Annotated in this window: 181 protein-coding genes and 2 pseudogenes; 71 read left to right on the top strand and 112 right to left on the bottom strand. The window is 64.5% G+C overall.

The genetic code is table 11. The features are described from left to right. Positions 1 to 120: 120 nt before the first annotated feature. A complete protein-coding gene (locus tag I6F17_RS24115) occupies positions 121 to 363 on the top strand; it encodes a hypothetical protein (RefSeq protein ID WP_050991688.1) in 243 nt (80 codons plus the stop codon). A gap of 304 nt (positions 364 to 667) precedes the next feature. Here the strand turns inward: I6F17_RS24115 and I6F17_RS24120 are convergent, their stop codons facing one another. Together I6F17_RS24120 and I6F17_RS24125 are read right to left on the bottom strand one after the other, a co-directional pair. Then, the gene (locus I6F17_RS24120) at positions 668 to 1,054 is read right to left on the bottom strand and encodes a nuclear transport factor 2 family protein (RefSeq protein ID WP_249782631.1); all 387 of its coding nucleotides are present in this window, start codon (positions 1,052 to 1,054) and stop codon (positions 668 to 670) included. Positions 1,055 to 1,349: 295 nt separating this feature from the next. Beyond that, entirely contained in the window at positions 1,350 to 1,781 is a 432-nt protein-coding gene (locus tag I6F17_RS24125) for a hypothetical protein (RefSeq protein ID WP_225124720.1), read from the bottom strand. Positions 1,782 to 2,045: 264 nt separating this feature from the next. Between I6F17_RS24125 and I6F17_RS24130 the strand changes: the two genes are divergently transcribed. After that, complete coding sequence (locus tag I6F17_RS24130; RefSeq protein ID WP_225124722.1) at positions 2,046 to 2,216, top strand: RNA polymerase sigma factor region1.1 domain-containing protein; 171 nt, start codon at positions 2,046 to 2,048, stop codon at positions 2,214 to 2,216. A 114-nt stretch (positions 2,217 to 2,330) separates the two neighbouring features. On the opposite strand, the gene I6F17_RS24135 is transcribed toward I6F17_RS24130, so the two are convergent. The 7 genes from I6F17_RS24135 to I6F17_RS24165 form a co-directional block, all read right to left on the bottom strand. Continuing rightward, positions 2,331 to 3,986, bottom strand: coding sequence for an amidase family protein (locus tag I6F17_RS24135; protein ID WP_225124724.1), 1,656 nt, complete (start codon positions 3,984 to 3,986; stop codon positions 2,331 to 2,333). Positions 3,987 to 4,215: 229 nt separating this feature from the next. Then, a complete protein-coding gene (locus I6F17_RS24140; RefSeq protein WP_225124726.1) occupies positions 4,216 to 5,709 on the bottom strand; it encodes an ABC transporter substrate-binding protein in 1,494 nt (497 codons plus the stop codon). Positions 5,710 to 5,765: 56 nt separating this feature from the next. Further along, positions 5,766 to 6,770: an oligopeptide/dipeptide ABC transporter ATP-binding protein gene (locus I6F17_RS24145; protein ID WP_225124728.1), complete on the bottom strand. Its 1,005-nt coding sequence runs from the start codon at positions 6,768 to 6,770 to the stop codon at positions 5,766 to 5,768. Beyond that, positions 6,767 to 7,780 (bottom strand): ABC transporter ATP-binding protein, encoded by a 1,014-nt coding sequence (locus tag I6F17_RS24150; protein ID WP_225124730.1) that lies wholly within the window; start codon positions 7,778 to 7,780, stop codon positions 6,767 to 6,769. The genes I6F17_RS24145 and I6F17_RS24150 overlap by 4 nt, the downstream gene beginning before the upstream one ends. Positions 7,781 to 7,782: 2 nt before the next feature. Further along, entirely contained in the window at positions 7,783 to 8,670 is an 888-nt protein-coding gene (locus I6F17_RS24155; RefSeq protein WP_036035003.1) for an ABC transporter permease, read from the bottom strand. Beyond that, positions 8,667 to 9,617 carry an ABC transporter permease gene (locus tag I6F17_RS24160; RefSeq protein ID WP_036005490.1) on the bottom strand — a complete coding sequence of 317 codons (951 nt, stop codon included), beginning with the start codon at positions 9,615 to 9,617 and terminating at the stop codon, positions 8,667 to 8,669. The genes I6F17_RS24155 and I6F17_RS24160 overlap by 4 nt, the downstream gene beginning before the upstream one ends. 84 nt (positions 9,618 to 9,701) lie before the next feature. Beyond that, complete coding sequence (locus I6F17_RS24165; protein WP_225125045.1) at positions 9,702 to 11,123, bottom strand: amidase family protein; 1,422 nt, start codon at positions 11,121 to 11,123, stop codon at positions 9,702 to 9,704. A 124-nt stretch (positions 11,124 to 11,247) separates the two neighbouring features. Here I6F17_RS24165 and I6F17_RS24170 point away from each other — a divergent pair, with 124 nt between their 5' ends. Further along, complete coding sequence (locus I6F17_RS24170) at positions 11,248 to 12,135, top strand: LysR substrate-binding domain-containing protein (protein WP_225124732.1); 888 nt, start codon at positions 11,248 to 11,250, stop codon at positions 12,133 to 12,135. Positions 12,136 to 12,141: 6 nt separating this feature from the next. Here the strand turns inward: I6F17_RS24170 and I6F17_RS24175 are convergent, their stop codons facing one another. The 15 genes from I6F17_RS24175 to I6F17_RS24245 all read right to left on the bottom strand — a co-directional run bounded on the left by I6F17_RS24175 (position 12,142) and on the right by I6F17_RS24245 (position 27,171). Continuing rightward, on the bottom strand, positions 12,142 to 13,077 hold the full coding sequence (locus I6F17_RS24175) for a carbohydrate kinase (RefSeq protein ID WP_225124734.1): 936 nt from the start codon (positions 13,075 to 13,077) through the stop codon (positions 12,142 to 12,144). A 5-nt stretch (positions 13,078 to 13,082) separates the two neighbouring features. After that, positions 13,083 to 14,729 carry an FGGY-family carbohydrate kinase gene (locus tag I6F17_RS24180; RefSeq protein WP_225124736.1) on the bottom strand — a complete coding sequence of 549 codons (1,647 nt, stop codon included), beginning with the start codon at positions 14,727 to 14,729 and terminating at the stop codon, positions 13,083 to 13,085. A gap of 34 nt (positions 14,730 to 14,763) precedes the next feature. Further along, positions 14,764 to 15,537, bottom strand: coding sequence for an SDR family oxidoreductase (locus I6F17_RS24185; RefSeq protein ID WP_036023419.1), 774 nt, complete (start codon positions 15,535 to 15,537; stop codon positions 14,764 to 14,766). A 31-nt stretch (positions 15,538 to 15,568) separates the two neighbouring features. Then, on the bottom strand, positions 15,569 to 16,576 hold the full coding sequence (locus I6F17_RS24190) for an ABC transporter ATP-binding protein (protein WP_036005503.1): 1,008 nt from the start codon (positions 16,574 to 16,576) through the stop codon (positions 15,569 to 15,571). Between the two features lie 14 nt (positions 16,577 to 16,590). Beyond that, positions 16,591 to 17,421, bottom strand: coding sequence for a carbohydrate ABC transporter permease (locus tag I6F17_RS24195; protein WP_225124738.1), 831 nt, complete (start codon positions 17,419 to 17,421; stop codon positions 16,591 to 16,593). 1 nt (position 17,422) lies between these two features. Next, positions 17,423 to 18,295, bottom strand: coding sequence for a sugar ABC transporter permease (locus I6F17_RS24200; protein WP_057030030.1), 873 nt, complete (start codon positions 18,293 to 18,295; stop codon positions 17,423 to 17,425). An 84-nt stretch (positions 18,296 to 18,379) separates the two neighbouring features. Further along, positions 18,380 to 19,693 (bottom strand): sugar ABC transporter substrate-binding protein, encoded by a 1,314-nt coding sequence (locus I6F17_RS24205; protein ID WP_225124741.1) that lies wholly within the window; start codon positions 19,691 to 19,693, stop codon positions 18,380 to 18,382. Between the two features lie 216 nt (positions 19,694 to 19,909). Further along, the gene (locus I6F17_RS24210; RefSeq protein ID WP_036035016.1) at positions 19,910 to 20,860 is read right to left on the bottom strand and encodes a sugar-binding domain-containing protein; all 951 of its coding nucleotides are present in this window, start codon (positions 20,858 to 20,860) and stop codon (positions 19,910 to 19,912) included. Positions 20,861 to 20,866: 6 nt separating this feature from the next. Next, positions 20,867 to 21,529, bottom strand: a complete 663-nt coding sequence (locus I6F17_RS24215; protein ID WP_225124742.1) for an HAD family hydrolase — start codon at positions 21,527 to 21,529, stop codon at positions 20,867 to 20,869. A 64-nt stretch (positions 21,530 to 21,593) separates the two neighbouring features. Further along, entirely contained in the window at positions 21,594 to 23,510 is a 1,917-nt protein-coding gene (locus I6F17_RS24220; protein ID WP_225124744.1) for a VWA domain-containing protein, read from the bottom strand. A gap of 10 nt (positions 23,511 to 23,520) precedes the next feature. Continuing rightward, complete coding sequence (locus I6F17_RS24225) at positions 23,521 to 24,333, bottom strand: CbbQ/NirQ/NorQ/GpvN family protein (protein WP_225124766.1); 813 nt, start codon at positions 24,331 to 24,333, stop codon at positions 23,521 to 23,523. Between the two features lie 63 nt (positions 24,334 to 24,396). After that, positions 24,397 to 25,743, bottom strand: a complete 1,347-nt coding sequence (locus I6F17_RS24230) for a cbb3-type cytochrome c oxidase subunit I (RefSeq protein WP_036023400.1) — start codon at positions 25,741 to 25,743, stop codon at positions 24,397 to 24,399. 41 nt (positions 25,744 to 25,784) lie between these two features. Further along, positions 25,785 to 26,237 (bottom strand): cytochrome c, encoded by a 453-nt coding sequence (locus I6F17_RS24235; RefSeq protein ID WP_036005521.1) that lies wholly within the window; start codon positions 26,235 to 26,237, stop codon positions 25,785 to 25,787. 95 nt (positions 26,238 to 26,332) lie between these two features. Beyond that, complete coding sequence (locus tag I6F17_RS24240; RefSeq protein WP_109145859.1) at positions 26,333 to 26,593, bottom strand: cytochrome C oxidase subunit IV family protein; 261 nt, start codon at positions 26,591 to 26,593, stop codon at positions 26,333 to 26,335. Between the two features lie 2 nt (positions 26,594 to 26,595). After that, positions 26,596 to 27,171, bottom strand: coding sequence for a cytochrome c oxidase subunit 3 family protein (locus I6F17_RS24245; protein WP_036035026.1), 576 nt, complete (start codon positions 27,169 to 27,171; stop codon positions 26,596 to 26,598). A gap of 170 nt (positions 27,172 to 27,341) precedes the next feature. On the opposite strand from I6F17_RS24245, the gene I6F17_RS24250 reads away from it, so the two are divergent. Further along, positions 27,342 to 27,509: a hypothetical protein gene (locus I6F17_RS24250; RefSeq protein WP_085974376.1), complete on the top strand. Its 168-nt coding sequence runs from the start codon at positions 27,342 to 27,344 to the stop codon at positions 27,507 to 27,509. 100 nt (positions 27,510 to 27,609) lie between these two features. Here I6F17_RS24250 and mmsB read toward each other — a convergent pair whose 3' ends face one another. The 14 genes and pseudogenes from mmsB to I6F17_RS24320 all read right to left on the bottom strand — a co-directional run bounded on the left by mmsB (position 27,610) and on the right by I6F17_RS24320 (position 41,143). Continuing rightward, complete coding sequence (gene mmsB, locus I6F17_RS24255) at positions 27,610 to 28,800, bottom strand: multiple monosaccharide ABC transporter permease (protein ID WP_036005525.1); 1,191 nt, start codon at positions 28,798 to 28,800, stop codon at positions 27,610 to 27,612. Beyond that, complete coding sequence (gene mmsA, locus I6F17_RS24260) at positions 28,797 to 30,374, bottom strand: multiple monosaccharide ABC transporter ATP-binding protein (RefSeq protein WP_225124769.1); 1,578 nt, start codon at positions 30,372 to 30,374, stop codon at positions 28,797 to 28,799. The genes mmsB and mmsA overlap by 4 nt, the downstream gene beginning before the upstream one ends. Before the next feature lie 245 nt (positions 30,375 to 30,619). Beyond that, a complete protein-coding gene (gene chvE / locus I6F17_RS24265) occupies positions 30,620 to 31,690 on the bottom strand; it encodes a multiple monosaccharide ABC transporter substrate-binding protein (RefSeq protein WP_036005529.1) in 1,071 nt (356 codons plus the stop codon). Between the two features lie 71 nt (positions 31,691 to 31,761). Beyond that, on the bottom strand, positions 31,762 to 32,640 hold the full coding sequence (locus I6F17_RS24270) for an SMP-30/gluconolactonase/LRE family protein (protein WP_225125046.1): 879 nt from the start codon (positions 32,638 to 32,640) through the stop codon (positions 31,762 to 31,764). Beyond that, entirely contained in the window at positions 32,640 to 33,716 is a 1,077-nt protein-coding gene (locus I6F17_RS24275) for an aldose epimerase family protein (RefSeq protein ID WP_225124771.1), read from the bottom strand. The genes I6F17_RS24270 and I6F17_RS24275 overlap by 1 nt, the downstream gene beginning before the upstream one ends. Before the next feature lie 2 nt (positions 33,717 to 33,718). After that, complete coding sequence (locus tag I6F17_RS24280; protein WP_225124774.1) at positions 33,719 to 34,645, bottom strand: Gfo/Idh/MocA family oxidoreductase; 927 nt, start codon at positions 34,643 to 34,645, stop codon at positions 33,719 to 33,721. After that, positions 34,642 to 35,418: a FadR/GntR family transcriptional regulator gene (locus I6F17_RS24285; protein WP_225124776.1), complete on the bottom strand. Its 777-nt coding sequence runs from the start codon at positions 35,416 to 35,418 to the stop codon at positions 34,642 to 34,644. Before I6F17_RS24285 ends, I6F17_RS24280 begins: the two co-directional genes overlap by 4 nt. Continuing rightward, positions 35,415 to 35,561, bottom strand: a complete 147-nt coding sequence (locus I6F17_RS24290) for a hypothetical protein (RefSeq protein ID WP_225124787.1) — start codon at positions 35,559 to 35,561, stop codon at positions 35,415 to 35,417. The genes I6F17_RS24285 and I6F17_RS24290 overlap by 4 nt, the downstream gene beginning before the upstream one ends. A 2-nt stretch (positions 35,562 to 35,563) precedes the next feature. Then, a pseudogene (locus I6F17_RS24295) lies at positions 35,564 to 35,701 on the bottom strand (sugar ABC transporter substrate-binding protein); the annotation flags it as partial. 293 nt (positions 35,702 to 35,994) lie between these two features. Next, complete coding sequence (locus I6F17_RS24300; RefSeq protein ID WP_225124789.1) at positions 35,995 to 37,167, bottom strand: fumarylacetoacetate hydrolase family protein; 1,173 nt, start codon at positions 37,165 to 37,167, stop codon at positions 35,995 to 35,997. Between the two features lie 112 nt (positions 37,168 to 37,279). After that, complete coding sequence (locus tag I6F17_RS24305) at positions 37,280 to 38,257, bottom strand: HEAT repeat domain-containing protein (protein WP_193760189.1); 978 nt, start codon at positions 38,255 to 38,257, stop codon at positions 37,280 to 37,282. A gap of 2 nt (positions 38,258 to 38,259) precedes the next feature. After that, entirely contained in the window at positions 38,260 to 38,493 is a 234-nt protein-coding gene (locus I6F17_RS24310; protein WP_007593252.1) for a ferredoxin family protein, read from the bottom strand. A gap of 32 nt (positions 38,494 to 38,525) precedes the next feature. Next, complete coding sequence (locus tag I6F17_RS24315; protein ID WP_225124791.1) at positions 38,526 to 40,268, bottom strand: fumarate reductase/succinate dehydrogenase flavoprotein subunit; 1,743 nt, start codon at positions 40,266 to 40,268, stop codon at positions 38,526 to 38,528. A 101-nt stretch (positions 40,269 to 40,369) separates the two neighbouring features. Further along, complete coding sequence (locus tag I6F17_RS24320; protein ID WP_225124793.1) at positions 40,370 to 41,143, bottom strand: ferredoxin--NADP reductase; 774 nt, start codon at positions 41,141 to 41,143, stop codon at positions 40,370 to 40,372. Positions 41,144 to 41,348: 205 nt separating this feature from the next. On the opposite strand from I6F17_RS24320, the gene I6F17_RS24325 reads away from it, so the two are divergent. From I6F17_RS24325 to I6F17_RS24345, 5 genes are all read left to right on the top strand, one after another. Continuing rightward, positions 41,349 to 41,645 carry a gamma-butyrobetaine hydroxylase-like domain-containing protein gene (locus I6F17_RS24325; RefSeq protein ID WP_225125049.1) on the top strand — a complete coding sequence of 99 codons (297 nt, stop codon included), beginning with the start codon at positions 41,349 to 41,351 and terminating at the stop codon, positions 41,643 to 41,645. A gap of 215 nt (positions 41,646 to 41,860) precedes the next feature. Then, positions 41,861 to 42,634 (top strand): Crp/Fnr family transcriptional regulator, encoded by a 774-nt coding sequence (locus tag I6F17_RS24330; RefSeq protein ID WP_225124796.1) that lies wholly within the window; start codon positions 41,861 to 41,863, stop codon positions 42,632 to 42,634. A gap of 182 nt (positions 42,635 to 42,816) precedes the next feature. Then, complete coding sequence (locus I6F17_RS24335; RefSeq protein ID WP_225124798.1) at positions 42,817 to 44,238, top strand: ABC transporter substrate-binding protein; 1,422 nt, start codon at positions 42,817 to 42,819, stop codon at positions 44,236 to 44,238. Between the two features lie 35 nt (positions 44,239 to 44,273). After that, positions 44,274 to 45,146 carry an ABC transporter permease gene (locus tag I6F17_RS24340; RefSeq protein ID WP_225125050.1) on the top strand — a complete coding sequence of 291 codons (873 nt, stop codon included), beginning with the start codon at positions 44,274 to 44,276 and terminating at the stop codon, positions 45,144 to 45,146. Continuing rightward, positions 45,143 to 46,015: an ABC transporter ATP-binding protein gene (locus tag I6F17_RS24345; protein WP_225124800.1), complete on the top strand. Its 873-nt coding sequence runs from the start codon at positions 45,143 to 45,145 to the stop codon at positions 46,013 to 46,015. The genes I6F17_RS24340 and I6F17_RS24345 overlap by 4 nt, the downstream gene beginning before the upstream one ends. Before the next feature lie 170 nt (positions 46,016 to 46,185). On the opposite strand, the gene I6F17_RS24350 is transcribed toward I6F17_RS24345, so the two are convergent. The 3 genes from I6F17_RS24350 to ald form a co-directional block, all read right to left on the bottom strand. Then, positions 46,186 to 47,244, bottom strand: a complete 1,059-nt coding sequence (locus I6F17_RS24350) for a putative sulfate exporter family transporter (RefSeq protein WP_225124803.1) — start codon at positions 47,242 to 47,244, stop codon at positions 46,186 to 46,188. Between the two features lie 111 nt (positions 47,245 to 47,355). Further along, positions 47,356 to 47,574, bottom strand: a complete 219-nt coding sequence (locus I6F17_RS24355; protein ID WP_225124805.1) for a hypothetical protein — start codon at positions 47,572 to 47,574, stop codon at positions 47,356 to 47,358. Positions 47,575 to 47,842: 268 nt separating this feature from the next. Beyond that, positions 47,843 to 48,958: an alanine dehydrogenase gene (ald, locus tag I6F17_RS24360; RefSeq protein WP_225124807.1), complete on the bottom strand. Its 1,116-nt coding sequence runs from the start codon at positions 48,956 to 48,958 to the stop codon at positions 47,843 to 47,845. A 143-nt stretch (positions 48,959 to 49,101) separates the two neighbouring features. Between ald and I6F17_RS24365 the strand changes: the two genes are divergently transcribed. The 6 genes from I6F17_RS24365 (at position 49,102) to I6F17_RS24390 (ending at position 56,471) form a co-directional block, all read left to right on the top strand. After that, complete coding sequence (locus I6F17_RS24365) at positions 49,102 to 49,581, top strand: Lrp/AsnC family transcriptional regulator (RefSeq protein WP_036035057.1); 480 nt, start codon at positions 49,102 to 49,104, stop codon at positions 49,579 to 49,581. A 140-nt stretch (positions 49,582 to 49,721) separates the two neighbouring features. Further along, entirely contained in the window at positions 49,722 to 50,207 is a 486-nt protein-coding gene (locus tag I6F17_RS24370; RefSeq protein WP_036035059.1) for a (2Fe-2S)-binding protein, read from the top strand. After that, on the top strand, positions 50,204 to 51,220 hold the full coding sequence (locus I6F17_RS24375) for a xanthine dehydrogenase family protein subunit M (protein ID WP_036035061.1): 1,017 nt from the start codon (positions 50,204 to 50,206) through the stop codon (positions 51,218 to 51,220). The genes I6F17_RS24370 and I6F17_RS24375 overlap by 4 nt, the downstream gene beginning before the upstream one ends. Positions 51,221 to 51,227: 7 nt before the next feature. Then, the gene (locus tag I6F17_RS24380; protein WP_225124809.1) at positions 51,228 to 53,432 is read left to right on the top strand and encodes a xanthine dehydrogenase family protein molybdopterin-binding subunit; all 2,205 of its coding nucleotides are present in this window, start codon (positions 51,228 to 51,230) and stop codon (positions 53,430 to 53,432) included. Between the two features lie 99 nt (positions 53,433 to 53,531). Next, on the top strand, positions 53,532 to 55,889 hold the full coding sequence (locus I6F17_RS24385; RefSeq protein ID WP_036023350.1) for an Orn/Lys/Arg decarboxylase N-terminal domain-containing protein: 2,358 nt from the start codon (positions 53,532 to 53,534) through the stop codon (positions 55,887 to 55,889). Positions 55,890 to 55,895: 6 nt separating this feature from the next. Beyond that, a complete protein-coding gene (locus tag I6F17_RS24390) occupies positions 55,896 to 56,471 on the top strand; it encodes a GNAT family N-acetyltransferase (protein ID WP_225124812.1) in 576 nt (191 codons plus the stop codon). A gap of 3 nt (positions 56,472 to 56,474) precedes the next feature. Here I6F17_RS24390 and I6F17_RS24395 read toward each other — a convergent pair whose 3' ends face one another. Continuing rightward, positions 56,475 to 56,687: a hypothetical protein gene (locus I6F17_RS24395; RefSeq protein WP_036005605.1), complete on the bottom strand. Its 213-nt coding sequence runs from the start codon at positions 56,685 to 56,687 to the stop codon at positions 56,475 to 56,477. Positions 56,688 to 56,851: 164 nt separating this feature from the next. Here I6F17_RS24395 and I6F17_RS24400 point away from each other — a divergent pair, with 164 nt between their 5' ends. Next, complete coding sequence (locus I6F17_RS24400; RefSeq protein WP_225124814.1) at positions 56,852 to 57,793, top strand: dehydrogenase; 942 nt, start codon at positions 56,852 to 56,854, stop codon at positions 57,791 to 57,793. Between the two features lie 36 nt (positions 57,794 to 57,829). Here the strand turns inward: I6F17_RS24400 and I6F17_RS24405 are convergent, their stop codons facing one another. Continuing rightward, positions 57,830 to 58,270 (bottom strand): flagellar basal body protein, encoded by a 441-nt coding sequence (locus I6F17_RS24405; protein ID WP_036005608.1) that lies wholly within the window; start codon positions 58,268 to 58,270, stop codon positions 57,830 to 57,832. 116 nt (positions 58,271 to 58,386) lie between these two features. Further along, positions 58,387 to 59,436, bottom strand: coding sequence for a hydroxyacid dehydrogenase (locus tag I6F17_RS24410; RefSeq protein WP_225124816.1), 1,050 nt, complete (start codon positions 59,434 to 59,436; stop codon positions 58,387 to 58,389). A 243-nt stretch (positions 59,437 to 59,679) separates the two neighbouring features. Here I6F17_RS24410 and I6F17_RS24415 point away from each other — a divergent pair, with 243 nt between their 5' ends. From I6F17_RS24415 to I6F17_RS24425, 3 genes are all read left to right on the top strand, one after another. After that, positions 59,680 to 60,231, top strand: a complete 552-nt coding sequence (locus I6F17_RS24415; protein WP_036005614.1) for a thiamine pyrophosphate-binding protein — start codon at positions 59,680 to 59,682, stop codon at positions 60,229 to 60,231. An 8-nt stretch (positions 60,232 to 60,239) separates the two neighbouring features. Beyond that, the gene (locus I6F17_RS24420) at positions 60,240 to 60,836 is read left to right on the top strand and encodes a thiamine pyrophosphate-dependent enzyme (RefSeq protein WP_225111779.1); all 597 of its coding nucleotides are present in this window, start codon (positions 60,240 to 60,242) and stop codon (positions 60,834 to 60,836) included. A gap of 77 nt (positions 60,837 to 60,913) precedes the next feature. Then, a complete protein-coding gene (locus I6F17_RS24425) occupies positions 60,914 to 61,285 on the top strand; it encodes an antibiotic resistance protein VanZ (RefSeq protein ID WP_036005619.1) in 372 nt (123 codons plus the stop codon). Between the two features lie 40 nt (positions 61,286 to 61,325). Here the strand turns inward: I6F17_RS24425 and I6F17_RS24430 are convergent, their stop codons facing one another. From I6F17_RS24430 to I6F17_RS24475, 10 genes are all read right to left on the bottom strand, one after another. Further along, positions 61,326 to 61,709 carry a DUF1236 domain-containing protein gene (locus I6F17_RS24430; protein ID WP_036005622.1) on the bottom strand — a complete coding sequence of 128 codons (384 nt, stop codon included), beginning with the start codon at positions 61,707 to 61,709 and terminating at the stop codon, positions 61,326 to 61,328. Between the two features lie 112 nt (positions 61,710 to 61,821). After that, positions 61,822 to 62,709, bottom strand: coding sequence for a 2-hydroxy-3-oxopropionate reductase (locus tag I6F17_RS24435; RefSeq protein WP_225124817.1), 888 nt, complete (start codon positions 62,707 to 62,709; stop codon positions 61,822 to 61,824). A 100-nt stretch (positions 62,710 to 62,809) separates the two neighbouring features. Further along, positions 62,810 to 63,595: a hydroxypyruvate isomerase gene (hyi, locus tag I6F17_RS24440; protein ID WP_057030057.1), complete on the bottom strand. Its 786-nt coding sequence runs from the start codon at positions 63,593 to 63,595 to the stop codon at positions 62,810 to 62,812. Positions 63,596 to 63,608: 13 nt separating this feature from the next. Next, complete coding sequence (gcl, locus tag I6F17_RS24445; RefSeq protein ID WP_225124819.1) at positions 63,609 to 65,393, bottom strand: glyoxylate carboligase; 1,785 nt, start codon at positions 65,391 to 65,393, stop codon at positions 63,609 to 63,611. 152 nt (positions 65,394 to 65,545) lie between these two features. Then, positions 65,546 to 67,348: an adenine deaminase C-terminal domain-containing protein gene (locus I6F17_RS24450; RefSeq protein ID WP_225124821.1), complete on the bottom strand. Its 1,803-nt coding sequence runs from the start codon at positions 67,346 to 67,348 to the stop codon at positions 65,546 to 65,548. Between the two features lie 118 nt (positions 67,349 to 67,466). After that, positions 67,467 to 68,966 carry a tripartite tricarboxylate transporter permease gene (locus I6F17_RS24455; protein ID WP_225124833.1) on the bottom strand — a complete coding sequence of 500 codons (1,500 nt, stop codon included), beginning with the start codon at positions 68,964 to 68,966 and terminating at the stop codon, positions 67,467 to 67,469. Beyond that, positions 68,966 to 69,451 carry a tripartite tricarboxylate transporter TctB family protein gene (locus I6F17_RS24460; protein WP_225124843.1) on the bottom strand — a complete coding sequence of 162 codons (486 nt, stop codon included), beginning with the start codon at positions 69,449 to 69,451 and terminating at the stop codon, positions 68,966 to 68,968. The genes I6F17_RS24455 and I6F17_RS24460 overlap by 1 nt, the downstream gene beginning before the upstream one ends. Beyond that, on the bottom strand, positions 69,448 to 70,416 hold the full coding sequence (locus I6F17_RS24465; RefSeq protein WP_225124855.1) for a tripartite tricarboxylate transporter substrate binding protein: 969 nt from the start codon (positions 70,414 to 70,416) through the stop codon (positions 69,448 to 69,450). The genes I6F17_RS24460 and I6F17_RS24465 overlap by 4 nt, the downstream gene beginning before the upstream one ends. A 122-nt stretch (positions 70,417 to 70,538) precedes the next feature. Next, positions 70,539 to 71,363, bottom strand: a complete 825-nt coding sequence (locus I6F17_RS24470; RefSeq protein ID WP_225124857.1) for an IclR family transcriptional regulator — start codon at positions 71,361 to 71,363, stop codon at positions 70,539 to 70,541. A gap of 193 nt (positions 71,364 to 71,556) precedes the next feature. Further along, positions 71,557 to 73,686, bottom strand: coding sequence for an acetate--CoA ligase family protein (locus I6F17_RS24475; RefSeq protein WP_036005664.1), 2,130 nt, complete (start codon positions 73,684 to 73,686; stop codon positions 71,557 to 71,559). 351 nt (positions 73,687 to 74,037) lie between these two features. On the opposite strand from I6F17_RS24475, the gene I6F17_RS24480 reads away from it, so the two are divergent. From I6F17_RS24480 to frc, 3 genes are all read left to right on the top strand, one after another. Continuing rightward, the gene (locus tag I6F17_RS24480; RefSeq protein WP_157282741.1) at positions 74,038 to 74,733 is read left to right on the top strand and encodes a GntR family transcriptional regulator; all 696 of its coding nucleotides are present in this window, start codon (positions 74,038 to 74,040) and stop codon (positions 74,731 to 74,733) included. A 76-nt stretch (positions 74,734 to 74,809) separates the two neighbouring features. Then, positions 74,810 to 76,543 (top strand): oxalyl-CoA decarboxylase, encoded by a 1,734-nt coding sequence (gene oxc / locus I6F17_RS24485; protein ID WP_225124876.1) that lies wholly within the window; start codon positions 74,810 to 74,812, stop codon positions 76,541 to 76,543. Positions 76,544 to 76,605: 62 nt separating this feature from the next. Then, a complete protein-coding gene (gene frc / locus I6F17_RS24490; RefSeq protein ID WP_036035132.1) occupies positions 76,606 to 77,883 on the top strand; it encodes a formyl-CoA transferase in 1,278 nt (425 codons plus the stop codon). Between the two features lie 435 nt (positions 77,884 to 78,318). Here the strand turns inward: frc and I6F17_RS24495 are convergent, their stop codons facing one another. The 3 genes from I6F17_RS24495 to I6F17_RS24505 form a co-directional block, all read right to left on the bottom strand. Further along, complete coding sequence (locus tag I6F17_RS24495; RefSeq protein ID WP_225124878.1) at positions 78,319 to 78,882, bottom strand: group 1 truncated hemoglobin; 564 nt, start codon at positions 78,880 to 78,882, stop codon at positions 78,319 to 78,321. Between the two features lie 204 nt (positions 78,883 to 79,086). Beyond that, positions 79,087 to 79,419, bottom strand: a complete 333-nt coding sequence (locus I6F17_RS24500) for a hypothetical protein (RefSeq protein WP_225124881.1) — start codon at positions 79,417 to 79,419, stop codon at positions 79,087 to 79,089. A gap of 527 nt (positions 79,420 to 79,946) precedes the next feature. Next, entirely contained in the window at positions 79,947 to 80,891 is a 945-nt protein-coding gene (locus I6F17_RS24505) for an alpha/beta fold hydrolase (RefSeq protein ID WP_225124883.1), read from the bottom strand. Positions 80,892 to 80,993: 102 nt separating this feature from the next. Here I6F17_RS24505 and I6F17_RS24510 point away from each other — a divergent pair, with 102 nt between their 5' ends. Next, positions 80,994 to 81,293: a hypothetical protein gene (locus I6F17_RS24510; RefSeq protein WP_225124885.1), complete on the top strand. Its 300-nt coding sequence runs from the start codon at positions 80,994 to 80,996 to the stop codon at positions 81,291 to 81,293. An 11-nt stretch (positions 81,294 to 81,304) separates the two neighbouring features. Here the strand turns inward: I6F17_RS24510 and I6F17_RS24515 are convergent, their stop codons facing one another. The 4 genes from I6F17_RS24515 to I6F17_RS24530 form a co-directional block, all read right to left on the bottom strand. Beyond that, positions 81,305 to 81,532: a hypothetical protein gene (locus tag I6F17_RS24515; RefSeq protein ID WP_225124888.1), complete on the bottom strand. Its 228-nt coding sequence runs from the start codon at positions 81,530 to 81,532 to the stop codon at positions 81,305 to 81,307. 116 nt (positions 81,533 to 81,648) lie between these two features. Then, positions 81,649 to 82,371, bottom strand: a complete 723-nt coding sequence (locus I6F17_RS24520; RefSeq protein ID WP_036035138.1) for a hypothetical protein — start codon at positions 82,369 to 82,371, stop codon at positions 81,649 to 81,651. Positions 82,372 to 82,595: 224 nt separating this feature from the next. Next, positions 82,596 to 83,426, bottom strand: a complete 831-nt coding sequence (locus I6F17_RS24525) for an outer membrane beta-barrel protein (RefSeq protein ID WP_225124890.1) — start codon at positions 83,424 to 83,426, stop codon at positions 82,596 to 82,598. Between the two features lie 124 nt (positions 83,427 to 83,550). After that, the gene (locus I6F17_RS24530; RefSeq protein WP_225124892.1) at positions 83,551 to 86,853 is read right to left on the bottom strand and encodes an outer membrane beta-barrel protein; all 3,303 of its coding nucleotides are present in this window, start codon (positions 86,851 to 86,853) and stop codon (positions 83,551 to 83,553) included. Between the two features lie 384 nt (positions 86,854 to 87,237). Between I6F17_RS24530 and I6F17_RS24535 the strand changes: the two genes are divergently transcribed. After that, positions 87,238 to 88,215, top strand: coding sequence for an AraC family transcriptional regulator (locus tag I6F17_RS24535; RefSeq protein ID WP_225124894.1), 978 nt, complete (start codon positions 87,238 to 87,240; stop codon positions 88,213 to 88,215). Between the two features lie 284 nt (positions 88,216 to 88,499). Beyond that, positions 88,500 to 89,186, top strand: coding sequence for a hypothetical protein (locus I6F17_RS24540; protein WP_225124896.1), 687 nt, complete (start codon positions 88,500 to 88,502; stop codon positions 89,184 to 89,186). A gap of 110 nt (positions 89,187 to 89,296) precedes the next feature. On the opposite strand, the gene I6F17_RS24545 is transcribed toward I6F17_RS24540, so the two are convergent. Continuing rightward, positions 89,297 to 89,542, bottom strand: a complete 246-nt coding sequence (locus I6F17_RS24545) for a hypothetical protein (RefSeq protein WP_225124898.1) — start codon at positions 89,540 to 89,542, stop codon at positions 89,297 to 89,299. Positions 89,543 to 89,786: 244 nt separating this feature from the next. Here I6F17_RS24545 and I6F17_RS24550 point away from each other — a divergent pair, with 244 nt between their 5' ends. After that, complete coding sequence (locus I6F17_RS24550) at positions 89,787 to 90,230, top strand: SRPBCC family protein (RefSeq protein WP_036005710.1); 444 nt, start codon at positions 89,787 to 89,789, stop codon at positions 90,228 to 90,230. Positions 90,231 to 90,383: 153 nt separating this feature from the next. Continuing rightward, entirely contained in the window at positions 90,384 to 90,962 is a 579-nt protein-coding gene (locus I6F17_RS24555) for a cytochrome c (protein WP_225124900.1), read from the top strand. Between the two features lie 41 nt (positions 90,963 to 91,003). Here the strand turns inward: I6F17_RS24555 and I6F17_RS24560 are convergent, their stop codons facing one another. Both I6F17_RS24560 and zigA read right to left on the bottom strand, forming a co-directional pair. After that, a complete protein-coding gene (locus I6F17_RS24560; RefSeq protein ID WP_225124902.1) occupies positions 91,004 to 92,329 on the bottom strand; it encodes an Hsp70 family protein in 1,326 nt (441 codons plus the stop codon). A gap of 121 nt (positions 92,330 to 92,450) precedes the next feature. Further along, the gene (gene zigA / locus I6F17_RS24565; protein ID WP_057030072.1) at positions 92,451 to 93,656 is read right to left on the bottom strand and encodes a zinc metallochaperone GTPase ZigA; all 1,206 of its coding nucleotides are present in this window, start codon (positions 93,654 to 93,656) and stop codon (positions 92,451 to 92,453) included. A gap of 263 nt (positions 93,657 to 93,919) precedes the next feature. Here zigA and I6F17_RS24570 point away from each other — a divergent pair, with 263 nt between their 5' ends. The 15 genes from I6F17_RS24570 to I6F17_RS24640 all read left to right on the top strand — a co-directional run bounded on the left by I6F17_RS24570 (position 93,920) and on the right by I6F17_RS24640 (position 111,447). Beyond that, entirely contained in the window at positions 93,920 to 94,057 is a 138-nt protein-coding gene (locus I6F17_RS24570; RefSeq protein WP_167361641.1) for a hypothetical protein, read from the top strand. 470 nt (positions 94,058 to 94,527) lie between these two features. After that, positions 94,528 to 95,535, top strand: coding sequence for a tripartite tricarboxylate transporter substrate-binding protein (locus I6F17_RS24575; protein ID WP_225124904.1), 1,008 nt, complete (start codon positions 94,528 to 94,530; stop codon positions 95,533 to 95,535). An 83-nt stretch (positions 95,536 to 95,618) separates the two neighbouring features. Next, complete coding sequence (locus I6F17_RS24580) at positions 95,619 to 96,116, top strand: tripartite tricarboxylate transporter TctB family protein (protein WP_036035156.1); 498 nt, start codon at positions 95,619 to 95,621, stop codon at positions 96,114 to 96,116. A gap of 42 nt (positions 96,117 to 96,158) precedes the next feature. Next, entirely contained in the window at positions 96,159 to 97,658 is a 1,500-nt protein-coding gene (locus I6F17_RS24585) for a tripartite tricarboxylate transporter permease (protein ID WP_036035157.1), read from the top strand. A 411-nt stretch (positions 97,659 to 98,069) separates the two neighbouring features. Beyond that, the gene (oxlT, locus tag I6F17_RS24590; protein WP_128262568.1) at positions 98,070 to 99,362 is read left to right on the top strand and encodes an oxalate/formate MFS antiporter; all 1,293 of its coding nucleotides are present in this window, start codon (positions 98,070 to 98,072) and stop codon (positions 99,360 to 99,362) included. Between the two features lie 246 nt (positions 99,363 to 99,608). Next, the gene (gene oxlT / locus I6F17_RS24595) at positions 99,609 to 100,931 is read left to right on the top strand and encodes an oxalate/formate MFS antiporter (protein WP_225124907.1); all 1,323 of its coding nucleotides are present in this window, start codon (positions 99,609 to 99,611) and stop codon (positions 100,929 to 100,931) included. A 175-nt stretch (positions 100,932 to 101,106) separates the two neighbouring features. Beyond that, complete coding sequence (locus tag I6F17_RS24600) at positions 101,107 to 101,535, top strand: CBS domain-containing protein (protein ID WP_225124916.1); 429 nt, start codon at positions 101,107 to 101,109, stop codon at positions 101,533 to 101,535. Between the two features lie 180 nt (positions 101,536 to 101,715). After that, a complete protein-coding gene (locus I6F17_RS24605; RefSeq protein ID WP_036035168.1) occupies positions 101,716 to 102,735 on the top strand; it encodes a 2-dehydropantoate 2-reductase in 1,020 nt (339 codons plus the stop codon). Next, on the top strand, positions 102,735 to 103,517 hold the full coding sequence (locus tag I6F17_RS24610; RefSeq protein ID WP_225124918.1) for a fumarylacetoacetate hydrolase family protein: 783 nt from the start codon (positions 102,735 to 102,737) through the stop codon (positions 103,515 to 103,517). Before I6F17_RS24605 ends, I6F17_RS24610 begins: the two co-directional genes overlap by 1 nt. Before the next feature lie 560 nt (positions 103,518 to 104,077). Next, on the top strand, positions 104,078 to 104,281 hold the full coding sequence (locus I6F17_RS24615) for a hypothetical protein (RefSeq protein ID WP_225125052.1): 204 nt from the start codon (positions 104,078 to 104,080) through the stop codon (positions 104,279 to 104,281). A gap of 52 nt (positions 104,282 to 104,333) precedes the next feature. Next, entirely contained in the window at positions 104,334 to 104,996 is a 663-nt protein-coding gene (locus I6F17_RS24620) for a hypothetical protein (RefSeq protein WP_036035170.1), read from the top strand. A gap of 311 nt (positions 104,997 to 105,307) precedes the next feature. Beyond that, positions 105,308 to 106,303, top strand: a complete 996-nt coding sequence (locus tag I6F17_RS24625; RefSeq protein ID WP_225124920.1) for a nitronate monooxygenase family protein — start codon at positions 105,308 to 105,310, stop codon at positions 106,301 to 106,303. Positions 106,304 to 106,328: 25 nt separating this feature from the next. Then, positions 106,329 to 107,297 carry a zinc-binding dehydrogenase gene (locus I6F17_RS24630; protein ID WP_225124922.1) on the top strand — a complete coding sequence of 323 codons (969 nt, stop codon included), beginning with the start codon at positions 106,329 to 106,331 and terminating at the stop codon, positions 107,295 to 107,297. A 219-nt stretch (positions 107,298 to 107,516) separates the two neighbouring features. Then, positions 107,517 to 108,890 carry a cation-efflux pump gene (locus I6F17_RS24635; protein WP_225125054.1) on the top strand — a complete coding sequence of 458 codons (1,374 nt, stop codon included), beginning with the start codon at positions 107,517 to 107,519 and terminating at the stop codon, positions 108,888 to 108,890. Positions 108,891 to 109,116: 226 nt separating this feature from the next. Then, the gene (locus I6F17_RS24640; protein ID WP_225124923.1) at positions 109,117 to 111,447 is read left to right on the top strand and encodes a PAS domain-containing sensor histidine kinase; all 2,331 of its coding nucleotides are present in this window, start codon (positions 109,117 to 109,119) and stop codon (positions 111,445 to 111,447) included. Positions 111,448 to 111,623: 176 nt separating this feature from the next. Here I6F17_RS24640 and I6F17_RS24645 read toward each other — a convergent pair whose 3' ends face one another. The 15 genes from I6F17_RS24645 to I6F17_RS24715 form a co-directional block, all read right to left on the bottom strand. Then, a complete protein-coding gene (locus tag I6F17_RS24645) occupies positions 111,624 to 112,517 on the bottom strand; it encodes a LysR family transcriptional regulator (protein WP_036035190.1) in 894 nt (297 codons plus the stop codon). A 186-nt stretch (positions 112,518 to 112,703) separates the two neighbouring features. Next, complete coding sequence (locus tag I6F17_RS24650) at positions 112,704 to 115,673, bottom strand: bifunctional [glutamine synthetase] adenylyltransferase/[glutamine synthetase]-adenylyl-L-tyrosine phosphorylase (protein WP_225124925.1); 2,970 nt, start codon at positions 115,671 to 115,673, stop codon at positions 112,704 to 112,706. Next, positions 115,670 to 117,130, bottom strand: a complete 1,461-nt coding sequence (locus tag I6F17_RS24655) for an ATP-binding protein (RefSeq protein WP_225124928.1) — start codon at positions 117,128 to 117,130, stop codon at positions 115,670 to 115,672. Before I6F17_RS24655 ends, I6F17_RS24650 begins: the two co-directional genes overlap by 4 nt. Then, entirely contained in the window at positions 117,114 to 117,794 is a 681-nt protein-coding gene (locus I6F17_RS24660; protein WP_036035209.1) for a response regulator transcription factor, read from the bottom strand. Before I6F17_RS24660 ends, I6F17_RS24655 begins: the two co-directional genes overlap by 17 nt. Positions 117,795 to 118,069: 275 nt before the next feature. After that, on the bottom strand, positions 118,070 to 119,650 hold the full coding sequence (locus I6F17_RS24665) for a Do family serine endopeptidase (protein WP_225124930.1): 1,581 nt from the start codon (positions 119,648 to 119,650) through the stop codon (positions 118,070 to 118,072). Between the two features lie 221 nt (positions 119,651 to 119,871). Then, on the bottom strand, positions 119,872 to 121,215 hold the full coding sequence (locus I6F17_RS24670) for a HAMP domain-containing methyl-accepting chemotaxis protein (protein WP_225124932.1): 1,344 nt from the start codon (positions 121,213 to 121,215) through the stop codon (positions 119,872 to 119,874). Positions 121,216 to 121,327: 112 nt separating this feature from the next. Next, the gene (locus I6F17_RS24675) at positions 121,328 to 121,810 is read right to left on the bottom strand and encodes a cytochrome c-type biogenesis protein (protein WP_225124934.1); all 483 of its coding nucleotides are present in this window, start codon (positions 121,808 to 121,810) and stop codon (positions 121,328 to 121,330) included. Positions 121,811 to 121,814: 4 nt separating this feature from the next. After that, positions 121,815 to 123,797 carry a heme lyase CcmF/NrfE family subunit gene (locus I6F17_RS24680; protein ID WP_225124944.1) on the bottom strand — a complete coding sequence of 661 codons (1,983 nt, stop codon included), beginning with the start codon at positions 123,795 to 123,797 and terminating at the stop codon, positions 121,815 to 121,817. Then, positions 123,794 to 124,303 (bottom strand): cytochrome c maturation protein CcmE, encoded by a 510-nt coding sequence (ccmE, locus tag I6F17_RS24685; RefSeq protein ID WP_036005786.1) that lies wholly within the window; start codon positions 124,301 to 124,303, stop codon positions 123,794 to 123,796. The genes I6F17_RS24680 and ccmE overlap by 4 nt, the downstream gene beginning before the upstream one ends. A 37-nt stretch (positions 124,304 to 124,340) precedes the next feature. Beyond that, on the bottom strand, positions 124,341 to 125,447 hold the full coding sequence (gene ccmI, locus I6F17_RS24690; RefSeq protein ID WP_036005789.1) for a c-type cytochrome biogenesis protein CcmI: 1,107 nt from the start codon (positions 125,445 to 125,447) through the stop codon (positions 124,341 to 124,343). Positions 125,448 to 125,579: 132 nt separating this feature from the next. Next, positions 125,580 to 125,849, bottom strand: a complete 270-nt coding sequence (locus tag I6F17_RS24695; RefSeq protein WP_036005792.1) for a hypothetical protein — start codon at positions 125,847 to 125,849, stop codon at positions 125,580 to 125,582. A gap of 98 nt (positions 125,850 to 125,947) precedes the next feature. Next, on the bottom strand, positions 125,948 to 127,348 hold the full coding sequence (locus I6F17_RS24700; protein ID WP_225124947.1) for a hypothetical protein: 1,401 nt from the start codon (positions 127,346 to 127,348) through the stop codon (positions 125,948 to 125,950). A gap of 161 nt (positions 127,349 to 127,509) precedes the next feature. After that, complete coding sequence (locus tag I6F17_RS24705; RefSeq protein ID WP_225124949.1) at positions 127,510 to 128,886, bottom strand: sensor histidine kinase; 1,377 nt, start codon at positions 128,884 to 128,886, stop codon at positions 127,510 to 127,512. 109 nt (positions 128,887 to 128,995) lie between these two features. Beyond that, positions 128,996 to 129,670 carry a response regulator transcription factor gene (locus I6F17_RS24710; RefSeq protein WP_036035233.1) on the bottom strand — a complete coding sequence of 225 codons (675 nt, stop codon included), beginning with the start codon at positions 129,668 to 129,670 and terminating at the stop codon, positions 128,996 to 128,998. A 241-nt stretch (positions 129,671 to 129,911) separates the two neighbouring features. Then, on the bottom strand, positions 129,912 to 130,067 hold the full coding sequence (locus I6F17_RS24715; RefSeq protein ID WP_167361642.1) for a hypothetical protein: 156 nt from the start codon (positions 130,065 to 130,067) through the stop codon (positions 129,912 to 129,914). Between the two features lie 229 nt (positions 130,068 to 130,296). On the opposite strand from I6F17_RS24715, the gene I6F17_RS24720 reads away from it, so the two are divergent. The 6 genes from I6F17_RS24720 to I6F17_RS24745 all read left to right on the top strand — a co-directional run bounded on the left by I6F17_RS24720 (position 130,297) and on the right by I6F17_RS24745 (position 135,828). Beyond that, positions 130,297 to 131,301, top strand: coding sequence for a Ku protein (locus tag I6F17_RS24720; RefSeq protein WP_036035222.1), 1,005 nt, complete (start codon positions 130,297 to 130,299; stop codon positions 131,299 to 131,301). Between the two features lie 59 nt (positions 131,302 to 131,360). Beyond that, positions 131,361 to 131,597 carry a hypothetical protein gene (locus I6F17_RS24725; protein ID WP_036005807.1) on the top strand — a complete coding sequence of 79 codons (237 nt, stop codon included), beginning with the start codon at positions 131,361 to 131,363 and terminating at the stop codon, positions 131,595 to 131,597. A gap of 260 nt (positions 131,598 to 131,857) precedes the next feature. Then, positions 131,858 to 132,022 (top strand): Flp family type IVb pilin, encoded by a 165-nt coding sequence (locus I6F17_RS24730; RefSeq protein ID WP_225124951.1) that lies wholly within the window; start codon positions 131,858 to 131,860, stop codon positions 132,020 to 132,022. Between the two features lie 121 nt (positions 132,023 to 132,143). Further along, positions 132,144 to 133,670, top strand: a complete 1,527-nt coding sequence (locus I6F17_RS24735) for a thymidine phosphorylase family protein (RefSeq protein WP_225124954.1) — start codon at positions 132,144 to 132,146, stop codon at positions 133,668 to 133,670. A 3-nt stretch (positions 133,671 to 133,673) separates the two neighbouring features. Beyond that, entirely contained in the window at positions 133,674 to 135,269 is a 1,596-nt protein-coding gene (locus tag I6F17_RS24740; protein WP_225124956.1) for an MBL fold metallo-hydrolase, read from the top strand. Positions 135,270 to 135,417: 148 nt separating this feature from the next. Then, positions 135,418 to 135,828, top strand: a complete 411-nt coding sequence (locus I6F17_RS24745) for a hypothetical protein (protein WP_225124958.1) — start codon at positions 135,418 to 135,420, stop codon at positions 135,826 to 135,828. Between the two features lie 34 nt (positions 135,829 to 135,862). Here I6F17_RS24745 and I6F17_RS24750 read toward each other — a convergent pair whose 3' ends face one another. From I6F17_RS24750 to I6F17_RS24775, 6 genes are all read right to left on the bottom strand, one after another. After that, the gene (locus I6F17_RS24750; protein WP_225124961.1) at positions 135,863 to 136,168 is read right to left on the bottom strand and encodes a putative quinol monooxygenase; all 306 of its coding nucleotides are present in this window, start codon (positions 136,166 to 136,168) and stop codon (positions 135,863 to 135,865) included. A 71-nt stretch (positions 136,169 to 136,239) separates the two neighbouring features. Beyond that, entirely contained in the window at positions 136,240 to 136,929 is a 690-nt protein-coding gene (locus I6F17_RS24755) for a type 1 glutamine amidotransferase domain-containing protein (protein WP_225124962.1), read from the bottom strand. A gap of 130 nt (positions 136,930 to 137,059) precedes the next feature. After that, complete coding sequence (locus I6F17_RS24760) at positions 137,060 to 137,692, bottom strand: hypothetical protein (protein ID WP_225124964.1); 633 nt, start codon at positions 137,690 to 137,692, stop codon at positions 137,060 to 137,062. 8 nt (positions 137,693 to 137,700) lie between these two features. Next, positions 137,701 to 139,956 (bottom strand): molybdopterin cofactor-binding domain-containing protein, encoded by a 2,256-nt coding sequence (locus I6F17_RS24765; protein ID WP_346656997.1) that lies wholly within the window; start codon positions 139,954 to 139,956, stop codon positions 137,701 to 137,703. Between the two features lies 1 nt (position 139,957). Next, positions 139,958 to 140,425, bottom strand: coding sequence for a (2Fe-2S)-binding protein (locus tag I6F17_RS24770; RefSeq protein ID WP_036042992.1), 468 nt, complete (start codon positions 140,423 to 140,425; stop codon positions 139,958 to 139,960). Between the two features lie 82 nt (positions 140,426 to 140,507). After that, on the bottom strand, positions 140,508 to 141,443 hold the full coding sequence (locus I6F17_RS24775; protein WP_036042991.1) for an AraC family transcriptional regulator: 936 nt from the start codon (positions 141,441 to 141,443) through the stop codon (positions 140,508 to 140,510). 336 nt (positions 141,444 to 141,779) lie between these two features. Between I6F17_RS24775 and I6F17_RS24780 the strand changes: the two genes are divergently transcribed. The 8 genes from I6F17_RS24780 (at position 141,780) to I6F17_RS24815 (ending at position 154,091) form a co-directional block, all read left to right on the top strand. Next, positions 141,780 to 142,535 (top strand): alpha/beta hydrolase, encoded by a 756-nt coding sequence (locus I6F17_RS24780; protein WP_225124967.1) that lies wholly within the window; start codon positions 141,780 to 141,782, stop codon positions 142,533 to 142,535. A gap of 55 nt (positions 142,536 to 142,590) precedes the next feature. Further along, positions 142,591 to 143,604 carry an aldo/keto reductase gene (locus I6F17_RS24785; protein ID WP_225124970.1) on the top strand — a complete coding sequence of 338 codons (1,014 nt, stop codon included), beginning with the start codon at positions 142,591 to 142,593 and terminating at the stop codon, positions 143,602 to 143,604. A 30-nt stretch (positions 143,605 to 143,634) separates the two neighbouring features. Then, entirely contained in the window at positions 143,635 to 144,468 is an 834-nt protein-coding gene (locus I6F17_RS24790; protein ID WP_225124972.1) for a VOC family protein, read from the top strand. Between the two features lie 56 nt (positions 144,469 to 144,524). Continuing rightward, complete coding sequence (locus I6F17_RS24795) at positions 144,525 to 144,962, top strand: putative quinol monooxygenase (protein ID WP_225124974.1); 438 nt, start codon at positions 144,525 to 144,527, stop codon at positions 144,960 to 144,962. A 223-nt stretch (positions 144,963 to 145,185) separates the two neighbouring features. Next, positions 145,186 to 148,020, top strand: coding sequence for a winged helix-turn-helix domain-containing protein (locus tag I6F17_RS24800; protein ID WP_225124976.1), 2,835 nt, complete (start codon positions 145,186 to 145,188; stop codon positions 148,018 to 148,020). A 52-nt stretch (positions 148,021 to 148,072) separates the two neighbouring features. Further along, positions 148,073 to 149,761, top strand: a complete 1,689-nt coding sequence (locus tag I6F17_RS24805) for a thiamine pyrophosphate-requiring protein (protein WP_225125056.1) — start codon at positions 148,073 to 148,075, stop codon at positions 149,759 to 149,761. 104 nt (positions 149,762 to 149,865) lie between these two features. After that, positions 149,866 to 152,358, top strand: a complete 2,493-nt coding sequence (locus tag I6F17_RS24810) for a GAF domain-containing protein (protein WP_225124978.1) — start codon at positions 149,866 to 149,868, stop codon at positions 152,356 to 152,358. Between the two features lie 83 nt (positions 152,359 to 152,441). After that, positions 152,442 to 154,091, top strand: coding sequence for an alpha/beta-hydrolase family protein (locus I6F17_RS24815; protein ID WP_225125058.1), 1,650 nt, complete (start codon positions 152,442 to 152,444; stop codon positions 154,089 to 154,091). Between the two features lies 1 nt (position 154,092). Here the strand turns inward: I6F17_RS24815 and I6F17_RS24820 are convergent, their stop codons facing one another. The 5 genes from I6F17_RS24820 to I6F17_RS24840 form a co-directional block, all read right to left on the bottom strand. After that, on the bottom strand, positions 154,093 to 155,676 hold the full coding sequence (locus I6F17_RS24820) for an MDR family MFS transporter (protein WP_225124980.1): 1,584 nt from the start codon (positions 155,674 to 155,676) through the stop codon (positions 154,093 to 154,095). A gap of 198 nt (positions 155,677 to 155,874) precedes the next feature. Continuing rightward, entirely contained in the window at positions 155,875 to 157,212 is a 1,338-nt protein-coding gene (locus tag I6F17_RS24825; RefSeq protein ID WP_225124982.1) for a hypothetical protein, read from the bottom strand. An 11-nt stretch (positions 157,213 to 157,223) separates the two neighbouring features. Then, complete coding sequence (locus I6F17_RS24830; protein ID WP_225124984.1) at positions 157,224 to 159,245, bottom strand: S8 family peptidase; 2,022 nt, start codon at positions 159,243 to 159,245, stop codon at positions 157,224 to 157,226. Between the two features lie 11 nt (positions 159,246 to 159,256). Further along, the gene (locus tag I6F17_RS24835) at positions 159,257 to 160,390 is read right to left on the bottom strand and encodes a patatin-like phospholipase family protein (protein WP_225124986.1); all 1,134 of its coding nucleotides are present in this window, start codon (positions 160,388 to 160,390) and stop codon (positions 159,257 to 159,259) included. Positions 160,391 to 160,527: 137 nt separating this feature from the next. Continuing rightward, a complete protein-coding gene (locus I6F17_RS24840) occupies positions 160,528 to 161,037 on the bottom strand; it encodes a YcgN family cysteine cluster protein (RefSeq protein ID WP_225124996.1) in 510 nt (169 codons plus the stop codon). 293 nt (positions 161,038 to 161,330) lie between these two features. Between I6F17_RS24840 and I6F17_RS24845 the strand changes: the two genes are divergently transcribed. The 6 genes and pseudogenes from I6F17_RS24845 (at position 161,331) to I6F17_RS24870 (ending at position 167,570) form a co-directional block, all read left to right on the top strand. Beyond that, positions 161,331 to 163,619, top strand: a complete 2,289-nt coding sequence (locus tag I6F17_RS24845; RefSeq protein WP_225124998.1) for a PBP1A family penicillin-binding protein — start codon at positions 161,331 to 161,333, stop codon at positions 163,617 to 163,619. A 10-nt stretch (positions 163,620 to 163,629) separates the two neighbouring features. Then, the gene (locus I6F17_RS24850; protein WP_036042971.1) at positions 163,630 to 164,208 is read left to right on the top strand and encodes a DUF1214 domain-containing protein; all 579 of its coding nucleotides are present in this window, start codon (positions 163,630 to 163,632) and stop codon (positions 164,206 to 164,208) included. Continuing rightward, positions 164,205 to 164,789 carry a DUF1254 domain-containing protein gene (locus tag I6F17_RS24855; RefSeq protein WP_225125000.1) on the top strand — a complete coding sequence of 195 codons (585 nt, stop codon included), beginning with the start codon at positions 164,205 to 164,207 and terminating at the stop codon, positions 164,787 to 164,789. The genes I6F17_RS24850 and I6F17_RS24855 overlap by 4 nt, the downstream gene beginning before the upstream one ends. A 224-nt stretch (positions 164,790 to 165,013) precedes the next feature. Further along, positions 165,014 to 165,796 (top strand): sulfite exporter TauE/SafE family protein, encoded by a 783-nt coding sequence (locus tag I6F17_RS24860; RefSeq protein WP_225125060.1) that lies wholly within the window; start codon positions 165,014 to 165,016, stop codon positions 165,794 to 165,796. 153 nt (positions 165,797 to 165,949) lie between these two features. Continuing rightward, positions 165,950 to 167,028, top strand: a pseudogene (locus I6F17_RS24865) (Cj0069 family protein). Between the two features lie 134 nt (positions 167,029 to 167,162). Next, positions 167,163 to 167,570 carry a GFA family protein gene (locus I6F17_RS24870; RefSeq protein ID WP_225125002.1) on the top strand — a complete coding sequence of 136 codons (408 nt, stop codon included), beginning with the start codon at positions 167,163 to 167,165 and terminating at the stop codon, positions 167,568 to 167,570. A 311-nt stretch (positions 167,571 to 167,881) separates the two neighbouring features. Here the strand turns inward: I6F17_RS24870 and I6F17_RS24875 are convergent, their stop codons facing one another. The 9 genes from I6F17_RS24875 to I6F17_RS24915 all read right to left on the bottom strand — a co-directional run bounded on the left by I6F17_RS24875 (position 167,882) and on the right by I6F17_RS24915 (position 178,269). Further along, positions 167,882 to 168,361 (bottom strand): DUF411 domain-containing protein, encoded by a 480-nt coding sequence (locus tag I6F17_RS24875; RefSeq protein ID WP_109144386.1) that lies wholly within the window; start codon positions 168,359 to 168,361, stop codon positions 167,882 to 167,884. 73 nt (positions 168,362 to 168,434) lie between these two features. Continuing rightward, positions 168,435 to 171,626 carry an efflux RND transporter permease subunit gene (locus I6F17_RS24880; protein ID WP_225125005.1) on the bottom strand — a complete coding sequence of 1,064 codons (3,192 nt, stop codon included), beginning with the start codon at positions 171,624 to 171,626 and terminating at the stop codon, positions 168,435 to 168,437. Then, positions 171,623 to 173,038, bottom strand: a complete 1,416-nt coding sequence (locus tag I6F17_RS24885; protein ID WP_225125007.1) for an efflux RND transporter periplasmic adaptor subunit — start codon at positions 173,036 to 173,038, stop codon at positions 171,623 to 171,625. Before I6F17_RS24885 ends, I6F17_RS24880 begins: the two co-directional genes overlap by 4 nt. A 79-nt stretch (positions 173,039 to 173,117) precedes the next feature. After that, the gene (locus tag I6F17_RS24890; RefSeq protein WP_225125009.1) at positions 173,118 to 173,510 is read right to left on the bottom strand and encodes a FixH family protein; all 393 of its coding nucleotides are present in this window, start codon (positions 173,508 to 173,510) and stop codon (positions 173,118 to 173,120) included. Positions 173,511 to 173,605: 95 nt separating this feature from the next. Beyond that, entirely contained in the window at positions 173,606 to 173,968 is a 363-nt protein-coding gene (locus I6F17_RS24895) for a hypothetical protein (RefSeq protein ID WP_225125071.1), read from the bottom strand. A gap of 152 nt (positions 173,969 to 174,120) precedes the next feature. Then, positions 174,121 to 175,308 (bottom strand): MFS transporter, encoded by a 1,188-nt coding sequence (locus I6F17_RS24900; RefSeq protein ID WP_225125081.1) that lies wholly within the window; start codon positions 175,306 to 175,308, stop codon positions 174,121 to 174,123. A 60-nt stretch (positions 175,309 to 175,368) separates the two neighbouring features. After that, positions 175,369 to 176,544 (bottom strand): MFS transporter, encoded by a 1,176-nt coding sequence (locus tag I6F17_RS24905; RefSeq protein ID WP_225125010.1) that lies wholly within the window; start codon positions 176,542 to 176,544, stop codon positions 175,369 to 175,371. Next, the gene (locus I6F17_RS24910) at positions 176,541 to 177,902 is read right to left on the bottom strand and encodes an NAD(P)-binding domain-containing protein (protein WP_225125012.1); all 1,362 of its coding nucleotides are present in this window, start codon (positions 177,900 to 177,902) and stop codon (positions 176,541 to 176,543) included. The genes I6F17_RS24905 and I6F17_RS24910 overlap by 4 nt, the downstream gene beginning before the upstream one ends. 49 nt (positions 177,903 to 177,951) lie before the next feature. Further along, on the bottom strand, positions 177,952 to 178,269 hold the full coding sequence (locus I6F17_RS24915) for a metalloregulator ArsR/SmtB family transcription factor (RefSeq protein WP_225125014.1): 318 nt from the start codon (positions 178,267 to 178,269) through the stop codon (positions 177,952 to 177,954). Positions 178,270 to 178,393: 124 nt separating this feature from the next. Between I6F17_RS24915 and I6F17_RS24920 the strand changes: the two genes are divergently transcribed. The 4 genes from I6F17_RS24920 to arsC are packed head-to-tail and all read left to right on the top strand — an operon-like array spanning position 178,394 to position 180,735. After that, on the top strand, positions 178,394 to 178,756 hold the full coding sequence (locus I6F17_RS24920) for a metalloregulator ArsR/SmtB family transcription factor (RefSeq protein ID WP_225125016.1): 363 nt from the start codon (positions 178,394 to 178,396) through the stop codon (positions 178,754 to 178,756). Continuing rightward, a complete protein-coding gene (locus I6F17_RS24925) occupies positions 178,749 to 179,276 on the top strand; it encodes an arsenate reductase ArsC (protein WP_036042952.1) in 528 nt (175 codons plus the stop codon). Before I6F17_RS24920 ends, I6F17_RS24925 begins: the two co-directional genes overlap by 8 nt. Positions 179,277 to 179,278: 2 nt before the next feature. After that, positions 179,279 to 180,337: an ACR3 family arsenite efflux transporter gene (gene arsB, locus I6F17_RS24930; RefSeq protein ID WP_036042951.1), complete on the top strand. Its 1,059-nt coding sequence runs from the start codon at positions 179,279 to 179,281 to the stop codon at positions 180,335 to 180,337. Further along, on the top strand, positions 180,334 to 180,735 hold the full coding sequence (gene arsC / locus I6F17_RS24935) for an arsenate reductase (glutaredoxin) (protein WP_036042950.1): 402 nt from the start codon (positions 180,334 to 180,336) through the stop codon (positions 180,733 to 180,735). The genes arsB and arsC overlap by 4 nt, the downstream gene beginning before the upstream one ends. A gap of 35 nt (positions 180,736 to 180,770) precedes the next feature. On the opposite strand, the gene I6F17_RS24940 is transcribed toward arsC, so the two are convergent. The 6 genes from I6F17_RS24940 to I6F17_RS24965 all read right to left on the bottom strand — a co-directional run bounded on the left by I6F17_RS24940 (position 180,771) and on the right by I6F17_RS24965 (position 186,804). Next, entirely contained in the window at positions 180,771 to 181,535 is a 765-nt protein-coding gene (locus I6F17_RS24940) for a hypothetical protein (protein WP_225125018.1), read from the bottom strand. A gap of 2 nt (positions 181,536 to 181,537) precedes the next feature. Next, entirely contained in the window at positions 181,538 to 181,747 is a 210-nt protein-coding gene (locus I6F17_RS24945) for a hypothetical protein (protein WP_036042958.1), read from the bottom strand. A gap of 8 nt (positions 181,748 to 181,755) precedes the next feature. Further along, a complete protein-coding gene (locus tag I6F17_RS24950; RefSeq protein ID WP_036042948.1) occupies positions 181,756 to 182,199 on the bottom strand; it encodes a hypothetical protein in 444 nt (147 codons plus the stop codon). A 24-nt stretch (positions 182,200 to 182,223) separates the two neighbouring features. Next, complete coding sequence (locus I6F17_RS24955; protein WP_225125035.1) at positions 182,224 to 185,625, bottom strand: CHAT domain-containing protein; 3,402 nt, start codon at positions 185,623 to 185,625, stop codon at positions 182,224 to 182,226. A gap of 212 nt (positions 185,626 to 185,837) precedes the next feature. Then, on the bottom strand, positions 185,838 to 186,599 hold the full coding sequence (locus I6F17_RS24960) for a hypothetical protein (protein ID WP_225125037.1): 762 nt from the start codon (positions 186,597 to 186,599) through the stop codon (positions 185,838 to 185,840). Positions 186,600 to 186,615: 16 nt separating this feature from the next. Further along, the gene (locus I6F17_RS24965; RefSeq protein ID WP_036005903.1) at positions 186,616 to 186,804 is read right to left on the bottom strand and encodes a hypothetical protein; all 189 of its coding nucleotides are present in this window, start codon (positions 186,802 to 186,804) and stop codon (positions 186,616 to 186,618) included. 255 nt (positions 186,805 to 187,059) lie between these two features. On the opposite strand from I6F17_RS24965, the gene I6F17_RS24970 reads away from it, so the two are divergent. Next, positions 187,060 to 188,034 carry a DUF2336 domain-containing protein gene (locus tag I6F17_RS24970; RefSeq protein ID WP_225125039.1) on the top strand — a complete coding sequence of 325 codons (975 nt, stop codon included), beginning with the start codon at positions 187,060 to 187,062 and terminating at the stop codon, positions 188,032 to 188,034. 82 nt (positions 188,035 to 188,116) lie between these two features. Here I6F17_RS24970 and I6F17_RS24975 read toward each other — a convergent pair whose 3' ends face one another. From I6F17_RS24975 to I6F17_RS24990, 4 genes are all read right to left on the bottom strand, one after another. Further along, a complete protein-coding gene (locus I6F17_RS24975) occupies positions 188,117 to 188,461 on the bottom strand; it encodes a DUF1491 family protein (protein ID WP_036005907.1) in 345 nt (114 codons plus the stop codon). 46 nt (positions 188,462 to 188,507) lie between these two features. Continuing rightward, positions 188,508 to 188,720 carry a hypothetical protein gene (locus tag I6F17_RS24980; protein ID WP_024339804.1) on the bottom strand — a complete coding sequence of 71 codons (213 nt, stop codon included), beginning with the start codon at positions 188,718 to 188,720 and terminating at the stop codon, positions 188,508 to 188,510. Between the two features lie 147 nt (positions 188,721 to 188,867). Beyond that, positions 188,868 to 189,584 carry a peptidoglycan-binding domain-containing protein gene (locus tag I6F17_RS24985; protein ID WP_128262624.1) on the bottom strand — a complete coding sequence of 239 codons (717 nt, stop codon included), beginning with the start codon at positions 189,582 to 189,584 and terminating at the stop codon, positions 188,868 to 188,870. After that, on the bottom strand, positions 189,577 to 191,442 hold the full coding sequence (locus I6F17_RS24990; RefSeq protein WP_036042943.1) for an ATP-binding protein: 1,866 nt from the start codon (positions 191,440 to 191,442) through the stop codon (positions 189,577 to 189,579). The genes I6F17_RS24985 and I6F17_RS24990 overlap by 8 nt, the downstream gene beginning before the upstream one ends. Before the next feature lie 413 nt (positions 191,443 to 191,855). On the opposite strand from I6F17_RS24990, the gene I6F17_RS24995 reads away from it, so the two are divergent. Next, positions 191,856 to 192,314, top strand: a complete 459-nt coding sequence (locus I6F17_RS24995; RefSeq protein WP_036042942.1) for a DUF5330 domain-containing protein — start codon at positions 191,856 to 191,858, stop codon at positions 192,312 to 192,314. A gap of 69 nt (positions 192,315 to 192,383) precedes the next feature. Then, positions 192,384 to 192,812 (top strand): SufE family protein, encoded by a 429-nt coding sequence (locus tag I6F17_RS25000; RefSeq protein WP_036005915.1) that lies wholly within the window; start codon positions 192,384 to 192,386, stop codon positions 192,810 to 192,812. Positions 192,813 to 192,942: 130 nt separating this feature from the next. Here the strand turns inward: I6F17_RS25000 and I6F17_RS25005 are convergent, their stop codons facing one another. After that, positions 192,943 to 193,359 (bottom strand): MucR family transcriptional regulator, encoded by a 417-nt coding sequence (locus I6F17_RS25005; protein WP_036005917.1) that lies wholly within the window; start codon positions 193,357 to 193,359, stop codon positions 192,943 to 192,945. A 148-nt stretch (positions 193,360 to 193,507) separates the two neighbouring features. Beyond that, positions 193,508 to 194,371: a hypothetical protein gene (locus I6F17_RS25010; RefSeq protein ID WP_036042941.1), complete on the bottom strand. Its 864-nt coding sequence runs from the start codon at positions 194,369 to 194,371 to the stop codon at positions 193,508 to 193,510. A gap of 329 nt (positions 194,372 to 194,700) precedes the next feature. Between I6F17_RS25010 and I6F17_RS25015 the strand changes: the two genes are divergently transcribed. Further along, positions 194,701 to 196,350 (top strand): glycosyltransferase family 39 protein, encoded by a 1,650-nt coding sequence (locus I6F17_RS25015; RefSeq protein WP_225125041.1) that lies wholly within the window; start codon positions 194,701 to 194,703, stop codon positions 196,348 to 196,350. 186 nt (positions 196,351 to 196,536) lie between these two features. Then, positions 196,537 to 197,316 (top strand): class II aldolase/adducin family protein, encoded by a 780-nt coding sequence (locus tag I6F17_RS25020; RefSeq protein ID WP_225125043.1) that lies wholly within the window; start codon positions 196,537 to 196,539, stop codon positions 197,314 to 197,316. Between the two features lie 401 nt (positions 197,317 to 197,717). Here I6F17_RS25020 and I6F17_RS25025 read toward each other — a convergent pair. Then, positions 197,718 to 197,997: transposase (locus I6F17_RS25025; protein WP_225190447.1), on the bottom strand; the 280-nt coding region annotated here is incomplete at its 5' end.

The following is a 197,997-nucleotide window of genomic DNA, read 5'->3' on the forward strand; positions in this document are numbered from 1 at the left end:
GTCGCATGGTGGTCGGCACGAGACGGAAAGTTCCACTCCGGCGGCCTGCCTGTGACTGCGTCCGTATAGGCAAATCGCGGAACGACGCTCCGACGTCGGCTTTCGGGGAGCACACGCGTCATGGATGAAATCCTGCGTTGGGTGGCGACAGTCGGCACGATCGGCGCCGGGCTGATCCTAGCTGCCCGGGCGCGGCCACTCATTACCGGCTGGGCCTTCGTCGTACTGAGCGGTGCATCGGTGATCTGGATCGTCGTCGGCTATCTAACAGCGGAATATGCGCTGATGGTGCAAAACGTGGTGGTGACACTTATCAACGTGTTCGGCGTCTACCGGTGGCTGATCTGGAAAGGAAATGCATGAAAGCGTTCTGCCTGCGCGCTCTGCCGTCCGCGCGCGCACAGGTCAAGCTTAGCTCGGCGGGCTCTGGTCCGGTCTTACTTCACGTCCATTGGGAGATTTGCGAGTTCGCGAACAGGTAAGATCGGTTCCCCTACCGGGTAAGCCTAGTCCATCGGATATACAAACTGAGAACGGCAGTAAGTCCGATATGGGTCATGAGCGCCAATTGTCGGCACGCGGGCTACTTCCGATTTCCCCCGATGAGCCGACAACAGAGACGCTGCCTGGACCTGCACCTCCGGGCCACATTCGGACATGTGCGTCGTTAGGCTGACGAAGGTCCTTCAACAATCTTCCAATACGAGTCCTTGCGGATCACCTCGTCCGCCCGAAAAGTGTAAAAGTCACATCCTCGGACCTCGATCTTTTTTCCTTCGCCGGTCGTGCCCGTTAGCGTCCATTTTGAAATGCCCGTGTTTGCCATCGTATCCACAAAATGCTCGGCGTGGCCGTAGTGAACATCCGGTAAGCCTTCAAAGCGCGTCGCGAGCCCGTCTCGTACGTTGCGTTTGCCCTCGAAGCGAGATCCCCAAGGCTTACTTCCCCTCGGCATCTCCAAGACACAATCGTCAGCAAAGAACTCCATGATGGAATCCAAGTCGTGCGCGTTGAACGCTTCACACAGCGCCGTCAATTTCGATCGAATGTCCATCCTTCCCTCCATCGAGTTCCCGGAAGGGATACAATAACACAAGGGCACACAAGGTGAGTTGAAGGGCCGATTAGGCGTCTGGTCGATGTCACCTTGCGGATCAAAAGCGCCGGTTTGAACGGCGCCGCTTCACTTCCGGTGTGCCCCGATTAGCAGCCCATTTCTGATCCAAACCGAGCTTCGCCATCGGGCCACAAGCGGACAAAGACAGTGTTTGTTTGGAGGCGGATGCATAGCGCTCGGCGAGGGCCTTGGCGGCCAGTGAGTACCGGTCATATCGTCGGTGCTCGCCTCGTCAGACCTTCGGCATGCGCTCTTCGACAATTTCGGCGATCCTTGGCCGTGTAAACCTATCCACCGGATGAATGCTGTGGTTCTCATCGTGGTAGTACTCGCCACTATCGAAGGCGAGGAAGACACTCATCAGAAGATCTGTTCCGCCAGGGCATAGCGAATTCATGGTCGCAAATAGGTCGTTTGCCACTCGATCACAGAAATCAAAATCAAGTTCATTTCTGTAGAACCCTACGGCTATTGCAAACCCAAGTTCGTTCAGCAATTCGCTGGCTGACAGGCTACCTTCTACGGTCCAGCCTACAAATTCGGCTTGGCTATACAGACTCTTAATAGGTTCAAATTCGCGCTCGGCGGATGGAAGCCGCGAACTCATTTCGTTGGCATGCTTCGACCTAAGCCTGGCAACTATCTCGCGAATAACATCACTCACTGACTTGAAATCCCAGAGAATGCGGATGGCCGCGAAAGCGCTACAATGCATCCGTCGAGCTTTTTCCCGGCTTCCCAGCGATCAGGAATAATATCAGCGAAGCAGGATGTCCGCTATGAGTCAAAAGCGGCGGTCGGGCAAGCTCAAGCCCCGCGTCCGCTCTGGCTCCCTCAGCCGAAATCGCAAATGCCTCAGCCCGGTTCGGCTAAGAGCCACAACCCGACTCTCTCCCATTAGAGTAGAGGCTGCTGAAATGGAGAGAGCATGAGCGTGCCCGAAATCAGTCGACGAGCCATCGAAATCGGCCAACGTGACGGTAAGATTACCTTCGATGAGTTGAATGAGCTGTGTGACAGCCGAGTATTGGACCCGAAAGACATCGACCGCATTCTAAGCGCCCTTAGCAAAGCAGGAATTTGGATTGAAGGAGAGTAGGTCTGCAATACGCCCGCCCCAGGGCAGGTCGGTGCGTCCGCTGTATCGGTGGGAACTGACAGCGGATTTGTCAGCGCATGCCACCGCCACCAACCGGCACATGCACAGTGCACTCTAAAGCGCCGGCAAGCCAGGCGGCGGCTTGCGCTTGGCGGAGGCCTGCTCATACGCGTAGGCCAGACGCAGCAGCTTGTGTTCGCTCCAGGCGCGGCCTGCGAAGGTAACGCCGAACGGATAATCGGGCGTGTCCTTGCCGTCGACGCCGGCGACGAAGCCGCACGGCACGAGGACACTGGGATACCCCGCCCTGGCGGCGATTGCGGCGCCTTCGCTGCCCGGGAACAGCACGGCGTCGAGCTTGTGCTGGTTCATGTAGGCATCCATGCCGCGGGACCTGGCGCTGAGCAGGTCCATCGCGAGTGCCGCCTTGTACTCGCGTTCGCTTAGGTCGCCCCGGGTGAGGTCGGCTGCGAGGAAGTTGTCCTGGCCGAAGCGGAGCGCCTTGCCCGCATTCGCCTCGTTGAAGGCCACGATGTCGGTCATGGTCTTGATGGTGGTGTTGGTCGCCCAATCCCTCAGGTAGAGGTTGAGATCTCGTTTCAGCTCGTAGATGAAGACGATCCGCTGCGGGACCGCATTGCCCCTGTTGGCGCTCAGCGGATTGCGGTTGAGCACGGCCATGATCGTACCCGGTCCGCTCATCCAGCCGGCTGTCGGAATGCTGGCGTGCACGATCACGGCGCCGAGATCCTCCAGCACCTTGATCGCTTCCCCTACCACCTTCGCTCCTTTGGGGGGCAGCTTGCGGAAGAAGGGATCATTCAGCGGATCGGCGGGATCGCTCGGCACGCCGATGCGCGCACCTTTCATCGCATCGCGCGTCAGACCGGCGGTGTAATCGGCCGGCCGCCGCTGCTTTTGCGTCGCCGGATCGAGCGGGTCCTTGGCCGCGAGCACATTGAGCAGCAGCGCCGCATCGCGCACGCTGCGCGTCATCGGCCCTGCAGTGTCCAGACTATGCGAGATCGGCACGATGCCGGCACGGCTGATGAGCCCGACCGTCGGCTTCACGGTGACGAGGCCATTCTGGCTGGCGGGAAAGAGCAGCGAGCCCGAGGTCTCCGTGCCGATCGAGGCCGCACACAAGCCAGCCGCCACCGCGACCGCCGAACCCGCGCTCGAGCCGCCCGGGGACACGACGGGGATGCCGTGATCGTCGGCCAGCGCCGGCGCATAGGGATTCTTGACCTGACCGCCCAGCGACGAATAGCCGGAAGGCATGTCGACCGCGAGCATGTTGGAAAACTCGGTCAGGTTCGCCTTGCCGAGGATCACCGCGCCGGCTTCGCGCAGCAGCTTGAGGAGCGTCGCATCGTCCCGGGCGCGCGCGCCTTCCAGCGCCAGCGAGCCCGCCGTGGTCGGCTGAGCGTCGCCGGTCGCGATGTTGTCCTTCACAAGGATCGGGATGCCGGCCAGCGGCCGCTTGGCCGACGGCTTGACGCCGTCGAGCCTGCCCGCGATCGTGAGCGCGTTGGGATTGAGCGCGCGGACCGCGTTGAGCTTGGGCCCGTCGCGGTCGTAGGCTTCAATGCGCGCGAGATAGGCTTTGACCAGCGCCGTGGCAGTGACACGCCCATCGGCCAAAGCATAAGCGATATCGCTCATCGACGCATGATCGAGCCTTGCATGATCAAGCTTTGGGGAGGTCGGCGCCTCGGCGCTGACGGCCGCCGCGGCAATGCCGGCATTGCGGCGGGATGATTTCTGCACGGCTGCCTCGACCGACGGCGCGCGTCTCCACCACGAGACTTGAGCATGCCATCATGCCAGTGTTTTGCCCGACGGGTCAACTTTCGGGCGCATCGCGTCGATCACACAGGCGCAACGTGCAAGCCATTGAAATGACTGACCCCGGCTACTGTGCATGGGGTTGTTTTTCAGGTTTTGTTTGGAGCTGCCCTCTCCAACGCGTTGGAGAGGGCACAGCAATGGACGCCGCCTATTCCCAATACCAGGCGGAGAAGTCGTTCTCGAATTGCGGGACTTCCTTCCAGACGCCCTTCAGCTTCTTGTTGATGACGGTGGGCCATTGTGGCTGGAACAGGTAAGCCGAGACTGCATCGGTCGCCAGCATGCGCTGGGCGTCACCGAGCAGCTTGGCACGGCCGGCTTCGTCCGGCGTCGAGACGATCTGCTTGTAGAGCGCGTTGAACTTCTCGTTGTTGTAACCGAGGTAGTAGTCCGGCTCCGTGATCTTGACGAGGTCGAACGGCTCGACATGGCTGACGATGGTGAGATCAAAATTGTGCGGACCATTGCCGGCGAAAACCTGCGACAGCCACTGCGCCCATTCGACGTTTTCGATCTTGGCGGTGACGCCGACCTTGGCGAGCTGGGCCGCGACGATCTCGCCGCCTTGCCGCGCATAGGGCGGCGGCGGCAGCTTCAATGACAGTTCGAGCGGCGTGGTGACGCCGGCTTCAGTCAGCAGCTTCTTGGCCTTCTCGGGATCGTACGGGTTGATGCCGGTGGTGTCGACATAGCCAAGCGATCCCGGCGTGTAGAAGCTGCCGATCGGCGTGCCGTAACCCTCGACCGCGCCGTCGATCAAGGCCTTGCGGTCGATCGCGGCGAGGATGGCGCGGCGAACGCGGACGTCGTCGAGCGGCTTCTTGCGATGGTTGATGGCCACGATGGTCTTGGCCCTGGAGCCGCCGATCAGCACCGTGAAGCGCGGATCAGACTTGAACTGAGCGACGACGCGGGTCGCGATGCGCGGGAATGCGTCGACGTCGTTCGAGAGCAACGCCGCGGCCTGCGCCGCCGGATCGGAGATGAAGCGGATCGTCACCTTCGACAGCTTGATCGCAGAGGCGTTGCGGTAGTCGGCCCATTTGCTCAGCGTGATCGAGGAGCCCTTGGCCCAGGCCCCTAACTGATAAGGTCCGGTACCGACCGGCTGCGTGACATTGGTGGCAGCGCTCTTCGGCTCGACGATCGAGCCGCCCGCCTGCCCGAGCAGGAACGGCAGGTTCGGCTCGGAATATTTCACCGTGATCACGACGGTTTCGGCGTCGGGCGTCTCGACCTTCTCGAAGGCCTGGTACAGGCTCTTGTCCTTGTTGGTGCTGGTGGGCGCCGCGTTGCGCTCGAACGAGAACTTCACCGCGGCGGCATCGAACGGCTCGCCGTTGTGGAATTTGACGCCCTTGCGCAGCTTGAACGTATAGGTCTTCAGATCGGGCGAAGCGGTCCAGCTCTCGGCGAGCAACGGCGAGGTGGAGCCGTCCTCGTTGATCTTGGTCAGCGTCTCATAGATGTTGTAGAGCGTGACCTCTGCGATCGCGGCCGCGGCGGCGTTGGTGGGGTCGAGCCCCGGCGGCTCAAGCGTCATCCCCATGACGACGCTGTCCTTCTTGCTCTGCGCCAGCACCGGCAAAGGCGCCGCGACGAGCGCAGCGGCAAAGGCGACGATCGACAATTTCCTGAACATGCGCAAACTCCCCTGCCAATCCTGTTTCCAGCTTAACGCCAATCCTGCCCCGGACACTAACCTTCCATGGCCGCCTGCGGCAACGCCATCACAGCCTCGGCCTTGTGGCAGGCGGCAAGGTGCCCCTCGCCCACCTTGCGTAACTCAGGCGGAACCTCGCGGCAATGCTGGTCGGCAAGCGGGCAGCGCGATGCATAGGGGCATCCGGCCGTCGCCGCCGATTGCGAGGCGATCGCCTGGGCCCCGCGCCGGCGCCGGCCACCCCCGGCGCGAGCCCGCGGCACCGCCTCCAGCAGCGCCCGCGTATAGGGATGGGCGCAGCGCTCGAACAAATCCTCTGGCCGCCCCTGCTCGACGATGCGGCCGAGATACATCACCGCGACCTCGTCGCAGAGATAGTCGACCACGGCGAGGTCATGGCTGATCAGGATGTAGCTCAGGCCGAACTGCTCCTGGAGGTCCTGCATCAGGTTCAGCACCTGGGCCTGCACGGAGACGTCGAGCGCCGAGACCGGCTCGTCGGCAACGATCAGCTTCGGCTGGGTGATCAGCGCGCGCGCAATGGCGATGCGCTGGCGCTGGCCGCCGGAGAATTCGTGCGGATATTTTTCCATGTCCGCATCGCGCAAGCCGACCTGGCGCAGCACGGCGGCGACGCGGTCGCGGAACGTGGTGCGGTCGGCGCCTTCCAGCACGGTCAGCGGCTCGGCGACGATCCGCGCGATGGTCTGGCGCGGATCGAGCGAGCCATAAGGGTCCTGGAACACCATCTGGAAATCGCGCCGGGCCCGGCGCAGCTCGTCGGCCGGCAAGCGGTTGAGATCGCGCCCGAGCAGCGCGACCTGTCCTGCGCTCGGCCGCTCCAGCGCCATCACGACGCGCGCGAAGGTGGACTTGCCGGAGCCGGACTCGCCGACGACGCCGAGGCTCTTGCCGGCCTGGACCTGCACGCTGACGCCGTTGAGCGCGCGCACCTGCCCCGGCGGACGGAACAGGCTCTCGCGCGGCAGCGTGTAGCGCTGTTCGAGATCCCTGACGTCGAGAAGCGGCGCGGTGCTCATGCGGTCAGCGCTCCGACGCGTTCGGCCATCGACACGTCCGTTCGGATGCAGCGCGCAAAATGGCCGGGGCCGACGTCCACCATCGGCGGCAGCGCGGCACGACACTGGTCGATCACGAGCGGACAGCGATCGGAGAAGGTGCAGCCGGACGGCAGATCGGCAAGCTCCGGCACCGTGCCGGAGATCGTCTTCAGCCGCGTCCTCTTGCGCGCGCCGAGCTTGGGCCGGGCACGGAACAGGCCCTGCGTGTAGGGATGGCCCATGCGACGGAAGACCTCGTCGGTCGGGCCGCTCTCGACAACGGTGCCGCCATACATCACCATCATGCGCTGCACGTTCTCGGCGATGACGCCGAGATCGTGGGAGATCAGGATCATGGACATGCCGCGCTCCTCGACGAGGTCGGCGATGAGGTCGAGGATCTGGCCCTGGATGGTGACGTCGAGCGCGGTGGTCGGCTCGTCCGCGATCAACAGGTCCGGCTCGCAGGCGAGCGCCATCGCGATGGTGATGCGCTGACGCTGCCCGCCGGAGAACTGGTGCGGATAGGCATCGACACGACGCGCGGGGTCGGGCAGCCCGACGCGGTCGAGCAAGGCGATCGCCTCTTTGCGCGCCTGCGCCGCCGAATAATTCTTGTGACGCCGCAGCGGCTCGGCGACCTGGTTGCCGATCGTGTGCATCGGATTGAGCGCAGTCATCGGCTCCTGGAAGATCATGCTGATGCGGTTGCCGCGCAGGCGGCAATAGCCGGCATCCGCAAGTCCGACGAGCTCGTCGGCATCCAGCTTGATGCTGCCGGTAACGACGGCACTGTCCGGCAGCAGCCCCATCAACGACAACGCCGTGACCGACTTGCCGCAGCCGGACTCGCCGACGAGCCCGAGCGTCTCGCCGCGCTTCAACGCAAAGCTGACCCCGCGCACGGCCTGCGCCGGCCCACGGCTGGTGTTGAGGCGAACGCCGAGATTTTCGACTTCAATCAGCGGCGTGTCGGAGCGCTCGGCCATCGTCATCGCTCCCGCGCCAGCCGGGGATCGAGCAGGTCGCGCAATCCGTCACCGAGCAGGTTGAGGCCGAGCACCGAGATTGCGATCGCAACGCCCGGATAGACCGCGAGCATCGGCGACTGGAACAGCAGCGTCTGCGCATCGTTCAGCATCCGTCCCCAGGACGGCTGCGGCGGCTGCGTGCCGAGGCCGAGATAGGACAGCGCGGCCTCGGCGAGAATGGCGAGCGCGAACTGGATGGTAACCTGCACGATCAGGATCGACAGGATGTTCGGCAGCACATGCTCGATGGTGATGCGGAAGCGCCCCTTGCCCGCCGCCCGTGCCGCGAGCACGAATTCGCGGGCCCAGATCGCGTTGGCCGAGCCGCGCGTCAGCCGGGTCAAGGTCGGGATCTGGAAGATGCCGATGGCGACGATGGAGGTCACCATGCCAGGGCCGACGACCGCCGCGAGCATGATCGCGGACAGCACGGCCGGAAAGGCGAAGGTGAAATCGGCAAAGCGCATGATGATCTCCTCCGTCCAGCCGCGCCGGGCCGAGGCGATCAGGCCCAGCGTGACGCCGAAGGTAAGACCGATGCTGACAGCGATCACACCGACCATGATGGTGGACCGGGCGCCCGCAAGCAGCAGCGAGACGATGTCGCGGCCGAAGGAATCGGTGCCGAGCCAATGCGCCGCCGAGGGCGGGCGGAGCTTTGCGGCGATGTCGATTTCGTAAGGCGACCACGGCGTCCATACCAGCGACAACAGTGCCGAAGCCAGCACCAGAAGGCTCAGCGTGCCACCGAGGACGAAGCTGCGGTGGCGCAGCGCGCGGGGCCAGAACGTGCGCGCCGGCAGCGGACGCGTTGCGACGGGTGCGTCGATGGCGATGGGCGCGCTCACAGGTCGTGCACCTTGATGCGAGGATCGATGAAGGCATAGAGCACATCGACCACGAAATTGACGATCACCACCATCGCGGCGAGCAGCATCACGCAATTGCGCACCACGATCAGGTCGCGGTTGGCGATCGACTGGAAGATCAGGCGGCCGAGGCCCGGCAGGTAGAACACGTTCTCGATCACGATGGTGCCGGCGAGCAGATTGGCGAATTGCAGGCCCATCACGGTCATCACGGGGATCATGGCATTCCGCAGCACGTGGCTCCACAGCACCTCGCGCTTGCCGAGGCCCTTTGCGCGGGCGGTGCGGACGAAATCCTCGCGCAGCACTTCGAGCACGGCCGAACGCGTGACGCGCGCGAGGATCGCGGCCTGCACCACCGCGAGCGAGATCGCGGGCAACAGCAGCGACCTGATCCCCGGCCAGATGCCGTCCTCCCAGCCGGCAAAGCCACCGGCCGAGAGCCATTGCAGCCGCACCGAGAACAGCAGCACCAGGAGGATCGCGAACCAGAAATTCGGCAGCGCGATGCCCACTTGCGTCAACGACATCACGCCGACATCGCCGAGCTTGTTGTGGTTGGCGGCGGTGTAGATGCCGGCCGAGAGCGCCAGCGTCACCGTGATCGTCATGGCCATGATCGCAAGCGGAATGGTCAGCACCAGCCGCTCGGCGATCAGGCTGCCGACCGGGGTGCCGTAGACGTAGGAATTGCCGAGATCGCCGACGAGGAGGCCCTTGATCCACTGCAAATAGCGAACCGCCAGCGGCTGGTCGAGCCCGAGCTTGACGGTGAGCGCGCGCACCGCGTCGGGCGAAGCATCGGCGCCCATTAGCATCTGCGCTGCGTTGCCGGGCAGCGCGTCCAGCACCAGGAAGATGATCAGCGATGCGCCGACCAGCGTCGCCAGCAGAGTTAACAGACGTCGGAGGACAAAGACGCTCATGCGCGCTCGGCTTCAGGGCTCACCCAGGCCACGATCAACATGTCCGGACGCCTTAAGCAAGCTCTTTGCTGCATCTCCATCTCCTCAAGACGGCCAGCGGGACAGAAGGTCGCTTGACGCCTCGAACAGAGCGCTCACGCGCAGCAATTCCGCGTCGGCCCGGAAACGGCCGACCAGCTGAAGTCCGATCGGCAAGCCGTCGCGGGCAAAGCCCGAGGGAAGGCTGATCGCGGGGTGACCGGTCATGTTGAACGGCATGGTCCAGGGGAACCAGTGCGGCCGGACGCTGTCGTGATGCCTGCCGTCGATCTCGATGCTGCCGAACAGGTCCTGCTTGATCGGCAGCGCGGTGCGCGTCAGCGTCGGCATCGCCAGGAGGTGACCGCGCGCAAGCAACGATTGCACGCGGCGGAACAACGCGGTGCGCGCGAACATCGCCTCCTGATAGTCGACGCCGCTGACTTCACTGGCGAGCGCGAGCTGCTTGAGGAAGGCCTCGCTCAGTTCATCCCGATGCTCAGCCGCGAGCTTGGCAAAGCGCGTGCGCCAGACGGTGTGGTTGATGGCGCGCCAGATCGGCTCGATGTCGAACCCCTCGCCGGAGAATTCCTCGAGCTCGGCCCCTAACCCGGCCAGCCGGTCGAGGCTCACCTTGAAATTGGCGGCGACTTCGGCCGATACCGGACGGCCCGGCGGCGTCAGGCAGTACAGGATTCTCAGCCCGCGCAAATCACCATGCGGGGCGGCGGTGCCGATGAAGTCCGGCACGGGCACGCCGATCGACCAGGGATCGATAGGATCTTCGCCCGCCATCGCCTGCATCATCAGCGCAGTATCGGCGACGGTGCGGGTGGTCGGCGTGACATAGGTCTGGTTGCCGAACACGTCGAGCGCCTGGCTGTGCGGGATCACGCCGTTGCTCTGCTTCAGGCCCACCACGCCGTTGCAGGCGGCCGGAATTCGTGTCGAGCCGCCGCCGTCGGTCGCAATAGCGAGCGGCGCGATGCCGCTCGCCACAGCGACCGCCGCGCCGCCGCTGGAGCCGCCGGAGGATCGGCAGGCGTCCCACGCATTGCGGGTCCGACCGAACAAAGGTGAATCGGTGAGGCACTTGCTGCCGAACTCCGGCGTCGTGGTCTTGCCGATCAGGATCGCGCCTTCGCTGCGCAACCGCGCGACGGCGACGGCATCGTCGGCCGGCACATTATCCTTGTAGGGAACGGCGCCGAAGGTGGTCTTGACCCCCTTGGTATTGACGATGTCCTTGACGGTTACGGGGATGCCGTGCAGCAGGCCGAGCGGTTCGCCCGCCATCACCTTGCGCTCGGCTTCGCGCGCCGCTGCGATCGCCTCGTCGCCGCACAACGTGATGAAGCAGTTCAATTCGGGCTGGAGGGCCTCGGCGCGGGCAAGCACAGCGCGGGTGAGCTCGACTGGCGAAATCCGCTTTGCCGCGACGAGACCGCGCAGCTCGGTCGCGGACAACAGACAGGGATCGCCGTTCATCGTCACATCACGCTCCGAAGCGGGCCGCCATTGGCCCGAAGACATTGACAGCGAGAATGACAGTTTTGTTAACTCGCCGTCCAATACGATTTTTATCGCCAACCCATACGCTCTCGGTATGCCAATGGATCTTCGCCGGCTCCGCTATTTCGTCGCCGTCGCCGAGGCGCGCAGCATCGGCAAGGCGGCCGAGCAGCTCCGGATGGCGCAGCCGCCGCTCTCGGTCCAGATCCGCAAGCTCGAGGCCGAGATCGGCGCGCCGCTGTTCCGCCGCGGCACCCGTGGCATGGATCTGACCGAGGCAGGCCAGGCGTTGCTGGCGCGCGCCGGCGAAGCGCTGGCGCTGGCAGCCGACGGCGCCGAAGCCGCGCGCGCGGTTGCTTCGGGACGGCGCGGCCTTCTGTCGGTGGGTTACATGTTCGTGCTGGCGAATGCCATGCTGCCGCGGCTCATCCCCGAACTGCGCCGCGCGGTTCCAGGCGTCGACCTCAGCTTCGTTGAGCTCAGCGCCTCGACGCGCGAGGCCCGCGTGCTCGACCGCAGCGTCACGGTCGCGCTGTGTATGCCCGCAATCAATCATCCCGAGATACAGGTGGCAAAGATCGGTGCACAGCCTTTCATGCTGGCCATGCCGATCCGCTCGCCACTCGCCCGCTTGAGCTCGGTGCCGATGGCCCGGCTGCAGGGCCGCCCGCTGATCGCACTCCCGCATCCGGACCATGGGCCCGCCTCCTCCGCGGTCGTCCCTTTATTGCGGCGGCACCAGGTGGTGATGCCGATCGCCAGCCGGGTCGAGACGGTGCATTCGGCGATGAGCCTGGTCCTGGCCGGCGAAGGCCTCGCCATCCTGCCGGCCTGCGCACAACTCGGCGCGCCACGCGGAGTCGTATTCAGATCCCTGCGTGACGTTGCTGACTCCCTCGACATCGCAGTCTGCTGGCGGCGGGACTCCCACAGTCCGTTGATCGGAACCTTCCTCAAATGTGCCGAGAAGGCCGTCGCGCGGATGTGACGTGGACTACCAGTCCCTATTGATCTCGTGGCTCCAAGGCGGATCGGCGCCCGGACGGGTGCAGGTCAGGCCGGCACAATTGGCGGCGAAGGAAAGCGCACGGCGGAGCTCGTCCGCGCCGATGTCCTTCAATCTCGGCCGGGCGATGCGATCCTGCTTGTAAAGTGCCAACAGCAGCGCCGCCTGAAAGCTGTCGCCGGCGCCAATAGTGTCCGCCACCTCGACCTTCGGTGCTTGCACTTCGATCTGCCCTGCTTGCGCATGCCAGGCTATGGCACCGTTGTTGCCGCGGGTGATGACGACGAGGCTCGTCCCCTGCCCCAGCAATGTGCTCGCGCGCTGCTGATAGGGCTCCTCGCCGAAGAGATAGGCGAAATCGACGTCCGACATCTTGATGAGATCGGCGTTTCCGGCGAACTCGGCCATGCGGGCGAGATAGGTTGGCTTGTCCTTGACGAGGTTCGATCGGCAATTCGGATCGAAGGAGATCGTGGACGACGCCCGCGCGTCTGCGATCAGCGCCTTGGTCTCGGCCGCACCCTGGTCGTTGACCAGCGTGGTCGAGCCGACATGGACGGCCTCGACAGTATCGAACGGAATGGACCCATGCCGGTAAGTCCAGCTCCGCGTCGCGGTCTCGGCATCGTAGAAGGCGTAGTGCGACTCGCCCTCGACAATGCGGACAAACGCGAGCGTGGTCTGGTGGTCGCTGCGGGTGGCGAGATCGAGTGCAACCTTCGATGCGGAGGCATGATCGGCGATCATGCGCCCGAACAGGTCGGTCGAGATGCCGCCGACGAAACCAGTTGGCGCGCCCAGCCGCGCCATGCCGATCGCGACGTTGAGGCAGGAGCCGCCCACCGCGGGCATCACCGCTTCGCGCCCTTCGACGTTTCGCGTCGGCACGAAATCGATCAGCGCATCGCCGCAGGCAATCAGCATGTCCTTCAACCTCTCGCGACGCTGCGCATCGCGGCACGGCTGCCGCGATCGAGCTCGCGCAGCAGCTTGTAGACCTCGCGCTTGCGGGCGTGAAACGCGGCCATATCAGGCGCGGTCGGCTCGCTCTTGCGTCCCAGCGCCGACATCTTGGCCATGGTCTCACCGATCGAGGCATAGGCGCCACCGGCGACCGCCCCTAACATCGCGGCGCCCAGCAGCACCGGCTCCTTCGTCTGCGGCAACGCGACGGTGAGACCGGTGGTATCCGCCATGATCTGCCGCACCAAAGGACTGCGGCTGGCACCGCCACCCATGATCATGATGCTGGAGCGGACCCCATGCGCGGCAAAAGTTTCGATGACCTCCGCAAGCCCGTAGGCAAGACCGCAGAGGCCGGCGACGAACAGCCGTTCCATCGCGGCGATGTCGGTGTCGAGATCAAGGCCCGCGATCACCGCGCGCGTGTCGGGATCGGCATAGGGCGAGCGGTTGCCAATGAATTCCGGGAGCACGTGGACGTCGCGCGCCAGCAGCGCGGCGCGGCTGGCACCGCCGGCGCGCGCGATGATGCGGCGCTCGAGGAAATCGATGAGATCGAGGCCTTCGCTGCGTGCCGCCGCGCTCGCCTCGCCATGGCCGGGATGCGACTTGAGGAGATGATCGATCGCAGCGCCCGCGGCGGACTGCCCGCCTTCGTTGAGCCAGAACTCCGGCACCATGCCGGAATAATAGGGACCCCACACGCCCGGCACGAAGCACGGCTCCTTCGTCGTCGCCATGATGCAGGCCGACGTTCCCATGATGTAGGCGAGACGATCGCCGACATCGCTCGGGCCGCCTGCCCCGTCACGGCCGCCAATCGCACCGATGCCGCCGGCATGGGCGTCGATCAGGGAGGCGCCGACCGGGGTGCCGGGAGGAAGGCCGAGCTCGACTGCTGCTGCCGGCGTGAGCCCGACGCCGAGGCGCGTACCGGGCGCAACGATTTCGGTGCCGATGCGCGCGTATTTTTCGGCGACGAAGTCGGACAGGCCGATGCGCTTGAAGAACGGCGCGCTCCAGCCGCCGCCGTCATGGGCGAGATAGTTCCACTTGCAGGTGACGGTGCAGGTCGAGCGCTGCAGCGCGCCGGTCGCCCGCCAGGTCAGATAATCGGCCAGGTCGAAGAAGTGACCGGCGGCATCGAAACTCGCGCGCAGATGCCGCTTCAGCCATAGCAGCTTCGGCATCTCCATCTCCGGCGAGATCGAGCCGCCGACATAGCGCAGCACGGCATCCTCGGTCTCGTTGATCAGCCGCGCTTCGGCCGTGGCGCGATGGTCCATCCAGACGATGACGTTGCGCTGCGCCTCGCCGGAGGTGCTGGCTGTGAGCGGCTCGCCTTGCGGATCGAGCACCACGAGGGAACAGGTGGCGTCGAAACCGATGCCGCCGATGCTGCCCGGCGCAATCGCTGCTTCCGCCATCGCCGCGCGCACCGATTTGGCGCAGGCCTGCCAGATGTCCTCCGACGACTGCTCGACGATGTCGCCGGCCTCGTGCCAGATCCTGATCGGATGCCGGGCCGTCGCGAGCAGCGTGCCGGCCTCGTCAAACACCCCTGCCCGCGTGCTCGTGGTCCCCACGTCGACGCCGATATACGCTCGCGGCATGGTCTCTCCCGGTCCGTCCGTTTTGACGGTGAGCCTACCAGCAAGTGTAGCCGCCATCCACCAGCACGATGCTGCCAGTCATCAGGCTCGCGGCCTCGGACGAGAGGAACAGCACGACGGAGGCGATCTCCTCGACCTGCCCCATGCGCGCCATCGGAGTTCCACCGATCCAGGCGTCATACATTTTCGGATTGCTCTTCACGAAGGCGTTGAGCGGCGTCTCGATATAGGTCGGCGCCACCGCGTTGACGCGGATGCCGCGCGCGCCCCATTCGGCGGCCAGCGACTTGGTCAGATGGTGCACGGCGGCCTTGGAGGCGTTGTAGAAGCACTGCTCCTGCGGCTTGTTGACGATGAAGCCGCTCATCGAGCCGACATTGACGATGGCGCCGCTTCCAGCCTTCAACATGTGCTTGCCGAACTCGCGGCAGCACCAGAAGGTGCCGTTGAGATTGACGTCGATGACGTTGAGCCAGTGCTCGTCGGTAACGGTCTCGGCCGGCGTCTCGCTCCGCGCGATGCCGGCATTGTTGACGAGGATGTCGACCTTGCCATGGCGGGCGACGAGATCATTTGCCACCTCCGCCACGCGTGTGGTGTTGGTGACGTCCATGATTGCGGTCTCGATGTCGTAGCCCTTCGCCCTCAGGCTGGCTTTGGCGCCGTCGGCGACCTTGCCGTCGCGGTCGCCGATGATGACCTTCGCGCCGGCCTCGGCCAGCGCCTCCGCGCAGGCGAGGCCGATGCCCTGGCCGCCGCCGGTGATGAACGCGGTCTTGCCGCTCAGCCTGAATTTTTCCAGATACATGGTCGTCTTTCCGTCTTCTTGCCGTTTCTTGTCAGCCCCGAAGAGCGTTGCCGCTCTCGTCGAAGCGGTGAATGCGTGCAGGGTCGGGCATCAGCGACACCCGGTCGCCGGCATGCAGGCTCAATTCGCCGATGTAGCGCGCCGTCAGCATGCCGAGCGCACCGGCGTCGACGTAGAGGAAGGTGTCACTGCCGAGATGCTCGGCCACCGCAATGGTGCCCTGCCAGCCGCCACCGCCGTCGCGCTCGATCTTCAGATGCTCCGGCCGGACGCCGATCGTCGCTGCCCCCTTCTGCAAAGCGGGCTCGCCGGTGACGAAATTCATCTTGGGCGAGCCGATGAAGCCGGCGACGAAGAGATTGGCGGGTCGCTCGTAAAGTTCCAGCGGCGAGCCATATTGCTCGATCTTGCCGCCGTTGAGCACGACGATCTTGTCGGCCATGGTCATGGCCTCGACCTGGTCGTGGGTGACGTAGATCGCGGTGGTGCCGAGCTGCTTCTGAAGTCGCGTCACCTCGATGCGCATCTGCACGCGCAGCGCGGCGTCGAGGTTGGAGAGCGGCTCGTCGAACAGGAATGCCTTGGGCTCGCGGACGATGGCGCGGCCGATCGCGACGCGCTGGCGCTGGCCGCCGGAGAGCTCGCGCGGCTTGCGGTCGAGGTAGGGCGTGAGATTCAGCGTCGCGGCGGCCGCCTCGACCTTGCGGTTGATCTCGTCCTTCGGCAAGCCCGCCATCTTGAGGCCGAAGCCGATATTGCCGCGCACGCTCATATGCGGATAGAGCGCGTAGGACTGGAACACCATCGACAGCCCGCGCTTGGCGGGCGGCGTATCGACGACGTTCTTGCCGTCGATCAGGATCTTGCCGCCGCTGACGTCCTCGAGCCCCGCGATCAGCCGCAGCAGCGTGGTCTTGCCGCAGCCGGAGGGACCGACGAACACCACGAAGGAGCCATCGGCGATCTCGAGGTCGGCGCCCTTGATGATGTGCACGGGGCCGAAGGATTTCTGCACGCCCTGAAGTGTGATCTGACCCATGATCCGGCAGTCCCCTATTTCACCGCGCCAAAGGTGAGCCCGCGCACGAGCTGCTTCTGGCTGAACCAACCCAGGACGAGAATGGGCGCGATCGCCAGCGTGGACGCCGCCGACAGTTTTGCCCAGAACAGCCCTTCGGGGCTCGAATAGGAGGCGATGAACGTGGTGAGCGGCGCAGCGCTCGAGGTGGACAGGTTCAGCGTCCAGAACGCCTCGTTCCAGGCCAGGATCAGGTTGAGCAGCAGCGTGGAGGCCAGCCCCGGGATCGCCATCGGCGTCAGCACGTAGACGAGCTCGCGGCCGATCGTGGCGCCATCCATGCGCGCCGCCTCTAAGATGTCGCGCGGGATCTCCTTGAAATAGGTGAAGAGCATCCAGATGACGATCGGCAAGTTTCCGAGGCAGAGGATGAAGACGAGGCCGATGCGGGAATCGAGCAGCCCGAGGCTCTTGTAGATCAGGTAGATCGGCACCAACACGCCGACCGGCGGCATCATCTTGGTCGAGAGCATCCAGAGCAGGATGTCCTTGGTGCGCTTGGTCGGCGAGAACGCCATCGACCAGGCCGCCGGAATTGCGATCAACAGCGCAATGAGCGTCGAGCCGCCGGCGATGATGATCGAGTTCATCGCGTGGTGCAGGTAGTCGCTGCGCTCCTGCACGGTCGCGTAATTTTCCGTGGTCCAGTGGAAGAACAGGAAGGATGGCGGGATCGCGAAGGCCTCGAGCTCGGTCTTGAAGCTCGCCAGCACCATCCACAGGATCGGAAAGAAGATCAGGAAGCCGAATAGCCAGGCCGCCGCCGTCGATATCATCACCCGCCGCGTCGTCGCCGTCCGTGCCATGTCAGGCCTCCAGGTTGCGGCCGACGATGCGGACCAGGAAGAAGGCGACGATGTTGGCAATGACCACCGCGACGAGCCCGCCCGCGGAGGCGCTGCCGACATCGAACTGGATCAGCGCTTGCGAATAGATCAGGAAGGCGATGTTGGTGGTCTGCAGGCCCGGACCGCCGCCCGTGGTGACGAAGATCTCGGCGAACACCGTCAGCAGGAAGATGGTCTCGATCAGGATCACCACCGTGATGGGACGCGCGAGGTGCGGCAGCGTGATGTAGATGAAGGTCGAGACGGCGCTCGCACCGTCCATCTCGGCGGCTTCCTTCTGCTCTTCGTCGAGCGATTGCAGCGCGGTGAGCAGGATCAGGGTCGCGAACGGCAGCCATTGCCAGGTCACGATCAAAATCACCGCAAACAGCGGCACGTCGTTGAACCAATCGATCGGCGTCAGGCCGAACAGCGAAGCGAGCCAGGCGAACAATCCCGACACCGGATGCATCAACAGGTTCTTCCAGACCAGCGCGCTCACCGTCGGCATCACGAAGAACGGGGCGATCACCATCAACCGCACGATATTGCGGCCGATCACGGGTTGGTCCATCAGCAGCGCCAGGGGGATGCCGAGCAGGATGGTCAGCGCCAGCACCGAGCCGACCAGCACCAGCGTGTTCTGAAGCGAGGCGAGGAAGGCAGGATCGGTGAGGAAGTAGCGGAAGTTTTCAAGGCCGACGAACGATTCCGAGCCGGGATCGAGCAGGCTGTAATGCAGCGTCGAGAAGTAGATCGTCAGCGCCAGCGGGACGATCATCCAGATGAACAGCAGTCCGACGGCCGGGGTCAGGAGCGACCGCGCAAGAAGCTGCGTCTGCCGGGTTGCCATTCTTGGCGCTCCGCTCGGAGGAAGAAGGGCGGCCATCCAGCAAGGATGGATGGCCGCAAGTTTGAGCTCAGGGAGAGCCCGGGTTCACTTGATGTAGCCGGCGCGCTTCATCTCGCGCTCGGTAGCGGACTGCGCAGCCGTGAGCGCCGCATCGACCGTCATCGATCCCGCAAGCGCCGCCGAGAACTGCTGGCCCACCTGCGTGCCGATGCCCTGGAATTCAGGGATGGCGGCGTATTGCACGCCGACGTAGGGAACGGGCTTCACCGTCGGCTTGTTGGGATCGGCGGCGTCGATCGAGGCCAGCGTCAGTTTCGCAAACGGCGCGACCTTCAGGTACTCATCGTTCTGGTAGAGCGAGGTACGCGTGCCCGGCGGCACGTTGGCCCAGCCCTCCTTCGAGGCCACCAGCTTGGTGTAGTCCTTGCTGGTGGCCCAGGCGATGAACTTCTCGGCGGCTTCCGTCTTCTTGGAGCCGGCAGGGATTGCGAGATTCCAGGCCCACAGCCAGTTGGCGTTCTTGCCGAGCCCGGTGTTGGGCGCGAGCGCGAAGCCGACCTTGTCGGCGACCTTAGACTCCTTAGGGTTGGTGACGAAGGACGCCGCGACCGTGGCGTCGATCCACATCGCGCATTTGCCGGCGTTGAACAGCGCCAGATTCTCGTTGAAGCCGTTGGAGCTGGCGCCGGGAGGCCCGGCTTCCTTCATCAGGTTGACGTAGGTCGTGAGTGTCGTCTTCCATTCCGGCGTGTTGAACTGCGGCTGCCACTTTTCGTCGAACCAGCGCGCGCCATAGGAATTGGCCATCGCCGAGAGGAACGCCATGTTCTCGCCCCAGCCTGCCTTGCCGCGCAGGCAGATGCCGTAGGTGCCGGCGCTCTTGTCGGTCAGCTTCTTGGCCGCATCGATCACGAAATCCCAGCTCGGCTTTTCCGGCATCTTCAGGCCGGCCTTCTCGAACAGATCGGTGCGGTACATCACCATCGAACTCTCGCCGTAGAACGGCGCGGCGTAGAGCTTGCCGTCGGCGGAGACCGCGTCCTTGATCTTGGGCAGGAGGTCGGCGACGTCGTAATCGGCGCCGAGGTTGGCGAGCGGTACCAGCCAGCCCTTCTTGGCCCAGATCGGCACCTCGTACGTGCCGATGGTGAGGACGTCGAACTGGCCACCCTTGGTGGCGATATCGGTGGTGACGCGCTGGCGCAGCACGTTCTCCTCCAGCGTCACCCATTTGACCGAGATATCAGGGTTCTTCTTGGTGAACTCACCCGTCAGCCCCTGCATGCGGATCATGTCGCCATTGTTGACGGTGGCGATCGTCAGGGTCGTTTCGGCCGTCGCCGGGACGGCCAGCAGCAGGCAAGACGCGCCGCAGACGGCGCCCAGGACATGTTTCACGGTGACCTCCCCTTAATTCGCGTTTTGGGCATATGCCCACGCGTTGGGCGTATGTTCAGCGCAAGGGCGGCACGTTGTCAAGCAGCCGCGTGGGCATTCCAGCAACTTGTGAGTGCTGCGGTGCGGGAAGGATGGGGAGGTTTTGCTTCACCCACGGCTGTCGTGCTCCGCGAACGCGGAGCATCCAGTGTGGTAGGCACGCGAAGCGTGAGCGCTTTACCGCTCCAGAATCGCCCTTGCCGTCGCTTCGTCGGTGATCAGGCCGTTGATCAGGCCCCCGCTCAAGGCCGCAGAGATCGCCGCCACCTTGGCCGCGCCCACCGCCGCACCGATCGTGGTGGTCTTCGCCGGCACTTCCGGCGGAATGCTGGTGAGGCGCTTGTTGGTGCCGGCCTTGAGCAGGCGGCCCTTGGCGTCATAGGCCCAGCCGGTGATCTCGCCGATGGCGCCCAGCCGCATCATCTCGAACAATTCGTCGCGGGTGACGAAGCCGTCGACGTGCACCTGCGCCTTCTGATCCATCTGGCCGATGCCGACGAGGCGCAAGTCAGCCCTTGCCGCGACCGCCTTCACCTTCGCGATCGGCTCGATGCGCACCATCCTGTTGCGCTCGTCCTCCGACGACATCAGGAACGGCAGCGGCATCGGATAGTGCCGCGCGCCGGTGCGGTCGGCGAGCCGGCCGACGGTGTCGTAGAAGCTCGCCGAGCCGTCGGCGGAGATGTTGCCGACCAGCGAGACGATCTGGTGATTGGGCCGCTCGATCGGCGTGACGCGCTCGACGGCGGCACGCACCGCCCGGCCCGTGCCGAGCGCGACGATCACGGGCGTCTCCGAACGCAGCGTGGAATCGAGCAAATTGGCGCAGCGCTCGGCGATTCCAGCCACCGCCTGCGGCGCGGCCGGATCGGCCGGCACCACCTCGCAATGAACGAGGTCGAACCGTTGCTTCAAGCGCGCCGCCAGCTCCATGCAGGCTGCGATGGGGTGCTCGAGCCGGAAGGTGATGAGCCGCTCGGCGAGGCACAACGAGACCAGCCGCTGCGCCGAAGCCCGCGACACCTGAAGCATCTTTGCGATCTCGTCCTGTGTGTGACCGGCAATGAAATAGAGCCAGCCGGCGCGCGCGGCGTCGTCGAGTCTCGACTTGTCGTTCTCGGCGGCCATGCGCGCTCACACCTCCCAGAGATCGCTCATATGTGTAAAGACCCGATCGGCCCCGGCCGCCGATAATATAGCCCGGCCATCGCGGCTGCGATAATGGCCGCCGCCGACAAATCCCCAGACGGTCATGCCGGCCGCCTTACCCGCCTGCACGCCGCTGACGCTATCCTCGATCACCAGCGTGCGCGATGGCGGCGTGCGCATGCTCCCGGCCGCATGAAGAAAGAGATCAGGCGCCGGCTTGCCGTGCCTGACCATCTGCGCGGTGTAGATCCGATCGCCGAAATATGCCCGAAGACTGGTGACGTCGAGCGAGAGCGAGACGCGGTCGAGGTCGCTCGACGAGGCCACGCAGAATGGCACGGTCAGTCCGGAGATCGCCGCCTCCACTCCGGGAATCGGCGCGAGCGAGGCGGCAAAATTCTCCAGCACACGCGACTTCAGTCGGGGCGGGAAGGCGTCCGTCAGCGAGTGCCCGAGATCGCGATAATGCTGCTCGACGGCCTTGGTGCTGCGTCCGAGAAACAGCTCGAGCGCCTGCTCCTCGCTGAGCACGAGGCCGAATTCCGCCAGGACCTCAGACAGGCAGCGGCAGCTCAAGAGCTCGCTGTCGACGAGCACGCCGTCGCAGTCGAAGATGATCAGATCGGGATTTGGCCGGCTCTGGTCCATCCGGACATTCGATCATATACCCAAGCCGTGAGCAATAGCCCAACGTCGAGTCGCATGAACCGCCTCAGTGGGCCACCTGCCGGTAGATCGCCGGCAGTGCCGCGGGCAGTCGCTTGATGTTGCCGACGATCGCATAGCCGCTGCGCCCGAACAGGGCCGGAAAATAGGATTGCGCCGCCGCGTCGATGGTTACGCCGAACACCGTGATCCCGAGCCGGCGCGCTTCCTGCATGGACTTCCTGGTGTCTTCGACCGCAAAGCGGCCTTCATAGTGGTCGACGTCGTTCGGTTTTCCGTCGGTGAGGACGAGCAGCAGCTTCTTGCGCTGCGGCTGGCGTGCAAGCTCGGCGCCGGCATGCCGTACCGCCGCACCGATCCGCGTGTAATAGCCGGGCTTGAGCGCGCTGATGCGGCGCTCGACCACGCCACTCATCGGCTCGCCAAACGCCTTAACCGTCTCGAGCCGCACCCAGGAGCGCCGGCGCGAGGTGAAGGTCAGGATGCTGTGGTGATCGCCGCAGGCGGATAGGCCGTGGGCAAGCACGAGCAGCGCCTCCTTCTCGACATCGAGCACGCGGTAGCCATTGGCCCAGGCGTCCGTGGAGAGCGAGACGTCGACCAGCAGCGTGACGGCGAGATCGTGCCCTTGTGGGCGCATCGCCAAATGGACGCGATCAAGACCGCTGCCGCTGCCGGCGCGGAGATCGCACCGCGCACGCACCAGCGCGTCAAGATCCAGATCATGCCCGTCGGCCTGAGCCCGCATCAACTCGTGGCGCGGCCGCAGGACCTCGAAGCGGCGGCGCACCTGGCGGATGTGCCGGCGCATGGTCTCGTCGGGCGTCCAGCTTTCCCCATTCTCGGGGGCGGCAGATGCGAGTACTCGGCAATGATCCGGCAAATAGGAGCCGCTGCGATAATCCCATTCCGGATAGGTCAGGTCCGCAGTCAAGCGCGAGGCATCGAGGGCCTCCGGCGGGAGGTCGAGATCAAACTTGAACCGGCCCGCCGGCTTGCCGCTGCGGCGGCTGAGCGTTATCTCCTCGAGATCGTCCGCCGCCTTCTGCGCATCCTCCTCCTCACTGTCATCGGTGGGGCGGTCGACATTGACCATCTCGGCCATCGAGAGAATTTTCTCGAAGCGGTTGAGTACGAAGGGATCGCGGCGATTGGCGCCGTCCTCGCGCTCGCGCACGGCAAAGTGCTTGCGATTGTCCTCGCTCGCCGCCTCCGCACCATCGGCGCATTCATCCACGCCCGCATGCGCAGGCGACAGCTCGCGGGTCCAGCAATCGCCCCACAGCGGGCACGGAAGCATCGAGCGATAGCCAGGCGGCGCCTTGACCGGCAGCGGCTCCGTTCCCATCATCGCGGGCCACAGCTTGCCCGCAGGCGCCTTTCCGGTTCCGAGTAGCGCCAGCACGATCTGCTCGACCTCCTGCTCGATGCGCGGCAAGGGGCGACGCGGCCTAGCTTCGGCAGTTGCTGCGGCGAGTTGCGCATAGTCGTCGACGAGGCCGGGAAATTGCGTGAGCACGAAGACCGCTGTCTCGCTGGCCCGGCGCAACACCAGAAGATCTCGCCGCAGCGGATCGGATTCGGTGATGGTTTCGATCGGCGCGGCTGCGAACCATGCCGCGAGCGAGCGATAGAGCGCTGCATTCAGCGCGTTGTCGGGAAAGATCGCGATGCTTTCAGGAAGGAAGATGGAGGTGGCATCGCGGCCCGACTGCTCCAGACGCTCGTCACCGAGACCGATGCGTTGCCGCCAGCCGAGCCGATGCCCGGACTTGCGCGCGCCGGCGCCGGCGATCTGCACACCCGCCTCACCGCCCAGCGCGCGGAACATCACCGCGAGCCTGTTTCTCATTTCCGCAAGCGAGACCGCATGCTCGGCATGAACCGGATAGCTGGCGGTGCCACCGACCATGCGGTGCCAGGCGCGGCCGACGGTCTCTTCCAGTTCGAGGAAATCGAGCATCGGAGCCGCCTCAGCCGATCACGGCACGCGCGACGTCCAGCAGCGCCGCCTTGACATCGGCTTCGTCGGTCAGCGGCTCGATCATGCCAGCGAGCACGGCATCGGCCGTCGGCATGCCGGCCGCAATCAGGGTCGCGCAATAGACGACGAGCCGGGTCGAGACACCCTCCTCCAGGTCGTGGCCCTTCAGCGCGCGCAGCCGGCCAGCCAGCCCGACCAGGGGCCGCACGCGCTCCAGCGATAGTCCGCTCTCGGCGGCGACCACCGCAATCTCCTGCTCCGGCGGCAGGAAGCCGAACTCGATCGCGACAAAGCGCTGCCGCGTCGACGGCTTGAGCGCCTTGAGCAGCGTCTGATAGCCTGGATTGTAGGAGACGACGAGCATGAAGCTGTTCGGCGCGGCAAGCTGCTCGCCGGTACGCTCCAGAGGCAGGATGCGGCGGTCGTCGGTCAGGGGATGCAGCACCACCGTTACGTCCTTGCGCGCCTCCACGACCTCGTCGAGATAGCAGATGCCGCCCTCGCGCACCGCCCGCGTCAACGGGCCGTCGCTCCACACGGTATCGCCGCCCCTGAGCAGATAGCGGCCGGTGAGATCGGCCGCGGTGAGATCGTCGTGGCAGGCGACGGTGTGCAGCGGCAATCCCAGCCGCGCCGCCATATGCGCGACGAAGCGCGTCTTGCCGCAGCCGGTCGGCCCCTTCAGCAGCACCGGCAGCTGATTGCGCCAAGCGTGCTCGAACAGCGCGCATTCGTTGCCACTGGCAATATAGGCGGGCGGCTGAGGTTCGGGCTTCGCCACGGCGAGAATTGCTGCATTCATGGTTGTTCTCCGGAATTCACATGTGACGGCGGCCGCAGCGAGCCACGGCCGCCCTTTGCGCGCTCACTCGGCCGGCTGCAACGCGCCGGGGATGACCGGCTGACGGGCGCGACCGGGCACAAGCACGGCCCACACGAACATCAGCGCGGAGATCGCGACGAACACGCCGGACCCTAGCCGGACCCAGTAAAACATCGCGAGCTGGTCCTGCACGTCCATGTAGCCCTGGCCGAGCACGCGCTGGAGATGGACCTGGACCACGCCGGCGAAGGTCAGCGCGAAGGTCATCACCATCATGGCGGTGCACATGATCCAGAAGCTCGCCATGGAGAGCCATTGATTGTAGGGCGCACGCCCTCTGATCTGTGGGATCGCATAGGCCATCACGGACAGGTTCAGCATCACATAGGCGCCGAAGAAGGCGAGATGGCCGTGCGCGGCGGTGACCTGGGTGCCGTGGGTGTAGTAGTTGACCGAGGACAGGGTGTGCAGGAAACCCCAGACACCGGCGCCGAGGAACGCCATGACCGAGCAGCCGACCGACCACAACAATGCAGCGCGGTTCGGGTGCTTGCGGCCGGCCTTCCAGGTCATCTGCACCGTGAAGATCACCATGGTGAAGAACGGCGCGACCTCGAGCGTGGAGAACAGCGAGCCGATCCACTGCCAGTAACCGGGCGCGCCGATCCAGTAGAAATGATGGCCGGTGCCGAGGATGCCGGAGAAGAGCGCCAGCCCGATGATGACGTAGAGCCACTTCTCGACCACTTCGCGGTCGATGCCGTTGAGCTTGATCATGAGATAAGCGAGCACGGAGGCCATGATCAGCTCCCAGACGCCCTCGACCCAGAGATGAACAACATACCACCAGTACATCTTGTCGACCGCGAGATTTACCGGATTGTAAAAGGCGAACAGGAAGAAGATCGCAACACCCCACAGCCCGAACAGCAGGATGTTGGTGATCGTGGTCTTACGGCCCTTCAGCGCCGTCATGGTGACGTTGAACAGGAACATCAGGCAGACGACGACGATGCCGACCTTGATGATGAAGGGCTGTTCGAGGAATTCGCGCCCCTCGTGGTATTGGAAGAGATAACCGACCACAGCCACACCCGCAGCACCGAAAAACATCCAGAACTGGATCTTGGCCAGCAGCGGGCTGTAGAGCTCTGTCTCGGTTTCCTCGGGCAGCAGGAAGTAGGTCGCGCCCATGAAGCCGATCAACGACCACACGATCAGCGCGTTGGTGTGGATCATCCTGACGACGTTGAACGGCAGCAGGGTCGACAGCGTGTTGGGCAGGACGTAGATCGTTCCAGCGACGAGGCCGAATAGGACCTGCGCCACGAACAGGGTCAGCGCGCCGTAGAAATACAGCATCGCGACTTTCTGGGTCTGATATTTCATCTCAGGCTCTCTGTCTTGAGGGATTTCAGGAAGCGATGCGCTCAGCCCGCCTTGTTCGGCGGCCACTCCTGGCGCTTGATCTTGCTGGTCCATTGCAGGAAGTCGGCGAGATCATCGAGCTCCTGGTCGGTGAGGTTGAATTGCGGCATCTGCCGCCGGCCCGGTGCGCCCGAAGGCTGCGACTGCATCCAGGCCTTCAATGTCTCGCGCGCGGCGGCCGGATCCTCGTTGCCACCCCAGCGATCCCAGACATTGCCGACTTCAGGCGCAAAGTAGGCGCCCTCGCCCAGCAGGGTATGACAGTTGATGCAAGAATTCTTCTCCCAGACGTGCTTGCCGCGGGCAACCGAAGACGTCAGCGTGGCTGCGTCGGTCGATGTCGTGGCCATGTAGTAATGGCTGTGCGCCGTTAGCCCTATGAAGATGGCGAAGAAAAAGGCCGAGCCGCCGTAGAAGACGTTTCGAGCGGCCGACTTGGTCAGGCGTTCAGCCATTGCCAATCCTTTCCGGTTGATTCCTGCGAAATTGCGATGGTGTGATTTATTGCCGCTTTGCCCGGCCCGTTCTTTGTCAGGGCGCAATGAGCGCGTCAGATCAGGGCGACGAGCGCCGAGGCGAGCCAGGCAAGCAGCAGCACGATGAGGATCCAGCTCGCGACGAGACCGCGCCAGAGTGCGGGGACGGCGCGAAGATCCATGAAGTCGAGCGCGATGCGATGCCCCTTGAGCGCGGCGAAGGCAAGCAGCAGAGCGTTGCCGAGCAGCGCCCGTGGTATTAGCGGCGGCAGCAGGACGGTCGCAAGCGCAAGGCCGATCAAGGCGATCCAGGTGACGTCGACACGATCTGGCATCGTCATTTCACCAGATACAGGATCGGGAACATCACGATCCAGACCAGATCGACCATGTGCCAGAAGGCCGTTCCCGTCTCGACGCCTGATATCCCGGCACGGCGGCAGACCACGGCGAGAATGATGATGCCGAGGCCAACGTGCAGGAGATGAAAGCCGGTCAGCAGGAAGTAGAGCGTGAAGAAGGGATTGGTCTCAAGCCCGACCCCGCGCCCGGCTTCTTCGGCGTACTCTGCGAGCTTGATCGCGATGAAAAGGCAGCCGAGCACCATGGCGCCGAGAAGCCAGTATCGTGTCGTTGCCCGTTGTCCATTCCGCACGGCCTTGGTCGCCCGGGCCGCCGCCCAGCCGCTGGTCACCAGCACGACGGTGTTGAGGCCGGCGAGATGCGAATCGAGCGTGGCCTGCCCGGCCGCGAACACCGCGGGGTGAATCGCGCGGGCGACAGAGAAGGCGCCGAGGAGCAGGCCGAAGGCGACGAGTTCGCTGAAGATCAGCACCCAGATCATGGGATCGCCGGGGAGATCCTGCAGGATTCCCCAGCCTGTTTCCTGCTGTTCGCACTCGGCCGTCGACATCGTCTTTCCGGATCAGGACACCGGTCAGACTTAGCTCGGCCACCCGGTTCCGAATTTGTTGCCGGACAAACTGGAGGACTGCAGGGCTCCTGTTTGCGCCGACACAACGTTCAGCCAGCCGTTTCGCGGTACGAATCGGCTCAGAGCTTCACGGAGCGCCGGACGATCCCATGAGCGATGCACAGATCGGGCTGATGACCGCAACACCCATCATCATTGCCTTCGCCATCGCGCTCAGGCGCATGGGCGTGCTGTCGACGGTGGGAACCGTATCGGCGGTGGGGCTCTCGATCGGGATCGCGACCGTGCTGTTCACGACGCAATCACCGCTGCCGTAGTGCTTAGGACCGTAGCCCGGATGCAGCGCAGCGCAATCCGGGAAATCTCACCAAGCGCAGAGACCCGGATTACGCTGCGCTGCATCCGGGCTACGAAGCGCTACCGCCGCTGATTGTACACGTCGATGCACACCGCGCCCAGCAGCACCAGGCCCTTGATGACCTGCTGATAGTCGATGCCGATGCCCAGGATGGACATGCCGTTGTTCATCACGCCCATGATCATGGCGCCGACCACGGCACCGCCGACTCGCCCGACACCGCCATAGGCCGAGGCGCCGCCGATGAAGCAGGCGGCAATGACGTCGAGCTCGAAGCCGAGGCCGGCCTTCGGAGTCGCCGTGTTGAGCCGCGCGGCGAAGACGAGGCCGGCAAGCGCGGCAAGCACGCCCATGTTGACGAAGGTGAGGAAGGTCAGGCGCTCCGTCTTGATGCCCGACAGGCTCGCCGCCTTGGCGTTGCCGCCGACGGCGTAGATCTGCCGGCCGATCACGGTGCGGCGAGTGACGAAGCCGTAGAGCGCGATCAGCGCGGTCATGATCACCAGCACGTTCGGCAGGCCGCGATGCGAGGCGATCAGATAGGTGAAATACAGCACGGCGCAGGCGAGCAAGATGCTCTTGCCGAGGAAGAACGCATAGGGTTCGACCTCGATGCCGTGCGACTGCTCGCGCGACCTTCCCTTGGCGCTGGCATAGACGAGCCCGAGCGCGAGAACGGCGCCGATCAGCATCGAGGTCGGATGCAGCGTGCCGGCCTCGGGCAGCAGTTCCGGAATGAAACCCGAGGACAGCTTCTGGAAGGTCGCCGGGAACGGCCCGAGCGACTGGCCCTGCAACACCGCGAGCGCCAGGCCCTTGAACACCAGCATGCCCGCCAACGTCACGATGAAGGAGGGGATCTTGAAATAGGCCACCCAATAGCCCTGCGCCGCACCGATCGCGCCACCGAGCGCGAGGCAAGCGATGAAGGCGAGCGTATAGTCGACCTTGTAGGTCACCATCAGCAAGGCCGCCACGGCGCCGATGAAGCCCGCGACCGAGCCGACCGAAAGGTCGATATGGCCGGTGACGATGACCAGCAGCATGCCCAGCGCCATGATGACGATGTAGCTGTTCTGCAGCACCAGGTTGGTGAGGTTGAGCGGCTGCAGCAGCGTGCCGCCGGTCACGACCTGGAAGAACAACATGATCGCAACCAGCGACATCAACATGCCGTAATTGCGCAAATTGTTCTTGATGAAGCTGCCGTGCCGGCGCTCCTCGGGCAGCGAAACCGTCTTGTCGGTCATGGCTGCAATCCTCCCATCTCCGCGGCCGCGGGCGCGGCGTTCCCAATGCTTCGTTCGTTGCGCATGATGGCGCGCATGATCTTTTCCTGTGTCGCCTCTGAGCCCTTGAACTCGCCGACGAAGGCGCCGTCGTTCATGACGCAGATGCGGTCGCAGATGCCGAGCAGCTCGGGCATCTCGGAGGAGATCACCACGACGCCGCGGCCGGCTTCCGCAAGCTCGTTGATGATACAGTAAATCTCATATTTGGCACCGACGTCGATACCCCTGGTCGGCTCGTCCAGGATCAGGACCTTCGGGTCGGTCATCAGCCATTTCGACAGCACGACCTTCTGCTGGTTGCCGCCGGAGAGCTGGCCGGTCTCCTGGTAGACGTCGGAGCAGCGGATGCGCATGCGGTTGCGGTAGTCGCTGGCGACCTTGAGCTCGGCGATGTCGTCGATCACCCTGCCAGGTGCGACCTGGTCGAGGCTCGCCAGCGTAATGTTCTTGCGGACGTCGTCGGCGAGGATCAGGCCGAGCTGCTTGCGGTCCTCGGTGACGTAGGCAAGGCCGGCGTCGATCGCGGCGGCGACGCTCGGCAGCGCGATCTCACGGCCTTCGAGCCGGATAGTGCCGCTGATATTGGTGCCCCAGGAGCGGCCGAACAGGCTCATGGCGAACTCGGTGCGCCCTGCCCCCATCAGCCCGGCAATGCCCACGACCTCGCCGCGCTTGACGCCGAAACTGACGCTCTTGATCACCTGCCGCTCGGGATGGATGGGGTGATAGACCGACCAGTTCGCGACGTCGAGCACGGGCTCGCCGATCTTCACGTTGCGCTCCGGGAAGCGGTGCGCCATATCGCGGTTGACCATGCTACGGATGATGCGGTCTTCCTGGATTTGCTCGGCATGGCAATCGATGCTGTCCACCGTACGGCCATCGCGCAGCACGGTGATGTGGTCGGCAACCTTGGCGACCTCGTTCAGCTTGTGCGAGATCAGGATCGAGCCGATGCCCTGCTCGCGGAACGCCATCAGGCGTTCGAGCAGCGCGGCGCTGTCGGCCTCGTTGAGGCTCGCGGTCGGCTCGTCCAGGATCAGCATCCGCACCCGCTTGGACAGCGCCTTCGCAATCTCGACGAGCTGCTGCTTGCCGACGCCGAGATCGGTGATCAGCGTATCCGGCGATTCCTTCAGGCCGACCTGCGCCAGCAGCTCGCGCGTGCGTCGGTAGACCTCGTCGCGGTCGATCACTCCCAACTTCGACGGCGGATGCGACAGGAAGATGTTCTCCGCAATCGACATCAGCGGGATCAGCGCCAGCTCCTGGTGGATGATGATGATGCCGAGCGCCTCGGAATCATTGATGTCGCGGAAGCGGCGCTCCTCGCCCTCGAAGATGATGGTGCCCTCGTAGCTGCCGTGCGGATAGACCCCGCTCAGAACCTTCATCAGCGTCGACTTGCCGGCGCCGTTCTCGCCGACGAGCGCATGGATCTGCCCGGCGCGAACCGAGAAGTTGACGTCGCGCAATGCCTGCACGCCGGCAAAGCTCTTGCTGACGTTGCGCATCTCCAGCATGGCGGTCATGGCTTTGGTGTCCCTTGCGTTACTTCGTCTCTCCCCGCGTGCGGGGAGAGGTTGACTGATATCGCTGCATCCACATCGTCATTGCGAGCGCAGCGAAGCAATCCAGACAATTTCCGCGGTGGCAGACTGGATTGCTTCGCTGCGCTCGCAATGACGGAGTGCATACCAACCACTGCCCGTATGGAAAGAGGCCCCTCACCCTAACCCTCTCCCCGCAAGCGGGGAGAGGGGAAAAAGAGAGAGTCTTACTGGAACTGCGACTTCTTGTAGTAGCCGCTGTCGACCAGGGTCTTCTCCCAATTGTCCTTGTAGACCACAACCGGCTTCAGCAGATAGGACGGCACGGTCTTGACACCGTTCTCGTAGGTCTTGGTGTCGTTGACGGTGACCTGCTTGCCGGCGAGCGCGGCGTCGACCATGTCAGCGGTCACCTTGGCGAGGTCGCGGGTGTCCTTGAAGATGGTCGAGTACTGGTCGCCGCGCAGCATGGCCTTGATCGAGGGCACTTCGGCATCCTGGCCCGAGATGATGGGCATCGGCTGGCCGGCACTCCCGTAGCCGACGCCCTTCAGCGAGGAGATGATGCCGATCGAGAGGCCGTCATAGGGCGACAGCACGGCGTTGACCTTCTTGTTGCCGTAGTAGGCGCTGAGCAGGTTGTCCATGCGGGCCTGCGCCGTGGCGCCGTCCCAGCGCAGGGTCGCGACCTTATCCATGCCCATCTGGCCGGACACGACGACGAGCTTGCCGCTGTCGATATACGGCTTCAGCACGCTCATGGCGCCGTTGTAGAAGAAGTAGGCATTGTTGTCGTCGGGCGAGCCGCCGAACAGCTCGATGTTGAAGGGGCCCTTGCCGTCCTTCAGGCCGAGACCTTGCACGATCGACTCCGCCTGGAGCACGCCGACCTGGAAGTTGTCGAAGGTCGCGTAATAGTCGACGTTCGGCGTGCCGCGGATCAGGCGGTCATAGGCGATCACGGTGATGCCTTTTGCTTTCGCCTGCTTGAGCACGTCGGACAAGGTGGTACCGTCGATCGCGGCGATCACCAGCGCCTTGGCGCCCTTGGTCACCATGTTCTCGACCTGGGAGAGCTGGTTCGGGATGTCGTCCTCGGCATATTGCAGGTCGGTGTTGTAGCCGCGCTCCTTCAGCACCTTGACCATGTTGTTGCCGTCGTCGATCCAGCGCGCCGAGGACTTCGTCGGCATGGCGATGCCGACCGTCGCCTTCTGGGCGAAGGCAGCGACGCCTGTGGCCATCGTGGCGGCACTGGCCAACGCCAGCGCGAGAAATGTTGTCTTCAGTTTCAGCATGTTTCACTCCCTTTGGGTGTCAGACTTTCTTCGTGGTGTCGAGAACGACGGTCGTGTACGGCTTGGGCCTCCTATGCGAGCTTGACGTCGGGTTCCGCGCGTCCGCGCGCGGCTGCTTCGAGCAGAAAGGTGCAGCCGGCTTGCGGATCGGCAGCGCGTGCCGCCGTGTCCATATCCTGCCAGGCCGACGTGACGAGCAGGCGCGACAGGTCGGGGCCGACGAAGGCGGGGCAGCTCGCCTGCTTCGCCGGCACGCTAAGCGAACGCAGGCGCTCGCCTTGCGGCGAGTAGACGTCGACCCGGCTCGCGCCCCAGCACGCATTCCAGATCTGCCCGTCGGCGTCGCATACCGAACCGTCGAGACCGCCGATGCCGCTGTGGCGCAACAGCACCTCCGGCTCGCCGCGCGGCAGGCCGGTCGCGGGGTTGAGCGGCACGGCATAGAGCACCGCACGCGGCGTGTCGGTGAAGTAGCCGGTGGCGCCGTCGGGCGAGAAGCAGATCGAATTGGGAATGCTGATGCCGGGAAACAGCGTCGAGATCTTGCCGCGATGAAGCGCGTAGATCGCGCCCGCCTTCGGCTCGGCTTTCTTGCCCATAGTGCCGATCCAGAACGTACCCGATTGATGCACGCGGCAATCGTTCGAGCGCGTCATCGGATTGTCCGCTTCGAGCGGACAGAACAGCGTCATCGCACCATCAGCGAGCTTGCGGATATAGAGGCCGTCCTCGGCGACGATCAGCTGCCGCTCGGCGTCGATGCGCCCCAGCGCGCTCGCCATCCGACCGAGCGCGTGGGTGCGGACAGCGCCGCTGCCGAGTTGCGCCTCGAACAGCTTGCCTTCGCGGATGTCGAACCACCAGGCCGTATTCGTGGTCACGTCATAGGTCGGACCTTCGCCGAGATGGCAAGGATGGTTCGAGAGGACAGCCGTCGGCACCTGCTCCATCATGGCGACCTCACTGAAAAGCGATAGGCCGTGTGATGGCGATAGACCCCTCCGGGATCGAGGCGCGGGCTCGGGAAATCCGGCCGGTTCGGCGCGTCGGGCCAGATGTGCGGCTCCAGGCACATGGCGTCCGATTGCCGGATCAGCTTGCCGCCCTTGCCCGACATCGTACCGTCGAGATAATTGCCGGAATAGACCTGAAGTCCGGGCTGATCGGTGAGCAGCTCCATGATGCGCCCGGAGCGCGGCGCCTCCAGCCGCGCCGCGAGCGCAAGCTTGCCGTCGCGCCCGAGGCAATAGGTGTGGTCGTAGCCCCTGCCGTTTTGCAATTGCGGGTCGCCTTCGCGGATGCGCTCGCCCACCGGCCACGGTTTTCGGAAATCGAACGGCGTGCCGGCCACGCTGCGCGGCGGCTCCGGCAGCGGAATGGCGGTGGCATCGATCGGGAGGAACTGCTCGGCGGCGACCATTAGATGATGATCGAGAATGGACGTCCCCGACGTCGCACCCTCGAGGTTGAAGAAGCTGTGGTTGGTCAAATTGACGATGGTCGGCCGGTCGGTCCTCGCTTCCATCAGCAGCGACAGCTCGGTCGGGCCTGTGATGCGATAGGTCAGGCGGACGTCGAGCCTGCCCGGATAATTCTCCTCGCCGTGTGGGCTGACATAAGTGAGCGTCACGGCGGGCTCGGCGCCCTCGTCGATGTCCGCGATCTCCCAGAGCTTGCGATCAAAACCCTCGAGCCCGCCGTGCAGCGCATTCGGACCGTTGTTGACGGCAAGCTGCACCGTCTCGCCTTGAAGCGAAAACTGTCCCTTGGCAATGCGGTTGGCATAGCGGCCGACGGTGGCGCCCAGAAACTTTCGTTCGGCGAGATAGCCGGCGAAGGCATCATGGCCAAGCACGACGTCGTCATATCCGCCGTTGGCATCCGGCGCGATCAACGCCTGCAGCACCGCGCCGTAGCTGATGATGCGCGCCTCGAAGCCGCCCTCCCCGCGCAGCACGACGCGCTCGACCTCGCGGCCGTCGGGCAGCGTCCCGAACACGTCTCTTGTGATTGTTGATGCGGCCATGCTCAATCCACAAACGGTTCGACGATCGTGCGCTTGCCGAGCAGGAAGGCGTCGGCGACGAGACGGAGCGGCGTCAGATCGACGTCACTTGCGCCGGTCGCTGCGAGCGCGACGAAGCGTCGGTAGAGCCCGCGATATTCCTCATCGGGCCCTTCGGCAAGCACCTTGCCGTCGACGGCCAGGCGCGCGCCACCGCTGGACAGCGTCAGCCGGCCCTGATCGGTGTCGACGAGGATATCCCAGCTCTGCGGCCCGGTCTGGCGGAAGTCGAACTCGGCGGTCACGGGCAGGCCGCTGATATCCGTCAGGTTCACGTTCGCCGCGATCGGCGCCTGGCAATTGGCTGGAAAGGCCAGCTCGGCCGCGGTGACGAACACGGGCTTCGGCAGAATCCTGGTCAGGATCGACAGCGCATTGATGCCCGGATCGAACACGCCGAGGCCGCCGGGCTCCCAGATCCAGCCCTGCCCGGGATGCCAGACACGCACGTCCTCCTTCCAGCTGATGTGAACGGATTTGATGTGCCGGTCAGTGAGCCATTGCCGGGCCGGCTCCACCGCCGGCGCATAGCGAGAATGCCAGGTCGCAAACAATGTCCGCTTCGCACCCGCCGCCATCGCGATCAACGGATCAAGCTCGGCAACGCCGGTGCCCGGCGGCTTCTCCAGCATGACGTGCTTGCCGGCGGCGAGCGCCGCCGCGGCCTGGGCCCGCCGCACCTGCGGCGGCGTGCAGAGCGAGACCGCGTTGATCGGCGGCGCCTTCTGAAGCAATTCCTCGATGGTCGCAAAATGCGGCACCCCCTGCAGCGAGGCGTTGCGGCTCGCCACGGCGGCAAGCGTTGCGCCCGGTGTGGCGGCGATCGCCGCCACATGCTGGTCCCGCGCGATCTTGCCGAAGCCGACGATGGCGATGCGAAGGTCTGTCACGCTTGTTCTCCAGTGTCGGCCGACGGTGGCGGCTCGGCCGGGGCGGTCTCGATCGCCGTACTGTCATGGCGGCGCATGCCGTTGTGAATGACATAGACCATGGCCTCGGATGCGGCATGGGCATCGCCCGCGACGATGGCATCGACGATCTTCTGATGCCAGAGCAGCACGGTATCGCGATCCTCCGGCTCGACCGGAGCGCTGAGCAGGAAAGAGGCGCGCAGCGCTGCTTCAATGACATGCCCAATCGAGCGCATGAACAGATTGCCCGAGGCACGCGCCACGGCAACATGAAGCGCGAGATCTGCATCTGCAAATCCGACCGAGTCGGACGCTTCATGCCGCATCCGCTCCATGCTGCGGCGCAGCTCGCTGATGTCTTGCTCGGATCGCTGCGTTGCCGCCAGCATCGCTGCGCGCGGCTCCACGGCGAGACGGATCTCGGCGAGGTCGTCAAGGAAGCGCTTGTCGATGCCGGCGTCGAGGTGCCAGGCCAGCACGTCCGCGTCGAACATGTTCCAGGCACCTCGCTCGCGCACGACGGTGCCGACCCGCGCCTTGGTGGTGAGCAGGCCCTTGGCGACCAGCGTCTTGACGCTCTCGCGCAGCACCGGCCGCGACACGCCGAACATTGCGATCATCTCGGCATCCCCCGGCAGGCGCGTGCCTTCCGCATAGCGGCCGGCGATGATGTCGACGCCGATCGAACGCGCCACCTCCGCATGGTTGGAATGGGCCCGCCGCGTCGGGATGACGACGATCCGCGAGGTCATGACGCTGCTCCCGAATGCTTCGCCGCCGGCCGGCGCGCAAGCGCGACCAGCCCGTGCAGCAGGGCGATGAAGGCGAATAGAAGCACGCCCGAGGTGTGGGGGATCAGCAAGAGCTTTGGCGCGGTGCAGGAGGTCGACTTCATGCTGAGACGGACGTCTCGGCCGGGCGCCAGCCGAATTCCGATCCAATCTGCGAGAAGCCGATCGTGAGCTGGGCGCTGGCCGGCGTCGCGAGCAACAAGGCGGCGATGGCGCTGGCCGCACAGAGAGCTTTAGGGGGCATCAGGCGCGTCTCCCAAGATCTTTTATCCGGGGCGCCGATTGGTAGCATGGCACCCACAGGCCGGCCTTCGCGCCAGCGGCGGGCACTATTTCACGGAAGTTGAGTTCCGACTAGTCATATTATTTGACTATTTGGAGCAAATGCAGGTGAGGTGGGGCGAGCTGAGTTATGTCACGTTCAGCGCGATTTTGTTCCCCTCATGCAACGGAGGGATGAAAAAATTTGCCGGCGCGATGGAGCTGTCAGCGGGGCGAAGGTGCGCCGCCGCTTGCGGGAGGCGAAGGGTAGCAGCGCTAGATCAGCTTCCGCTGCGCCAGGTTCTTCATCAGCGCGCCGATGCCGAAGGTCCAGGGTTCGCACTCGTCGCTGGTGCGCATGCGGTTGACGAGCTTGCCGAGTTGAGGCGCTGCGATAGTGACAATGTCGTCGCGCTTGTGGGTGAATCCCTGCCCCGGCGCATCGCGATCCTTCACGGGTGCGAACATGGTGCCGAGGAACAGCACGAAGCCGTCAGGATATTGATGCACCTTGCCGATGGTCTGGGCGACGAGATCGGTCGGATCGCGGCTGATCTTGCTGATCGAGGAATGGCCGTCGAGAACGAAGCCGTCCGTCCCCGTGACGTTCAGGCTGATGTCCAGCCTGCGCGCGTCGTCGAGCGTGAAGGTGTCGTCGAACAGGCGCAGCAGCGGGCCGATCGAGCAGGACGCGTTGTTGTCCTTGGCCTTCGACAACAGCAGCGCCGAGCGGCCCTCGAAGTCGCGCAGGTTCACGTCGTTGCCGAGCGCGCCCCCGACGATCTTGCCGCGGCTCGACACGAACAGCACGAGCTCGGGCTCGGGATTGTTCCAGGTCGATTTCGGGTGCAGGCCGGCATCCATGCCGGTGCCGACCGACGACAGGGTGGGCGCCTTGGTGAAGACCTCGGCATCCGGTCCGATGCCGACCTCAAGATATTGGCTCCAGGCATTCTGATCGATCAGCACCTGCTTCAGGTGCATCGCCTGATCCGAGCCCGGCTTGAGCTTCGACAGATCGTCGCCGATCAGGCGCGTCACTTCTTTCCGGATCGCTTCGGCCGAGGCCGGATTGCCCTTGGCGCGCTCTTCGATGACACGTTCGAGCATCGAGATCGCAAAGGTGACCCCGGCGGCTTTCAGCGTCTGGAGATCGACGGGCGCGAGCAGCCAGGGCTTTTGGGGATCGCGCCCGTCCGGCGGGGTGTTGGCCACGATCGCCTCGAGATCACCGATGCGCTCGCCCTTGGTGGCGGCAAGCGCCTGGGCGGGATCGTCCGTCTCGCAGAGCGCGCTGATGGTCGGAAATTTTGCTGTGACGTCATACACGCCGTCACCGCGCACGGCGACGACGGCCGGACCGTTGACCTGCGGCAGCCAGACGCGGCCGACCAGCGTCCCCTTCGTGCCGTCCTCGGGGAGAAGGTCCTTTACAGTCAATGTCGTCATGGCCGCGTCCTCGCTGTTCTAAGGAACGGCCGCATTCGCAGCGGCCGTTCCCGTTAGCGAAGACCAATAAACGTCTGGCGCTGGAAGTCCAGAGCGGCGGTGCGCCGTGCAACTATGCCCCTGCCCGCGCCTTTCGCGCTGCAATCTGGTGCAGTGCCCAGCGCGCATTCTTGCGGACATCAGGATCAGGATCGTCGGCGATCACGGCCAGGAATGCCTCGCCGTCAGGATGGCCGATCTCGCCGAGCGCGGCGGCGGCCTCTTTGCGCAAATTCGCCTGGTCGTGATTGACGCAATTGCCGATCGGCCGCACCGCGCGTTCGATCTTCATCTTGCCAAGGCTGCGGATCGCCTTCAGCCGCACCTGCCAGAACTCATCCGCGAGGCAAGCGACGAGCTGATCAGCCGCGATTGCACCATTCACGTTGAGACCCAGCGTCTCCGCGGCCATCTCGCGGACCATCCAGTCGGCGTCCTTCAGCGCGCGGGTGATGGTCTCCGCCGCCGGCTTCATCTGCGAAAAGGCCAATGCGCTCACGGCGGCGCGGCGCACATGGGCATCGGGATCGTTGATCAGCGCGGTTAGCGCCGGAATGGATTCTTCCAGCTTGAGGAAGCCGATCACGCCGATCGCCTGCACACGCACGGCGGCGTCAGGGTCCTGGAACGCTTCCAGCGCGGGCTTGAGTGTATCCCTGCGGCGCAGTTCCTTGAGCGCGCGCAGAGCGCCCATGCGGACGAAAGCGTGGGTATGCCTGACCAGCGGCAGGATCGCGTCGGCGCAGGCGGGATCCTTGAATTCAGCCATGCTGTCGGCCGCAGCCGCCGCGACGATCCTCTCGGGATCGACCAACAGCTTCACCAACGCGCTTGCTGCCTCCGGTCCGTCGAACTCGCCGAGCGCCATCGCGACCTGCTGGCGCACACCGGCATCGGGATCGGCGACCATTTTGGCGAGATGTGCGACCGCGGCGGGATCGCCGGAATGGCCGAGTGCAATGATGGCGACGCGGCGTTCGGCAGGATCGGCCGCCTGCAGCCGCTCGTCGGCGTCCTCGAGATCGTCGTAGGATTCGAATGGGCTCGACATGATCACCTCAACAGATAGGGAATGTTGACGGTGACGGCGCCGGTCGGACAATCCGCTTCGCAGGGCATGCAATACCAGCACTCGTCATAGGCCATGTAGGCCTTGTTGGTCATGTCGCTGATGCGCAGCACGTCGAGCGGGCAAACATCGACGCACACCGTGCAGCCCTTGTCCGCGATGCATTTGGCGTCGTCGACCACCACCGGAACCGATGTCTGATAGGACGCGAGAGGCATGTGATGTCTCCTGTTGGCTATGTTCTGGTGGATCAGGCCGAGGCGCGAATGCGCTGCTTGTCGTAGAGGTCCTTCTCGTCGTCCGCGATCGGCACGACATAGGGCTCGACTGCGCGTTTCACGCTGGTCATCCTGCCGTCCTGCTTGGACAGCAGCGTGTGGCAGAACCAGTTCTCGTTGTCCTTCTCCGGGAAGTCCGTCCGCCAGTGATAGAGACCCCAACGGCTCTCTTCGCGGTAGAGCGAAGCGTGTGCGGCCATATCGGCACAGTCCATGATCGACTGCACTTCGAGCGCGCGCAGCAATTCGTGCGCGTTGCGCGCGATCATGCGCTCCTGCATATCCTCACGCGTTTCGGCGAGCCGCCGCATGCCGAGCTCATATTTGCGCGTGACCTTCGGCGGCTGGAGGTAGTCGTTGACCAGGCGGCGGGTCTTGTACTCGATCTGGTTCGGCGGAATGCCGTCCTCGCGCTTGGTCGGCGCCATCACGCGCTCGCGTTCCATGGCGACGTCGGCCGCGTCGAATTCCGCGAAATCATGGTTGTCGGCGAACTCCATCGCGTCGATGCCGGCGACCGAGCCGTTGGTGAAGGCGCCGAGCATGTAATTGTGCGGGACGCTCGCCATGTCGCCGGCGGCATAGAGGCCGGGTATGGTGGTGCGGGCATTGTCGTCGACGAACACGCCTGACGCGCTGTGGCCGGAGCAGAAGCCGATCTCGGAGATATGCATCTCGATGGACTCGCTGCGGTAGTCGACCCCGCGCCCCTGCTGGAACAGGCCGCGCGTCGGACGCTCGACCTTGTGCAGCGTGGATTCGATCTCGGAAATGGTGTCGGGGTGGAGATGCTTGAGCTGGAGGAACACCGGACCCTTGCCGGAGAGGAGCTCGTTGTAGAACTCCAGCATCATCTGGCCGGACCAGTAGTCGCATTCGATGAAGCGCGAGCCTTCGTTGTTTGCCGTATATGCGCCGAACGGGCCGGCGACATAGGCGCAGGCCGGGCCGTTATAGTCCTTGATCAGCGGGTTGATCTGGAAGCATTCGAGGTTCGCGAGCGCAGCGCCGGCGTGATAGGCCATGGCGTAGCCGTCGCCGGAATTGGCGGCGTTCTCGTAGGTGCCGAACATGTAGCCGGACGTCGGCAGACCGAGGCGACCGGCGGCGCCCATGCAGAGGATCACGGCCTTGGCCTTGATCACCAGCATCTCGGCCGTGCGGGTGTTGACGGAGATTGCACCGGCGATGCGGCCGTCAGTCGACTTGAGCAGCCGCGTCGCCATGTAGCGGTTGGAGATCAGGATGCGGGCGCGGCGGAGCTGGCGGTAGAGCGCCTTCTTCACGGTCTCGCCGTTCGGCATGGGCAGAACGTAGGTGCCGATGTGGTGCACCTTCTTCACGGCATAGTCGCCGTTCTCGTTCTTCAGGAATCGGATGCCGAAACTGTCGAGCTCCTCGATGATGCTGTAGCAGTTCTGCGCGTATTTATAGACCGCCTTCTGGTCGACGATGCCGTCATTGGCGATGGTGATTTCCTTGGTGTACTGCTCCGGCGTGGCGTAGCCGGGAATGACGGCATTGTTCAGCCCGTCCATGCCCATCGAGATCGCACCGGAGCGCTTGACGTTGGCCTTCTCGAGCAGGACGACATTGGCCTTCGGGTTCTTCAGCTTCGCCTTCAGTGCCGCCATCGGGCCGGCTGTGCCGCCGCCGATCACCAGCACATCGCAGGAAACCTCCGAAAGTCCGTCGACGATCTGATCTAGTGCCATCGCTTGCTCCTGGTTCGCCGATCCCGGCGCCTTTGCGTCAGATTTGTTCAGGGGGCGTCGCCGCGATAGCAATTAGTTGTCGCTGGGACGCGATTTGTAGCTCAGCGCTCGACGAAGGCTTTTTCGATGACGAAATGGCCAGGCTGGCTATGGTTGCCCTCGACAAAGCCGCGCGCCGCGAACATCGCGTGGAGTTCCTCGAGCATCGCCGGGCTGCCGCACAGCATGATGCGGTCCGTTTCGATGTCGAGGCTCGCTTGTCCGATATCCTCGAAGAGCTGGTTCGAGGCGATCAGGTCGGTGATGCGGCCGCGATTCCGGAACGGCTCACGGGTGACGGTCGGGTAGTAGACGAGCTTGTCGCGGATCAAGGGGCCGAAGAATTCGTGATTGCGCAGGTCCTCGACGAGGTGCTCGCCATAGGCGAGTTCCGAGACCTGGCGGCAGCCATGGGCGAGCACGATGGTCTCGTAATTCTCATAGACGTCGGGGTCCTTGATCAGGCTGGCGAAGGGCGCCAGGCCCGTTCCGGTTGAAAGCAGCAGCAGGCGTTTTCCCGGAATGAGGTTGCCGGTGATCAGCGTGCCCGTCGCCTTGCGACCGACCAGGATGATGTCGCCTTCCCTTATCTTCTGCAGGCGAGAGGTGAGCGGGCCGTCCTGCACCTTGATCGAGAAGAATTCGAGCGCCTCCTCGTGATTGGCGCTGGCCATGCTGTAGGCCCGCATCAACGGTTTGCCCCCGACGTCCAGACCAATCATTGCGAACTGGCCGTTCTGGAAGCGGAAGCCGGGATCGCGCGTCGCGGTGAAGCTGAACAGGGAATCGGTCCAGTGCCTGACCGACAGAACCGTCTCCTTCTGAAATGCACTCATCGTCTCTCCTTGGTCATCGATGACGCGCAAGGTTTCGGAGAGAGGAGAGTCCGGCAATTCGGAAGTGAAATTCCCGGTCGATTAGTTTCACATTTCGCGTGGGTTGCTCGAAGAGCAGGCTCGCGATCGCGCCCGCACCGGCAATTAGTTGCTATTCGTGCGTTCCAGCCTCGACGTAGAATGAAGTCAGAGGTTCGTCATGACAATGACATTGGTGGCACCGACCGTGGCCGGCTACGAAGCCAGCGCCGATCTCGCTTCGCTCCTGGTCCGCACCGCGCAGGACGACGCGCTCAGCGTTTCTGCCGAAACACTCCGCCTCTCCTGCAAATGCGCCCATTGCACCCGCGCCCGCTTCGACGGGCGCTTCCCCAAGGCGTTTCCGGAGATTGCGATCACCGACATCGGCGATCTCGGCTATGGGCTGAACATCTCGTTTTCGGATGGGCACAACCGGGGGATATATCCGAAGTCGTATCTGATCAGCTTGGCTGAGCGGTAGCGACTACAGGCCGCGCCACAAACTCCGCTGTCATTCCCCGCGAAGGCGGGGAATCCAGTACGCCGCGGCCTCTCGGTTTCAAACGCTGACGCCACGGAGTACTGGATCGCCCCGCCCCTGTGCGCAATTGCGCACCAGGCGGGCATGACACCGGAGTAAACCTGGCACGGACATTGCTCCTCTTTAGAACGATTTGAACGTTCGGGAGGCAGGCGATGTTGCAGGCGGCGAATGCGGTGCGCGGGGCTGTTCCCGCAGCGATACGGCCTGCCGGCAGCTCCTCGCTACTGCTCACCGAGAACCAGCAATGGATCGGCGGTCCACCACCGTTGATGGACAAGCTTTCACCGCGCGAGCGGGAGTTGGTGCTGAAGCAGGGCCGCCGCAAGGTGCTGAACCGCGGCCAGACGCTGTTCAGCCAGGGCGGCAAGCATGACGGCATCTGGCTGATCGAGAGCGGCCGCATCCGCGTGTTCTACACCTCGCCACTTGGACGCGAAATCACGCTGGCCTATTGGCATGTTGGCAATTTCGTCGGCGGTCCCGAAGTGTTCGAAGGCACCGTGCATCAATGGTCCGGCGTTGCCTCCAGTAATTGCAGCGTCGTGCACCTGCCCGGAAAGGAACTGCGGTCCCTTGCTACAGAGATCCCGAACCTCGCGATTGGCCTGATCGAAGGCCTGACGTTCAAGGGCAAATGCTATTCGGCGCTGGCCCAGATGCTGGGGACGCGGTCGATCACGCAGCGTCTCGCCCATCTCTTGCTGCATCTCGTCGAGCTCTACGGCGTCGAGGATGCCGACGGCACGGTGATCGCCGCGGCCTTCACCCACGCCGACATCGCCCACATGGTCGGCGCCACCAGGCAATGGGTCACGATCAGCCTGAAGCGGATGCAGGAGAGGGGAATCGTGCTGACCAAACGGTCGCAGATCGTGGTCTGCCGGACCGACATTCTGGAGGAGATGCGCGGCCAGGCGGGGGATTGAAGGGGGCCCGCGACCATGGCCGGTGCACAGGCAAGCGGCTTTATAGTGCAGGACTGCCCAAGGAGTATGCAATCAGCTTTTCCCGGCAACTAATCGACTGCGGCGGCTACTCCGGATTTGCCCTGCCTGCGCCCTCCCCCAATCATGGCACCCACAGCACATCCAACCGAATGAGGATGAGAATGGTCCGCCATCTTCCCACGCTCTCGATCGCGATGTCGGTGACGTCGCTGGCGCTGCTCGTCACCCAGCCGGCTTCTGCGGAAACCGTCAAGCTCGGCATCGGAACGCAGGATACCACGACCAACACGGTGACCGCAGGCGTCGTCATCCGCCAATTGCAACTGCTCGAGAAGTACCTGCCGAAGGACGGCAAATACGCCAACATCAAGTTCGAGCTCGAATGGCAGAACTTCACCTCCGGTCCGCCCGTCACCAACGCGATGATGGCGAACAAGCTGCAGATCGGGATGATGGGCGACTATCCGCTCATCGTGAACGGGTTCACCTTCGAGAGCAATCCGGAGAGCAAGAGCCGCCTCGTCGGCATCGCCGCCTACAGCCTGTCCGGCTCGGGCAACGGCCTCGTCGTCCACAAGGACTCACCCTATTACGACCTCGCCGATCTCAAGGGTAAGCTCGTCAGCGTGCCTTTCGGCTCCGCCGCGCACGGCATGGTGCTGAAAGCGATGCAGGATCGCGGCTATGCGTCCGATTTCTTCCAGCTCGTCAGCCAGAGCCCGGAGGTCGGCTCGACCAATCTGCAGGAGAAGAAGATCGACGGGCACGCCGATTTCGTCCCCTTCGCCGAGCTGTTACCGTTCCGCGGCTTCGCGCGGAAGATCTTCGACGGCGTCGAAACGAACTTGCCGACCTTCCACGGCATCGTGGTTCGCACCGACTTCGCCGAAAAATATCCCGAGGTCGTCGTCGCCTATTTCAAGGCGCTAATCGCCGCCAATCAGTGGCTGCGCGCGGATCCCAAGCTGGCCGCCGAGAAGATCCAAGAATGGACCGGCATCAACAAGGAGGTCGTCTACATCTTCTTAGGGCCCAGCGGCAATATGACGACCGATCCGACGATCAAGCCGGCGCTGATCGATGCGGCCACGACCGACGTCAAGGTGCTGCAGAATCTCGGCCGCATGAAGGAGTTCGATCCGAAGAAATGGGTCGACGACAAATACATCCGCAAGGCCTATGCTGAAATGAAGCTCGACTACGACGCCCAGCTCGCGAGCACCAACAACTATGAGATCTCGGGCGAGGACAGCTTCTGCAAGAAGCCCATCACCGATCCGCGCAAGGCGGGCGAGGTCTGGGTCGACGGTGCCGGCATCATGCCCTTCTCGTCCGCCAGCTGCACGCTCGGCGCCTATGCCGACTACAAGGCCAAGGGCAAGAAGATCAACGTCGCCTATGTCTTCGATACCACGCGCGGCATCAAGCTGTTCGCCGATCAGGCCTTCTTCGCGGTCGGCAATAGCGAGATCGCCCCGTTCCTGCTGAAGAAGGACGCCGAAGCCTACGCCGCCAAGATCAGCGGCAAGGTGCTCGGCTTCGATGATGCGATGAAGGCCGCCGTCGGCGGAGGCAAGACGTGAGCAGCCCCGCCCTCGTCAGACAGCCCGAGGACAGCATGCCGGCAACAGCACTTGCTGAGGCGGGTTCCGCGCCCGCCGCCATCATCCCGCCTACGACGCCGCCTTCCTTCGGCACACTCGCCTTGCGCTGGTACCGGCTCAATCGGGCAGGTCTGCGGGCGACCGCGATCGGCATCGTCTCGCTGCTCGCGTTCCTGCTGGTCTGGCATCTGCTCACGACCTATCGGGTCGTGTTCTTCGTGCGCTTCACCAACGTGCCCTCGCCGCTCGCGGTCTATGACAGCTTCATCAAGGCGATTCACGATCCTAAATTCCTGATGCACATCCTGCTCAGTTGCCGGCGCATCTTCATCGGATTCTCGCTCGCGGCGATCGTCGGCGTGCCGCTCGGCCTAATAATGGGGCGCTTCAAGCTGGTGCATGAGGTGATTTTCCCGGTGGCCGAAGTGCTGCGGCCGATCCCAGCGATCGCCTGGGTGCCGATGGCGATCATGCTGTGGCCGACCAACGAGCAGAGCATCGTCTACATCACCTTCCTCGGTTCGTTCTTCCCGATTCTCGTCAACACCCTGCACGGCATGTCGCTGGTCGACCCCGTGCTGGTACGCGCCGCGCAATGTCTCGGCGCGCGCGAACGCTCGATCTTCCGGGAGGTCTATTTCCCAGCCTCGCTGCCGCACATCTTCACCGGCCTCACCGTCGGCATGGGCGTCGCCTGGGTGTCGCTGATCGCGGCCGAGATGATCTCCGGTCAGTACGGCATCGGTTACTTCACCTGGGAGGCTTATTCGCTGGTCCAATATGCCGACATCGCGCTCGGCATGATCGCGATCGGGGTGCTCGGCCTCGGATCGAGCCTGCTGATCCGGGGCGCGGGGCAATTGGTGATGCCGTGGAGATCGACATGAGCGAGGTGCTAGCGAACAGCCCAAAAGGCCACATCGAAGTCAAGAACTTCTCCCTCGCCTACGAGACCATCGAGGGCGCGGTGCAGGCTGTCACCGACACGCAGATCCATGTGCGGCCCGGCGAGTTCGTGTCGATCGTCGGCCCGTCCGGCTGCGGAAAGTCGACGCTGCTCAATGCCGTCGCAGGCTTCCTCAAGCCGACGACCGGTGTAGTTACCGTCGACGGCGAGCGGGTAAACGGTCCGAGCGCCGAACGCGGCATGGTGTTTCAGCAATATTCTCTTTTTCCGTGGAAGACCGTGCGCGAGAACGTCGAGTTCGGCCTAAAGATGCGCGGCATGCCGCGCTCGCAGCGCGAACGCGCCGCGCGCACGCTATTGGGGCTTGCGGGACTCGAAGCGTTCGAAAAGCATTATCCGGAAAAGCTCTCCGGCGGCATGAAGCAGCGCGTCGGCATCGTCCGCGCGCTCGCGACGGGACCGAAAGTGCTGTTGCTGGACGAGCCCTTCGGCGCGCTCGACGCGCAGACGCGTGTCATCATGCAGCAGATCCTCACCAATATGTGGCAGCGGCTGAAGATCTCGGTGCTGTTCGTCACCCACGACATTGACGAAGCCATCTTCCTGTCCGACCGCGTCTATTGCATGACCGCGCGGCCGGGCTCGATCAAGGCGGAGATCCCGATCCCGCTGGAGCGGCCGCGGCAGCAATCGATGATGATGTCGTCGGAATTTTTGGCGCTCCGCCGCGGGCTGATGTCGCTGATCCGCGAAGAGAGCCTGAAGGCGATGGGCGGCGAGATCAACGACTTGGGCATGCAGGGGCTGAACATCGAGCTGCACGGCCACTCGCTCGCGGACGTACTTTAGCTCACTCCGCCCACCTGCGGGGAGAGGAGTGCGAGAGCTTCGCGCCCGGAACTTGAGCCAGTCTCGTGGGGTGGGCCAAGCGAAGCGTGCCCGCCATTCTTCCTCTCATACAGAACTCGTGGGCACCGGGGCTTAGCGCCTTCGGCCACCCTACGGCAGCTTCGCATCCATCACTTGAACCAGTGCACCAGCGCGATGCTGATCCCAAGCAGCAGCATCAGCGACAGCGTCACGGCCGCTGTCACCCGGCCGCCGACATTGGCGAGCACGCGCACGTCGACGCCAAGGCCGAGGGCGGCCATCGAGACCACCGTGAGAAAGCTCGTGATCGTCGTCACGGGGCCAACCACCGTTGCCGGCACGATCTCCAGCGAGCGTAGGGTCGCAAGCGCAAGGAAGCCGAGGATGAACCAGGGGACCAGGCGGAAGAAGCCGACGCTGGTTTTCCTGGCATCGCTCTGCCAGCGCGAAGCGACCAGCGACAGGCCGACGACGACCGGGCCGAGCATCAGGACACGCATCAGCTTCACCAGCGTGCCGATCTGGGTCGAGACGAGACCTGCCGGCACCGTCGCGGCGAGCACCTGCGGCACTGCGTAAACGGTGAGCCCGGCGAGAATGCCGTACTGCGTTGCGGACAATTGCAGCAGCGGGATCAGCAGCGGCAGGCCCAGCACCATCATCACGCCAAGGATCGCCGTAAAGGAGATCGACGATGCAATCTCGTCGTTGCTGGCGCCGATGATCGGCGCCACCGCGGCGATGGCGGAATTGCCGCAGATCGAGTTGCCGCAGGCGATCAGGATCGACAGCCGCGTCGACAGGCCGAGCAGCCGGCTGAGGCCGAAGGAGACGCAGAGCGCGACCACGACGACCGCGGCGATGGAGGCGAGCAGCGCAATGCCGGAAGCCGCGATCGCGGCAAAGCTGATGGAGGCTCCAAGCAGCATCACCGCGACTTCCAGCAGTTGCTTGGCGCTGAAGGCGATGCCGGCCTGCCACCGCGGGGCCGGCTTCCAGAAGCTGCGCACCGCCATGCCGAGCAGGATCGCCATGACCAGCGCCTCCACATAGGGGTGCTCGAACATGCCCAGTTCGGCCCGCTCGAGCAGGGCCGACACACCGGCCACGAGAACGCAGAGGAGGATGCCCGGAATCAGCGCCGCAATGCGGCCCGCGGCGGTGACCGGCTTGGTATCGGCCGGGCTGGATGCTTGATTCTGCGACACAAATCTCTCCCGAAGGAGAAAGATTTATACGCACCGCGACCCGATTGGGAAATATGTTTTCGACATATCAGGGCCGAGAGAAGTTCTGTCCTCGGACCGAAATAAACGGACTCAGAAGATCAGGTTCTTGGCCAGCGAGGCGACGCGGCCGAAACCGTCATAGATGCCGGGCTCGAAGAAGGCTGCACGGGCCAGCACGATGCCCGCGACCAGCGACCAGAACAGGGTGGTGCCGGCCCGCAGCAGGAGCTTCGAGGCGCGCGACTTCGGCTGTGTGTCCGTTGCGGACACCAGTTGCTCGCCGAAGGGCTCAAATCCAGTGCGTTCCATGGCTGCCGATCCACCAATTTCTGGCGGAAATGTCGTCGTTTCGGCTGCAAACAGCAATGGAAGCGATTGGCGTTTTTGTCCTCGGAAGGGGAAACTCCTTCCTCCTGACAAGACCGCGGCAATAGTTTTCTTCTTTCCGCCTATTTGGACACCGCCGCTCCGGTCACAACGCCTTCACTGCGTCGGGATTCCCCGGGGACTCGGGAGCGCGGCGGCAGCGCCATCTTCCAGTCGGTTGATGGCGCCGCACCGACGATGGCCCATCTCGCTACGCCGCCAGTCCGCTCTCTACTGGCGCAAACTCCAGCCCCAGACTCTCCGCCACCGCCTTGTTCGTCACCCGGCCGCGATGCACGTTGAGCCCGTTGCGCAGATGCGGATTCTCCAAGACCGCGGCAAAGCCCTTGTTCGCCAGCATCAGGCCGAACGGCAGCGTCGCGTTATTCAGGGCTTGGCTCGAGGTCACCGGCACGGCTCCCGGCATGTTGGCGACGCAATAGTGAACGACGCCCTCGACCTCGTAGGTCGGCTCCGCGTGCGTGGTCGGGTGCGAAGTCTCAAAGCAGCCGCCCTGGTCGATCGCGACATCGACCAGCACGGCTCCCGGCCGCATCGATTTCAGCATCGCGCGCGTGACGAGTTTCGGCGCGCTGGCGCCGGGCACCAGCACTGCACCGATCACGACGTCGGCGGCGAACACCTCGTCCTCGACCGCCTCGATGGTGGAGAAACGGGTGCGTACGCGTCCAACAAACAGATCGTCTAGTTCGCGCAGGCGCGGGATCGAGCGGTCGATCACGGTGACTTCAGCACCTAAGCCGGCGGCCATGCGTGCCGCCTGCGTTCCGACCACGCCGCCGCCGAGCACGACGACGCGTGCCGGCTGCACGCCGGGCACGCCGCCGAGCAGCAGGCCGCGGCCGCCGCTGGAGCGCTTGAGCGCGGCGCCGGCGGCCTCGATGGCGAGGCGGCCGGCGACTTCGCTCATCGGGGCGAGCAGCGGGAGGTGACCGCGCGCGTCCGTGACGGTTTCATAGGCGATTGCGGTGCAGCCGGAAGCAAGCAGGCCCTTGGCCTGCTCGGGATCCGGTGCAAGATGCAGGTAAGTAAAAAGGATCTGGCCTTCGCGAAGCTGAGCCCATTCGCTCTTCTGCGGCTCCTTCACCTTCACGATCATGTCGGACTTTGCAAAGATCTCGCGAGCGGTCTCGGCAATGGACGCCCCTGCCCGCCGGTACACCTCGTCGGACGCACCGATGCCGCTGCCGGCGCCGCTCTCGACCGTCACCTGGTGCCCGGCGGCAACGTATTCGCGGACCGCACCTGGGGTGAGCCCGACCCGATATTCCTGCACCTTGATCTCCTTCGGGACTCCGACGCGCATCTTGATCTCCCTCGCCAATGCTTTGATTCCATTGTTGATCGTAGCGAGAGGGTCGGTTTGGTTTCGTGCAAATATCCGCTACCTTGGCAGCGCCCGCGCCGGTTTCCGGCGCGAAATGGTCCTTTGACGCTGGAAACTAAACCTTGGCCCTCGACCGGAAAGACCTCGCCATCCTCGCGGAACTCACGACCAATGCGCGAGCCAGCCACACCGAGCTTGCCAACAAGATCGGCTTGTCGAGCACGGCGCTGGCGCGGCGGCAGAAGGCGCTGGAGGATGACGGCTACATCCAGGCCTACCAGGCCGCGCTCGACCTCGGCCAGTTCGGCCTTACCACCACGGTGCTGGTTCGCATCGCGCTGGAGAGCCAGAGCGACGAGGCACTGAAGGCGTTCGAGGCAGAGGTGACGAAATGCCCCTCTGTCGTGCGCTGCTTCCTGATGTCGGGGACGGACGACTACATCCTGATCGTGCTCGCCCGCGACATCCAGGATTTCGAGCGCATCCATCGCACCGAGCTGTCCCGCCTGCCCCGCGTCGCGCGGGTGCAATCGAGCTTCGCGCTGCGCGAGATCGTCAACCGCGCGGTGCCGACCGTGGTGTTCGGCGAGACGAAGCGCTGATCTCGTAAATCCAATCGGGAGAACCGGTCGGGAACCAAGCAACCCGTCATCCGTTGGGCGCTATCGGCCAGCGGCGGCAACGCAGTATCGCGTCATTTGCACAATTTGCCCGGCTCGGCCTTTCCGCAGGGAAATACACCATGGCCGACCTCACGATCCCCGAACGCATTTCGATCAACCTCGTCGTCAATGGCGAAAGCCGCGCGCTCGAGGTCGCGCCATGGACCACGCTTCTGGATGCGCTGCGTGACCGTCTGGAGCTGACCGGCACCAAGAAAGGCTGCGATCACGGCCAATGCGGCGCCTGTACCGTGCTGATCGACGGAAGACGGGTCAATTCCTGCCTGACCCTGGCCGTCATGAAGGATGGCGCCGAGATCACGACCATCGAAGGCTTGGCAAAGGACGGCACGTTGCATCCGCTGCAACAGGCCTTCATCGACCACGATGCCTTTCAGTGCGGTTATTGCACGCCGGGACAGATTTGCTCTGCCGCTGGCCTGTTGGCCGAAGGCCGTGCGCGCGATGCGGATGAGATCCGCGAACTGATGAGCGGAAACCTCTGTCGCTGCGGTGCCTACCCCAACATCGTGGCTGCGATCGAGCAGGCAATGAGCCGGTCATGAACAACTTCCAATATTCCCGCGCAAGCGATGTTGCCGACGCCATCCGCCTGCTCGCCGCCGATCCCGGTGCGAAGTTGATCGCCGGCGGCACCAACCTGATCGATCTGATGAAGGAGAACGTCGAACGGCCCTCGCGCCTGATCGACATCTCCCGCCTGCCGCTCCGCGACGTCGAGGAGACAGCGGACGGCGGTCTGCGCATCGGCGCATTGGTGCCGAATTCGGACCTCGCCTACCACCCGTTGATCGAGCAGCGCTATCCCCTCCTTGCCAGCGCCATCCTGGCCGGCGCCTCCGCGCAACTGCGCAACATGGCCTCGGTCGGCGGCAATCTGATGCAACGTACGCGCTGCCCCTACTTCTATGACACCACGACACCCTGCAACAAGCGAAGCCCCGGCACGGGCTGCTCGGCCCTCGATGGCCTCAACCGCAACCATGCCATCCTCGGCACCAGCAACTCCTGCATCGCGACCAATCCATCCGACATGAGCGTGGCGCTGGCCGCGCTCGGCGCGCTTGTGCATATCGCACGCCCCTCGGGGCAGCGCACCATCGCGTTGACGGATTTCCATCGGCTTCCCGAGGACAAGCCTCACCTCGATACCAATCTCGGCAGCGGCGAGATCATTATCGCCATCGAGCTGCCGCCGAACGGCTTTGCCCGGAACTACAGCTATCTGAAGATCCGCGACCGGCTGTCCTACGCCTTTGCCCTGGTCTCGGTCGCGGCCGCGCTCGACCTGGAGGGCAACGCGATCGGCGAAGCGCGCCTTGCGCTCGGTGGCGTGGCCCACAAGCCCTGGCGAAGCCTCGAGGCGGAAGCCGCATTGCGCGGTCAGGCGGCAACACCGGATCATTTCGGGCGCGCCGCCGACCTGCTGCTGCAGGGAGCGATGGCACGCTCCCACAACGGGTTCAAGATCGACCTGGCGCGCCGAGCCGTCGTGCGTGCGCTGATGCAGGCCGCAAGCGCCACGCCGCAATCACAAGCTCACAAGAAGATCGCATGAGGACCCGATGAACGGCTATGTCGGAACACCAACGTCGCGCGTCGACGGCCGCGCCAAGGTCACCGGGGCCGCCAAATATGCCGGCGAATTCGCAGCAGACGGTCTGCTTCACGGCTTCGTCGTCGAGGCCAGCATCGCGCGTGGGCGCATCGCTCGTCTCGATACCAGCGAGGCGCTGAAGGTGAAGGGCGTGGTCGACGTGCTCACGCATGAACATCGGCCGCCCCTCGCCGACAAGGACGAAGCCTGGAAGGATGAGGTGGCGCCGGAGAAGGGCTCGCCGTTCCGGCCGCTCTATGACGACAGGATCAAGTTCAACGGCCAGCCGATCGCACTAGTGGTCGCGGAAGACTGGGAGACCGCAAAGTTCGCCGCGACCCGCGTTCGCGTCGAATATGAGCAGGAGGCGTTTTCGACCGATCTCGAATCCGAACGCGGCAAGGCCGAGAAAGTGGATCAACCGCACAAGCCGCGTGGTGATGCCGCAGCAGCCCTGACGCGCGCGGCCGTGCGCCACGAGGCGGATTACGTCATTCCGACCGAGCACCACAACCCCATGGAGCTCTTCGCGACGACAGCCGTCTGGAACGGCAGTGGCGGGCTCACGGTCTACGACAAGACGCAGGGCGTCCAGAACGTCCAGAAGTTTCTCTGCAGTGTTTTCGGCAAGAAACCGGACGACATCCGCGTGATCTCGCCCTATGTCGGCGGCGCCTTCGGCTCGGGCCTGCGGCCGCAGCACCAGGTGGTGCTGGCAACCCTTGCCGCGCTCGCACTGAAGCAGTCCGTCCGCGTCGTGCTGACGCGGCAACAGATGTATGGCCTCGGCTATCGTCCCATGACCATCGAGCGCGTTGCGCTCGGTGCAAAGCCGGACGGCACGCTCGATGCGATCACCCACGAAGCCGTTGCCGTGACCTCACGTTATGAGGATTTTTCGCGCAACGATACGGGCTGGGCCGAGCAGCTTTACAAGAGTCCCCACAGCAACTTTTCGCATAAGCTGGTCGAACTCGACGTTTCGACGCCCTGCGACATGCGCGCGCCGGGTGCGGCAACGGGCGTCTGCGCGCTCGAATGCGCCATGGACGAACTGGCCGTCGCGCTGAAGCTCGATCCGGTCGAGCTGCGCCTGAGGTGCTACTCGGATCGCGACCAGAGCGAAGGCCTGCCCTACACCAGCAAGCAGCTGCGCGAATGCTACGCCCGCGGCGCGGAAGCTTTCGGCTGGAGCCGGCGCAATCCGGCACCGCGCTCGATGCGCGACGGCAAGGAACTGGTCGGCTGGGGCATGGCGACTGGGATGTGGGAAGCGCTGCAGATGCCGGTCGCCGTCCGCATCGTGCTGACGGCCAACGGCCATGCCGAGGTCTCCTGCGCCGCGTCCGATATCGGCACCGGCACCTACACGATCGTTGCGCAGGTCGCGGCCGATGCCCTCGGGCTGCCGATCGAGAATATCAGCGTCCGGCTCGCCGATTCGACCTTGCCGCAAGCCCCCGTCGAGGGCGGCTCCTGGATGGCGGCATCAAGCGCGCATGCGGTCTTGGGAGCGGCCGAAGAGATTCGCTGGGAGCTCGCACGTCTTGCCAAGGCCATGCCGGGCTCACCGCTCGCTGACCTCGACGCCGCCAACGTCACCCTGACTGACGGCATGATCGCCAGCAGCGACGGTCGCGGGGCCGCTGTCTCGATTGCGGATGTTATGCGCCACAGCAAGCTCGAGCGGATCGAAAAGGAGAAGCTCAACCAATTCGCGGAGGATAAATCGCATGCCCGCAACACACATTCGGCGGTCTTCGCGGAGGTGAAGATCGACGAGGAGCTGGGAATTATCCGCGTCACCCGGATCGTGAATGCGGTCGCGGCCGGGCGCATCCTGAACACCAAGACCGGCCGCAGCCAGATCATGGGCGGGGTGGTCTGGGGTATTGGAATGGCGCTGCACGAGGAAACGGTGATGGATCACCGCTTCGGCCGCATCATGAACGCGAATATTGCCGAATACCACATTCCCGTGAACGCCGATGTCCACGACATCAACGTGATTTTCGTCGACGAGCCCGACGACCACATCAACCGGTTGGGCATCAAGGGTCTCGGCGAAATCGGCATCGTCGGCGTCCCGGCCGCAATTGCGAACGCCGTCTATCATGCCACGGGCAAACGCATCCGGCGTTTCCCGATCACGCTGGACAAACTGCTGGATTGAGGCCACAGGCCCTCGACCCTTCCTTGGCTCCCGGCTCTTGTCATCCAACTGTCATCGAATGTGTCGAGAGCTGTATCGCCTGCACATTCGGGATCCGACATGGACTATTTCAAGCGCTTCAACTTCCTGTTCGCCGCACCTGTGTTCGACGCCGACGATCTCGAAGGCGTCCGCTTCAACCAGATCATCGAGGAGATCCAGCGCTCCGGCTTCGAAGTGGTCCGGGCCCGCAAGCTGGAGGATGCCGAGATGGCGGTGCAGACCGACGCCGCGATCGGCTGCATGGTGGTGGACTGGGGCAAGAAGGGCCTGGAGGGCAAGACCTCGGCGCTGATCAACCTGATGCGCCGCCGCGGCCTCGACTTCCCGATCATCCTCCTGATCCGCCGCAAGCGGTTCGAGGATTTGCCGGTCGAGGTGCTCGATTTCATCGACGGCTATGTCTTCCTGTCCGAGGAGACTCCAACCTTCATCGCCAAGAACCTGATCAGCCGTCTGAAGCAATATGCCGAGACGCTGAAGACGCCGTTCTTCGGCGCGCTGGTCGACTATGCCGAGGAAGGCAACCAGCTCTGGACCTGCCCGGGCCACAATGGCGGCGTGTTCTACAATCGCAGCCCGATCGGGCGCGTGTTCGTCGAGCATCTCGGCGAATCCGTGTTCCGCGACGACCTCGACAATTCCGTGCTCGACCTCGGCGACCTCCTCACCCATGAGGGCCCGGCGCTGAGGGCGCAGAAGGAAGCGGCGGCGATCTTCGGTGCGGAAAAGACCTATTTCGTGCTCAACGGCACCTCGACCTCGAACAAGGTCGCGCTGGGCGCCCTCGTCACCGACGGCGATCTCGTGCTGTTCGACCGCAACAACCACAAGGCCGCCCATCACGGCGCGCTGATGATCAATGGCGGCATCCCGGTCTATGTGCCGACCGTTCGCAACGCCTGGGGACTGATCGGCCCGATGCGCTGGGACCGGCTCGAAGAGAAGAGCTTGCGCGAGGCGATCCGCAACCATCCCCTGGTGAACGATCGCGACGCTTGGCGCAAGGAGCGACCGTTCCGTGTCGCCGTGGTCGAGCAGTGCACCTATGACGGCTCGATCCACAGCGCCGAGATGATCATCAAGCGTATCGGCCACCTCTGCGACTACATCCTGTTCGACGAGGCCTGGGCCGGCTTCATGAAATTCCACCCGCTTTATGCCGGCCGCTTCGCCATGGGGCTGGTAAATCTCTCGCCCGACGCCCCCGGCATCATCGCGACGCAGTCGACCCACAAGCAGCTGGCAAGCTTCTCGCAGGCCTCGCAGATCCACATCAAGGACCGCCATATCCGCGGCCAGAAGCGTCGCGTCGAGCACCGCCGCTTCAACGAGAGCTTCATGCAGCACGCCTCGACCTCGCCGTTCTACCCGCTGTTCGCCTCGCTCGACGTCGGCGCACAGATGATGAAGGGCCGCTCCGGCGAAGTGCTGTGGGACGACACGATCCGGCTCGGCATCGAGCTGCGCAAGAAGATCCGCGCGATGCGCCAGGAGTTCGAGGAGAAGGAGCAGAACCCGGATCGCCGCTGGTTCTTCGAGCCCTTCGTTCCCGATCGCGTCGCCATTGCCGATGTCAGCCGTCCCGGCGCGGCGCATAACGTCGCCTGGGAGACTCTCTCGACCGACGAGCTCGCCACCAACCCCGCGCTGTGGCAGCTCTCCCCGGATACCAACTGGCACGGCTTTCCCGATCTCGCGGAAGGCTTTGCCATGACCGATCCGAACAAGCTGACGCTGCTCACGCCCGGGTTCGATCGTGCGACGGGAGCTTATGCCGAGCACGGCATTCCCGCGCCGGTCGTCGCGCAATATCTGCGCGAGAACCGCATCGTCCCCGAGAAGAACGACCTCAACTCCCTGCTCTTCCTGCTCACGCCCGGCGTCGAGGCGAGCAAGGCGGGCACGCTGATCTCCGGCCTCGTCGCGTTCAAGCGACTGCACGACGACAATGCGCTGCTCGCCGACGTCATCCCCGAATTCTATCAGAGGCGGCAGGCGCGCTACGCCGGTGCACGGCTGCGTGACCTCTGCGGCGAGATGCACCGTTTCTTCCGCACCGCCGATGTCAGCGCGCTCCAGGCGCGGCAGTTCATGCCCGAGCATATGCCCGAGATCGCGATGTCGCCCCGCGATGCCGCGCGATATCTGTTCAAGAACGACGTCGACTACCTCCCGATCGAGGCGATCGCCGGCCGAATCGCGACCACGCCGTTCGTGGTCTACCCGCCCGGCATCGCCACCATCGTGCCCGGCGAGCGGCTGACGGAACGAGCCAAGCCCATGATCGATTATCTCAAGATGTTCGAGACCTGCTTCAACACATTTCCGGGCTTCGACGTCGAGATCCAGGGCGTCTACAAGGAGGTCGATGCGAATGGGCGCATCGGGCTCTACACTTATGTCGTGACCGAGTAGGTGCCGATGAACGAAGCAGCTGCGCGCGCGAGCGATGAACCCGTCCTGGTTCGGCCATCACGCGAAAGCGACATCGAGGCGATGCTGTCGATCTACCGCCATCACGTCCGCAACGGCGTGCCGCGCGATGTCGCAGGTACCGGTGCGCCAGAGCCGGACGATCTGCGCGACCGGCGCAAGAACCTGAAGCAGACCCGCCTGCCGCATCTGGTGGCGACCTGGCGCGGCGAGGTCGTCGGCTATGCCTATGCCGTGCTGTTCCGCAAAAGGCCGGCCTATCGATACACCGCCAAGCACTCGATCTACGTCCATCACGCCCATCTCGGCCGCGGGGTCGGACGGCTGTTGCTGCAGGAATTGATCGACGCCTGCGCGGCGGCCGGCTTCCGCCAGATGATCGGCTATATCGATGCAGATAACGCGGCCTCGCTGGCGCTGCACGAGCGGTTCGGTTTCGCACGCGCCGGCCTGCTCAGCGGCGTTGCCTATCGCCACGGCCGCTGGTCCGACACCGTCATGGTGCAACGCTCGCTCGGCGCGGGGACGACGACGCCCCCGCCCGTCACGGCACCCGGGCGCTAGTCGCTACGACGGAAAGTCGGCGGGTCTGACATGGATGCGGTCGGCATGCAGTGACCAGTGATGCAACGCCTGGTCCTTGCAGAACCTCGCTTTCGCCCGTTCCCTGGCCTCGTCCTCGTCGGCGGCGTCGATCTCGAGCGTGCCCTGGCAGACCTCGCATTGCCGGCCGTATTCGCCGAGCACGTCCTTCATGAACCTGACGACATAAGTTGACATGGGACCTCCCTGCCTGCCCGCCGGCACTCTAGTCCCATTTAGGCCGGACGGGGAAAGGAGATTTTGACGCGGATCAAGGCTTGTCCAGTCCCGGCGGAAGATTCGTTGCGGAACCTGCCGCGCGGGTTTATGGGCAAATGCCGGTCGCCAATGAGGAACTTACCTTGCACTTTGCCTCCGATACCGAAGTCACGAAGGCTCTGACCTTTCCGATCCTGATTGCGGCCCTCGAAGAAGCGCATCGCCGGCCGAAGATGGAGGTGCTGGACGCCTTCCTTGGAGACGAGAGGGGGCAATACGTCATCCGCAGCGCCGTCGATCCCGGCCGATACATGGCCAGCAAGATGTTCACCAGCTTTCCAGCCAATCTGGCCGAAGGCAGGATGCCGGCGGTGCAGGCCGTGTGCGTGCTGTTCGACGGCACCAACGGCCGGCCGCTGGCGGCGATGGACGGGACCGAGATCACGCATTGGCGCACCGCAGCCGACTCCGCGTTGGCCACGAAACTGCTCGCCCCGCCCAATCCCGAGACGCTGCTCTGCGTCGGGGCCGGCGAGATGTCCGAATGGCTGATCCGGGGTCATCGCACCGTGCGGCCGTCACTGGAGCGCGTGCTGATCTGGAATCGCAGCCCGGACCGGGGCGTGGATCTCGCTCAACGCTTGGCGAAGGCCGGCATCAAGGCGGAAGCAATCACGGATCTCGACGCCGCGACGCGCGAGGCCGATGTCATTACCACCTGCACCCGCGCGCATCAGCCGCTGATCAAGGGCCGCAATCTGCGGCCGGGCACGCATCTGGACCTCGTCGGCGGCTACACACCGCAAACCCGGGAGGCTGATGACGAGGCGGCCAAGCGCTCCCGCGTCTTCGTGGACCGGCGGGAATCCGCCTTCCACGGCGTCGGCGACATCCTGCAGCCGATCGCGAGCGGCGCGATCAGCGAGGCGGACGTCCTCGGCGACCTCTACGACCTCGTCGGCGGCCTTGTGCAGGGGCGAACGTCACCGTCCGACATCACGTTCTTCAAGAACGCGGGCGGCGGCCATCTCGACCTCATGACCTGCGAGGCCGTGTTCCAGCAGCTCGGCGCAAAGCTGGGGTAGTGGCCCAGGCTGGCGAGACACGGCCGACGTCAGCCCTCACGCCTTGATGTCGAGGAGCGTGTCTTGCGTCTCGGCGTAGGCCTGAATGACCTTCGCATTGGCAACGAAGCTGTATTTTGCGGTCACCAGCTGAGCGAATTCGCTAGCAAGATCGACATTCGGCGCTGCCACCAGGCCGTCCTGGTTTGCGAAGGGAGCGCTCGGGTCGGATTGCGCGGTATAGCTCGGCGATACCGTCGATACGGTCGCAACCGTACCGCCCGGCGTCGAACCGCTCGACTGGGAGACCTGATCGACCCGCAAGGGCACGTAGGCTGCAGGAAACGTTGGAGCAATGCCCGCACCGGCCGATGCGCTCGACCCGCCTGACGCGGGTAGTGGGCCGGTCGTGCTGATGTTGGCGATATTGCTCGCCGCCACGTTCACGCGCAAACTCGCCGCAGAAAGTCCGGATGTCGCAATCGAAAGTATGCTCATGCTCCCTGATCTACAGGAGAGGTCATACGCGTTCATTCACGCCATCAGTAAAATCCACGGCTCTCCGTTTTCATCCTGATAACCAAGGATCGGCGCGCGACTGGGCTTCGCGCGCCCTACCCCGGCGTCACGCCAAAAGCCTGCTTGAAGCGCTCGGCATAGCGCGGCCAGGCTTCGGGATTGATGATGCGCGGCGGGCGCTTGCCGTCGAGCACATCCAGCACCTGCTCGGCGGCGATCCGGCCCATGTTCTGGCGCGCCTCGATGGTGACGCCTGCCGTGTGCGGGCTCGCCAGCACGTTGTCGAACTGGAGCAGCGGATGCTCCGGCGGCGGCGGCTCCTTGGACCAGACGTCGAGGCCGGCACCGGCGATGCGCTTGTCGCGCAGCGCCTGCAGCAGCGCGTCCTCGTCGTGGATGAAGCCGCGTGCGGTGGTGATGAAATAGGCATGCGGCTGCATCAGCGCGAATTCGCGTGTGCTGATCAAGTTGCGGCTGCCCTTGTTGAGCGGGCATGAGATCGAGACGAAATCGGCGCGGCGCAACAGCTCGTCGAGCTCGACCTTCTCCCCGCCCCGCTCGGCCATCACCTCGGCCGACAAATACGGATCGTAGGCAAGCACTGTCATGCCGAGCAGGCCCTTGCACAAGGCGGCGATGCGCCGGCCGACATTGCCGAGGCCGATGATGCCGACGGTCTTGCCCTCGACCTCGTTGCCGACGAGATCGTTGCGGTTCACGTCGCGCTCGCGGCGCAGCCGGCGATCCGACTGGATGATGCGCTTGGACAGCGTCAGCATCATCGCCAGCGCGTGCTCGGCGACCGAATGGGCGTTGCCGCCGGACTGGTTGACGACTACGACGCCTGCCTCCGTGCAGGCCTCGACGTCGACGGGATCGAAGCCGGCACCGTTGCTGGAGACCAGCAGCAAATTCGGCGTCCGCTTCAGGAAGGCGGCATCGACATGGAAATGCGGGGCGAGCTCATCGCGGGCGGCGCCGACCTGGTAGACGTGGGCAGCGCCGAGGAGCGGGCCATAAACATCCTCAGGGCTTCCATTTTCGATGCGATCGACCCGCACGTCGGACCGCGCCTTCAGGATGTCGATATAGATCGGATTGGCCAAATAATTGGAGTAGACGACGCGCTTGTTGTTGACGGACATCAGGACCCTTCCGGCTCGTTCGCGGGAGATCCGCACGGTCAGCGCGATGCGCGCCCTCCTATGCCCCCTCCCGTGTTCTGGTTGTCGCCGCTTATGCCATGGCGGTGCCGGCCACGGCAGGCCTGCTGGCGCAGATCAAGGTGACGGCGCGGACATGTTGACAATCCCGCTGCCCGCGTCAAGTTCGGCAGACCGCCGCGACGGCAAGAACCAAGAAGCATGCGCGGCCCCAGGGAGAGCGCGATGGCGATTGCGGAACAGCAGCCGCAGGGGAGCAGCGACGGAAGCTGGCACGGCATCGTCCTGCAAACCTTGAAGCGGAACGAGATCAACCTGATCCCTTACGTGCCGGACCGCGTGCTGACGCCGCTGATCAAGAACCTGCACGCCGATCCCTTCTTCACCACTTTCGCGACCGCCCGTGAGGAAGAGGCCGTCGGCATCGTCGCCGGCGCCTGGATGGGCGGTCGGCGCGGCGCAGTGCTGATGCAGACCTCCGGCTTTGCGACGCTCGCAAACGTGCTGGCCTCGCTCGCAGTGCCCTACCAGATTCCGCTGATCATGCTCGTCTCTGAGCGCGGCACGCTCGGCGAATTCAACTACGGCCAGTCCCTGGTCTGCCGCACCATGCGACCGGTGCTGGATTCGCTGGCGCTGGAGCATCACACCATCACCCGGCTCGACGAGCTCGAATTCATCGCCGACCGCTCGATCAAGCAGGCCGTCACCACGCAGGCGCCGGTGGCGTTGATCCTCAACCCGCTGCTGACGGGCGGCAAGGTCTTCGACAAGTGAGGCCGACGGTGAACACTGGCAACACCAAGGTGATGAACCGCTTCGACGTCACCTCGCGGCTGATCGCGAAGCTGAAGCACGAGGAAGCCGTGATCGGCGGCATCGGCAACACCAATTTCGATCTGTGGGCCGCCGGCCACCGCCCGCAGAACTTCTACATGCTGGGCAGCATGGGACTCGCCTTTCCGATCGCGCTCGGCGTGGCGCTGGCGCAGCCCGACCGCCGCGTCTTCGCGCTCGAAGGCGACGGCTCGCTCCTGATGCAGCTCGGTGCGCTCTCGACGATTGCAGCCTTGAAGCCGAAGAACCTCACGATGATCGTGATGGACAACGGCATCTACCAAATCACCGGGGCGCAGCCGACGCCGGCAGCGAACGTTGCCGACATCGTCGCCATTGCCATTGGCTCTGGTCTTGCGAGCAGCGCCTGGGCCGCGGACGAGGAAGATTTCGAGCGGTTGGTCGACGACGCCATGGCCGCTTCCGAGCCGAGCCTGATCGCGGTCAGGATCGACGACAAGCCCGGCGTGGGCACCACCCGGCGCGACCCCGTGCAGATCCGGGAACGGTTCATGCATGGCCTCGGCGTGCGCGATCCGCTTTAACATTTTTGTCATTAACTACACGGCGATCTGATACGAGCCTCGCGACAACCCGACCAAATTCGTGCTAAGCGACCCGGATGTTCATTCGTACCTTTGCCTGGCTGCTCGCCGCTGCCGTTACGTTCGCCACCCTCGGTCCTCCCGGCCTTCGCCCCCATTCCGACCTCGGTCAGGACGGCGAACATGCGCTTGCCTTCGTCATGGTGGGATTGGCCTTCGGCCTCGCCTATCCACGCCGGCGCCTGCTGAGCGCAGCGGCCGCGGTCGTCCTGATCGGCGTTCTCGAGCTGATGCAATTTTGGGCACCCGGCCGTCACGCGCGGCTGGTGGATTTTTTGGTCGATGCTGCCACCGCGTGCCTCGGCTTTGCACTCGCCGCCGCCGCAGACCGGCTACTCTCGCGCTTTCGCACCAGCTCCGCCATGACAAGCGAAGGCCCCGCGGAGTGATGCTCCGCAGGGCCCTGCTCAGCACAAAGAATTGCGTCGATCAGTCGATGATCTTGACCACGCGGCGTGTGCGCGGCTCGACGATCACACGGCGATCGTTCACGACCGCATAGCGATATTCGGTGTAGTTCGGCACCGGCCGCAGCACCACGGTCGGAGGCAGCGGCTCGCCGACCACGACGCGCTCCTGGACCACGACGGAGTCGCTGCGAGGAATTCCGCCGAGGACCGCATTCGGAATTTCGAGACCGGCGCCGACGGCTGCACCCACGGTGCCGCCAACCATTGCACCGATCGGGCCGCCGATGTCGCCACCTGCACGCGCGCCGTCCCTGGCGCCCTGTTCGGTCGTCGACTGAGCAAAGGCTGCGCTCGACGCCAGCAGCGACGCTGCAGCCAACGTAATCGCAAGACGGGTTTTCATGGTGTTTTGTCTCCAGTGATTGTCCTGCGCCTTCAACCCGCGGGGCCGGAGCATTGTTCCGGTTCCCCTGCGACGAAAGATGCATCACTGGACAGTGTTACCGCGTAACAGTTCAGGCCCTGGCGATCTCATGCCCCGCCATCAGTTCCAGCGCCCGCACCATGGCGGAGTGATCCCAGGCCTTGCCGCCATGTGCGGTGCAGGACGAGAACAATTGCTGCGCCACCGCCGTGCTCGGCAGCGACAGGCCGAGTGCACGCGCACCTTCGAGCGCGAGATTGAGATCCTTCTGGTGCAGCTCGATGCGGAAGCCAGGATCGAAATTGCGCTTCACCATGCGCTCGCCATGCACCTCCAGAATTCGCGAGGACGCGAAGCCGCCCATCAGCGCCTTGCGCACCAGCGCGGGATTCGCACCGGCCTTGGATGCGAACAACAGGGCCTCGCTCACGGCTTCGATGGTGAGCGCGACGATGATCTGGTTGGCAACCTTTGTCGTCTGCCCGTCGCCGTTGGCGCCGACATGCGTGACGTTCTTGCCCATCTTGTCGAAGATCGGCTTCATGGTGCCAAAAGCCCGCTCCGGCCCGCCGACCATGATGGTGAGGCTCGCCGCCTTGGCGCCGACCTCCCCGCCCGACACCGGCGCATCGAGATAATCAGCGCCGAGCGCCTCGATCTTTTTTGCAAACTCCTTCGTCGCCAGCGGCGAGATCGAGCTCATGTCGACGACGATCTTGCCCTTGGAGATGCCGCTGGCGACACCCTCCTTGCCGAACAGCACGGCCTCCACATGCGGCGTATCCGGCACCATGATGATGACCGCGTCCGCCTGCTCCGCGACCTTGCTGGCGGATGTGCAGGCGATGCCGCCCGCGGACATCAGCTCTGGCGCGATCGGCGCAACGTCATGCAGGAGAACGCGATGGCCCGCGGCCAGGAGATGGCCGGCCATCGGCCGTCCCATGGTGCCAAGTCCGATGAAGCCGATGTTGGTCATGTTTGATTTCTCACAGTTGAAGTAGCAAAATTCATCCGCGCACTCGGTGCACCTCTCCCGCTAGCGGGAGAGGGAGCGCACCGCCGACGTGGCAATATTCTCAGGTCTCAAACGTCTGTGCCGCATGCCACGACAGGCCCTCCAGCGTCGTGGTGCGCGGCTTGTATTCGCAGCCGATCCAGCCGCGATAGCCGATCGCGTCGAGGTGGCGGAACAGGAAGGGATAGTTGATCTCGCCGGTGCCGGGCTCGTGACGGCCGGGATTGTCGGCAAGTTGGACGTGAGCAATCTGAGGCAGATATTCCTGCATGGTGCGGGCGAGATCGCCTTCCATGATCTGCATGTGGTAGATGTCGTACTGGATGAAGAGGTTGTTCGACCTCACCTCGGAGATCAGCTGCACCGCCTGCTCGGTGCCGTTGAGGAAGAAACCGGGAATGTCGAGCGTGTTGATGGGCTCGACCAATAGCTTGATGTTCTCTCGCGCCAGCGTCGAAGCTGCAAAACGCAGATTCCCGACCAGCGTCTCCCGAAGCTCGTGCGGATCGGCGTCGACAGGGGCGATGCCGACGAGGCAGTTGAGCTGCTCGCAATCGAGCGCCCTGGCATAATCGATCGCGCGGAACACGCCGTCGCGGAATTCGGCGATGCGGTCGGGCAGGATCGCAATGCCGCGCTCGCCCCCCGCCCAGTTGCCGGCGGGGAGATTGTGCAGCACCTGCGTCAAGCCATGCGCCTCGAGCTGCTCGCGCAGCTGCGCCTTGTCGAAATCATAGGGGAAGAGATATTCGACCCCGGCAAAGCCCGCCGCCTTCGCCGCCGCAAAGCGGTCGAGGAACGGCATCTCGTTGAAGAGCATGGTGAGATTGGCGGCAAATTTCGGCATGGTGCTTCTTCCCCTATTCCGCCGGCTGCAGCACGCGCGTGGTCTCGACTTCGTCGAGCGGAAGGTCCAGCACCTCCTCGAACTCGACGATGTTGTCGATCTCCGTGCCCATCGCGATGTTGGTGACCCGTTCGAGGATGAACTCGACCACCACAGGCACGCGGTGCTTGGCCATCAATTCGCGGGCGGTCGCAAACGCTGCCTGCGTGTCCTTCGGGTCGGTGACGCGGATGGCCTTGCAGCCGAGGCCTTCGGCGACCGCGACATGGTCGACGCCGTAGACGCCGATCTCGGGCGCGTTGATGTTCTCGAAGGAGAGCTGGACATGATAGTCCATGTCGAAGCCGCGCTGGGCCTGTCGGATCAGGCCGAGATAGGAATTGTTCACGACGACGTGGATGTAGGGCAGATTGAACTGCGCGCCGACCGCGAGCTCCTCGATCAGGAACTGGAAATCGTAGTCGCCGGAGAGCGCGACGATCTCGCGCTCCGGGCACGCCGCGCGCACGCCGAGCGCGGCCGGCAGCGTCCAGCCGAGCGGCCCCGCCTGCCCGGCATTGATCCAGTTGCGGGGCTTGTAGACGCCGAGGAACTGCGCGCCGGCGATCTGCGACAGGCCGATCACGGTGACATAGGTGGTGTCGCGGCCGAACGCCTTGTTCATTTCCTCGTAGACGCGCTGCGGCTTGATCGGGACGTTGTCGAAATGGCTCTTGCGCAGCATCGTCTTCTTGCGGTCGCGGCAGGCCGCAGGCCACGCCTGGCGCTCGCGGAGCCTGCCTGACCGCCGCCACTCCCTGGCGACGGCGACGAACAGTTCGAGCGCGGCCTTTGCGTCCGAGACGATGCCGAGATCGGGATTGAACACGCGCCCGATCTGCGTCGGCTCGATGTCCACGTGAACGAATTTGCGACCCTTGGTGTAGGTCTCGACCGAGCCGGTGTGGCGGTTGGCCCAGCGATTGCCGATGCCGAGCACGAAGTCGGACTCCAGCAGCGTGGCATTACCATAGCGGTGGCTGGTCTGGAGACCCACCATGCCGGCCATCAGCACGTGATCATCGGGGATCGCGCCCCATCCCATCAGCGTCGGCACGACGGGTATGTTGGCGATTTCGGCGAACTCGACCAGCAGGTCCGAGGCGTCGGCGTTGATGATGCCGCCGCCCGCGACGATCAGCGGCCGTTCGGCGGCGTTGAGCATCTCCAGCGCCTTCTCGACCTGCTTGCGCGTCGCGGCGGGCTTATAGACCGGCAGCGGCTCGTAGGTCTCGTCATCGAATTCGATCTCGGCGAGCTGTACGTCGAGGGGCATGTCGATCAGCACCGGCCCCGGCCTGCCTGAGCGCATTACGTGAAAGGCTTGGCTGAACACACGCGGCACCAGCGCCGGCTCACGTACCGTCAGTGCCCACTTCGTGACAGGCTTTGCAATCGACTCGATGTCGACCGCCTGGAAATCCGCCTTGTAGAGCCGCGCGCGCGGCGCCTGCCCCGTAATGCAGAGGATCGGGATGGAATCGGCGATCGCGGAGTAAAGACCGGTGATCATGTCGGTGCCAGCCGGCCCGGAGGTGCCGATACAGACCCCGATATTGCCGGCCTTGGCGCGTGTATAGCCTTCGGCCATGTGCGAAGCGCCCTCGACATGGCGCGCCAGGATGTGGCGGATCGAGCCGCGCTTCTTCAGCGCCGAGTAAAGCGGATTGATTGCAGCGCCGGGAACACCGAAGGCCGTCGATATACCTTCCTTCTCCAGGATACGCACGGCCGCATCGACAGCTCGCATCTTCGCCATATCGGACCTCGCTCAAATTGCGTCAGCGAGCGAGATCATCAGATACGCAGAAGCCGATCTCAACGAGACCGATTTTATTTTCCACGATGCGGCAACCACGAGAAAATCGTGGACGTGTCAATCGGTTAGATCAACAGATGCGTGAAAGCAGCTCACTCGAACAGCGGCACCAGCTGCATCTGCGGCACCAGCACGAGTCCCTTATCGGTGATGCGAATTTCCGGAATGACCGATAGCGGAATCAAATTGAAGCCCATGTACGGGATGGTGCAGCCGGCCTCGGCCCATTCCTTCTTCAGCACCTTCACCTCTTCCGCCACTTCGGTGACACGCTTGTCAGACAGGAGTCCTGCGATCGGCAGCGGAACCAGCGCCCTCACCTCGCCGTCGGCGACGACGCAGACGCCGCCCTGCCGCTCCTTAATGGCGGCGATGGCGACCTGCATGTCGCCCTCGTTGGTGCCGGCGACGATGAGATTGTGGCTGTCGTGCCCGACGCTGGACGCGACCGCGCCGCGCTTCAGGCCGAAATCCTTCAAGAGGCCATGGGCGACGTTGCCCGCGGATTGGCCATGACGCTCGACCACCGCGACGAAGCAGAGGCCATAGCGCGCGAACAGCGACGGCCAGTCTTGCGCGGGTTCGATCGCGACCTTCTCGTGGATCAGCGTGATGCCAGGCAGCGCGGTCTTGATGGCGTTGACGGTGCAGGCCTTCGCGGGCAATTCGGGCGTCAGCTTCATCGTCTGCGGCAGCTTGACGGTCGCATAGGCTCCCTTGGGATATTGGTAGCGATGCGACAGCGCCTGATCGAGACGCGGGGTGATCTTGCCGTGCTCGACCACGAGCTCGCCACCATACCAGGTGCATTGTGGCTCGAGCTGATCGTCCATCAGCACGAGATCGGCGCGGCGGCCGCCGCCAAGCCCGCCGATATCGCCTTCCATCCCGAAGCGGGTCGCTCCATGCAGAGAGCCCATTGACCAGGCCTGCTCGGGCGACATCCCCGCCTTCACGGCCTCGCGCACCACCCAGTCGAGACCGAACAGCAGGAGATCGTCGGCATCGCGATCGTCGGTGCAAACGGTGGTGCGCTTGTGCGAGGCCCCGAGCTCGGTGATCGTTCGGATCGCTTGCGGCAGCGAATGCCAGGGCGTGGTCGGCGGTCCCCCGCGCAAAAACACCCAAACGCCGGCATCGAGCAGGTCATCGGCGATGTCGCGGTCGATCGCCTCATGGGTGTCGGTGACGCCGGATGCTGCATAGGCCGCAACGAATTCGCGGCCGTAGACATGCCCGGAAACGGGACGCCCCCGCTTTAAGGCTGCGGAGAGGATGGCATGGCTGCGCTCGTCGCCCATCGTGACAGGCACGAAATCCATCTTCTCGCCAAGCGCCACCGCTTCGGGCCAGCGATCGAAGAGACCGGCGATCTTGTCCGGCGTGAGGTCGCCGCCCGCCGTCTCCAGTTCAGCCGAGGTCGCGGGAACCGTGCTCGGCACGGTCAAGAAGATCGACAGCGGCGCCTCGCGCGCATCTTCCAGCATCGCCTCCACACCGGCGACGTCCATGACGTTGCCGATCTCGTGGCTGTCGCAGAAGATCGTGGTGGTGCCGTTCAGCAACGCAGCCTCGGCATAGGCGCAGGCCGTCACCATCGAGGATTCGATGTGGATGTGCGGATCGACGAGGCCGGGCGCGATGATGCCACCGGCGGCGTCATACAGCGGAACATCGCTCCAGGCTTTCTTGGCTGTGCCTGCCGGTTTCACCGCCGCGATGCGGCCGCCTGTGATCCAGACTTCCCGCCCCTGATGAATGCGCTCCGAATAGGTCGAGAGCACCCGCGCCCCGGTGACGACGAGATCCGGCGCGACGCGGGCCGACGCAACATCGGCCAAGCGCCGCGTCATGCTGTGCAGGGGAGCAACGGTGAAACGCGTGAGTTTGGTCATCGGGGCTCTCGCAATACAGGGACAGCCTAGCGATGGTTGCCCCCGACGGCGGCAGGGGCAACTCAAATAATGTGGCACCCGTGCTTACGCATTGGGCAAGCACCACGCGGCGAGGTTCCTAATCCTCATTCGCCTTGAACCGGCCGAGTCCCTTCAGCACGAAGGGCGCCACCAGCGCGATCAGCGCGATGCCGAGCAGCGTCGCCGAGATCGGGCTCTGCAGCAGCGTCATGGGATCGCCGAGGCTGATCGCAAGTGCGCGGCGGAGCTGGCTTTCGGCGATAGGGCCGAGGATCAGGCCGACGACGACGGGCGCGATCGGGAAATCGAACCGGCGCATCAGGAAGCCAAGCACGCCGAAACCGGCGAGCATCGACAATTCCACCACCGACGGCTTTGCCGCGATGGTGCCCATGGTCGCGAACACGAGGATGCCGGCATAGAGCCAGGGCTGCGGGATCGCAAGCAGCCGCACCCAGAGGCCGACCAGCGGCAGGTTGAGCACCAGCAGCATCATGTTGGCGATGAACAGGCTGGCGATCAGGCCCCACACGAGGTCGGGCCGCTCGGCAAACAGCAGCGGGCCCGGATTGAGGCCATATTGCTGAAAGCCTGCCAGCATCATCGCGGCGGTCGCCGAAGTTGGCAGGCCCAGTGTCAGCAGCGGCACCAGCGTGCCGGCGGCGGAGGCGTTGTTGGCGGCTTCGGGGCCGGCGACCCCTTCGATCGCGCCCTTGCCGAATTCTTCGGGATGGTTCGTCAGCCGCTTCTCGGTCGAATAGGACAGGAAGGTCGGGATCTCCGCGCCGCCGGCCGGGAGCGCACCGATCGGGAAACCGAACATGGTCCCGCGCAGCCATGGCTTCCAAGACCGCTTCCAGTCCTCCTTGGTCATCCACAGCGAGCCGCGCACCGGCTCCAGCTTCTCCTCGGTGTGGTGGCGGCGCGATGCGACGTAGAGTGCCTCGCCCACCGCGAACAGGCCGACCGCGAGCGTTGTGACTTCAACGCCGTCGAGCAATTCAGGAACGCCGAACGCAAGCCGCGCCTGACCGGTCAACTTGTCGATGCCGACGAGACCGAGCGTCAGACCGATGAACAGGCTGGTCAGGCCGCGAATTGGGGAATCGCCGAAGGTCGCCGACACCGTGACGAAGGCAACGCACATCAGCGCGAAATAATCCTCCGGACCGAAGCGCACGGCGACATCGACCAGCCATGGCGCAAGGAAAGCCAAGCCAATGGTGGCGATGGTGCCGGCGACGAAGGAACCGATTGCGGAGGTCGCAAGCGCCGGCCCGCCGCGGCCGGCCTTGGCCATCTTGTTGCCTTCGAGCGCGGTCGCCATCGAGGCGCTTTCACCCGGCGTGTTGATGAGGATCGCTGTGGTCGATCCGCCGTACATGCCGCCATAATAGATGCCGGCGAACATGATCAGCGAACCGCCGGGGTCGAGCTTGTAGGTCACTGGCAGCAGCAGCGCGACCGTCAATGCCGGGCCGATGCCGGGCAGAACGCCCACGGCCGTGCCGAGGAACACGCCGATCAGCGCGTAAAGCAGGTTCATCGGCTGGACGGCGACCGCCATGCCGTGAGCCAGCGCGGCAAAGGTATCCATCACAGCAGTCGCTCCAGCGGGCCGGCAGGCAGGCTCAGCGTCAACAACCGGTCGAACGCGAGATAGATGAGGGTCGACATCACGAGGGCGATGATGGCGTCGATGAGGATGGCACGGCGCCCGAAGGCCGCCGAGGTCGTCACGAACAGGGCCGAGGTCGCCAGGATGAAGCCGCCGCCAAAGCCGATGATGGCGATCAGCAGCGCCAGACCGACGAGGATCAGAACCACAGGCACGGGATCGGCGCTTTCGCGTGCCGGCAGATTGCCGCGCAGAGCGTCGACGAAATTGCCGATCGCAAGCAGCGCAAGGCCGCAGGCGACCACGACCGGCATCGCCTCCGGCCCCATCCCGTACATCGCGGCAGATTGCAGGCCGCGCGCGTCCCAGACCAGCACGACCGCGAGCACCGCAAGCGATGCCGCGATGACGAGACCGGCGCGGTCGACGCGCCGCGGCGGCTGGACGGGATCGCCCGAGATCATGATTTGACCAAGCCGACCGATTTCAGCACGTCGGTGACACGGGCCGTTTCCTTCTTCAGGAAGTCGGCAAAAGCATCGCCGCCGAGATAGGCATCCTCCCAGCCCTTCCGCTTGAGGATCTCTTTCCAGGCGTCAGACTTCACCATCTTCTCGACCGCATCGCTCAAGGTCTTGCGCTGCTCCGGCGTGATGCCGGGAGGCGCGACCACCGAACGCCAATTGGCGATCACGAGGTCGATGCCCTGCTCCTTGAACGTGGGGATGTCGCTGCCCGCGATGCGCTTCTCCGAGGTCACGCCGATCGCGCGCAGCTTGCCGGACTTGATCTGCCCTTCATATTCGCTGAGCCCCGAAATGCCCGCGGTGACCTTGCCGCCGAGGATCGCCGCCAGCGACTCGCCGCCGCCGGAGAACGGGATGTAATTGATCTTCTTGGCGTCGGCACCGACGGCGCCGGCGAACAAGGCCGCCATCACATGGTCGACGCCGCCGGCCGAACCGCCGGCAAAGGTGACCTTCGCGATATCGGCCTTCACCGCGGCGGCCAGATCCTGCGCAGTCTTGATCGGCGAGTTCGCGGGAACCACGATCACCTGGATTTCCTCGGTGAGGCGCGCGATCGGCGTCACCTGCTCCAGCGTCACCGGCGACTTGTTCATGGCGAGCGCGCCGACCATGACGAAGCCGTTGACCATCATCTGGTTGCCGTCGCCCTTGGCGCCGTTGACGAACTGCGCGATGCCGACGCTGCCACCTGCACCGGGAACATTGGTAACCTGCACGCTGCGGGCGACGCCCGCAGCCACCAGCGCCTGCTGCATCGAGCGCGCGGTCTGGTCCCAGCCTCCGCCCGGAGCCGCCGGCGCCATCAGCTTGAGCTCGAGCTGCTGGGCAAAGCCCGGATTGGCTGCCGCCAGAGTCAACGCGACGGCTGCGCCGACAAGGCGCGCGGGAAATCGGAACATGAGGGCATCTCCAGGCTCATGCGGACGTTTGCCGCATTGTGTCGTTTGGTCGCATATCAACCAAAACGGCCGATGCTGTCCAGTGACATGGCTCAGGGCTTTGGGTCAGCAGGACGCCGGGATCACCCGCCAAGCGCGGCCGTCAATTCGGCCGCAACTTCCCGGACGATCTGCCCGATCTCCGGCAACCGTTCGTCGGTAACGCGGCTGGTCATGCCGGATACGGAGATCGCGGCAAGCGGTTCAGCCAGCGCGTTGTATACCACCGCGGCGACGCAGCGCAGGCCGATCTGCGCCTCCTCATCGTCGACGGCAAAGCCCTGCTTGCGGATTTTCTCAAGCTCCCTGAACAGGTCGCTCGGGCGCACGATCGACTTCTCGGTCAGGCGGGGCATGCCGTGATGACGGATGACGGCGCCGACATCCTCGTCTGAATAGGTTGCGAGCACCGCTTTGCCGACGCCGGAGGTCACCATGGGGACGCGGCCGCCAACCTTGGTCAGCGAGCGCATGATCTCGCGGCTTTCCATACGGGTCAACACGATGATGAACTCATCGTCGACCACGGCGAGATTGGCCGTCTCGCGGGTGAGATCGCGCAGCTTACGCAAATATGGAATTGCCTGTGCGGAGAAATTGCGTCGCCGCGCAAAGCTGGCGCCGACCGTGAAGCTGCGCACGCCGACGTGCCATTTGGATTCGCCACGGTCGAACTGCACGAAACGGCGGCTTTCGAGCGTTGCGAGCAGCCGGTGCACGGTGGACGCCGACAGGCCGGTGCGGATCGCGAGATCGCTCAGACGATAGCCTTCGTCGTCCTCGGCCAGCGTCTCGATGATCGACAGCGCGCGGTCGACCGATTGCACGCCACCGTCGCGGCTCTCGTGATCGCCCTCCGAGGCCGATTTGGGCTCGAGCGATTTGCGCCGGATCACGTTCTTGCTCATCGCGACCTGCCGCTTTGGAATTCGTCATTCCGGGATGGTCCGAAGGACCAGACCTCAGGTGCGCAATTGCGCACCGGGGAATCTCGAGGTTCTTAGGTGCGCAATTGCGCACCATAGTTCGATGCTGCGCATCGCCGCGGAACGACTTACCCCGCAAGGCGCCGCTTCGGACTGCCGAAGCGGCGTCAACGCCTCAGAGCAGCCCTGCCCCGCGCGCCCACTTGTACTTGGCGCCAAGCACCTCGACCGGTAGCTCGGTCGAGTAGGCGTAAGCCGGGATGCCGTTCTGATAGAGATATTCGGCGGCCTCCTCGACCTCGACGTCGCCAGCCAGCGAGGCAACCATCGGCTTCACAAAACCCTTGGCCTCCATCTCCTTCTTCACCTCGACCATGTTGCGAGCGAACACCATCGGCGGCGTGACGATGGTGTGCCAATAGCCGAGGATCAGCGCGTGGATGCGCTCATCCGACAGGCCGAGCTTCACGGTGTTGACGTAGGTGATCGGCGGCTCGCCGCCGGTGATATCCACGGGATTGCCGGCCGCTCCAAACGGCGGGATGAACTTGCGGAAGGCCGCATCGAGATCCGGCGGCATCGACATCAGCGACAGGCCGTTATCGACGCAGGAGTCCGACAGCAGCACGCCCGAGCCGCCGGCACCGGTGATGATGAGAACGTTCTCACCCTTCGGCGTCGGCAGCACCGGTACGCCGCGGGCGAATTCGAGCAACTGGCGAAGTGAGCGGGCACGGATCACGCCGGACTGCTTGAACACGTCCTCATAGATGCGATCGTTGCCGGCGAGCGCGCCGGTGTGGGACGACGCCGCCTTCGCGCCGGCCGAGGTCCGGCCGGCCTTGAGCACCACCACCGGCTTCTTCTTGGACACGCGCTTTGCGGCTTCCGCGAAGGCGCGGCCGTCCTTGAGGTCTTCGCAGTGCTGGGCGATCAGATTGGTGTTCGGGTCCTGCTCGAAGAAGGCGAGCAGATCATCCTCGTCGATATCGGACTTGTTGCCGAGGCCGACGATCGCGGACACGCCCATCTTGGCCGAGCGCGAGAAGCCGATGATGGCCATGCCGATGCCGCCCGATTGCGACGACAGCGCCGCATGGCCCTTGACGTCATAGGCGGTGCAGAAGGTCGCGCAGAGATTGGCGGGCGTATAATAGAAGCCGTAGATGTTTGGCCCCATCAGGCGGATGTCGTACTTCTTGCCGACCTCGACGATCTCGGCCTGCAGCTCCGGCGCGCCAGCTTCAGCGAAGCCCGACGGAATCAGCACCGCGCCCGGGATCTTCTTCTCGCCGCATTCGGTCAGCGCGGCCGCGACGAATTTCGCGGGGATTGCGAACACCGCGACGTCGATCACACCAGGCACGTCCTTGACGCTCTTGTAGGCCTTGTAGCCGAGGATCTCGGCGGCCTTGGGATGGATCGGATAGATCTCACCCTTGTAGCCGCCGTTGATGAGGTTCTTCATCACGGAATTGCCGATCTTGCCGTCCTCCGCGGAGGCGCCGACCACGGCGACCGCCTTCGGCTGCATGATGCGGTTCATCGCCGCGACGATCTCATCGGTCGGACGCGGCTTCGGCTTGGGCTTGTAGGCGAAGTCGACCACGATGCGGACGTCTGCCGCCGTGGCATCCTTCGGCGTCGCGAACACCGGGTTGAGGTCGAGCTCGACGATCTCGGGGAAATCGGTGACGAGCTGCGAGACCTTGACGATGACGTCGGCGAGCGCGTTGCGGTTCACCGGCTCGCCGCCACGCACGCCTTTCAGGATCTCGTGCGCCTGGATGCCGTCGAGCATCGAGAGCGCGTCTTCCTTGGTCGCCGGCGCGAGGCGGAAGGTGATGTCCTTGAGCACCTCGACGAGCACGCCGCCGAGGCCGAAGGCAACCAGCTTGCCGAACGAGCCGTCGGTGATCGAGCCGACGATGACCTCGGTTCCGCCGGCCAGCATCTGCTGCACCTGCACACCTTCGATCTTGGCATCGGACTTATATTTCTTTGCGTTGCCGAGGATGGTCTCGTAGGCCTTCTCGGCCTCCTCGGTCGTCTTGAGGCCGACGATGACGCCGCCGGCTTCGGTTTTGTGGAGAATGTCCGGCGAGACGATCTTCATCACGACGGGGAAGCCCATGGACGAAGCCATCTTGCCGGCCTCGCCCGCCGACTTGGCCACACCCTCCTTCGGCACCGGAATGCCGTAGGCGTCGCAGACCAGCTTGCCTTCCGGGGCCGTCAGGCTGGTGCGGTTGTCCGCCTTGACCTGGTCAAGCACCTTGCGGACGGCATCTTTGGAATTGGACATGTGGCTTCTCCCTTGACTTCAGTTCGTTCTTTTCAAAGCGCGCGCGCGTTTGCGGCTGCCCATGATGCTTGCCATTCGCCGCGCTCTGTTCCATGCGGCGGTACGGAGTGGCATAAGCCTCAGGACTACTCCGCCGGCGTGGATCAAAAATGGCTGGCGATGGCATTTGGTATGCCAGAAGCCAACTTGTCAAGCTGATGCATGGCCTAGAAGGCCGCAAAAAATAGGCAGCTTGACATTCTGGCATGTGGTATGCCAAAAACTTTCCCGTTAGTATTCCTGTAAAAGACGACTCCCCAGTGGAGGAGATTCGTCGTGTCACTACGGAAACCAACCAAGGCGTTGCCGAACATGGCCGAGGCAGACATCGCAATCGTTCGTATTGCCCCGGAGAGCAGCTTCAAGAACAAGGCGTATGACGCCTTGAAGGAAGCCATCCTCAAGATGGACATCTACTCGACGCCCGAGCCGGTGATGCTCGACGAGCGCGCGCTGTCCGAACGGCTCGGCGTCAGCCGCACGCCGATCCGCGAGGCCATCGCGATGCTGGAGCAGGACGGTTTCGTGAAGACCGTGCCCCGCCGCGGCATCATGGTGGTGCGCAGGACCAAGAGCGAGATCGTCGACATGATCCGCGCCTGGGCGGCGCTGGAGAGCATGGCCGCCCGCCTCATCACCACCACCGCGCGCAAGAAGGACATCACGGCGCTGCGCGACTATTTCAAGGATTTCGGCAAGGACCGACTGCCCGAGGATCACGTCGAGGAATATTCGCGCGCCAACATCGCCTTCCACCAGGCGCTGATCTCGCTGTCGGAATCCCCCGTGCTGGTCGATCTCACCAACGACCTGCTCTTGCACGTGCGCGGCTATCGCCAGTTGACCATCGGACGCAAGGACCGCACCGCGACGTCACTGCCCGAGCATCTCGGCATCATCGAAGCGCTGGAAGCGCGCGACACTGAGCTTGCCGAGAAGCGCGCCCGCGATCACACCCTCGGCCTTGCCGCTTACGTCGAAGCGCACGGCCAAGAACTGTTTACGTAACTGTTCACTTAAGCAACGTTCACCAGAAGGGCGAACAATTCGCCCCAACGACCTTGAGACCAGGGAGACAAGGCCCATGCTGAATACCGCGACCAAGTCCGAAGCACCGGGCACCGAGCAGGAACTGACGGATGGCTTCCATCTCGTCATCGACGCGCTCAAGCTGAACGGCATCAACACCATCTATAATGTGCCGGGCATCCCGATCACGGATTTGGGCCGCATGGCGCAGGCCGCGGGTATCCGCGTGATCTCGTTCCGTCACGAGCAGAACGCCGGCTACGCCGCCGGCATCGCCGGCTACCTCACCAAGAAGCCCGGCGTCTGCCTCACGGTGTCGGCGCCCGGCTTCCTCAACGGTCTCACCGCCCTCGCCCACGCCACCACCAATTGCTATCCGATGATCCTGGTCTCCGGCTCTTCCGAGCGCGAGATCGTCGACCTCCAGCAGGGCGACTATGAGGAGATGGACCAGCTCGCGATCGCAAAGCCGCTGTGCAAGGCGGCCTATCGCGTGCTGCACGCCCAGGACATCGGCATCGGCTTCGCCCGCGCCATCCGCGCTGCGGTCTCAGGCCGTCCGGGCGGCGTCTATCTCGACCTGCCGGCAAAACTGTTCGGCCAAGTCATGAACGCCGAGGCCGGCCAGAAGTCGCTGGTCAAGGTGATCGACGCGGCGCCCGCGCAGATCCCCTCGCCCGCATCCGTGAAGCGCGCGCTCGACGTGCTCAAGAGCGCCAAGCGCCCCCTCATCATCCTCGGCAAGGGCGCGGCCTACGCGCAGGCCGACGAGGAGATCAAGAGCTTCGTCGAGAAGAGCGGCGTTCCGTTCCTGCCCATGAGCATGGCCAAGGGCCTGCTCCCCGACACCCATCCGCAGTGCGCCGGCGCCGCCCGCTCGACGGTGCTGAAGGAGTCCGACGTCGTCATGCTGATCGGCGCGCGGCTGAACTGGCTGCTGTCGCACGGCAAGGGCAAGAGCTGGGGCGAGGCGCCGAAGAAGTTCATCCAGGTCGACATCGAGCCGAAGGAGATGGATTCCAACGTCGAGATCGTCGCGCCCGTCGTCGGCGACATCGGCTCGGTGGTCTCCGCCTTCAACCAGGCGATGGGCTCAGGCTGGACCGCCCCGCCGGCCGAATGGACCAACGCCGTTTCGTCCAAGCGCGAAGAGAACGTCGCCAAGATGGCGCCGAAGCTCATGAACAACAAATCGCCGATGGATTATCACGGCGCGCTCGGCGTCCTGAAGAACGTCATCAAGGACTATCCCGAGGCGATCCTCGTCAACGAAGGCGCCAACACGCTCGACCTCGCCCGCGGCGTCATCGACATGTACAAGCCCCGCAAGCGTCTCGACGTCGGCACCTGGGGCGTGATGGGCATCGGCATGGGCCAGGCGATCGCGGCTACGCTCGAGACCGGCCACCCCGTGCTGGCGGTGGAAGGCGACTCGGCGTTCGGCTTCTCCGGCATGGAGGTCGAGACCATCTGCCGCTACAACCTTCCGATCTGCGTCGTCATCTTCAACAATGACGGCATCTATCGCGGCACCGACGTCAACGGCGCGAACTCCGATCCGGCGACCACCGTGTTCGTCAAGGGCGCGCGCTACGACAAGATGATGGAAGCCTTTGGCGGCGTCGGCGTGAACGCGACCTCGCCCGACGAGCTCAAGCGCGCCGTCAACGACGCCATGAAGTCCGGCAAGCCGACGCTCATCAACGCGGTAATCGATCCGGCCGCGGGCTCGGAGAGCGGCCGCATCGGCAACCTCAATCCACAGAGCGTTCTGCAGAAGAAGAAGTAAGTCCACCCCTCAACCCTTATTCCCTGCTGGGTGCAGGGGCAGACAGAGTACGGAGCAATACGATGACCAAAGCGCTCGAGGGCGTTCGCATTCTCGACTTCACCCACGTTCAATCAGGACCGACCTGCACGCAGCTGCTGGCATGGTTCGGCGCCGACGTGATCAAGGTGGAACGCCCGGGCGTGGGTGACATCACCCGCGGCCAGCTGCAGGACATCCCGAACGTGGACAGCCTGTATTTCACCATGCTCAACCACAACAAGCGCTCGATCACGCTCGACACCAAAAACCCCAAGGGCAAGGAAGTCCTGACCGAGTTGATCAAGAAGTGCGACGTGCTGGTCGAGAATTTCGGCCCCGGCGTGCTCGACCGCATGGGCTTTCCCTGGGAGAAGATCCAGGCCATCAACCCGAAGATGATCGTCGCCTCGATCAAGGGCTTTGGCCCCGGGCCCTACGAAGATTGCAAGGTCTATGAGAACGTCGCGCAGTGCACCGGCGGCGCCGCCTCCACCACCGGCTTCCGCGACGGCGTGCCGCTCGTCACCGGCGCGCAGATCGGCGATAGCGGCACCGGCCTGCACCTCGCGCTCGGCATCGTCACCGCGCTCTTCCAACGCACCCACACCGGCAAGGGCCAGCGCGTCACCGCCGCGATGCAGGACGGCGTGCTCAACCTCTGCCGCGTGAAGCTGCGCGACCAGCAGCGCCTCGCCCATGGCCCGCTCAAAGAGTACAGCCAGTTCGGCGAAGGCGTGCCATTCGGCGATGCCGTGCCGCGCGCCGGCAACGATTCCGGCGGCGGCCAGCCCGGCCGCATCCTGAAGTGCAAGGGCTGGGAGACGGATCCCAACGCCTACATCTACTTCATCACCCAGGCCCCGGTCTGGGAGAAGATCTGCGACGTGATCGGCGAGCCCACCTGGAAGACCGATCCGAACTACGCCAAGCCGGCGGCGCGCCTGCCGCGCCTCAACGAGATCTTCGCCCGCATCGAGCAGTGGACGATGACGAAGACAAAGTTCGAGGCGATGGAGATCCTCAACAAGGACGACATCCCGTGCGGCCCGATCCTGTCGATGAAGGAGATCGCGGAAGACCAGTCGCTGCGCGCGACCGGCACCGTGGTCGAGGTCGACCACCCCACCCGCGGCAAGTACGTCTCGGTCGGCAACCCGATCAAGCTGTCGGATTCTCCGGCCGAAGTGACCCGTTCGCCGCTGCTCGGCGAGCACACCGACGAGGTCCTGCGCTCGGTGCTCGGCTTCAGCGATCACCAGGTCGCCGAGATCCACAAGTCCGGCGCGCTCGACCCGCCGCAGAAGCAGGCCGCGGAGTAAGCGGGCTCGCATTGACGAGACGAAAGGGCCGCCCGAAGGTGCGGCCCTTTTTGCTTGTGAAGACGCGCCGTCGCAGGGCTCGAGCCAAAAAATCGAAAAAACAACCCCATGCACAGTAGCCATCCCATTGGCCCGCAACGATATTTCTGATTCGACGAAAAACTTCTGACCCGTCGGGCAAAACAGGGGTATTATGCCATTGTGGATGTCATGCCGGGAGCGCACATCAGGCGCTGGCTGCTGCACATCTGAGCGCATCCCCGACCACACGCTGTTCGCGGAAGGGGCTGCAGAGATCTGGAGTCAAGGGCGCTTATCGGACGTCAGCGCGAGGGACGTCAGCATGGGCCACAACCGGACAGATTGGCGGCGCAATCCAACGTCCCCGCCCAGCCGGAGCCAGTCGGTGCTAGCGAAGACCGGGAAGATCACCCTTCAGCCGCGCTTGCCGACCGTCGCAGACCCGGCGGTAACCTCGTCTTTGTGCGCGGCAAACGCAGCCAGCACCTCGGCTTTCTCGCGCTTAGGGACCTTGGCAAAGTCGAGGCTCCGCCCGAGTTCCGCCGCGACCTCATCGAACTCTGCCGGAGATATTCTGAGATTGCGGTGCGCTTCCTCAAGTCCGAGCGGCGTCGCGCCAGGCTTGGTGGCGGCGAACTTAAGGGGCCCGCCCGAAACGTCGCAGACCCACAGCGTCCGCATGAACTTGAGGCCCGGCAACCTTGTCAGGTTCTTGGTGTGCCATTCTCGTAGTTGCGGATTCTTGGACTTCTGACCCACGACGGGATTCTTCACGACAGCGTCGCTGAAGTGATCCACCACGGCCGCAATAGCAAAAACGCCGCCCAGCCGCTCATACAGACTTTTCTCAGGCGAGGTTTGCTGGGCCTGCGCGTATGCCTTACTCGCTCCCTGCAATACAGTCGTCGGGGCGGCGGTCAGCGCCATTCCTGCGACCATGCTTCGTCGTGTGATGGAAGTCGGAATAAATTGTACCATGGTCACCTCCTCTGGTGAGGCAACAGGATAATCCGTTGGGAGCATGCCGCCGGTCAGAATTCGTCACTTTGTCCGGGCATTAAATTTTAGGTCGATGGATTAAGATGGAAACGTCGGGGTTACACGCTAAGAACGATTCACCGCACATTGGCGTGTGTGGCCGCTCGGGACGTCAGCGATGGGCCAACAGTGGCCATCCGCCGATCAATCAGTGAAAAAAAAGCGACGACCGTCGCGATAGTCGATCTCTCTGCCATCGAAATGCAACGCCTGCTTCGGCGAAACGGCAAAAACCAGCGTTATTCCGTCAATGACTTGTAGTAGCCTCGTAGGTACCTCGTCGCGGTAGTAGCACCCCAAGGCGATGCCGCGCACAACCATCTCCTTCCTTATCTCGTCATATTCCTCGTTCCAGAAGAAAGCAGGCACCATAGGGCGGCCCGTCTCCCTTGACGCCATATCGGTCAGTTCATTCAGCATCGTTTGCGCTTGCTGACTGATGCGAAAGTTTGCAGGGACGAGTGTCGCGTTTTCCATTTGAGGTGTGTCCAGCGACAAAAATGCGAACGGCAACGTCGTAATCTATCATAGCCGCAAGCACGCCCACGACGTATGCCCGTCCGCACCTCACGGTTAACGTCGGCTTCGGGTCAAAAGCTCCTGTCGAACACGAAGCCGCGATAGGTCTGCCAAGGGCCAGAAGCGGAAGAAGTACAGCCGAACCTAATCAGGTATTCCCCAGGTGGCACGCACAAATAAACGGGCCGGCGGCAGCACGGAGGCGAGGTCAACTGGGGCGCGGTCCAGCTTAATTGCAATCAGATCGTAGCTCGCACCATGGTCGCTCGTCGTGTCCCTTAGCATTACACCGTCCGCGGTGTTGCATCGACTCGAATGTCCTTCGCGGAAGCGCTTCTCCGAGACCAAGCATGTCTCACCAAGGATCGTTTCAGTTCGGCTGCTTTCCGGCGAAATCTGATCGGCGAACGCCCTAAGCGCCTTCTGGACGCTCAATCGTACCGGCTCGCCAGCCGCGTCGCTTTGAAAAAGAATGCTGAGCCGCTCTACCTCATTTTTGAACGTGATCTTACGACGTGGATGTCACGCTTGCCCGGCAAGCCTTCCGCGACGCGGGCGTTGCCGGAGCCATCGCCGACGCCGGGTCCGCCGAACTGCGATCGCCAGAACTGGAAAGGCACTTTGACGAGGGCGAGGTTCTCCCGCGTCAGCGTTATCGGCGCAGGATCAACGATGACGGCAGCACGGATACGCGCATCCCGTATCGGCTCAGGCGGCGTCTCGCCGCCTTGAAGCTGTGCGCACACGCCGGTCGTCTCCTTGCAGAGACTGGCGACCCTGGCAAAATCCGGCGTGATCCCCATCAGCACGAGGCCAGTCGACCCTCCGAGCGAGAAGCCGAAGTAGCCGACATTGGCAGGATCGATTGCCGCCCGGTCCTTCCAGTCGTTCAGCACAAAATCGAGCAGGCGTACAATGTCCGCCGGGCGCGATGCCCAAATCGACAGAGTATCGCGCCTCGAGGAGTCGTTGACCGTATCGCCGGGATGATTGATGGCGGCGACGATGAAGCCGGCATCGGCCAGCGCCTCCGCCGTATCATGATGTTGGCCGAAAAACCCGCCTCGGCCGTGCGAGAAGATCACCAGGGGCATCTTCGCGCCCGTGACGGGACAATCCTTCGCGCCCCTCAAGCCGAAATCAGCGCCGACCGACAAACTGCCCAGCGCCACATGGGTCGGCTCGCTCGCGCACGGATACCAGACTGCACCCGACAGCGCCGGGTCGGACTGGAGAAGCTGAATGCCTGCAGCCTGCACAGGCGAGCCAGGACAGCAGAGGATGACGGCCAAAGCCCAAAGCGTGCTGCGCAACGTTGCCCCCGATTTCGCGCTGCAGTTGAGCGGGGAACGATAGCGAAATTGTGGCTTCGATTGATCAGGCGCGCATCCCGAAGCAATCTGTCGGAAACCAAACAGGGAGGTCAACATGTCACTGCTCGGCAAGGCCGCCATCGCGATGTGGTGGAGCGTTCGTCCCGAACAGCTCACCGAGTTCGGCGACTGCATTCGCACGAGCACTTTCCCCAGCGGATGAGCATTCCCGGCTTCCAGCGCGGGTCACGCTGGACCAGCACGACGGATGCCGAGGGCTTCTTCGTCTACGAGCTCGAGCATTACGACGTCCTCACGTCGAAGGGCTATCTCGACCGGCTCACTGCGCCGACACCGTGGTCGACGAAGATGATGCCGCATCATCTCTGCATGGTGCGCGGCCAGTGCCGGATCGCCGCGAGCTTTGGCGGCGGCATCGCAGGCTCGCGAGGCGCAAGGACGTCAGCGACGGGCCAATACGCGACTGTCACTCGCCGTCACTCCTCTCAGGGGAGCTGATGCATTCCCGTTCACTGCTCTCCGGCTCCGCGGCGCTCCCCCTCGGTGACGTCCCGTTTCGAATTTCGGAAATGATCTATGCCATAGGCGATCATCACTCCGACAATCCACCCGATAAAGATGCCCAGGTTGGTCCAGTGGCCGAACAGCTTCTTCTCAATCCAGCCGACACCCCAGACTGCGATGAGCCCTAACATCACCTTCAACAGCGTAGTACTCGTCTTTTCCTCTGAGAGCACTTCTCGCCTCCCTTGCAGCGCTCAGTGCTAAGCATATTGACGCCGACGGACCAACTCCGAGCGAAACCGATCTTCTAGCGTCGCCCGGCAGCTGCGCCCATCAGCTTTCGCGCCCCTTAAGCAGCGCAGATCAATTTCAGATCAGCTTCGAACCTGATGCTGCGCTTGCCCGCAAGCGCCGTGCCCTCGAGGAAACCGCCCTCGGCATCGCACGTCCCGGAAAAACCAATTCCAATCTCGTGTCCGCCGAATACCGGGTCTTCCCCTCGCGCCGGCGTATGCTCTTGATTGACCATCTGCCCTCTCCATCGACCGCTGGAGGAGGAATATGACCCCAGATAGTAGAAGAAGGCATCGCCACCCAGGATACGGCCGTTGTTCAATAGCATCACTCCAGTCAGGCCGCCGGGGACGCCGTCCAAGATTTTGAGATGGATGGAGTACAATCCGTTGGAAATGCCACCTTCACCAATCATCCCGGGCGCCGGAAGGTCGCTTTCATCCAGCGGGGTCATGATGGATCGAAAGACGGCACCGGGCACCTGCGGGGAGCTGCCCTCGAAGTGAAAGGCCTTACCAACCGCCCTTCCGACGACGGAAATTGACGAGACGTCTGAACCGAGCAAAGACCGATGATCGGCGCCAAAATTGTGTCGTCGGCTGGTCACTTCGACACGGATTGAGTCCCCCTCGACCTGGTAATTCCCAATATGAGCAAACCCTGAATTGCCGCCCAGCAACTTGCCCCGGCGCACATACGTGACGCTCCGTCCAACCGCTTGGTTGATCGAAAATTCGCTCTTGAAGAGGCCGTCGAAAGCGCTTGATAACTCGTTCATCCGGCACCACCGATTGACTCGGACTCCTCTTTTGCTCAGCGGCTAGTCTCGGAAGACCGAGAGTACCGTTCGATTATTTCGACATCGGGGTCGATGACGCCCTCGCGATAGCCGAACAAGTTGACGTCTGAGTTCGGGGCAGAGCAGACTTGCTCTGCCCTGCCCGTGGTTCGCTACTGGCCGCGCCTGCGTTACCACCACTAAGCACCACAAAATCCATTCAGTCAAAACCGATAATTGATGCCGCCCTTGGCCGTATGAAGCTGAACCTCGGTGTCCGTGAAGGACGCGCCGGGGAATGCAAGAGCATTGCCGTTCGACTTTCCGAGATTGATGTAGATGTACTCGGCCTTGAACGTCCAGCGCGGATCGAATGCCCATTCAAGACCGCCACCCGCGGAGAAACCCACCTGGACCTCCGACGAGGAAGCGCTTCGCGTCAGGGCCGGGAAGAAGCCGTTGAAATTGGCGATATTCGGCGTGGCGAGGTTGGAGGTGAAGATGCTGTTCTTGACGTGGCCCCAGGCGAAGCCACCGGTACCGTAGATCAGCACATTGTTCGCCGCGTATCCGAGACGTCCGCGGACCGTGCCGAAGACGTCGATTTCCTGCTTGAGATTGAATACGCCGGTGAAGGCGCCATTGTCGCCGCCGATCGTTCCGGTGACGCTGAAGGGGCGGCTCGCCGTCTCCTTAATGGCAGCGCCGCTGACATCCGCTTCCAGGCCGTACACGAACGTGCCGGACTGCCAGTTATAGCCGATCTGGCCGCCGCCAAACCCGCCCTTGGGGCTCACATCCAGGGTGAACGGCCCGGTGCCACCCGTGACGACATAGCCGGGGACCGTCCCGGTTGCGAGCGCGCCCGGATCGAAGGTCGCGGTCGGATCGCTCCAGCCATAACCGCCATGCACGCCGGCGTAAAAACCGGTCCAGCTGAATGCGACCGGCGCGGGCGGCGCCTTGGTGTAGGCCCTGCCGAGATCGGCCGCGAAGGCGGCGTGGGAGAGACAGAGAGCCGAGAGCAGGAGAGTACCAGAGACAATCGATTTCATGACTTCCCTCAAATTGCGCCGAGAGGCGGCGCACCCATGGAACGATTCAGTAGCGGCTTTTCGCCTGCCTATTTCACAGAGGTGATCGCAACCACCATCTGCATGCGCGTTTGCCACCGTGCACCTAGTCGCAATAGCAGAAGCCATAGACGGCACCGATCTTCGCAATGTGAATATCCGCACTGGTCTTTCGCGACGTGGTGTCTGCGTTCGACCTGAAAATGGTCGTGGTGCCCAGGGTCTGCGTGCTCGAGCTGGTCCGTGTCTCGTTGCGGTCGATGTCGAAGTGCATGTAGCGATATTCGCCGCGCAATGACCATCGCTGCGTCAGCTTGAACTCGCCGCCCGCGCCGGCCGTATAACCCGCCACCCACTTGCCGTTGGGCCCTTCGAAATTGCCGGGATCGGGAAAAGTGAAATGGCCCAGCGCCAGGCCGCCGAGACCGTAAAGCATCAAGTTCGGGGTCATGAGATAGCCGGCCCGGCCGATCACGCCGACGTTCGAGCGCAATTGCTCGCTGGCCTGCATCGCCACCTGATTGACACCTGTCGTCACGACACCGTTGGAAACTTGCCGGGTATTCCTCGTTTGCTCGCCGACCGTCTTGAACGCGACATCGGAGAACAGCGTGCCTTCGATCTGACCGCCGGCCACGACATTGCCGGCTCGCCAATTGTAGCCTGCGAACAGGTCGACCATCGAGCCCATCGTGTCGCCGACGGCATTGCCGCGGGTCGTCGTGCTGACGACGCCATTCGTCGTTAGCACAGCGCCATTGAAATTCTGCTGGGCGGAGTCGGCCGTCGAGGCGAGGTTCTGTCGGGCGCGGCCTGCGCCGGCAGCGAAATAGGCGCCGAGATAGGGGCCCGCCCAGTGGTCGCTGGGCGCGCCAGGCATCGCGGCCATGGCCGAACGCGGTCCGCCTTCACCGAACCGGTAGACCATGCCGATCTTCCCGGTGTGGAAATCGGCATTGATCTGACGATGGGTGCTGTCGGTGGACACAGAGGTCCTGGAGGATCCGGTCGATTGCGAGTTCGATGCGAATTTGCTGGTTTCGTTGCGGTCGAAGCCGTAATGCGCATAGCGATACTCGCCACGCAGCGACCAATTGCCTGTCAGCTTCACTTCGCCGCCGGCGCCCAATGTGTAGCCGGCCACCCACTTGCCGCTGGAATCGCCGCGGCTGAAGTCCCCGTCTGCGTTAGTGAAATGCCCCAGCGCCAGACCCCCGAGGCCGTAGAGCAGCACGTTCGGTGTCACCAGATAACCGGCCCGGCCGATCACGCCGACATTCGAACGCAGCTGCTGCGGAGCCTGGCTCGCGGCGGTTTGCGAGCCCGAGAACCGCGAGGTGACAGCTCCGTTCGAGGTGTCGACTGAGGTGAATGTCTGAGGACCGATGGTGTTGAACGTAACGTCGGAGAACACCGAGCCTTCGATCTGCCCGCCGGCCACGACATTGCCGGCGCGCCAATTGTAGCCCGCGAAAAGATCGACCATCGAGCCCGTCACGTCCCCGACGGGACGGCCGCGCGCCGATTCAGTGCTGGTGGAGGTCGTGGTCCCGACGCTGGTGATCGTGCTGGTCCTGCTGTTGTTCGTTGCGATGGTTTCCGCCGCACGTCCGGCACCGGCACCAAAATAGGCACCGATATAGGGTCCCGCCCAGCCGTCGCTCCAGGCCGGGCCCGGCGGTGCCGCCATCGCCGACCGCGCGCCTGACGCGCCGAATTGGTAAACCAGTCCAACCTTGCCGACGTGGAAATCGGCATCGATATGCCGCCGGTGGACGGTGCTGTTGGTGGACGTGTTGGTGCCGCCGCCCGATACGGACGTCGACGAGTTGCCTGACGGCTCGTTACGGTCATATCCGAAATGCATGTAGCGGTATTCGCCGCGCAGCGACCAGCTGTCCGTCAGCTTGACCTCGCCGCCCGCGCCCGCGACATAACCGGCCACCCATTTGCCGTTCTTGTCGCTGACCTGCGCTTCCGGGTCGGGATAATTGTCGGGATAGGTCAGGTGCCCCAGCGCCAGTCCTCCGAGGCCGTACAGCAGCACATTCGGTGTCACCAGATAACCGGCCCGGCCGATCACGCCGACGTTCGAGCGCAATTGCTGCCGGTCCTCGATGCTGTTCGTCCCCGATTCTGTCGAGGTGACGACGCCGTTGTCGCTCGACACCGAGCTGTATGCCTCGTTGCCGACCATCCTTGTGGTGACGTCGCTGAACAGGGTGCCTTCGATCTGCCCGCCGACCACGACATTGCCGGTTCGCCAATTGTAGCCCGCGAACAGATCGACCATCGAACCGGTCATATTGCCGGCGAGATTGCCGAATCCTGATTGCGTGAATGCCGACGACCCGCCGGGGACGCTGACACCGCCTTCGTCGTCGATTCTCGTGGAGGTCTGCCTTGCCCGCCCGGCGCCGGCGCCGACGTAAGCACCGATATAGGGGCCGGCCCAGCTGTCACCCCAGGCGCTTGCGAATGAAGACCCGCGTGCTGCCGAAGGTATCGCCGCCATTGCGGACAGCGGCCCGGAATCACCGAATTGGTAGACCAGACCGATCTTGGCCAGGTGGAAATCAGCATTTATGCGTGACGAAAAGGATTGACTGCTAGTCGAGACGGACGTGGTTGCGCCCGTCGCCGAGTTGGCCGTTGAGCTGGCGGCTGCGCTCCGGTTGAAGCCAAAGTTCAGATACCGATACTCGCCGCGCAGCGACCAATTGCCGGTCAGCTTCAGCTCGCCGCCGGCGCCGACCGTGTAGCCGGCCACCCATTTGTTGTTGTCACCGCCGAAAGGATCGGCGCCGTCGGCAAAGGTAAAGTGACCGAGCTCGAGGCCGCCGAGGCCATACAGCAGCAGATCCGGACGCGCGAGAAAACCGACCCGGCCGATCAGCCCGACCCGCGAGCGCAGCTGCTGGTTGCTCTGCACGATCGCCGTGCGGGCACCCGTCGAGGTCACCGCCCCGAGCAGCACGTTGGTGCTGACGCTGTTGAGCGTCTCGTTGCCGAACGGCTTCAACGCGACATCGGAAAAGACCGTGCCTTCGACCTGCCCGCCCGCCACGATACTCCCGGCCTGCCAATTATACCCCGCGAACAGATCGACCATCGAACCGGTCACATCGCCCGCAAGATTGCTCGCGGTCGTTCCGACCAAGGTCGAGCTCGACGTCACAACACCGGCGTTTGTCGAGACAGAACTGTTACCGAAACGGCCCGTCGAGGATTCCGTCACACGTCCGGCACCCGCGCCGAAATAGGCGCCGATATAAGGCCCCGCCCAGCTATCCACCCAAGCGGGTCGGGGTGGCGCCTTCACAGAGAGGTCGGCGGCCAGAGCTCCTGCAGAAACCATGATCGAGGCGCCAGCCAATGAAGCGCCCGTCAGTGATGTCAGCTTTTTCACTCCACCCCCCAATTCCAATTCCAAAGCAGGCGCTCCAAAACCACAGGAACGCGCCCCGTCAAAAGGCGTAGCGCACCACGCCCTTGCCGCCGTCGTTTGATGGCTAAGTTACTGACACGTCATGGCCATCGGCTTCTTGTCCTGGCCTGCACCCGAGTTGAACGATTCCGCATCGTCTGCCCTTTTCGGAATCCATGTTGCTCGGTGGATACATTCGCCCGTTCAAAGCATGACGAAGTTTGACAGCGACGCGCTCGACTTAGACTGGCGCGCGCAGCCAATTGGTTCTCGCAGAGAATGCGGCGCTTTACCGCACACGTAGCGCTTGCGCCGCGATAAACTCTGCGGCGGTATCAAGTTACACCTGAACTTTGCCGTGCAACGATGTCCAAGGTCGTATTCGCTTCGGATCAGCTTCCCGCGCATCTTGACGAAGGTGCGCGCCAGCGGCTGTGGCTCGACCTGTTCACCGACCATTTGTGCGCGGCGGACATTTCGTTCTTTCCCGATGCGCCGTTTTACTCGCGGTCCGAATTCCTGAAACTCGGCGATATCGCAGTCACCCAGCTTGAGGCTAATATTCAGACGGCAGTTCGTACCCAGCGTCACGTCGAAGCCGATACCCGCGGCGACTACATCATCGGCACCACGTTCAACGGTGTGAGTACGCTGATCAGGCAGGAAGGCCGCGAAGCCATTCGCGGCGCGGGGGAGGCGATGCTCTATACCAACGCCGCGCCGATCGCGTCGCAACTTGATGGGCCGATCGCCTTTCGCGGCATCACGGTGCCGCGCGCGCTGCTGGCCGAGCGGCTGCCGAATTTCGAGGACCTTGCCGTGAAGCCGTTGGCTGCATCGCCGGCCTTGCGTCACCTGGAGCGCTATCTCGCCATCGTCATCGACTCCGACATCGATGCCGACCTCGTGCTGAAGGAGAACATCGGCACGCATCTCATCGATCTGGTCGCGCTGGCCCTCGGCGCCCGCGGCGATTCAGCCGAGCTTGCGACGCGGCGCGGGTTGCGTGCCGCGCGGCTGCAGGACGTGATCGCAGATATCAGGGGGCGTTTCGCTGATCCGTCGTTTTCGCCGAGCGAACTTGCACGCAAGTTAGGGCTTTCGCCGCGTTACGTCCAGGAACTGCTGCAGGAGACCGGATCGAGCTTTACCGAACGTGTCACCGAGCTGCGGTTGCAGAAGGCACGGAAGATGCTGCTCGATTCCCGCTACAACCGATCGAAGATCAGCGATATCGCCTATGCCTGCGGATTCAACGAGGTGTCCTACTTCAACCGCTGTTTCCGCCGCCGCTTCGGAACTTCGCCGAGGCATTATCGGCGCGATGTCGGCGAGCCGATGTGATCGGACGCGCAGTCCGGCGCTCCGCTGGGCTCGCGTCCACCACGCACCATGATAGCCTCCGATCGCGTCGTGGCTGCGGCTTGCCAGGCGGAGACACCTTGCCGCCCCTGTTGGTGTTGAGGCAAAATGTCCGCAAGAAAGTCAGGGCTATCGCATATGACTAGTGGCGGCCTGCGCGCACTCCGCCCTCATCCTGAGAGCCCGCCTAAAGCGGGCGTCTCGAAGGATGGCAGCAAGGAGAAGCTTTCAAATGCGGTAGCCCCGCGCAAGGCAGGGAGGTCAGCATGTCACTGCTCGGCAAGGCCGCCGTCGCGATGTGGTGGAGCGTCCGCCCGGAGCAGCGCAGCGAGTTCGGCGACTGGCATTCGCACGAGCACTTTCCCGAGCGGCTGAGCATTCCCGGTTTTCGGCGCGGGTCACGCTGGACCAGCACGACTGACGCCGAGGGTTTCTTCGTGCTCTACGAGCTCGAGCACTACGGCGTTCTCACGTCGAAGGGATATCTCGACCGGCTGAATACACCGACACCGTGGTCGACAAAGATGATGCCGCATCATCTCGGCATGGTGCGCAGTCAGTGCCGGATCGCCGCGAGCTTTGGCGGCGGCATCGCAGGCGCGCTCGCCACCATCAGGCTGTCGCCGCTCAACGGACGGGCCGCCGAGCTGCAGGCGCGCCTTCTCGATACGCTTGGCGCTCTCGCCTCCAAGCCGGGGCTGACGGGCGCCCACCTCCTCCTGACCGATACGCCCAAGACGAGTTCGCCCACCACTGAACAGCAAATCCGCGGCAATGACGGTGCCGCCGATTGGATCATTCTGGTGTCAGGTTACGATATCGATGCGGTTGACGCTGTCATCGCCGGACAGCTCTCGCCGCCATCGCTTCAAAGAGCGGGCGCTCAGGATGGTCCGACGCTCGGTCGTTACAGGTTGGCGTTCACAATGACACCGAATGACGTTGGGGCCTAGGCCGAGCCGATCAAAGAGCGCGCCGCTGCTCCGCAAAGAACTTCCTTGCCGCGGCTTGAAGTTTGCGCCCATCGTTTGGCCGTAGACCAAACAATGAGCGCCTCCTGAACTCATTTGGGCGTCGAGCTCTTCTTGGAGGATTGTCCGCCAGGGGTGCTGCTGCCCGAGCCGTCCGTGGTGCCGGTCGACGAGGTCCCGGTCGTCATGCCGCCTTTGGTTTTGTCATTGTTCTTCGTGGTGTCGCTCGTTCCGCCCACCCCGGATTGCGCGCCTCCCTGTTGCTGACTGGGTTGCGCCATTGCGGTGGATCCCATCATCGAGGCGATCGCTGCGCCCAGCATGAGCTTCTTGATCATCTGACTTGTCTCCTGTTCTGACTGCCAACAACAAGCCGATACGCTCCGTGTTCCTCACCTGCAGCGGTTAAACCTGAAGTCTCCACATCGTCATGGCCGGGCTTGCCGGGCTCGCGACGTCGGCCGCCCCTGCGACAAATAATCTGCAATACGCATGTCGGATCGGCGCCTTCCCCGTCGTCCTCGTGACATGAATGGGCCATAGAGGCCAGCTCGGGCCCATCAACACTGAGGATAACAAACCATGCCCAATACTGTCCGCCTGCACCGCGTTCTCGCCACCAGCCCGGAGAAGGTCTATCGCGCCTTTCTGGAAGCCGACGCGATGGCGAAATGGCTTCCGCCGAACGGCTTTACCTGCACGGTGCATCATTTCGAGCCCAAGGTCGGCGGCACGTTCAAGATGTCATTCCGGAACTTCACGACGGGCAACAGCCATTCGTTCGGCGGCGAATATCTCGAGCTCGTGCCGGGCGAACGTCTCCGCTACACCGACAGATTCGACGACCCCAATCTGCCCGGCGAAATCCAGGTGACCGTGATCCTGAAGAAAGTCTCGGTCGGCACCGAGATCGACATCACGCAGGCCGGTATCCCCGACGTCATTCCACCGGAGGCGTGCTATCTTGGCTGGCAGGAATCGCTGCGTAATCTGGCCAAGCTCGTCGAGCCGGAGATCAATGAATAGCGTTCAGTATCGTAGGGTTGGCAAAGCGACTTGTCCGCCGTAGCTCGAAGAGCGAAGGCGGAAGCGTGCCCACCAACGGTCTCTCAACCTCGCAAAGATGGTGGGCACGGCGTGCGAAGAGCGCGCCTTTGCCCACCCTACGGCACTTGCCAGATGGCGCGCACGGCGGAGCGCGCCTTTGCCTACGCGGCGGCACTGGTGTGCGGTCTTGATTTGTATCAAGCCGTCAAGACGGCGAAGCGGCTAGGAGCAGAAGTCTTCCCTGCGCGCGTCGGAGGCGAAATGATGCGATCTGCTGTCGAATGGTTGATCATTGCCGGTGTTGCCGCCGGTTTCGCCACCGCGGCCAAGGGCGAAGACGTCGATATCGGCAAGGCGGAATTTCAGTCTTCGTGCGCGAGCTGTCATGGCGCCGATGCAAGGGGCAGCGGACCCGTCAGCAGTCAGCTCAAGATCCGGCCTTCCGACTTGACCATGTTGACCAAGAACAACAACGGGGTGTTTCCCACCAACGCCGTTTACGAAACCATATACGGGTCGAAATCGGTTCCGGCGCACGGCACCCGTGAAATGCCGATCTGGGGCGAGCGGTTCAACCCCATCGTCAACCTGCCTCACGCCGTCGATTCCTATTATTGGCAAAAGGCAGGGCCGCAGCAGAACCCGGAGGTCGTCGTGCGGACTCGCATTCTCGCGGTGATCGACTACCTGAACCGAATTCAGCAGAAATAGCGATCAAACAGCGTCGCCGCACAGACGCCGAACGCCGCCTGCTATGCCTTCGCGGCAGGCCCTCCGCCTGCCGTCCAGCGCTCGGGATCCGCGCTGTGCCCGATCAGCGCCAGGCCATAGGCGATCGACTCGAACTGGTCGCCGGACATCAGGCGCTCGTTGCCGAAGCGGTCGGCGAACAATTTTCGGACCGCAGGCACAAACGAGGTGCCGCCGGTCAGGAACACCTTCTCCACCTCGCGTGAGGCGATGCGGGCCTCGGCCAGCACCTTGTCGACGGTGGCACCTAACCGGGCGATGTCGTCGGCAATCCAGGCTTCGAATTTCTTCCGCGTGATGGCCGCGCCGATGTCGACGCCGCCGCCCCTAAAGCGGAAGTCCACCTCGTCCTGCGCCGAGAGGCCGACCTTGGCGTCGGACACCGCGCGGTAAAGCGCAAAGCCGAGGTCGAGATCGACGATGGTGATGAAATCCTCGAGCAGCTCGGGCTTCAGCGCGGTGCGCGCGAGCTCGCGGAGCTCGCGCAGATCGCCGTTGCTCTTCATCATCGCGAGCTGATGCCAGCGCGCCAGGTTGGTGTAATGGCCGGTCGGAACCGGTAGCACCTTGTCGAACGAGCGGAAGCTGGAGCCCTTGCCGAGCCGCGGCGACACGATGTGGTCGACGATGCGATAGTCGAAGGTGTCGCCGGCAACGCCGATGCCGGCATGGCCGAGCGGCTCGGCGCGAAGGACGCCGCCCGCACGCGAGAAACGCATCACGGAGAAATCGCTGGTGCCGCCGCCGAAATCGGCCACCAGCACGGTGGCATCGCGCTCCAGCCTGCGGGCAAACGAGAACGCCGCGCCCACGGGCTCGTAGACATAGCGCGCGTGGCCGGCGCCCAAGCGCTCGAACGCGGCGCGGTAGCGCTGCATCGCCAGCGCCTCGTCGGGATTGCCGCCGGCAAAGCGCACAGGGCGGCCGACCGTGATGTTCGCCGCCTCGAAGCCGAACTTGTCCCCGCCATGGCGCGCCAGCGTGCGCAGGAACGCCGCCAGGATGTCCTCGAATTTGTAGCGCTGCCGGAAGACTTGCGTGGTGTTGAAGCTCGAGCTCGCTGCGAAGGTCTTGAACGATTGCAGGAAACGGTAGACGTGGCGTCCTTCGAGAAACTGCTCGATCGCCCATGGCCCGCCCTCCGCCTGGGCACCGGCGCCCGGCCGGTCCTCCCAGAAGCACAGGGCCGACACGTAGACGCTGTGGCGCTGCCCGCCATGGTCGAAGCGAATGGCTTCGACCCGGCGGTCGTCCGCCGCCAGCGCAACGACCGTGTTGCTCGTGCCAAAATCGATGCCGATCGAGACGGCGGGCGAGGCGCTCGACATGAACCACTCTGAATGATGCTTGGAAAGGGGGCAGAGCACTAACGGCTTTGCCGTCCCCTTGCAAGACCTGGTCCGAGATGGTCGAGCCGGACCTCACGTCGCGTGGCTGGCAGGCACGTGATCAGTTGGACTGATCGCCTCGACGCCAGGCCGGAAACGGATCGGCGAGAGCGGACCATGCGGCGATGTCCATGGTGGACGTATCAGGGACAAGGCATGCGTCCAGCCTGCCACGGATCTCGGCCTCGTCCATGCCGGTGCCGATGAACACGATCTCCTGGCGACGATCGCCGTACAGCTTGTCCCAATACTGGCCGAGCCGCTTGCGCCAGGCCTCATCGTTCGGCCACCGCTCCTTTGGAACGCTCGCCCACCAGAACCCCAGCGCTTCGGTCCTCACGATCGCTCCCGCCTGGCTGATCTCGCCGAGCCATTGCGGCCTCGTCGCCAGCCAGAAATGACCCTTCGCCCGGATCACGCCTGGCCAGGATGCCTTGACGAACTTGTCGAACTTCGCCGGATCGAACGGCCGGCGGGCGCGGTAGACGAAGTTCTTGACGCCATATTCCTGCGTTTCAGGCACGTGGTCGGCGAAACCATAGAGCTCCTTGTACCAGAGCGGATGCTGCTGGGCCTTCTCGAAGTCGAACCGGCCGGTGTTGAGCACGCGGTCGAACGGCACGCGGCTGTGATTGGCCTCGATGATGTCGGCTTCGGGATTCAACGAGCGGATGATCTGCCGTGCCGCCTCGCGCTGTTGCGGCGAGGCATCGTCCACCTTGTTGAGGACGATCACGTCGGCGAACTCGATCTGCTCCACGAGGAGATCGACCAGCGTCCGCTTGTCGCCGTCCAGCGCCTCGCCGCGCTCGCCGAGGAACTCGGTCGAGGAATAGTCCTTCAGCAGGTTGGCGGCGTCGACCACCGTCACCATCGTGTCCAGGTGGGCGATGTCGGAGAGGCTTTCGCCCTCTTCCGAGCGGAAATCGAACGTCGCTGCGACCGGGAGCGGCTCCGAAATGCCGGTCGATTCGATCAGCAGATAATCGAAGCGCCCGCTTTCGGCGAGCGCACGCACCTCCCTCAGGAGATCGTCGCGCAGGGTGCAGCAGATGCATCCGTTGGTCATCTCCACCAGTTTCTCGTCAGTCCGCGAGAGGTTGGCACCACCATCGCGGACGAGGTCCGCATCGATGTTCACCTCGCTCATGTCGTTCACGATCACCGCCACTTTCAGGCCGTGCCGGTTGTTCAGGACGTGATTCAGCAAAGTGGTCTTTCCAGCCCCGAGGAAGCCGGACAAGACGGTGACGGGGAGTTTGGGCATGGAGATCGAACAGCCTCTTGAGGGGGTTGGGCCGAGGACGACGAGACACGGCACCTCACTATGTAATGTTATAACATTACATTCTCTGTTCGACCTGACCCTGTCAAGGCGCTCGGCCCGCCCAGGGTTCACCGCCTATGCCGCAATGCGGAAGAAAGAATGCTGCTATGCAAACAAGAGCATAGACGCTGGCATCTGGCATACATAGATTGTTCCCAGAAATGAGACAGCAAGACTGACTGTTCTCAAGAAAGGGATTTTCGATGTCCAAGACCGCTTCCGTCGCTCTTGCGCCCTCCTCCTCGCTGTTCGCCCGCCTGATGGCCGCGATCGACGGCTTGCTGCTGGCGAGCGCCGAAATCTCCAATCGCAACGGGGACTTGCCGCGTTTCGGCCTGTAAGAAGGCCTTCGCTGCCTCACCGAACGGGCGACGGCACAGAAGCCAAAAACACGTTGTTTGACCAAATGGCCCCGCCTGTCGGGGCCATTTCTGTTTGGCAGCGCGCCCTCCCACGCAGGCGAGCGCAACTGCGACGATTAGTCCGCCGATGCCAACCGACGATTCCGGTTGTTTGTCTACTGGCATTTCGCATACCATCCATTCAAACAAGAATGGTTGCACGATTCAAAAGTGTAAGGACGGGGAAGCGTAACGCAGGACGGAAGGCCGAGGGGCATGTTTGCCGCGCCCTTGGCGAAGCCTTAGCCGAAAGATGCGGATGCCGCGCGTTATCCCTGCTCATACAGTTTCTATCGGGACTGCCATGGGTGCTAGACCGCAAGGGTAAACCCGGGGCATGTGACTCGGGATGGGCTGACGCAAGCCGACAAAGAGCGGCTGCGTTGAGGGTTCGACAGGGAGTGAACAAGATGAAGCCATTCGTTCTGAATGTCGCCTTGGCGGCAATGGTGATGTCGTGCGCGAGCAGCACCGCAAGCCGTGCCGCCTGGGAGCCGGTCCGTCCGGTCGAGTTCATCGTGCCCGCGGGTACCGGAGGCGGCGCCGATCAGATGGCGCGCACCATCCAGGGCATCGTCACCAAGCACAATCTGATGAAGCAGCCGCTGGTCGTCATCAACAAGGCCGGCGGCGCAGGTGGTGAAGGCTTCCTCGATGTGAAGACGTCGGCGAACAATCCGCACAAGATCATCATCACGCTGTCGAACCTGTTCACGACGCCGCTGGCGACGGGCATCCCCTTCAACTGGAAGGATTTGACTCCGGTTGCGATGCTGGCGCTCGACGAATTCGTGCTCTGGGTCAATGCCGAGAAGCCGTACAACTCCGTCAAAGACTATGTCGAGGCCGCGAAGAAGGCACCAAGCGGCACGTTCAAGATGGGCGGCACCGGGTCCAAGCAGGAAGACCAGATCATCACGGTCGGCATCGAGAAGGCCATAGACACCAAGTTCACCTACATTCCCTACAAGGGCGGCGGCGAAGTCGCGGTGCAGCTGGTCGGCAACCACGTCGATTCGACCGTCAACAACCCGATCGAGGCGGTCGCGCAATGGCGCGGCGGCAAGCTCCGTCCGCTCTGCGTGTTCGACGCCCAGCCGATGGCCTATGACGAGCCGATCGCCGACGGCAAGGCCTGGAAGGATATTCCGACCTGCAAGTCGCAGGGCCTTGCAATGGAATATCTCATGCTGCGCGGCATCTTCATGTCGCCCAAGGCCACGAAGGACCAGGTCGAATATTACGTCGAGCTGTTCAAGAAGGTCCGCGCCACGCCGGAGTGGCAGGAGTTCATGAAGAGCGGCGCCTTCAACACGACCTTCCTGACCGGCGCCGATTACGCCAAGTGGATCGAGGCGGAGGAGAAGCGGCACGAAAGCCTGATGAAGGAAGCCGGCTTCCTCGCATCGGCGAATTGAGCTGCGACATCGGCGGCGGCTGAGGACGTCGTCCTCACGCCTGCCGCGCCCCGCGAAAGATTGCGTTCCCGCCTGGAGGTCCCATGACTGAACGATCCAGATCCGACGCAGGCCCGGCGCACAAGACGCTGGAAATCGGCATGGCGCTGCTGATCGGCGTGTTCGGCCTCATCGTGATCTTCGGCAGCCTGAAGGCCGGCATCAACTGGGGCGCAGAGGGGCCGCGCGCCGGCTTCTTTCCCTTTTACGTCGGCGCCGCAATCGTCGGTGCGAGCGCCCTCAATCTCTGGCATGCGCAGCGCGACGACGATGGCCGGCTGTTCGCAGAATGGGGGCAGCTGCGCCAGGTCTTGAGCGTCGTGGTGCCGACCGCGATCTACGTCGGTTCGATGCCGTTCATCGGACTCTACGTCGCCTCGATGGTCTTCATCGCCTGGTTCATGCGCTGGCTCGGCGGCTATCGCTGGCTGACGGTGGCCGCGATCGCGATCGGCATGCCGGTCGTCACCTATCTGGTTTTCGAACGCTGGTTCCTGGTGCCGCTGCCCAAGGGTCCGCTCGAGGAATGGCTCGGTCTGTGAGAGCCACGCGTTCGTTCAATTGCAGCTGCAGGACGTTTTGACATGGAAGAGTTGGCCAATCTGTTTCACGGCTTCGCGGTCGCCCTGCAGCCCTACAACATCATGCTGATGGTGATCGGCATCACGCTCGGCGTCATCATCGGCGTGCTGCCGGGGCTCGGGGGCGCCAACGGCGTCGCGATCCTGCTTCCGCTGACCTTCAGCATGCCGCCGACATCGGCAATCATCATGCTGTCCTGCATCTATTGGGGCGCATTGTTCGGCGGCGCCATCACCTCGATCCTGTTCAACATTCCCGGCGAGCCATGGTCGGTGGCGACCACCTTCGACGGCTATCCGATGGCGCAGCAGGGCAAGCCCGGCGAAGCGCTGACGGCGGCCTTCACCTCCTCCTTCATCGGCGCGCTGTTTGCCGTCATCATGATCACGCTGGTCGCGCCGCTCGTCGCGGGCTTTGCGCTGCGATTTGGTCCGGCGGAGAAGTTCGCGGTGTATTTCCTCGCCTTCTGCTCCTTCGTCGGCCTCAGCAAGGAGCCGCCATTCAAGACCATCGCCGCGATGATGATCGGCTTTGCGCTCGCGGCCGTCGGACTGGACTCGATCACCGGGCAATTGCGGCTGACCTTCGGCGTAACCGAACTGCTCAACGGATTCGACTTCCTGATTGCCGTGATCGGCCTGTTCGGCATCGGCGAAATCCTGCTGACCATGGAGGAAGGGCTCGCCTTCCGCGGCGGCAATGCCAGCATCAACCTTCGTGTCGTGCTCCAGACCTGGCGCGAGCTGCCCGCCTACTGGATGACCTCGCTGCGGTCCTGCCTGATCGGCTGCTGGATGGGCGTCACGCCAGCCGGCGCCACGCCCGCCTCCTTCATGAGCTACGGCATCGCCAAGCGCCTGGCGCGACGCGGCAACAATTTCGGCAAGGGCGAGATCGAGGGCGTGATCGCGCCGGAGACGGCCGCACATGCCGCCGGCACCTCGGCGCTGCTGCCGATGCTGTCGCTCGGCGTGCCCGGCTCGCCGACCGCCGCCGTGCTGCTCGGCGGATTGCTGATCTGGGGCCTGCAGCCCGGGCCCATGTTGTTCGTCGAGCAGAAGGAATTCGTCTGGGGCCTGATCGCCTCGATGTATCTCGGCAATCTCGCCGGCCTCATTGTCGTGCTCACCTGCGTGCCGATCTTCGCCGCGATCCTGCGCGTGCCGTTCGGCATCATCGCGCCGCTGATCCTGGTGCTCTGCGCGATCGGCGCCTACTCGGTGCACAACAGCACCTTCGACGTGATGCTGATGCTGGTGTTCGGGGTGCTCGGCTATCTCCTCAAGAAGTGCAATTACCCGCTCGCGCCCTTGGTGCTCGCCATCGTGCTCGGCGACAAGGCCGAGGAAGCCTTCCGCCAATCGCTGCTGGGCTCGCAAGGCTCGCTCGGGGTGTTCTTCTCCAACGGCCTCGTCAGCACCATCATGGCGCTCGGCTTGGTCGCCCTGTTCTGGTCCGCGATCCAGGAAGGCTACAGCCGGCTGCGCACGTCGATGGCGTGAGGCGGGACCTGCGCAATCCGCATCGGTACCAACGCCAAATTGCCGCACTCCAGACTTCTGGAATATAGAATTCCAGGAATTGCGCCGTCCCCCGCCGACGGCGTCTCGGCGCACGCGACCAATGCAGGCGTGCAAGAACGCCAAGTGCATTGGCTTTCAACAATGCCCCGCGACGTTGCCCAAGGTAAGATAAAGTGCTGCAAAAGCAGTCACTTAGGTTGAATCAACTGCAATCGCCGCCATCACGCCGACAGCGATCGGGCTTTACATTTCCGCGCTCATAGCGCATGTGAACAAGCCCGCGCTATTTCGCCGCACCTTCCCGTCCTCGCTTGAATCTTGGCATATTGCATACCAGAGTGCGCACCAGCGCATGCATAAAAATGATGGGCGCGTTTGGGAGGGTTTTTGATGACGGACATGGTGCAGTCGGCAGCAGCGGCCCCGAGTGCCGCGCGCGTAAGCGATGCCTATCGCTGGGCGCAATTGGCGATCGGTGTGGCGGCGATGGTGATGATCGCCAACTACCAATATGGCTGGACGTTCTTCGTCCCCGACATCCAGAAGACGTTCGGCTGGGATCGCGCCTCGATCCAATGGGCCTTCACGCTCTTCGTGTTGTTCGAGACCTGGCTGGTGCCGGTTGAAGGATGGTTCGTCGACAAATACGGTCCGCGCATCGTGGTGCTGGTCGGCGGCGTGCTCTGCGCTATCGGCTGGGCGATCAACGCGCAGGCGACCTCGCTGAACGGCTACTATCTCGGCATGATCATCGCAGGCATCGGCGCCGGCGGCGTCTACGGCACCTGCGTCGGCAACGCGTTGAAATGGTTTCCGGACAAGCGCGGTCTTGCGGCCGGCATCACGGCCGCGGGCTTCGGTGCAGGCTCCGCGCTGACCGTCGCGCCGATCCAGGCCATGATCAAGGACAGCGGATTCCAGACCACCTTCCTCTATTTCGGCCTCGGGCAAGGCATCATCATCTGCCTCCTCGCCTTCTTCCTGCTCGCGCCGAAAGCGGGTCAGGTGCCGAACGTGGTGGCGAATGCCAATATCATCCAGACCCGGCGCAACTATCAGCCGACCGAAGTGCTGCGCCAGCCGATCTTCTGGCTGATGTACTTCATGTTCGTGATCGTCGGCGCGGGTGGACTGATGGTCACCGCGAACCTGAAGCCGATTGCGGTTGACTGGAAGGTCGACAGCGTCCCGGTGACGCTGATGGCGGTGACGATGACGGCGGTGACCTTCGCGGCCACGATCGACCGCGTGCTCAACGGCCTGACGCGTCCGTTCTTCGGCTGGATCTCCGACATGATCGGCCGCGAGAACACGATGTTCATCGCCTTCGGCATGGAAGGGTTCGGCATCTGGATGCTCTACCTCTGGGGCCACGATCCGGTCTGGTTCGTGCTGCTCTCGGGCTTCGTGTTCTTCGCCTGGGGTGAGATCTACTCGCTATTCCCCTCGACCTGCACCGACACGTTCGGCACCAAGTTCGCAACCACCAATGCCGGCCTGCTCTACACCGCGAAGGGCACCGCCGCGCTGCTGGTGCCGATCGCCAACTACATGCAGCAATCGTCGGGCACCTGGGACAGCGTGTTCATCATCGCGGCCGGCGCCAACATCCTGGCTTCGCTGCTGGCGATCGCGGTGCTCAAGCCCTGGCGCAAGATCGTGGTCGCGAAGTCGACGATCTGACCGGCGGTACAATTCAGCAAGCACGACGCCCGGCCTCACGGCCGGGCGTTTTTCTTTGGCCATCGCCGCATCGCATCGCCGGGGCGCGGGCGGAGCCACCAAGAAGTGACAAGTTTGGGCTTGCAATCTGGAATATCGTATACCAATCTCCGCGCCGCGTCTGCGACGATAAGCCACAATACTCGCGACATCAGGTCGTCTTGCGATCCTGTGTCACAGACAATCAGGCGCATTGGGAGGTTCTCGATGATTTCCAGCCCGGACGGCGCCGTCACCGCCGCGCCGCTTCGCTCCGGTTTCCGCTGGCTCCAGCTCGGCATGGGTATCGTCTGCATGGCGATGATCGCCAATCTGCAATATGGCTGGACGCTGTTCGTCGATCCGATCGATGCCGCCCACCACTGGGGGCGCGCCGCAATCCAGCTCGCCTTCACCATCTTCGTCGTCACCGAGACCTGGCTGGTGCCAGTCGAGGCCTGGTTCGTCGACAAATACGGCCCGCGCATCGTCATCATGTTCGGCGGCGTGATGATCGCACTGTCCTGGATCCTCGACGCCTCCGCCGACAGCCTCACCCTGCTCTATGCGGCGGCGATCGTCGGCGGCATGGGCGCGGGTGCCGTGTACGGCACCTGCGTCGGCAACGCGCTGAAATGGTTTCCCGACCGCCGCGGCCTCGCGGCGGGCGCGACCGCTGCCGGCTTCGGCGCAGGGGCCGCGATCACCATCGTGCCGATCGCGAGCATGATCGCCTCGAGCGGCTATCAGCACGCCTTCCTCACCTTCGGCATCGCCCAGGGCCTCGTCGTGTTCGTGCTCGCCTTCTTCATCCAGTCGCCGCGCCTCTCCATTCCGCCGAAGAAGAAGCAGCTCAACCTGCCGCAGACCAGGATCGATTTCACCCCGCCGCAAGTGCTGCGCAGCCCTGTTTTCTGGGCGATGTATCTCGTCTTCGTCATGGTCGCTTCCGGCGGGCTGATCACTGCGGCGCAGATCGCCCCGATCGCACACGACTTCGGGATTGCCGACACGCCGGTGACGCTCGCCGGCTTCCAGATGGCGGCGCTGACCTTCGCGATCTCGCTCGACCGCATCTTCGACGGATTCGGGCGACCCTTCTTCGGCTGGGTCTCCGACACGATCGGCCGCGAGCCCACCATGTTCATCGCCTTCGGCACCGCCGCCTTGATGCTGCTGACGCTCTCGGCCTATGGCCGGGTGCCTGTCGTCTTCGTGCTGGCGACCGCGGTGTATTTCGGCGTGTTCGGCGAGATCTATTCGCTGTTCCCCGCGACCTGCGGCGACACCTTCGGCGCGAAGTTCGCAACCACCAACAACGGCATGCTCTACACTGCGAAGGGCACGGCTTCCCTGCTCGTCCCGCTCGCGAGCGTGATCTCGACCGCCTATGGCTGGAAGACCGTGTTCGTGCTGGCGGTGGCACTTAACGCCATGGCGGCGCTGATGGCGCTGCTCGTGATCAAGCCGCTGCGCCGCGCCTTCATCCACGGCCAGGAAGCCGAGCGCACGGACAAAGCGACCGGCACTGCCAAGACCGAGACGGCGTGAGCGGCTGAACCTTGCCGGCTTGCGAAGGGGCGCACCGATGCGCCCCTTTCTTTTTGGGGCGCGGCGATAATGTCAGTACGCCTGTCGCAAGATTTTTCGGATCCGCCAAATCCAGCGCTTGACGATTGGCATTATGTATACCACACTTCCTCACCACTCACCCAGGGAGGTTGCAATGCTGGTCGGAGACATTCTGCGCAAGAAGACGCCGCGCGTTGTCACGGTGCGTATGAACGAAATGGTGGGGATCGCGGCCAAGCTGATGCGCGCCAACAATATCAGCGCGCTGGTGGTCAAGGATGTGGTCCGCTCCGAGGGCAACACCGCGGTCGGCATGTTCACCGAGCGCGACGTGGTGCGCGCCGTCGCCGAACACGGCGGGGGCGCCGTCAACGTCAAGGTCTCCCAGCTGGTCTCGGTGCAGCAGCTGGTGTCCTGCACCTCCACCGACACGATCGAGCACGTCCGGCATCTGATGAACCGTCATCACATCCGCCATCTGCCCGTGATCGACGATTACAGCCTCGTCTCGGTCATCAGCATGCGCGACATCGCTGCGGCGATGGACGAGGCGCTCAACGGCGCGCCGCAAGCGGCGGCTTAAAGCATGATCCGGAAAAGTACGCAGCGGTTTTCCGACAAGATCATGCTCAAACAATAGACTAAAGCGCATCACGCTTTAGAGCGGCAAAACTTCCCCCTGCGACTGCCGGCCCCGGCTCGGATCCTTCCGAGCCGGACCGGATCTTTCGTCCCAAAATCCGTCTCTGCTCGCGAGGATTTCATGAAGATCTGCATCTACGGCGCCGGCGCGATCGGCGGATATCTCGGGGTTCAGCTCGCGCGCGCGGGCGCCGACGTCAGCCTGATCGCACGCGGCGCGCACCTTGCCGCCATGCGCGAGCGCGGCCTGACACTGCTCGCGGGCGAGGAGAAGCACACCGTTCATCCGCGCTGCACCGATGACCCCACTGAACTCGGCGTGCAGGACTTCATCATCATCACGCTGAAGGCCCATTCGATCACCGGCGTGATCGAGAAGATGCAGCCGCTGCTCGGGCCTCACACCCGCATCGTCACCGCCGTCAACGGCATTCCCTATTGGTACTTCTACAAGCACGGCGGCCAATACGAGAGCTCGACGCTGGAGAGCATCGATCCCGGCGGCCGGCAATGGCGTGAGCTGGGGGCCGAGCGCGCCATCGGCTGCATCGTCTATCCCGCCACCGAGATCGAGGCGCCTGGCGTGATCCGCCACGTCTACGGCAACAACTTTCCGCTCGGCGAGCCCTCGGGCGAAATCACCTCCGACGTGCAGCACCTCGCCGATCTCTTCGTCGCCGCCGGCCTGAAGGCCCCCGTGCTCGACCGCATCCGCGACGAGATCTGGCTGAAGCTCTGGGGCAATGTCTGCTTCAACCCGATCAGTGCGCTGACCCACGCCACGCTCGACGTGATCTGCACCGATCCCGCCACGCGCGCACTGTCGCGCGCGATCATGATGGAGACGCAAACCATCGCCGAGAGCTTCGGCGTCAAGTTCCGCGTCGACGTCGAGCGCCGCATCGAGGGGGCGCGCAAGGTTGGCGCGCACAAGACCTCGATGCTGCAGGATCTCGAGCGCGGTCGCCCGATGGAGATCGATCCGCTCGTCACCGTGGTGCAGGAGATGGGCCGGCTCACCGGCATCGCCACGCCCGCGCTCGATTCGGTGCTGGCCATGGTGACGCAGCGCGCCCGCATCGCCGGCCTCTATGACGGCGTCTCGACACCGGCTGATCCGCGCGCACTGGCGGTGGCGTGATGACGAGCGTGACCAAATGGCTGCGCTTCCGCCATGCCGAAACGACGGGCTTCGGCACGCTGACGTCCTCCGGCATCACCGTGCACGAGGGCGACATGTTCGGTCGCAACGCCGCAACGGGCAAGATTTTGGCGCTCTCGGAGGTCGAGCTGCTTGCGCCCTGCGTGCCCAGCAAGATCGTCGCGCTCTGGAATAATTTCCACGCGCTCGCGGCCAAACTGAACCAGCCCAAACCGCCGGAGCCGCTGTACCTGCTCAAGGCCACCACCAGCATCGCCGCAGCCGGCGCCGTGATCCGCCGCCCCTCTTACTATGACGGCAAGACGACCTATGAAGGCGAGCTCGGCATCGTCATCGGCAGGACCTGTGCCCGCGTGTCGCCGGGCGAAGCGGACACCTTCATCTTCGGCTACACCTGCGTCAACGACATTACCGCCAACGACATCCTGACGCGCGACCCCACCTTCGCCCAATGGGCCCGCGCCAAGGGCATCGACGATTACGGTCCGTTCGGCCCTGTGATCGCGACCGGTCTCGATCCCGTAAAACTCACGGTTCGCACCATCCTCAACGGCGTGGAGCGGCAGAACTACCCGATCTCGGACATGATCTTCAGCGCGCAGGAGCTCGTGAGCAGGATCTCGCACGACATGACCCTCTTGCCCGGCGACCTCATCGCGGTTGGCACCTCGGTCGGCGTCGGCGTGATGAAGGAGCCCGTCAACACGGTGACGGTCGCGATCGACGGCATCGGCGAGCTCACCAACGAATTTCGGCTGTAGACTTTTTCGCCGCCGCAGAGCAGCAAAATTGATCTGGCGCAAACCCGCCGTCGCGGCCAAGGCTACCCTCCCCGGCAAAAGATTGATTTCTGATGCAAGGGAGGACGCACATGTCGAATGCCGGCAACGCACTGCTGTGGACCGTGCTGTACTTCGCTCTCTCGTTCGCCGCGATCTTCGTGGTCTGGTTCGCCGACAGGATTCGGTCGAACTTGCTCGGGAAGCGATAGCCCCAGGGCACGTTGCTTCGTCCTAGCGCTGGCGACTGGCCTGGGTGCAAGCAGGCCGGCAAAGGGACGTGGGCGCCACCTCGCATCTTCCCGCAGCGCCTGGCGTTGACGGAATCCCGGTGCTGCGCTCTGCCGGCAAGCCAGCGGGCCCCTGTCGGCACCAAGGTTGGTCGCGCTCCGAAACATCCAGACACATCACATCTCCGCGCGCCCGAGCAATGCCGCCAACATGTCCCGTGCGCGCCGCAACTTGGACGCATTCGGCCGCCCTTTTGGGAGGCGTGTCTGGGGGCACGGCATGACCGTGTTTGGACCAAACCTTCTAGGGGTATCGCTGTGAAGAAGATTGTATTTGCTCTGGGTGCCACGCTTGCTTTTGCGACGGCCGCGAACGCTGCGGATCTGCCGCGCCGGCAGCCCGTGCCGGTTTATCCGGGCGAGCAGGCGCCGATCGGCAAGATGCCGATCGGCAAGAGCCCGATTGGAAAGGCCCCGATCGGCAAGGCGCCGGGCCCGGTCGCCGCGCGCTACTGACGCGCGGCAAAGGACGCGCCACATTTGCGGCCCATGGTCGAGGGGGAATAGCGTGACGAACAAAGCTGGTCGATCGGGATCCTGCATCCTCGCGGGCTTCGCTCTTGCGGCTATGCTCTCATGCACGACGCCCTCGGCCTCGGCCCATGAGACCGACAAGCAGACCGACAGGCGCGTTGCCGATGCGAACGCGCTTGCTACGACCGACACTGCCCCGCGGCCACAGCCGCAATCGACGCGGCGCTCGGTCGCGCGTGCGGAGAAAGGCCCCTATTACGTCGATTTCCGCGCCCGCACGGCTGCGAGCTGGGGCCATGCCTTCGTCTGGTACGGCAAGACCAGCGAGAAGGCCGTCGAGGTTGCGGGCTTGACACCGGCCGGCGACACGCTCGCTTACGTGCTCGGTCACATCACCTTTGTGCCATCCGAGACCGGCGCCAGCTACGGCGATCTCGATCCGGAATATCTGACCGCGAGCTATCGGGTCTACCTCAACGAAGCCGACGCCAAGCGCGTGTTCGCCTACATCAAGGAGTTGCAGGCCAGCTCTCCGGTCTGGAATGCCGAGACCATAAACTGTACCGGCTTCATCGGCGACATCGCGGAGTTCATGGGATTGAAGGTCCCACATCGCTGGCAGCGCCCGGAAAATTTCGTCAACAGCCTCAAGGAAATGAACGGCGGACGCCAGATGGTGCGGCTGTCGGCGAAGTAGCTCTTCGCCCCATACTCGGTGTCATTGCCCGCGGAGGCGGGCAATCCAGTATTCCAGAGACTGCGCGGGTAGAGCCGAGAGGTCGCGGCGTACTGGATACCCCGCCTTCGCGGGGTATGACGGCGGAGTTTGAGGAAAGAGCTTGCCCTCATCAGGCAGCAGCGCACCCCAATTATCCGCCCCGCGGAATCTCCTCGCCTTCCGCATGGTCGCCCCGCCGGGCGGCGCAATAGACTTTTCCCACCCCCAGCGGCATCCTGCCGCCATCAACCGAGAACAAAGCGCCACGCGGGGCGCGGGGGAAACAGATCATGTTGCAGACACGGTTCACTAAGCTCGTCGGCGTCCAGCACCCGATCGTTCAGGGCGGCATGCAGTGGGTCGGCCGGGCCGAGCTGGTCGCCGCCGTCGCCAATGCCGGCGCGCTCGGCTTCATCACGGCGCTGACCCAGCCGACGCCGGAGGACCTCACCAAGGAGATCGCGCGCTGCCGCGACCTCACCGACAAGCCCTTCGGCGTCAATCTCACCATCCTGCCCGCGATCAAGCCGCCGCCCTATGCCGAGTACCGCGCCGCCATCATCGAGAGCGGCATCAAGGTGGTCGAGACCGCCGGCAACAAGCCGCAGGAGCATGTCGACGAGTTCAGGAAGCACGGCGTCAAGGTCGTGCACAAATGCACCAGCGTGCGCCACGCGCTCTCGGCCGAGCGCATGGGCGTCGATGCGATCTCGATCGACGGCTTCGAATGCGCCGGCCATCCCGGTGAGGACGACACGCCCGGGCTGATCCTGATTCCGGCTGCCGCCAACAAGATCAAGATCCCGATGATCGCCTCGGGCGGTTTCGCCGACGCGCGCGGCCTGGTCGCGGCGCTGGCGCTGGGCGCCGACGGCATCAACATGGGCACGCGCTTCATGGCGACCAAGGAGAGCCCGATCCACCAGCTCATCAAGGAGAAGATCGTCGCCAATGACGAGCGCGAGACCGAGCTGATCTTCCGCACCATGCGCAACACCTCGCGCGTGGCCAAGAACGCGGTCTCGACCAAGGTCGTCGCGATGGAGAAGGAAGGCGCCAAGTTCGAGGACATCCGCGAGCTCGTCGCCGGTGCCCGCGGCAAGATGGTCTATGCCACCGGCAATTCCGACGAAGGCATCTGGTCGGCCGGCCAGGTGCAGGGCCTGATCCAGGACATCCCGAGCTGTGCCGAGCTCGTCTCCCGCATCGTGCGCGAGGCGGAGGCGATCATTCGCAGCCGGCTCGAGGGGATGATCGTTCAGTCACAACGCGAAGCGGCGGAATAATCACTGCAAGACGTGAGAGTATTGCATGAAAGCCTACGTCTACGGCCCTGAAGGCGCGGGGATTTCCGACGTCGCTCAACCAAAGCCCAAAGGCACGCAGGTGCTCGTCCGCGTTCGCGCCTGCGGCCTCAATCGCGCCGACACCGGCATGCGCAAGGGCCACGCCCATGGCGCGGCCGGCGGCGTCGGCACCGTGCTGGGCATGGAATGGGCCGGTGAGGTCGCCGAGCTCGGGCCCGATGCGAAGGGCGTGAAGATCGGCGACCGCATCATGGGATCGGGCGGCGCGGCGTTCGCCGAATATACGCTGGCCGATCACGGCCGGCTGTTTCACGCGCCCTCGAACATGAATTTCGAGGAGGCCGCCACCCTCCCCGTCGCGCTCGCGACCATGCACAACGCCGTCGTCACGATCGGCGGGGTGCAGGCTGGCCAGAGCGTGCTGGTCCAGGGTGCGAGCTCCGGCGTCGGGCTGATGGCAATGCAGATCGCCCGGCTCAAGGGCGCGAAGCTGGTGATCGGCTCGTCCACCGACGCGTATCGCCGCGGCCGGCTGAAGGAGTATGGCGCCGACCTCGCCGTCGACAGCTCCGATCCGAAATGGGTCGACGAGGCGCTGAAGGCGACGAACGGCGAAGGCGTCGACCTCGTCGTCGACCAGGTCTCGGGCAAGGTCGCCAACCAGAACCTCGCCGCGACGAAGATCAAGGGCCGCATCGTCAATGTCGGCCGCCTCGGCGGCACCCATGCCGACTTCAATTTCGACCTGCACGCGGCCCGCCGCATCGACTATGTCGGCGTCACCTTCCGCAGCCGTACCATCGAGGAGGTCCGCGAGATCTTTGCCGAGGTCCGCAGGGACATCTGGGGCGCGGTGGAATCGCGCAAGCTGCAACTGCCGATCGACAAGGTGTTCGCGTTCGACGACATCGACCAGGCGTTCGAGCACATGGAAGCGAACAGGCATCTGGGGAAGATCGTGGTGACGGTGTAGGCGACGGCGACCCGCGAAGAGTGACGGAGCTCCTGCTCCACCCGTCATGGCCGGGCTTGTCCCGGCCATCCACGTCTTTTCCGCTCGGAACGAAGAACGTGGATGCCTGGGACAAGCCCGGGCATGAAGGCGCTGATGGTCCCGCTCCTGCAACTCACTGGCGACTACTTCTGTGGATCGGCGCTTGATGTCCCACACGGGGCTGCTAAATCCCCCGCCATGACCTCCCAGCACGACAAAACCTCGGTCGCGGCCATCTCGATCTTCGCCAGCGGCGGCATGGCGGCGGCCAAGTTCGCGGTCGGGATCGCGATCGGCTCGCTGGCGCTGATCTCGGAAGCCCTGCATTCCCTGATCGACCTGGTTGCGACCATCATCACCTGGGCGGTGGTGCGGGTGTCCGACAAGCCCGCCGACGAGGAGCACCATTACGGCCACGGCAAGCTGGAAAGCATCTCCGCGCTCGGCGTCACCGCCCTGCTCTACGTGCTGGCCGGGGGCATCCTGGTTGAGGCCTATAGCCGGCTGCGCGAGGGAACCCCGCCGCCGACCATCTCGGCCGTGCCGTTCGTGGTGCTGGTGATCGATATCGCCGTCAATCTCTGGCGCGCCCGCGCCCTGCACCGTGCCGCGCGGGAGACCAGAAGCCAGGCCTTGGCGGCCGACGCGCTGCATTTCGCCTCCGACGTGATGGGCTCCTGCGCCGTGATCGTGGGCCTGATCCTGGCCGGGCTCGGCTTCTGGTGGGGTGACACCGCGGCGGCCGCAGCGGTTGCCGTGATGATCGCAGCGCTCGGCCTGCGCATGGCCGGCTCGACCGTGCAGACGCTGGTCGATCGCGCTCCCGAAGGCGCGCAGGAGAAGGCCAAAGCGGCGATCCGCAGCGTGCCCGGCGTGATCGACGTCGAACGCTTGCGCGTGCGCATGGTCGGAGCGACCACGTTCATCGACACTATCGCGAAGGTGCCGCGGACCTATCCGATCGACCGGGTCGAGGACATCAAGCGCAACGCGCAGGCCGCCGTCGCCAAGGCTTTCGGCGATGCCGACCTTACCTTCGCCGCAGTGCCCGTCGCGCGCGACAACGAGACCGTGCGCGACCGCATCATGGTGATCGCGCGCAATTCCGCCCTCGCCGTCCACCACGTCACGGTACACGATCTCGGCGTCAAGCTGATCGTCAGCATCGACCTCGAGGTCGATGCCAACATGCAGCTTGAGGCCGCGCACGACATCGCCAACACGCTGGAGCGCAACATCCAGGAGGAGTTCGGCGAGGACGTCGAGGTCGACGTTCACATCGAGCCGCTGGAACCGGAACTTCCGTTCGGGGTCGATGCCACGCCGGACCGGGTGCGGACCATCGCCGCCGCGCTGACGGAATATGCCGCCGGCAGCGAGATCCACGACATCCACAATGTGCGGGTCCGCAACACCGACGCCGGCGAGATCGTCAACTTCCACTGCCGCGCAACACCGTCGATGAGCGTGATCAAGGTGCACGAGCAGGTCGACGCGATCGAGCGTGCGTTGCGGCGCGCGTTCCCGAGCGTGAAGCGCGTCATCAGCCACGCCGAGCCGCCGCGGGCGTGATGAAGAATGCGCGACGAGTCACACGTTCTCGTTTCGGACTCGTTCCACCCGTGCCTTTGCGGACGCGCGATGCACAAACTGCGTGTTGGATAAGAATAATTTCGCGTTAACGATTCGTTGACTCTCGACAGCCCGCGAAAACTGGATTCAAATCGGTGTGATTCGGAAGTGACGTGGGGCTGCTTCCGGACTTCAGTTGCAAGCTGGTTTTCAGGGGGCCGAAGGCATGTCGCGTGCAGACGCCGCGAGCGCGTGCGTCCAATCCGATTCGATCAAGGGATTGGCGCAATCGATCGCGAAACCTGCCTATCATCGGCTCTTGATCGCGGAGCCGGCGCTGCGTCGCGCCGTGCCGACGCTCATCATCGCCTTCCTGATCACGATCTGCCTCGGTGCCTTCGTGCAGGTGGTCGATCAAACGCGCCAGAAGCGGCTGGTGATCCGACACGACATTTCGGCGCTTGCCGACCTGCTCGCCGAGCGCATCGACCGCCTCACTTCGGTTCGCCAGGAGCGGCTCAAGACCATCGAGGGCCTGCCGACGCTGCTGCCCGATCTCATTCCGTCCTGGGCCACGGCCTCGGGCCGGCACGTCATCGTCACCTCCGCCGGCATCGACCGCCGCATCCTCGCGCGCATCCCGGCCGACAGCGACGCGGTCGGCAACGACCGCCTGCTCGATGCGATCACGACCGCGCAGCTGGTCGCGGCACCGCCGCGCGACGCCAACGTCTCCGACATGACGCTGCCGAGCGGCAACGCGGCGATGGCGACCTCGCGGCAGATCAAGTCACTGCCCGGCTTCGTCACCGTGATCCAGGAGCGCAACGAGCCGATCTGGGGCTCTGACGCCGCGCTTTCGGTGACGCTGTCGGCGACGACCGGCTTCGTCGTCCTGATCCTGGGCTTCGCCTTCCACTGGCAGTCGACCCGCGCCCGCGAAGGCGACCTCATCAACGACGCGGTGCGCGGCCGCATCGACACCGCGCTCAACCGCGGCCGCTGCGGGCTGTGGGACTGGGACCTGTCGCGCGGCCGGATCTTCTGGTCGCAGTCGATGTTCTCGATGCTCGGTCTCGACGGCCGTCACGAACTCCTCACCTTCGGAGAGGTCAACGCGCTGGTGAAGTCCGACGACATCGACCTGTTCGCGATCGCCGACCAGCTCATCTCCGAGAAGATCGACCACATCGACCAGACCTTCCGCATGCAGCATGTCGACGGCCACTGGATCTGGCTCCGCGTCCGCTGCGAGAAGACGCGCGGGGCGACCGATTCCAGCGTGCACCTGATCGGGATCGCCGTCGACATCACCGAGCAGAAGAGCCTCGCCGAAAAGACCGTGGAAGCCGACCTCCGCCTGCGCGACGCGATCGAGACCATTCCGGAAGCCTTCGTGCTGTGGGATGCGAGCGACCGCCTGGTGCTCTGCAACTCGCACTTCCAGCGCCTGCACAAGCTGCCCGACACCGCCGTCATCCCCGGCACCTCCTACGAGACCGTGCTCGAAGTCGGCCGCATGCCGGAGGTGCGCACCCGCCACAACGAGACAGCGGCCCAAGGCCCGGGCGCGCGCACCTTCGAGGCGCAGCTCGACGACGGCAGCTGGCTGCACATCAGCGAGCGCCGCACCAAGGACGGCGGCTACGTCTCGGTCGGCACCGACATCACCCGCATCAAGGAGCACGAGCAGAAGCTGGTCGACAACGATCTGCGCCTGCGCGCCACCGTCATCGACCTCAAGCGCTCGCAGGCCGCGCTGGAGCGCCAGGCGGTCGAGCTCGCCGACCTCGCCGAAAAGTACCAGCGCGAGAAGACCCGCGCCGAGGAAGCCAACCAGACCAAGTCGAAATTCCTCGCCAATATGAGCCACGAGCTGCGCACGCCGCTCAATGCCATCATCGGCTTCTCCGAGATCATGGGGTCGGGCATGTTCGGCGAGCTCGGCAGCGAGAAGTACCAGGAATATTGCCAGGACATCCTGACCAGCGGCCATTATCTGCTCGAGGTCATCAACGACATCCTCGACATGTCCAAGATCGAGGCCGGCCGCATGAAGCTCGACATGGAAGAGCTCGACCTCGCGCAGACGCTCGCCGAATCCTTGAGGGTCGTCACCGGCCGTGCGCAGGACAAGCACCTGACGCTCGATGCCGACATCGCAAAATCCATCTCGGTCGTCGCCGACCGCCGCGCCACCAAGCAGATCATCGTCAACCTGCTCTCCAACGCCGTGAAGTTCACGCCCGACGGCGGACGCGTCGTGGTGCGCAGCCGGCAGCTCGACGACAGGATCGTGCTGATGATCGCCGACACCGGCATCGGCATCGCACCGCATTCGCTGGCGCGGCTCGGGCGCCCCTTCGAGCAGGTCGAGAGCCAGCTCACCAAGACCTATCACGGCTCCGGCCTCGGACTTGCCATCGCCCGCTCACTGGCGCAGCTCCACGGCGGCTCGATGCGCCTGCGCTCGAAGATCGAGGTCGGCACCGTCGTCCGCGTGACCCTGCCGCGGGATGCGGTGAAGGCGGGATCGGGGATATCGGCTGCGGCTTAGCACACGGCGGGAAGCTCGCTTGCGGCCATCCTTCGAGACGCCCGCCTCCGGCGGGCCCTCAGGATGAGGGCGGAATGCGGGGCAGCAGTTTCAACGAAACACCGATGCAACGGAGCCTCATCCTGAGGAGCCCGCGAAGCGGGGCGTCTCGAAGGACGAGGCGCTTGCTCAGGCCCCTAGAGCTGCAACGTCGGCGCGACTTCGCGCGCGACGTTGACTAGCGCTGCGATCAGCGGCGTCATGGGATCGCGCTGCGGGATCACCAGGCCGATGCTGTAAGTGACCTCGGGATCGACGATCGGAATCGACCGCACGGTGTCGGACAGGCCGAGCGTCTCGGCGAGCTTGGCCGGCATCACACTGGCCCAGCGCCCGGTCTTGACGTGCGTGAACAGCACCAGCAGCGAGTTCGAGGTCAGCGTCGGCGTCACCTCCGCGCCGACCGATCGCAATGCGCGGTCGATGATGCGGCGGTTCTGCATGTCTGGCGTCAAGAGGCACAGCGGCACCTGGCCGACCTCGGTCCAGGTCACCGTCTCGCGATCGCCGAACATCGCGTCCGGCGCGGTGAGCAGGCGATAGCTCTCGTTGTAGAGCGGGATGGTGCGCACCTTGCCGATCGGCTCGTTCTCGATATAGGTCAGCCCCGCATCGACCTCGAGATTTTCGAGCAGCCCCAGCACCTCGGACGAGGTGGTGGACTGGATGCGGAAGCGCACCTCCGGATGCTTGGCACGGAACGGCGTCGTCAGCGCGGCGACCATGCCGAGCACGGTCGGGACCGCCGCGATCCGGATCTCGCCGGAGAGCTGATGCTTCAGCCCGTTGATCTCGTCGCGCATCGCCCGGGCATCGCCCACGATCCGCCGCGCCCAGTCCAGCGCCCGCTCGCCTTCCGGCGTAAATCCCTGAAAGCGCGAGCCGCGCTGGACCAGCATCACGCCGAGAATTTCCTCGAGCTGCTTGAGCCCGGTCGACATCGTCGGTTGCGTCACGCCGCAGGCTTCCGCGGCGCGGCCGAAATGCCGCTCCTTCGCCAACGCCAGCAATAGTTCAAGCTTGTCGATCAACCGATCGTCCCCTCGAATTCCATCGTGGCATGCAAGCTAGCACGCCGGGCCCACACCAACACGCAAAAACCCGCAGCCGACCCAACTTTCATGACCAATCCGTATCGCTCGATTGCGGTTGCAAATCGGTCCGAATCCGCAATCGCAGCTTCTGAGCGATGAGCTCGGTCACCGCGCTGAAGCAGGCTATGACCCTTCCAGCAGCGCCCTGAACACGCGCCGCACCTCGCTCTGGGTCTCCTTCACCCGCGCCTCCAGTGAGGAGAAGTCCGGCGCGTCGCCGGCGCGCGCCATGACGCGCTGCAGGTCGGTGCCGGCGGTATCAGGCTTGAAGCGCTCGCTGACGCAGAGACGCAGGATCTGCGTGAGGTCGTGATAGAGCCGCGCCGCGGCCCGCAAAATCTCCGTCTCGGATTGCGCGAGCACGCCGATCCTGCAGGCATTCTCCAGCACCTGCATGGTGCTGACGTCGAGAATCTCGGGCTTGTCGTGCGCGTGCACGAGCTGGAGATACTGCGCGATGAAGTCGATGTCGACCATGCCGCCGGCGGCATGCTTGAGATCCCAGCAATCCGCCTCGCCCTTCTCCTGCGCGATCGCACGCCGCATGTCGGCGACGTCGTTGGCGGTGATGGCGGGATCGCGGCGGCGGGTCAGGACATCGCGGATGACGCGCTCGATCCGTTCCCGGAATTCGGACGAAGCCGAGACTACGCGCGCACGCGTCAATGCCATGTGCTCCCAGGTCCAGGCTTCGTTCGCCTGGTAGTCCGCGAACGAGACGAGGCTCGAAGCCACCGGACCTGCGCGTCCCGAGGGCCGCAGCCGCATGTCGATCTCGTAGAGCACGCCGTAATTGGTGCGGGTCGTGAAGGCGCTGATCAGGCGCTGGGTGAAACGGGCGAAATAGTGTGCGCCGTGAAGCGATTTCACCCCGTCGGAGTCCGGATGGTCGCCGTCGAAATCATAGAGCAGGATCAGGTCGAGATCGGACGAGGCCGTCATCTCGCGGCTGCCGAGCCGGCCCATCGCGACGATCGCGGTCTCCTGACCCTTGATGCGGCCGTGCTGGGCGGCGAAGCGATCGGCGACGAGACCGTGCACGGTGTGGACGATTCCCTCCGCGACGTCGGCGAAGGCCGTGCTCGCCTGCTGCGCCGAGACGGTGCCGGAGAGGATGCGCGTGCCGATCAGGAACAGGCTCTCCTGCCCGAACAGACGCAGGCGATCGAGGAACTCCTCGTATGAGCCGGCGTCCTGCACGGTGGCAGCTAACCGCCCCGACAATTCCTGCCTGTCGGGCATGGCGCCGAAGAAGCGCGGATCGATCAGGCCGTCCATCAGCTGGGGCTGCCGCGCCAGCATGTCGCCGAGCCGCGGCGCGGCTCCCAGCACCAGCGCCACCAGCGCGACGAGATCGCGGTTCTGGCCGAGCAGCGTGATCAGCCGGCCACCGCGCTGCAGCGCGCCGAGGAAATGATCGAACGAAACGACGGCGCGATCCGGCTCTTCGGCATGGGCAAGGCCGTCGATCAAGGCCGGCACAAACTCGACGAAGGCGCTTCGCGTCGCCTCAATGCGGAAGACGCGATAGTCGCCGGTGATCCAGTCGCGCACCGTCTGCGCGACCGCGGCGGGCTTCTTGAAGCCGAGCGTCGCGAGGTGCTGCAGCAGGCGCGGATCATCGGGGCCCGCACCGTAGTCGAGCGCCGGCAGCCTCGCCGTGCCGGTGGGATCATCGCCCTCGAACAGTTTTTCGTAATGGCCCTGGACGATCTGGAGCTGGCGCAAGAGGTCGCGCGCAAAGGCCTCCCGAGTCCGATAGCCGAAGAACCACGCAAAGCGCTCGACCGCCTGCTTGTCCTCCGGCAGCGTGTGGGTTTGCTCGTCGGCGATCATCTGCAGGCGATGCTCGACACGGCGCAGGAATTCGTAGGCGGTCGCCAGCTCGTCACGCGCCGCCACAGTGATCCAGTTGCTGGCGGCGAGCACGTCAAGCGCCCGCAGTGTCGGCCGCACCCGCAATTCCGGATGGCGGCCGCCGGCAATCAATTGCTGGGTCTGCGCGAAGAATTCGATCTCGCGAATGCCGCCGCGTCCGACCTTGACGTTGTGGCCCTCGACCGCAACCTCGCTCTGGCCGCGATAGGTCTGCATCTGCCGCTTCATGTCGTGCACGTCGGCAAGTGCGGCAAAGTCGAGATGCTTGCGCCAGACGAACGGCCCGATCTCGGCGAGCAATGCCTCGCCCGCTTTTGAATCGCCGGCACAGGTCCGCGCCTTGATCATCGCGGCGCGCTCCCAGGTGCGCCCTTCCCGCTCGTAATAGTTCAGCGCGGCGTCCCGCGAGATCGCCACCTGCGTCGAGGACGGATCGGGCCGCAGTCGCAAATCGACGCGGAAGACGTAACCATCATAGGTGCGCTGCTGCAGGATGCGCGCCATGCCTTGCGTCACGCGGACGAAGAACGGCTGCGGCTCGATATCGGGCGCGAGGGTCGTCGCATCGGGATCGAAGAACACGATGAGATCGATATCGCTGGAATAGTTCAGCTCGCCCGCACCCATCTTGCCCATCGCGAGCACGATCAGCCCGCAGCCCTCTTCGGGTGCCTCGGGATTGGGCGGTGAGAGCTTGCCGCGTGCGGCTTCCTGCCGCAGCAGATATTGCAGTGCCGCCTGCACCGAGGACACCGCGACATCGGTCAGCGCCGCCGTCACCCGCATCACCGGCCAGACACCGCCGATATCGCACAGCGCGATCAGGAGCGCAGCCTCAGCCTTCATGCGGCGGAGCAGCCGCATCACCTCGGCCTCCTCCGAAGCCGCGAGCACCGCGCTGCGCGCCTCCGCGATCAGCGCCGTCAGATGCGCATCCGGATCGCATTCGAGCAGCCGGATCAGGCGCAAGGCATCGGCGCGCACCAGTTCGAACAGATAGGGCGAGAATTCCGCAATCCCGGTCAGGATCTCGCGGGCGAAGGGATGGCCGAGATGCGTTTCGAGACGGGCCGATTGTGCCGGCTCGAGCTCGGCCAGCCAGCTTTCGAAACGGGGTTCGTCGGTTGCGGAAGCGGCAATATGGGGAGCATCCGCGAAGCGTGCGGCCAGCCTCTCACCATGCTTGTCCGCGTTTCCCGGCGCGGAGTGGTTCATGCCACCTTCTGTGGCACATCCGGCATTGGCGGAGCAACCCTGTCGCCGGCACCCGCGCGCGCCGGCAGCACGAGCGTGGCGACGAGGCCGGGATGGGCATCGCCCAAGCGCAATTCGCCGCCGTGCAACGTCGCCACCGCAGAGGCGAGGCTGAGGCCGAGGCCCGAGCCCGGCAGCGTGCGGCTGGCCTCCAGCCGCACGAATCGCTCGATGACGTGCTTGCGGTCGGCTTCGGGGATGCCCGGGCCGCGATCGGTGACGCTGAGCAGCACCTGGTCGCCCTCGCGCCTCGCCTCGATCGTGATTTGCCTCGCGTCCATGCTGACCACGGTTCCCGCCGGCTGTGCCGCGGGCTGGCCGTATTTGATCGCGTTCTCGACAAGATTGGCGAGCGCCTGGCTGATCAGCTCACGATTGGCATGAACCGGCGTCGGCTCGCACTTGACCTTCAGGGTCATGCCGTCGTCCTCGGCGAGCGGCTCGTAGAGCTCGTGGATGCCCTCCGCGACCTCCGCGGCATCGAAGTCGTCCATGTTGCCGCGCGCCTGTCCGGATTCCGCGCGCGCGATCATCAGAAGCGCGTTGAAGGTCCGGATCAGCCCGTCGGACTCCTCGATGGTCCGCTCCAGCGCGGCGCGATAATCCGCCTCGCAGCCCGATCTCGCCAGCGCCTCCTCGGCGCGATTGCGCAGCCGTGTCAGCGGCGTCTTGAGGTCGTGGGCGATGTTGTCGGAAACCTCCTTCAGTCCCGCCATCAGCGCCTCGATCCGCTCCAGCATGGCGTTGAGGTTCTCGGCGAGGCGATCGATCTCGTCGCCGCTGCGCCCCACGGGCAGGCGCTCGCTGAGATCGCCGGTCATGATGCGCTGCGCCGTGCCGGTCATCGCGTCGATGCGCCTCAGCACCCGCCGCGCGACGAAGATGCCGCCGCCGAGGCCGAGCACGACGACGATCAGGACCGAAAATTGCGCCGCCTTGGCGACGATGCCGAACAGGCGCCGCCGCTCGGCCAAGTCGCGGCCGATCAGAAGCCGGAAGCCGTTCTCCAATTCGGTGACACGAACCAGCGCGCGATGATCGCGATCATCGCTGTCCTCGATCCGCCGGTAGGCCGTCTCTGACCAGCCGCGCGTCGCCAATACGCCGGGCGCCAGCGAGCCGACATTGCCGGCAATCGCCTGACCCGTCGGCGTGGTCACGAGGTAGAGGTTGGCGCCCGGCCGCAGTGCGCGGTACTCGATCGTGCGCACCAGGCGAACCATGCCGCCGCGGCCGTAGATCTCGTTGATCTCCGAGGTCTCGGCATTGACGGTCTGCGTGATCTCCTCGGTGATCAGCCGCCGCGTGTTCCAGGCGAAATAGGCCAGCAGCGAGGCCGCGAACATCGCGAACAGCAGCAGATAGACCAGCGTCAGCCGGAACGCCGTGGTGCGGACGAGTTTACCGAATGCCGTCACGGATCATGTATCCGGCGCCGCGGATCGTGTGCAGCAGCGGGCGCTCGAAGCCCTTGTCGATCTTGGAGCGCAGTCGCGAGATGTGCACGTCAATCACATTGGTCTGCGGATCGAAATGATAATCCCAGACGTTCTCCAGCAGCATGGTGCGCGTCACCACCTGGCCGGCGTGCTTCATGAGGTATTCGAGCAGGCGAAATTCGCGCGGCTGCAGCGTCAGCTCGTCCTTGCCGCGAGCGACGCGATGCGAGAGCCGGTCGAGCTCGAGATCGCCGACGCGATAAAGCGTCTCCTCGGCGGGACCGCCGCGGCGGCGCGACAGCACTTCGACGCGGGCCAGCAGCTCGGCGAAGGAATAGGGTTTCGGCAGATAATCGTCGCCGCCCGCGCGCAGACCCTTGATGCGGTCATCGACCTGCCCGAGCGCGGAGAGAATCAGCACCGGCGTCGTATTGCCCTTGTCGCGCAATGCGCCGATCAGCGACAGGCCGTCACGCTTGGGCAGCATGCGGTCGACCACCAGCACGTCGTATTCGCCGTTCTCGGCCATGGCGAGGCCTTCCTCGCCGTCGGCGGCGTGGTCGGCGATGTGTCCGACTTCGCGAAACGCCTTGGCGAGGTAGTCGGCGGATTCGCGGTCGTCTTCGATGATGAGGAGGCGCATCGTGCGTTCGGCGGCGGTCAAGGAGGTCAACCTTCTCTAAACATGGCGCGAGCGGCAACCGCATGCAAGCCGAGCAGGAGAGGCTCGAAGCGGGAAAAAGGCGGGCGGTGAGGCTGGGGGGACCTCACCGCCCTAGGCCTTCCGACGGAGGGGGGCGTAATTCCACCGGAAGGTAGATGAGGGAAGCCAGCGTTGCGCTGCTTCCCCGAAGGGCACCGGCGGCGGGGGCGACTGATGCCGGCGGTACCCTTCATCTCGTAGGCCTCCTGAAGGCCTCAGCCCTTGGCGATGGGCACCGCAACGAAGCGCGACTGGCCGCCGCTCTTCACGCGCATCAGGACGCTGTTCTTGTTGTCGGTCCGCGCCGCGTTGATCGCGTCGCGGACTTCGCCGGCGGTCGCCACGCTCTTGCCACCGACCTCGAGGATCACGTCGCCTTCCTTGAAGCCGCGTTCGGCCGCCGCGCTCTTCGGATCGACCTCGGTGACCACGACGCCTTCCTTGCCGGCACCGGCCACGGAATTGGCCGGCGCAACGGTCATGCCGAGCTTCGGCACGTCGGTGCCCTTGCTGGCGCCCTTGCCGCTGTCCTTGTCGGTATCTGCCTTGGCCTCGACCGTATTCGGCAACTGGCCGAGGGTGAGGTTGACGATCTTGTCCTGGCCCTTGTGCAGCACGTTGAGCTTCACGGACGCGCCGGGTGCCATGCCGCCGATCGTGCGGGCGAGCTCGCGGGCATCCTTGACGGGGTCGCCGTTGACCGCGGTGATCACGTCGCCGGACTCGATACCGGCCTTTGCCGCCGGACCGTTGGCCTGCGGTTCCGCCACCAGCGCGCCTTCGGCCTTCTTCATGCCGAGGCTGTCGGCGATGTCGGAGGTGACGGGCTGGATCTGGACGCCGATCCAGCCGCGGCTGACCGAGCCCTTGTCCTTGAGCTGCGCAACCACGCTCTTGACGGTGTTGGCCGGGATCGAGAACGCGATGCCGACGCTGCCGCCGGAGGGCGAGTAGATCGCGGTGTTGACGCCCATCACCTCGCCGTTGGTGTCGAAGGCCGGACCGCCGGAATTGCCCTTGTTCACGGGCGCGTCGATCTGGATGAAATCGTCATACGGGCCGTTGCCGATGTCGCGGCCGCTCGCCGAGACAATGCCCGCGGTCACGGTGCCGCCGAGACCGAAGGGATTGCCGACCGCGAGCACCCAGTCGCCGATCCGCGGCTTGCTGTCGGCGAGCTTGGCGAACGGGAAGTTCGTGCTGCCTTCGACCTTGATCAGCGCGAGGTCGGTGCGCTGGTCGGTGCCGATCACCTTGGCGGTGTAGGTCTTGCCGTCGTCGGTGGTGACCTCGACCTTGTCGGCGCCATCGACCACGTGGTTGTTGGTCACGGCATAGCCGTCAGCCGAGATGAAGAAGCCGGAGCCCTGCCCCTGCACGACGCGGCCACGGCCGCCCTTCAGGCCGGGGGGCAAACCATCCGGACCACCGAAGCGGCGGAAGAAGCGCTCCATCGGCGAGCCCGGCTGGAACGGCGAGGAGGAATCGTCGCCGTCGTCGTTGCTCGCGGTCTTCTCCTTCATGTTGACCTTGACCGAGATCACCGAAGGCTTCACGCGCTCGACCACGTCGGCGAAGCCGACCGGGCGCTCGACCTTGCGGACCTCGTTGTTGACCTGCGCATGCGCCGGGCTGGAGAACAGGTCGGCCGGCGAGGACGACGGGCTGAAGCCATAGACGGCCGCGCCGAGACCGGCGACGACGGAAGCCATCAACGCGAGCTTGCGCGCGGAAAACACCGACCGGCGCGGCTGCCGGTAGGACGGGAGGTTCGAAAGGTCGATGCGATCGTTCATGCGGAAATCTCCAGAGCCCTGAATTCCTGTTGGTGCCGGATGCCGGCACCTTGCGGACCTGAAGATGGGGACTCCCGCCTTACCGCGCGCTGGCGGCGGGGTTAAACTTTCGTAATGATGTGTCGAGGCGGATGCGGCAGTTTAGCACAGGCCAAAAATCGTGGCCTTACAGGAACTTAATCGAGTTCCCCGACAAAGCGGCAGGCGCGAACTCTGGCCCTTCAGCTCGCCCTGACACTGACGATGAACTCGTCGACTTCGCGCTTCAAGGTCTCGGCCTGCCGCGACAGATCGACGGCCGAATCCCTGGCTTCGGCCGCCATGCGGCCGGTCTCGGCCGAGGTGGAGGTGATCTGGACGATATGGTTGGAGACGTCGAGGGTTCCGCGCGCGGCGTCCTGGGCGCTGCGCGTGATCTCCTGTGTGGCGTTGCGCTGCTGGGCGGTGTCGACCTCGATGCCCGACATGATCGACGAGATCTCCGACAGCGTCCTGGAAATGCCGTCGATCGCGCCGCGGGTCTCCGCGGTGATGCCCTGAATGCTGGCGACCTGCGAGGTTATCTCCTCCGTCGCCTTGCTGGTCTGATGCGCCAGGTTCTTCACTTCCGAGGCGACCACCGCAAACCCCTTGCCCGCTTCGCCGGCCCGTGCCGCCTCGATGGTGGCGTTGAGCGCCAGGAGATTGGTCTGCGATGCGATCGCCTGGACGAGCTGGACGACCTCGCCGATCTTTTCGGCGGCATCCGACAGCGTGTGAATGGTATCGCGGCTCTTCTCCGCCTGGCTTGCAGCGCCTTCGGCGCGCTGGGTCGCGTCCGTGACGCGGCGGCTGATCGTGCCGATCGAGTTCGTCATCGCCTCGGCAGACCCTGCAACCGTCTGCACGCTGGCGCTGGCCTGGCTCGCCGCGCTCGCGACCGCATTGGCCTTGGTGCTGGTGTCGTTGGCGGTCCGCGACAGCGTCTCCGCGTTGGTCTTTAGATGCACGGCCGATGAGGCCACGCTGGCGACGACACTGGCGACGAGATCGTTGAAGCGCTTGATCCTGTTATCGAGGAATTTCGACCGCTCGGCCTGATGCTGCGCTTCATGCAGCTGCTGCTCGGAGAGGCGGCGCCGCTCGATGCCATTGGTCTTGAACACCTCCAGCGCACCGGCGAGCAGGCCGATCTCGTTGGTGCGGCCGAGCCCCGGAACTGATGTCTCGAACTTCTGGTCGGCAACCTCGCGCATGGCATGCACGATGGCCGCGAGGGGACTGAGAATGCCGTTGCGCACGGCGAACCAGGTGGTGAAGCAGATCGCGAAAGCGACGACGGCGATCACGCCGCAGGCGACCAGGAAATAAGAAAACGCGGTCTGCGCCTGCTGGTAGATCTGCATGGCATGGTCGCGCGCCGGGCCGCTCAGCGCGGCGAAGTTCGAGGACAGGCTGGTGATCTCGTTGTTGAGATAGAGGACCGCGATGAAGCCGGTGCCGCCGCCGATGCCAAGCAGGAACAATAACGCAGCGACGACGGCGCCGACCAGGAAGCGGATCGTCAGATTGCTGTTCGCGAACATCGGGGGACTCAGGAGCTGGAATCAAATCTCGCGACAAGCTTCCAGACAAAGGTCAATTTAGCATGAACCACGCAGCCGTTGCCGCGCACTGCGTGGCACGACGTAGACGGCTTCAGGGCGATTTGGGTTCGTCCGACATCAAGGCCGCGAGCCGTGCCTTCTCGTCGGGCGTGAGCGGCGGTGCCGGTACGTCCACACCACTTCGCGAGCGGCGGCGGATTTGCAGCCACAGCGCCAGACCGCCGCCGATCAGCAGCACCGGCCCGAGCAGCCACAGCAGCAGGGTCTGCAGCTCGAAGCGCGGCTTGAGCAGCACGAACTCGCCGTACCGCGCCACCAGGAAATCGAGCACCTGCGAATTGCTGTCGCCGGCCGCGATGCGCTCGCGCACCAGCAGCCTGAGATCGCGTGCCAGCGGCGCATCGGAATCGTCGATCGACTGATTCTGGCAGACCATGCAGCGAAGCTCGCGCGACAATTCGCGCGCGCGCGATTCCTTCACCGGATCCGGCATGATCTCGCCGGGCTGCACGGCGTGGGCCGCCGGCAAAGCCAGCAGCACCAACGCGATGAACGCGGCCATCATCCGGCGCATCGGGTCATTCCGCGGGCTGGAGGCGCTGCTTGGCCCGCGCCGGCTTCGGCGCGCCGACCCGCAGGCGGCGGTCGGAGAGCGAGAGCACGCCGCCGAACGCCATCAGCACCGGCCCCCACCAGATCAGGAGAACCAGCGGCTTGTGATAGATGCGCACGGCGATGGCGCCTTCGGCGGTGGCGTCGCCGAGCGAGACGTAGAGCTGGCTCGCGCCGCTGGTCAACAGCGCAGCCTCCGTCGTCGAGGAGCCGCGGGTGGTGAAGCTGCGCTTGGACGGCGTCATCACCGTGACCGCCTCGCCATCGCGGCTGATCTTGAACTCTGCGATCATCTCTCGGTAGTTCGGGCCCTGGCGTTGAAATAGCCCGTCGAGCTTCAGATCGTAGCCGGCGACATGGGCAACCTCGTTCGGCTTCATCGTCGCGATGTATTCGCTGTTCCAGGTGGTCTCGCAGACGATCCCGATCAGCGCAACGCCGAGGCCGGCATGCGCGAACGCGGTGCCCCAGGCCGAGCGCGGCAGGCCGCGCGCCCGGTGCAGCACCGTTGCGAACGGCAGGCGCACCAGGCCCGTCCGTTCGACCAGATCGGTGACCGCGCCGACGATGACGAAGACGCCGAGCCCGATCGCGAGCGGCGCCAGCGCGCTGCCGCCCCGCACCCAGGCCCAGACGATGGCGACCACGACCAGCCCGGCAACCCCGGCCGCGAGCAGGCGCTGCATCACGCCGAGCAGGTCGCCGCGCTTCCACGCCAGCATCGGCCCGAACGGCACCGCGAGCAGCAGCAGCGCGAACAGCGGCGCGAAGCTCAGATTGTAGAAGGGTGCGCCGACCGACATCTTGAAATCGGCGAGCATCTCCATCGCGAGCGGATAGAGCGTGCCGAACAGCACCACCGCGCAGGCCACCGTGAGCAGCAGATTGTTAAGCACCAGCGCGCCCTCGCGCGAGATCGGTGCGAACAGGCCGCCCTGCTTCAGCGAGGTGGCGCGGCCCGCGAACAGCGACAGGCTGCCGCCGATGAACAGGCACAGGATCAAGAGGATGAATACGCCGCGGGTCGGATCGGTGGCGAAGGCGTGCACCGAGGTGATGACGCCCGAGCGCACCAGAAAGGTGCCGAGCAGCGACAGCGAGAAGGTCAGGATCGAGAGCAGGATAGTCCAGACCTTCAGCGCGTTGCGCTTCTCCATCACCAGCGCCGAATGCAAGAGCGCGGTGCCGGCGAGCCACGGCATCAGCGAAGCGTTCTCCACCGGATCCCAGAACCACCAGCCGCCCCAGCCGAGCTCGTAATAGGCCCAATACGAGCCCATGGCGATGCCGAGGGTCAGGAAGATCCAGGCGACCAGCGTCCAGGGCCGCACCCAGCGCGCCCAGGCCGCATCGATCCGTCCCTCCATCAGGGCCGCGATCGCGAATGAGAACGAGATCGAAAAGCCGACATAGCCGAGATAGAGCATCGGCGGATGCACGGCGAGACCGATGTCCTGAAGCACGGGATTGAGATCGCGTCCCTCGATCGGCGGGCTGGCGATGCGCAGGAACGGGTTCGATGTCATCAGGATGAAGAGGTAGAACGCGCTCGCGACCCAGGCCTGCACAGCCAGCACATGCGCGCGCAGCGAGAGCGGCAGATTATTGCCGAAGCTGGCGACCAAGCCGCCGAACAGCGCGAGGATCAACACCCACAGCAGCATCGAGCCTTCATGGTTTCCCCACACGCCGGTAATCTTGTAGAGCAGCGGCTTCATCGAGTGGGAATTCTCGTAGACGTTGGCGACGGAGAAATCCGAGTTAACGTGCAGCATCACCAGCGCGGTGAATGAGGCGCCGACGAACAGCAGCTGCGCCAGCGCGGTGGAGCGCGCCACGTTCATCAGGGCGGTGTCGCCAAGGCGCGCACCGACCAGCGGCACGACGGACTGGATCAGTGCGAGGGCGAGCGCCAGCACCAGCGCGTAATGTCCTGATTCCGCGATCACCGCACCGCTCCCTGCGGATTGCCTTGCGCGGTCGTCGCCGCGGGTTTGGCAGCGCCAGAAGCTTGGGCGCCGTAATCGTCCTTCCAGTGCCCCTGCTTCTTCAGGGCATCGGCGACGTCCTTGGGCATGTAGGTCTCGTCGTGCTTGGCAAGGACGGTATCGGCCTTGAACACGCCGTTGGCATCGAGTGCGCCTTCCGCGACGACGCCCTGCCCTTCGCGAAATAGGTCGGGCAGAATGCCTTTGAAGGCGACCGGCAGCTTGGCGTTGCCGTCGGCGACCTCGAACGTCACCGCGAGATTGTCGCCGCGCTGGAGCGAGCCGGGCTGCACCAAGCCGCCGAGGCGAAACCGCTTGCCGGGCTCGACATGCTTCTCGGCGACCATGGTCGGGGTCGAGAAGAACACGATGGAGTCGCGCAGCGCGTTGAGCACCAGCGCGGCCGCGAGCGCGAGCACGGCGAGCGATCCGCCGATGATGGTCATACGTCGCTGCTTGCGCGTCATGGCGTATCCGTTCTCCGCATCTCTCGTCCCGAAATCATCATCCGCCGATCCCGAGAGTCTTCAGGCCTTCGTTGAGCTGGCGCAGCCGCTCGGCGTTGCTGGCAACCGCCTGCCGGGCATCGGCCGAAGCGCCCATTGCCTTGTCCCGCTCGCCCATCACCAGATAGGCGCGCACCAGACGCAGCCAGCCCTCGACATCGTCGCCGTTCTGCTTCAGCCGCGTCGCCAGACGGTCGACCATACCGCGCACCATCGCGTTGCGATCGGTTTCGGCCATGTCCTTGGAGGCAGCAATCGTCTCGTCGGACAGCGCCGGCAGCGTGCCGCCCCCACCGACCCGCGCCAGCGAGGACTGCACCAGGGCACGCCACGGAGCATCCGCCGGCGCTTTCGCAAGCAGTGCACGCCAGATATTGGCCGCGTCGTCCTTGCGACCGTCCTGCTCGGCGGCCAGGCCCAGAAAGTAATTCGCCTTGGGATCGTCGGCGTTCAAGGCGTGTGCGCGCTCGAATTCCGCCTTGGCCTCGGCGGTCACGACGCCGCCGGCGGCGGCCGAGATCGCTTCGCCGAGATCGGACCGGCGCTCCGCGCTCTCACCGTTGTAAGTGAGCGAGTTGCGATAGGCGCGCACCGCGTCGTCGAAGCGGCCGAGCCGCTCCAGAACCGGCGCGAGCACGTTCCAGCCGCGCCCGTCCGTCGGATTCTTCTCCAGGTGCTGCTCGACCTGCACGACGAGGTTCTCGAGCGACTGCGCCATGCCACCCCCGCGCTCCCGCTGCGCAAGGGGAAAGTCCTGCAGCCGGGGCGAGCCGAGTGGCATGTAGACGCCGGCCGCGATGAGCGGCAGTCCGGCAAGCGCCAGCACGGCCGCCGCACGGCGCCATTTGAGGTTCGACTTCGGCGCCGTTGCCGGCTCGCTGGCCGCCGCCGCGAGCAGCCTGCGGCTGACCTCGACGCGCGCAGCCTCCGCCTCCGGCGCCAAGATCAACCCGGCGGCGAGATCACGCTCGATCTCGGCCAGCTGGTCCTTGTAGACCGCGACCTCGCTGCCCTGATCTTGTGCGCGGCTGGTGCGGCCAAGCGGCAAGAGCACGGCGAAAATCGCCGCGACCGTCATCAGCGCGAACACGAACCATAGCGTCATCTGGCAAGCTTCCGGCGGCGCACGAACCGCGCCTGTAGGTGCCTTTACACCACGGCCGGACGATGCGGCAATTGACAATTGTCAAGGCGGCGCAACCCACAGGTCGTCCCGAAAAGGTGAAAATCCAACGGCTTAGCCGATCTCGAAGTCGATACTTTGCGCGGCCTGCTCGCCGTGCCCGTCGAAGGCCTTCAGGAAGTATGTTCCCGGCTTGATTGCATCCGGCAATCTGATGCGCAGCGCTCCGACGGGAACCCGAGATGCAACCCTGGTGGCGGTCTCGGGCAGCTGCCGATCGCTGGCTTTCTCGACCAGCACCACCTTGGCTCCAACCATCAGCCGTTGATACTTGGCAACGATGACGCGGTTCTCAATTTCAATCGAGCTGATGACCGGTTTCATGCGCCTACAGATGGAAATTTCCAGACTTGCACCGCGAAAGTACGGTGCGCCATGGGCATCGTCAACTTCAAATTGTGATCAGGAAAAATGCGCGCCGATCAGCCTGCGCGCGACGATTTGCGCTCGCCGGTGAGTGCATTTTCGGCGGCCCGGCTCATCAATGAGGCGTAATCGTCGCCGAACAGCACCTGGCAGAAGCGTATCGCGGCCTGCACCTGCTGCTGCCGATAGGTGCGGACCTTGTGATCGGCGGCGCGCAGCGACTGCACCAGCTGCTCGGTCGACCGTTCCACATATTGCTGGAGATCGGAAAAGGTACGCAGCGTCACCTCGTTGATCGCAAGCTCGCTCGCATAGTTGCGGCACGTCGCGACGAAGTCGATCAGAGCCACCGTTTCCTCGACGTCGGTGCTGTCGATCCGCGCGCCCGGCGGAATGTCCTTTTCGGGGCGCTGGCGCAGGATGCGGCGGACGCGGCCGGGAACGCTGTCGATCTCGGACTGCAGCGCATTGGAGATGTCGGCCCGGATCGAGGTCAGTTGCTTGCCCCAGGCCGAATCGTTGCGCAGGTCGAGTTCGGTGCGCAGTCCGCGCACGCCGTCGTGTAACGTCTTGAGGTTGCCGGCGACATTGTCGAAATGGCCGCGCTTGATGTCCATGCGCAGGACCGCGGCGACGCAGGACAAATCGTGCAGGGCCATCGTGACGGCCATACCGTAGGGCGTCGCCGCGACGCGGATCTCGTCATCGGACGCCGCTATCTTGACCGCAAGGCGGATGATCTGCCAGGGCGCGGTCATCCGCTGCACGACGATCGACAAGGCGAAAGGCAGCATCTGCGGCGTCTGAAGCGCCGGAATGTTGAGCGCCGACGTCACCGAGGCGATCTGGGAATCCCCGAAGGCCCGCAAGGTGCGCGGCAATTTCTCGTTCAATGTCGCAATGGCGTCCCGGACCTGGAGCACCGCACCGATCGAATAGAGATCCTCGATGACGTTGGGCGGTCCGACCCGGGCCAGCGCCCGCGACTTGTCGCCGCCGCCCGGTCCCGTCAGCTCGAAGATGGCATCCGCGGCCACCGCCTGAAGCTTCTGGGCCAGGGCTTCGACCTGCCCAGCACTGTCCGCCGGCATGCGCGCCAGCGCCGCCTCGAATTCGTTCACCTTGTCCGGTGCGCCGTCACGGCCAAGCCACTGCCAGATCGGCTGCAGCGAGGAGCGGCGAATCTGGCCGGCCCTGACAGGAGTGCCCGCTTCGACGAGGAACGGTTCCAACACCTGGAATAGGAGCCGCGACAGATCGTCCGTGCGCGGCGGCAAAGCCTCGTCGGCCTCGCTCTTGCGGACGATCTTGCGCAGCTGCTCGAGCACGAGGGTGGCCACCGCCGTGTCCTGGCCGCGCTCCAGCGCACGCTCGAACTCCCGCATCAGCAGTGCCTGCGACTGCGGCGGGAGCTGCGCGAGATATTCCCTCAGCCGCTCGATCGATGTCTGGCTCATGCGCCCGGGTAATGCACGGTAAAATGGCGGACATGGGATGGGTCCGGCGCGATCATAGGGGGTCCCCACTTAAGAAGCCGTTTAGGAAGCTGCCTCGAATGCCTCCCATGCTTCGCTGGAGGAGCCTCGGCCGCGCCGGAAATTGTCGTCGAAACAAGGGATTATAGTCCGGGAAGAACCAGCTCGGCACGCAGACCCCCAGTCGGAGCGCTGCCGAGCGAAAGGCTGCCGCCATAGAGGGCCGCGAGGTCGGTCACGATCGACAGCCCCAGTCCCGACCCGGGCTTGGACTCGTCGAGGCGCTTGCCGCGCCGGGCGACCTGGGCGCGCTCGGCTTCCGACAGGCCACGGCCGTCGTCGTCGACGATGACCCGCAAACGCGGGCCGGCGCCGGCCCGCTGTTGCGGCTCGACCAGGACCTCAATGAGGACGCGGGAGGCCGCCCATTTGCAGGCATTGTCGACGAGATTGCCGACCATCTCCTCAAGATCCTGCCGCTCGCCCCGGAACTTGGCGGATGGATAGGCCTTGGCCTCGACCACGATGCCGCGGTCGCGATGGATCTTCTCCATGGTCCGCCGCAGCCCCTCGATGGCAGGCGCCACCTCCGTCACAGTCGCGACCACCGAGACCCGTGCCGCGATGCGGGCTCGCTCCAGATGATGGGCGACCTGATCGCGCATCACATCCGCCTGCTCCATCACCTTCTCCGCGAACGGATCGGCGGCATGCGCGCTGGCTTCGTTGACGATGACCGAAAGCGGCGTCTTGATCGCATGAGCGAGATTGCCGACATGGGTGCGCGCCCGCTCGACGATCTCGCGATTGGCATCGATCAGCGCGTTGGTCTCGCGCGCCAGCGGCGCGATCTCGACCGGGAATTCACCCTCGAGCCGTTCGGCCCGCCCGGAGCGGATGTCGGCGATCGCGTCCGAGATGCGCTTGAGCGGTGCAAGGCCGAAACGGACCTGGAACACGGTCGTCAGCAGCAGCACGATGCCGAGCGCCGTGAAGGTGCCGCCGAGATAGTAGTCGAAGCTGCGTGTCTCGTCGAAAATCTCGGTATCGTCCCCGGCGACGCTGACCAGAAATTTGCCGTCGGCACCGAGATCGACCGGCCGTTCCACCATGCGCAGATTCTGCCCTTCCGGCCCGTCGACATAGGCGAGGCGGATGCCGGCGGCGGTGAGCTCGGCACCCTGCTCTTCGAGCTTCGGTAGCTTCTTGTCCCAAAGCGAGCGCGAGGAGCGCACTTCCGGCTTTTCGGTGTCGGTCCGCGTGATCTGCCAGTACCAGCCGGACAGCGGCAGGTCGAACAGGGGCTCGCCAAGCGACTGGAACTGGCGATCCGGCGGCTCGTCGGGCGTTGCGACCTCGGCGATGAGGGTGCGCAGATAGAGATTGAGCCGGCGGTCGAAGGCGCGCTCGGTGGCGTTCTTGTAGACCGACGACAGCACCACGCCTGTGATGGCCAGGATCACCACGAGCCAGGCGGTCGCCGACAGGAACAGTCGGTTCGCAAGCGAGCTAGCAGCCATCGGAATGATCCCGGGCGGCGCAGGATGGCAGGTGGTCGGACGTCATGACCGGACCAAGGGCCCTGTTCGGCCTCCCGTCAAGCCAAGATACTTCAAAGGCCGGAACGCCTCAGGCGCCCGGGGCCGGCGGCGGGGTCAGGAGATAGCCCAGACCGCGGACGGTCTGGATGATGTCGACGTCGAGCTTCTTGCGGATGCGGCCGACGAAGACCTCGATGGTGTTGGAGTCGCGGTCAAAATCCTGGTCGTAGAGATGCTCGACCAGCTCGGTGCGCGAGACCACCCGCCCCGAATGATGCATCAAGTAGGCCAGAAGCCGATATTCGTGCGAGGTCATCTTGACGGGATTGCCCGACACGCTGACCCGGCCGGTTCGGGTGTCGAGCGTCACCGGGCCGCATGTCAATTCGCTCTGGGCGTGGCCGGTGGAGCGGCGCAGCAGGGCGCGGATGCGCGCCAGCACCTCCTCCAGATGGAACGGCTTTGCGACGTAGTCGTCGGCGCCGGCATCGAAGCCCTGCACCTTGTCGCTCCAGCGGTCGCGTGCAGTGAGGATCAGAACCGGCATGGTGCGGCCGTTGCGGCGCCAGGCTTCCAGCACCGAGATGCCGTCCTTCTTCGGCAGGCCGATATCGAGCACCACGGCGTCATACGGCTCGTTGTCGCCGAGATAGTGCCCCTCCTCCCCGTCGAAAGCCCGATCGACGACATAGCCGGCGTCGGTCAGCGCCTTGGTGAGCTGGCGATTGAGATCGGGGTCGTCCTCAACAACGAGCAGGCGCACGCTTCTCTCCAAGGATAGGCTGCAAGAACAGGCGACATGAACACCGCCACAGATGAGCAATTCCGGCGTGAACTGAATATGAACGCAGGGAACCGGGCTACGTTACTTTTTGGTCATATACGACCTGGCGCACGCAAATGCGACTGCGCCCACCATGCCGCCGGAGGAGCCGGCGGCATGGTGGGCGCAACGTGCCGCATCGCGCGGCGAGCCGGAAGGTGCCGGCGTGCTGATCCGGCCGTCAGGTCCGGAAGAACACGAACCAGACGACGGCGAGGATCAGGATCGCAAGCCCGGTCGAGATGGCGAGCAGCGCCGCCACCGAAGGCCCGGGCTCGCCCTGGCGCGCCTCGGTCGGAGTTTCGACGATCCGGTTCTGCTCTCGCCTGGTTGCCATGGTAACCTCGATCTGTGGCTGTCGCGTCGGATGGCCGCGACCTCCTCGGCGATGAATTGCCGGGGCAACGCGTCATCTCGGGCGATGTTCCGGTCCATGGGCTCGCCCGGCAAACACAGCGCAGGCGACGATTAACGCCGTTGCAAGATTCCGCGCCGGCGGTTGCTATGATTCGCAACTGGGCGATGGTATCCTCAGGGCTTGTCCTCTGTTGCGTCTGGAGTAACCCATGGCCCCCCGCGCCAATTGGAAGGGTTTTCTGCGTCTGTCGCTCGTGACCTGCCCGGTCGCGCTCTATCCGGCCACTTCGGATACGGAGAAGGTTTCGTTCAACCAGATCAACCGAAAGACCGGCCACCGCATCAAGTATCTCAAGGTCGATGCCGGGACCGGCGACGAGGTGACCTCCGAGGACATCGTCAAGGGCTACAAGGTCGACACCGACACTTATATCGAGGTCACCAAGGACGAACTGGACGACATCGCGCTCGATTCCACCCACACGATCGAGATCGACGAGTTCGTGCCCAAGGCCGACATCGACAACCGCTATCTGATCCGTCCCTACTACCTCGTGCCGGACGGCAAGGTCGGCCACGACGCCTATGCGGTGATCCGCGAGACCATCCGCAGCATGGACAAGGTCGCGATCGGCCGCGTGGTGCTGACCAACCGCGAGCACATTATCGCGCTGGAGCCGCTCGAGAACGGGCTGATGGGCACGCTGCTGCGCTACCCCTACGAGGTCCGCAGCGAAAAGGAATATTTCGACGACATCCAGGACGTGAAGCTGACGAGGGACATGCTCGACCTCGCCAAGCACATCGTCGAGAAGAAGTCCGGCGCGTTCGAGCCCGAGCTGTTCGAGGATCATTACGAGACCGCTCTGATCGATCTCATCAACAAGAAGCGCAGCGGCATGCCGATAACCGCCAAGGCCGCACCGAAGACCGGCGGCAACGTCATCAGCTTGATGGACGCGCTGAAGAAGAGCATCGCGAACGAGAAGGACGCGGCGCCCGCGGCGAAGGTCGCCAGGGAGACGGCCAAGGACACCGCCAAGGACACAGCCAAGGCCAAGAAACCGAAGAAGCGCGTCGAGGGCCAGCGCGAGATGCTGCTGCCGATATCAGGCAAGGGCGGCAAGGAAGCTGCGGCGAAGGCTGCGACCACGCCGAAGAAGACCGCCGACAAGCCGGTGCGCGCGCCGGCGCGGGCAAAGAAGGCCGGCTGACAGCACCACGCCCCGCGATCACGCCGTGATGTCTCTCCTCGCCGATCGGCCGGCCTGACATGCCCTGGTCGACGACGTTCGACGATCCCGTGCGCGTGAGCAACAAGCGCAAGTTGTTCACGCTTCAAGAAGCCGCCGACTACATCATGGAGCTGCCCGAGGACGCCCAGCACGAGGCGCATTGGCAGACGGCGATCGAGACCTTGATCAATGCGGCCGAGACCGGCGGCGGCTGGGTGATGTTCGCTCGCATCGCGATGTTGCGGGCGCTGAATGCGGACGGCCGGCGCGGATGAGCGCGATCGAGACATCCTTGCCTATTCGTTGACGAACAGGCTCAACAATCGGTTAAGCGGCCAAGCCAATGGGGGGCAATGCACCGGGCTGTCGGTTTGACTTCATTTGAACGGATCGACGGAACCCTAACTTAATGAATGCCGTCGTACGAGGTAAGGTGCGATCGCCGTGTTTTGGCGCGCTCGAAGATTTTTTCGATCGATTTGCAAGTCCGATAACGACGCGACCATCCATCGGATCGGATGAACAGGAGTTGGCAATGCGTCTGCTTAGGTCCTTCCTTGCCGATGATAATGGCGCAACCGCAATCGAGTACGGCCTGATCGCCGCAGGGATCGCTCTGGCAATCGTGACCATCGTCAACAGCACGGGCGCTGCGCTGCTCAACAACAAGTTCAACTCGGTCAGCACGGCGATGAAGTAACCGCCGGCCAACGGCCTGCGCAGCGGCTGCCCGCCGGAGCGGCGGGCCATGATCTGGGTCAACAGCATCGGGACGGCGACGTCTAAGCATGGAGGTCCGACTCCCTGCTGCCGGTCCGTCCATGCATCCAGACCTTCCGCATTCCCAACTGAAGATCCGCCGCGTCCGCCTCGACACCGGCCGTGAGAACGTCGTCGTCGTCTCGAGGCGCTCCAAGGCGCTGCGCGCGGAGATCTTCCGCGGCTTCAGCCGCGTCGAGCTTCGTCAGGGCGGCAAGGTTCTGCTGGCGACCCTGCTGATCACGGACGACGATACGCTGGCGGCTCCCGACGAGATCGGCCTCTCCGAGCCTGCGTTCCGGCGCTTCGCCGAAGCGGTCGGAACGGAGGTCACGGTCAGGCCCGCCTCGCCTCCGGAGAGCCTGGAAGCGGTGCGTGCGAAGATCCGCGGACGAACTCTGAGCCAGGCCGAGATCGGCGCGATCATCAGCGACCTTGCCCATTATCGCTACTCCGACATGGAGATCGCCGCCTTCCTGATCGGGTCGGCGAGCTTCATCACCAGCGACGAGCTGCTCGCCCTCACGGGGGCCATGGCGCAGGCCGGCACGCAATTGGTCTGGCCGACCCCTGTCGTCGTCGACAAGCATTGCATCGGCGGCATCCCCGGCAACCGCACCTCGATGGTGGTGGTGCCGATCGTCGCCGCGCATGGCCTGCCGATCCCGAAGACCTCCTCGCGCGCGATCACCTCGCCGGCGGGCACCGCCGACACGATGGAGGTGCTGGCGCGGGTGAATATCGCCGTCGAGGAGATGAAGGCGATCGTCTCCTCCTGCAACGGCTGCCTGATCTGGGGCGGCCACGTGAACCTGTCGCCGGCCGACGACGTCCTGATCTCGGTCGAGCGCCCGCTGAGCCTGGATACTCGCGAGCAGATGGTCGCCTCCATCATGTCCAAGAAGATCGCGGCTGGCTCGACCCATCTGCTGATCGACATTCCGGTCGGCCCGACCGCGAAGGTCACCGGCGGCGTCGAGGCCATGCGGCTGCGAAAGCTGTTCGAATTCGTCGGCGACCGCTTCGGCCGGACGGTCGAGGTGATCACGACCGACGGCAGCCAGCCGATCGGCAACGGCATCGGGCCGGTGCTGGAGGCCAACGACGTCATGGCGGTGCTCGGCAACAACAAGGATGCGCCGCGCGATCTGCGCGAGAAGTCGCTCCGGCTCGCCGCCCATCTGCTGGAATACGATCCCAAGCTGCGCGGCGGGGCCGGCTATGCCCGGGCGCGCGAACTGCTGGATAGCGGCGCGGCACTGAAGCAGATGCAGAAGATCATCGACGCACAGGGCCCCTCGACATGCAGCAACGAGCTCGGACCGCTCAGCTTCGACGTCGAGGCGAGGCATGATGGCATCGTGTCCGCAATCGACTGCCTGCGTCTGAACCGCCTCGCCCGCACCGCCGGCGCGCCGCTCGACAAGGGCGCAGGCATCCGCCTGTTCAAGAAGATCGGCGACCGCGTCGAGCAGGGCGAGCCACTTTATCGCGTCTACACGTTCGGCCGGTCGGAGCACGATTTGGCGGCCAGCGCGACTGCGGGCGACAACGGCTATGCGATCAACGGCACGCCCCTCGGAGAATGACAGATGAGCATCACCGTTCGATTCTGCGGCGCCACCCGCACCGTGACCGGCTCGAGCTATCTGTTCCAGACCGCAAGCGGCTGTTTCCTGGTCGATTGCGGATTGTTCCAGGGCCAGAAGACGCTGAAGGAGCTCAATTATCGCGCCTTTCCGTTTCGCCCCGCCGACATCGATGCGGTGCTGCTCACGCACGCTCACATCGACCATAGCGGTCTCTTGCCGAAGCTCGTGCGCGCGGGCTTCGAGGGGCCGATCCTGGCGACGCGCGGCACAATCGATCTCTGCTCCTACATGCTGCCCGATGCCGGCAACATCCAGGAATCGGAGGTCAAGCAGCTCAACCGGCGCAATGCTTCGCGCGGGCGCAAGGAGGTCGAGCCGATCTACACGCAGGCCGACGCGATCGCATCGCTGCGATCGTTCCGCGCCGTCGACTACGAACGATGGACCGACGTGATTCCCGGCGTCCGCGCACGCTACTGGAACGCCGGCCATTTGCTCGGCTCCGCCTCGATCGAACTGGAAATCGCCGAGCAAGGCGCGGCGCGGCCGCTGCGCGTGCTCGTCTCCGGCGACGTCGGGCCGGAGGCCAAGCTGCTCCAGCCCGATCCCGAAGCGCCGAGCGATTTCGACTACGTCATCTCGGAATCGACCTATGGCGACCGCGTGCGCGAGGCCACGACACCTGCGCTTCGCCGCAAGCACCTCGCGGCCGAGGTGCGCGATGCCGCGGCGGCCGGCGGCGCGCTGCTGCTGCCCGCCTTCGCGGTCGAGCGCACCCAGGAGCTGATCGTCGATCTCGTCGACCTGATGGAGCACCGCGAGATTCCGACGGCGCCGATTTTCCTCGATTCACCGCTCGCGATCCGCGCGACTGAAGTGTTCCGCCGCCATTCCGAGAGCCTCGATCCGTCGGTCGACGCCACGCGCCTGCTCAACTCGCCGCATCTGAAGTTCACCGAGACCGCGGACGAGAGCAAGGCGATCATGCGTCTGTCCGGATTTCACATCATCATCGCCGCGAGCGGCATGTGCGATGCGGGCCGGATCCGCCATCATCTGAAGCGCTGGCTATGGAACGAGCGCGCGACCGTGCTTCTGGCCGGCTTCCAGGCCAACGGCACGCTCGGCCGCTTCCTTCAGAACGGGGCCAAGGCCGTCCGCATCCAGGGCGACGAGATCAAGGTCGCTGCCCGCATCCGCATGATCGACGAATATTCGGGCCATGCCGACGGCGCCGGCATGGCCAGCTGGATCGCGGCGCGTCGTCCCATCGCGCGCGGGCTGTTCCTGGTCCACGGCGAGGAAGCGGCGGTTGCGGGCCTGGCCGAGCGCGTCGCCGAGCGCATCATTCCCGCGGCCAGGATCTACCAGCCGATGCTGGACGACACTTTCGAGCTCGCCGTACCCGAACCGCGCGTGCTCGACGCCGATCGTCGCCGACGGCTCGCACCGGAGGCCGTGACGCGTCTCGACTGGCATAACGAGATGTCCGAGCTGATGCTCGACATGAACGATCGCGTCGCAGCCGCCGCCGACGACCGCGCCCGCGGCGTCATCATCCGAAGGCTGCGGCGCGCGCTGCAGGAAACGGCGTAGCGCCGGCGGAAACAATAATCCGGATTGCGCCTCGCTTCATCCAGGCTACGGCGCTTTGACGGCTCTCTGGGTGCTGATATTCTCCGGCGGAACGGGCTCGACGAGCCATGCCGTCAATCGATCAACCAGCGCTGCCGAGAGGATGCGGATGAGACGCGTGATGCTCCTGACGATCGGCCTCATGTCTGTCGTCGCCTGGCCGCACGACAGCGCCAGAGGCCAAACTTCGGCCGCGCCGCCGGTTTCGCTTGCTCCGCCCGATGCATCGCCGCCACGCCCCAGTGCCACCAAGCCCGCGCGGGTGACGACGAACAGAACTCCGCCGGCGCCGTCCGGCAGGGAGCCTTCCGTGACTGGCGGGCCTCAACCGAATCCGGCCGCCGACTACGATGGCTTCAGCGTCGGCACCGTCGACGACGTTGACACCCCGAGCCGCGTGACGCCGCCTGCGCGTTCACGCGCAGCAAGGGACGTCAATTCCAATCCAGATGCAAATGGCCTCGATCAGGAAGATGGGGCGTTGAAGCGAAAGCTGATGATCTGCCAGAACTGCAAATAGGGATGCGGTTACTTCGGAGGTTCGCTGACGCCGTTCACCTGTTCCCAACCTCGACCGCTTCCAAGACCACGGCCGTCCGATCAGCCAGCTCGGGAATTTTGGCGAGGTAAGCCTGGTAATGCGGCGAGGCTCGGTGAGCTTCGACGGCCGCAACGTCGCGGTACAGTTCGTCGAGAACGTAGCGATCTTCGTTCGATACGTCGCGCCAGACATCCCAATGCAGGTTGCCAGGCTCAGCTCTGGAATGCGGTGCCATGCCGACGAGCAATGCGCCGAGTTCAGCGGACTTGCCCGGGCGAGCAATCAGGATAGCGGTAATCTTGGCTGGCGATTGCGTCATTCGATAGCTCCCCATGCGAGGGTAAGCGCGGCTTCAGATGCCGAGCCATCCCTCTCGAATATTGCGAACCCTCAGATCTTCGCGGCACTGCTCCTGTCCTTGAGGGCGGCCAGCAATTCTTTTCCCAGCGCTCCGGCCGATGCGGGGTTCTGCCCCGTGATGAGCCGGCCATCGACCACGACGTGAGGCTGCCAATTGGCCGCGGACGAGTACTCGGCGCCCTCTGCCCTCAACGCATCCTCGAGCTCGTAGGGCACATCATCGCGGGCGTAGTCGTACTCTTCCTTCTTCGAGAAGGACGTGAGCTTCTTGCCGCGCACAAACGGGACGCCATCGCCAAGGTCAACGCCAAGCAGCGCGCACGGCCCGTGACAGACAGCGGCAACGAGCTTGCCGGTGGTCCAGGCGCGCACGACGGCACTCTGGACCGTTGCATTGCGCTGGATGTCCACCATGGGCCCAAGACCGCCGGGCACCAGGATGGCGTCGTAGTCGGCGGCGTCCACCTCTGACAATTTGCGACTGTGATTCAAGCGGCGAAAGGCCTTGCTCGCGAGAAAATCCCTCTGAGCGGGATCTTTCTCGTCGTACGCATCGTAAGGCGTCCACCCCCCGGCCGGGGACGCGAACTCCACCGCCACCCCAGCCTTGTCGAGCACCTCGAAAGGATGGGCGACCTCGGCGAAGAAGAAGCCGGTCTTGCGACTATGCGGACCGATCACAGCTGCGTTGGTGACAATGAAGAGGACATGTTGGGTCATGGTTTTCTCCGTTCGATAACGCTGTTGCATTCAGACGGCCGGAACACCACGAGTGGCCGACCGATATTGTTCGTTGTCGGGATCCCGGCTCTACGATTGGGATCGCCTTGGCGCGACGTAAGAGAACGCATCAGTTCGGACAGGGCTGCCCGGCTGCGCCCCACATCGCCATGTCCTTGACGTGATCCTCGAAGGTGCCCGGCGGCGTCGAGCGGCCGGCTCCAGGCGCCCAGCCGCGCGGGATAAAGCCGCTCAGCGAGGCATCGTGCCGTAAGTGCCCGACGAGACCGGCGGCGTCACGGCCGCCATTGCGCTTGGGATCTTTCATCTGCGCGCAGATCTCGGCCCCGCTCTTGCCGAACCAGATGAAGGCCACCGGTGCGAGCTGCCAGTCGATCCCGGCGCGCGGCGGCGCCGGCGCCGGCTCGTTCGCCTGGGTCGAGGTCATGTGACAGGTCGAGCACGGGATCGCTTCCGCGCCGATGCGGCTCTCGCCACCGTGGATGTTCATGCCGTGCGGGCGAGACTTGGTTTCGCCGGCCGGCGTCCAGATCGGTATGGCCTTGGCATCGACGTGGCAGTTGGCACACCGTGGATGGGTCACGACGGCCTCGATCCGCTTCCAGGCAGCGAGGCCCTCGGTGCGGCTGACGCTGCCCGGCGGCAGCAAATCCTTGGCGGCCTCATCCTTGGCCGCAACGATCCCGGTCAAGGCTGCAATGGCCGATGTCGCGAGGACCAGCGCCATCAGAGATGTCTTCATGGCTTCCCTCACACGAAATCGATGAACTTGTTGAACGGCATTTCGCGGATGCGTTTTCCGGTCGCGGCGAAGATCGCATTGGCGAGCGCAGGCGCGGCGGGTGGCACCGGTGGCTCGCCGACCCCCCTCACCTTCGGATCGTTCTCCAGCCCGCGCACTTCGATGACCGGGCATTGGTAGATCCGCATCGCCTCATGGTGATTGTAATTGGTCTGCTGCGCTGCGCCTTTTGAGTAGGTGAGCTCGCAGTTCATGGCGTGGCCAAGCCCCCAGACCACGCCGCCCTGGACCTGGTTCTCGAAATTGACGGGATCGACGACCTTGCCGACGTCGGCCGCGACCCAGACCTTGTCGATCCGGATGCCGCGCTCCGTCGCCGTCACCTCGACGACTTCAGCGACCGGCGTTCCGAAGGACTCCACGAAGGCGACGCCGCGGCCACGGCCGTTGCCGAGCGGTCCCTTCCAGTCCGACATCTCCGCGACGGTTTCCAGCACTTTCCGATAATGCGGCACGGTGCACATCGCGATGCGCGCCTTCATCGGATCGAGACCGGCCGCATGAATCAATTCGTCGATGAAGCTCTCGGTGAAGAAGCCGGATGTCGAGGCGCCGACCGAACGCCATGTGGTACTTGGCGACAATCCTTGCGCCTCGTAGCTGGTGGCCCGGAAATTGGGGATGTCGTAATAGACGTTCCACAGGCCGGCGGCCAATTGCCCGTCGGGATCTTTCGACGGCGTGCCCGAACGCTCGAGCAGTCCCTTGAGCGGCGTGGTCGAAGCCAGTTGCAGATCGGCGGCGACGATCTTGCTTTTGTCGACGCTGCCGCGGTGCCGTGCGATCGCAATCTGCCGCGGAATGTCCTGGAGGAAATCTTCCTCGCGCGAGAACACGAGCTTGATCGGCGTGCCCTTTATCTGATTGGCGATCTCGGCGAGCACGCGAACGTTCTCGTATTCCAGACGATGGCCGAAACTTCCGCCGGTCCATTGGTTGTGAAACGTGACCTGCTCCGGCTTGAGGCCGATTGCGGTCGCCGCGACCCATTGCACGAAGCGGGGGCTCTGATGGCCGACCCAGATCTCCATGCCCTTGTCGGTGACGAGACCGATGCCGTTTAGCGGCTCCAGCGGTTGATGGGCCAGATAGGGCGCGCGATACTCGGCTTCTACGAGCCTGCCCGTCTTCAGGCCGGCGTCGATGTCGCCGATCTTCTTCCACTCCTTGCCCAAGAACTCGGGCTTGAACGAGGATTCCAGAACTTTCCAATGGTCGGCCTGCTCGGCGGGATAGGCCGAGGGCGCCCACTCGCAGGCGATGGTTTCGACAGCCTTCATCGCGTACCAGCTGTTCGTCGCGATCACCGCGACGCCGTTCTTGATCTCAAGGACCTTCTTGACGCCCGGCATCGTCTGCGCCTTGCGGGCGTCGTACGATTTCAACGGTTGCCCCTTGTTCGGGTTCAGCTTGACGGACGCGTAGAGTATGCCGTCCATCTTCATATCGATGCCGAACTTCAGCTCGCCCATCACTTTCGAGCGGACGTCGAGCCGCATCATCGGCTTGCCGAGCATGCGCCATTTGGAGGGGTCGCGCGGCTGCGCATCGAGCACCGGCGGAATTCTGGACGCCTCGGCCGCGAGCGCGACATAGGCGATCCTGCTTCCGTTCGGCAGGATCACATGGCCCGATTGCGTGCGCAGGTCGGCCACCGCGACGCCCGAACGCTTGGCCGCGGCGGCCTTGAGCGTCTCGCGTGCGACCGCGCCGGCAACACGCAGCTTCTGGTAGGTGTCCGGGATCGTGCTCGATCCACCCGTCATCTGCAGGCCGGACTTGCGCAGCCATTCGAGCGTGGCGGCGCGCGCTTCCTCTGCGGCAGGACTCTGGTCCGCAGCCACGAACGGCGCGAACTCGTCGGCGAAGCCTGTGTTGAAGTAAGCGGGGCTCGGGCCGGCGAACCGGATCTCGAACTGGCCGGGGTCGAGATCCATTTCTTCGGCGATCATGATCGGCTGCACCGATCCGACGCCCTGGCCGATGTCGGCATGTTGCGCGATCAGCGTGATCTTGTCCGGGCTGATCTCGACCCAGGGATTGAAGGTCACCGAATTCGCGCCGAGGCCGGCGGCCAGCGGATTGCCGTCGGCGCTCGGCGCGGCCGCTTCGGCACAACCATAGGCACCGAAGGCGATGCCACCGGCGACGGCGGCGGAGCCGAAAACGAAAGCCCGACGGGAAAGGGTCTGCATGTGGCCCATCTCACTTCTCCGCCGTCTTGTTCGCCGCCGCAGCCGCGTGGATCGCAGCACGGATGCGCGGATAGGTGCCGCAGCGGCAGAGATTGCCGGACATCACCTGATCGATCTGCTCGTCGGTGGGCCTCGGGATCAATCCAAGAAGCGAGATCGCCTGCATGATCTGTCCGGTCTGGCAGTAGCCGCATTGCGGCACCTGATGCTCGATCCAGGCCTGCAAGACCGGGTGCTGATCCCTGTTGTCCAGGCCTTCGAGCGTCACGACCGATTTGCCCGCGACCTCGCCGATATGCGACTGGCAGGACCGCACGGCCAGGCCGTCGATGTGAACGGTGCAAGCGCCGCATTGCGCGACGCCGCAACCGTATTTGGCGCTCGTGATGCCGAGTTCGTCGCGCAGCACCCACAACAGCGGCATCTCGGGAACGACGTCCACCTGGCGCTTGATCCCGTTCACCGTGAGCTCGATCATATCGATATGTCTCCTAGCGGATATGGTCCGCACAACAGCACTGCCTGATAGACGCTGAGCCGTATTCCCGATTCCTGCGGAATCATGCGCAATCCCTGCGGAGTGCCGTATCCGAACGATCGCTCTTCACCTCGGCCTGGCCGCAGCACAATTCGCGAAACTGCCCCGGCGTGAGATTTGCGGCCTTGCGGAATACGCGCGTGAAATTGGCCTGCGAGCCGAAGCCGAACTCCAGGGCAATCTCGACCAGCGACAGGTGGTCGCGCGCGAGCTCCTGTCGCGCGGCGTGGACGCGGCGATCGGTGACGTAACGGTGCGGTGACAGTCCGGTCGCCTCGCGAAACAGCCGGGAAAAATGATAGGGGCTGAGGCAGGCCTGGGCCGCCAGATCCTCGAGCCTGATATCGCTGCCGAGAGACGCCTCGATATAGTCCAGCACGCGCTGGAGGCGCCGCGGATCGAGCGCCGGCGACCTGTCGGGCGCGCGCCAGCGGTCGATCGTGTAATTGCCCAGAAGATGCGCCGCGAGCGCAACCTGGATCCCCTCCACGAACAGCGCGTCGGTCGGCTGGTGCGGGCGATGGAGCAGATCCCGAAGCGGCGAGCAGATATGGAAGAGCACCTGGTCCGCCAGACCGTGAGCGTAGGCGATCTCGACCTTGGCCGGATCGATGCCGAAATCCGCAAGTGCGCTGTGGTCCAGCAGCGCCGGCGGCAGGTAGAGATGAAGACATTCCATGCGGTCGGAGAGCTCGAGATGGCTCTCCTGCGTCCCCACCGGCACGAGATAACTCATGCCCGGACGCGCGAGGCTTTTCTGGACTTCGCCGTTGCCGGCGCGGCACACCATCCCCCCGCCCGACAGCAGCATGACGAGCTCGGTGCAGATGGGAACGGGCGTTGCCTGACGGCCCGCCTCGAATTTGCGATGCTCGATGCTCAGCCCGGGCCAATCATTGGCCTCCGCGAGCTTCTCGCTGTTCTTGTACTTCTGATCTCCATGCGTCACGAGCGCCATCACGACCTCCGCTTCGTTGCGGCGATTCCCGGCCCCGTATCGCGCGAGCGATCATTCCATCCGGTGGTGAGTTGCAGCCCGGTCACTGCCACGCCGATCGCGAATTACTCACAAGCGGTGACGGCGAAGTCCAGAGGTTGCGCGGTTAAAAGAGGTAAAAGACAGACGAAGCAACGACTTGGAGCGGTGCACGATCGGCTTCGGAAGCCGGCTTCATCGCGGGATGAGCAAGATGCGTGCGTCATCGCGCAGGAATCGGAAATACCGCAATGCGGGCGTGCGCTATTGAATGGCGCATCAACGGCAATGTGGCCGTGTCGAGGACAGGAGCCTGATATGAAGTCGCTTACCTCCGCGCTTGCCGCGTTGTCGATCGCAACCGCCCTCCCCGCGGCCGCGGCCGACAGGAATGTGTCGATTGTTCTTGTGCACGGCGCCTTCGTCGATGGCTCGGGCTGGAAGGACACCTACAGCATCCTCTCGGAGGCGGGCTATGAGGTGCTCGTCGTTCAGCAGCCGACCATCACGCTTCGAGACGATGTCGCGGAGACCGAACGCGTGATCGCCAAGGCGCGGCATCCGGTCATTCTGGTCGGGCATTCCTATGGTGGAATGGTCATCACCGAAGCCGGCGACAACCCGAAGGTTCGCAGCCTCGTCTATCTCGCCGCCTTTGCGCCCGACGCCGGGGAGTCCGTCAGCACACTGGCGGAAGCACCCGTACCGCCGGGCGAGCACAAGGCTCCGCTGGTCACCGAGGGCAATTATCTCCTCGTCGACCGCGCAAAATTCCCCACCTCTTTCGCGGCTGATGTCGACCCGGCCACGACCCGCTTCATGGGCGCGGCGCAACTGCCCTGGGGACTGCAGGCGGTGCAGACCAAGGTCGATCGCGTGGCGTGGAAGACGAAGCCGACCTATTACATGGTGACGAGCGAGGATCACATGATCCCGCCGACGGCACAGCGCACCATGGCCAAGCGCTCGGGCGCGAAGGTGACGGAGATGAAGAGCAGCCACGCGGTGATGCTGTCGCATCCGCGCGAAGTCGCGGCGTTCATCAGAAGCGCAGATGCGTCCGCGACCGACTGAGATCGGCTGCGCCGCACACCGACGGACTTTCCTGCCGCAGACAAGGACTCGCAACATGGCCCTCAAGGATATTCTGCCGGGAGAACTTGGGTTCGGCGCGGCGCCGCTCGGCAACATGTTCCGCGACATCCCGGAGCAGGAAGCGCTCGCGACGGTGAACGCAGCCTGGGAGGACGGCATCCGCTATTTCGACACCGCACCGTTCTACGGCGCGGGGCTTGCCGAGATCCGCATCGGCGCCGCGCTCGCCGGCCGCAAGCGGAGCGACCACGTGCTCAGCACCAAGGTGGGCCGCCTGATCCTGGACGAGATCGAGGATGTCGATGCCCGCGACCTCGGCGAGAAGGGCGGCGTCTTCAGGCACGGACGCCCGAACCGGATCGTGAACGACTATTCCCGGGACGGAACGTTGCGCTCGATCGAGGACAGCCTGAAGCGGCTCGCCACTTCCCACATCGACATCGCTTTCGTGCACGACGTGGCGCAGGACTTCTACGGCGACGAGTGGCTCTCGGTGTTCGAGAGCGCCCGCAAGGGCGCCTTCAGAGCGCTCGACCGGCTGCGCGACGAGGGCGTGATCAAGGCGTGGGGACTCGGGGTCAACCGGGTCGAGCCGATCGAGCTGCTGCTCGCGCTCGAAGAGCCGCGCCCCGACGGCTTCCTGCTCGCAGGCCGATACACGCTCCTCGACCATGCAAGGGCGCTGCAGCGGGTGATGCCTGTGGTCGCCGAGCACGAGCTCGCGATCATCGTCGGCGGCCCCTACAGTTCTGGCGCGCTCGTCGGCGGCCCGAACTTTGAATATGCGCCGGCGCCTCCCGAAATCCTCAAGAAAGTGGCACGGATCAAGGCGATCGCGGACCGCTATGGCATCAGCATGAAAGCGGCCGGCCTGCAGTTCGCGCTCACCAATCCGGTGGTCGCGGCCGTCATTCCCGGTGCGAGCCGCCCGGGCCGCATCGCCGAGGATCGCGCTGCGCTCCAGGAAGCCATCCCCGCGGACTTCTGGCGCGAGCTCCGCTCCGAGGGGCTGGTCAGCCCCGCAGCTCCACTTCCCGCCGTTGATTGACCAATCCACCGAACGACCAAGGAGAACGACATGACAGATGCAGCCGACAACGCCACCGGCATGGACCGCCGGGCCTTGCTTCAGACCGCCGGCGCAGCCGTCGTCACCGGCCTCGTAGCCGGCACGGCAACCGACGCACGGGCCGCGACACAGGATGCCGAGCGCGACGAGGCGCCGCTCGGCGCGCGGCTCCAGGGCATCCAGCATTTCGGGCTGACGGTCCAGAACATGGAGCGGGCCTACCAGTTCTACACGGAGGTCCTTGGCGGCACCGAGGTGTTCCGGCACGGCGACTTCCAGGGCGACGGGGTGCAGAACACGCTGCTGGCCGACCAGGAGATCGAGGCGAACGCACGCGGGGTCAATCCGCGAACCATTGGCGTGCCCGACTTGCGAAGCGGCGCGCAGCGGCTCGATGTCCGCTTCATCCAGTTCGACAACATGGTGCTGGAGCTGCTGCAATATCGCGAGGCTGATCAGCCCATGGGCAGCGCCAAGAGCTTCGCCGAACCGGTGGAGCATATGAGCCCTGCTTTCCCGCGCATGATGCACATCTGCTTCTATGTTCGCGACGATGTCGACTTCAACAAGTTCATTGCCGATCTCGAGGCGGAATCGGCGCGCCGCGGCATGACGCAGGTGAGAGCGAACCGCACCATCCGCGTCATGACGGAAGCGGATCGCAAGGCCGCGCCTCGCAGCACCAACACGAACCGGGTGACCGCTGAACCCTCGAACGGCTGGGAGCTGATCTATTGCAAAGGACCGGAGGGCGAGCAGCTCGAGTTCGTCAAGGCGCTCGGCCCGGTCAAGAAGCGCTTCAGCGAAGCCTTGGCAAAACGGCAACAGAAGATCGTGCGCTAGACTGTCATGCGGCGGGGCGGCTGTCAGTGCCAGCTGCTCACTCTGCGATACATCACATGAAGGACTTCACCATGCAAACTCTCGTTCGCAACTCGCTCGCCGCCCTGCTGATCGCCGCCGCTACGGCACCAGCGACGCTTCCGGCCGTGGCTCAGGAAGCGCCGCGCGTGCACTATCGGGAGATCCCGGAGGGTGCATATTCCGTGGTGGCCCAGGTGCGCGCCAAGCCTGGAAAAGAAGACATGCTGCGCGCCGCCACCTTGCCGCTGATCGACCTGGTCCGCAGCGATCCCAAAAACCTAGTCTATTTCCTTCAGGAAGACCGCGCCAAGCCCGGCCACTTCATCTTTTACGAGGTGTTCGCCAGCCAGGCCGATTTCGACGCACACAACGCGATGCCTTATGTGAAGGATTGGTTCGCCAAGCTTCCGGAACTTGCCGATGGCGGCGTCGAAGTCATGCGCATGGCCATTCTCGGCAAGCCCAAAAAATAGCCGAACCGTCCCGCGCGCGCTTTGTCACAATTGCCCTGCGGCAAATCGTACGAACCGGAACGGTTCCCTTCAAAAATATTGCAGTGCATGATAATACCACTCGATCGGTTTGATCGATTGGCAATGATTTATGCGGGCTGCCACGGAGACACGACAACGGGGCGCAGGCCGGCGGGAGCTCACCTACTGCTTCGGCCCATTTCGACTGATACCCAGCCGCCAGTTGCTCCTTCTCAAAGGGCGCCCCGTCAAGCTCGGTGGACGCGCATTCGAGCTTTTGCAGCTGCTGGTGCAGCGCTGCGGTGAGCTGGTCAGCAAGACTGAGCTGATGGCGGCCGCCTGGCCGGGCACCTTCCTCCACGACAGCAATCTCAAGGTCAACATGTGGAGCTTGCGGCGTTCGCTGGGAGATACCCAGATCGAGCCCGTATACATCGCGACCCTGGCGCGCCGCGGATACAAGTTCATCGCGCAGGTGCAGATCAGCATCGGCGAGGTCGAAGACGATCTTGCGCTCGCCGAACCGCTCCCCCCGCCCAGCCCGCCATTGCTGCGCGGCATCGTTGGTCGCGAACCGGAAATCGACGAGATCACGGGTCTGTTGACGGGCAACAGGCACGTGACTCTGGCCGGCGCGGGAGGAATCGGCAAGACGACGGTTGCCTTGGCCGTCGCCCAGGCATTTGCGCCACAGTGCCGCGACGGCGTGTGCTTCGTCGATCTCGCAACGATCTCCGACCCGACGCTGTTCGGCGCCGCACTGGTGACGGCATTGGGCATCAGGGGCAATCCGGACAACAGCCTGGCTGCGGCCATCGACTATTTGAGACCGCGGCAGATGCTGGTCATTCTGGACAATTGCGAGCACGTCCTGCCGGCCGCAACGATCTTCGCCGGCAGGTTCATGGCGGACGCATCGCCGTGCAGGCTGCTTGCGACCAGCCGCGAGCCGCTCGGCACCGCCACCGAGCATGTCGTCCGGCTCGGCTCTCTGGCCTCACCCAAACCCGGTCACGCCCTGACCGCCGATCAAGCCGTCAGGTTTCCGGCAGTGCAATTGTTCGTCAGCCGCGCCGCCGAATGGGCCGACTACCAATTCGTCGACGATGATTGCGAGGCCGTCGCCGCGATCTGCCACTCGCTCGACGGACTCCCGCTGGCGATCGAATTGGCGGCAGCCCAGATCGGCAGGTTCAATCCTCGCCAATTGGTGGAGTTACTCGACCAGAATCTGGGTTTTCGGGCCCCCGCCGCCGATGGTGCGCCGCCGCGCCATGAAACGCTGATGGCGACGATCGACTGGAGCTTCAGGCTGCTGTCGCAGCGGGAAGCCAGACTGTTCGGCCTGCTCTCGGTGTTCAGCGAAGCGTTCGAGGTTGAGGACGCGGTCTTCGTCGCCGAAGCGGCTGGGCTCACGCCGGTCGACGTCGTCACTGGCCTCGGCAGTCTCGTTGCCAAATCGCTTTTGAGCGCGCAGGCACATGGCGCGAACCTCCGCTATCGCCTGCTCGACAGCACATGCCGCTACGCAGGCGAGCGGCGCCGGGCCGATCCTGCCTGCGACCAGGCGCTGCGCCGTCACGCGCAACGTGTGCTCACGCTGTTCGAACAGTCCGAGGAGGAGTGGAAATGGCGCGAGCCGGCCGATTGGACACAGCGTTACCTCGGCCGTATCGCCGATTTGCGCGCCGCTCTTTCATGGGCGTTCGGCGAGCACGGCGATCCCGTGCTCGGGATCAGGCTCACGGTTGCGGCGATCACCTTGTGGTCGGAAACGTCGATCCTGTCGGAAGCGCAGGCGCGGCTGGCGGCTGCGCTCGCATTGGCCAAGACCGTGCCTTGCGATGATCTATCGAAGACAAAACTCGCCTGCGCCCTTGGGTGGAGCCTGTTCTACGCCCGCAAGATGTCGAACGAGAACGAGATTGCCTGGCTCGATGCCATCCACTTTGCAAGGCGGGCCGGCAACATCGAATATCAGCAGCGAGCGCTGGTCGGGTTCGGCTTCTACCTGTTGCAGATCGGCGAGGTCCCGCGCGCAACGACCTATCTCGAGGAAGCGACGGAGCTTGCCGACCGCGACCGCGACCGCGACCTCACGGCAACGTCTGAAGCCGATCGCGCACTCGCCTGGGCGCGCGCGTTTGCCGGCGAGTTGAGCAAGAGCCGCCCGGTTCTCGATCGCCTTGCGGCGACTTATTCACTGGCAGAGAGCCGTTCGCGCAAGGACGCGAACGAAGTCTACCGGTTCATCACCGTCCGCTTCAACCTGCCCTTCGTCGCGTGGATGCAAGGGCAAGCCGAATATGCGGCAAGACTGGCCAGCGACGCCGTCGATGCCGCGGACCGCAGCGGCCATTGGGTGTCACAGTCGAACGCATTTGGGCTCGCCGCCCTTCCCGTTGCGCTCGAAACCGGCAATCTTGACGCGCTCGCGAGCTACACTGAGCGATTGCGTCGCAACCTTGAACGCGAGCGCATCTCACGCTGGGTTCCGGTCGAGCGCTATTTCTCCGCATGCCTTCGCGACCTGCGGGGCGATCCACGCGCGGTGGAGGATATTCGAGCCGCGATCGACGAACTGACAGAATGCCGGTTCTTGATGCGGATCGGCAGCTATCTCGCGGTCCTCGCCCGCGCCTATCTGAGGCAAGGGCGGATCGCGGAGGCGCAAGAAGCCATCACGCGGGCGATCGAGCATCAGGAACGCCAAGGCGAGCGCTGGTGCCGTCCGGAGCTCCAGAGAGTTGACGCCGCGATCCTTCTCCACACCGGCGAGCCGCTGCGCGCCGAAAAGCGGTTTCAGCAAGCGCTCGCGGAAGCGCGCAGGATAGGCGCGCTGACGTTCCAATTGCGGATCGCGACCGATCTCGCGGCACATTGGATCGCCACCGACCGCAGATCCAAGGCTGTCCGGCTGCTCTCGCCGATCTATAACGAGTTCACCGAGGGGTTCGGGACACCGGATCTGCTTGCGGCCCAGCGCCTGCTGCAGCCGACCGCGAGCGGCTGCAGCGACCATCGCAGGATGGAGCCGGTGCACGCTCGCGACGCATAGCTGGCCTACCGCCGCGCTCGCTGCCCGCGCTTTACGCTCCCGGAAATTCCTGATCCTCTCCTCCCAACAAGCCGGATCAACCGGCCTTGCCAGGGAGAGAGACGCCATGAAGCTCGGCACCGCCATTGCGGAAATCATGAGGCGCGAGGGGATCGAGATCCTCTGCGGCTATCCGGTCAACCATCTCATCGAACACGCGGCCAAGGCCGAGATCCGCCCGGTGATGGTGCGGCAGGAGCGCGTCGGCATCCACATGGCGGACGCCATCTCGCGGGTGACGTCGGGGCGCAGCATCGGTGCCTTCTGCATGCAGCACGGGCCGGGCGCGGAGAACGCGATGGGCGGCGTGGCGCAGTGCTTCGGCGAATCCGTTCCCGTGCTGGTGCTGCCGATGGGCTATCAGCGCCGGCTGGCGCATATCGAGCCGAACTTCAATTCCAGCGAGGCGATGAAGCCGTTCGCGAAATCGTCCGAGCCGATCATTCTCGCGACCGAAGTCGTCAACATCTTCCGCCGCGCCTTCACCAGGCTGAAGAACGGCCGCGGCGGGCCCGTCATCGTCGAGATCCCCTCGGACATGTGGAACGAGGAGGTGCCGGAGCCGCTGAACTACACGCCGGTGCTGCGCACCCGCTACGGCGCCGACCCCGTTCACGTCAAGGAAGCCGCCAGCCTGCTGGTGAACGCAAAACGGCCGGTGATCTATGCCGGCCAGGGCGTGCATTACGCGCAGGCTTGGCCGCAGCTGAAACGGCTCGCCGAGCGATTGGCGATCCCCGTCACCACCAGCTTGGGTGGCAAATCATCGTTTCCGGAGACGCATCCGCTGTCGCTTGGCTCCGGCGGCCTTGCAGTGCCGCGCGCGGTGCCGAAATTTCTGGCCGAGGCCGACGTCATTTTCGGCATCGGCTGCTCCTTTACCGAGACCAATTTTGGCATCGCGATGCCGAAGGGCAAGACCATCATTCATTCGACGCTCGATCCCAATCATCTCAACAAGGACGTCGAAGCGAAGATCGGCCTGGTCGGCGATGCCGGCCTCGTGCTCGACGCGCTGCTGGAGGAGATCGGCAAGACCGTCACCGCGGATCGCGATGCATCCGCCGTCGCGGCCGAGATCGCAGCCTCGCACAAGGAATGGCTGGCGAAATGGATGCCGAAGCTGACCAGCAATGACGCGCCCTTGAGCCCCTATCGCGTGCTGTGGGATCTCCAGCACACCGTGGACATCGCGAATACGATCATCACCCACGATGCCGGCAGCCCGCGCGACCAGCTCTCGCCGTTCTGGCGATCGGTCGAGCCCCTCACCTATCTCGGCTGGGGCAAAACCACGCAGCTTGGTTACGGCCTCGGTCTTGCGATGGGCGCCAAGCTGGCAAAGCCCGACAAGCTCTGCATCAACGTCTGGGGCGATGCTGCGATCGGCTTCACCGGCATGGATTTCGAGACCGCGGTGCGCGAGCGCATCCCGATCATGTCGATCCTGCTCAACAATTTCTCGATGGCGATCGAGCTGAAGGTGATGCCGATCTCGACCGAAAAATATCGTTCGACCGACATTTCCGGCGACTACGCCGCGATGGCCCGCGCCTTCGGCGGCTACGGAGAGCGGGTGACGCGGCCGGAGGACATCGTGCCCGCGATCAAGCGCGGCATCGCGAAGACGAGGGAAGGCGTGCCGGTGCTGCTGGAGTTCATCACAGCCAAGGAGACCGAGGTGTCGCGGCCCGGCACGTGAGCGGAGCCGGTGCGGGCACGGCTGCGAGCCGCTGGCTCCGACCGCAGAAGTTGTGATAATCCGGCCCGGTGCCGCGCACGCCGCGGCATCAAGCTGGACCGGGAATGACGACCGTTTTGCAGGAAATCGAGGAACTCGAGCGCCGATTGCGGTCGGCCACCGCCGAGATTGCGCAGCTGCGGGCCGAGCTTGCGACGGCTCGGGATCGCCAGAGCGCCAGCGCCGAGATCCTGCGTATCATCGCGGCTTCGCCGTCCGATGCGCGGCCGGTCTTTACGGCGGTCGCCGACAGCGCAAAGCGCCTGCTCGGCGGCTTCTCCGCCACCGTGCTTCAGTTCATCGGCGACGAGCTTCACCTCGTGGCGTTCACGCCGACCAATCCGGAGGCGGACGCGGGGCTCAAGGCGTCGTTCCCACGCAAGATCGCGGACTTCCCGACCTTTGGCCTCGTGCGGGAGGGCCAGACGATCCAGTTTCCCGACAGCGAGGCGGCCGACGTCCCTGAACTGAACCGGGAGCTGGCGCGGCTGCGCGGCTTCCGCAGTGTGCTATTCATGCCGCTGATGAACCGGGGCGCGCCGGTCGGCATGATCAGCGTCACGCGCGCCGAGCCAGGATCATTCGCGCCCGACCTCGTCCAGCTGCTGCAGACCTTCGCCGACCAGGCCGTGATCGCGATCGAGAACGCGCGCCTGTTCAACGAGACGGAGGAGGCGCTGGAACGCCAGACCGCGACGGCCGATATCCTGAAGGTGATGGCGGCCTCCCCGTCCGACGTGCAGCCGGTATTCGAGGCCATCGCCACCAACGCCAACCGGCTGATCGGCGGCTTCTCCACCGCGGTGCTGCGTTATGTCGACGGCGCCGTGCACCTTGCGGCATTCACCCCGACGGATCCCGCGGGCGACCGCGTGCTCCAGGCCTCGTTCCCGGTGCCGTTCGCACAATTCCCGCCCTATCAGCTCGTGGCCAATGGTACCGCGGCGCAACTGCCCGACACCGAGGTCGAGCCGGCCGCGCGCGACATCGCGCGGGCCCGCGGCTATCGCAGCATGCTGTTCGCGCCGCTGATGAGCGAAGGCGAAGCCATCGGCATCATCATCGCGACGCGCCGCGCGACCGGCAACTTCGCCGAGCATCATGTGCACCTGCTGCAGACCTTCGCCGACCAGGCCGTGATCGCGATCAAGAATGTCAGCCTGTTCAACGCGACCAAGGAAGCACTGGAACGTCAGACTGCGACTGCCGACATTCTCAAGGTGATCGCGGCTTCACCGTCCGATGTCACGCCGGTGTTCCAGGCCATTTCCGACAGCGCCAAGGCGCTGATCGGAGCGCACTCCTCCACTGTCACCCGCGTCGTCGACGGCATGCTGCATCTGGCCGCCTTCACGACCGACAACGAGGCCGGCAATGCGGATCTGCTGAACTCATTTCCGACGCCGCTGTCCTCATCGGGCATTCACAGCCGGGTGGCGAGCAGCGGCGAGTATGCCTTCCGCAGCGACATGCAGAACGAGCCTGATCTTACCGAGGCCATGAAGGAGCTGGCGCGAACACGCGGTTATCGCAGCATCCTCGTGGTGCCGATGCTGCGCGATGGCCTTGCGATCGGCACCATCGCCGTCACGCGGCGGGAGCCCGGTTATTTTCCCGACAAAGCCATCAACCTGCTCAAGACCTTTGCCGACCAGGCCGTGATCGCGGTCGAGAACACGCGCCTGTTCAACGAGGTTCAGGACCGCACCAGCGAGCTCGCCAAATCGCTCGATGATCTCCGCGCCGCGCAGGACCGCCTGATCCAGACCGAGAAGCTGGCGTCACTGGGCCAGCTCACGGCCGGCATCGCGCACGAGATCAAGAACCCGCTCAACTTCGTCAACAATTTCGCCTCGCTGTCTGCCGAGCTGACCGAGGAGCTGAACGGGGTGCTCGCGCCGGTCCCGCTCCCCGAGAACGTCCGCAGCGAGGTCGACGAGCTGACGGGGCTTCTGCAGGACAACCTCGGCAAGATCGTGCAGCACGGCCGCCGCGCCGATTCCATCGTCAAGAACATGCTGCTGCATTCGCGCGAAGGCGGCGGCGAGCATGGGCTGAGCGACATCAATGCATTGGTCGAGGAGAGCCTGAATCTCGCCTATCACGGCGCACGCGCCGAGAAGCCCGGATTCCACGTGACGCTGAAGCGCGCGCTCGATCCAGCGGCCGGACAGGCCGAAGTGTTTCCGCAGGAAATCACCCGCGTGCTCCTGAACCTGATCTCGAACGGCTTCCACGCGGTCATCAGGCGCAAGGCCGACGGTGCCGCCGGTTACGAGCCGATTGTGACCGCCGCGACGCGCGATCGCGGCGATGACGTCGAGATCACGATCCGCGACAACGGCACCGGCATTGCCGACGATGTGAAGGAGAAAATGTTCCATCCGTTCTTCACCACCAAGCCAGCCGGCGAAGGCACCGGCCTCGGGCTGTCGATGACCCACGACATCGTCGTGAAGCAGCACGGCGGCACGATCGACGTCGCGACCGAGCCGGGCAAATTTACTGAATTCACGATCGTGCTGCCGCGCAAGAGTGGTCTGTCAGGCAATAGCTGAGGTTGAATCGGGCGGTGGGTGCTTTCGGCAAACTGGCGTGGCTCATTCGGCGGCAATTGCTGTCGTTCTCCGGCGTCGGCCTCATGCTCGGTGCCCTGTTCTTCGCAGCCGCGCTGACGCCGACGCTGATCCCGCGGAGCTATCTCACGCAGGGCGCCATCGCCGGCGCCTGCTTCGGGATCGGCTATCTCGCCGGCAACGTCTGGCGCTGGCTGTGGCACTATCTGGAATTGCCCGAGCCGCCGGCGCGCCTGAGATCGACCGCAAACGCGCTGGTGGCGGCCGCCTGCCTGCTCGTCGTCATTGTTTTTCTGTGGCGGGCGGCCGGATGGCAGAACTCGATCCGCACCGTGATGAAGATGGCGCCAGTCGAGACCGCCCATCCGCTCAAGGTCTGCGCCATCGCCGTGATGACGTTCGTCGTGCTGCTGGTGCTGGCGCGGCTGTTCGCGCTTGCCGTGCGCCTCATCGCCGCGCGTGCGAGGCGCGTCATTCCGCGGAGGATCGCGAACGTCATCGGCGTGCTCGCCGCGGGCCTGTTGTTTTGGTCAATCGCCAGCAATGTCCTGATCCGCACGGCGTTCAACGCGCTCGATGTGTCCTTTCGCGAAGTCGACGCCTTGCTCGAGCCCGAGCGGCCGCAGCCGACCGCGCCCGAACGAACGGGAAGTGCCGCCTCGCTGGTGGAGTGGACGCAGCTTGGACGCATGGGGCGCAGATTTATTGCCGCGGGGCCGACCGCAACGGAGATCAGCGCCGTTACAGGAAGGCCCGCGCTGGAGCCCGTGCGGGTCTATGTCGGCCTTGGCGGCGCCGAGACGGCACAAGCGCGCGCCAGGCTTGCGCTCGACGAGCTCAAGCGGCAGCACGGGTTTGAACGCGACACACTCATCGTCGTTACACCGACCGGAACCGGCTGGATCGACCCTGCCGCGATGGACACCGTCGAATATCTCCACCATGGCGACGTCGCCAGTGTCGCGATGCAGTATTCTTATCTCAACAGTCCGCTGTCGCTGCTGTTTCAGCCCGAATCCGGTGCAGAAGCGGCGCGCGCCCTGTTTTCGGAAGTTTACGGCTACTGGGCGACGCTGCCGAAGAACCGGCGGCCGAAGCTGTACCTGCACGGACTGAGCCTCGGCGCGATGAACTCGGAAAAATCCGCAGAGCTGTTTGAGATGATCGGCGATCCGATTGCGGGCGCACTTTTGAGCGGCGCGCCGTTCGAAAGTCGCATCTGGCGCTCGATCACGGCAAACCGCAATCCGGGCACGCCGGCCTGGCTGCCGGAATTCCGCGACGGCCGCTTCGTGCGCTTCATGAACCAGAATGGACCGACGGTGCCGGCAGATGCGCCCTGGGGGCCGATGCGCGTCGTCTATCTGCAGTATGCGAGCGACGCGATCACCTTCTTCGCCTATCACGACGCCTATCGGGCCCCTGACTGGATGACGGCGCCGCGCGGGCCGGATGTGTCACCGGAGCTGCGATGGTATCCAGTCGTGACGATGCTGCAGCTCGCCCTCGACATGGCGGTCGCGACCAATACGCCGATGGGCTTTGGCCATGTCTATGCGCCCGAACATTACGTCGATGCCTGGGTCGCCGTCACCGATGTCCATGATTGGTCCCCCGACGCGCTGGCGCAGCTCAAGACCCATCTTGCAGCGGCGGCGCGAAAGGCGGCCGAGGGCAATGTCGCAAACGAGCCTTACGCCGATCGAGGCGGCTAGCCTACTCGGCCATCTCCACGGGCTGCTTGGCCGACGGTCCGGCCAGCGGCCGCTCCTCCATCGCGATCAGGCACAGCGCAGCGATCGTCATCAGCGCGGTGGCGGCGCCGAACACGTAGCGGAAGGCGTGCCGCATGTCGTCGGCGGGTATGGCGACGGCGCCTGCGGCGTGATGCTCGCCGGCGAGCGGGACGTCGGTGCCGAGCGCGATGAGCAGGATCGCGGCGAAGGCCGCCACCGTGAACGAGGACATCAGCGAGCGGAAGAAGTTCATCGCGCCGGTGATGGTGCCGACTTGCGGACGCGCCACCGAATTCTGCAGCGAGACCACGCACACCGGAAAAGTCGTGCCGAGTCCCAGCGCGAACGCAGCCATCAGCAGCAGCAGGCCCCAGAGCGGCAAGGTGGTGACCGTGAGAACGAGACCGCACAGCGCGGCCCATGACGTGCCGACGATGGCGACGCGCTTGTAGTGTTTTGCGCGAGCCATGGTGCGGCCGGCGACGGCCGCGCCGACGGTCGAGACCGCCGCGAGCGGGATCAGCGCAAGCCCCGCCTCGCTGGCGGTGAGATGATAGACCTGCTCGTAATAGAGCGGCAGCTGCACGGTCAGGCCGGTGATCGCCCCGAGGCCGCAGCCGCCCGCGGTCAGCGCGAACGGCGCCACCGATCCCGTCAACAAGGGCAGCGGCAAGAACGGCTCGTCGGCCCGCCGGGCGTGCCACACGAAGGTCACCGCGAGCGCGACGGCACCGCCCACCATGGCCAGCACCGTCGGCGAAAGCCAAGCATAGCGCGTCCCGCCCCAGGTCAGCACCAGCATGAAGACCACGGCGGACGCCATCAGCAACAGGCCGCCGAGCCAGTCGACCTTGCGCTTGCGGTGGAACACCGGGATCTTCTTCATCTTCGGCAGCAGCAATGCGAGTGCTGCGGCCGCAAGCGGCAGGTTGATCCAGAAGATCATCGACCAGTGCAGATGCTCGGCGAACACGCCGCCGATGACCGGGCCGAGGATGCCGCCGACCATCCAGACGCTCGAGAAATAGGCCTGGTACTGCCCGCGCTCGCGCGGGCTCACCACGTCGGAGATCACGGTCTGCACCACCGGCATGATGCCGCCGCCGCCGAGGCCCTGAAGCCCGCGTGCCAGGATCAGCATCGGCATGTTCGGCGCGATCGCGCACAGCACCGAGCCCGCGACGAACAGGCTGAGCGAGATGATGATCATGACGCGGCGGCCGTAGATGTCGCTGAGCGTGCCGAACACCGGCGCGACCGCTGTCGAGGCGAGCAGATAGGCGGTGATCACCCAGGAGAGATTGGAGACGTCCTGGAACTGGCGTCCGATGGTCGGCAGCGCCGTCGCCACGATGGTCTGGTCGAGCGCGGCCAGGAACATCGTCACCATCAGGCTGATGACGATGGTGCGGACCTCGTCGGAGCTCAGCGGGACCGGCGGGGCGATCGAGGGCGCGTCGTCGACGCTGATGACCTCGCTCGGCAGGCGGGACAGCTCTTCGGCAATATCGTCGGGCAAGGCCTGGATGTCGGCAGAATCGCTCTGCCGGTCGAACTTGTTCATCTCGATCGGGCGTCGTGACGCGGTGCAACACCGCGAAGGATTCGTACTATGCAGCCCAATGTAGAGGGGAAATTTCTTCCCAGGCAGGCACCGCGACGCATGGGTGCATCCCGCCGACGCATCCTCGCGGCTCCGTGATCGACAGGCGGAGCGGCGCCGTATTGAGGTACTACTTGGAGCCTGAGCGCCCCCAGCCCACTAAAGCTCGACCGGGTCCAGCAAGTTGATCAGATGCGGTTTGCCGGGATCAACGATGACCACTTTCTTGCCGAACTTGGGATTGCTCCGGAACAGAGCGCCGAGGCTGTGCTTTTCCGGCGACCAATTTTCTCGAACCGGCTTCTTGGTTGCCGGATTCTTCTTCTTGCGCGCCTTCTCCTTCGCCTGCTCCTTTTCCCAGTGGGCTTGGCGCTCGATATCGATCTCGTCAATCGGGTAGGTCAGGTGGATCGTGTATTCAGCGTCGACGCCCCGTGCTTTCAGCAGCATTTCCAAGGTCGCTCGTTCCGGGTTACCGTGCTCGCCATCGCCTGAAAAGACGTAGTGATCGGCAGGCACACGTTCGAAGAAGATCGTCTCCATATTGTTGTCGCTGCCGTGGTGAGGAACTTTCAGGACGTGGACATGCCGTTTCCACTTCTCCTTCTTCTTGTCCGCATCCAAGAGCCCCGCCAGCTCCATTCCTTCCAAAATCTTGTCCCCGCGCGCGTCGCCGGTCAGCAGCATGCTCTTGCCGCCCATTTCAGCCAGAACGACGATGCTGGAGAGATTGGGCACCGACTTGTCGACGAATGCCGCCAGCATTGCTTCCGGGTTTTTCTTCCCCTGCTTTTGCTCCCTCAGCCATTTGTCATGGGCCTCCTGAAGGGCCAGCAATTCCGGCTGCATCGGTCCGGCCACGGTCATCTTGAGACCGCCATCCAACGTCACCGCTTCCGTATCCCTCGTCGCGAGGATCAGCTCGCCGTCGAATTTGTGGTTCAGTTTCCATTGCCGACGCGCTGGCGAGCGCCGTTGCAACACTTCGCGATCATCACGCAATTGACGGCCTTGCGAAATGCCGGCGAGAACATCCACCGTCTGATGCACCTCTTCCTCGTCGGATTCTTCGTCGGGCTCGATTGCGTCAAAATCCGGCCTGCGCGCAGTGCCTGCCTCGAATGACGCCGGCCCAAATCCGGACAACAGTTCTTCAGGCGCAGTCGTAAGCAGATCGTCAAAGCTGTTGTGCCACAGGCTGGCGACCTTCAGACGGAGATCGGGACTGTTGCCCAGCTGATCCGCCGTTAGTTCGAGAATGCCCCTGATGTGATCGTCGTCGATATGACTGATCATCACAACGTCTATCGGCAAGGGATCATTCGGCTCCAATTCGCGCGAACGGTGAATCTGCGCGATTCTCGGCGCCAGATGTGGCTTATAGACCTTGGCAGGTCCTCCATCGATCAGCATCAGATGCGGATCGTCAGCTGTTCCGAAATGAAGCATCAGGCAATCGCCCTTGCGGGCACGCAAGACGTCAAGGCTAAAATGCATCGCATTCCTCCTCAGATCGATTGAAGAGCCCGCAACACGTCGAGCATGCCGTGCCCCTGAAAGCTGCGCTCGCGGCCAAGATCCGTCGCGCTCTCGCACAGGATGCGTTTGACCCGACGCGGCTGCCCGATCAGCTCTTCATATCGCGCAAGCAGCATCGCCGCAGCTCCGCTGACCAATGGAGCCGCCATGCTGGTGCCCGATTCTGGAGCCCAGTCATCATTCGGAACGGTCGATAAGATCCGCTCACCGGGCGCGACGAGATCCGGCTTAGCGCGGCCATCGCCCGTAGGACCGCGGCTCGAGAAGAAGCTGACTCCGTATGTATGCGGCCAATTCCCGTGGGTCGATCCAACCGTGATGACGCCGTCGGCATTTCCTGGATCGGTGATACTGAAGGCGGCGTAATTTTCGAACGGACCGTCCTTCGTTTCGAATTTCTGAAAGCCGCGATTGCCTGCTGCGGCCACGACCACCACTCCGCTTTCGACCAAACGCTCGCATTCGTTGCAAATCGGCGTCCGCCCACATGCAAAATTGCGCACGTTATGCGGAATTGAGAGGCTGAGATTCGCGCCGTGAATCATGATGTAGTTGTGCCGCTCGTTGACGTAACGGATGTACTGCATGGCAGCGATAACGGCGAACTCGGTCTCCTCCAGGCTCGCACCCAGCACGCGGAAATCGTAGAGTCCGATGTCCGGGCACATGCCGCCAGCGTATTTGCCGTCCTTCTGGTCCGCTCCGATGATTCCGGCAACGTGGGTCCCGTGCGAACTGGGCAGCTTTTCAGACTTGTCGTTTGGATCCGGCCTCTTGACCGTGATTAGCCTTTCGACGGTCGCCCAGTTGATGGGGCGCTCCTTCTCGAAGTCTTCGGCAATCTTCTCTAGATTGACGTCCACCTCGGCTTCAGCGAGCCCGGACGTTCGGATCAGCTTTTCGCGCGTTTGAGCATCGACGTCACCCGTCTCACTGCTAACGATCTCGCGAATATTCGTGAAGTCGAAGATTTTCCTGACACGCGACGTCGGCTTCTCGCCGGACGTCATGAACGCGTCGTGATTGTTCTGAATACCGGAATCAAGAACTGCCCAAACGATGTTCTTGCACTGGACGTTGAACAGCGACCTCGCAGCGTCGGCCTTGACCGCTGGCACCGACCGATCGAGCGCGGGAACGGCCGATCGGTTGAGCGATATCTGGAAAATACAAGTTGGTCTCTCTTCCGCCGGCTCGCTCCTGGTATCGACGCCGTCGTTCTGCTGCCGAGCATTCTCGTCCGCTTTGACTACTTCATAAAGTGCGAACATGCCGGAGAGAATCTCGTCAGCATAGTCCCGGTATCGTTCCAATGCCTGCTCAAAGGTCAGTGGCTCCAGTGGTTCGTCCCAACCGACGGGACGTTCCAGCTTGCAAATCCAGTAGATCAATCCGGCGAGCGCGATATACCTTTGGAGCGACGTGGCATTGTCCAATGTGCGTTCGCGCACCGCGTTGGATCTCTTCGGCCCTTGCTGGAGCAGCTTTTTGATCGTCCCCTGATTATCGCCGGCATCCACGCCTTCGATCCTTTCGGCCACCTTCGGCTCGCGCCACCATTGTGTCCGCGGCACCAGGATGCGCAGCACTTGGTCGAAATAGAGCCGCGCACCGACGAGCCCCTGCAAATAGGCGACCTTGGCCTTTGTTGGAGGCCGGCCAGGCGGCGCAGATTCGACCGGCACTTTCAGCGCGCCTGCGATGGTACGGGCCACGCTCACCGCGGTCGCATTCTTGTGCGGCGTAATCAGAACGTCCTGGGCGATGCCCGGATCGAGAGCGTAAGCCGCCCAGACATCGCCGAGCAGCGGCGAGTCCTGCAGCACGCGCCTGTCGTCGCGGGGACCCAGGAGGATATGTTCGACCACTTCGGGCGGAACAGAGAACTGCTTGGGTCTTCCGTCGGCCGAGACCGGCCAAGTCGGCCCGCGGCTCTTGGGTGTGCCGCTTTGCGGTTTTGCACGCCGCTTACGCCCCTTGTCGTCCGCCATTGTCGTCTTCCTCAGACACCAGACTGCGGATAGGGAAAGGCGGGCGGCGGCCCGACCGCCGCGAGATGCTTGCGCAGGGCTGCATCACACACGGCGTAGCCCCAGTTGATCAGTCTTTCCTGCGTCGTCGCGTCCAACCGCTTCAGACGTGTCGGCACTTCCGCAAGTTGCAATGTACGCTCGAAAGGACACGGCAGAGCATCGACCAGCCCGTAATTCGCGATGTCGGTGCGGATGCCCCAATAGGCGCCCTTGCGCGTTCCCGATTTGAAGGAGTCGATGACCTGGCGCTTGCGCAGCGAACGCACCTGATTGTCGATCAGATTGAGGATCCGGTAGGAATGCCGCGGCCAATCCGTCTCCGGCTCCTCCTCAGCCTCGATCTTGCCGCCGGCGTCGCTGACCAGAACGGTCTGGTGGCGCTTCCATGCGGTCTCGAGGCCGAGATTGTCGTAGACGCCGCCATCGCTGAGAACGACGCGCGTTGTAAATGGAGGCCGCTGCAGGTCGAGCCCGGTACCGGGCACGAAATCGCTGTCCTTGAGGCGCAATTCGAAGGGAGAGAGGACCGGAGGAAAAGCGGAGGACGCCGCCACGGCTTGCGCCAGCAGAATTTCTGGATTCTTCACCTCGCCGACGCGGTAGTCGCGCATATAGGGCTTCATGAAGCGCCAGAGCGCGCCTGACTGCACGTTCGTCGCATTGATCACGAAGCGCGGCTCGTCAGGCATATCCTGCAGAGTCTTGCCGCGAAACAGGTGATCGTCATACGCCTCGGCAATCCGGTCGCCGATGCTGCCTGGTAACAGCGCACCCAGGATGACCGACTCGGCATCGATTGTGATGCCGGCGAAGGCGCGCAACGGCGCGACGAATTTCGGAATGAAATCGCTGTCGACGCTGTCGGGTGTGAAGCTGAGGCCCGGCCACGCCAGCGCCAACATGCCGGCAGTGATCGACCCGCCGGAAACGCTCGATATGCGCCTGACGTTCTTCAGCAGTCCTGTTTCATATAGGCGCCACAGGACGCCGACATGAAACACCATCGCGCGATATCCTCCGCCGGAAAGGCAGAGCGCAGTGGTTGGTTCCAGCGGCTTGTTCTCGTCGTCGGTCGGTATCGGGTGAACCGGATCGGTAATCATGGGTCCCCCAAAAATCCTAGGGTACCTTCAGCAATTCAAAACAACCTGAATATAGCCAGAGCAGAATCTACAACCAGCTTAGCACCTCAACCCCTGAATGTGAAGCGCATCTGCATGCGACCGCTGCGCACAGCTGTTCAAGGTCGCTTCTTCAGGCGCGCTCGCTTCGGCAAGGTCGCCGGCCATTGCACGATGTGGTCCTCGAGCTCCTCGTCCGGGACCTCCTCCTCGCTGCCCTCGACGCGGCCGCGCACGGAGACGCCGGCTTCGTGCACGGTGTTGGGGTCACCCGAAACCAGCGGATGCCACCAATAGAGGTCGCGCCCTTCGGCGACGAGCTTGTAGCCGCAGCTCGGCGGCAGCCAGTTCAGGGTGCGGACATTGGCCGGGGTCAGGCGGACGCAGTCCGGAACCTTGTCGGAACGATTTTGATAGTCCTTGCAGGCGCAGCTCGTCCCGTCGAGCAGCTTGCAGCCGATATGGGTGAAGTAGATCTGCCCGGTATCCTCGTCTTCGAGCTTGTTCAGGCAGCAGCGGCCGCAGCCATCGCACAGGCTTTCCCACTCGCGCTCCGACATCTGTTCCAACGTCTTGGTTTTCCAGAAGAATCCTTCCTGGCCTTGAGATCGTTTGGGAGCTGCGGTCATGCGCCTCAACAACAGTTCGAAAGAGCTACGGCAACGCCATCTAGGGCGCGCGGCGGCAATGGTGCAAGCGAGGCCCCTTTGAGGCCCGTAATGAACCGGGGGTGAATTAGGCCTGTTGTTCAAAATAGCGAGCGTGGCCATTGGTTTATGAGCCCCGCTCGGCTAGAAGGAACAGCAAGTCCCTCGGATGCTGGCCGGGCGCCTTGGGTTTGCCGCAACATACCCGCAAGACGTCTCGATGCCGCCCCGGCCGGGTGCTTGAACGCTTTCGAAGCAAGCCGCAAGGGTTCTAGGTGCGCCAGATCATACCACCGCATTGGAAGCAGAGGATCCGGAATTTCTTCCTGGATCTCGATGCGCGCATCGACTCCTCGCTGTTCTCCTCGGCTAAGGGCATCCGCGAGCTCTACGAGCGCTACTCGACCTTCATGGACCGCTTCTATGTCGGGCGGTGGAAGCGCTGGGTGTTCATCGAGCCATTCTCGGAGGCCGCAACCCTCGGACTTGGCGGCCTCATCGTGATGCTCGCCCTCGCCATTCCGGCCTTCCGCGAGACCGCGGACGAGGACTGGCTGAAGAAGTCCGATCTCGCGGTGAGCTTCCTCGACCGCTACGGCAACCCGATCGGCAGCCGCGGCATCAAGCACAACGACTCCATTCCGCTGGAAGACTTTCCGGACGTGCTGATCAAGGCGACGCTGGCGACCGAGGACCGCCGCTTCTACGAGCATTTCGGCATCGACATCGCGGGCACCGCGCGCGCGCTCGTCACCAACGCGCAAGCCGGCGGCGTGCGCCAGGGCGGCTCCTCGATCACCCAGCAGCTCGCCAAGAACCTGTTCCTGAGCAACGAGCGCACCATCGAGCGCAAGGTCAACGAGGCCTTCCTCGCGATCTGGCTGGAATGGCGCCTGACCAAGAACGAGATCCTCAAGCTCTATCTCGACCGCGCCTATATGGGCGGCGGCACCTTCGGCGTCGACGGCGCGGCGCATTTCTACTTCAACAAGTCCGCGCGCGACGTGACGCTGGCGGAAGCGGCGATGCTCGCCGGCCTGTTCAAGGCGCCGACCAAGTACGCCCCGCACATCAACCTGCCCGCCGCCCGCGCGCGCGCCAACGTCGTGCTGGACAACCTCGTCGATGCCGGCTTCATGACCGAGGGCCAGGTGTTCGGCGCCCGCCGCAACCCGGCCTTCGCGGTCGACCGCCGCGACGAGGCCTCGCCGAACTATTATCTCGACTACGCCTTCGACGAGATGCGCAAGCTGGTCGATACCTTCCCGAAGTCCTACACCGAGCGCGTCTTCGTGGTGCGCACCGCGATCGATGCCAACGTGCAGAAGGCGGCCGAAGACGCTGTCGAGAACCAGCTGCGCCAGTTCGGCCGCGACTATCACGCGACGCAGGCCGCGACCGTCGTCGCCGATCTCGACGGCGGCATCCGCGCCATGGTCGGCGGCCGCGACTACGGCGCCAGCCAGTTCAACCGCGCCACCGACGCCTATCGCCAGCCCGGCTCCTCGTTCAAGCCCTACGTCTACACCACCGCGCTGCTGAACGGCTACACGCCCAACTCGATCGTGGTCGACGGCCCGGTCTGCATCGGCAATTGGTGCCCGCAGAATTATGGCCATTCCTATTCCGGCTCGGTGACGCTGACGCAGGCGATCACCCGTTCGATCAACGTCGTGCCGGTGAAGCTGTCGATCGAGATCGGCCGGAAGAACGAGCCCAAGACGCAGAACCCCGCCAAGGTCGGCCGCGCCAAGATCGTCGAGGTCGCGCGCCGCTTCGGCATCAAGGCGCCGCTGCCCGACACGCCGTCGCTGCCGATCGGCTCGGACGAGGTCAACGTGCTCGAGCACGCGGTCGCATACGCGACCTTCCCCAATCGCGGCAAGGCGGTGACGCCGCATGCGGTGCTGGAAGTGCGCACCGGCGCGGGCGACCTGGTCTGGCGCTGGGACCGCGACGGCCCGAAGCCGCGGCAGGCGATTCCGGCTTCCGTCGCCGCCGACATGGCGGGCATGATGAGCCACGTCGTCAGCGAGGGCACCGCGCGGCGCGCCGCGCTGGACGGCATTCCGACCGCGGGCAAGACCGGCACGACCAATGCCTATCGCGACGCCTGGTTTGTCGGCTTCACCGGCAATTTCACCTGCGCGGTGTGGTACGGCAACGACGATTACTCGCCGACCAACCGCATGACCGGCGGCTCGCTGCCGGCGCAGACCTGGCACGACATCATGCTCGTGGCGCATCAGGGCGTGGAGGTCCGGGAGATTCCCGGCATCGGCATGGGCCAGAAGCTGCCGCCGCAGCATGTGAGCAACGCGCAGGCCAACGCGGCGCCGAAGGTGCTGGAGACCAAGCCCGGTCCGCCGCCGGTGCTGACCAAGCGCGGCGCGGACATCCTGGTGCGGGTCGAGAAGCTGCTGGATGATGCGGCCAAGGCCGCGAACAAATCGACGGCAAATGACAGCAAGCCGGCCAGGCCGTCCTCGTCGACGAGCGCGCTCGCCTTCCCGCAGAACTATGCGGAAGACAACGCCAACGCCTCTGCCCCGCGCAAGAACTGATCGAAAGCAAGTGCGGCTGATCCTGACCACATTGACGGCGCTTCTTCTCGCGACGGTCGTTGGCGTCGGCGCGACGTGGATGACCACGACGCGCGGCACCGACATCGGCGCGCTGACCATCGGCCCCTGGACCGCACGGCCGCGCACCGGCACCGCCGACGTCGATCCCTATTCGCGCGCCACCATCGTCCGCAACGGCGAGCTGCCGATCGGCACCGGCGACGGTGTCGCCTTCACCGCCACCACCGACGACAGGAAGAAGGCGCTCGACGGCCGCTGCGACGTGGTCGTCTCCGGCGTGACGCCGCCGGCGCGGTTCTGGACGCTGACGCTCTACGACCGCAAGGGCCATCTCGTCGCCAATTCGCTGCAGCGCTACGGCTTCACCAGCCAGGAGATTGTGCGCTCCTCCGACGGCTCGTTCGAGATCCGGATCGCCTCGCGCTCGCGCGCCGGCAATTGGCTGCCGACCGGCGGCATCGAGCGCTACGCCTTGATGCTGCGCCTCTACGACACGCCGGTCGGCGTTGGAACGCGCACCCAGCGCGATGCGCCGATGCCGAGCATCACCACGGTGGGCTGCTCATGATCCGGCTCGTCTTCACCGTCGTCGCCGGCGTGGTACTGGGCCTCGTGGTCCATCTCGTCAGCGTGCTGGCGCTGCCGCGGATTGCCACACAGGATGCCTATTCGCGGCTGACGCCGATGACCAGGGTGAACGCCGTCACCCAGCTTCCCCTCGCCGATCCCATCAATTCGCCGATGCCGTTCATGGATCCGGCCTTCGCGCTGGCGATCTGTCGTTATGATCTGTCTGGCGGGCCGATCAAGCTCACCGTGCCGGTGAGCCAGGCCTACACCTCGGTGTCGTTCTACACCCGCAACGAGATCGCCTATTACGCCATCAACGACCGCTCCGCGGGCCGCAAGGTGATCGAGCTCGACCTGATGACGGAAGCGCAGCATAGCGAGCTGCCGGAGGACGAAGAGGTCACCGCGGCCGACCGCCTGATCATCGATTCCCCGACCACGACCGGCCTGATCCTGATGAAGGCGCTCGCGCCCGAGCCCGGCTTGATGCAGCAGGCGCAAGGCTCGCTCCAGGCTGCGACCTGCGCCCCGCAGACCGAGCCGCCGGCCAAGGCCGAGGCACCGCGCAGCCGGCGGTGAGCGCGGCCGCCAACAAAAAAGTGCGAAAACAACCCCATGCACAGTAGCGGGGCGTTGAAATCATTACGCTCTTCCGCCGACCGCAACGATACTGCCGGCGACGCCTGCGTACCTTTGACTCGTCGGGCAAAACAGGGGCATACTGGCATCATCGAGAGTTGATCACACCCGCACGGAGCCGCCCGTCGCGGGTGTTGTCTTTGGCGCATCTTTCCGTCGTGTCCATGCGAAACAATCCTGCCGCGTTCGGCTCGGGCACAATCATCGGCGCTCTGGGCGGCCTGATCGGCCTCGGCGGTGCAGAATTTCGGCTGCCCCTGCTCATCAGCCTGTTCGGATTTCGCGGCCTCGAGGCGGTGGTTCTCAACAAGGCGACGAGCCTGATCGTGGTGGCGAGCGCACTGCCGTTTCGCGCACGCGCCGTTCCGTTCGCGGAGATACATGCCCATTGGCCGATCATCCTGAACCTGCTGGCGGGCAGCCTTGTCGGCGCCTACGCCGGGGCATCCTGGGCGACGCGTCTGGAGTCCGGGACGCTCTACAGGATCATTGCCGTCCTGCTGCTCCTGATCGCCGGCATGCTTCTGTTCGCACATGGCAACGAGGCGGCAACCCCACCGGCGCTGACAGGCGCGAGCCTGATCGTCGCGGGCATAGCAGCGGGCTTTGCGATCGGGATCGTGGCATCGTTGCTCGGCGTTGCCGGAGGGGAATTCCTGATCCCCACCCTCATCCTGTTGTTCGGCACGGACGTGAAGCTGGCAGGCAGCCTCTCACTCGCGGTGAGCCTGCCGACCATGCTGGTGGGATTTGCGCGCTATAGCCGCGACCAGAGCTTTTCGGTGCTCCGCGCGAATTGCCAGTTCATGCTTGCGATGGCCATCGGGTCCATCACCGGCACATTCATAGGCGGCCTGCTTCTGGGCGTCGTCCCGAATTCGATTCTTCTGCCGGGATTGGCTGTGATCCTGGTCATTTCGGCAGTGAGAATCTGGCGGCATGAGTGAGCTGGTTCGGGCACCCATGGATTAGCGGAACCGCCGAGCACTCTTGAAACTTGAAGGCTATCTCCCGTAAGGTGGCCGCACGGGGACGATGCAGACTCCCCGTGAGACCCAGGTCCAAGCTCTGCGCAGCACGCAAATCCGTGGAGCTTGCGCATGGACACCGAACGTCACTCCCCTCCGCTCCGAACCATCGCCATCCTCTCGCGCGGAGACGCGGCCGCGCGGCGCGAGGCGACGGCGCAGAACAGCCGCTTCGTCCGCGTCTTCGAAGCGCTCGCCGCCGCGGGCATCGACGCCTTCCCAGTGATCTATGACGAGAGCTTTGCGGGCGCGGTCCGCGACCAATTGCTTGCAGCCGACGGCGTGCTGGTCTGGGTCGATCCGATCCACCAGGGCAAGACCCGCGCCGAGCTCGACGCCCTGCTGCGCGACGTCGCGGCGCAAGGGCCATGGGTGAGCGCGCATCCGGACATCATTCTGAAGATGGGCGTCAAGGAGGTGCTCTACCGGACACGGCATCTGGGCTGGGGCGCCGACACGCACCGCTATGACACCGCCGCAAGCTTCCGCAGCCAGTTTCCGGCGCGCCTTCGTGCCAGCGGCCCGCGCGTGCTGAAGCAGAACCGCGGCAATGGCGGCCAGGGGGTCTGGAAGGTTGAGGCCCTGCCCGATACCGAAGGCATGGTTCGCGTGCTGCATGCGCAGCGCGGCAGCACGCCTGAGGACATGCCGATCGATGCGCTGCTCGCGCGGTGCGAGCCCTATTTCGGCTGGGGCGGCTGCATCATCGACCAGGCGTTTCAACCGCGCCTGCCCGACGGCATGATCCGCTGCTACATGAGCGGCGCCAAAGTCGCAGGCTTCGGACACCAGAAGATCAAGGCGCTGATCCCGCCGCCGCCGGAGGGACCGGAGGCGCCTGAGGCGCAGCCCGGGCCGCGGATCATGCACGGGCCTGATGCTCCGCCATTCCAGGCGCTGCGAGGAGCGATGGAGGACGAATGGACGCCTCAGATGATGGCAACGCTCGGCATCGATGAGTCGTCATTGCCGGTGATTTGGGATGCGGACTTCCTGTACGGGCCGAAAGATGCGGCCGGCGCAGACACCTACGTGCTCTGCGAGATCAACGCGAGCTCGTGCTTTGCGATCCCGAGGAGGCGCCGGCTGCGATCGCGCGGACGGTGAAGCAACGGCTGATGCGGACCGAACACACACGGGTGCGAACTTAGCCGGGGTCGCGCTCGTCGGAAATGGCAGCAGCTGTCAGGCGACAGTACGACGCAATCCCGATTTGGTTGCGTTGTTGAAGCCAAAACGCTCGAGAGCTATCGATCTGAAACGTCATCTTCGATCGGAGGAACGCATGAGCACCATCACCGGCGGCTGTCATTGTGGCGCAATCCGTTACGAGGTCGAAGGCGAGCCGATCGTCCACGCGCTTTGCCACTGCCGCGATTGCCGGCTACACGCCGGCGCTCCGGTCGTCGGCTGGACGATGTACCCGGAGGGCGCGGTCAAGGTGACCAAGGGCGAGCCGAAGGTTTACCGCTCCTCGGAACACGGGCGGCGGCACTTTTGCAGCGCGTGCGGAACCGGACTGTTCTACGTCAATGCCAGCATCCTGCCGGGGATCATCGACATCCAGAGCGGGACCTACGACGACCCCGAGGCCGTGCCTGCCACGATACAGATTCAGGTCGCCGAGCGCCTGCGCTGGATGGAGCATGCGCACGAACTGCCGGCATTCGAGCGCTATCCGCCGCAGCCGTAGTGATGGCCAGACATCGCGCAGCACAGTCGGATGTGTCCCTCGCACAGCCCGGAAACTATCGCATACGACTTTGTAGCGCGGCCGGTGCGCACGCCTCGTCCTTCGAGACGGCGCTTACGCGCCTCCTCAGGATGAGGCTCATCAGCATCAGTGCTCGTTGAAACTGCTGCCGCGCACTCCGCCCTCATCCTGAGGAACCCGCCTCAAGCGGGCATCTCGAAGGATGGCCGCAGGGAAGAGCTCTCAAACGCGATAGCCCTCCGCACTGCCCGGTGCATCATTGATGCCGGAATATGTCCAGCGCTCGTTCATCAATCAATCGCCTCCGAGCCGATGAAGCGCATGAACGGCTTCTGACCGTCGGCACCGAACAGCACGACCTCGTAACGCTGCGGCTTGCCGCCTTCCATCCCGGGCGATCCGACCGGCATGCCCGGCACGGCTATTCCCTTCGCGTTTGGACGCTCCGCGAGGAGGCGCCGCACAGCCGCAGCCGGCACGTGTCCCTCGACGACATAACCGGCGACCTCTGCCGTGTGACAGGCGACCAGGTTCGAGGGGACGCCGAGACGCGCCCGGATCGGCTCGAGATCGGGAGTCTCCTCCACCTGGGCGGTAAATCCTGCGTCCCGCAGATGCTGCACCCAGCCGGCGCAGCAGCCGCAGCTCGGATCCCGGTGCACCGTGAGCGCGGCTGCGTCGGAGGCTGCCGCGGCGGGCCTTGCAAAAGCTGCCGCGGCCATCAGCCCGACGAGGGACCGGCGGGTCATCAGGTATGCGCGTTGCTTCATCTTCGGCTTCATCTTCGGCTTCCTCTTCTGTCACTCCGTCGCCCTGACATATGATCGTGCGTCACGGCTCGCCTCATCCGGCCGGCTCCACGACGCGCAATCTGGCGCCGATCGGCTTGGGCATCTCAGCCGGTTGTCCTCTGTCCTCGCGCTTGGGCGGCAGGCGGAAGCCCTTCACCAATCCGAAGATCGCCGGGATCACGATCAGCGTCAGCAGCGTCGACGATATCATGCCGCCAATCATCGGCACCGCGATTCGTTGCATGATCTCCGACCCGGTTCCGGTGCTCCACATGATCGGTAGCAGGCCCGCCATGATGGCGACGACCGTCATCATCTTGGGACGGACGCGCTCGACCGCACCCACCATGATGGCCTCGTGGAGATCCTGCCGGGTGAGGCCCCTGCCCTCGGCGCTGCACGCCGCCTTGATCTCGGCCAGGGCATGCTCGAGGTAGATCAGCATCACGACGCCGGTCTCGGCGGCGACGCCGGCAAGCGCGATGAAGCCGACGGCGACGGCAACCGACATGTTGAAGCCGAGCCACCACATCATCCAGATGCCGCCGACCAGCGCGAAGGGCAGCGACAGCATCACGATCAGGGTTTCGGTCATGGCCCTGAAATTCAGGTACAGCAGCAGGAAAATGATCGTCAGCGTCACCGGCACCACGATCTTCAGGCGCGCCGCGGCGCGCTGGAGATATTCGTACTGCCCGCTCCAGACCACGTAATATCCTGATGGGAACTGGATGCTGTCAGTCACGGCGCGTTGCGCATCGGCGACGTAGCTGCCGATGTCGCGATCGCGGATGTCGACGTAGACGTAGGTCGCGAGTTGGCCGTTCTCGGTCCGGATCGAGGTCGGCCCCCGCGCCGGCTCGACCTTCGCGACCTCGCCGAGCGGCACCGCGCCGCCTGCGGGCATCGGCACCAGGATATCGCTGGCGATCGCCTTGGGATTGTCGCGCAGGTCGCGCGGATAGCGCATGTTCACCGTGAAGCGCTGCCGCCCCTCCACCGTCGTCGTGACCGTCTGGCCGCCGAGCGCGGCCGCGATGGTGTCCTGAACGTCCTGGATCAGGATGCCATAGCGGGCGAGCGCCTCGCGATCCGGGACGATCTCGAGATAGTAGCCGCCGATGCCGCGCTCGGCATAGGCCGATGAGGTGCCCGGCACCGTCTTGATCACCCGTTCGACCTGCTTCGCCAGCCGGTCGATCTCGACGAGGTCGGTGCCCATCACCTTGATGCCGACGGGCGTGCGGATGCCGGTGGACAGCATGTCGATGCGCGCCTTGATCGGCATGGTCCAGGCGTTGGAGACGCCCGGAAACTGCAACGCCTTGTCCATCTCCGCGATCAGGCTGTCGACGGTGACGCCTTCCCGCCAAAGCTCCTTTGGCTTCAGGCTGACCACCGTCTCGAACATCTCGGTCGGGGCCGGATCGGTCGCGGTCGCCGCCCGTCCCGCCTTGCCGTAGACCGATTCGACCTCCGGGAACGACTTGATGATGCGGTCCTGCGTCTGCATCAGCTCGGCCGCCTTGGTGACGGAGATGCCGGGCAGCGTCGTCGGCATGTAGAGCAGCGTGCCCTCGTTCAGCGTCGGCATGAACTCGGTGCCGAGCTGCCGCGCCGGCCAGATCGTAACGGCGAGCACGACCAGCGAAGCCAGGATCACCGGCGTCTTGGCGCGCAGCACGCCCTTGATGACCGGGCGATAGATAAAGATTAGGAAGCGGTTGATGACGTTTTTCCTCTCCGGCACGATCCTGCCGCGGACGAAGATGACCATCAGCGCCGGCACCAGCGTGACGGACAACAGGGCCGCGGCCGCCATCGCGAAGGTCTTCGTGAACGCCAGCGGGCTGAACAGCCGCCCCTCCTGCGATTCCAGCGTGAAGATCGGCATGAACGAGACAGTGATGATGAGTAGGCTGAAGAACAGTGCCGGCCCGACCTCGGATGCCGCGTCGATCAGGATCTGGACGCGCGACTGACCGGGCTCGGCGCGCTCAAGGTGCTTGTGCGCGTTCTCGATCATGACGATCGCGGCATCCACCATGGCGCCGATCGCGATCGCGATGCCGCCGAGGCTCATGATGTTGGATCCCAGGCCCAGCAGCTTCATGGCGCCGAACGCCATCAGCACGCCGACCGGCAGCATCAGGATCGCGACCAGCGCGCTGCGGACATGGAGCAGGAACACGATGCAGACGAGCGCGACGACGAGACTCTCCTCGAACAGCGTGTGCTTGAGCGTGTCGATCGCCGAATAGATCAGGCCCGAGCGGTCGTAGACCGGGACGATCTCGACCGATTTCGGCAGGCTGCTCGCAATCTCCTTGAAACGCTTCCTGACGTTTTCGATGACGTCGAGCGCGTTGACGCCGAAGCGCTGCAGCACGATGCCGCTTGCGACCTCGCCCTCGCCGTTCAGCTCCGCAATGCCGCGCCGCTCGTCGGGTCCGAGCTCGACATTGGCGACGTCCCGCAGCAGCACCGGCGTGCCGTTGCTGGTCTTCAGGACGATGTTGCCGAGATCGTTGATGCTCTTGATGTAGCCCTTGCCGCGAATGACGTATTCGAACTCCGACAGCTCGACCGTGCGGCCGCCGACGTCGGCATTGCTGGCGCGGATCGCCTCGCGGATCTTCTGCATGCTGATGCCGCGGTCGCGCATGCGCTGCGGGTCGAGCACCACGTTGTACTGCTTGACGAAGCCGCCGATGCTGGCGACCTCGGCCACGCCTTCGGCCTTGGCGAGCGCGAATTTCAGATTCCAGTCCTGAATCGAGCGCGTGTCGGCGAGGTTCAATTCTTTCGACATCACGGCGTATTGGTAGACCCAGCCGACGCCGGTCGCATCGGGCCCGATGGTCGGGGTGACGCCGACGGGAAGCCGCGACGTGGCGCCGTTCAGGAACTCCATCACGCGCGAGCGCGCCCAATAGATGTCGGTGCCGTCCTCGAAGATCACGTAGACGAACGACACGCCGAAGAAGGAGAAGCCGCGCACCACCTTCGATTTCGGCACGGTCAGCATCGCCGTCGTCAAGGGATAGGTGACCTGGTCCTCGATCACCTGCGGCGCCTGGCCGGGATATTCGGTGTAGACGATGACCTGGGTGTCCGAGAGGTCGGGGATCGCATCCAGCGGGAGATGAAGCAGCGCGTAGAAGCCGGCGGCCGCCGCAAAGCCGGTGCCGAACAGCACCAGCAGCAGGTTGCGCGCCGACCAGGCGATGATGCGGGCGATCATTTGTGCTCTCCCGCCGCATGGCCGGCGTCGGAGGCTTGAGGAGCAGCCTCGGCAAAGCCTTTGAGCGCGGCCTTCAAATTGCTTTCCGCATCGATCAGGAAGTTGGCGGATGTGACCACCGCTTCGCCTTCGGCAAGGCCGTCGCGCACCTCGATAAAGCCGCCGCCGCGCCGGCCGAGCTTTACTTCCCGCGGCTCGAAGCGCCCGTCCCCCTTGTCGACGAGGACGGCCTGCCGCGTGCCGGTGTCGAGCACCGCGCTGTCCTGGATCGCCAGGACAAGCGCGCTATCGGCCGTGTCGACGTCGGCATCGACATACATGTCCGGCAGCAGCATCGCATCTAGATTGGCGAGCTCGATGCGGACGCGAACCGTCCGGGTTTCGCGGTTCACCTGCGGATAGATCACCGCGATCTTGCCGGTGAAGCTACGGCCGGGGAAGCTGCGCGCGCGCACCGCGACGGACTGCCCGACCGCGATGTTGCCGAGATCGCGCTCCGCGACGTCGACCAGCGCCCAGACCAGCGAGGTGTCGGCGATGCGGAACAGCACGTCGCCGGGATTGGCGCGCATGCCTTCGATCGCGTTGCGCTCGAGCACGATCCCGTCGCGCGGCGCCGACCAATGGATGGTGACGGGCGCGACATGGGTTTTCTCCATCTCGGCGATCACCCGCTCGGGAACGTCGAGATTGATCAGCCGTTGCCGCGAGCCGCGGCCGTACATCTCGACCCCGCCGACGGTCTTGGAGGTGATGGTCGCGAGATAGTCGGCCGCGGCGGAGGCGACCGCCGAGCTGTAGATCTCCATCAGCGGCTGGCCCGCCTTCACGCGGGAGCCGGTGGTGACGTCCGCGATCTTCTGCACGAAGCTCTCGGCGCGCATCGCGATCACCGAGACGCGGCGCTCGTCCAATTGGATCGCACCGGGCGCCTTGACCAGGACCTGGACCGATCGCCGCGCCACCGGCTCGGACTTCACGCCGCTGCGCTGGATCTTGCCGGGCGACAGTTTCACCGTGCCGTCATCGGCGTCGTCGCCTTCGTAGACGGGGATATAGTTCATCCCCATCGGATCCTTCTTCGGCACCGGCGAGGTGTCGGGCAAGCCCATCGGATTGCGGTAGTAAAGAATCTTTCGCGATGAAGCCGCCTGCGGTGGTTTCGGCTCTGCCGCCTTGTCGTCATCATAGACCGGCAGATAGTCCCGCCCGCGGTCATCCTTCTTTGGCCCGGCCGACCAAAGCGGCGCACCGCTCGGATCGCGGTAGTAGAGCGGAGTCCGGTCCGCTGGCGCCGCAGCCGGGGTCACCTCGGCATGAACCGACCAGCGCCCCTCGTTCGAGAACCAGTACGCGCCAAGGGCGAGGCCACTGCCGAGAGCGAGAGTCGTCAACAGACGCAACGTTTTCATGGTTGTTTCGCGCGCTCGGAGCGCGCGTCCATGTGAATGGGAAGAGAAGTTCGGGCGCCGTCCGGCGGCGCCCGAAAGCTCACTTGGTCGCCTTGACGATGACCTTGCCGGTGACCGTCTCAGGCTCGCCCTGCACCTTCGCCGAGAGCGTGACCTGATAGCGGCCGGCCATCGGCAGGTCCGTCCTGAAGGCGTAGACGCCCGGCTCCTTGGAGGGCAGTGGCGCGACCGCCGATTCCATCTCGGCCATGCCGTCCGGAGCCATGTCGACGCGCGTCTTGAAGATGACCGCGTCGGGCACCGGCTTGCCGGTCTGCTTGTTGGTCAAGCGAACGGCGAGCGTGACGTCGTCGCCCTTCTTCATCTCGGGATTGACCGGCTCGAACGCGTAATCGCCGGCACCCGCCAGAGCGACTGAAGTGGCGAGCGAAAGTGTGGCGGCAACAGCCGCGGTGCTGAACTTGGAAAGCATTGTCCTGTCCTCATGAATTGATCTCGACCGCGACGCATGAATGCGCACATCAGTCATCGCCGCGCGGGGCGTGCCCGCGCGCGTCTTTGAAGAGATCAGATTCGAGGAGGCCGGAAGGGAGGACTGCCGCCGCGCGAGTCGACGACCTGATCGGCAGGAATAGCGGTTTCCGCTGCCGCGACGGCAAGGAATTCGAAAGCCAGGGGACGAATGTCTGCAAGTGCGACGGTGCCGCCGACACAGCAGAAGCCCATCCCGCACTTGTAGCCGCTGTCGGAGCCCGTTCCCTTCATGTCGGGACAGCAATCGTCCATCGACATATCGCCGTCGCCGCCGACCTGCATGGCCGCCTGCATGTCACCCGATGACATCGAGAAGCCGGATGCGGACGCGCCAGCCGGCAGCATCGCCAGGGAGATGGCGATGGCGAATGCCAGGATGGTCCGAACGATCCGCATCAGCCGTGCTTTTAACCTTTTGGGTACCCTTTGGAACCGCAACTCTGCCTGAGTACCATAGTCTGCGACCGAAAGCATGCTTTGATCAAAGTCAAGCATTCGTGACCGAGGCTCCGGGGCCTGTCAGGCCGAGCGCCCGCATCCTGCCTCGCCTATCGCGACTTGGATACCAGCTCGTCGGACCGAGCCGTCCGCGACCATAGCAACGCGAGCGGGCCGAGTGCGATTCCCGCCGCGAGCACGATGAAGGCCAGCAACCAGCCCTCGGCGCTCTGGGGGCCGCCAGCAGCATCGAGGGCAACCCCGGTGCCCCAGGCTCCGATCGCCGACAGGCCGAACCCGACGGTCGAATGCAGGGCCAGAGTCGCCCCGCGATGCTCGGAGACAACTGCAGCCGACATGCCGGCCGTCAATGCACCGGAATCCGCCGGCACCGTCAGGCCATAGATCATCAGCAGCAGCGCCAGCACCCATGCCGGAGCCGTCGCATTCAGGCCGATGACGAGCGCAACGCAAGCCGAAGCGATCATCACCACCGTGATCGCCCGATGTCGCCCGAACTTCAGTGCGGCCTCGTTGCCGAGGATGCTGGCCGGCATGGAGATCACTGCAAAACAGAAGCTCATCAGGACCGGGCTCAGCCATGAGGGCGCGCCCTGATGCGCCACGACGTAGGTCCAGAACCCAACCAGCCAGGTGCGGATGCCGTAGAGCTCGAAGCAGTGCGCGCCATAGCCGAAGATGTAACCGAGGGCCTCGCGGTTGGCGAAAACAGGCGCGAAGTTCAAAAGGCGTCCTGCCCGTGGAGCGGGACTGCGGCTCTCGATCAAAAGACACGCGACCACCATCGAGATGGGACCGATGCCGGTCACGTAAAACGCGGTCCGCCATCCCCAGCCGTCCGCGATGACTTGCGCGATCAGGAACGACAGGCCGACGCCCACCGAGAAGCTCGACGTGTAGAGCGTGACCGCCCGCGAGCTGTCGCCGGCGGGCAACCGGTCCGTCAGTGCCTTGAGCCCGGGCATGTAGGCACCGGCAAAACCAAGGCCGGCAAGCGACCAGATGATGGTCCCCGACCAGAAGCCTTGCGCGAAGACGCCAAACGCGACGGTCGCAAGTCCGCTGACCACAGAGCCGCAGAGGAGCACGAGCCGTGCGTCGATGCGATCGGTCAGCGTCGTGAGCACGGGCACCGCCAGCATGTAGCCAAACGCGTAGCCGCTCGCCATCATCCCGCCCTCAGCGGCGGACAATCCCCACGCCGGCATCAGATGCTGGGCGAGATTTGCGGACAAGGTCACGTGCGGCAGCAGATTGCCGAGCTGGCCGATACACATCACCGCAATCAGCGGCCAGCCGCGCAAGCTACGAATGTTCTCCTCCCATCGGACAGGGACTCACACCGTCTGATCCCCACGAAGCAGCAGAAGCGCGACGAACGCAGAGACCGAGGCCAGCGCGCCGATCCAGAGCGCGCCGCTGCCAAGATGCTCCACCATCAGTCCGAGCGCGAGGGGCGCGAAGGCGCCCGTTGCCCTGGAAGGTAGCGAAATCATCCCGACCCGCCTGCCATACCCTGCCGGCCCAAACAGCGCCAATGGCAGCGTACCACGGGCAATGGTGATGATGCCGTTGCCGGCGCCATACAGCACCGTGAAGAGCGGTGCGAGCCAAGGGCCGCCCGCGACCAGCGCAAGCACCCCGATCGGATTCATGAGCATGGCGAGCCTCGCCGACAGCAGCGGATGAAACCGGCCAAGCCATCCTGCTTCCAGAAGGCGGGCGCCGACTTGCGCCGGTCCGACCAGTGCTCCTGCCAGCAAGGCCTGTGCCGGCGTCGCGCCGAACGCAACCAGCATGGTGGGCAGAATGGCCGAGACTCCGGAGCTGACGAAACTCGCGGCCGCAAACATGTACGCGAGCAATATCATTGCGAAGGTTTCGCTCTGACCGCCGGGTTGCTGGCTGGCGCCCGTGCTCGGTCCAGCCTCCTGATGCAACGGAGCGGCACGGGGCAGCGCAAGGTTGAGCGGCAAGGCAAGGCCGATGTGGATCACCGCCCAAAGCTGGCAGGCCGCGCGCCAGCCGTACTCCGTGGCGAGCCAGGTCGTGAGCGGCCAGCCGAGTGTGCTGGCGAAACCGGCGATCAGGGTGATGCCGGTGATCGTTCGTCGCGCATTGGCGCCGTAAATGCGCGCAAGCGTCGCGAACGCGGCTTCATAGAGGCCCATGCCCATGCCGATGCCGAGCAGGATCCAGGCTGCGATCAGCACCGCTACGCCATGGGCCGCGGACAGCAGTAGCAAGCCCGCCGCGAAAACGAGGTTGGAGACGGCAAGCAGGCCGCGCCCACCGAACGTATCGATGGCGTGCCCAACGCGCGGACCAAGCAGGCCCGAGATGACGAGCGCTCCCGACAGCGCGCCGAACACGTAAGTCGGCGCAAGTCCGAGATCGCTCGCGATCGGCGCGGCCAGGATCGCAGGAAGATAGTAGCTCGACGCCCACGCGATGGTCTGCGCGGTGCCGAGCGCAATGATAACGGTGAGCGGGCCCGCAGTGCCTCCGCTCATGAGCAACCGCACCCCGCACCGCCCGCCTTCTTCGCGGATTCATCGGCGGCACAGCAGGCCGAGGGGTCGGCCTTGGCCGGGCCGCCGCAGCATCCCGCCGCGACGGCGGACGCCACGCTGCCGCGTGTGCAGACGCCGGTCTCCGGGAGTACGAGCTCGACCCGTGCCGCGGCCTTCTTGTCGCCGGCGATGTCGGCGACGATCGATCGGACCTGCTCGTATCCGGTCAACATCAGGAAGGTCGGCGCCCGGCCGTAGGATTTCATGCCGGCCAGATAGAAGCCCGGCTCATCATGCGCCAGCTCGCGCGCGCCGTGAGGCCGTACCGTTCCGCAGCTATGCTCATTGGGGTCGATGAGCGGCGCGAGCGCGACGGGCGCCTCGATCGCCGGATCGAGCCGCAGCCGCAGCTCGGACAGGAACGAGAGATCGGGCCGGAAGCCGGTCGACACCACCAGCTCGTCGGCAATCACACTCCGCGCAGCAGAGCTGTCGCCTGTCGAAATCCTGAGGCGGCCTTCGATCTCCGAAATGTGGGTGACGGCGAAGCCGGTCTCGACCGCGATCTTTCCGGCAGTCACGAGCGCGGCGAAGGCTGAGCCCAGCTCGCCGCGCGCGGCAAGCTTGTCGTTGCGGCCGCCGCCAAAGGCCTTTGCCGGATCGTCGCCGCGCAGCAGCCAAATTGGCCTGGTGCCGGGCGCTTCCTCGGCGAGCTGCGCGAGATCAATCAGCGTGCCCAGCGCGGAATGGCCCGCACCGAGCACGGCGACGGTCTTACCGGCGTATCTGCTGCGAGCGGAGCCGCGCACAGCCGGCATGCCATAGGCGATGCGGCCGGCGCATTCGCGTTCGCCGAGCGCCGGCAGACCGTTGCTGCCGGCGGGATTGGGCGAGAACCACGTGCCGGAGACGTCGATGACGGCATCGGCGCGCAGCACTTCGTCGCCTTTGCCGTTCTGGTAGCGGATTTCGAACGGCGCCTGGTCCCGCCCCTTCGTCTTCGCCTTGTCGAAGCCGGCGCGGCTGATCGCCGTGACGCGGCTCGAGGTCCGGATCGTCTCGCGCAGCGGCGTTCGCGTGGCCAGCGGCGCGAGATAGCGCTCGATCAGCTCGCCGCCGGTGGGATAGGAGCTTGGGTCCGGCGAATTCCATCCCGTCGGCGCAAGCAGGCGCGCTGCGGCCTTGTCGACATTGTATTCCCACGGCGAGAAGAGCTGGACGTGCTGCCATTGCCGCACGGCATGCCCGGCCTCGGGCCCGGCTTCGAGCACGACAGGGGACATGCCGCGTTCGAGCACATGCGCGGCGGCTGCGAGGCCGACCGGCCCCGCCCCGATGATGGCTACCGTCTTGTCCATTTTCGAATTCTCCATCCTTCTAGAATTATGGAATAACTGAGCAAATCAATCAGGCCGCGGTCTGCGCATCCTCACACCCCACTTCTTCCGCACAGCATTCCGCGGCCAGAAAGTCGACCAGCCCGCGCATGGCGTCGAAATTGGCGCGGCAGATCAGGGTCGTCGATTCCCTGATCTGACTGACCAGTCCGACCGCGACCAGGGTCTTGATGTGGTGCGACAGCGTCGAGGCCGGGATCTTCAGCTTGTCCTGCAGGCGGCCGACCGGCATGCCCGCGTGCCCGGCCCGGACCAGCGCACGATAAATCTGCAGGCGGGTCCGATTGCCCAAGGCTTCCAGGCGTGCTGCTGCGTCGTCGATCTTCATGAGCGCCACAATGCGCCCGTGCAGCTCCGCTGTCAAACGATAATCCTAGAATATTGGAAATACGAGGCCGCCATACCGGATTTCAGGTTGACATGTTGCCGGAAATTTCCATAAATCTGGATATATGGAAACTGAACAAGCCGTCCTGGCGCTCGCCGCGCTATCTCAACCGACCCGCCTGGAGGCGTTCCGGACGCTGGTCAGGCACGAACCTGACGGACTTGCGGCCGGCGATCTCGCCCGCCTGTTGGAAGTCCCGCAAAACACGCTGTCGGCGCATCTGTCGATTCTGAGCCGCGCCGGCCTCGTGACTTCCGAGCGGCACAGCCGCTCGATCGTCTACCGCGCCAATCTCGACGAATTTCGCGACGTCGCGCTCTTCCTGCTGCGCGATTGCTGCGGCGGACGGCCGGAAGTCTGCGAGCCCGTCGTCGAGAGCCTGCAATCGTGCTGCTCGCCAAAACGAAAGGAAAAGGTCCGTGCCTGACCGCGTCTACAATGTGCTGTTCCTCTGTACGGGCAATTCAGCCCGGTCCGTGCTGGCCGAATCGATCCTTCGCAAGGACGGTGCCGGGCGCTTTCGCTCCTTCTCCGCAGGGAGCACGCCGAAGGGCGCCGTGCATCCACTGGCGCTGCGCACGTTGCAAAGCATGGACTACCCGATCGACGGGATGCGCTCGAAGAGCTGGCTGGAGTTCGCAGCGGCCGATGCGCCGGTGATGGATTTCGTTTTTACCGTCTGCGACAACGCCGCCGGAGAAGCATGTCCCCTCTGGCCGGGTCAGCCGACGACTGCGCATTGGGGCATCGAAGATCCTGCGGTGGTCGAAGGCACCGAGATCGAAAGGCTTGCGGCCTTCTCGGTGGCCTTCCGCTACTTGAAGAACCGCATAGGCGCCTTCGTGAACCTGCCGCTCAGCGGCATCGACCGGCTTTCGCTGGGAACTAAGCTTCGGGAAATCGGACGCTCCGAGGGGGCAACGTCCGGCAAGAGCGACGTGGCGTGACGATGAGCATCTTCGAACGGTACCTCACCTTGTGGGTTGCTCTTTGCATCGTGGTCGGCGTGGCGCTGGGCCACGTGATGCCCGGCCTCTTCGGCGCCGTTGCGGCCGCTGAGGTCGCCAAGGTCAACCTGCCGGTCGCGATGCTGATCTGGCTCATGATCGTGCCAATGTTGCTGAAGATCGACTTCGGCTCGCTGGGCCAGGTCCGGGAGCATTGGCGCGGCGTCGGCGTGACCCTCTTCATCAATTGGGCCGTAAAGCCGTTCTCGATGGCGCTGCTCGGCTCCTTCTTCATCGGTCACCTCTTCGCACCGTGGCTGCCGTCCGGTCAGATCCCATCCTATATCGCCGGCTTGATCCTGCTTGCGGCTGCACCGTGCACCGCGATGGTGTTCGTGTGGTCCAATCTTTGCGAGGGCGAGCCTCACTACACGCTGAGCCAGGTCGCACTCAACGACGTGATCATGGTCTTCCTGTTTGCGCCGCTCGTGGGGTTGCTGCTCGGAGTGGCCTCGATCAGCGTGCCCTGGGACACATTGCTTCTATCCGTTCTGCTTTACATCGTTGTTCCCGTGATCATCGCTCAGCTGTGGCGCAAGATGCTGCTGCGAGGCGGCGATGCAAGCTTCAACCGCGTCATGCGGATGCTGCAGCCTCTCTCGCTGGTCGCGCTCCTCGCGACATTGGTGCTGCTTTTCGGCTTCCAGGGAGAGCAGATCGTCCGGCAGCCCGGCGTCATCGCGATCCTTGCCGTCCCTATTCTCGTGCAGGTCTATCTCAATGCGGGCCTGGCTTATTGGCTCAGCCGGCGGTTCGGCGTGGCCTGGTGCGTCGCGGCTCCAGCCGCGCTCATCGGCGCGAGCAACTTCTTCGAACTGGCGGTCGCTGCTGCAATCAGCCTGTTCGGCCTGGACTCGGGCGCGGCGCTGGCGACCGTGGTCGGCGTCCTCGTCGAGGTCCCGGTGATGCTGTCCGTCGTCCGCATCGTCAAGGCCACGCGGGGTTGGTATGAAGCGAGCGAGAGGCGCAGCGAAGCTACCGTCGTGGAGACCCGGTCATGAGCGTCACGATCTATCACAACCCCGCCTGCGGCACCTCGCGCAACACGCTGGCGATGATCCGGCAGAGCGGCGTCGAGCCCGTCGTTGTCGAATATCTCAAGACGCCGCCGTCGCGGGACAAGCTCAAGGAGCTGATCGCGGTCATGGGCATTCCGGTTCGCGCGCTGCTGCGCGAGAAGGGAACGCCATACAAGGACCTCGGCCTGGACGATTCCAAATGGAGCGACGACGAACTCCTCGATTTCATGATCGCCCACCCTATCCTCATCAATCGTCCGATCGTCGTGACGCCGAAGGGCACGCGGCTGTGCCGGCCGTCGGAAGCGGTGGTCGATCTCCTGGACAATCCGGTCGGCCGCTTCGTGAAGGAAGACGGCGAAGTGGTGGAAGCGCGATAGGCCTGCAAGCGCGCCCTGAGAAAGATGCAGTCGAGCTATCCCAGCAAGCCCTTCAGGCCCGCATAGATCGAGCCGACGCCGGTTGCGGCAACGCCGACCAGCGGCCCCACGGTCTGCATAAGGTCCTGTATCAAGCGAGCGCGGCGGCGCAATTGCTCCTCGCCGACATGCTGCCCCAGCAGACGCGCGATCCGGAAGGCGAACGCGTTCGGCTTGCCGCCCTGCGTCAGCACACGCGGCAGGATCTGGAAGATCACGACGCTGAGAATGTTGCCGGAGACGAAGGCGAGCAGGATGCTCGCGCCATATTCGAACACTTCACGCCATTCGATCCAGACCGCCGGAAGGATCGGAACGTCATCGTGAATTCCGGTGATCGTCAGCATCGCCAGGATGCTGACACAAGCGGCGAGAAACGCGAGCACCAATGCCGTGAGGACGTAGACCCTGTGCAGCGGATAAGCAACGAATCCGAACAAGAGCGGCACGGCGATCGACGCGATCCGAAGCGGGATCGGCGACAGGTTGAAGGTGATGGTCACGAGCACATGCGCGATCACCAGCAGCAGGGATGGGATCGCGACATAAAGCACCGCATGCGTTCCGTAATAGCGCAAGGGATTGTTGTAGCGCTCGAGGCGGACATTGACGCGGTCGAGATCGCGCCTGAGCTTGTCCAGATCGGCAACGATCTCGTCGATCTCGAGCAGCGTCGGGCGCACGACGCGCAGGTCCCGCGAGCAATGCTTGCACGCGATGGCCTCGTCCTTGATCGTCTCGGCGCAGAACGGACATTCCATCGCTAGCGCGACTTCCTTCGCCTCATAATGGCTTCGATCTCGCCTCTGGCCCGCTTCAGTTCATCGCGCAGATCCTCGCGCTTGCGCAAGAGATCGTCGCGCTCCGCAAGCAGCGTGGCGGGAACGGCGATGTCGCGCCCGCACGAGGCGCAGACCAGCGCACCCTCGGCATTTTCCGACCGGCAGTAGAGGCACGCCACTTGCGAGTTCACCTGCGAGCTCACTTGGGCGCAACCTTCAGGGTGAAGACGGTCGTGCCCGGCCGGCCATCGCTGTCCTTGATGTCGACACGCATCGTGTACTCGCCCGGCGGCAACTCCGCATCCTGCATGTTGATGCCGTCTGGCTGCACGAAGGGCTTGACCCGAGGCGTCAGGTCGACGTTCGGCGTTCGGAGGAAGATCACCTTGACCGATTCCGGATCGATCTTGGCCCCGCCATAGGACTGGAATTTCAACACCAGCCGCAGAGGAGAATTCGCGGGAGCGCCCGGCGAGACGAACTCGATCTTCGGGCCGCGCATGATGCCGCGCTGATCGACGGCGACCGCGCCCTTGGGAGGCGGCAGCTTGGCCTCCTCTTCCGTGATCAATGGCGCGGCGCGTGAGGATCCCGCGGCCAACAGACCTGCAACCACCAGAGCCAGTAGAGCATTCCGCTTCATTTTCCTCGCCCCCTTTCCCATTCGTCAACGCAAGCCGCCATCGCCGATGATCGTGTAAGGCGCCCAGAACAGCGGATGCGCATAGGCAAACTCGGTCTTGCCCTCGCTGTTGAGATAGCCGGGACCATCGACAAGAGCCATCGTCGCCTGGCGCAGCGCTTCGCTGCGCGACAGCTTGGGATCGTCGGCCTGCCGCTTGAACAGGTCCGTCACCAATTGCCGCGCCGACTGGGAGTGCACCGACCAGTTCGTCACCAGCAGGGCGCGCGTGCCGGCGTAGAAGAACGCGCGGCCCAGCCCGGAGGCCGCCTCGGCCCCTGCGCCTGCGCCGGCGCCGGTATTGCAGGCAGACAGCACGACCCAGTCCGCATCGAGCTTGAGACCGAGAATCTCTTCCATCGTCAGCAGTCCGTCGCCACCCTCGCCCGTCACCACCGGCGACGACAGAGCGAGTGCCGGCTGCGTCAGTCCGTTGAGTTCGCCCGGAACAAGACCGTGGGTGGCAAAGGCCAGGATCCTGAAGCCGGAGAGATTCATCGTCTTCACCGCGCTCTCGGTCGCGCTCTTGCCGAGGAACAGCACCTTCGAGGGATCCGCCTGCAAGGCCAGCGCGATGGACTTCAACTCGTCGGCGGTGTCGGGCAAACGGGGCAACAGACCGAGTTCGGCGCTATCGACGCCGTCGAGCTTGGGACTGTTGCGCCGCTTCAGCGGCCCCCCGCGCGTGATGTTGCCGCCGGCATCGGCCAGCTGAATCTTCTCACCCGTGCCTTCCGCCTCGGCGTGCTGATCGCTGTTGAAATAGGGATCGCCGAACGCGACGAGGTCGCCGCGGCCGGGCTTGCCGGGCGGCAACTGCCGCAGCGTGCGCAGCGCCGCCGCCGACGGCACCGTCGACACGGCATGGGTTCGCGCCAGCCACGGCACGTTGCGATAACCGACGAAGAGCGGGTCTTCGTCGGCGGCCACCTCCGCCGGTGCCGTCGGCAACAAGGCGAGCGGCAGCAGGCCCAGCGCACCGTTGGTGACAACGATCAGGTTCTTGGCCGGCTTCCAGCCGCTCTCGACCGGCTTGAGCAGCAGCTCGTACAACTCATGGCCGAGCTTGAGATCGAACGGTGGAATGTCCGAGATCATCGCCGCCTGCGGCTCGAGCGCCTCGCGCAGCTTGCGGATCTTGCTCTCGATGTCGCCGATCCTGGCCTGGACGGCGGCGAATGCCACCGGCCCCGACTTCGGCACGGCCCAGACGAAGCTGCCGTTCTGGCCGAAATAGAACGACAGCATGGCCTCGCCGTCGGTCAGCGTCGCGCGGATCTCGGCGACGCTCGGCGGCCTTGGCGAGACGAGATCGGCATAGATCGGGAATTTCTGCTTGATCTCCTGGCGCGCCTTGTCGCGCTGGCCGCGCAACGCTGCGATCGAGGCTTGTATCTGCTGCACGCCTTTCTCGTCGCGTTCCGCTGCGGGAAGCGCGAGCACGTTGTTAAGCGTACCGAGCTGGGCGTTGACCTGCTTGCTCAGATCCTGCTCCTTGCGCACGAGCTCGGCGAGCGCGGGATCCTTTGCGGCCGCACGCGCACTCGAGGCAGCCAGCGCCTGCTGCACCGAGCGGCCGCGGACGGCATCGGCCAGGCTGAACGTCTCTTCGCCGACATTGGTGCCGCCTCTTTCCACCCTGCCGAGCAGCAGCAGATAGCTCTCGACGATGGTCTGCAGCCGCTGGCTGCGCGCGGCCACCACCGTCGTGTTCTCGTCGTCGGCGTTCTCGTTGGCGCTCGCCATCATCACCGGAATGGCGGCCTTGAACTCCCTGATCGCATCGGCATCGCGGCGGGCGCGCATCAATCCGACCGCCAGCGTGCCGCGTGCCGAGGCGGCGTCGAAATGATTCTCCCCCACGCGTGCGATCTGCCTCTTCACGAGCTGCTCCGCGGCGGCAATGCCGGCGTCCAGCTGTCCGGAATCATAGAGGGACAGGATGCGAGAGGGATTGAGCTCGAACACCTGGCGGCGCTGCGGGTCCCAGCTGGCAACGGCCTTTTCTATCCTGGCAAACATTTCGCCCGCTTCGGCGTTCTCGCGACGAAGCGTCAGGATGCCCGCAAGCTGCGACAGCAATTGCACCGTCGCCTGCGAATCCTCGGGCACACCCACCGTCTTGTTGATGTCGAGGGCGACACGGCCGAGCTTCTCGGCCTCTTCGTAGCGGCCCTGATCGACCAAAATGCCCGCCAGGCCCATGACGAAGCGCGGCGTAACCGGATTGTACTTGCCGGTATCTTTCAGGCGCGACAGCAGCGCGCGGCGCGCATCCACCTCGGCCTCGGCCAGCTTGCCCTGCTTCGCCTTCATGCGCGCCTGGCTCAACACGGTGCCATCGATCGCCTGCAGCAGAAGGGTCTCGGCCGGCGCACTGTCCGACGCCATGATGGCCTTCGTGCTTGCGCGCTTGCGCAGCTCGGCGGTGCGATAGGCGGCCTCGGCATCGGCGAACTGTCCGCGTGCCTCGAAGATCACGGCGCGAGTGAGCTCCATCTCGCCTTCCCAGCTCTGGCCGAACTTCGCATAGGCCGCACGCCAATTGGGATGGCCGCTGGTGCGGGCCTCCTGGATCGCGGTCTGACTGCGGCGGAGATAGGCTTCAGCCTGTGCGAGGTCGCCCATCTGGATGAGAACGGCCGCGATCCCGCGGTTTGTCACGAACTGAAATCCTTTGGCGCCCGGCATGCTGGCCGATTCGCGCAAAAGTCTCTGCATGATCTCGAGCGCGCGCTTCGGATCGCCCGCGAGCGAGTGTTGCAGGGACTGGAGCTGCAACATGCGCCCCAGCAAATTCGGGCCGACGGCGCCGCGCCCGACCTCCACGGCCTTGTCGGCGTCAGCCATCGCTTCGGCGAGCCGGCCGAGCTGCGCGCGGGCATTGGCGCGATCGAAATAGAGCTGCGCGAGGTCCTGGCGGGACTCCTTGCCCGTGGGCACGGCGTCGGCCTCCGACTTCAATTCCGCGATCATCTTCTCGTTCGGCTTGTCGCCGTCGAGGATCGCCGTGATGTCGGAGATGCTGCGCGGCGGGGCGACGAAATCCTTCGGCAGTGCCGTGCCTGCCTCAAGCTTTGGCGCCGTTTCCTTGGGAAGCTCGACGGCGACATTGGCGCGGCCATTGGCGGCGTTCAGCGCCGCCATTACGCAGGCCCTGACCTGGGGCGAGGCCTTGGCGCGGCAAGCTTCGAGATTGGCGCCGCCGGCGCGCATGCAGGCCTGCACGATCGGCCTGCCGACGCTCATCCGGCAATTCTCGAGCGCTGCTTCCTTGGTCAGCGCGACCGCGGAGCCGGTCGATCCGAGCAGAATGGCAACTGCCAACAGGCGGCGCGAGGAAATGTCCCGACGGCTCTTGCGCGGACGCGCGGCGTCTAAGCTCATCTCGAAGGACCTTTGAATAAAATGAATTCGAAGAAACGATGCGATCCTATCCGGCCTGCGCGGAAGGACAAGGGCCATCAATGCGGTTCCCGGAGACCTCGACAGGTCGGGCGGCTAGAGACGGCGCACTCCCGTAGAACCGGTCAGGCGGCCCGGGGAATCGGGCCGATCGGCCGCGGGGCGGCCGCGCTCAAAGGGCTGAGGACTCGTGCTTAGCCCTTCGAGACGACCGCGCGCCCGTAAGGCGGTTGCCCCTGGACCGGCGGATTGGCGGTCTGGGCGGCGAGCTCGCCGATCAGGCGATCGGCGTCGGCGGCCATGCCGTCGGGGGCCTGGATCACCAGGCGCTCCAGCGCCCAGCGGTAGGACGAGATGCGCTGCTCCAGGCATTGCTGCACCCACTGGATGATCAGCGAGTTCTCCTGCATGCGCGCGACCGCGTCGTCCCTCTCCCTCGGCGACAGCGCGGAGACCCGCGCCATGCTGGCATCGCGCTTCCTGTCGAGATCGATGACGCGGATCGCGGATGCGAAGAACGGCTCGAAGCGGGTGATGTCGTTGCGCACGTCCTCGATCAGCTGCGCATAGCGCGAGGAAAGCGAGCGGTGCGGTTCGTCGATCAGCGTGCGCCCGTACATGGTGCGGTCGAACACGACCTTCTGCCGCCACGGCGAGGGCAGCGCCTTGTAGTCGCCGAACACGCTCTTCCATGCGGGGCGCGACAGCGGCGGCTCGATCATGGGATAGGCGAGATCGCGAAGCTGGCGCTCTTCGTCGGTGAGCTGGAATTGCGATGGTCTCAGGCCGACGCTGGAGGTGACCTCCGCACCGAGCCAGCGATGCATGTCGTCGCTGCGCATGCTCTCGCGGGTGCGGCCGAAGTCGCCGCCGCTACACGCCGCGAGCAAGGCGCCCAGCAGCGTGAGCAGGACGGCCGATAGGACAGGCCGGATCTGGCGGATGACGTCCGGCATTACATGAAGCCGGATGTCAGCGACGGCGACGACGGCGCCCCGGCGCTGTGCCCTGCTCCGGCCCGCGATCGCCGCTGGTTTCATCCGCCTCGCGCTCGATTCGAATCACGGGAAGGATCAGGACCGTTCCCATGTCCGCGCGAGGAGCGACATCCCCGGACGAGCCCACCCGGCGACCGGCCGGAAATTCGATGATGGTCCCCATGTCAGCTCTCTTCAATTGCCGCGCGACCGAACGCGCCCCTGCAACATGCATTCATTAAGATCAGCTCATGGTTAACGGGGTGTAAACGGGCCGCTTCAACCGTAGCCGCACGGACCGCACCGCGCCGTCCCGTTGCGGCACGACAACGACCCAAATTGCAGGGTCGGCTTCACGCCTCGTTTTCCTTAACGAGGCTTTAAACGAAGCTGCGCTAGGCTCGCCCCCAAGTATCTTTCCCGAGTTGCGTACGCCTCCATGACCAAGTCGCTGTTTCCCGGATTCGACGGGCTGATGACCCTGTCCCGTCGCGAAGGTGTCGATGTCCGTCCGACGCTGCTGCGCGTGCTGACCGACCTCTATGTCCAGACGAGCACCCACAGCGACGACGAGCAGCGGCAATTCGTCGAGCTCGCCACGCGGCTGATCGACCAGGTCGACGACGCGACGCGCGCGGCCGTCAAGGCCCGCCTCGCGGTCTATCCGCAGACGCCCGTCCCGATCCTGCAGAAGCTCGGCCTGGTCGCCACCCAGGAAGGCCGCAGGGTTCCACTGGCCCGGGAGATCCCCGCCCCGCCGCGCGCGCCTGCTCCAGCGCGCGTGCCGACCGAGGCCGAGCAACGCATGGCCGCCAACTTGGCGATGCAGCCGAAAGAGGCGGCCGAGATCCACGACATGTTCTTCCGCGCCGGCGCCTCCGAGCGCGCGCTGATCCTGCACAATCTGGCGCAGACCCCGCTGAAAGCCGCCTCCCGTATTCCGACCGTGCCCGCCAAGCGCGCGATCCAGATCCTGGAGATGGCGGCGATCGCGGGCGATATCGAAAGCTTCACCTTCGAGCTCGGCGACAGCCTGATCCTGCCCTCGCGCGTCGCAGCCCAGATCGTCGACGATGCCGGCGGCGAGGCGCTTGCCGTTGCCGCACGCGCGCTCGACATGCCGAGCCCGGTGTTCCAGCGCATTCTCTTGTTCTTCAAGCCGGAGATCGGAACGTCCGTGAACGCCGTGTACCGCCTGTCGCGGCTCTATGACCGTCTCGCCGAGCGATCGGCGCTGGTGATGCTGGCGGCCTGGCGCGGCTCGACGCTCGCGGTCACCCGCGCGAAGTATCAGTCCTCGCTGCATGACGGGGAGCGCCAGCGCGCACGCGCCGGCGCGAGCCAGACGCGGCCGGGCGTGCAGCCCGGCTCGAGCCCGGCGGTGCGGACCGGGACTAATCCGTCGGATCGCTGATTTGTACGCCGCCTCAGCGAGCGGCAGCGGTGAGGCACGCAACGAACTCCAACCCCGTCATTGCGAGCAATGACGGTTGAGGCTACGCCTTAGCCAATTCCAGAAAATGCCGGCCCGCGCGATCCTCGGTCTCGACGATCCAGGCATCCGGATCGAAGCGGATTTCCTTGGTCAGCCGCTCCTCGATCGTGTGATCCGGCAGAGGCTGCGGCGCGACAGGGACGAAAAAGCGGTCGACCGGCCGGCCGTCGTCATAGACGGTCTGCGGCGCCGGCGCATACAGCATGGCATGGCCGTCGAGCAGCGACACCTTGACGAACACCGCGCCCGCCTCCTCGGCACCGCGACGCCGCACGGCGCCGAACACGCCCTCGGTCTGGCACCGGCGCAAGTAAGCCGCCACCCAAATATTGGATTTCAAACGCATGAATTCGACGATAGGCCAGCGCGAGGCCTCACGCCAGCTTTACGTCTCACGCCTTGCGCGTGCCGTCCTGACCACCGCGAATCTGCGTTGCGATGAAGTATGACAGCGGCATAGCGAGTGCAAATCCTACCGCCACGGCATAGGGAATGTTCCTGATGGCGTCGGCGGCGAAGCTCGGGACCATCAGCACCACGATGAGGCTGATGCCCGCCAGCGTCGTGCCGAGCATGATCCAGACGAGAATCGAGACCTTGAACATGACGACCTCTCTTCCTTTATGAGATGAGCCATCTTGTTCCTGCGGCCGCCGGCCGTCATTGATCCCACTCAAATCGCGATCGTATCGGATCCGGTCCATCGTGCCGGCGCCGGCAATTGACCTGCGTCAACGACACTCGACGTGCGGCTATTCGACCGGGCGGCCGATCGCAGCGGCGAGCTCGCGCAGCAAACGGTCGGAGACCTGGCCGGTGACCTGCATCTTGTGCTCGCGCTCGAACTTCTGGATTGCGGCCTGAGTCTCGGCGCTCATGCTGCCCGTGATCTTCAAATTGCCGTAGCCGTATTCGGACAGCGCGCGCTGCACGCCGGCAATGCGGCGTGCGGCCGGGCTTTGCGCCGGGATCGGCGCCGGCGGACGCAGGGCCGCGGGCGGTGTCGAGGTGGTCGCCTTGACCAGATTGGTCATCGGATCGTTCGAGCGCGTCGATGCGGTCGCCTCGACCGGCTTTTCGGGCGGCTTCTCGGCGGCACGCTCGGCGGGTTTGGGCTCGACCGGCTTGGGCTCGACGCGGAACTCCGTCGCGCGCGGCTCGAGCGGCGAGGTATCGGCGCCGACGGGGCGCGGACGCGGCATGGGATTCGACAGCGGCACGGACGACGGCGCGGGAAGATTGATCACCGTGCCGAACATCGGCGCGGGGTGCCGGCCGGTCTGGAGGAACAGCGCATTGGCAACGATCGCGGCGATCGCGGCGACGGCGACGAGGCCGGCCAGCGTGTCCTTGGGGCTGTGCAGCAGCACGCGCATCACGAGGTTGCGCTCGGTCTCGACGTCGACAACCGCAGCTTTGGCACCACGGCGGCGCGGAGCGGCTTCGTCCTTGGCAGACTTCTTAGGCACTTTTCTTCACCAGAGCGGGTTGTTCCTGAGACTGGTCGTGAGCTTGGTCTTGAAGATCCTGACCTTGAAGATCCTGGCGCAGCGCCGGCGTCAGCGTCGCAATCTTGCGCTCGGCCGGCTTGGCTTGCGGCGGCGTGTAGACGAGCGGCAGCTTGACGGTGACCGCCGTGCCCTCGCCCAACCTGCTTTGTACCGTCAATTCGCCGAGATGCAACGCTACGAGACTCTTCACGATCGAAAGTCCAAGGCCGGTGCCCTCGTGACGGCGCTGATAGGTCGTGCCGGCCTGGAAGAACGGCGCGCCGATGCGCTTGAGATCGTCGGGCGCGATGCCGACGCCGGTGTCGCTGATGCGCAGCGTCAGCTGCGAGCCGGACACCGCGGCCGATACGCAGACCTGACCGCCGCGCTCTGTGAACTTGATGGCGTTGGCGACGAGGTTGAGCGCGATCTGCTTGAAGGCCCTGGGATCGCCGGTCATGACGGGCAGGTCCTGCGGCGCGTCGGTGATCAGGTCGATGCCGTTCTCCCGCGCCTTCAGCGCCAGCAGATTGCAGCAATGCAATAGCGAAGCGCGCGGCGCGAACGGCTCGGACGCGATCTCGAAATTGCCCGCTTCCATCTTCGACATGTCCAGGATGCCGTTGACGACCGACAGCAGGTGCTGGCCGGAATCGTTGATCAGCTGGGCGTATTCCTTGCGCTGCGCAGCACCCAGCATCAAGGCCTGCTCCTGCGCGATCATCTCGGAGAAGCCGATGATGGCGTTGAGCGGCGTGCGCAGCTCGTGGCTCATGGTGGCGAGGAAGCGCGTCTTGGCGGCATCGGCCGCCTCGGCGGCGCTGCGCGCCTGGTCCAGCGCCTGCTCGAAAAGCTTGCGGTCGGTGACGTCGCGCATCACCGCGACGACTTCGGCTTCGCACGTGAAGTCACGCGCGCTGTCCTGATCGAGCGGACGGCAGCGCATCTCGACCCAGATGAAATCGACCTGGCCGCGCTCGGCGACGGGCTCGCGCCGCAGCCTGAACTCAACGCTGCGCACCTCGCCGCGCGCCGCGTCGGACAGTGCCGTGAGGTAGGCCGGCCGATCGGCGACATGGACGCGGTCGAACAGGCCGTGGCCGAGCAGTTGCGCCACCTGCGCGCCGAGCATGGCCTCCACCGCCGGCGAGATGAATTGCACCGCACCGTTGCGCTGATGCCGCGAGATGACATCGCTCATGTTGCGCGCCAGCAGGCGGTAACGCTCCTCCTCGCGCGACAACAGCGCGACGCTGGTGCGCGCGAGCGATTCCGCGCCGAAGGCGAGGCCGGCGGCATAAAGAGTGGCGGACGCGACGCCGAAAGCCATCAGCACGCCGCGCTCGGCGGCGCTCGGCTCAACCACCGGCAGCCAGCCGAGCTGGGTGACCAGAATGAGCATTCCGGCGCAGGACAGCGCAAGCAGCGAGGCAAACGCCGCGACGCGGCGCGAGGCCGACAGCGCAGCTTCGAGCGGAACCACGATCAGCCAGACCGCGGCGAAGGATTCGATGCCGCCCGTCGTGATCGCGACGGCCATGATCAGGCCGGCGAGCGCCAGCGACGACAGCACATGCGCGCCCTCGTAACGGCCGGTGCGCGACAGGAACCAGGACAACATGATCGGCGCGATCAGCCAGGCAAAGGCCGCGACCTCGATCGCGCTCGGCGCGCCGCGCATGGCGAGATAGACCGGAAATGCAGCGAAGGCGGCGAGGCTGCCGAGCAGCCGCGGTGCCATGAAGGCGCGATGGCGCGCGCGCATCAGCGCATCGTAGCGCGCGGAGGGATGCAGCAGTGCATCGAGACAATCGCGGATGATACTCAAAACTGTCACGGGTCTCGCGCTTCGGCTCAATCGTCTCTTGGAAGACGCGCCGGAACGCCTCCTTGTCGTTGAGCCACCGTGTCAGAGCGACCTTAAACGAGTGCTAAGGCGGCACAGCGTGTGGCCGGACACCGCGTTATCGCGGAGCTTTTTAGACGATTTGGCGACGTCTTCGCTGCGAATGGTGAACGCGGGGTTTCACCCTGCTCCGCATGGTTTCGAATTGGTGGATGCGGGGCGGCCGGCAGAACCATGGGTACGGGCGTCAATCGAAAATTTACCGGAACGTCGCTCCCGAAGAATCTTGCGTCAATTTTCCGCGAATTAAGCTCAAGGCAATCACTTGCGATTTATCGAGGATCGCTAGGTCCGACATCCGCGGGAGATCGCCGCGGGCGGAGTCTAACGGACAGGTCGATAAGATGCGCTTTCTGCTCCGCATCACATTCTGGCTCGGGCTGGTGCTGGTGCTCCTGCCGCGGGACAAGACGCCCGAATCGGACAAGCTGCCGCAGATCGGCGCCGCCGATGCGGTGCAGGCCGCGACCGCGGCCGTTTCCGACGTGACCCAGTTCTGCAAGCGCCAGCCGGCGGCCTGCGAGGTCGGCGGCCAGGCCGCGACCATCATCGGCCAGCGCGCCCAGGACGGCGCGAAGAAGCTCTATCAGATCATCAACGACAAGAAAGAGCAGATCACCAACGACAAGAACGACGGCGGCAGGAACGACGGCAGCAAGACCGACAGCAAGAAGGCGCCCGACCATACCGGCTCGATCGCGCTGGCCGGCGAAGGCGATCTTGCAGCGAGCGAGGCCCCGCGCGATACCCTGACCCAGGACGACCTTGCGCTCGAATGGCGCGGACCGGGGCCGGCGAATTAGCGTCCAAGCCCTATCGATTTCAGGGCTTCGCGTCTCTATATTGGCGGTAGGCGGGAACTGCGGGCCGATATGACGACGATTGACGACATCAGGGACAATTTCGAGCTTCTGGACGAGTGGGACGACCGCTACCGGTACGTCATCGAGCTCGGCCGCACTCTGGAACCGCTGCCGGAGGCGGAACACTCGGCCGAGAACAAGGTGCAGGGCTGCGTCAGCCAGGTCTGGCTGCAGAAGACGGTCGATCGCAGCAATGGCGAGCCGGTCCTGAAATATCGCGGCGACAGTGACGCCCATATCGTGCGCGGGCTGGTCGCGATCGTGCTCGCGCTGTATTCGGGCCGCACGCCGCGGGAGATCCTCAATACCGATGCGATCGCCGTGTTCAACGAGTTCGGCTTTCGCGATCATCTGACGCCGCAGCGCTCCAACGGCCTGCGCTCTATGGTCGAGCGCATTAAGACCGATGCGAGAGAGGCGCTCGCGGAAGCGTCATAGCGATCCTCATCGTGAGGAGCGCGAAGCGCGTCTCGAACCATGAAGGCCCGGATGGTGCGGCCATTCTTCGAGACGCCCGCTTTGCGGGCTCCTCAGGATGAGGGCGGAGCGCGCTGAAAACTGGACGACGCTACTTCCGCTTCCGCTGCTGCTGCCCCAGCCCCATCTGCTTGGCCAGCTGCGAGCGCGCCACCGCATAGTTCGGGGCGACCATGGGATAGTCGGCCGGCAAGCCCCACTTCTCGCGGTACTGCTCCGGCGTCATGTTGTACTGCGTGCGCAGATGGCGCTTCAGCGACTTGAAGCGCTTGCCGTCTTCGAGGCACACGAGATAATCGGGCGCGATCGACTTCTTGAGCGAAACGGCGGGCTTGGCCGGCTCCAGCGGCGCGGTCTCGGTGCGGCCTGACGAGACCCGCACCAAGGCGCCATGCACCTGACTGATCAGGTTCGGAATCTCGGCCGCCGGCGTCGGATTGTTGCTGAGATAGGCCGACACGATGCTCGCGGTCAGCTCGATGAAATTCTTCGCCCCCGCATCCGACATGCGCCCCTCCCTTGTCCGCTTGTGGCTTACAGGATTGACGGCACCGAAGTATTCCCTGTCAAGAATACATTCGGCTGAAACACGATGACTGACGGCGACGCACTGATTACTGGTGAAAGGCGCCGGTCTACTTGAGCGCGCAGTCGCTTCAACCGCGCTGGTCGAGATGGGCACGGAGCTCGTCGATCGAGGCAAAGCGCATCATGCCCTCCGGCATCTGCGCCTCGATGGAGCCATCGGAATAGAGCGAATAGGCCATGCCATCGACGACGCCGGACTTGAGCACCGTCACCGGCGGGGGCTCCACGGGCGGCGGCTCGGGCGCCGGCGCAGGAGCGGTCTCCGCCAAGGTCGACGGCGAGCGCGGCGGCGGCGGACGGCGTTGGGCGGCCGGCGGCTCCGGCGGGCGCGCACGGTCCGGCTTCGGCCAGGCGACGTCGAAGCTCGCAGGGGGCGAAAGGTTCGGGGCCTCGCTGGGCTCCGCAGACGGCGGGGCAGTTTCAGTGGATTTTGCCTCCGCGCGCTCGCGCTCCTTGCGCGAGGTCGAGGCGAACAGCAGGTTGCGCCGGCGCGACGCTTCCGGAGCGGGAGGCGGTGTCGGGGCTTCCGGCTCCTGCTGCGGTGCCTCGGCACGCGGCCGCTCGCGCGCTGCAGCTTCGCTCTGCCACGGCGGCGGACTTGCGGGCGGTGGCGGCGGCGCCGGCTCGGCTCTCACCGCCGCAGCGGGCACCGGCTCGGGCGCGACTACGCCAGGCACAGCGAGGCCCGGCAGCGCGGGCCTGACCCGAACCTCGGATGGCGCGACCGCACCGGCCAGCCGGCGCGCGATGCCCCTGAGCTCGAGCAGCACCAGATGCAGGCCGACCAGTAACATTCCGGAGCAGACGCCAATGGTGCCGGAGACTATGAGAGTCCCACCGAGGCTGAATTCCCTGATCGTCATGCCGAAAATCACCGCGAGGAGACCCGCCAGCACGGCGCAAATCCCCACGATCAGCAATGCCAAATTCATCGAACTCACCCCCGGCCGCGCATCACGCGCGAGAACCGCTACGCCACGATACCGTCATACGCTGTTCCACGCCAACGGCCAATTCTGGGCAGTGTTCCTAAAGGGAAGGAAATCAGGGACTTATTCACATTCCCTTCAGCCGGGGCTCGCTACTGCTAAAGCTGCTCGCAAAGTCATCTGAATGGGTGCCAACCGGAATTGCTGCGTCGCATCAGGAATTTAGCCATAATGCCCAATTACTTGGTAATGGAACTGCGCTATAGGGAGTCCGGGGTTGAGGCCCGCGCGCGCCAGCAGGGCCAAAAGGGGATTCCGGGGCACCGATAGCCATGACATCCATCACGACTTCGGCGATCGACACGCCTCGGCGGCGCTCGATCGAACGGACTTGCGACGATCTCGCCATGCTGGTGCTGGCCGCGGTCGCCGTCATTGCGGGCTTGACCTTCCGCGACTACGGGCTCGGCTGGGACGACTACACCCACGCCGAATATGCCGACCTGCTGCTGCGCATGTTCGGTTCCGGCTTCAAGGACACCGCGGCGCTCTCCTTTGCCAATCTCTACATGTATGGCGGCGGCTTCGACATGGTCGCGGCCCTGCTGCACAAGGTCATTCCGCTCGAGCTGTTCGAGACCCGCCGTCTGGTCGGCGCCATCGTCGGCGTAATCGGGCTTGCCGTGACATGGCGGCTCGGCCGCCGCATCGGCGGACCGCTTGCCGGTCTGGCCTCCCTCCTCCTGCTTGCGCTCTGCCCGACCTTTTACGGCCACATGTTCATGAACCCGAAGGATGCACCCTTCGCGGTCGCCATGGTCGTCCTGATGCTCGGCCTCGTCCGGCTCGCCGAGGAATATCCGCAGCCATCGCCGCGCACGATCCTGATCGTCGGCTTGGGGGCCGGCCTTTCGCTCGGCTGCCGTGTTCTCGGCGGACTCGCGCTCGTCTACGCCGTGGTCGGCTTCGTGCCGCTGTTCCTGGAGGAATTGCGCACCGAAGGTCCGCGCGAATCCGTTCGCCGCTTCGCCCATGTCGTCTATGTGTTGCTGCCAGGCCTCGTGCTCGGCTACCTCGTGATGGGCCTGATCTGGCCGTGGTCGATCATGGAGCCCGGCAATCCCTTGGCGGCGCTGACCTACTTCTCGCATTTCTTCGAGAAGCCGTGGAAGGAGATGTTCGACGGTGCGATCGTGTCGGTGCCCGACATGCCCTGGTCGTATCTGCCGACGCTGTTCGCCCTGCAGCTGCCCGAGGTGATGCTGGTTCTGATGGGCGGTGCGATCGTCAGCACCTTCGCCATGCTGCCGCGGCGCGAGGTTCCGGCACGCCGCAAGACCATCCTCCTGATGCTGACGCTGGCTGCTACCCTGCCGCTCGCGATCGCGATGGTGAAGCGCCCGGCGCTCTACAACGGCATCCGCCATTTCGTCTTCGTGATCCCGCCGATGGCGGTGCTCGGCGGCGTCGCCTTCGCCTGGACCATGGAGCGCCTGCGGGCCAATCACCGCACCTGGCAGCCGGTCGTGCTCGCCACCTTCTGCTTCGGCCTTGCGCTGTCGCTCGCCGAGATGATCCGGCTGCACCCCTATCAATACACGCACTTCAACCACATTGCCGGCACCGTGCGCGGCGCCGACGACCGCTTCATGCTGGACTATTGGGGCCTCGCCTTGAAGCAGGCCTCCGACGGATTGCGCGAGCAGCTCGTCGAGCGCCAGGAAGTGCCGCCTGGCAACCGCAAATGGAAGGTGGCGGTGTGCGGTCCGCAGCGCCCGGCCCAGGTGGCGCTCGGGCCCGACTTCACCATCGGCTGGGATTCCAACGCGGCCGATTTCGCCATGACGCTCGGCGAGTTCTACTGCAAGGGCCTCACCGCCCCGGTCATGGTCGAGATCAAGCGCGACGACGTGGTGTTCGCGCGCGTCTACGACATCCGCGGCCGCGGCATTTCCAGCCTGCTGTCGATCCCGGCGCCGTAGTCATCTCCCCGTAGCCCGGATGGAGCGAAGCGTAATCCGGGACCTGCCGTGTCGCGCGAGCGGCCCCGCATTTGCTTCGCTCCATGCGGGCTACGCTGAACTGCCGCGCTCCCGGCGCGCCTTGCTGCCAGCGGCGAGCGGTACTACGCTCCTCCTCCGCAACAACGAGGTTCGGAGAGATCAGCCATGTCGCCAGCAGAAGCCCGCCTGAGGGAAATCCCCTCCAACATGACGGAGGCGGAGTGGCAGCAACGGGTCAATCTCGCCGCATGCTATCGCCTGATCGCGCTGTACGGCTGGGACGATCTGGTCGACACCCACATCTCCGCGCGCGTGCCCGGCCCCGACCATCATTTCCTGATCAATCCCTACGGGCTGATGTTCGAGGAAATCACCGCTTCCAGCCTCGTCAAGGTCGACCTGCACGGCAATCAGCTCTCCGAGAGCGAGTACAGCATCAACCCTGCCGGATTCACCATCCATTCGGCGATCCACGAGGTGCGCGAGGACGCGATCTGCGTGCTGCATCTCCACACCCTCGACGGAACCGCGGTGTCGAGCAGCGCGGAAGGGCTCTTGCCCCTGAACCAGACCGCCCAGCTCGTCACCCACGACCTCGCCTATCACGACTATGAAGGCATCGCGCTCGACCACGAGGAGCGGCCGCGGCTGCAGAAGGATCTCGGCGACCACAACCACATGCTCCTGCGCAATCACGGCACGCTGACGGTCGGTCGCTCGGTCGCCTCCGCGTTCGAGCGCATGTACCATCTCGAGCGCGCCTGCTCGATGCAGGTGCGCACGCGCGCGCTCGGCACGCCGGTCTATCCGGTCGACGATATCGCGATCGAGAAGAACACCGAGCTGCTCGCCAACCGCGACCGCGCCGAGCTGCGCGCAAACAACCTCGTGTGGCCGCCCTTGCTGCGCAAGCTCGACCGCGTCAATCCCGGCTACCGGTCTTGAGATATTCACGAAATTGAGGTAGTGTTTACGTCGAACTACCTCTGCACGTATTGGAATGAAACGCCGCCCAATTCCGGGCGGCGTTTTTTGTTTGAGTCGTCATTGCGAGCGCAGCGAAGCAATCCAGAATCCCTCCGCGGAGACAGTCTGGATTGCTTCGCTGCGCTCGCAATGACGGGAGAGAGTCTTCGTAGCGAATGCTCTCGTAGCAACCATTAAAGCGGGCGCCCGATTGCCTTGAGCATGACGCCGCGCTTGCGACCGTCAAGGCGTGGCCTGGCGGCAGCGGGTATGAGGCGAGAGCAGAGCGACGGCCAGCCTTGACGGCCGCCGCGCGCGGCGTCGTTGTGGCGGCAGGTCGGGACGAAGAAACGGTCGCCTGATCGAACAAAGAAACGAGGTCAGACGGCTGGCAGCTTGGCGAGTTGAGGCACCTCGGCCATCCAGGGAGTTCCGCGGGCGACGACGGCGTTGATCGTGACGAGCAGCTTTCTGGCGCAAGCGACCAGCGCACATTTATGAGGTTTGCCGGCGGCGATCAGCCGACCATAGAAAGCCTTGAGCTGCGGGTTCCAGCGGGAGGATGCCGCAAGAGCCGCGTTGTAGAGCGCCCAACGCAGGCGCTCACGGCCACCTTCGATGTGACGGGCGCCGGAGCGTTTACCGCTATCGTCGTCGTAA

The sequence above is a fragment of the Bradyrhizobium sp. NBAIM18 genome (assembly GCF_020193825.1).
Lineage (GTDB): Bacteria > Pseudomonadota > Alphaproteobacteria > Rhizobiales > Xanthobacteraceae > Bradyrhizobium > Bradyrhizobium yuanmingense.

Excerpts from the sequence above, each read along its gene's own strand:
- I6F17_RS24115 (WP_050991688.1), top strand. The coding sequence starts at position 121 with ATGGATGAAATCCTGCGTTGGGTGGCGACAGTCGGCACGATCGGCGCC.
- I6F17_RS24120 (WP_249782631.1), bottom strand. The coding sequence starts at position 1,054 with ATGGACATTCGATCGAAATTGACGGCGCTGTGTGAAGCGTTCAACGCG.
- I6F17_RS24130 (WP_225124722.1), top strand. The coding sequence starts at position 2,046 with ATGAGCGTGCCCGAAATCAGTCGACGAGCCATCGAAATCGGCCAACGT.
- I6F17_RS24140 (WP_225124726.1), bottom strand. The coding sequence starts at position 5,709 with ATGTTCAGGAAATTGTCGATCGTCGCCTTTGCCGCTGCGCTCGTCGCG.
- I6F17_RS24145 (WP_225124728.1), bottom strand. The coding sequence starts at position 6,770 with ATGAGCACCGCGCCGCTTCTCGACGTCAGGGATCTCGAACAGCGCTAC.
- I6F17_RS24150 (WP_225124730.1), bottom strand. The coding sequence starts at position 7,780 with ATGGCCGAGCGCTCCGACACGCCGCTGATTGAAGTCGAAAATCTCGGC.
- I6F17_RS24160 (WP_036005490.1), bottom strand. The coding sequence starts at position 9,617 with ATGAGCGTCTTTGTCCTCCGACGTCTGTTAACTCTGCTGGCGACGCTG.
- I6F17_RS24165 (WP_225125045.1), bottom strand. The coding sequence starts at position 11,123 with ATGAACGGCGATCCCTGTCTGTTGTCCGCGACCGAGCTGCGCGGTCTC.
- I6F17_RS24170 (WP_225124732.1), top strand. The coding sequence starts at position 11,248 with ATGGATCTTCGCCGGCTCCGCTATTTCGTCGCCGTCGCCGAGGCGCGC.
- I6F17_RS24175 (WP_225124734.1), bottom strand. The coding sequence starts at position 13,077 with ATGCTGATTGCCTGCGGCGATGCGCTGATCGATTTCGTGCCGACGCGA.
- I6F17_RS24180 (WP_225124736.1), bottom strand. The coding sequence starts at position 14,729 with ATGCCGCGAGCGTATATCGGCGTCGACGTGGGGACCACGAGCACGCGG.
- I6F17_RS24185 (WP_036023419.1), bottom strand. The coding sequence starts at position 15,537 with ATGTATCTGGAAAAATTCAGGCTGAGCGGCAAGACCGCGTTCATCACC.
- I6F17_RS24190 (WP_036005503.1), bottom strand. The coding sequence starts at position 16,576 with ATGGGTCAGATCACACTTCAGGGCGTGCAGAAATCCTTCGGCCCCGTG.
- I6F17_RS24195 (WP_225124738.1), bottom strand. The coding sequence starts at position 17,421 with ATGGCACGGACGGCGACGACGCGGCGGGTGATGATATCGACGGCGGCG.
- I6F17_RS24200 (WP_057030030.1), bottom strand. The coding sequence starts at position 18,295 with ATGGCAACCCGGCAGACGCAGCTTCTTGCGCGGTCGCTCCTGACCCCG.
- I6F17_RS24210 (WP_036035016.1), bottom strand. The coding sequence starts at position 20,860 with ATGGCCGCCGAGAACGACAAGTCGAGACTCGACGACGCCGCGCGCGCC.
- I6F17_RS24215 (WP_225124742.1), bottom strand. The coding sequence starts at position 21,529 with ATGGACCAGAGCCGGCCAAATCCCGATCTGATCATCTTCGACTGCGAC.
- I6F17_RS24220 (WP_225124744.1), bottom strand. The coding sequence starts at position 23,510 with ATGCTCGATTTCCTCGAACTGGAAGAGACCGTCGGCCGCGCCTGGCAC.
- I6F17_RS24225 (WP_225124766.1), bottom strand. The coding sequence starts at position 24,333 with ATGAATGCAGCAATTCTCGCCGTGGCGAAGCCCGAACCTCAGCCGCCC.
- I6F17_RS24230 (WP_036023400.1), bottom strand. The coding sequence starts at position 25,743 with ATGAAATATCAGACCCAGAAAGTCGCGATGCTGTATTTCTACGGCGCG.
- I6F17_RS24235 (WP_036005521.1), bottom strand. The coding sequence starts at position 26,237 with ATGGCTGAACGCCTGACCAAGTCGGCCGCTCGAAACGTCTTCTACGGC.
- I6F17_RS24240 (WP_109145859.1), bottom strand. The coding sequence starts at position 26,593 with ATGCCAGATCGTGTCGACGTCACCTGGATCGCCTTGATCGGCCTTGCG.
- I6F17_RS24245 (WP_036035026.1), bottom strand. The coding sequence starts at position 27,171 with ATGTCGACGGCCGAGTGCGAACAGCAGGAAACAGGCTGGGGAATCCTG.
- I6F17_RS24250 (WP_085974376.1), top strand. The coding sequence starts at position 27,342 with ATGAGCGATGCACAGATCGGGCTGATGACCGCAACACCCATCATCATT.
- mmsB (WP_036005525.1), bottom strand. The coding sequence starts at position 28,800 with ATGACCGACAAGACGGTTTCGCTGCCCGAGGAGCGCCGGCACGGCAGC.
- mmsA (WP_225124769.1), bottom strand. The coding sequence starts at position 30,374 with ATGACCGCCATGCTGGAGATGCGCAACGTCAGCAAGAGCTTTGCCGGC.
- chvE (WP_036005529.1), bottom strand. The coding sequence starts at position 31,690 with ATGCTGAAACTGAAGACAACATTTCTCGCGCTGGCGTTGGCCAGTGCC.
- I6F17_RS24270 (WP_225125046.1), bottom strand. The coding sequence starts at position 32,640 with ATGGAGCAGGTGCCGACGGCTGTCCTCTCGAACCATCCTTGCCATCTC.
- I6F17_RS24275 (WP_225124771.1), bottom strand. The coding sequence starts at position 33,716 with ATGGCCGCATCAACAATCACAAGAGACGTGTTCGGGACGCTGCCCGAC.
- I6F17_RS24285 (WP_225124776.1), bottom strand. The coding sequence starts at position 35,418 with ATGACCTCGCGGATCGTCGTCATCCCGACGCGGCGGGCCCATTCCAAC.
- I6F17_RS24290 (WP_225124787.1), bottom strand. The coding sequence starts at position 35,561 with ATGAAGTCGACCTCCTGCACCGCGCCAAAGCTCTTGCTGATCCCCCAC.
- I6F17_RS24300 (WP_225124789.1), bottom strand. The coding sequence starts at position 37,167 with ATGACGACATTGACTGTAAAGGACCTTCTCCCCGAGGACGGCACGAAG.
- I6F17_RS24305 (WP_193760189.1), bottom strand. The coding sequence starts at position 38,257 with ATGTCGAGCCCATTCGAATCCTACGACGATCTCGAGGACGCCGACGAG.
- I6F17_RS24310 (WP_007593252.1), bottom strand. The coding sequence starts at position 38,493 with ATGCCTCTCGCGTCCTATCAGACATCGGTTCCGGTGGTGGTCGACGAC.
- I6F17_RS24315 (WP_225124791.1), bottom strand. The coding sequence starts at position 40,268 with ATGGCACTAGATCAGATCGTCGACGGACTTTCGGAGGTTTCCTGCGAT.
- I6F17_RS24320 (WP_225124793.1), bottom strand. The coding sequence starts at position 41,143 with ATGAGTGCATTTCAGAAGGAGACGGTTCTGTCGGTCAGGCACTGGACC.
- I6F17_RS24325 (WP_225125049.1), top strand. The coding sequence starts at position 41,349 with ATGACATTGGTGGCACCGACCGTGGCCGGCTACGAAGCCAGCGCCGAT.
- I6F17_RS24330 (WP_225124796.1), top strand. The coding sequence starts at position 41,861 with ATGTTGCAGGCGGCGAATGCGGTGCGCGGGGCTGTTCCCGCAGCGATA.
- I6F17_RS24335 (WP_225124798.1), top strand. The coding sequence starts at position 42,817 with ATGGTCCGCCATCTTCCCACGCTCTCGATCGCGATGTCGGTGACGTCG.
- I6F17_RS24340 (WP_225125050.1), top strand. The coding sequence starts at position 44,274 with ATGCCGGCAACAGCACTTGCTGAGGCGGGTTCCGCGCCCGCCGCCATC.
- I6F17_RS24345 (WP_225124800.1), top strand. The coding sequence starts at position 45,143 with ATGAGCGAGGTGCTAGCGAACAGCCCAAAAGGCCACATCGAAGTCAAG.
- I6F17_RS24355 (WP_225124805.1), bottom strand. The coding sequence starts at position 47,574 with ATGGAACGCACTGGATTTGAGCCCTTCGGCGAGCAACTGGTGTCCGCA.
- ald (WP_225124807.1), bottom strand. The coding sequence starts at position 48,958 with ATGCGCGTCGGAGTCCCGAAGGAGATCAAGGTGCAGGAATATCGGGTC.
- I6F17_RS24370 (WP_036035059.1), top strand. The coding sequence starts at position 49,722 with ATGGCCGACCTCACGATCCCCGAACGCATTTCGATCAACCTCGTCGTC.
- I6F17_RS24375 (WP_036035061.1), top strand. The coding sequence starts at position 50,204 with ATGAACAACTTCCAATATTCCCGCGCAAGCGATGTTGCCGACGCCATC.
- I6F17_RS24380 (WP_225124809.1), top strand. The coding sequence starts at position 51,228 with ATGAACGGCTATGTCGGAACACCAACGTCGCGCGTCGACGGCCGCGCC.
- I6F17_RS24385 (WP_036023350.1), top strand. The coding sequence starts at position 53,532 with ATGGACTATTTCAAGCGCTTCAACTTCCTGTTCGCCGCACCTGTGTTC.
- I6F17_RS24390 (WP_225124812.1), top strand. The coding sequence starts at position 55,896 with ATGAACGAAGCAGCTGCGCGCGCGAGCGATGAACCCGTCCTGGTTCGG.
- I6F17_RS24395 (WP_036005605.1), bottom strand. The coding sequence starts at position 56,687 with ATGTCAACTTATGTCGTCAGGTTCATGAAGGACGTGCTCGGCGAATAC.
- I6F17_RS24405 (WP_036005608.1), bottom strand. The coding sequence starts at position 58,270 with ATGAGCATACTTTCGATTGCGACATCCGGACTTTCTGCGGCGAGTTTG.
- I6F17_RS24410 (WP_225124816.1), bottom strand. The coding sequence starts at position 59,436 with ATGTCCGTCAACAACAAGCGCGTCGTCTACTCCAATTATTTGGCCAAT.
- I6F17_RS24415 (WP_036005614.1), top strand. The coding sequence starts at position 59,680 with ATGGCGATTGCGGAACAGCAGCCGCAGGGGAGCAGCGACGGAAGCTGG.
- I6F17_RS24425 (WP_036005619.1), top strand. The coding sequence starts at position 60,914 with ATGTTCATTCGTACCTTTGCCTGGCTGCTCGCCGCTGCCGTTACGTTC.
- I6F17_RS24430 (WP_036005622.1), bottom strand. The coding sequence starts at position 61,709 with ATGAAAACCCGTCTTGCGATTACGTTGGCTGCAGCGTCGCTGCTGGCG.
- I6F17_RS24435 (WP_225124817.1), bottom strand. The coding sequence starts at position 62,709 with ATGACCAACATCGGCTTCATCGGACTTGGCACCATGGGACGGCCGATG.
- hyi (WP_057030057.1), bottom strand. The coding sequence starts at position 63,595 with ATGCCGAAATTTGCCGCCAATCTCACCATGCTCTTCAACGAGATGCCG.
- gcl (WP_225124819.1), bottom strand. The coding sequence starts at position 65,393 with ATGGCGAAGATGCGAGCTGTCGATGCGGCCGTGCGTATCCTGGAGAAG.
- I6F17_RS24450 (WP_225124821.1), bottom strand. The coding sequence starts at position 67,348 with ATGACCAAACTCACGCGTTTCACCGTTGCTCCCCTGCACAGCATGACG.
- I6F17_RS24455 (WP_225124833.1), bottom strand. The coding sequence starts at position 68,966 with ATGGATACCTTTGCCGCGCTGGCTCACGGCATGGCGGTCGCCGTCCAG.
- I6F17_RS24460 (WP_225124843.1), bottom strand. The coding sequence starts at position 69,451 with ATGATCTCGGGCGATCCCGTCCAGCCGCCGCGGCGCGTCGACCGCGCC.
- I6F17_RS24465 (WP_225124855.1), bottom strand. The coding sequence starts at position 70,416 with ATGTTCCGATTTCCCGCGCGCCTTGTCGGCGCAGCCGTCGCGTTGACT.
- I6F17_RS24470 (WP_225124857.1), bottom strand. The coding sequence starts at position 71,363 with ATGAGCAAGAACGTGATCCGGCGCAAATCGCTCGAGCCCAAATCGGCC.
- I6F17_RS24475 (WP_036005664.1), bottom strand. The coding sequence starts at position 73,686 with ATGTCCAATTCCAAAGATGCCGTCCGCAAGGTGCTTGACCAGGTCAAG.
- I6F17_RS24480 (WP_157282741.1), top strand. The coding sequence starts at position 74,038 with ATGGCCGAGGCAGACATCGCAATCGTTCGTATTGCCCCGGAGAGCAGC.
- oxc (WP_225124876.1), top strand. The coding sequence starts at position 74,810 with ATGCTGAATACCGCGACCAAGTCCGAAGCACCGGGCACCGAGCAGGAA.
- frc (WP_036035132.1), top strand. The coding sequence starts at position 76,606 with ATGACCAAAGCGCTCGAGGGCGTTCGCATTCTCGACTTCACCCACGTT.
- I6F17_RS24495 (WP_225124878.1), bottom strand. The coding sequence starts at position 78,882 with ATGGTACAATTTATTCCGACTTCCATCACACGACGAAGCATGGTCGCA.
- I6F17_RS24500 (WP_225124881.1), bottom strand. The coding sequence starts at position 79,419 with ATGGAAAACGCGACACTCGTCCCTGCAAACTTTCGCATCAGTCAGCAA.
- I6F17_RS24505 (WP_225124883.1), bottom strand. The coding sequence starts at position 80,891 with ATGTTGACCTCCCTGTTTGGTTTCCGACAGATTGCTTCGGGATGCGCG.
- I6F17_RS24510 (WP_225124885.1), top strand. The coding sequence starts at position 80,994 with ATGAGCATTCCCGGCTTCCAGCGCGGGTCACGCTGGACCAGCACGACG.
- I6F17_RS24520 (WP_036035138.1), bottom strand. The coding sequence starts at position 82,371 with ATGAACGAGTTATCAAGCGCTTTCGACGGCCTCTTCAAGAGCGAATTT.
- I6F17_RS24525 (WP_225124890.1), bottom strand. The coding sequence starts at position 83,426 with ATGAAATCGATTGTCTCTGGTACTCTCCTGCTCTCGGCTCTCTGTCTC.
- I6F17_RS24535 (WP_225124894.1), top strand. The coding sequence starts at position 87,238 with ATGTCCAAGGTCGTATTCGCTTCGGATCAGCTTCCCGCGCATCTTGAC.
- I6F17_RS24540 (WP_225124896.1), top strand. The coding sequence starts at position 88,500 with ATGTCACTGCTCGGCAAGGCCGCCGTCGCGATGTGGTGGAGCGTCCGC.
- I6F17_RS24545 (WP_225124898.1), bottom strand. The coding sequence starts at position 89,542 with ATGATCAAGAAGCTCATGCTGGGCGCAGCGATCGCCTCGATGATGGGA.
- I6F17_RS24550 (WP_036005710.1), top strand. The coding sequence starts at position 89,787 with ATGCCCAATACTGTCCGCCTGCACCGCGTTCTCGCCACCAGCCCGGAG.
- I6F17_RS24555 (WP_225124900.1), top strand. The coding sequence starts at position 90,384 with ATGGCGCGCACGGCGGAGCGCGCCTTTGCCTACGCGGCGGCACTGGTG.
- I6F17_RS24560 (WP_225124902.1), bottom strand. The coding sequence starts at position 92,329 with ATGTCGAGCGCCTCGCCCGCCGTCTCGATCGGCATCGATTTTGGCACG.
- zigA (WP_057030072.1), bottom strand. The coding sequence starts at position 93,656 with ATGCCCAAACTCCCCGTCACCGTCTTGTCCGGCTTCCTCGGGGCTGGA.
- I6F17_RS24570 (WP_167361641.1), top strand. The coding sequence starts at position 93,920 with ATGTCCAAGACCGCTTCCGTCGCTCTTGCGCCCTCCTCCTCGCTGTTC.
- I6F17_RS24575 (WP_225124904.1), top strand. The coding sequence starts at position 94,528 with ATGAAGCCATTCGTTCTGAATGTCGCCTTGGCGGCAATGGTGATGTCG.
- I6F17_RS24580 (WP_036035156.1), top strand. The coding sequence starts at position 95,619 with ATGACTGAACGATCCAGATCCGACGCAGGCCCGGCGCACAAGACGCTG.
- I6F17_RS24585 (WP_036035157.1), top strand. The coding sequence starts at position 96,159 with ATGGAAGAGTTGGCCAATCTGTTTCACGGCTTCGCGGTCGCCCTGCAG.
- oxlT (WP_128262568.1), top strand. The coding sequence starts at position 98,070 with ATGACGGACATGGTGCAGTCGGCAGCAGCGGCCCCGAGTGCCGCGCGC.
- oxlT (WP_225124907.1), top strand. The coding sequence starts at position 99,609 with ATGATTTCCAGCCCGGACGGCGCCGTCACCGCCGCGCCGCTTCGCTCC.
- I6F17_RS24600 (WP_225124916.1), top strand. The coding sequence starts at position 101,107 with ATGCTGGTCGGAGACATTCTGCGCAAGAAGACGCCGCGCGTTGTCACG.
- I6F17_RS24605 (WP_036035168.1), top strand. The coding sequence starts at position 101,716 with ATGAAGATCTGCATCTACGGCGCCGGCGCGATCGGCGGATATCTCGGG.
- I6F17_RS24610 (WP_225124918.1), top strand. The coding sequence starts at position 102,735 with ATGACGAGCGTGACCAAATGGCTGCGCTTCCGCCATGCCGAAACGACG.
- I6F17_RS24625 (WP_225124920.1), top strand. The coding sequence starts at position 105,308 with ATGTTGCAGACACGGTTCACTAAGCTCGTCGGCGTCCAGCACCCGATC.
- I6F17_RS24630 (WP_225124922.1), top strand. The coding sequence starts at position 106,329 with ATGAAAGCCTACGTCTACGGCCCTGAAGGCGCGGGGATTTCCGACGTC.
- I6F17_RS24635 (WP_225125054.1), top strand. The coding sequence starts at position 107,517 with ATGACCTCCCAGCACGACAAAACCTCGGTCGCGGCCATCTCGATCTTC.
- I6F17_RS24640 (WP_225124923.1), top strand. The coding sequence starts at position 109,117 with ATGTCGCGTGCAGACGCCGCGAGCGCGTGCGTCCAATCCGATTCGATC.
- I6F17_RS24650 (WP_225124925.1), bottom strand. The coding sequence starts at position 115,673 with ATGAACCACTCCGCGCCGGGAAACGCGGACAAGCATGGTGAGAGGCTG.
- I6F17_RS24660 (WP_036035209.1), bottom strand. The coding sequence starts at position 117,794 with ATGCGCCTCCTCATCATCGAAGACGACCGCGAATCCGCCGACTACCTC.
- I6F17_RS24665 (WP_225124930.1), bottom strand. The coding sequence starts at position 119,650 with ATGAACGATCGCATCGACCTTTCGAACCTCCCGTCCTACCGGCAGCCG.
- I6F17_RS24670 (WP_225124932.1), bottom strand. The coding sequence starts at position 121,215 with ATGTTCGCGAACAGCAATCTGACGATCCGCTTCCTGGTCGGCGCCGTC.
- I6F17_RS24675 (WP_225124934.1), bottom strand. The coding sequence starts at position 121,810 with ATGCGCCGGATGATGGCCGCGTTCATCGCGTTGGTGCTGCTGGCTTTG.
- ccmE (WP_036005786.1), bottom strand. The coding sequence starts at position 124,303 with ATGACGCGCAAGCAGCGACGTATGACCATCATCGGCGGATCGCTCGCC.
- ccmI (WP_036005789.1), bottom strand. The coding sequence starts at position 125,447 with ATGACGCTATGGTTCGTGTTCGCGCTGATGACGGTCGCGGCGATTTTC.
- I6F17_RS24695 (WP_036005792.1), bottom strand. The coding sequence starts at position 125,849 with ATGAAACCGGTCATCAGCTCGATTGAAATTGAGAACCGCGTCATCGTT.
- I6F17_RS24700 (WP_225124947.1), bottom strand. The coding sequence starts at position 127,348 with ATGAGCCAGACATCGATCGAGCGGCTGAGGGAATATCTCGCGCAGCTC.
- I6F17_RS24705 (WP_225124949.1), bottom strand. The coding sequence starts at position 128,886 with ATGGCTGCTAGCTCGCTTGCGAACCGACTGTTCCTGTCGGCGACCGCC.
- I6F17_RS24715 (WP_167361642.1), bottom strand. The coding sequence starts at position 130,067 with ATGGCAACCAGGCGAGAGCAGAACCGGATCGTCGAAACTCCGACCGAG.
- I6F17_RS24720 (WP_036035222.1), top strand. The coding sequence starts at position 130,297 with ATGGCCCCCCGCGCCAATTGGAAGGGTTTTCTGCGTCTGTCGCTCGTG.
- I6F17_RS24725 (WP_036005807.1), top strand. The coding sequence starts at position 131,361 with ATGCCCTGGTCGACGACGTTCGACGATCCCGTGCGCGTGAGCAACAAG.
- I6F17_RS24730 (WP_225124951.1), top strand. The coding sequence starts at position 131,858 with ATGCGTCTGCTTAGGTCCTTCCTTGCCGATGATAATGGCGCAACCGCA.
- I6F17_RS24735 (WP_225124954.1), top strand. The coding sequence starts at position 132,144 with ATGCATCCAGACCTTCCGCATTCCCAACTGAAGATCCGCCGCGTCCGC.
- I6F17_RS24740 (WP_225124956.1), top strand. The coding sequence starts at position 133,674 with ATGAGCATCACCGTTCGATTCTGCGGCGCCACCCGCACCGTGACCGGC.
- I6F17_RS24745 (WP_225124958.1), top strand. The coding sequence starts at position 135,418 with ATGAGACGCGTGATGCTCCTGACGATCGGCCTCATGTCTGTCGTCGCC.
- I6F17_RS24750 (WP_225124961.1), bottom strand. The coding sequence starts at position 136,168 with ATGACGCAATCGCCAGCCAAGATTACCGCTATCCTGATTGCTCGCCCG.
- I6F17_RS24755 (WP_225124962.1), bottom strand. The coding sequence starts at position 136,929 with ATGACCCAACATGTCCTCTTCATTGTCACCAACGCAGCTGTGATCGGT.
- I6F17_RS24760 (WP_225124964.1), bottom strand. The coding sequence starts at position 137,692 with ATGAAGACATCTCTGATGGCGCTGGTCCTCGCGACATCGGCCATTGCA.
- I6F17_RS24765 (WP_346656997.1), bottom strand. The coding sequence starts at position 139,956 with ATGGGCCACATGCAGACCCTTTCCCGTCGGGCTTTCGTTTTCGGCTCC.
- I6F17_RS24770 (WP_036042992.1), bottom strand. The coding sequence starts at position 140,425 with ATGATCGAGCTCACGGTGAACGGGATCAAGCGCCAGGTGGACGTCGTT.
- I6F17_RS24775 (WP_036042991.1), bottom strand. The coding sequence starts at position 141,443 with ATGGCGCTCGTGACGCATGGAGATCAGAAGTACAAGAACAGCGAGAAG.
- I6F17_RS24780 (WP_225124967.1), top strand. The coding sequence starts at position 141,780 with ATGAAGTCGCTTACCTCCGCGCTTGCCGCGTTGTCGATCGCAACCGCC.
- I6F17_RS24785 (WP_225124970.1), top strand. The coding sequence starts at position 142,591 with ATGGCCCTCAAGGATATTCTGCCGGGAGAACTTGGGTTCGGCGCGGCG.
- I6F17_RS24790 (WP_225124972.1), top strand. The coding sequence starts at position 143,635 with ATGACAGATGCAGCCGACAACGCCACCGGCATGGACCGCCGGGCCTTG.
- I6F17_RS24795 (WP_225124974.1), top strand. The coding sequence starts at position 144,525 with ATGAAGGACTTCACCATGCAAACTCTCGTTCGCAACTCGCTCGCCGCC.
- I6F17_RS24810 (WP_225124978.1), top strand. The coding sequence starts at position 149,866 with ATGACGACCGTTTTGCAGGAAATCGAGGAACTCGAGCGCCGATTGCGG.
- I6F17_RS24815 (WP_225125058.1), top strand. The coding sequence starts at position 152,442 with ATGCTCGGTGCCCTGTTCTTCGCAGCCGCGCTGACGCCGACGCTGATC.
- I6F17_RS24820 (WP_225124980.1), bottom strand. The coding sequence starts at position 155,676 with ATGAACAAGTTCGACCGGCAGAGCGATTCTGCCGACATCCAGGCCTTG.
- I6F17_RS24825 (WP_225124982.1), bottom strand. The coding sequence starts at position 157,212 with ATGCATTTTAGCCTTGACGTCTTGCGTGCCCGCAAGGGCGATTGCCTG.
- I6F17_RS24830 (WP_225124984.1), bottom strand. The coding sequence starts at position 159,245 with ATGGCGGACGACAAGGGGCGTAAGCGGCGTGCAAAACCGCAAAGCGGC.
- I6F17_RS24835 (WP_225124986.1), bottom strand. The coding sequence starts at position 160,390 with ATGATTACCGATCCGGTTCACCCGATACCGACCGACGACGAGAACAAG.
- I6F17_RS24840 (WP_225124996.1), bottom strand. The coding sequence starts at position 161,037 with ATGACCGCAGCTCCCAAACGATCTCAAGGCCAGGAAGGATTCTTCTGG.
- I6F17_RS24855 (WP_225125000.1), top strand. The coding sequence starts at position 164,205 with ATGATCCGGCTCGTCTTCACCGTCGTCGCCGGCGTGGTACTGGGCCTC.
- I6F17_RS24860 (WP_225125060.1), top strand. The coding sequence starts at position 165,014 with ATGCGAAACAATCCTGCCGCGTTCGGCTCGGGCACAATCATCGGCGCT.
- I6F17_RS24870 (WP_225125002.1), top strand. The coding sequence starts at position 167,163 with ATGAGCACCATCACCGGCGGCTGTCATTGTGGCGCAATCCGTTACGAG.
- I6F17_RS24875 (WP_109144386.1), bottom strand. The coding sequence starts at position 168,361 with ATGAAGCAACGCGCATACCTGATGACCCGCCGGTCCCTCGTCGGGCTG.
- I6F17_RS24880 (WP_225125005.1), bottom strand. The coding sequence starts at position 171,626 with ATGATCGCCCGCATCATCGCCTGGTCGGCGCGCAACCTGCTGCTGGTG.
- I6F17_RS24885 (WP_225125007.1), bottom strand. The coding sequence starts at position 173,038 with ATGAAAACGTTGCGTCTGTTGACGACTCTCGCTCTCGGCAGTGGCCTC.
- I6F17_RS24890 (WP_225125009.1), bottom strand. The coding sequence starts at position 173,510 with ATGCTTTCCAAGTTCAGCACCGCGGCTGTTGCCGCCACACTTTCGCTC.
- I6F17_RS24895 (WP_225125071.1), bottom strand. The coding sequence starts at position 173,968 with ATGCGGATCGTTCGGACCATCCTGGCATTCGCCATCGCCATCTCCCTG.
- I6F17_RS24900 (WP_225125081.1), bottom strand. The coding sequence starts at position 175,308 with ATGTGTATCGGCCAGCTCGGCAATCTGCTGCCGCACGTGACCTTGTCC.
- I6F17_RS24905 (WP_225125010.1), bottom strand. The coding sequence starts at position 176,544 with ATGAGCGGAGGCACTGCGGGCCCGCTCACCGTTATCATTGCGCTCGGC.
- I6F17_RS24910 (WP_225125012.1), bottom strand. The coding sequence starts at position 177,902 with ATGGACAAGACGGTAGCCATCATCGGGGCGGGGCCGGTCGGCCTCGCA.
- I6F17_RS24915 (WP_225125014.1), bottom strand. The coding sequence starts at position 178,269 with ATGAAGATCGACGACGCAGCAGCACGCCTGGAAGCCTTGGGCAATCGG.
- I6F17_RS24920 (WP_225125016.1), top strand. The coding sequence starts at position 178,394 with ATGGAAACTGAACAAGCCGTCCTGGCGCTCGCCGCGCTATCTCAACCG.
- arsB (WP_036042951.1), top strand. The coding sequence starts at position 179,279 with ATGAGCATCTTCGAACGGTACCTCACCTTGTGGGTTGCTCTTTGCATC.
- arsC (WP_036042950.1), top strand. The coding sequence starts at position 180,334 with ATGAGCGTCACGATCTATCACAACCCCGCCTGCGGCACCTCGCGCAAC.
- I6F17_RS24940 (WP_225125018.1), bottom strand. The coding sequence starts at position 181,535 with ATGGAATGTCCGTTCTGCGCCGAGACGATCAAGGACGAGGCCATCGCG.
- I6F17_RS24950 (WP_036042948.1), bottom strand. The coding sequence starts at position 182,199 with ATGAAGCGGAATGCTCTACTGGCTCTGGTGGTTGCAGGTCTGTTGGCC.
- I6F17_RS24955 (WP_225125035.1), bottom strand. The coding sequence starts at position 185,625 with ATGAGCTTAGACGCCGCGCGTCCGCGCAAGAGCCGTCGGGACATTTCC.
- I6F17_RS24960 (WP_225125037.1), bottom strand. The coding sequence starts at position 186,599 with ATGCCGGACGTCATCCGCCAGATCCGGCCTGTCCTATCGGCCGTCCTG.
- I6F17_RS24965 (WP_036005903.1), bottom strand. The coding sequence starts at position 186,804 with ATGGGGACCATCATCGAATTTCCGGCCGGTCGCCGGGTGGGCTCGTCC.
- I6F17_RS24970 (WP_225125039.1), top strand. The coding sequence starts at position 187,060 with ATGACCAAGTCGCTGTTTCCCGGATTCGACGGGCTGATGACCCTGTCC.
- I6F17_RS24975 (WP_036005907.1), bottom strand. The coding sequence starts at position 188,461 with ATGCGTTTGAAATCCAATATTTGGGTGGCGGCTTACTTGCGCCGGTGC.
- I6F17_RS24980 (WP_024339804.1), bottom strand. The coding sequence starts at position 188,720 with ATGTTCAAGGTCTCGATTCTCGTCTGGATCATGCTCGGCACGACGCTG.
- I6F17_RS24995 (WP_036042942.1), top strand. The coding sequence starts at position 191,856 with ATGCGCTTTCTGCTCCGCATCACATTCTGGCTCGGGCTGGTGCTGGTG.
- I6F17_RS25000 (WP_036005915.1), top strand. The coding sequence starts at position 192,384 with ATGACGACGATTGACGACATCAGGGACAATTTCGAGCTTCTGGACGAG.
- I6F17_RS25005 (WP_036005917.1), bottom strand. The coding sequence starts at position 193,359 with ATGTCGGATGCGGGGGCGAAGAATTTCATCGAGCTGACCGCGAGCATC.
- I6F17_RS25010 (WP_036042941.1), bottom strand. The coding sequence starts at position 194,371 with ATGAATTTGGCATTGCTGATCGTGGGGATTTGCGCCGTGCTGGCGGGT.
- I6F17_RS25015 (WP_225125041.1), top strand. The coding sequence starts at position 194,701 with ATGACATCCATCACGACTTCGGCGATCGACACGCCTCGGCGGCGCTCG.
- I6F17_RS25020 (WP_225125043.1), top strand. The coding sequence starts at position 196,537 with ATGTCGCCAGCAGAAGCCCGCCTGAGGGAAATCCCCTCCAACATGACG.